The 204,967-nt window shown below is 44.5% G+C and carries 152 protein-coding genes and 3 tRNA genes; 101 read left to right on the top strand and 54 right to left on the bottom strand.

Features of this window, described 5'->3' with window-relative positions; translation table 11 throughout:
* Window positions 1-234 (top strand): integrase core domain-containing protein (locus BLR32_RS30695; RefSeq protein WP_143011643.1); only part of this gene is annotated, 234 nt, incomplete at its 5' end.
* 313 nt (window positions 235-547) lie between these two features.
* The gene (locus tag BLR32_RS30690) at window positions 548-1,081 is read left to right on the top strand and encodes a hypothetical protein (RefSeq protein WP_245705563.1); all 534 of its coding nucleotides are present in this window, start codon (window positions 548-550) and stop codon (window positions 1,079-1,081) included.
* A gap of 31 nt (window positions 1,082-1,112) precedes the next feature.
* Here the strand turns inward: BLR32_RS30690 and BLR32_RS30685 are convergent, their stop codons facing one another.
* Window positions 1,113-1,475 carry a DUF2200 domain-containing protein gene (locus BLR32_RS30685; protein ID WP_089837940.1) on the bottom strand — a complete coding sequence of 121 codons (363 nt, stop codon included), beginning with the start codon at window positions 1,473-1,475 and terminating at the stop codon, window positions 1,113-1,115.
* A 110-nt stretch (window positions 1,476-1,585) separates the two neighbouring features.
* On the opposite strand from BLR32_RS30685, the gene BLR32_RS30680 reads away from it, so the two are divergent.
* Window positions 1,586-2,107 carry a hypothetical protein gene (locus BLR32_RS30680; RefSeq protein ID WP_143011652.1) on the top strand — a complete coding sequence of 174 codons (522 nt, stop codon included), beginning with the start codon at window positions 1,586-1,588 and terminating at the stop codon, window positions 2,105-2,107.
* Window positions 2,108-2,114: 7 nt separating this feature from the next.
* Here BLR32_RS30680 and BLR32_RS30675 read toward each other — a convergent pair whose 3' ends face one another.
* The 6 genes from BLR32_RS30675 to BLR32_RS30650 all read right to left on the bottom strand — a co-directional run bounded on the left by BLR32_RS30675 (window position 2,115) and on the right by BLR32_RS30650 (window position 12,972).
* Window positions 2,115-3,017, bottom strand: coding sequence for a helix-turn-helix domain-containing protein (locus tag BLR32_RS30675; protein WP_089837913.1), 903 nt, complete (start codon window positions 3,015-3,017; stop codon window positions 2,115-2,117).
* Between the two features lie 2 nt (window positions 3,018-3,019).
* Window positions 3,020-3,937, bottom strand: coding sequence for an SDR family oxidoreductase (locus BLR32_RS30670; RefSeq protein ID WP_089837911.1), 918 nt, complete (start codon window positions 3,935-3,937; stop codon window positions 3,020-3,022).
* Between the two features lie 126 nt (window positions 3,938-4,063).
* Window positions 4,064-7,246: a reprolysin-like metallopeptidase gene (locus tag BLR32_RS30665; RefSeq protein ID WP_089837909.1), complete on the bottom strand. Its 3,183-nt coding sequence runs from the start codon at window positions 7,244-7,246 to the stop codon at window positions 4,064-4,066.
* A 310-nt stretch (window positions 7,247-7,556) separates the two neighbouring features.
* Window positions 7,557-10,421 (bottom strand): M1 family metallopeptidase, encoded by a 2,865-nt coding sequence (locus tag BLR32_RS30660; RefSeq protein ID WP_089837907.1) that lies wholly within the window; start codon window positions 10,419-10,421, stop codon window positions 7,557-7,559.
* 146 nt (window positions 10,422-10,567) lie between these two features.
* Complete coding sequence (locus tag BLR32_RS34730; RefSeq protein ID WP_089837904.1) at window positions 10,568-11,710, bottom strand: helix-turn-helix domain-containing protein; 1,143 nt, start codon at window positions 11,708-11,710, stop codon at window positions 10,568-10,570.
* 50 nt (window positions 11,711-11,760) lie between these two features.
* Entirely contained in the window at window positions 11,761-12,972 is a 1,212-nt protein-coding gene (locus BLR32_RS30650) for an FG-GAP repeat domain-containing protein (protein WP_089837902.1), read from the bottom strand.
* A gap of 161 nt (window positions 12,973-13,133) precedes the next feature.
* Here BLR32_RS30650 and BLR32_RS30645 point away from each other — a divergent pair, with 161 nt between their 5' ends.
* The 3 genes from BLR32_RS30645 (at window position 13,134) to BLR32_RS30635 (ending at window position 15,581) form a co-directional block, all read left to right on the top strand.
* Window positions 13,134-13,427, top strand: coding sequence for a hypothetical protein (locus tag BLR32_RS30645; protein ID WP_089837900.1), 294 nt, complete (start codon window positions 13,134-13,136; stop codon window positions 13,425-13,427).
* Between the two features lie 176 nt (window positions 13,428-13,603).
* Window positions 13,604-14,293, top strand: a complete 690-nt coding sequence (locus BLR32_RS30640) for an SEC-C domain-containing protein (RefSeq protein ID WP_089837898.1) — start codon at window positions 13,604-13,606, stop codon at window positions 14,291-14,293.
* Between the two features lie 238 nt (window positions 14,294-14,531).
* Complete coding sequence (locus BLR32_RS30635) at window positions 14,532-15,581, top strand: hypothetical protein (protein WP_089837896.1); 1,050 nt, start codon at window positions 14,532-14,534, stop codon at window positions 15,579-15,581.
* Between the two features lie 104 nt (window positions 15,582-15,685).
* On the opposite strand, the gene BLR32_RS30630 is transcribed toward BLR32_RS30635, so the two are convergent.
* From BLR32_RS30630 to BLR32_RS30615, 4 genes are all read right to left on the bottom strand, one after another.
* Entirely contained in the window at window positions 15,686-17,308 is a 1,623-nt protein-coding gene (locus BLR32_RS30630; RefSeq protein ID WP_089837894.1) for a RagB/SusD family nutrient uptake outer membrane protein, read from the bottom strand.
* A gap of 12 nt (window positions 17,309-17,320) precedes the next feature.
* Window positions 17,321-20,521, bottom strand: a complete 3,201-nt coding sequence (locus tag BLR32_RS30625) for a TonB-dependent receptor (protein ID WP_176842488.1) — start codon at window positions 20,519-20,521, stop codon at window positions 17,321-17,323.
* Window positions 20,522-20,709: 188 nt separating this feature from the next.
* Window positions 20,710-21,858 carry a FecR family protein gene (locus tag BLR32_RS30620; protein ID WP_089837890.1) on the bottom strand — a complete coding sequence of 383 codons (1,149 nt, stop codon included), beginning with the start codon at window positions 21,856-21,858 and terminating at the stop codon, window positions 20,710-20,712.
* Window positions 21,859-21,930: 72 nt separating this feature from the next.
* On the bottom strand, window positions 21,931-22,521 hold the full coding sequence (locus BLR32_RS30615; RefSeq protein WP_176842487.1) for an RNA polymerase sigma factor: 591 nt from the start codon (window positions 22,519-22,521) through the stop codon (window positions 21,931-21,933).
* 291 nt (window positions 22,522-22,812) lie between these two features.
* Between BLR32_RS30615 and BLR32_RS30610 the strand changes: the two genes are divergently transcribed.
* The 12 genes from BLR32_RS30610 to BLR32_RS30560 all read left to right on the top strand — a co-directional run bounded on the left by BLR32_RS30610 (window position 22,813) and on the right by BLR32_RS30560 (window position 39,846).
* Window positions 22,813-23,022: a hypothetical protein gene (locus BLR32_RS30610; protein ID WP_089837887.1), complete on the top strand. Its 210-nt coding sequence runs from the start codon at window positions 22,813-22,815 to the stop codon at window positions 23,020-23,022.
* Window positions 23,023-23,157: 135 nt separating this feature from the next.
* Window positions 23,158-27,378, top strand: a complete 4,221-nt coding sequence (locus BLR32_RS30605; RefSeq protein ID WP_089837885.1) for a T9SS type A sorting domain-containing protein — start codon at window positions 23,158-23,160, stop codon at window positions 27,376-27,378.
* A 188-nt stretch (window positions 27,379-27,566) separates the two neighbouring features.
* Window positions 27,567-27,731 carry a hypothetical protein gene (locus BLR32_RS34180; protein ID WP_176842486.1) on the top strand — a complete coding sequence of 55 codons (165 nt, stop codon included), beginning with the start codon at window positions 27,567-27,569 and terminating at the stop codon, window positions 27,729-27,731.
* Between the two features lie 60 nt (window positions 27,732-27,791).
* Window positions 27,792-28,733: a hypothetical protein gene (locus tag BLR32_RS30600; protein ID WP_143011651.1), complete on the top strand. Its 942-nt coding sequence runs from the start codon at window positions 27,792-27,794 to the stop codon at window positions 28,731-28,733.
* Window positions 28,730-29,137 carry a MauE/DoxX family redox-associated membrane protein gene (locus BLR32_RS30595; protein ID WP_089837881.1) on the top strand — a complete coding sequence of 136 codons (408 nt, stop codon included), beginning with the start codon at window positions 28,730-28,732 and terminating at the stop codon, window positions 29,135-29,137. The genes BLR32_RS30600 and BLR32_RS30595 overlap by 4 nt, the downstream gene beginning before the upstream one ends.
* Before the next feature lie 250 nt (window positions 29,138-29,387).
* Window positions 29,388-29,696, top strand: a complete 309-nt coding sequence (locus tag BLR32_RS30590) for a hypothetical protein (RefSeq protein WP_176842485.1) — start codon at window positions 29,388-29,390, stop codon at window positions 29,694-29,696.
* 250 nt (window positions 29,697-29,946) lie between these two features.
* Window positions 29,947-30,585, top strand: coding sequence for a hypothetical protein (locus BLR32_RS30585; protein ID WP_089837880.1), 639 nt, complete (start codon window positions 29,947-29,949; stop codon window positions 30,583-30,585).
* 103 nt (window positions 30,586-30,688) lie between these two features.
* A complete protein-coding gene (locus tag BLR32_RS30580; protein WP_089837878.1) occupies window positions 30,689-35,278 on the top strand; it encodes an FG-GAP-like repeat-containing protein in 4,590 nt (1,529 codons plus the stop codon).
* A gap of 303 nt (window positions 35,279-35,581) precedes the next feature.
* On the top strand, window positions 35,582-37,306 hold the full coding sequence (locus tag BLR32_RS30575) for a PKD domain-containing protein (RefSeq protein WP_089837876.1): 1,725 nt from the start codon (window positions 35,582-35,584) through the stop codon (window positions 37,304-37,306).
* 542 nt (window positions 37,307-37,848) lie between these two features.
* The gene (locus tag BLR32_RS30570) at window positions 37,849-38,364 is read left to right on the top strand and encodes a hypothetical protein (RefSeq protein WP_143011650.1); all 516 of its coding nucleotides are present in this window, start codon (window positions 37,849-37,851) and stop codon (window positions 38,362-38,364) included.
* Window positions 38,365-38,474: 110 nt separating this feature from the next.
* A complete protein-coding gene (locus BLR32_RS30565; protein ID WP_143011649.1) occupies window positions 38,475-39,305 on the top strand; it encodes a hypothetical protein in 831 nt (276 codons plus the stop codon).
* A gap of 193 nt (window positions 39,306-39,498) precedes the next feature.
* Complete coding sequence (locus tag BLR32_RS30560; RefSeq protein WP_089837870.1) at window positions 39,499-39,846, top strand: 4Fe-4S binding protein; 348 nt, start codon at window positions 39,499-39,501, stop codon at window positions 39,844-39,846.
* A gap of 160 nt (window positions 39,847-40,006) precedes the next feature.
* On the opposite strand, the gene BLR32_RS30555 is transcribed toward BLR32_RS30560, so the two are convergent.
* Window positions 40,007-40,480 carry a hypothetical protein gene (locus BLR32_RS30555; RefSeq protein WP_089837868.1) on the bottom strand — a complete coding sequence of 158 codons (474 nt, stop codon included), beginning with the start codon at window positions 40,478-40,480 and terminating at the stop codon, window positions 40,007-40,009.
* 5 nt (window positions 40,481-40,485) lie between these two features.
* The gene (locus BLR32_RS30550; RefSeq protein WP_089837867.1) at window positions 40,486-41,019 is read right to left on the bottom strand and encodes a hypothetical protein; all 534 of its coding nucleotides are present in this window, start codon (window positions 41,017-41,019) and stop codon (window positions 40,486-40,488) included.
* 400 nt (window positions 41,020-41,419) lie between these two features.
* On the opposite strand from BLR32_RS30550, the gene BLR32_RS30545 reads away from it, so the two are divergent.
* Window positions 41,420-42,001, top strand: coding sequence for a Crp/Fnr family transcriptional regulator (locus tag BLR32_RS30545; protein ID WP_089837865.1), 582 nt, complete (start codon window positions 41,420-41,422; stop codon window positions 41,999-42,001).
* A 95-nt stretch (window positions 42,002-42,096) separates the two neighbouring features.
* Window positions 42,097-42,978 carry an NmrA/HSCARG family protein gene (locus BLR32_RS30540; RefSeq protein WP_089837863.1) on the top strand — a complete coding sequence of 294 codons (882 nt, stop codon included), beginning with the start codon at window positions 42,097-42,099 and terminating at the stop codon, window positions 42,976-42,978.
* Window positions 42,979-43,153: 175 nt separating this feature from the next.
* Here BLR32_RS30540 and BLR32_RS30535 read toward each other — a convergent pair.
* Window positions 43,154-43,237: transfer RNA gene (locus tag BLR32_RS30535), tRNA-Leu, on the bottom strand.
* A 367-nt stretch (window positions 43,238-43,604) separates the two neighbouring features.
* Here BLR32_RS30535 and BLR32_RS30530 point away from each other — a divergent pair.
* A complete protein-coding gene (locus BLR32_RS30530) occupies window positions 43,605-44,033 on the top strand; it encodes a response regulator (RefSeq protein WP_089837861.1) in 429 nt (142 codons plus the stop codon).
* Window positions 44,034-44,074: 41 nt separating this feature from the next.
* Complete coding sequence (locus BLR32_RS30525; protein ID WP_089837859.1) at window positions 44,075-45,232, top strand: glycoside hydrolase family 43 protein; 1,158 nt, start codon at window positions 44,075-44,077, stop codon at window positions 45,230-45,232.
* A gap of 430 nt (window positions 45,233-45,662) precedes the next feature.
* Here BLR32_RS30525 and BLR32_RS30520 read toward each other — a convergent pair whose 3' ends face one another.
* Window positions 45,663-46,565, bottom strand: coding sequence for a glycoside hydrolase family 43 protein (locus tag BLR32_RS30520; RefSeq protein ID WP_245705562.1), 903 nt, complete (start codon window positions 46,563-46,565; stop codon window positions 45,663-45,665).
* A 201-nt stretch (window positions 46,566-46,766) separates the two neighbouring features.
* On the opposite strand from BLR32_RS30520, the gene BLR32_RS30515 reads away from it, so the two are divergent.
* Window positions 46,767-47,342 carry a dihydrofolate reductase family protein gene (locus BLR32_RS30515; protein WP_089837855.1) on the top strand — a complete coding sequence of 192 codons (576 nt, stop codon included), beginning with the start codon at window positions 46,767-46,769 and terminating at the stop codon, window positions 47,340-47,342.
* Between the two features lie 67 nt (window positions 47,343-47,409).
* Here BLR32_RS30515 and BLR32_RS30510 read toward each other — a convergent pair whose 3' ends face one another.
* Entirely contained in the window at window positions 47,410-48,522 is a 1,113-nt protein-coding gene (locus tag BLR32_RS30510) for an ankyrin repeat domain-containing protein (protein WP_089837853.1), read from the bottom strand.
* A 430-nt stretch (window positions 48,523-48,952) separates the two neighbouring features.
* On the opposite strand from BLR32_RS30510, the gene BLR32_RS30500 reads away from it, so the two are divergent.
* A complete protein-coding gene (locus BLR32_RS30500) occupies window positions 48,953-49,237 on the top strand; it encodes a hypothetical protein (RefSeq protein WP_089837851.1) in 285 nt (94 codons plus the stop codon).
* On the opposite strand, the gene BLR32_RS30495 is transcribed toward BLR32_RS30500, so the two are convergent.
* The gene (locus BLR32_RS30495) at window positions 49,220-49,909 is read right to left on the bottom strand and encodes an RNA polymerase sigma factor (protein ID WP_245705561.1); all 690 of its coding nucleotides are present in this window, start codon (window positions 49,907-49,909) and stop codon (window positions 49,220-49,222) included. The genes BLR32_RS30500 and BLR32_RS30495 overlap by 18 nt on opposite strands.
* A gap of 210 nt (window positions 49,910-50,119) precedes the next feature.
* Between BLR32_RS30495 and BLR32_RS30490 the strand changes: the two genes are divergently transcribed.
* The 4 genes from BLR32_RS30490 (at window position 50,120) to BLR32_RS30475 (ending at window position 58,309) form a co-directional block, all read left to right on the top strand.
* On the top strand, window positions 50,120-51,274 hold the full coding sequence (locus tag BLR32_RS30490; protein ID WP_089837849.1) for a FecR family protein: 1,155 nt from the start codon (window positions 50,120-50,122) through the stop codon (window positions 51,272-51,274).
* 200 nt (window positions 51,275-51,474) lie between these two features.
* Complete coding sequence (locus tag BLR32_RS30485) at window positions 51,475-54,930, top strand: TonB-dependent receptor (RefSeq protein WP_089837847.1); 3,456 nt, start codon at window positions 51,475-51,477, stop codon at window positions 54,928-54,930.
* Between the two features lie 11 nt (window positions 54,931-54,941).
* Window positions 54,942-56,621, top strand: a complete 1,680-nt coding sequence (locus BLR32_RS30480; RefSeq protein ID WP_176842484.1) for a RagB/SusD family nutrient uptake outer membrane protein — start codon at window positions 54,942-54,944, stop codon at window positions 56,619-56,621.
* Window positions 56,622-56,656: 35 nt separating this feature from the next.
* Window positions 56,657-58,309 (top strand): hypothetical protein, encoded by a 1,653-nt coding sequence (locus BLR32_RS30475; RefSeq protein WP_089837843.1) that lies wholly within the window; start codon window positions 56,657-56,659, stop codon window positions 58,307-58,309.
* A 185-nt stretch (window positions 58,310-58,494) separates the two neighbouring features.
* Here the strand turns inward: BLR32_RS30475 and BLR32_RS30470 are convergent, their stop codons facing one another.
* On the bottom strand, window positions 58,495-59,418 hold the full coding sequence (locus BLR32_RS30470; RefSeq protein WP_089837842.1) for a hypothetical protein: 924 nt from the start codon (window positions 59,416-59,418) through the stop codon (window positions 58,495-58,497).
* Between the two features lie 150 nt (window positions 59,419-59,568).
* On the opposite strand from BLR32_RS30470, the gene BLR32_RS30465 reads away from it, so the two are divergent.
* Window positions 59,569-61,272 carry a hypothetical protein gene (locus tag BLR32_RS30465; RefSeq protein ID WP_089837840.1) on the top strand — a complete coding sequence of 568 codons (1,704 nt, stop codon included), beginning with the start codon at window positions 59,569-59,571 and terminating at the stop codon, window positions 61,270-61,272.
* A gap of 150 nt (window positions 61,273-61,422) precedes the next feature.
* On the opposite strand, the gene BLR32_RS30460 is transcribed toward BLR32_RS30465, so the two are convergent.
* The 3 genes from BLR32_RS30460 to BLR32_RS34175 form a co-directional block, all read right to left on the bottom strand.
* Window positions 61,423-62,313, bottom strand: coding sequence for an RDD family protein (locus tag BLR32_RS30460; RefSeq protein ID WP_089837838.1), 891 nt, complete (start codon window positions 62,311-62,313; stop codon window positions 61,423-61,425).
* A gap of 169 nt (window positions 62,314-62,482) precedes the next feature.
* Complete coding sequence (locus BLR32_RS30455) at window positions 62,483-62,908, bottom strand: hypothetical protein (RefSeq protein WP_089837836.1); 426 nt, start codon at window positions 62,906-62,908, stop codon at window positions 62,483-62,485.
* Between the two features lie 9 nt (window positions 62,909-62,917).
* The gene (locus tag BLR32_RS34175; protein WP_176842483.1) at window positions 62,918-63,067 is read right to left on the bottom strand and encodes a hypothetical protein; all 150 of its coding nucleotides are present in this window, start codon (window positions 63,065-63,067) and stop codon (window positions 62,918-62,920) included.
* A 143-nt stretch (window positions 63,068-63,210) separates the two neighbouring features.
* Between BLR32_RS34175 and BLR32_RS30445 the strand changes: the two genes are divergently transcribed.
* Window positions 63,211-63,831, top strand: a complete 621-nt coding sequence (locus tag BLR32_RS30445; RefSeq protein WP_245705560.1) for a hypothetical protein — start codon at window positions 63,211-63,213, stop codon at window positions 63,829-63,831.
* A 455-nt stretch (window positions 63,832-64,286) separates the two neighbouring features.
* Here BLR32_RS30445 and BLR32_RS30440 read toward each other — a convergent pair whose 3' ends face one another.
* Entirely contained in the window at window positions 64,287-64,856 is a 570-nt protein-coding gene (locus BLR32_RS30440) for a helix-turn-helix domain-containing protein (RefSeq protein ID WP_245705559.1), read from the bottom strand.
* A 47-nt stretch (window positions 64,857-64,903) separates the two neighbouring features.
* Between BLR32_RS30440 and BLR32_RS30435 the strand changes: the two genes are divergently transcribed.
* Window positions 64,904-65,425 carry an NADPH-dependent F420 reductase gene (locus BLR32_RS30435; RefSeq protein WP_089837831.1) on the top strand — a complete coding sequence of 174 codons (522 nt, stop codon included), beginning with the start codon at window positions 64,904-64,906 and terminating at the stop codon, window positions 65,423-65,425.
* Window positions 65,426-65,497: 72 nt separating this feature from the next.
* Here BLR32_RS30435 and BLR32_RS30430 read toward each other — a convergent pair.
* Window positions 65,498-65,579 (bottom strand) — tRNA-Leu (locus tag BLR32_RS30430).
* Between the two features lie 399 nt (window positions 65,580-65,978).
* Here BLR32_RS30430 and BLR32_RS30425 point away from each other — a divergent pair.
* The 4 genes from BLR32_RS30425 (at window position 65,979) to BLR32_RS30405 (ending at window position 70,763) form a co-directional block, all read left to right on the top strand.
* On the top strand, window positions 65,979-66,620 hold the full coding sequence (locus BLR32_RS30425; RefSeq protein ID WP_089837829.1) for a DUF6266 family protein: 642 nt from the start codon (window positions 65,979-65,981) through the stop codon (window positions 66,618-66,620).
* Between the two features lie 103 nt (window positions 66,621-66,723).
* Window positions 66,724-67,362, top strand: a complete 639-nt coding sequence (locus BLR32_RS30420) for a DUF6266 family protein (RefSeq protein WP_089837828.1) — start codon at window positions 66,724-66,726, stop codon at window positions 67,360-67,362.
* An 803-nt stretch (window positions 67,363-68,165) separates the two neighbouring features.
* On the top strand, window positions 68,166-69,125 hold the full coding sequence (locus BLR32_RS30415) for a sensor histidine kinase (RefSeq protein ID WP_089837826.1): 960 nt from the start codon (window positions 68,166-68,168) through the stop codon (window positions 69,123-69,125).
* A 321-nt stretch (window positions 69,126-69,446) separates the two neighbouring features.
* Window positions 69,447-70,763, top strand: coding sequence for an McrB family protein (locus tag BLR32_RS30405; protein WP_089837823.1), 1,317 nt, complete (start codon window positions 69,447-69,449; stop codon window positions 70,761-70,763).
* Between the two features lie 45 nt (window positions 70,764-70,808).
* Here BLR32_RS30405 and BLR32_RS30400 read toward each other — a convergent pair whose 3' ends face one another.
* Complete coding sequence (locus BLR32_RS30400; protein ID WP_089837820.1) at window positions 70,809-71,225, bottom strand: winged helix-turn-helix transcriptional regulator; 417 nt, start codon at window positions 71,223-71,225, stop codon at window positions 70,809-70,811.
* 213 nt (window positions 71,226-71,438) lie between these two features.
* On the opposite strand from BLR32_RS30400, the gene BLR32_RS30395 reads away from it, so the two are divergent.
* From BLR32_RS30395 to BLR32_RS30380, 3 genes are all read left to right on the top strand, one after another.
* Complete coding sequence (locus tag BLR32_RS30395) at window positions 71,439-71,879, top strand: nuclear transport factor 2 family protein (protein ID WP_089837819.1); 441 nt, start codon at window positions 71,439-71,441, stop codon at window positions 71,877-71,879.
* A gap of 75 nt (window positions 71,880-71,954) precedes the next feature.
* Entirely contained in the window at window positions 71,955-72,326 is a 372-nt protein-coding gene (locus BLR32_RS30390; protein WP_089837817.1) for a winged helix-turn-helix transcriptional regulator, read from the top strand.
* 682 nt (window positions 72,327-73,008) lie between these two features.
* Complete coding sequence (locus BLR32_RS30380; RefSeq protein WP_089837815.1) at window positions 73,009-74,343, top strand: hypothetical protein; 1,335 nt, start codon at window positions 73,009-73,011, stop codon at window positions 74,341-74,343.
* A 46-nt stretch (window positions 74,344-74,389) separates the two neighbouring features.
* Here BLR32_RS30380 and BLR32_RS30375 read toward each other — a convergent pair whose 3' ends face one another.
* Window positions 74,390-75,751 (bottom strand): hypothetical protein, encoded by a 1,362-nt coding sequence (locus BLR32_RS30375; RefSeq protein WP_089837813.1) that lies wholly within the window; start codon window positions 75,749-75,751, stop codon window positions 74,390-74,392.
* A 501-nt stretch (window positions 75,752-76,252) separates the two neighbouring features.
* Here BLR32_RS30375 and BLR32_RS30370 point away from each other — a divergent pair.
* The 9 genes from BLR32_RS30370 to BLR32_RS30325 all read left to right on the top strand — a co-directional run bounded on the left by BLR32_RS30370 (window position 76,253) and on the right by BLR32_RS30325 (window position 87,156).
* Complete coding sequence (locus BLR32_RS30370) at window positions 76,253-76,612, top strand: PKD domain-containing protein (RefSeq protein WP_089837811.1); 360 nt, start codon at window positions 76,253-76,255, stop codon at window positions 76,610-76,612.
* A 64-nt stretch (window positions 76,613-76,676) separates the two neighbouring features.
* Window positions 76,677-77,060, top strand: coding sequence for a PKD domain-containing protein (locus BLR32_RS30365; protein WP_089837809.1), 384 nt, complete (start codon window positions 76,677-76,679; stop codon window positions 77,058-77,060).
* A 226-nt stretch (window positions 77,061-77,286) separates the two neighbouring features.
* Entirely contained in the window at window positions 77,287-77,853 is a 567-nt protein-coding gene (locus BLR32_RS30355) for an RNA polymerase sigma factor (protein WP_089837806.1), read from the top strand.
* Window positions 77,854-77,886: 33 nt separating this feature from the next.
* Window positions 77,887-78,996, top strand: a complete 1,110-nt coding sequence (locus BLR32_RS30350) for a FecR family protein (protein WP_089837804.1) — start codon at window positions 77,887-77,889, stop codon at window positions 78,994-78,996.
* 92 nt (window positions 78,997-79,088) lie between these two features.
* Window positions 79,089-82,397 carry a SusC/RagA family TonB-linked outer membrane protein gene (locus BLR32_RS30345; protein ID WP_089837802.1) on the top strand — a complete coding sequence of 1,103 codons (3,309 nt, stop codon included), beginning with the start codon at window positions 79,089-79,091 and terminating at the stop codon, window positions 82,395-82,397.
* Window positions 82,398-82,413: 16 nt separating this feature from the next.
* A complete protein-coding gene (locus BLR32_RS30340; protein WP_089837801.1) occupies window positions 82,414-83,817 on the top strand; it encodes a RagB/SusD family nutrient uptake outer membrane protein in 1,404 nt (467 codons plus the stop codon).
* A 1-nt stretch (window position 83,818) separates the two neighbouring features.
* Window positions 83,819-84,547 (top strand): DUF4843 domain-containing protein, encoded by a 729-nt coding sequence (locus BLR32_RS30335; protein WP_176842482.1) that lies wholly within the window; start codon window positions 83,819-83,821, stop codon window positions 84,545-84,547.
* A gap of 10 nt (window positions 84,548-84,557) precedes the next feature.
* Window positions 84,558-86,018, top strand: coding sequence for a PKD-like family lipoprotein (locus BLR32_RS30330; protein ID WP_089837797.1), 1,461 nt, complete (start codon window positions 84,558-84,560; stop codon window positions 86,016-86,018).
* Window position 86,019: 1 nt separating this feature from the next.
* Complete coding sequence (locus BLR32_RS30325; RefSeq protein WP_089837795.1) at window positions 86,020-87,156, top strand: TlpA disulfide reductase family protein; 1,137 nt, start codon at window positions 86,020-86,022, stop codon at window positions 87,154-87,156.
* Window positions 87,157-87,301: 145 nt separating this feature from the next.
* Here BLR32_RS30325 and BLR32_RS30320 read toward each other — a convergent pair whose 3' ends face one another.
* The gene (locus tag BLR32_RS30320) at window positions 87,302-88,420 is read right to left on the bottom strand and encodes a hypothetical protein (protein ID WP_089837793.1); all 1,119 of its coding nucleotides are present in this window, start codon (window positions 88,418-88,420) and stop codon (window positions 87,302-87,304) included.
* A gap of 250 nt (window positions 88,421-88,670) precedes the next feature.
* Here BLR32_RS30320 and BLR32_RS30315 point away from each other — a divergent pair, with 250 nt between their 5' ends.
* Window positions 88,671-90,770, top strand: coding sequence for a hypothetical protein (locus tag BLR32_RS30315; RefSeq protein ID WP_089837791.1), 2,100 nt, complete (start codon window positions 88,671-88,673; stop codon window positions 90,768-90,770).
* Window positions 90,771-90,854: 84 nt separating this feature from the next.
* Here the strand turns inward: BLR32_RS30315 and BLR32_RS30310 are convergent, their stop codons facing one another.
* Window positions 90,855-91,625: an alpha/beta hydrolase gene (locus tag BLR32_RS30310; protein ID WP_089837789.1), complete on the bottom strand. Its 771-nt coding sequence runs from the start codon at window positions 91,623-91,625 to the stop codon at window positions 90,855-90,857.
* 419 nt (window positions 91,626-92,044) lie between these two features.
* On the opposite strand from BLR32_RS30310, the gene BLR32_RS30305 reads away from it, so the two are divergent.
* The 4 genes from BLR32_RS30305 to BLR32_RS30290 all read left to right on the top strand — a co-directional run bounded on the left by BLR32_RS30305 (window position 92,045) and on the right by BLR32_RS30290 (window position 96,088).
* On the top strand, window positions 92,045-92,539 hold the full coding sequence (locus tag BLR32_RS30305; RefSeq protein ID WP_089837931.1) for a GNAT family N-acetyltransferase: 495 nt from the start codon (window positions 92,045-92,047) through the stop codon (window positions 92,537-92,539).
* A 3-nt stretch (window positions 92,540-92,542) separates the two neighbouring features.
* The gene (locus BLR32_RS30300; protein WP_089837787.1) at window positions 92,543-93,034 is read left to right on the top strand and encodes a MarR family winged helix-turn-helix transcriptional regulator; all 492 of its coding nucleotides are present in this window, start codon (window positions 92,543-92,545) and stop codon (window positions 93,032-93,034) included.
* Between the two features lie 262 nt (window positions 93,035-93,296).
* Window positions 93,297-94,412 carry an acyltransferase family protein gene (locus BLR32_RS30295; RefSeq protein ID WP_176842481.1) on the top strand — a complete coding sequence of 372 codons (1,116 nt, stop codon included), beginning with the start codon at window positions 93,297-93,299 and terminating at the stop codon, window positions 94,410-94,412.
* 122 nt (window positions 94,413-94,534) lie between these two features.
* Window positions 94,535-96,088, top strand: a complete 1,554-nt coding sequence (locus BLR32_RS30290; protein ID WP_089837783.1) for an alpha-N-arabinofuranosidase — start codon at window positions 94,535-94,537, stop codon at window positions 96,086-96,088.
* Window positions 96,089-96,105: 17 nt separating this feature from the next.
* On the opposite strand, the gene BLR32_RS30285 is transcribed toward BLR32_RS30290, so the two are convergent.
* Window positions 96,106-96,432, bottom strand: coding sequence for a DUF7677 family protein (locus BLR32_RS30285; RefSeq protein WP_089837781.1), 327 nt, complete (start codon window positions 96,430-96,432; stop codon window positions 96,106-96,108).
* Between the two features lie 193 nt (window positions 96,433-96,625).
* Between BLR32_RS30285 and BLR32_RS30280 the strand changes: the two genes are divergently transcribed.
* Window positions 96,626-97,201, top strand: coding sequence for an SMI1/KNR4 family protein (locus BLR32_RS30280; protein ID WP_089837779.1), 576 nt, complete (start codon window positions 96,626-96,628; stop codon window positions 97,199-97,201).
* Between the two features lie 202 nt (window positions 97,202-97,403).
* Here the strand turns inward: BLR32_RS30280 and yiaA are convergent, their stop codons facing one another.
* On the bottom strand, window positions 97,404-97,871 hold the full coding sequence (gene yiaA, locus BLR32_RS30275) for an inner membrane protein YiaA (protein ID WP_089837777.1): 468 nt from the start codon (window positions 97,869-97,871) through the stop codon (window positions 97,404-97,406).
* Between the two features lie 236 nt (window positions 97,872-98,107).
* Here yiaA and BLR32_RS30270 point away from each other — a divergent pair, with 236 nt between their 5' ends.
* The 3 genes from BLR32_RS30270 to BLR32_RS30260 all read left to right on the top strand — a co-directional run bounded on the left by BLR32_RS30270 (window position 98,108) and on the right by BLR32_RS30260 (window position 101,615).
* Window positions 98,108-99,502 carry a hypothetical protein gene (locus tag BLR32_RS30270; RefSeq protein WP_245705558.1) on the top strand — a complete coding sequence of 465 codons (1,395 nt, stop codon included), beginning with the start codon at window positions 98,108-98,110 and terminating at the stop codon, window positions 99,500-99,502.
* Window positions 99,503-99,665: 163 nt separating this feature from the next.
* Entirely contained in the window at window positions 99,666-100,025 is a 360-nt protein-coding gene (locus BLR32_RS30265; protein ID WP_143011648.1) for a hypothetical protein, read from the top strand.
* A 558-nt stretch (window positions 100,026-100,583) separates the two neighbouring features.
* Window positions 100,584-101,615, top strand: coding sequence for a DUF7638 domain-containing protein (locus tag BLR32_RS30260; protein ID WP_089837771.1), 1,032 nt, complete (start codon window positions 100,584-100,586; stop codon window positions 101,613-101,615).
* Window positions 101,616-101,742: 127 nt separating this feature from the next.
* Here BLR32_RS30260 and BLR32_RS30255 read toward each other — a convergent pair whose 3' ends face one another.
* Window positions 101,743-103,659, bottom strand: a complete 1,917-nt coding sequence (locus BLR32_RS30255) for an alpha/beta hydrolase-fold protein (protein ID WP_089837929.1) — start codon at window positions 103,657-103,659, stop codon at window positions 101,743-101,745.
* A gap of 478 nt (window positions 103,660-104,137) precedes the next feature.
* Between BLR32_RS30255 and BLR32_RS30250 the strand changes: the two genes are divergently transcribed.
* From BLR32_RS30250 to BLR32_RS30235, 4 genes are all read left to right on the top strand, one after another.
* Window positions 104,138-105,004: a helix-turn-helix domain-containing protein gene (locus BLR32_RS30250; RefSeq protein WP_089837769.1), complete on the top strand. Its 867-nt coding sequence runs from the start codon at window positions 104,138-104,140 to the stop codon at window positions 105,002-105,004.
* Between the two features lie 82 nt (window positions 105,005-105,086).
* Window positions 105,087-105,824 (top strand): SDR family oxidoreductase, encoded by a 738-nt coding sequence (locus BLR32_RS30245; RefSeq protein ID WP_089837767.1) that lies wholly within the window; start codon window positions 105,087-105,089, stop codon window positions 105,822-105,824.
* 341 nt (window positions 105,825-106,165) lie between these two features.
* Complete coding sequence (locus tag BLR32_RS30240; RefSeq protein ID WP_089837765.1) at window positions 106,166-107,020, top strand: helix-turn-helix domain-containing protein; 855 nt, start codon at window positions 106,166-106,168, stop codon at window positions 107,018-107,020.
* 186 nt (window positions 107,021-107,206) lie between these two features.
* Window positions 107,207-107,701, top strand: a complete 495-nt coding sequence (locus BLR32_RS30235) for a hypothetical protein (protein ID WP_089837763.1) — start codon at window positions 107,207-107,209, stop codon at window positions 107,699-107,701.
* A gap of 207 nt (window positions 107,702-107,908) precedes the next feature.
* Here BLR32_RS30235 and BLR32_RS30230 read toward each other — a convergent pair whose 3' ends face one another.
* Together BLR32_RS30230 and BLR32_RS30225 are read right to left on the bottom strand one after the other, a co-directional pair.
* The gene (locus BLR32_RS30230; protein WP_089837761.1) at window positions 107,909-108,661 is read right to left on the bottom strand and encodes an SDR family NAD(P)-dependent oxidoreductase; all 753 of its coding nucleotides are present in this window, start codon (window positions 108,659-108,661) and stop codon (window positions 107,909-107,911) included.
* A gap of 90 nt (window positions 108,662-108,751) precedes the next feature.
* On the bottom strand, window positions 108,752-109,690 hold the full coding sequence (locus tag BLR32_RS30225) for a helix-turn-helix domain-containing protein (protein WP_218124279.1): 939 nt from the start codon (window positions 109,688-109,690) through the stop codon (window positions 108,752-108,754).
* A 329-nt stretch (window positions 109,691-110,019) separates the two neighbouring features.
* Here BLR32_RS30225 and BLR32_RS30220 point away from each other — a divergent pair, with 329 nt between their 5' ends.
* Window positions 110,020-110,916, top strand: a complete 897-nt coding sequence (locus BLR32_RS30220) for a helix-turn-helix domain-containing protein (protein WP_089837758.1) — start codon at window positions 110,020-110,022, stop codon at window positions 110,914-110,916.
* Window positions 110,917-111,068: 152 nt separating this feature from the next.
* Here BLR32_RS30220 and BLR32_RS30215 read toward each other — a convergent pair whose 3' ends face one another.
* Window positions 111,069-112,052, bottom strand: coding sequence for an aldo/keto reductase (locus BLR32_RS30215; protein ID WP_089837756.1), 984 nt, complete (start codon window positions 112,050-112,052; stop codon window positions 111,069-111,071).
* Between the two features lie 344 nt (window positions 112,053-112,396).
* On the opposite strand from BLR32_RS30215, the gene BLR32_RS30210 reads away from it, so the two are divergent.
* A complete protein-coding gene (locus BLR32_RS30210) occupies window positions 112,397-113,263 on the top strand; it encodes a hypothetical protein (RefSeq protein ID WP_089837754.1) in 867 nt (288 codons plus the stop codon).
* A gap of 205 nt (window positions 113,264-113,468) precedes the next feature.
* Here the strand turns inward: BLR32_RS30210 and BLR32_RS30205 are convergent, their stop codons facing one another.
* Window positions 113,469-114,080, bottom strand: a complete 612-nt coding sequence (locus BLR32_RS30205) for a class I SAM-dependent methyltransferase (RefSeq protein WP_089837752.1) — start codon at window positions 114,078-114,080, stop codon at window positions 113,469-113,471.
* Window positions 114,081-114,455: 375 nt separating this feature from the next.
* On the opposite strand from BLR32_RS30205, the gene BLR32_RS30200 reads away from it, so the two are divergent.
* From BLR32_RS30200 to BLR32_RS30185, 4 genes are all read left to right on the top strand, one after another.
* Window positions 114,456-115,052 (top strand): AraC family transcriptional regulator, encoded by a 597-nt coding sequence (locus tag BLR32_RS30200; RefSeq protein WP_089837751.1) that lies wholly within the window; start codon window positions 114,456-114,458, stop codon window positions 115,050-115,052.
* 54 nt (window positions 115,053-115,106) lie between these two features.
* Complete coding sequence (locus tag BLR32_RS30195) at window positions 115,107-115,463, top strand: nuclear transport factor 2 family protein (RefSeq protein WP_089837749.1); 357 nt, start codon at window positions 115,107-115,109, stop codon at window positions 115,461-115,463.
* 212 nt (window positions 115,464-115,675) lie between these two features.
* Window positions 115,676-116,011, top strand: a complete 336-nt coding sequence (locus BLR32_RS30190) for a polysaccharide lyase domain-containing protein (protein WP_089837747.1) — start codon at window positions 115,676-115,678, stop codon at window positions 116,009-116,011.
* A 194-nt stretch (window positions 116,012-116,205) separates the two neighbouring features.
* On the top strand, window positions 116,206-116,655 hold the full coding sequence (locus tag BLR32_RS30185; RefSeq protein ID WP_218124278.1) for a YybH family protein: 450 nt from the start codon (window positions 116,206-116,208) through the stop codon (window positions 116,653-116,655).
* Window positions 116,656-116,657: 2 nt separating this feature from the next.
* On the opposite strand, the gene BLR32_RS30180 is transcribed toward BLR32_RS30185, so the two are convergent.
* The 7 genes from BLR32_RS30180 to BLR32_RS30150 all read right to left on the bottom strand — a co-directional run bounded on the left by BLR32_RS30180 (window position 116,658) and on the right by BLR32_RS30150 (window position 125,603).
* Window positions 116,658-117,476 carry a helix-turn-helix transcriptional regulator gene (locus BLR32_RS30180; RefSeq protein WP_089837925.1) on the bottom strand — a complete coding sequence of 273 codons (819 nt, stop codon included), beginning with the start codon at window positions 117,474-117,476 and terminating at the stop codon, window positions 116,658-116,660.
* 115 nt (window positions 117,477-117,591) lie between these two features.
* Entirely contained in the window at window positions 117,592-119,571 is a 1,980-nt protein-coding gene (locus BLR32_RS30175) for an SEL1-like repeat protein (protein WP_089837745.1), read from the bottom strand.
* A gap of 132 nt (window positions 119,572-119,703) precedes the next feature.
* On the bottom strand, window positions 119,704-120,627 hold the full coding sequence (locus tag BLR32_RS30170; RefSeq protein WP_089837743.1) for a helix-turn-helix domain-containing protein: 924 nt from the start codon (window positions 120,625-120,627) through the stop codon (window positions 119,704-119,706).
* 13 nt (window positions 120,628-120,640) lie between these two features.
* Complete coding sequence (locus tag BLR32_RS30165; RefSeq protein WP_089837741.1) at window positions 120,641-121,531, bottom strand: SDR family oxidoreductase; 891 nt, start codon at window positions 121,529-121,531, stop codon at window positions 120,641-120,643.
* A gap of 524 nt (window positions 121,532-122,055) precedes the next feature.
* Window positions 122,056-122,139 (bottom strand) — tRNA-Leu (locus BLR32_RS30160).
* Window positions 122,140-122,208: 69 nt separating this feature from the next.
* Window positions 122,209-124,356: a xanthine dehydrogenase family protein molybdopterin-binding subunit gene (locus BLR32_RS30155; RefSeq protein ID WP_089837740.1), complete on the bottom strand. Its 2,148-nt coding sequence runs from the start codon at window positions 124,354-124,356 to the stop codon at window positions 122,209-122,211.
* A 182-nt stretch (window positions 124,357-124,538) separates the two neighbouring features.
* Complete coding sequence (locus tag BLR32_RS30150; RefSeq protein WP_089837737.1) at window positions 124,539-125,603, bottom strand: lysylphosphatidylglycerol synthase transmembrane domain-containing protein; 1,065 nt, start codon at window positions 125,601-125,603, stop codon at window positions 124,539-124,541.
* A gap of 213 nt (window positions 125,604-125,816) precedes the next feature.
* Between BLR32_RS30150 and BLR32_RS30145 the strand changes: the two genes are divergently transcribed.
* From BLR32_RS30145 to BLR32_RS30105, 8 genes are all read left to right on the top strand, one after another.
* Window positions 125,817-126,560: a hypothetical protein gene (locus BLR32_RS30145; RefSeq protein WP_089837735.1), complete on the top strand. Its 744-nt coding sequence runs from the start codon at window positions 125,817-125,819 to the stop codon at window positions 126,558-126,560.
* 343 nt (window positions 126,561-126,903) lie between these two features.
* Complete coding sequence (locus tag BLR32_RS30140) at window positions 126,904-128,631, top strand: GMC oxidoreductase (RefSeq protein WP_089837733.1); 1,728 nt, start codon at window positions 126,904-126,906, stop codon at window positions 128,629-128,631.
* Between the two features lie 870 nt (window positions 128,632-129,501).
* The gene (locus tag BLR32_RS30130) at window positions 129,502-132,627 is read left to right on the top strand and encodes a SusC/RagA family TonB-linked outer membrane protein (protein WP_089837729.1); all 3,126 of its coding nucleotides are present in this window, start codon (window positions 129,502-129,504) and stop codon (window positions 132,625-132,627) included.
* 20 nt (window positions 132,628-132,647) lie between these two features.
* On the top strand, window positions 132,648-134,213 hold the full coding sequence (locus tag BLR32_RS30125) for a RagB/SusD family nutrient uptake outer membrane protein (RefSeq protein WP_089837727.1): 1,566 nt from the start codon (window positions 132,648-132,650) through the stop codon (window positions 134,211-134,213).
* Window positions 134,214-134,276: 63 nt separating this feature from the next.
* Window positions 134,277-136,274 (top strand): alpha-galactosidase, encoded by a 1,998-nt coding sequence (locus tag BLR32_RS30120; RefSeq protein WP_089837725.1) that lies wholly within the window; start codon window positions 134,277-134,279, stop codon window positions 136,272-136,274.
* A gap of 21 nt (window positions 136,275-136,295) precedes the next feature.
* Complete coding sequence (locus tag BLR32_RS30115; RefSeq protein WP_089837724.1) at window positions 136,296-138,479, top strand: alpha-galactosidase; 2,184 nt, start codon at window positions 136,296-136,298, stop codon at window positions 138,477-138,479.
* A gap of 35 nt (window positions 138,480-138,514) precedes the next feature.
* Complete coding sequence (locus BLR32_RS30110; RefSeq protein WP_089837722.1) at window positions 138,515-139,534, top strand: GntR family transcriptional regulator; 1,020 nt, start codon at window positions 138,515-138,517, stop codon at window positions 139,532-139,534.
* Window positions 139,535-139,538: 4 nt separating this feature from the next.
* The gene (locus BLR32_RS30105) at window positions 139,539-141,137 is read left to right on the top strand and encodes a solute:sodium symporter family transporter (RefSeq protein WP_089837720.1); all 1,599 of its coding nucleotides are present in this window, start codon (window positions 139,539-139,541) and stop codon (window positions 141,135-141,137) included.
* 1 nt (window position 141,138) lies between these two features.
* Here BLR32_RS30105 and BLR32_RS30100 read toward each other — a convergent pair whose 3' ends face one another.
* Window positions 141,139-142,119, bottom strand: a complete 981-nt coding sequence (locus BLR32_RS30100; protein ID WP_089837718.1) for a GlxA family transcriptional regulator — start codon at window positions 142,117-142,119, stop codon at window positions 141,139-141,141.
* Between the two features lie 317 nt (window positions 142,120-142,436).
* On the opposite strand from BLR32_RS30100, the gene BLR32_RS30095 reads away from it, so the two are divergent.
* The 3 genes from BLR32_RS30095 (at window position 142,437) to BLR32_RS30085 (ending at window position 146,385) form a co-directional block, all read left to right on the top strand.
* A complete protein-coding gene (locus BLR32_RS30095; protein WP_089837716.1) occupies window positions 142,437-143,333 on the top strand; it encodes a dienelactone hydrolase family protein in 897 nt (298 codons plus the stop codon).
* Window positions 143,334-143,403: 70 nt separating this feature from the next.
* Window positions 143,404-144,018 (top strand): class I SAM-dependent methyltransferase, encoded by a 615-nt coding sequence (locus tag BLR32_RS30090; RefSeq protein ID WP_089837714.1) that lies wholly within the window; start codon window positions 143,404-143,406, stop codon window positions 144,016-144,018.
* Between the two features lie 411 nt (window positions 144,019-144,429).
* On the top strand, window positions 144,430-146,385 hold the full coding sequence (locus BLR32_RS30085; protein WP_089837712.1) for a KUP/HAK/KT family potassium transporter: 1,956 nt from the start codon (window positions 144,430-144,432) through the stop codon (window positions 146,383-146,385).
* A 506-nt stretch (window positions 146,386-146,891) separates the two neighbouring features.
* Here the strand turns inward: BLR32_RS30085 and BLR32_RS30080 are convergent.
* Complete coding sequence (locus tag BLR32_RS30080; RefSeq protein ID WP_089837710.1) at window positions 146,892-147,701, bottom strand: peptidoglycan recognition protein family protein; 810 nt, start codon at window positions 147,699-147,701, stop codon at window positions 146,892-146,894.
* Entirely contained in the window at window positions 147,698-148,894 is a 1,197-nt protein-coding gene (locus BLR32_RS30075; protein WP_143011647.1) for a hypothetical protein, read from the bottom strand. Before BLR32_RS30075 ends, BLR32_RS30080 begins: the two co-directional genes overlap by 4 nt.
* A 193-nt stretch (window positions 148,895-149,087) precedes the next feature.
* Here BLR32_RS30075 and BLR32_RS30070 point away from each other — a divergent pair, with 193 nt between their 5' ends.
* From BLR32_RS30070 to BLR32_RS30015, 12 genes are all read left to right on the top strand, one after another.
* Window positions 149,088-153,152 (top strand): glycosyl hydrolase family 95 catalytic domain-containing protein, encoded by a 4,065-nt coding sequence (locus BLR32_RS30070; RefSeq protein ID WP_176842480.1) that lies wholly within the window; start codon window positions 149,088-149,090, stop codon window positions 153,150-153,152.
* Between the two features lie 255 nt (window positions 153,153-153,407).
* Window positions 153,408-154,520 carry a hypothetical protein gene (locus tag BLR32_RS30065; RefSeq protein ID WP_089837704.1) on the top strand — a complete coding sequence of 371 codons (1,113 nt, stop codon included), beginning with the start codon at window positions 153,408-153,410 and terminating at the stop codon, window positions 154,518-154,520.
* Between the two features lie 81 nt (window positions 154,521-154,601).
* Window positions 154,602-155,183 carry a TetR/AcrR family transcriptional regulator gene (locus tag BLR32_RS30060; RefSeq protein ID WP_176842479.1) on the top strand — a complete coding sequence of 194 codons (582 nt, stop codon included), beginning with the start codon at window positions 154,602-154,604 and terminating at the stop codon, window positions 155,181-155,183.
* Between the two features lie 293 nt (window positions 155,184-155,476).
* Window positions 155,477-156,625, top strand: a complete 1,149-nt coding sequence (locus BLR32_RS30055; protein ID WP_089837700.1) for an efflux RND transporter periplasmic adaptor subunit — start codon at window positions 155,477-155,479, stop codon at window positions 156,623-156,625.
* Window positions 156,626-156,668: 43 nt separating this feature from the next.
* Window positions 156,669-159,860: an efflux RND transporter permease subunit gene (locus BLR32_RS30050; RefSeq protein ID WP_089837698.1), complete on the top strand. Its 3,192-nt coding sequence runs from the start codon at window positions 156,669-156,671 to the stop codon at window positions 159,858-159,860.
* The gene (locus BLR32_RS30045; RefSeq protein ID WP_089837696.1) at window positions 159,857-161,278 is read left to right on the top strand and encodes an efflux transporter outer membrane subunit; all 1,422 of its coding nucleotides are present in this window, start codon (window positions 159,857-159,859) and stop codon (window positions 161,276-161,278) included. Before BLR32_RS30050 ends, BLR32_RS30045 begins: the two co-directional genes overlap by 4 nt.
* Before the next feature lie 87 nt (window positions 161,279-161,365).
* On the top strand, window positions 161,366-161,902 hold the full coding sequence (locus tag BLR32_RS30040; protein WP_089837695.1) for a hypothetical protein: 537 nt from the start codon (window positions 161,366-161,368) through the stop codon (window positions 161,900-161,902).
* Window positions 161,903-162,323: 421 nt separating this feature from the next.
* Window positions 162,324-163,598, top strand: coding sequence for a hypothetical protein (locus BLR32_RS30035; RefSeq protein WP_089837693.1), 1,275 nt, complete (start codon window positions 162,324-162,326; stop codon window positions 163,596-163,598).
* A gap of 27 nt (window positions 163,599-163,625) precedes the next feature.
* Complete coding sequence (locus BLR32_RS30030) at window positions 163,626-163,997, top strand: hypothetical protein (protein WP_089837691.1); 372 nt, start codon at window positions 163,626-163,628, stop codon at window positions 163,995-163,997.
* Window positions 163,997-166,480: an Hsp70 family protein gene (locus BLR32_RS30025; RefSeq protein ID WP_089837688.1), complete on the top strand. Its 2,484-nt coding sequence runs from the start codon at window positions 163,997-163,999 to the stop codon at window positions 166,478-166,480. Before BLR32_RS30030 ends, BLR32_RS30025 begins: the two co-directional genes overlap by 1 nt.
* A 96-nt stretch (window positions 166,481-166,576) precedes the next feature.
* Entirely contained in the window at window positions 166,577-166,939 is a 363-nt protein-coding gene (locus BLR32_RS34170) for a hypothetical protein (RefSeq protein ID WP_089837686.1), read from the top strand.
* Window positions 166,873-167,727 carry a hypothetical protein gene (locus BLR32_RS30015; RefSeq protein ID WP_143011646.1) on the top strand — a complete coding sequence of 285 codons (855 nt, stop codon included), beginning with the start codon at window positions 166,873-166,875 and terminating at the stop codon, window positions 167,725-167,727. Before BLR32_RS34170 ends, BLR32_RS30015 begins: the two co-directional genes overlap by 67 nt.
* A gap of 89 nt (window positions 167,728-167,816) precedes the next feature.
* Here BLR32_RS30015 and BLR32_RS30010 read toward each other — a convergent pair whose 3' ends face one another.
* Both BLR32_RS30010 and BLR32_RS30005 read right to left on the bottom strand, forming a co-directional pair.
* Complete coding sequence (locus BLR32_RS30010; RefSeq protein ID WP_245705557.1) at window positions 167,817-168,161, bottom strand: hypothetical protein; 345 nt, start codon at window positions 168,159-168,161, stop codon at window positions 167,817-167,819.
* A 424-nt stretch (window positions 168,162-168,585) separates the two neighbouring features.
* On the bottom strand, window positions 168,586-169,425 hold the full coding sequence (locus BLR32_RS30005) for a hypothetical protein (protein WP_089837681.1): 840 nt from the start codon (window positions 169,423-169,425) through the stop codon (window positions 168,586-168,588).
* 213 nt (window positions 169,426-169,638) lie between these two features.
* On the opposite strand from BLR32_RS30005, the gene BLR32_RS30000 reads away from it, so the two are divergent.
* From BLR32_RS30000 to BLR32_RS29970, 7 genes are all read left to right on the top strand, one after another.
* The gene (locus tag BLR32_RS30000) at window positions 169,639-170,121 is read left to right on the top strand and encodes an RNA polymerase sigma factor (protein WP_143011645.1); all 483 of its coding nucleotides are present in this window, start codon (window positions 169,639-169,641) and stop codon (window positions 170,119-170,121) included.
* Between the two features lie 368 nt (window positions 170,122-170,489).
* The gene (locus BLR32_RS29995; RefSeq protein ID WP_089837677.1) at window positions 170,490-171,089 is read left to right on the top strand and encodes a hypothetical protein; all 600 of its coding nucleotides are present in this window, start codon (window positions 170,490-170,492) and stop codon (window positions 171,087-171,089) included.
* A gap of 687 nt (window positions 171,090-171,776) precedes the next feature.
* Entirely contained in the window at window positions 171,777-173,975 is a 2,199-nt protein-coding gene (locus BLR32_RS29990; protein ID WP_089837923.1) for a B12-binding domain-containing radical SAM protein, read from the top strand.
* Window positions 173,976-175,901 (top strand): 7TM diverse intracellular signaling domain-containing protein, encoded by a 1,926-nt coding sequence (locus BLR32_RS29985; RefSeq protein WP_089837675.1) that lies wholly within the window; start codon window positions 173,976-173,978, stop codon window positions 175,899-175,901.
* A gap of 422 nt (window positions 175,902-176,323) precedes the next feature.
* Complete coding sequence (locus tag BLR32_RS29980) at window positions 176,324-179,299, top strand: SusC/RagA family TonB-linked outer membrane protein (RefSeq protein ID WP_089837673.1); 2,976 nt, start codon at window positions 176,324-176,326, stop codon at window positions 179,297-179,299.
* Between the two features lie 11 nt (window positions 179,300-179,310).
* The gene (locus BLR32_RS29975) at window positions 179,311-180,789 is read left to right on the top strand and encodes a RagB/SusD family nutrient uptake outer membrane protein (protein WP_089837671.1); all 1,479 of its coding nucleotides are present in this window, start codon (window positions 179,311-179,313) and stop codon (window positions 180,787-180,789) included.
* Between the two features lie 146 nt (window positions 180,790-180,935).
* Complete coding sequence (locus BLR32_RS29970; RefSeq protein WP_089837669.1) at window positions 180,936-182,390, top strand: glycoside hydrolase family 30 protein; 1,455 nt, start codon at window positions 180,936-180,938, stop codon at window positions 182,388-182,390.
* Window positions 182,391-182,759: 369 nt separating this feature from the next.
* Here the strand turns inward: BLR32_RS29970 and BLR32_RS29960 are convergent, their stop codons facing one another.
* The 6 genes from BLR32_RS29960 to BLR32_RS29930 all read right to left on the bottom strand — a co-directional run bounded on the left by BLR32_RS29960 (window position 182,760) and on the right by BLR32_RS29930 (window position 195,453).
* Window positions 182,760-184,088: a sugar porter family MFS transporter gene (locus tag BLR32_RS29960; RefSeq protein WP_089837665.1), complete on the bottom strand. Its 1,329-nt coding sequence runs from the start codon at window positions 184,086-184,088 to the stop codon at window positions 182,760-182,762.
* Between the two features lie 24 nt (window positions 184,089-184,112).
* A complete protein-coding gene (locus tag BLR32_RS34470) occupies window positions 184,113-185,327 on the bottom strand; it encodes an aldose epimerase family protein (protein WP_245705556.1) in 1,215 nt (404 codons plus the stop codon).
* Window positions 185,321-188,623 (bottom strand): tetratricopeptide repeat protein, encoded by a 3,303-nt coding sequence (locus tag BLR32_RS29945; RefSeq protein WP_089837663.1) that lies wholly within the window; start codon window positions 188,621-188,623, stop codon window positions 185,321-185,323. The genes BLR32_RS34470 and BLR32_RS29945 overlap by 7 nt, the downstream gene beginning before the upstream one ends.
* Window positions 188,624-188,726: 103 nt before the next feature.
* Entirely contained in the window at window positions 188,727-190,913 is a 2,187-nt protein-coding gene (locus tag BLR32_RS29940) for an alpha-galactosidase (RefSeq protein ID WP_089837662.1), read from the bottom strand.
* Window positions 190,914-190,916: 3 nt separating this feature from the next.
* Window positions 190,917-192,422 carry a RagB/SusD family nutrient uptake outer membrane protein gene (locus tag BLR32_RS29935; protein ID WP_176842478.1) on the bottom strand — a complete coding sequence of 502 codons (1,506 nt, stop codon included), beginning with the start codon at window positions 192,420-192,422 and terminating at the stop codon, window positions 190,917-190,919.
* Between the two features lie 19 nt (window positions 192,423-192,441).
* A complete protein-coding gene (locus tag BLR32_RS29930) occupies window positions 192,442-195,453 on the bottom strand; it encodes a SusC/RagA family TonB-linked outer membrane protein (RefSeq protein WP_089837659.1) in 3,012 nt (1,003 codons plus the stop codon).
* Between the two features lie 205 nt (window positions 195,454-195,658).
* Between BLR32_RS29930 and BLR32_RS29920 the strand changes: the two genes are divergently transcribed.
* Entirely contained in the window at window positions 195,659-196,564 is a 906-nt protein-coding gene (locus BLR32_RS29920; RefSeq protein WP_089837656.1) for an AraC family transcriptional regulator, read from the top strand.
* 216 nt (window positions 196,565-196,780) lie between these two features.
* Window positions 196,781-197,902 carry an acyltransferase family protein gene (locus tag BLR32_RS29915; protein WP_089837654.1) on the top strand — a complete coding sequence of 374 codons (1,122 nt, stop codon included), beginning with the start codon at window positions 196,781-196,783 and terminating at the stop codon, window positions 197,900-197,902.
* 101 nt (window positions 197,903-198,003) lie between these two features.
* Here the strand turns inward: BLR32_RS29915 and BLR32_RS29910 are convergent, their stop codons facing one another.
* Window positions 198,004-198,627 carry an HAD family hydrolase gene (locus BLR32_RS29910; RefSeq protein WP_089837652.1) on the bottom strand — a complete coding sequence of 208 codons (624 nt, stop codon included), beginning with the start codon at window positions 198,625-198,627 and terminating at the stop codon, window positions 198,004-198,006.
* A gap of 362 nt (window positions 198,628-198,989) precedes the next feature.
* Here BLR32_RS29910 and BLR32_RS29905 point away from each other — a divergent pair, with 362 nt between their 5' ends.
* Entirely contained in the window at window positions 198,990-200,357 is a 1,368-nt protein-coding gene (locus tag BLR32_RS29905; RefSeq protein WP_089837920.1) for a porin, read from the top strand.
* A gap of 537 nt (window positions 200,358-200,894) precedes the next feature.
* Here BLR32_RS29905 and BLR32_RS29900 read toward each other — a convergent pair.
* Window positions 200,895-201,749, bottom strand: coding sequence for a hypothetical protein (locus BLR32_RS29900; protein WP_218124277.1), 855 nt, complete (start codon window positions 201,747-201,749; stop codon window positions 200,895-200,897).
* A 154-nt stretch (window positions 201,750-201,903) separates the two neighbouring features.
* On the opposite strand from BLR32_RS29900, the gene BLR32_RS29895 reads away from it, so the two are divergent.
* Complete coding sequence (locus BLR32_RS29895; protein WP_089837647.1) at window positions 201,904-202,332, top strand: thioesterase family protein; 429 nt, start codon at window positions 201,904-201,906, stop codon at window positions 202,330-202,332.
* 215 nt (window positions 202,333-202,547) lie between these two features.
* Entirely contained in the window at window positions 202,548-204,917 is a 2,370-nt protein-coding gene (locus BLR32_RS29890) for an ABC transporter permease (protein WP_089837646.1), read from the top strand.
* The last annotated feature ends 50 nt before the right edge of the window (window positions 204,918-204,967 follow it).

Raw genomic sequence — 204,967 nt, 5'->3', positions numbered from 1 at the left:
AAGTCAGAATTTGGTCTGGACCGGTTATTTAAAAACTATGAAACCGCGGCGGCTATAGTAACAGCGTCTATCCGCATCTACAATGAACAAAGGCCTCATGCAAGCTGCGACTACCTAACTCCAAATCAGGCACATACAAAACAAGGGGAATTAGTAAGGAGATGGCGAACGAAGAGAAAAGATAGTCCTGGATCAGGATTAACAGCTGATACTGTCAACCTGATCCAGGACTAAAATCTAAACAAAACAACCTTTTTAGGATTATCTTTTAATATTGTAAAATTCAAACGGATTATCTCATCAAAACTGTAAACCTATACCAGGACAAGACAGTTTGTACGAATTTACATCCTTATAAGATAGGGCAAATAGTAACTTCTATTTAGGCCGTAAAGGCTTGTTTTTCGTATCTTTGCATAGATACACAATGATGAGATTAATGGTCAAAAAAAGCCTCAGTATGCTTTGATGCATACAGTTCTATTTCATCTTTTATTATTCATCTTTAAATACTTTCAATATGGCTTATGTAAAACAAAACATATTCATGGACGGAGTGTCAGGAACTATTGAAGGAATGACGCTTCGTGTAAGAAAAGGAAAAACAGTTGTAACAGCCCGCTGTGGACCTGTAAAGACTCCGCCGACAAATCAACAGTTGGCTGCCCGGGAGAAATTCGAAGATGCTACGGCATATGCGAATGAAGTCATGACTGATCCAGTAAAAAGGCTGATGTATGCAGCTGTTGCAAAAAAATGGCAGACTGCACATAATACTGCCTTTCAGGACGCCGCCAAACCTCCTAAAATCGTACTTGTTGACACGGAAAAGTATAAAGGAGAGGAGGGGGATATTATCACTATTGCCGTTAAGGATGTTGTTCGTGTGGCAAGTGTAAAAGTCCGGATCCTGTCTGTCTCAGGAACTGAACTGGAACAGGGCGATGCTGTTCCAGGTAAGGGTATCTCATACTGGCATTATACAACTGCTGCCGTCAATCCGGCACTAAGGGGAACCCGTATCCTGATTATGGCAACTGATCTGCCGGGTAATGTTACGGAGGCAGAGAAAGTGATCTAGAAGCGTTCTGGTCGTCCGGCCGGGATGCTTCCTACGTACGTAAAATCTTCTCCATCTTCCTGCCCTTTGCCAGCTCATCCACTAACTTATCCAGATACCGGGCCTTCTGCGTTAAAGGATTCTCAATTTCCTCCACACGATAGCCACAGATCACTCCGGTAATGAGGCCCGCATTCGGGTTTAGGGACGCCCGTTCGAAAAACGTTTCAAAAGTTACTTTCTCCTGTATCAGTTCCTGCAGCTTTTTATCGTCGAAACCCGTTAACCATTCTATCACCTGATGTAGCTCCTCTTTTGTTCTGCCTTTCTTCTCCACTTTGGCGACATACATCGGATATACCGAGGCAAAGATCATGTTTGCAATACGCTGATTGTGTGTGTTAGAAGTCTCCATACCGTGTATTTTAGCGTTTATAGCCATATGAGGCACTTACAGATATTCCGGGGATGAAATATTATGATTTTATTAGCAATATTAACAAAAAGGATGATTATCTTCATATTATGATACGTGCACTCCTTTTTACCGCAATACTAATGTCGGCTATAGCTGCAAAAGCTCAGTCTCCTTTGTTTTCCGGGGGACTGGATTACACGCAACCAGTCTTCAGGAATACTAACCAGGCGACCGATACGAACTATCTTCGGAAGAAATGGTTTGTCACAAAGTATACAGGTATTTCCACTGGTTTTATTGCATATAAGGGAGGGAGTAGTAGTTTCCTGTCGGTTCCTTTGGCATTACAGGTCACCCGGCAACTTACCAATAACGTATATGCTTTCGGCAGCGTTTCAGCAACGCCTTATCTCATGCAATCCAATAGTGTATTCTATCAACCCGGGATTGACAAGAACAATGGTTTAATGCGAACTAACAATTTTGGTGTTTCCCCCGCCGCCAAAATAGGCTTAATGTATACGAACGACCAAAGGACATTTTCTATTTCCGGCAGCATCAGCGTAAGCAGAAGTAGTTATAATTATTATTCACCTGTTTATGCGCCACCCGCTTCTCACGTGCAGTAGACTAACATCATTGAAAAGATCTTCTGAACTCCACAGGCGAAAGATTCGTTTTTGTCTTAAATAACTTACTGAATGACTGTGGATGCTCAAATCCCAGCTGATACGCAATTTCACTTACTGATAGGGTAGTTGTTGACAATTGCTCCTTGGCCTTCTCGATCAGTTTCTGATGGATATGTTGTTGTGTATTCAGTCCTGTTAGCGCCTTCAGCATACTGCTTAGATAATCAGGCGAGACGTGTAGTGATTCCGCTATATATGCCACTGTTGGAAACCCCATTTCTTTTTCAAAGTAAGCCTGTAATATATCCTCCAATTGTCCTAATAACTGATGATTCGACATTCGCCTTGTCAGAAACTGCCGCTGATAGAATCGCTCTGAGTAGTTGAATAATGACTCCAGGTGCCCGATAATAATATTATGACTGAACTGGTCAATATTTCCCTGATACTCCTGTTCAATATTAGTGATGATTTGATTGACCGTTACTTCCTCTTTCTCCGACAGGAACAATGCCTCATTCACTGCATAATCAAAAAACTTATATTGCCTGATCTTCTTCGCCAGTGAGGTATTCCACAAAAAATCCGGATGTACCAGCAACATCCAGCCGGAAGGATGCTCGCCTATTGGCCCGTCCAGTTCGAAACCTATCAGTTGTCCGGGCGCCATAAAAGATAAGACCCCTTCATCAAAATCAAAATCCTGTTGTCCATACTTCACTTTAATCAGCCCGGAAAACCCCTTCTTCAATGCGATCATATAAAAATCCGGTACCAGCAATGAAGGTCCTTTCGGGACCTCCGTAATGCTGCTGATATTAATCACACTGATTAAAGGATGCAAAGCCTTCGGCAGTCCCCTCAGTTGCAGAAATTCAGTGATTGTCTTTACCCTGTATGGTTGCATGCTTAAATATACCTCTTTGCAAATTCCCTGGCAAAATCCTTTACCTTCACTTTCCCTAATACCGGCTTGTGGCGGTCATACTGCGCCAGTACAGTGCCATCATGAATGGCCGCCTGCATCTTCACCATACCGGCTGCCAATCCCTCCGGTAAACCAGCCATCTTATATCCCTGTAGCATCTGTTTATCTGTGATCCTAAGCCATTTCATCCAGGGCTTGCCGATTGCTGCTCCGAGAGCCGCAGCCGCTTCATTACAGGACAGTTCATCGCTTCCTACATATCTTATCTTTACACCTGTAACTGGTGACTCGAACTCCTCCACAGCCGCTGCAGCAATATCAGCAGGAGCTACCAGTACAATCCTGTCATCCCCGCCATAGTTCCCCAGCAACAAACCTCTTCTTCCGAACAATGCCCTGATCCCATAAGCTTGTAATCCCATCACCAACCCCATTAGTCCTTTCCCACGCATCAGATCCATCATCTGATAAAAGTTGGTATAAAAAATTGCAGGACGTAATTCAGATACATTTACATCCGCCAGTTGCTTATAGACTTCAGTCATACTATGTCCCGCTACTTCAGCTGCCCATCCGGTCAGCAATATCACCTTCCTGATACCGGCATGTTGAATAGCCTTTACATAGTTCGCGATGATCTGTTTCATATGCGCATCCTGATCTGCCACTGAAAAGTCAAATGGCGTCATACAATAAACAGCATCTGCTCCGGTAAAGGCAGCTATAACAAATTGCGTATCTGTCAGTGAACCGATTTGGGCCTTCGCACCTAATTGCTCAATCTCCACCTGTTTCGCTAGATTGCTACTAATAACGGTCACCGAATGGCCTTTCTTTATCAACGCTATACTAAGCGGCTTGCTGATGTTCCCTAAAGAACCTGTAACTACTATTTTCATGCTCCAAAGGTACCCGCACTTGTATAGCCGCATGTAATCAAATCCGGTCAGTTTGTAGCCAAATCCCAAAAAAAAGCCAGCACCTTTGCTGGTACTGGCTTTTCTATATTAGGGTTTGTATTGTCTTTATTGTTTAATGATCTTCGTCATGCTCACATCCTTTCCGCCATTCTTAACCCTTATCATATAAACACCTGCTGGCAATGCAGAAATATCAAACTGTGTTTTAACTCCGTTTGCCTCGCGACGTAATACCACACGACCATTCACATCAAACATACTCACTTCTGATTTTCCTTTGAAGCCTGTGAGGTCAACGTTCACGATGTTATTAACAGGGTTCGGGAATACAGCCACTTTTGGTACGTCGCCGGTATTAACATCACTTTCACGGCTGGCAGTACCTAACTGTACTCTCAATGTGTAACAAGATGTAGCACTATTAGCGCCGCTGTAACCATATACCTGTGCATAATAGGTACCCGGATTAACGGTTCTGCTGATACTTTCACTGGTAGTACCACCTGCCTGTGAAATATTGAGCTGTGAACCTGAGCTGTTCAGCAGTTTCAGGTCATAGTCGCCAGGCAATGTACCCAATGTAATAGTAATCGTGCCGCGGGTAGAGATCACGAACTTATAATGATCAATATCACCACTTGGGCTGATGAGGCCTGTAACATCCGTATTAAATGGAATGGTGGCAGCGCCGGAAGTTGTTCCATTGGTTGAATTATCCAATGTATTGGCACAACCTGATACGGTTAAAGTAGTGAATTGCGCAGTAGTATATGTACTGTTACCACTTGAACAGGTTGTTCTTACTCTCCAGTCATATAATGTGGCAGATGTTAATCCGCTCAGATTAGCAGATGTGGAAGTAGTACCGGTTACAGCATTGGTCCAGGTGGAAGATGAAGCAGGTTTATAATCCACATCATAGCTTGAAGCACCGCTCACGGCTGTCCAGCTAACAGTCGCTCCGGTAGATGTTACCGCTGAACTGGTTAAGCCAGCTGGCGCGTTACAGGTACCTCCTGTAGTAGTAAACTGTGCAGATGAATAAGCACTGCTACCGCTGGAGCAATTGGTTCTTATCCTGTAGTCATAAGTCGTTCCTAATGTAAGACCCGTTAAGCCCACAGACGTAGCAGTTGTTGCCGTTGCAGCATTGATCCAGGTGGAAGAGGAACTGGCTTTATAATCTACATCATATGATGTAGCGCCGCTTACTGCTGTCCATCCAACTGTAGCCGATGTATTGGTAATAGCGGAAGCAGTTAAACCAGCCGGAGAAGCACAGCCTGATCCTGCAGTGATAGTGAAGTTAGTATTGGAAATATCAAAGAAAATATTTCCTACAGCTTCTACTTTTATCCTCGCTGTTGTAGATGGTGTATTAGGAATCGTTACCACTTCACTGCCATCATTTGGAGTGCTTGCAACTAATGTGCTGAATGTAGTACCACCGTCTGTAGAGATGGAGATCTTTACGTTGGCACAACTAACAGGAGAGGCAGTTGTACTCGCCACGTTCCATGTGATGGTTTGTGATGAGTTACCAGCCCATGATACAGCTGTATTAGGAGCAGTCACGGAGAATGGTCCTGATGTATTGGTAACAGTTACCGTCATATCGGCAAAATTGGTCTGACCAATCGTTACTGGTGCTGTGGAGCTATAAGGAGCATTGTCCCTTACAGTCAAGCGGAAGTGTAAAGTTCTTGAAACAGAGCTTAAAGCTTCCGTATTAGCGCCTGCATCACCGCCTGACAAAGGACCTGATACTAAGCCGCCTGCAAGGATAGTCGCCATTTTAGGGAAATACCTTGTAGGTGAGGTAGATGGTGCAAATGAGATCCAGTTTGGCCCAGATGCTTTGGTGGCACTGGCAACACTGGCAGATCCTGTTTGTGATGATGACGCATTATCATTTTGCTCCCAGCAATAAGTCAGCACGTCGCCGGCATTAGCATCAGTAGCTGAACCAGTAAGTGCAAAAGGAGTACTGATAGGAATAGTGAAATTACCGCCGGCATTAACAACTGGTGTTGCGTTATTGGCAGATATGCTGGTAGTTACCGGGCAGGTCTTGCTTGTCAGATTAGACTGGATTTGTCCAATGGAAGCAGCATGATAGATATCAATAGAATGCGGCGCCAGGTCCTGGCTGGTAATACCGGCATAACCCATGATAGTAATACCTGAACCAGGTTCCACATTCACGCCTGTACCTTCATTGCTCATAGAGAAGGTATGGTTAGCCCCCAGCTGGTGTCCTACTTCATGCACTACATAGTCGATATCGAAATTATCGCCCTGAGGAATGTTATCAGCAGGAGAGGTGAAGCCACTTCCTTTTGAATTGTCGGTACAGATACAACCGATACAACCAGCGTTACCACCGCCGCCGGATGCGCCGAACAGGTGGCCGATATCATAATTCGCGGCACCAATCACAGAGTTCAATGTGTTTTGTAACTCGCTGTTCCATGCTCCACCTGCGCCTGTACTGGCTGCGGAATATGGGTCTGTTGACGGGTTATAATAGAACACGTTGGTAGTTGCTGCGATCAGGTTAAGGTGTATGGCGAGATCCTTTTCATACACGCCATTACAACGGGTAAGTGTGGCATTGACTGCCGCCAGTACCAATGAAACCTGTGAGGCGCTTGTAGCTCCGAAATAGTTGGAGTATTCAGCCGTCACTGATTGTGCCAGCCGCATTGTTTTAGCATCACCGGTCGACCGGGCATTAGGCAACTGATTACCTATGCTGGTTGCCAGTTTTTCCTCCGGGGTAAAGCATTTCCAGGGTAAAGTCTTCGGTTGTTTTTTGAAGACGGAATAAACAGTGTGGTCGGCAGAATAAGGTTCAATGAACTCATTTTCCCTTCCTGTGCGGAACACCATTGTTTGTATTCCCTGCGGAGAAATACTCAACTTTAATGTGGCAGTTTTGTCGGTAATACCTTTTCCTGAAAAGGCTCTTATTTCAGGAAATTTAGCCTGTAATGCAGGCTCGAAATTCGAAGCTTCTGTAATTTCGAATTGTTCAATTTGTCCGTCTGCGTTAGGCAGTGAGATAATAGTTGAATGCCCCGACACATTACCTACGGTTTTGAATACTTCATTCCGGAGAGGCGTGAAATTCAGGTCAAACAATTTGAAATTAGCGGGAAACGCAAGCCTGGATACGGCTTTGTCTGTAGCGATCCTGGCGCCTTCTGCGTGTGGCTGCCAGTAATTCTGGGCAAACGACATTGTACTAAGCAACAATGCTGCTGCAAGAAGTAAAACTTTGCTCATGTAATTAGGGTTTTATGGTGAGAATTCTTATCCCGATAAATGTAGTTTAAGTGACTGCGATCGTAATTGTATTGGTTGACAACACTCCTCATGCAGAGGCTATAACATATTTGATTTACACAGTTTGAGGAAGTGTGCAAATTAGCAATTTCATATATGGGCTGGCGATGGTGGTATATGAAATTGTTTAAGTTAATTTAGCGAAAAAAAATGACATTACAGCACATATTTTAGGTATTTGTCTAATGCGCCGGCTGCATAATAAAGTTGTTCTTCTTTATAATAACCGAAATGACCGGCAGCGGCCGATTTATACCTCCGCTACCTGTATGTAGAAATGATCCTCATCCACCTCAAAATCATCCTCTTTCATTTGCTTTAAGATGATCGTTTGCCAGGTGGTTGTTGGATAAATGAAACCAAATTGCTCAGGTGCAAGGGTTACCTTTACCGGCATCCTGAAGCCCGGCACGTCTGCCAGCCAGCGATATGTGAGCTGTAGATTATTCCCTTTTTCCTTCAGGGATATTTCCAGCTTTGGCAGGTTGGTGTATTTCAGATACTGTTCAAAGAACCATGTATAATCCTTCCCGGTACGGTGGGAGATATAGTTTACCAGGTCGTCAGACGAGAGTGTCTGATAACGGAAATGCTGCTGTATATCCTTTAATAGCGCAAACCACAGGGTATCATTATCCAGCACAGCGCGGAACGTGTTTAATAGCAGGCTTCCCTTGGTGTACATGTCGCCGATCTCGTAGTGTATGTGATTGACATTGTACACACCGGTTACAGGCTCGCGGTTATTTACCTGGTCCTTCTGGGCATTCAGATATGCCAGTCCCATAGCTTTATGGTCGCTGCATTCCATCATAATACTCTCCGCATAGGTGGCAAATGCCTCATGTATCCACATGTCGGCAATATCTTTACAGCTGATCGCATTGCCCCACCATTCGTGTGCAGATTCATGCCAGAGCAGGGGAGTATAGTCCAGGCGCATACCCTCTTTGATCTTTCCTATACACACGCTGCTTTGATGCTCCATAGGGTAAGGGCTTTCCAATAATGTGAAGCCATCACGTGGGAATGGATATTTTCCAAAATGTTGTTCAAAGCATGCCAGCATGGGCTTTACCTGTGCAAACATAGTTTTGGCACGTTCCAGGTTATAAGGCATCGCATAATAGTCCAGTGTCAGTGTATCCTGACCGCTGATATACACGTCTTTGAAATTAGCATATTTACCTATACAAAAGGTGGCGTTATAGTTATTGATCGGGTAGGTCACCAGCCATTCATACCGGGTTTTATCATTGCCTATAGGCGTTTTCTTTTGCAGGCGACCATTGGATATTTCTGTGAAGCCGTTGGGTATAGTGATCCAGATACGCATGCTATCAGGTTCATCAGACAGATGATCTTTATTGGGCCACCATAAGCTGGCGCCGGAGCCCTGACATACTACCTGTGCCCAGGGATTGCCTTCTTCGTCCTTGTCCCATAATACACCGCCGTGCATAGGAATTTTGAGGTCAGGTACCTGCGGTATTCCATCGTAGTACACGGTTATCGTTTCTTCACTGCCTGCAGACAATGTACGGGGGAACCGGACAAATACGGCATCCTCCTCGCGGGTGAAGGATAGTGGCTGGTCCCCATACAGGATCTTTTGGATGCGCATATTGGCGTACAGGTCTATCTGCATCAGGCTGAATGGGGTTACTACTTTGAAACGGATCTTGTTACTGCCCGCTATAGATTTATTTTCGAGGTTGACGTCCACGTCCAGGTGATAGAAACTGACATCGTAACACGAACGAAGCGGCGATAACATGCCACGCAGCGTATCAGCCCGGGTAAAACCGTTCTGACGATTGGAGACATGTATTACTTTAACAGCCGGTTGAACAGTATCCTTCTTTTGTTTCACAGAGTCCTGCATTACAGGCAGGAGGATGTTGTAATTTTCCCAGAAGGCAGGGTCATAGTTATTCCCTATTTCATTGTTCATAGACGACTTGTCGCTGCTAACGCCTGTAGCAAAGCGTTGTAAATTATCTTTGTTCACATCGGTAATCAGCAGATAAAAATCACCGGACCAGGGAACATCCTTCATACCCCGTTTTTTACTGTTCAAGAGGAAATCCCAGTGACGCTGTACCGTACTCAGATAAGTCTTATTACCGTATTTCTTGTAGGTGATCACCATCGAAATGTTTGTAAAGTCGAAGCTGGCCTTTACGATCTTAGACATGATGGCATAGCCGATACCACCTTTCTGATGACTGTTCAGATAGTCATTCCCGGCCGGGGTTGTCTGCATCTCACACCTTACCAGTGCCATGGTCGCTTCGTCAACATATATCTTTGCCCGTACCAGCGCCTTGCGGCTGTCTTCTTTGGGGTGCAGACTTAGTACCAGGAGATTACGATCGCCTTCCCTGACGGTTTCTGTATAGTCGCAGGTATAATACCGGAAATTGCGTTCATTCAGTATATTATGCTTTGCGTCAAGGTATTTCTGTAAGTCTTCGTTCAGGGAGGAGTAAGCCGTATTCGTAATATTACCGATCCAATTATACAACTGAGGATCTTTACTCCAATCCACCTTCTTTCTGCGACCTTTGAGAATGTGGATCTGGTCTTTATAATCCCGGCCGGTGCGGTATGTTTTGTAAATATCCAGTACGGATTCATTGAAATTGATCGTATCTGCTTCAAGACGGATATTTTCCCTGTAGAAGGCGGTCAGTCTTACATCGGCTGTATCATAATTGTCGGGTATACTGCTGATCATTTGTTTCAGGATACCGAGACCGCTGCGCACATTTACAGCTACTACCGGGAGCAGGTAGACAGAAGGTTCCATCCGGATCTCTATATCCTGTAAGTTTCCCTGAGGCAGGGGCATGGTAATCGTCTTATAACCGATACAGGAAATCAGCAGGGTATCTCCCCAGAACTTCTCCGCTATTTTAAAAATGAACTTTCCCGCTGTATTGGCGACTGTACCAATGCTGCCATTTTTTAACTGGACATTCGCATAAATAACGGGTTGATGACTACCGGCATCGGTCACGTTACCGGAAAGCGTTAAGAATTTCTCCTGGGCATGGACCTGGTTGGTGGTCAGTACCAGCAATAACAAACAAAAGCTCAAGTAATGTTTCATCTCCTTTTTTCTGGTAAAGCAAGCTATTTCAGGCGGTTATATCTACTCAAATCCGGAATTGAATAACATTTTCCTATTCATTTTCCGGTTTTGATTCCTGGGTTACGGGGCTCTCGGGCTACAAACATAGCTTGCCCGACGCTGAGCTAATGCCGGGAATCGTCCTGTATTGTCCCGGCGTGCCGGGTTATATATTCCCTGGGCGACATACCGGTATGACTTCGGAAGGCACGTTGGAAAGTTGCCTGTGAGTTAAAGCCGGCATCAAATGCCATAGCCAGGATGGTCATATTGTCCTGCTGGAGCTGCCGGATATTTTGCTTAAATGCCTCTACCCGGTACCCATTTACAAACTCGTTGAAGCTTTTTTGAAAGTGTTGGTTCAGTACCAATGAAATAGTTTTCTGGGGTAAGCCGGTATGCTTTGATAAAAAGGCAAGGTTCAATTCCGGATCCAGGTATAAACGGTCCTGTTCCATTGCTTTTTTCAGTAGTGGTTCAGCTTCCTCTATCAATTTCATGGACGGAGGCGTCGTAACTTTTCTTGCAGCAGGTGCTTCTTCCGGTGTAATCAGATAACCTTTTATCCCTAGACAGTAAATCAGGACTACCAGGGGAATATATACAGGGTACCAGTCGACCGTATTCAGCACTTTATCCGTTAGTGATGGTATCACATAAGGTACCAGGTAGATAAACCATATAATCTGAAAAACAAGGAATAGACGGATAAACTGGCGCATCCACTGGTAGTGAGGACTTTTCTCCGTGTTTGCCGCAGCGAGGTATCTGGCGGATAGCCAGAGATAGATTGTAACAGATGCCCAGCGGGGAATGTCGGCATATACATTATAGTCGTCTATAAAACGTCCAATGGTATCAGGGGGCGGTACTGAAAAGTCTAGCAACGCCGCTGCAAAATATATTACAACGCTGAGCTGGTGACCGCAATCTATTATTACTGGTAAAAAGTGTAACCGCTGCTTCCGGGTGATGCTGAAGGAGGGATCTATAGTGCTTTTGACATAGAAATATAACAGCGGGCCAACGGGCATAATAATCACCAGCGGAATGAGATTGCCCAGCAGGTTCAGAAGGGGATTGTTGGTGAACCAGGGGGATTCAAAGAGGTACAGGTTAAGACAAGCCAGGGCTATGAGTAGTATGAGTATGCCCAGCAGGCGATTGGGGCGGGAGCGTTTCTTTGAGAAGAGGAGAAGTGTGCTCATAATAGCGCCCTGTAGAAAGCCCAGAAGGATGAGGATGTGGAAGAATTCAGCAAAGGTCATAGCCGGGGAATTTGGGTTTTAAAGATAAGTGTTAAAACCCACTTGTCATTTCATTTCCGATTCTTTGGTTTGATATTGCCAAAGTATAGAACATTCCTGGCGTCTGAGCGGGCAACGGCGATGTCGGGTGTTCCGTCTTCATTGAAATCGCCAATTGCAAAACCGTACACAGTGCCTTTTGAGTCACCAAACGAAACTGGTTTGAAGTGCTGCCCGGTCCCGTCATTAAAAAATATTGTTGACGGCGCCTCTATGTGGCCTACAATGATATCAGGTTTTTGGTCATTATTCAGGTCAGCTATTGTCAGTGCATATGGGACAATTTTTGCATCGGCTAAAGAAATACCTGCTGAGAAGCTTTGATCTTTTTGACCAAAATAGAGATTTACTCCTTTGTTCTCGTCTACTGTTACAATGTCAAGCAAACTGTCTCCATTAAAATCTGCTGCTGCTGCCACACGGATGGTAGCGTCGGCCGGGCCAAATGGAATGCGACGACTATCTGAATACGCGATATCCGGACCGATGTTGGGACCGCCAGGATAAATGTAACTCTGGCCACTGTCGCGATGTGGTACAATAAGATCAACAACACCATCTTTATTAAAATCAGCAGGAGATATTGTTGTGGCAGGATAAGGTGCAAATGAGATGCAATCAGCGTTAAACTGTCCTTTCCCGTTGTTTAAGCAGATATCATTTGACGTTTTGCCCAAATCACCTCTGTTTGCCAGAATGATATCCGGAAACCCATCAGCATTAATATCAGCGATCGATAAGTTTCGGGTAGGCCATTCAGAGAGCCCAAATTCAGACCCGATTGTAAAATTGCCTTTCCCGTCATTCAAATAAACCAGCTTCCGATCAGGATTATCATTGCTAACAGCAATATCCAGGAAACCATCGCCATTAAAATCAGCCAGGGCGCCGGTATATGAGCGGTCTGATATATTGCTGAGGTTATAAGCTTTCCGTATTCTGCCTGATCCATCACCGAGAAGAATCCTGTCAACAATAGGCCAATGTCTTCCCTTGATCAACAGAATATCAAGATGACCATCGCCATCGAGATCGCCAAGACTTACATTTGCCGTTGTATCAGATCTCGCTTCCAGCAGTAAAGCATGATCGAAGTTTGGGAAACTGGTAATATGCTTTTCCTCCTTTTCCTGCTTATGATTTGAAACAGCACTGTTCTTCTGAGCAAGAACGCCCTGGGTTATCGTGCTTACAATGCATACAATAAAAAGGTAAGTTTTCATGGCAGCTAAAACTATCGTTTTGTAATTTCAATTTAAGCCGAAAGGTGTTTAAAGTTACGATCAGAAAGCTGATTTTGAATACAATATTTTAAGTTTACCAGAAAACGTACGATATGGTATTCTGATAAAAAGGGCTTAACTTTTAGTTTAAATTTTCAACTATGATTTTAGTACACGACATTTTCGTCTGTAAACCAGGCAATGCCTCTAAGCTGGCAAAACTGTTCAAGGAAGTCATGGCTGACGAACCCGAGCTGGTTAATATCCTGACGGATATGACTGGTCAGTATAACAGGGTAATAATGGTAAGCAAATACGATAATCTTACTGCTTATGACAAAAGCTGGGAGGAGATGATGAAGAATGAGGAAAAGATGAAAAAAATGAAAGAGAAGATGGAGGGTTATCACGATCTGTATTTGACCGGTTCAAGAGAGATATATAAGGTCTGGTAATTCTGCATGTACGTTTTAAACCTGGTGGATATGGCTATTTCCAAGGGGCTGGAAGTGGCTGGTGGAAGATATTGATTATTCGGCCGACTTCACTAATTTTGCCCTTTACAACAGGGCAGAGGAGGCCATTCAGGCATATGCTGTACTTTACATTATTTTAAGGTTGATTAACTAGTATGACAAGTCCAATTGAGATTACCCGTGTGGTACAGAAACTGATCGACAAAATCGGGTCGGAATATGAACATGAAATTATCCCTGTAAAGCCAGATCCGGCAGCTACTCCCGGAAACAGTTATTTTAATGTACAGGAGAAAGTTGCTAAAGATGGTGGAAACCTCGTCTATGGATGGGCTGTTTGGTTAAGCGATTTCATATGTGAAGGTGAACACTATGCGGTATGGGAAGATGAAGACGGGAATCTGGTTGATATCACCCCGCCGCGTGTACCGCTGGACAAGCTATTGTTTATTCCTGATGACAGATTTACGTATGAGGGAAAGCATATAGCGAATATCAGGAGCAGTGTTATAGATAACCTGCTGGTAGAGCATATTATTCTATTAGCCGATATGAAAGATTTCCTGCTGGGCTTTGCTACCCGTTTGGGCGATGGGCAGTACCATTTCAGTACATTTACAGGAAATGTATATAATCATTATGATACCTTGTTCAATAATGCATTGCTCTTTTTCAGGGAAGGTGGAAAGCTGGGAAGCGCATGTTATTGCGGAAGCCTGAAACCATATAGCCAGTGCCATGGTAAAAATCTGCCAGCTACTATCGAAAAAGTGAAGGACACGGTGGTAAAGATGAACGATCTCGCTAATGAGGAGAAAGCGGCGGAGGATTCACAAAAGGAATAGGATTTCATTTTAAACTCAGGATACCGGGAAACGCAGGAAGCCGTCTTCAGAAATAATGGAGACGGCTTCCTGCGTTATTGCTTAGTAGATAAATATCAGCTATTGGTATTCATGTCCTGTTTGAATGATAGTCCGAATAGAAAGCAAGTAGACAGTATTATCAGTTCTACCATGAATACAAAAAGTACCAGAAAACAGATTTAAGGTTTAAATTTGTTTATCTCCCAATTTATGCAAAATGCAGAAAATCTCCTTTAGCAAAAAACTCATTACTTGTGTAATTGCCGGATTAGTAGTTGGTGCCTTTATACTTCGCCAGTGTGTTACATGGCTGCGCACATTGATACCAATAGGGACCCTTACCATCATTCCCTTACTAACCCTGGTTGTTGCTGTTATCTATGCTTTTATATGGCAGGCGCGGAAAACCAATCGCCCTGAGACGCTTGCCTTCTGGCAAGGTCTTATTCGCTATGGTGTAGCGTTTGACCTGGCGTCATTTGGGTGGGAAAAGATCTGTCATTTGCAGCTTGTAATGCCGATTAGCAAGGTTGATCTGCCTTATAGCAGTTTTTCACCGTCAGATCTGTTCTGGAATTTTTACAGCCATTCTTACCTTTTCGCCTGTATCATAGCGGGACTTCAGATAACCGGAGCGATGCTATTACTTTTTCGGAGAACCAGACTGGTAGGGGTGTTTGTACTCATTCCCTTGCTGGCTAACATATTGCTGATGGACATTTTCTATGAGATTGGTCAGAGTGTTGTCGTCCACGCTTCCATCATGTTGTTGGGCACCCTTTATTTCCTGTTCATAGAATTCAACAGATTAAAAGAATTTTTCTTTATCGCAAAAGATCAGTTGCCTGCATTGACACTTTCCAAATATCTAAAGTTAGGCATTCGTCTCTCCGTCATTTATATACCACTGCTATTAATAGCCTTACATAACAAGCCTGACAGAAATCCACAGCTTACCGGTAAATATGAAGTAAAACAGCTGCAGATCAATCAGCAGATGCGTTACAAGTCCGATTGTGCAGACAGTGTACTCACGGTGGTTTACCTGGATGTTAGAAATGGCTGCGTATTTGAATTTAATACGCCACAGAAAAGGTGGAATGGTACTTATACTTTAGCAAACAATCACATGGAGATCAATTGGCGTTCTCCCTCCGACAGGCCTGTTTTTAAAGGCAGTATATCACCGGCTGGTGGCTCCGGAAAGTTAAAGCTGGCCGGAACACTTGGGACTGATTCGGTGAACATCATCATGCAGAGATTGTAGTACGCTATTGAAAAAGGCTTTGTATATATAAACAGAAAACCGCTTTAATAGCGGTTTTCCTGTTTTATGCATGCCGGAGCGTATACTTTATCAATGTGCTATTGTCACCATTTTGGATTCTGTTTCATGGCCGGATTGCCATTGATCTCTACCAATGGAATAGGCCAGAGGTAATCCCGTTCGGGATCGAATATCCTGTTTTCCACTATTACCGGCTGATTGGTATTGGGATTGATAGCACCCATTGCAGGTCCTTTCAACACTTCTTCGCCTATCTTCCAACGGCGTATATCAAACAGGCGCGTGCCTTCAAATGCCAGTTCCACTTTTCGTTCCCGGCGGTATAATTCACGCATTTTTTCCTGTGTATTATACACTGCAGTGTTTACATCAGGCATGCCAGCTCTGTTGCGGATCTTATTGAGGTAGAGTAGTACATCCGGATGCTGCCAGTCGTCCGACTCTACCAGTGCTTCTACATAGCTCAGTAATATTTCAGCGTAGCGGGTGATCATGAAGTTTAATGTACCGGCATTATTACGGGATACATCTTTGGCATCGAGGTATTTCTTTACCCAGAAACCGGTTTGTGTAGATTGTGTTGCCCCGAGCTGATCTACCGATCCTGCAGTGAATGGGTCCAACAGGCGGTTTACAAATGTTTGTCCCGGGAAGAGAACGCTGGCTGCCAGCCTCGGATCTCTGTTATTTTTGTACAGGGGATTTTTCCAGTAGTAAGTCAGGCTATCGGCTCCCAGCTCCTGCAATGTTTTGCCTTGCAGCGTTTCATAAGTATTTACCATGGCAGCGGTAGGGCCGTTGCAGGCTTGTCCGGACAGGCTTTTGGGTGCCAGTCTGAAAAATGCACCGGAGTTACCCGTACGACGGAAGAGGATGCGTTCCTTGTTTTCCAATGCATCATAGGTAAATAATTGTGCATAGCTGTTAACGCCGGGAGCGGTGCTATAGTGCAGGTCATATACTCCCAGGTTAATCAGTTTCCTGGCATATTCTATCACCTTTGCATAATTTTTTATGCTGAGAAACAACTGTACCTGCATAGCATAACAGGCGCCTTTTGAAATGCGGTAGGCTTCACTGCTGGGATAGGATACAGGTAGTACTTCCGCGGCAGAATCTAATTCGGCAGCAACGAAATTTACTACTTCCTCCTGTGTATTGCGTGGCACAGCCGCGCCTTCTCCCGGATCCAGGCTTTTACGCACAATGGGTATCGGTCCAAAGAAAAGAAAAAGATTAAGATGTGCCCTTGCCCGTAACGCCCTTGCCTCTGCAGCACGTTGCTCTTTCACTACCGCGTTCTCCATGTAGATACGGGAGTAATTTTCCAATATGCGGGACGCATTGCGTATGTCTTTATAATTCTGCCTATAAGTATCGGAAAGGTAACCATCTGTTGCTGTAACTGCACCCAGCGGATAGCTGTTCCAGCTACCGAAATTGGCCCGGAATACTGATTCGTCTGTAATACCGCTCATATGTATACGGCAGTTTGCCTGGTAGGAGGAAGACGTGAGCAAGGCGCCAGGCGACATCTGGTTAAGGTAGATTACTTCCAGGTAATTGAAAAGATCGGACTCCAGCCGCCACCATTTTTCATCGGTGGTCGCAGTAGGATTGTCCCTGTTGAGGTAATCTTTGGAACAACCACAAAGCAGGATTAATAGCAGCAGAGATGGAAATATATTTTTATGAATATGTTTCATAAGCCTGTTTTTTTAGAATTTAAGGTTAAGACCGAAAGTGTAGGTCTTCAGTAATGGCACTGTAGTCTGATTACCACCACTTTCCGGATCAAACAATTTGACTTTCGAGAAGGTGAATACATTTTGTGCATTGAAGTACACACGTAGCATTTTAGCCCTTATTTTTCTGCTTAGAGGCGCCGGCAGCGTATAGCCCAGTTGTAAGTAACGAACACGCAGGTAGTTGCCGCTTACACGCCAGAAATCGGAGAAATTGGCGTTGGTGCCTGGTGTGGGTGTGAGTCGCGGACGTGAGGCGTTGGTATGTTGTGGTGTCCAGTAATCCAGCTGGGATTTCTGAGGAGTGCCACTTTCCCCGCCAATATTCAATGGTATGGCAAAGTTGCCGCTGTAAAACAGTGGGGCGCCGGATGCTCCCGACACTAAAGCCTGGAAGTCTATATTTTTAAAATTGAGGCCAAGGTTGAAGAAGAAGATATCAGTAGGTTCTGTATTGCCCAGTGATACCCGATCGAGATTGTTGATGATGGTATCTCCATTGGTATTTATAAAGTGAACGTCACCTGCTGCCTGACCATTCAATTTAAGAATCTTGGTATTATCGATATCAGTTTGCTGTAGTAGCCCCTGCGTGGCATAACCATAGTATTCTTTTAAGGCGCCACCTTCATACATGATGGTATTGCCGCTGATGATCGGCTGACCATTGCCGGTAAGGCGTACAATCTTACTTTTGTTCTTGCTGTAGCCAATGCTTGCGTCAAAGACGAAGTTGTTGCCAAATGATTTATGGTAGGATATCTTGATCTCCTGCCCGCGGTTTCTTACGCTACCTACGTTAACAGGTGCGCCATTGTTGTCGTTGCCAATACCGGTACCGCCCGTGTAGTTAGGCTGTGGCGTGATGATCATGTCGGTAGTCAGTTTATCATACCATTCCGCAGTGACACTGATACCTGCTTTGAAATGGATGTCTGTACCGATATTCAGTTCTTTTACTTTTTCCCAGCTCAGATTGGGGTTACCAATAACAGTTTCTGCACCATTATTTGCGTCGATGGTAGTCTGGTAGAGGTATGGATCTACGTTATTATTCCCCAGTACTCCCCATGAACCCCTGAGTTTCCAGGCGTCGATGAACTTAACATGGAAGAAGTCCTCCTTGTCAATATTCCAGCCTGCGGCAACAGAAGGGAAAATGCCCCATTTTTTACCATCACCGAACAGGGAAGAACCATCGCGGCGCAAGCCGGCTTCAAGTAAATAACGGTCGTCGTAGGTATAAAATGCTTTTGCAAATATGGAACGCAGTGCCACATCTTTCCATGAATCATAAGTACGCAGCTCCTGTGTATAGCCAGCGATAGCATTTACATTGTGTTTGCCAAAATCGTGGTTATAATCAAGGTTACCCCCGAAATACAGGTAGCTTTCCCTTGCAGTAAGCGTGGCGGTTTTAACCGTCGGATAGTTTACGCCGGCTGTTCGATTAGTGTAGTAGTCAAAGAAAATATAAGATTCCTGGTCTGCCTTGTCGATACCGGAGGCTACGCGATAGCTGGCTTGTCCTTTCAGGCTTAGCCCTGGCAGGAGATTCCATTGCGGGCGTATATTTAATAAGGCCTCATCCCTTGTTTTGCCCAAGGTACCACCTTTTTCAAGCATCGCCACAGGGTTCCAGCTCTCGCCATAAATGCCATAATAAGTATAACCAGGGTTTTCGGCTTTCCCTGGATATTTGGAAATGATATTTGGTGGTATGGTGTAGATGCGGCGGTAGATATCAGTAGTATATCTGTTAGTGGCATAGGGTTGATTCTGAACACTGCGTGAAGCAAAAAGATCCATGTAAATGAAGAAGTTCTTCATCAGGTCTACGGTAGTATTAGCACGTACGGTAGTACGACTGTAGTCAGAATTTTTCACATGTCCCTGCTGCCATGTCTGGTTGATAGAGAGGGAGAATCGGGCTGCCGTATTACCTCCGGATACCAGGATGGAATGTTGCTGTATGGGAATGGCTTTGCGCAATACCAGATCGGGCCAGTTGGTGTTAGGGTATTTAACCGGATCGCTGCCGTTTCTCGTCATGAGTATGGTCGAGTCGCTGTAGATTGGATTTCCGCCGGAATTCTTCATCGCTTCATTGTTCATCTCCATCCAGGTGGCCGCATCAACGAAGTCGGGTATGTATTGAGGCCGTTGAATACCATAGTATCCGTTGTATTCAATATTGGGAACCCCGGCAACGCCACGTTTGGTGGTGATGATAATAACTCCATTGGCGGCTCTGGCGCCATACATGGAAGCTGCAGCTGCATCTTTCAATACTGTGATGCTTTCAACGGTATTCGGGTCCAGGTTGTTCATGTCGAACGGTACACCATCCACCAGCACAAGTGGCGATGCATTCAGGAGTGTGCCTACGCCACGTATCCGGATGTTGGCCTGATCACCACCTACCAGTCCGGTGGTTTGAGACACTACAATACCGGTGGCGGCACCCTGAAGTGCCTGGGAGAGTTGCACAACGGGTTTATTTTTCACATTGTCCATATTAACAATGCTGACAGAGCTGGCTATATTTTTTACTTTCTGTTTGCCAAAGCCTGTTACGACGATCTGTTCCAGGGTTTTAAGGTCTTCTCTGAGGGAGACGATCAGGTTTGCCTGCTCTTCGTTCACGATGTATTCCTGCGGTTTATAGCCGATCATGGAGATCACGAGCGTGCTGCCTTTGGATACATGCAGTTCAAACACTCCGTCTGCATCTGCGGTAACACCCTTGGCGGCGTCTTTCACTTTAACGGTAGCACCTACCAGGGGGCCGGGAGGATCTTTGGCTTCCAGGACACGCCCCAGCACTCTGAGAAGCTTTTTCTGTGCAGGGCTCACGGCGGAAAGGTTGTCTTTGCTAAGCTCCTTTTTCTTTACTACCACCGTTTTGTCGATGATGCTATAGCTCAGAGGCAGATCTTTAAAGCATAGGTCCAGTACCTGTTTTAATGAAGCCTCTTTTACGTGTAACGACACCGGCGCCGTAGTAGCCAGTTCTTTCTCTTCATATACAACATATACGTGGGCTTGTTTGGCAATTTTTTTCAGCAATGTTTTTAACGGTTCATTGTTAGCCTTAATGCTGATGTTCTGAGCAACAGCGCTTTTGCAGATATTCATCATTGCTATCAGTAATAGGATAGGAGTAATGCGCATAATCCTGAATGATTTTGTACGTTTTTCGTGACTATGTCTATCATTAAACGATTGCCGGTTATAGCATGGCAATGTCTCGGGCGCCGCTGTACGCGGTGCTCTGGTGAAGCAATATAGATGCATAGATTAGTGGAATTTAGTGATGGGCTATAGTTGATTTTACATTGGGTGCTGGTAATTTTGGTTGTTTAGGAATGCACGGAGAGCACGGTAAGTTTTCTGTTTTCAAGTTTGCAGTCAACTCCGTAGAGGTCCAATATTTTTAGTACGTCCTGCAGATCCATATCTCTGCCTATCTGGCCACCGAATTTCTTAGCGGCTACTTCTTTTGCCGGGGCCTCAATGGTGATCTCTATATCATACCATCGCGCCAGTTGTCGCAGGAAAGCTGGCAGGTCGGTATTTTCCAGTTCAAATTTTCCATTACGCCAGGCCAGTACACTTTCAAGGTTGGCAGCTTGTACTTCCATATTTCCGGTGGCGGGATGCAGTGTTGATTGTTGTCCGGGATGTAATAAGGCAGATGTCTCCCCCTGTAATACTTTTACGGCTCCTTCTACCAGGGTCGTGTTTACTACCTGTTCATCATTGTAGGCCATAATGTCGAAACTGGTCCCCAATACCTGTACCTCCATTTCATTTACCTTTACAATAAACGGTTGCCTGGGGTTAGGTGCTATCTCAAAGTATGCTTGTCCGTTTAGTATCACTGTCCGGGTACCTTTAAACTTTAACGGGTATTTAAGCGATGAGGCTGCGTTAAGCCATACATGACTGCCGTCAGGAAGGCTTACCTGGAATACGCCACCACGGGGTGTCGTAAGCTCATTAAATGCATTGGCTTCATCGCCCTGTTGCTCGTACCGCAATTCCCCCTGCTTTTGCTGAATGGCCATGTTACCGGTTTTAATTACCTGGCTGCCGGTATCGCTTAATGCTACTTTAGAGCCATCTGCAAGTGTCAGCACTGCTTCGTTGCTGCCGGGCTTTACTACAGATGTGGCCATGGGCCTGGGCTGCTGTTTTCGTAGCAAAGGATAAGTTATTACTACAAGAACAAGCATGGCCGCTGCAAGCCACCAGTATTTCCGGTAATGGCGTAATACGGGTGTTTCCAATGTATCGACCCGCTGCTGGATTTTATCCCACATACGCATTGAGGTCTCCTGTGGCAAACGGGTACCTTGCTGCAGATGTTCCTGGAAAATGTCTGCTGCCTGCTTTCGGAGTTCCGCAGCATCTGTCGACGCCAGGTAAGATTGCAGCCATTGTTCATCTTCCGCACTGCGGTGCGGCGACGACAGGATCTCTTTTAATCTTTGTTGATCGCTTTTCAAATGCCAGGGTATCTTTGTTTATATTATATACAACCGGTAATAAAAAAAGGGGGGGTAGGAGAGAAGATTTTTTTAAAGAATTTGCGTCAGCAGGAGAAGAAGTAGCGTAGTATCATGACTCACATGCTTGCTTATATACTCCCTTAATGTAGACATCACTTCTCCCAGGTATTCTTTTACGGTATACCTGGAAATACCCATCAGCTGCGAAGTCTCTTCATATGTACGGCCTTCCATCTTGCAAAGCTGAAATACGCGTCTTTTTTGGGGGGATAGCTGGCTGATAGCAGTTTCCAGTAACTTCCACTGTTTTTCAACAATCAGAAAATCATTATCGATAACAGGTTGCAGGGTAGCTGCCGCCACTTTGCTTTTTTCACGCAGCTGCTTTTTGAGATGATTCACCGCACGGTTAAATGTAACAGTGAAAAGCCAGGGGCCTAACGGTCTGGCGATATCGATCTCTTTTCGTTTCTCCCAGAGCGTAATAAATGTCTCCTGGATGATATCCTCCGTTTCTGAAGAAGACTGCAGTAGCTGGAAAGTTTTACGGTAGAGCGCATGATGGTATTTATCATACAGCGCTTTAAAGGCTGCCTGATCCCCGGCGGACAATCCTGTGAGGAGTCCTGTTTCATCGTGGAAGTCTGCTGCGTTTATCAATAACTGGAATTCAATGTGATAATTACCAAAATATCAAAAAAGTAGCAACTAACCTGATAGTGAATTGATAAAAGCTAATAGTAGATTGTAGATACGGGACTGTTGAGTAGCCTGGAAGGCAACTATCCACTCAATCAGGAATCAGTTAATGTTGATTATTAAGTGGTTAGGGTCGTTTAGGCATTACTTACCGAAAGCCGAAGTAATTTGATTACCTGGTAATTGAAAGTCAGCATCAAATAAAGTGTTGTAAATCAAGCAGCATATTGAATTTTATCTTATATTCATAGTATGTCAAAGTTCAAAGATGTTATTGTAACGCTCTCAAAAAAGCACCCCGAAACCGGTGAACCCGCGCAAGCCGGACACACCTTCGTTATTGGAACCTTAGGTAAAAAGAAAGACTGGTACGAAATCGAAACTGAACAATTGAATAAATTTAAGAACGAAGATCTTCAGCTGGAGCTTTTTAAGCTGTTACACCCGCAGACTCATCATTAATTGATGGAAATAGGCTTTATTAATTGACTCCACAGTGATTGCATTGTGAAAGAGTATATCTTGCTTTTGCCCTTATAAATAAATGTTTTAACATATATTTGCACCCACTATATTCTTCACAATCCCTGTACCTTTATGAAGACGTTAACACATTTGTGTGTGCTATTATTCCTTTGTCATGTAGTATCGGCCAAAAATGCCCCCCGCGTCGATTCTCCTTATATGGACTTTACATATGATACCCTGCCTTGCCATACGCAGTCTGTGACGTTAAAAAGCGCGGTGGTGATTCCCGATGGCATGACAGACAACATCAGCAAATATGAATGGCGTGTATTTGGCAGAATTGTGGGGCGTACTGCCAGGTTGCCTTATCGTTTTGATGCAGGTGGTAATTACGACGTTACCCTGGTTATTACGACAGAAAAGGGCTATAAAGGCTCCATTACAAAGAAAGTAAGCATAAAACAGGAGCCGCTGGATGATAACTGGTCGGTTACCATTAACGATGACACGTTTACTAAACCGGATGCGCACATATTGACCGCAAAGGCTATGCCTGCTGGTGCAAAGGCCTATTTCGGAGGATATTATGATCCGGTAGATAGTATAACTGTTACCGTGCCGGGATATTATATCGCATATGTAAAAGACGCATGCGGCAACATCAGGGCTACTGATACGGTTGAGATCAGAAACCCCGATACCAGTCCCTGGAAATTCAGCATCCGGGGATGGTATAACGATGGCTGCAGAACATCAGCTACACTAAAAGCCTTCACAAATGCTCCCGATAGTAGCTATACCATAACATGGAACACGGGGCAGACTGGTGACTCCCTCACAGTGAATTCATCCAATACTTATGTTGCAACGTTTAAAGACAAAGATGGAAAGACCAGGAGGGATACGGTAAAAGTCACTATTGAACCGATGATCATTCCGGTGATCCGCTTCAGAACGGCGGAGGGGAAGGATTCACTATTTGCTACTGTTGTGCGTAAAGGATACTATTACAGCTGGTACCGCAATGATACTTTAGTAGCAAGTACACCGGAAGGCGTCAACAAACTGCGTGTAAGTGTGCCTGGTTTTTACAAGGTTGAAATGGCCAATTATTCTGTTGGTTGTGTTGTGTCTTCGCCTGTCTTCGAATATAACATGGCAAAAGACTCCATCATCCCTTTCCTGACTATCAGCCGGGAAGATTGTAACTCGCTGGCCGCAAACCTTTCAGCGAAGTTCTATACGTCCGGAATATCAATAGATACCGTAAAAAGTGTTACCTGGAGCTATGGTGATGGTGTATCCGAAACATTAGCGCCACATGTTACTGCTCAACACAGGTATAAAGCAGGGGGTACTTACAATGTCGGCTATATCTCTACTACTGTCAGTGGACGCCAGCTTCGACGATCCGGTGTCATAGTGGTTAACAATATTCAGTACTCATTGAACATTACTGATGATGCAGCTACAATTCCTGGTGTTCACATTCTGGAAGCACATGTTTCCTCCAGGGGAGAAAGTATAACATGGAATACCGGAGTGCTGAGAGACAGCATTCACGTTACTGCACCCGGTATCTATACTGCGACAGTAAGAGATACCTGTAATGGTACTCCTTATACTGCCAGCATAGAAATAAAGCAGAACGCCGTTACTGACTGGCAGCTGAATGCCTATATCGGTAGGATATCGTCTTGTAAGGATACCGCTATGCTGATCGCTGCTGCGAAAGGACCAGCAGGTGCTTATAGCCTCGAGTGGAGCACCGGTCAACACACAGATACTATCTACGTGACCAATAAAGGACGATATGTAGTATACCTGCTCGATAATCAGGGAAATATCCGCAAAAAAGATACGCTGGATGTAAACCTGGTTTCAAAACCAGCGCCTTCCATTGAGATACATGCATCCCCATCCGCAGATACATTAGTCGCTGGTCCGGTAAATGCCGGCGATCACTACAAGTGGTACATGGAAGGTGTATTGCAGGCTGGCGTAAATGCTCCCGCCTTGAACAATCCGGTAAAAGGAAATTATGAGGTGGAGGTGATCAATGAAATTGGCTGTAGTAACAGGTCAGTTCCATTTGAATACAAAGGCTGGAACCAGGGTACGAGCTTTACCTACGCAACCGATGAATGTATCATTAATCTGCTGAGATTTACAGGAACGCCGGTAGAAGGACAGCAGGGTGTTAAATATCTGTGGGATTTCGGAGATGGAAGTATTGGTACTTACTACATTACTGAACATACGTTCAAACCGGGTACTTACCGCGTAACATTTACTGCGACTACGGCAGATAGCGTGAAACAATCTATCACTAAATCTATCACGGTAAAAGCCAATGTTTATGATCCTGTGATCACCGTAAACACACTGCCCTGTGGAGACCAGGCTTACGTAAGTATTAAGACAAAGGAGCCGCTCTGGTTTTTTGAATGGGATGGAGACCCGCTTTATGAGCGTATGGACGATTCCATTTTTGTGATGGAGCCAGGTAAGTTCACGGTAATTGGTTATGATTTCTGCCACAATGCAAGAGTGGTTGATTCGATCGATGTTAAATTAAAGCCTTACTTCGCCCCGGTTTATAACAAACACTATGGCGCAGAAGATACCCTGGTGATTCAACCGATGTATGGAGGTGTGGAGTTTTCCGTTGACAACCCTTCACCAGATGTTACATTCAGTTGGTATATAGATGATCAACTGGTAAGAGAGGATCATAAGCCTTACTGGATAAATCCGCCTATAGGTAGGCTACAGACCCGTGTAACCATGACTAATGGCTGCACAGCCAAAACTGAGCCATGGACCTTCTGGGAAAAGGCCGATACATTAACACAAGCGCTGGCATTTACAGTAGAGAGAGCTTCCTGTTCAGATCAGATGGTTACGTTCCATGCCCCGGTTGTTGCAGATGAGACAGTGACAGCCTATGCATGGGACTTTGGCGATCATAACGGTGATACAAAAAAAGACCCTGTACATGTTTATAAAAGGGGCGGGACATTCAATGTGATCATGCGCCTGTTTACAGCTTCAGGTAAAGAGAAGAAAGTTGTTCAGCAGGTCGTGATTCCTGACGACCCTTCCTGGGATCTCCATATTATCACTGAACTTGATTCCTGCATGGGACTGGCGCGTTTGAAGATCAATCCGCCTGCAGCAGCGAGTCGTATAGTGTGGAGTACAGGCGAAACGACCAGCCAGATAATAGTGCGTGTTAAGGGCGCAGATACAGTGAGAGTGTATGATGGTTGCGGGAACCTGCGTGTTTTAGATACAATTAAGATCCGCGAGCTGCCGAAATTTAATTTTCGTATTAGTGGGGGCCGGTGGATGGATACATTGCGTGTATATGAAGCAGATGCAGCATTGTTACCAATGGCAGCAAGTTTACCGGGTTATAACTTCACCTGGTACAAAGATGACAAAGTGTTACCTGTAAAGGGTTCCTATATTCTCGCACCGGCTCCGGGTGTCTATAAAGTAGAGATAGAGAAGGAAGCTGGCTGTAAGCTGTTATCCGAAGGATATTATGTATCAGGTGAGACCGTTAACTTCTGGGATCAGGATCGTACTTTCGAATCTGGTATCATTGAATTCGGGATACGATTCAAAACTATCAGGAACCCTGAAAATATATATACCGTACAGCTGACATTAAAAGATCCGGGTGGACGCCAGACGGGTATGAACCCTGGAGATGTCACAGACCTGGGTTCATTCCAGTCAGATGATTTTGATCTGTATGCGAGCGTATTCGTTCCAGATAATATCAGGTGCTCCGGTAACTACGCCCTGCGTGTCATTTCAAGCTCACCAGCAGATACTACCGGATGGTCTGAGCCGATAACACTACTGACTAAGGTACCTAAACCGGAAGTGATCCAGAACGGGGATAGCCTCTTCACTTCAGATATATTCGACACGCAATGGTATAGAGATGGCGTAGCAATACCCGGCGCCATCATGCCATATTACCTTGCCAGACAGAATGGTGCTTATGCTGTAGAATACAGTAATGGTACAGGATGTGTCAATCGTTCCCCGGCGGTGCCTGTTGTAATCACCGCAGTGGGAGAGGTGATACTCGGAGGTAATAAGGTTATTGCTTTCCCTAACCCTTCGGAAGGAAAGGTGTTCCTGAAGTTTGAGAAACCATTGCTGAAACAGGTGGCTATCAATGTATATAACCTGCAGGGCAATGCAGTGTATAGCCAGACTACCTCACAACAATTGCAAACATTGGATCTGTCAACACAGCCTAAAGGATTCTATCTGATAGAGCTGACCGGTTATGGTACTAAAAAAGTACTTACACTGATATTGCAGTAGCAGTTATTATAATGAAGATGTAAAGGGTGTCTCAGGATAGTTGAGGCGCCCTTTTGTCTTTAATAGCAGGTAACGGTAAACAAAAATATCCCATTGCGAATATTGTAAAATCAAAAAGTATTTCTTAGCTTCACTTATGTAACCCTTTAGTATTCACTATTACTTTTTTTTAACCCAAAAAGACAAACATGAAAAAGTTAGCTTTTCTGTTGCTGGTGCTCGCTGTTGGCACTACAGTAGCTGTTGCCGTTAAGGCAAATCAATCCAAAGCAATCGCCTACTGTCATTGCGAACCAGATCTGAAATGTAATTCTACCGGCGCATGGGGTATTAAAGTACAGATCTGCCCCTGAGTAAATTGCTATTTCCATTAAATTTAAAAGGTGTAAGGCTGCCCTTGCAGCCTTATCTTTATGAAAAGAGACCTACTGATACTATCAGCACTATTATGCTGCGCCATCGTCATTACATATATCCTTGCTAAAGGAGCAGAACCCGATAGAATATCTACAAACTATGAAAGGATGTATGACAGATTCACTTTACAACCCATAGACACTGTTTTGTTTCCCGGTAGGGTAAGTATCATGAAAGCTGCTCAGGGTAATATCTATGGATATGTATATAGCAAAAAAACTATCTTCAGATACAATGCTAATTTGCATAATATAGATTCATTCTATAGTAACAACGGAATCGTTACACGACTGGAAATTGATAAGAATACCTTCTATATCTTTGATGATAGTGAAAACAATGTTATTACCTATGGGCAAGGCAAAAGCGCTGCTCATTATCTGAAAACGAGTTTCGACACCAGTAAAAAGATCGCACAACTAAAGCTGAGAGCATTTAACACGCCTACACTGGATAGTACTATTTATGAATTTCCCCGTTTTGAAGACGGTGGACTTTCTGCAGATGGCTTTTACATCAGCAATCATTATCACCAATATTATATCTCCTTTTATAATTCAGGTATTATACAGTATGATGAGGAAAATAAACGCACTAAACTGATACATACCATTGATAATACTCCTCCTTCCAATATCGCTGTACCAACAGGTAATATATACACACGTTCAAGTAAATCTGTGATTGTGAATTCTACTGCTACAGCCGATGAAAAGTACCTGTACGTGCTTTCTTATGTATTGTCTCAGGATGCGGTGAAAAGCAACTACAGAGGGCCGGTAGTAGATGTATATAATATTCAGAGCGGGCATTATGAAAGTAGTTTCAGGTTCCCGGGGTATCAGAATAAACCGGTATTACAAATGGCTAAATCAGCAGATACGCTGATCGCTGCTTATGAAAATAATGTTCTTCTTTTTAAGCTGACAAACAAATGAAAAGACATGTCATTACTGTCATTGTGATCCTCATCTCAATGTTGTTTACTTATGCGGCTATTTTCAAAGCCATGGATTACCCTCTTTTCCTGTCAGACATGAGTAAATCGCCGTTGCTTGTTAAATATGATAAGAACCTGCTGGCGCCAGTAGTACTGGGTACCGAGTTTCTGATAATTATACTACTGAACTTTCCTTTCACAAGGAAGGCGGGTTTCTTTTTATCCTTTTTTGTAATGGCGATCTTCAGCCTTTATCTGTCTACCCTTTATTTCTTTTTTACTAATATTCCCTGCTCCTGTGGAGGCATCCTTGGGAAAATGCCTTACCCCGTGCATATTGTTTTTAACATCTGTTTTACGCTATTATCGGGAACGGGTGTATTACTCAGCAATAAGTCATAAGTCGATTTCCATATAGACTAAGTAATTAAGGTGTAGCGAAAGCAAAATGCCGGGGATTTTATCTCCGGCATTTTGCCTTGTGCCCGGTAGCGGTTATGCCTTCGTGAGCTTTCTGTGGCTATTAGTATTGAATGTCACCGGTACCACTACTGATTGCACCTGATAGCGAATCCCTGAGAAAAGGAGTATAAATGTATGAGATTCATTAGATTCTGTTTTTATTTAGACATTTTTGTCTAACAAAAAGGATATGATTCGTTTTCCCTACCAGGAAACATTTCTCATTACTGAGATCAACACCTACGGTAAGAAGCTGATAAGTAATATACAATCGGAGCCAGTAAAGTCTTATTTAAAAGAAGCTGCTTACGAAATGGAGAAGGGAACTATTGAGAAGATGAATCCAATTCATTTTTTGATGAACTTATTTTCCCTTTTGTCCTATCCGCTAATCATGGCCCCCCTCTATAAAAAGTTATTCCGGGTGTCTGAGAAAGAATTCCAGCAATTGATAGATGAGCGGGCAAAAATTATCATCGGTCTGCTATTTAAAGCCTGATGATGACACTTTTTGCTATTGTGATATACAAACTGTAATGACTGATTGTAGGAAAACAAAAACGTCGAAGGTGGTATATCCGGCATTTGCCGGATGCCGGTGATGGTAAATTGTTAAACCAGGTAGTATTGATAATTAATATGTTATCCAGGGCTTTAAAAGAACAGTTGTAAAAATTGCTTGTTGTTAAATAATAGCGTATAATAGCGGTGAACTGTGAGCTATCAGCTGTAATTTTAAAACCACTGGAATGTTAGTATTAAAAGGGACGACAGAAATAATTGAGAATGTAAAAAATGGAGAGATTATTAATAAAGGTTGTCCAGAATGTCAACAAGACTTATTGTTAAAACAGTTTAGAGTTTGGGATACACTTTTTCTGATTCCAATTATACCAAGTAGAGAGACAAGATTTGTTTATGAATGTGTCAGGTGTTATGAAACATTTGACCCGGCATACAGAAACACATTTATAAACAGAGCAAAATATCTGAATGCAACACCGCAGGAAGTCAAAGATTTAACTGATGCATTTTCATTGACTATTTTATCAGCCATATTAACTTGCGACGACAGGTCAACAGAAAATGTTGTTGATATTTTGAAGAACTTTGCAAGAAATTGCGGAATTGATTTAGAAAACCACAAAGAAAAGGTTACTACTGAATTCCTTTCACAAGAAGAACTATCTAAAACAGTTTTAGAATGGTATGACATATTTAGAGATTGTTTTTCAGAAGAAAATAGAGATAAAGCATTACATCAAACATTAGAATATTGTAATATTATTGACCTGACAGTTAAGGAAACTAAATTATTATACATATTTAGCAGACATTGGGGCTTGACAAAAGTACAATTCGAAGAACTCCACAAGGGTAAAATATAACAGTACCTATATATCTCTGATATAACACTATCCAATTCAATCAGCTTTTGCGGTAAAATAATTGAATACAATACACCCTATATTGCCAACTAAACACACATTAATGCAGCATCCCTACCTGAAAAAAGCCTTCAAAGGCTTCTTATCCTTTATTACCATTTATATTTTTTCACTTTCGCCTGCTTTGGCGCAGATGCGGCAGATGTACCTGGATGCTGATGAAGATAACGATATTAAGAAAGTAAGCTTTTATTCGCCGAATGAAGGATATGTGGCTTTCACGAATTGGATCGGCTATACGACTGACAGCGGCAGAACGTATACAAAAAAAATTATTACCACCAACAACGTCAGTTATGGTAACTATACGAACATCAATATAACCTTCGGGTTTGGTATCGGGGGCGTGAAGGCCTTTGATAAGAACACACTTATCGTATATGGTGATTATGGCCTGGTGCCATCTATTTTATATTCTGTCGACGGCGGAAATTCTTTTAGGCTGGTATTCCATTCACAGTATGACCCTTTCCAACTGAGGACCGGGATAAAAGACATTGTTTTCCCTCAAAATGATAATATTGGCTATGCGGTCGACGCAGACCGTATTCTGAAGACGACAGACAAAGGAATGAACTGGTCTGTACAGACAGTTGGCCCTGGCACCTATTTTGACCATCTCGAGGCGGTTGATAACAATAATGTAATTGCTATAAGTACAGATTATAAAGCAAACAGGTTATTAAAGACCATCGACGGCGGAGCGTCATGGCTGCGCATAACATTGCCCCAGACGGGCGTGCTGACGTATGCGTATTTCCTGGACGCCAACGTCGGGTGGCTAAGCATGTATAGCGGGGAATACCGCTACTTTTATAAAACAACAAACGGAGGCCAGCAATGGACCCTTCAAAACGACGTTGACGCCACTCCCTTCAATTGTGATAAGATGCGGTTTACCGACGTAAATACCGGTTATGCGTTGGTAGCTCCTTACAAGGTTTATAAAACAACAAACAGTGGCGTAACCTGGGAACCGATCTCAAGGGAAAACAATTTCACTTATCTCGGTTATTCCCATTATGACCTGCAGTGCCTTTCTGCATCGCAGCTGTGGGCAGGTGGCGGCCATGGATTCCTGGAAATGACGACGAACGGAGGAGGAAGCCTAATACCTGCGGCTTATTTTAAAACAGATACAAGCGGAATGTATAAAGCTGGCGACGTTCAGTTGTTGAATTATTCCAAAACAGGATATCAATACCAATGGCTGGTCAATGGATCATTGATAAGCACGAGCTATAACACATCCTATACACACGATATCTCCAGGAGTGTTGATACATTGCAATTGATCGTTTCAGCCGGAGGTATTTCCGACACCCTTACAAGATACCCGCAGTTTTATGCAGGGGGCCTCGCCAAAGCCACTTCCTATTATCCAAAATCAGGCAGTGAGGGCACGTTCGTAACGATATTTGGTTCGAAATTTTCCAATGTATCGGGTGTTTCGTTTGGTGGTACACCTGCGGTATCCTTTACTGTTTTGTCAGACACCGTGATTACGGCTGTTGTTGCCGGCGGCGCGACAGGAACCATCACGTTGAAGCAGCTCTATGGCCGCATTCCGGTTGGCGAATTCACGTATAATCCGCCACCAGTTTCACTGCCTCCGATAATCCAGAGCGTTAGTCCCTCAGCGGGCATAATAGGAACCACCGTAACAATCACCGGCAGCGGATTTAGTGCAAACGCTTCACAAAACAGCGTTTTCTTTGGAACGGTTCCGGCGAAGCTACAGTCGGTTTCTCCCGGGCAAATTATATGTACGGTGCCTGTTGGGGCAAGCCTGGGTACTATTCAGGTGCTTAACAAAGACAATGGCCTTTTGGGAGAATCCCCATCGCCGTTCAGTGTGCCGTTTACTGACAGCACCGAAAATTTTACACCTAATTCCTTTACCGAGGGTCTTATTCTAAATAAAGGGGCGGGAATCCCTTCTGACTTGCAGGGAAAAGACATCGACGGTGACGGAAAACCTGACCTTGTTGTACATGTAGGAGCAGGACAGGGCGATTCGCTGGCGGTTTACCGTAATACAACCACAGGAGGACGGCTTTCCTTTGCCCGAAGAGTGAATGTCGGTTATATTTACTTTCCTACGTTCGGCGGTTTTGCGTTAAATGACCTGGACGGCGACGGGCGTCCCGACGTTGTGATGCCAACGAATGAGAAGTTTATAAAAGTGTATCGGAATGCAAGCAGTCCGGGTCTTGTTTCCTTTGAAAAGGAATACCTGGTTCCCGCAGGAAGAGGCACCCAGAAAGCAGTAATTACGGATCTGGACAACGATGGGAAAAATGATATTGCGGTGACGTCTTTCGAAGAATATCGCATATGCGTAATGAGGAATACAAGCGTGCCGGGCTCCCTGTCCTTTGGTGCTACACAAAATTACGATGCTGCTGCGGAAACGGTTGCCGGGATTGCTGCCGGTGACCTGGACGGCGACGGGTTGAAAGATATTATTGCCTGCCCCATGGACGTCACCCCCGGTAGTATTTTATTGTTTCACAATACCAGCACCCGGGGAAATATTTCTTTCGCTTCATTCGTCAGAATAAGCGTGCCGGGAATCAGTTTCGCAGCCAGCTTTATTTCAATCGTGGATTTCGATATGGACGGCATATCGGATATTGTTATTTGCAATGACGATAATATCTGCGTACTTCGAAACATAGGGAGCTTTTCCTTTTTGCCTCCTGTTGTCATGCCGCTGCAAGATGCGCTTGGCAATGGAGGATGCGTGTCAAACTTCAGCGGAAGTGTCAGACCTGATATAATTGCTGCCGCTGTGGGAAGATCCCGCGAAATCATCATGGAAAAGAACATTTCCCTGCCAGGTACTCCAAAACTAGACAGCCTGGTATATGGACCTGGCGACAACTCCACCCATATCTTTGCCCAGGCAGTTGCTGCGGCGGATTTTGATGGAGATGGCAAACCTGACTTTGCTGCGTCATCCCTTTATGATGCCCAATCAGTCATCGTGTATAAGAATACCGTCAATGTTCCGGTCATCACGCCTATGTGTACCAGCAGGCAAGGTGGCAGCACGCTGGTGTCCGATATCAGCGGAGGGACTTATAAATGGCAGCAGGATACCGGCAGTGGTTTTACCAATGTCGTTAGTAGCGCCAACTTATCCGGTGAAACTACAAATACACTGCAATTCGATAGTACACCTGTCTCCTGGAACGGCTATAAATACCGGTGCATAGTTGATGGACGTTACAGCAGCACTTTTGTACTGCAATTAAACTATACTCCCAGTCCCGGTTTAATTGTTACGGCTACCGACACCACTTTCTGTCTTGGGAGAAGGGTAACCTTTGTCGCAACCGACACTATCGGCTCTGCCGGCTATAACCATTACTTCCGTTGGCAGTGGCAGATCAATGGAGTGAATACCGGTTACTTTTTGGATGATACACGTTCATTCGATACGCTGCAGGATCTGGACCAGGTGCGGGTGATTGCCATGTATAGTGATATTTGCGGTCACGAATACAGCGATACCAGTAGTACTATAACCGTGCATGTAAATGGTGATACTGCTTCCGTACAGATAAGCGTATCCGACCTCGAGGCCTGTCTGGGAACACCCATTACATTTACAGCAACGCCCAGGAATCCGGGCAGCCTGCCGGTGTATGACTGGAGGGTAAATAATATATCTCAGGGAGTTGATAGCGTGACATTTACCAGCTCACGCCTCAGAAAAAATGACTACGTGCAGGTATTGATGAAAAGCGCTGCCACCTGTGCATATCCCAACCCTGCCCGGAGTAATATTCTTACACTGGCCTTAAAGGATACGAGTGCGCCGTCCGTTAGCATATGGACCGCAACTCCTACCGCTTGTAACGGAGCTAATGTGTCGTTTCTGGCAATTCCGGAGAATGCCGGTCCTGTAAACAACTATCAGTGGATGGTTAACGGGATTGCTACTGGTACAAACGCAAAGACGTTCTCCAGTTCGACGCTGCGAGACAAGGATATCGTTCAGTGTGTGCTTACCAGTCCTTCTGTCTGTCGTCGCCAGCCTCAGGCAAGCAGCGGGATAATTAGAATGACCATAAGCACACCCGATATCAGGGTTTCTGGCGATACCGTAGTTATCGGCGGACTTAAGAGCCATTTGACAGCTACGACCAACTATTGGAGTACGGATTTACAATATCAATGGCAGGACAGCACTCGTTTGCACAGCTGGCAGGACATCAGTGGAGCTGTTGGGGCTGCGTTAAACTACGTACTGGCTAAAAGCGGCGATAAGATCAGATGTATAGGCAAGACGGATGCAGGTTGTATGGCTATAAGCAATACAATTGCTTTAAGGATTAATGTGCCTACAGCCACACCTGAAGCTCCGTCAGTAAGTGCTGATTACCGCTGGTATCCTAATCCTGTAAGCTCAACGCTCTATGTCCAGGACGAAAATCGACTTGACCAGGTTTCCACGATTACTGTCTTCAACAGTTTAGGTATAAGTGTACTGGTGATGAACAATACCGGCAGACAGGAAAAGATCAACATCAATGTGTCAACCCTGCCAGGCGGTGTGTATTTTGTAGAAATGAGAAGAAGATCTGGTAAAACGAGATATTTTCAGTTTATGAAAGTACAATAAGAAACCGATGTAGCGCGATTAGCGTTACTACCGTAATAGAAAAAGCGCTGTAATGTTTGATTTACAGCGCTTTTTCTATTACTCAGAACTGGTGTGTTTTTAACCCAAATAATATTTGTAAAATATTTTCTACATTAAGTAATTGTCTTAGTGTTTGATATATTCGTTCGTTCACCGCCCACTTGCAATGTATTAAATTTAGTCCTACATTTGGAATGTTACCCGTTATGCATAACATTAACAGACACTTTATCCAACAGCATATCATGCAGTACACAATTTAATCCAAAACCCTGTATTATTATGAGAACCAAGTTCCTTTCCCTTGTGGGAGGTATGTTACTGTCGTTACATACCTTCTCTCAGACCATTCATTATGCCAATACTGGTTTAACTAATGATTGCAATGTATTTAATACCAGCACACCGGTATCGATAGATGGATATAAACATTATCCGGTGTACGGCGGCGCTGGCATATTTAATAACACACTCTTACTAAAATGTCAGAATGGTAGTACCTCCGCGACGAAGTTAGGCGCCTCGTATGCTATTGAATATCCTTTTAAAAGCGGTTATCTGTATAGGATCAGCGGGCGTGCCTGGAAAGCGGCGAACCAGGCCACTACTGGTATTCCACAACTTTCATTTGCTACCTATACCTCTTTACCTACGCCGGTAAGCGGCACGCCCACTGCTTGTGATGCCATCAGGCAGTCGTTTTGGGGCTCAATGCTACTTGATTCCAGGAATACGGTTTCTCTGAATGACTCGCAGGATGAGCAGATATTTTGCGAATTCAATGCGGACCAGGATTTCAATTATTTAGCCATACTGTCCTGGGGTGGTGCCGGTAATATGTACACGCTGGCGGCCATCGGCGAGATCACTATTACGGAAATACCGCCCCGGTTTACGCTGTCGCCTACCAGTCTGACAAAAGAATGTGGCCAGCCGCTTTCACGACTGTTTCAAGTTACGGATGTAAATTCAGTTGGCGGCATTACATCTTATGTATGGCATTTAGGACCTGTGCCTAACGGTTGGGTGTATAACGGTCAAGCCGCGCCGGAATCGGTCACTGTAACGAACCTTACCGCCATTACTCTTTCGGCCGATCCATGTAGCAGTGTAGCACCTTCTCCTGTAAGCGTAACGGTACACAGGGATGCGTTGAGTTATGAAACAGATACCGCTATTGTTCAGGTGTCTCCGCTTTCTGCCACTATTGGAGGTCCTGCACAATTATGTGGTGGCGTGGTTGGCAACTATAGCTTTAATGGGGCCTTACCTTGTGGCGCCACCGTTATCTGGAGCCTTAATGCTGGCGACAATGGAAGTCTGGGAAGTACTACCGGTGATGCTACTACGCTTACGGTGAATGGAAATGTAACGCTTACGGCTCATATCAGCGCCCCCTGTGGAAGCCTGACTGTTAGCAAATCCATTGCGTATAGCGGAACAGCACCGGTTCCTTTCGGTATTGATGATGACGTATACTGCCAGCCGGGCAACATTGTTCAGCCGAGTACCTTCACGGCAGTTCCGGCCAACAGCGGGTCCTATACCTGGACCTGGACATCGGGTGATGGAACCTGGCATACCATTTCGGCTACAACGGCAGAAATCTCCCATAAATTCGGCGTAGGATCATATACGATCATGGCTACCATCTCTAATAGCTGTGGTTCGGAAAGCAGCAGCACGGACTTCCACATAATACGGTGCGCTACAAGTGTATCAGGCTCCGCCAAAGTAGTAGTATCGCCTAACCCGGCGTCGAGCACACTGGTAGTAAGTACAGCAGCTACATCTGGTGCTGCGAAAAAACAAGCTGCCAGTGATGGATGGGATATCCGCGAAGTAAGGCTCAGTGATAAAATGGGAAATTTACTGCAAAGACAGTTGTTCCCGGCTGGTACTTCCCGCGCAACCATTAATGTGGAAGGGCTGAAACCGGATGTTTACATCCTGCAAACGGGGAATGGAAAAACATTTGACTCCCAGCAGGTGAGCGTAGTGAGATAAGAAAGCAAATGTTATTTATAGGAGCGTCCGGTAGATCTGTTATCTGCCGGGCGTTTTTTTGTGAGTAGAAGAAGAAAGATTCCTGGCGGGAGAGGAGCAGCATTTTCGTGACGTGACACAAGATGTGAATGGCCGGGGATTTTCCAGGGCTGTCATGATTGTGTAGTTATTACATTGTCATACTCATACATTGCTCAGTGAATTTTAATCCATAAAACTGTATTTATTAGCTATTTGGGTCAAAATATTGAGTATTCAGATTTTCCGGTAGCAAACAAAATGTATAGATATCATTCTTTCTTGCGAAATTGAGCGTTCCTGAAAGTTTAACCCAATTCTTATTGCTTATGGATATTAACCTCTGGGAATTCTTGTTCCTGATCTTTATGATGTATTTGCCTTTTATCATTGCAATAACCATCACATTTGCTATACTCACCCTACTTTTTTGGTATAAGAAGGCATTCCGGTTTCTATTGTTGATGACGATTTTGTGCGCGCTGCCGCTTTTATACCTATGTGGTTATAAAGTATATGATGGGATGGAAAGCTGGAAATCGGAGCGTAAATATAGCAGGCGGATTATTAAGCTGAAGGATACGCTTACTATAGCAGACATACATTTACCGTCAGGCAGTAAGATTTTCCTGCAGTATGATGCCATTATACCAGAGAGTCCCAGGGAGATAACTTTCGGTTCAATAGATATGATTGTTTTTGCGAAGCCGACTCGTGTTGGTCAATTTATCCTGCGGGATACATTTATTTACAGTCATGATATGTACAATAGCTGGCAAGGCACATTAGAGGGTACACAGGATATTAAAGGCTGGCCGGCATGGGGTGTGTTTATTGGTGCTGATAATGAGCAGCAATTGCAACTGTCGCAAAATATTGAAAGATGGGGATTGACTTTCATTACAGGTACTACGGTGAAGATTCGTCCTTCAAGCTGGGAATTCTCATTACCAGGTGGGCGTACATTTACAGTTTATGAATCTACAGATGGCGTTTTTAAATCCGAAGGAGATAGTACAGAAAAGCTGAATGAGCTGTAAACATGTATCGGACATAAGGCAATCTTTTATATGCAAAATATTGTATATTTGAAGCTCCTTTGAGCAAGGAGTCTGTAAACATTTCTCCCAATAAATTGACTATTAGTCTTATGCCGCACTTTAGCTATAATGCCTTTTGTTTAGGTGTATTGATTTTCTTGGCTATATCGCTTAGCAACTTTATTTACGTATGGCTTTGTAAAATGTGGAAGGTTAAGATCACAGAGTTTTCAATTTTCTTAAATCCCGGCTTTTCTTTACTCAAAAAGGAAATTAATGGTATAATATATCAATTAGGCTGGTTGCCATTAGGAGCTTATATTAAACCATTGGGAATGTTAAAGGAGGATTTGGGAAGCATTGCTAAAGAAGAATTACCATTTTCTTTTTTGAATATGTCCAGAACAAAGCAATTGCTTTTTCGCCTTATACCTTCCCTGGTTTGGTTATTGGTCTTACTATTAAGTCTATGTGCCCTAAAAGGACCTGGGAATATTTTTCAGTCCACAGTAGAAATGCTTAGTTACATTTCAGTCGCCATCAAGACAATGTTTGGTTTGAGTGCAGCTAATGAATTCGTGATGAGGACAAATAATATGCTGATTGACAATGATATTCTATCATTTGCTTTGACATTATTGATTTCAATGTTTCTTGTTCTTACGTTGCTGTCAAAGATGATGGGTATATTCGCCGGGGATGGAAAAAAAATCAATTGGCTGATAAAGCTACCGGGGTTTATAATAATCATTTTCGGTCTGTATTTGGCCTTTTGGAAAATTCCTACATTTGTTTTTTCTTTCTTTTCATTTCGCCAAAATGTAAGCTACATCCTTAGTTTTATTTTAGGGCTATATCTTATAGGTTTGGTAGTTTTTATGCTTGCAATGATATTGGTAAAACTTAAAACTGGTAAGTTGGCCAGTGTTAGCGATCGATGAAGAATGCAACTCAAGTATTAAACGGTTGGCTCGGGGAACGCAGATTTACAATGACGCGGACATCTATATACCAGTAAATAAACACAAATATTCAGAGGTTTTTCAGGTAATAAACTATATTTCTACTAATTTTATCACCTATTGGTTATTATTGTTTAATGAAGCATAGACAGCTTCCAAATTTTAATTAATTATGGCTATTAAAATTACAGATGAATGTATTTTCTGTGGAGCTTGTGAATCCGAATGTCCGAATAACGCCATCTATGAAGGTGGCGTAGAGTGGGCAATAGCTGACGGCACAACGGCTAAAGGTAATTTTGTGTTGAAGGACGGGTCTATTATTGATGCCAGCAAGCGCAATGCTCCCCTGTCTAACGAGCTGTATTATATCGTTTCAGATAAATGTACAGAGTGTCAGGGATTTCATGAGGAACCTCAATGTGCAGTTGCATGTCCGGTAGACTGTTGTGTACCAGACGAAATGTACCAGGAGTCTATAGCAGAACTGATAGCGAAGAAAGATAAATTACATCTTTAATCAGAAAGCATATGGAATTGTCGGTAACTGGTCGTCAGACATAATCTCTGGCACGCATACCGAAGCTAAATGGGGAGAAAAAGCTAATTGCCTTTTCTCCCCATTGTTGTTATGAATTTATGGATAAACGAATTTAATCTGCTGAAAGCCTCTCTATATGTTATGCTGTTGGCTGACTAAACGACCAGCCGCTTATAATCAAATCCTGTACTGCTTCATTTTGTTTTGCGCCCTCTAACTTCGTATAAATTCCTTTGTCTCTAACCAGTTTGTCCTGGAGAAAATCAGCTCCTCCAAAGCCAATAAAAATGCCTGCAAAAATGGAGAAGATACCCCAAAGACCCCATATCAGAAAAGTCAATACAACTATCGACACAGCTACGCCCCATGCAATGCGTGCAGCTTTTGTCTCAGCACGCAGGTGTATGAGTAGGCAACTTTTACATCTTGGTATGCCGACGGGGATCTTTTTGAATTTAACGGAACGATACACAATGATATTTGTTCTGTCGGCTTCTTTATATAAAGGGATAAAATGATTATGTTCCATATGGATAGAATGTTCTACTCCACAATATTGACACTTTGTTTCTGTAGGCTCCAGCCTTTTCTTTTCCTGGTTAAAAATATACATGACTTTTATTTAATGGTTTTAGTATTGGTATATACAATTGCCGATACAATAAAATACACAATCACAGCAGGAACTACTGCCATAATCATAGGAATGATCATTTCGATGTTGAAATAACTTGTTCTTCCGGAAAAATAGGCGGCATGGGCAAACGGGTAAACAACGGGCATGATGATACTTCCCAATAGACCAGCAATAGGTTTCGGTTTATACGCCCAAAAACCTGCCAGGCCTGCAATTATAATAGCTACTACATACCATAGCAATGATTCAATGCTAAAAATAGGCCCTACTATAGAAACCATACCGATTACAATAGAGAGGAAATGTTTAGCCTCTTCGTGTTCTTTTTTTCTCACTATTTTGTGAAACAAATTCTTTTTGTAATCGCGGAATTCAGTTGTGATTAAGGTTCTTGCAGTGGTTTCTTCAAAGCCTTTACGCATCAGTTTTATAATGGCGGCTTCCAGTGAAAAACCAGGCTGGGAAAATGACAGTCTTAGTTCATCTTTTTCTTCTTCAGAAAGAGTTCTTGGCATGTTTTGAATTTGCGGGTGTTAAATTGATATCCAGGTTATTTTTAAAATGCTTATTGTCACGGTACTATTAGCCCCCAAAACAGGTTAGTTGTCATATACTATATATTGTAAATATAATATAAGTTTATGATATAATGTAAGCGCTATCAGAAATATTGCCGGATAAGTTATGCAATGTGTTCATTGTTACCGATTATTTCACTTTTCTCATTGACTTCAACTGCTAATAATGGTCATTGAGTTCTCCTGAACCTGATCTCTGCCAAAGTAAGATCCCATTAATACGGACGTACCTCTTTGTTATTGAAAACTTACATAGTAATTTATTTATATTTTAATTGATTATCAGTCCCATTGGAATAAAGTTACGTATATTGAGGTGTTGCAGCGAATTTGAAAAATGACACCAAAACCATTAATAAGCTATTTCGAAAATCTTCTTCCTTTAAATGAAGAAGAAAAGTCTATCGTGGAAGAAGCTTTCAAGGAGCGAAGAGTTAAACGAAGGCAATTCATCCTTCAGGAAGGCGATATATGTAAACACCACACGTTCGTAGTTGAGGGCTGTTTTAGAATGTACATGGTGGACGAAAAAGGTAAAGAACATAATCTACAATTTGCTATTGAGAATTGGTGGATTGCTGATATTGGCAGCTTCTATTCAGAGGAACCGAGTCGACTGTACATAGAAGCTTTAGAGAATTCAGTTGTCCTTCAATTAAAAAAGGAGGATCAGCTCAAACTCTTCGACGATAACCCAAAATTCAACCGAATCTTCAGGGTTCTTACAGAAAATGCACTGGTAAGCGCTCAACGTAGAATCCTGCAGAATATTAGTTCGACCGCAGAGGAGCGTTATCGCGATTTTCTAAAGAGGTATCCTGACTTCTTTAATCGGATCTCTAACGTTCAGATTGCCTCCTACCTGGGTGTAACACCAGAGTTCCTTAGTATCATCCGGAATAAGATCGCCAAATCTTAATCTACATTAAGGTTCTTTCTTAAACTACCATATAGGAGAATGGGATGCATTACTTCCATCTTTGTGTCATTATTAATCTTCAAGAAACATTCAAGATGGAAAAGAAAATAATTGCGATCGTTGGTGCGACTGGTCTACAAGGAAAAGGAGTGGTAAATGCTCTAATTAAGGAGGGGGCTTTCAAAGTTAGAGCAATTACCCGAAACCCGAATAATTATCAAGGCAAGGCTGATGAAGTGGTACAAGGTGACTTAACGGACCCTGAATCATTAACCAATGCCTTCAAAGATGCTCATGGTGTATTTGTGGTGACTAATTTTTGGGAGGGTGCAGATGAATTAGCACAAGGAAATATAGCTGTTGAAGCAGCAAAAAAAGCTAATGTAAATCACTTCGTTTGGTCTACTTTACCAAATGTTGAAAAAATTAGTAACGGTAGGTTTGATGTTCCTCAATTTACAGGAAAAGCAAAAGTTGATGATTTAGTAAAAAAAGCAGGATTTGCAAATTATACATTCGTTCAGCCACCTTGTTACTTTCAAAACTTCACAGGAGAATTGGCGCCACAGCAGCAACAAGATGGTTCTATCGGCTGGACTCTACCCATCGACCCAACTAAGAAAGTAATCCACATGGCAGACATTAGTGATTTGGGAAAAGTAGTTGCAGGAGTTTTTTTAAATCCCGAAAAGGTAGGGAAAGGATGCTATTTATCTCTGGCGACCGAGTTGAATAGTTTTAATGATATTTTGAACGCTTTCAAAGCTAACGGAAAAGAATACGTTTTTAATCAAGTTCCAGCAGAAGTGTTTTCCAGTTTCTTTGAAGGAGCAACAGCAGTAGCCCAGTTGTTGGCTTATTTTGAGTCTTATACATATATGGGGCCAAATGCAGACACCCAAATTCAAATGGCTAAAGAAATTTCAACAGAGCCGTTTATCCCGCTGAATGAATGGATTAAACTAAACGTGCTATAAAATGAAAGATTAATTATTAATATGCTGGATGGCTTTTCATTTGCGGAGGTTTTCAACTTGATCCGGAACTGTGGTTTAATCTAAGCTGGTTTGAAATTGAAGGTGAGTACTTACAATAGAGTTAAATGGTATGAAAATGCACGACCCGCCCTTAGAGCGGGTCGTGCATTTTTTGTGCCCAGAACTGGATTCGAACCAGCACACCCTTGCGAGCGCTGAGACCTAAACACAGTGCGTCTACCAATTTCGCCATCTGGGCAATTGATTACGTTAATCGTCCCTTAAACTAACATTTTTTTCCAGAACAGCAAAAAAAGTTAGTGCTAAACTTCTGAAACTCAATGGTTCCTTCATGGTAGATAGTAAACTATTATAATTAACTTTAATGAGTTGATATAAGCACTAGTGAGTCATGTCAGATAATTCTGATTATTAGGTTTAAAGAGAAACGGGACCAATTAGTCTGTCTCTTTCTCCTGAATTAACCATCCTATCTGGCTTGAGTTTATACAAAATTGATTTTATAACTTAGTGCCGCATTTGTTTTGAACCGTTTAAAGGGTTAATAGCGAAAGTTATTAGCTTAAATTACCCAAACGGTTATATTCATTATAACTTTTCAGCCAATGTCGGACATCTTTCTACCTGTGATTTTAATGCTGGAAAACGATCCGGACGATCGATTTATAACCAGTACTGTTTTTGAGGAACAGCAATACCAGGCGCATCTTGAATTCGTGAATAATAGCAAAGGCCTATTTGCTTACCTGGATCAATGCCGGCTTTCAAACCTGTCATACCCCGCTGTGATACTGATCAACCTTAACATCACGCCCATTGACGGACGGGAAGTATTGAAACAATTGAAAGCGAATATGGATTACCGGCATCTGCCGGTAGTTATAATATCGGACTCAAATGATCCTAAGATCGCCAGGGAATGTTACACATTGGGCGCCAGTTCATTTATACAGAAACCTGACGCGCTTAGCAGAACCAATGAAAAGATCCACCATTTTTTCAAATATTGGTTTGAGACGGTAGTATTATCATAATATAAGTTCATAACCCATTTTTCTTAAATACATATCAAATAATGAGACAAAAAATAACCATTTTGATCTGTCTTTTCCTCCTGACGATAATGGCGAATATTACCGGATTATATGCGCAGACCAACAAGCCAGGCACAGAACTGACATATCAGAATCCGTTGGCGGTAGAATTGGCAGATCCGTATGTGCTGCAAATGAAAGACGACAAGTATTATATGTACGGAACGGGCGGTGTCGCCAGAAATGGATTTGCGGCTTATTCCTCCACTGATCTGGTGAATTGGAAAGATGAAGGCCAGGTATATTATGCCGCTAACAAGAACGGCTGGAGTGATTCAACTGCCGCATGGAATGGTGCATATTGGGCGCCTGAAGTATACGAATATAATGGTAAGTTCTACTTGTTCTACAGTGCGCAATGGGGTACGAATCCCAATAAAGAAGTCGAAAATTTTCGTATCGGTGTGGCAGTGGCAGACAATCCCACAGGCCCGTTCATTGACCTCAATAACAAGCCTATTTTTGACCCCGGCTATCCCACTATTGATGCCAACGTACTTTTTGACAATGGCAGGGTTTACCTGTATTATTCCCGCTGTTGCTACAAGCATGCCGTAGAGAGCGAAGTGGCTACCTGGGCAAAGCAAAAGGGATGGTTTGACGCTATAGAGGAGAGCTGGGTTTACGGTGTTGAGCTTAAACCTGATTTCAGCGGCGTCATGGGCGAGCCTGTACTGTTATTACGTCCCCCGGTTAAAATGAGCGATAAGCAGGCTGAATGGGAAAGTCGCTCCGTTACCTCTAAAGAAGTGAACCGCCGTTGGACAGAAGGCTCCGTCGCTTTCAAAAAGGGCTCTACGTATTATATGATGTATTCTGCCAACTACTTTGGTGGCAAAAATTACGCAGTAGGATATGCTACTTCAAAACATCCGCTGGGCCCGTTTACCAAGGCCGCTAATAATCCGGTATTGCAGAAAAACGTTGAGAAAGGCGGCGTGGTAACCGGTACGGGACATAATAGCATCACTTACTCACCAGATGGGAAGGAAATGTATTGTGTATATCACGCCAGGACATCGGCAACAGGTGAAAAACGTGTAGTATTTATTGACCGGATGAAGATATTAAAGGACGGGATGCTTGTTGTAGAGGGACCTACTACTACACGGCAGCCAGCACCAGCTGCAGTCAAATAGCGGCATATAATTGTTACAATGATCTTCGTTTATACATAACCCTCTTGAAAAGACATAGCGGCGTGCCTTGGAGCTTGCCGCTATGTAATAGGTCTGAACGACCCGGCTGAACAAAATCAGCATGTAAACTCGACAGAAGCACAGGTTCTGACTGTAAAGGCACAAGTCCAATCTCCTATCGTAGGTGCTTTTTTCTGCTCTGTTTGCACATTGCTACTCAGTCTTGCAATAGTTATTTTATTCAGCTTTAATTTTTTAGTTTCCTTTTTCATGATGGCTTTGTTTGGATGAAAAAATAAGCTGTCGTTACTAATATAACTTATATCCGGACGCAGGACAATCCCCGGAAAAGGGGAAATATAGCGTGCTAGAAGGCTTTATAAAGGGCAATTCGTTCTTTCTTGTCTGATAAACTAATATCCTGGCTCCCTTAGTGCTCCTTTGCCTGCAGCCATTTAAATGAGGCTGCGTCTGCCTTCAGGACAGCTGCTCTTGTCTTCTCAGGTTTGAATGTTAATCTTAAAAAGCCCGTGGCACGGGGCGATACTTTCTCGTCGGAACGATGCGTATGTAATACATAGTGCATATTGTTCTTTCTATCAAAGAACACGTCTCCGTGACCGCTCCCATTATTTCCAATGTTCTGTCGGCTAATAATAGGGTTACCTTCGTACTTCTTCCAGGGACCCATTGGAGATTCGGAAGTGGCATATCCCACTGCATAATCTTTGTTCCGAAAGTCATTTGCAGAATAAATCAGGTAGTAGGTGTTTTTATACTTTAACACCGTGGGGCCCTCAGTTACAGGCCAATCTGATCCTGCAGTATTCTCCCATTTGTCTGTACCTGATATGCATTCTTTTTCTGTACCAGCAATTACATCGGATAGATCAGATTTCATTTCCGCCACAAAGATCCGGTTACCGTTCTGCAATTTGACATGATAGAGGTATATTTTCCCATCATCGTCAAAAAAGATGAATGGGTCGATTTGCTTACCGGTACCGCTAATTGTCCTCAGTGTATCCTGTTTGAATGGCCCTGCCGGGCTGGATGCCTTTGCAATTGCTATATGTTCATCCGCAGTATATGCCATGTAATAGCTGCCTTTATAAGCAATGACCTGTGGCGCCCAGAAACCACCTGAACCAAAAGCGTCACCGCGTTTTAATGCAAGGTTTCCGGTTATTTCCGCCGCTGGTTTCCAACTTTCCAGGTTATCCGATTCATAAACGGGAAAACCCTGATTACTCCCTGTTCCATATAGATAATACTTCCCCTTGTCTGTAAAGATCGTCGGGTCAGCAAGGAATATGGATGGTTGTTGTGCCATGCTTTTGGATATGACGCCGGCCACAAATAATACAATGCAAAAAAATAGTTTCCGAGTACGCATACCTGTTAAAGATAGCATGATCAATGTAATTTTTCATCTACCTCGCAAACCAGTCGCAATTCCCCCCTTAGAATGTCTCATTTGGCAGCTCTCCATTCAACCATAGCGCCTTAGTTTTGAGAAACAAATTATTGAACTATGCGCAAGCTAATTATGAAGATGTCGATGTCTGTCGACGGTTTTGTTGGTGGTCCCAATGGGGAGAACGATTGGATCTTCAGATCCTCGGATGAAACCTCGCGGGACTGGGTTGTCGGGCAAATGCGGGAAGCAGGCCTGATTATCATGGGCCGTAAGTCGTTTGAGATGATGGCTCCTTACTGGCCGACTGCAACCGGGCCTTTTGCCGCGCCGATGAACGAGATCCCCAAGGCACTCTTTACCCAAAAAGGATTTAAAGGCATCGATTTACCCAGTGTGCCCGCCGCAACTTCCTGGGCTGAGGCACAGGTTTTCAACGGAGATCTTGCTGAAGAGATAAAGAAGCTCAAATCAGAGCCGGGAAAACCCATCTGTGCGCTCGGGGGAGCCGGATTTATGCGGAATCTGATAGCGACAGGTCTTATAGACGAATACGTTTTGGTGACTCATCCTGTGGTGTTGGGAGAGGGGCAGGCGATCTTCAATGGTGTTGCACAGCCGCTGGATCTGAAATTGGTCGATGTTAAGGCTTTTCCGGGAGGAATTACAGCACATACTTACAGCAAATCATAGGTTCGCACGACTCAGAAAAGAGTAAAGCAAACAAGCCGGAAATACGATCTCCGGCTTCCTGATTCATTTATTTCAATAGTTGTATCATCGCCGTCACCTGACGGGCTTCTGCCAGTGAAATGGGCGTATGGCCCTGTGCAACGACATGCTTATCTGCACCTGCAGCCAGCAGTGCTTTAGCTACTTCCAGATGTCCCATTTCAGCTGCACGATGCAAGGCGGTGAATCCACGATTATCCTGTGCATTTATATCCGCACCCGCTTTTATCAATATTTGCAATACATCCAGTCTGTCAGATTGCACGGCATTCATCAATGTAGTCGCACCTTCTACGGAACGGGCATCAGGGTTAGCGCCTAATGACAGTAAATGCTCCATGACTGCTGTATCATCGGCGGCCGAACTCCAATGGAGCACCGTCAAGCCGTCGCCGGCACATGCATTCAGATTGTAACCTTTCCGGTGGAGATCGTTAATAGCTGCCAGATCGCCTCTTGCAGTGGCTATATGAAGCATTGTATGCGAACGTATAGGTACTTCAGATTGTGCCCTGAATTGCTCATCAAACACACCGATCTTCGCCACCTTGCCAAACATCGAAAAGCTCCACATCGCTGCCGCACGTGTACTATCTTTCATGTCTTCCGGCAAAGGAGCAGGGACGATCTGGTTCCGCACATAGCCTGTCATCAGAAATTGCACGATCGATAGGGTATGTGCGGGCTTTTCTTCGTTAAAGCTACCCCGTATCTTTTCGACAATAAGAACCCCGTTTTCCTGTCTGGTATGGGCAATCACGTGTACCTGACGCGTCCAGCTTCTCACAAATATCAGCTTGTCATCATGGAAGTAAATAGCCCATTTGTGTTCCATGACCTCCGGAGTAAACAACACGCCTGGATATAACTGTTCATCTACCGGAAATGTAAGATTTGCCGGCATGTCCACCGGTATTAACGGCGCTTGCCCGAGAAATACAATACCATCTTCCGAGCTATAAGAAACCGCATTCTGCGCCATCTGGGGATCTTTTGACGTAGAGAGCATTGTATCAGCAACAGGCCGCAGATCTAATAGTTTTATTTGCCAGGGATTGTCTTCAGGCGCTATCCACGGTAACGGATTTTCTTCCTGGATGGGGGTATCTTTTTTTCCGAAAAATCTGCTAAATAGGGACATTGGGTTCGATTATACGGCAATATAGGGAATAAGTTTTAACTATAAAACCATGCATTTATAACCGCTTATCCTTCATGCCTGCTTTCAATTCTTTGTTTTTTAACTTTAGTTAAAAAACAGGTGGTTTTTCATAACGAACTTGCTGTGCGACTTTTTATGTGCCTGATTGTCTTATTATTTTATATTTTGGAATGGTGACTGCGACCCACCTATTCGGATAAGTGAAGTGGCAGGTAAAAGGCTCTTGAAGGGTATCAATTTCTCAGCAAGGGTAGCAAACGAGGGCCTGAAGCGTTCATAAATACCGTTCTTGAAAATTTCGGCTGCATTTTTCGCGGTTTTAATTACTTTTAACGGCGAAGCTGACATATCAGTAAGGCGATGCGAGCTGATATTCTGAGTGTTCGAAATTCTAAGCAAACCGTTGAAAATGAGGAAAAAAAAAGAGAATGTACGTGAGGTATTTCCTGCAACTATCGACAGACTAATAGAGCGGGCGCAAGATGCGGGTAAAACTTTGACCGATACGGATATCGCTGCGGAACTAGATATCCCGATAGACACATTCAGACTGTACTATAAAAAGGACAAAGCACCAGCTGAAATTTTCGACCTGATGCGGAAGAAATTCAAGCAGTATATTGGCACACTATACATCGAGTGTGTAATCCTTTCTGATGAATTTGATGAGCCGGATTCAGATGAAGAAGAATAGAAAAGGGAAGGGGTGTAAGCTCAAATTAGTAATATTCATATAGGATGGCAATCTCATATCAGCACCGGATGCTGTAACAGGTGTGGTGCTGATAATCACAGATAAATATATCCACAGGCCCAACCTCGTCCGTAACAACCTTAAGGCTCCCTTTACATGACTCCTTACAGACTGCTCGCTTAACTCCAGTCTTGCCGCTATCTCCTTATACGACAGGTTTGCCTTCCGGCTTAACTCAAATACGTGCCGCATCCTGGGGGGTAACGATTGTATCTCCTTTTCTATGATCATGGCCAGCTGACGTTCCCGTGCCAGGTGATCAGTAATGGCTTCCACATTGCTCTCAGCATGGTGCAGCGATGAGAGGAACTTGTCTTCAACGTATTTATGAGCAAGGATATTCAGTACTCTATTTCTTACAGATGTGTAGAGGTAGTTAGAGAAATTGGAAGTTAGATGAAGACTTTCCCGGTGGCTCCATAGATAAGAGAATAATTCCTGAACAAGATCTTTGGCTTCATCCTTGTCCCGTAACCGGTGATAGGCGTGTAAATAGAGCACGTCAAAATAACGTTCATATATTTCGGCGAAAGCATGTTTATTGCCGGACTTGATCAAATTAACCAATTCGAAATCGTTCATGCTATCATATTCAGCCATGATTACTCTCATCTCGTGGAAATGGAAGATTTAGCTATTTAAAACTATATAATGGTTTATTGGTATCAATCCGGCACCTGCTTGTAAATATAACCCCCTTGGCATTCGGTAGTACTATCTGACTGTAATTATAATAATTACCCCGCTAAAATAATTTTTATTTTTTTACCCCCCTTACCCCCTTGTTCCCTGTCTATACAATAACAACACGGAATATTTTCTATGCAAGCACCGGAGATTAAGGAACTACTGGAGAAATATAAAAAGGGCGTCATTACAGACGAGGAGCTGGCCTTACTGGAAACCTGTTACCTGCAATGGCGTCCGGAGCCACTGGATGTCTCCGCCGAAGAGCTGGAGACACTTAAGAGCGAAGTATGGCAATCTTTGCACCTGCAGGATGCCGCGCCTGTTCGCAGGCATCGGTTGAAACGGCTGGCTGCCGCAGCGGCAGTACTTTTGCTGTTGGGGATCTCCCTGTATTACCTGGTTGTTGGTTCAGGTAGAAAGCCTGACACTACGAAAATGCTTGCGACAAGGAACCAGGCGGATGAATTTAAGCCGGGTGGCAACCGGGCTACGCTGACTTTATCCAATGGTCAGCAGATTATATTAACGGATGCGCAAAACGGGAAACTGGCGGAAGATGCGTCGGTTGCTATCAACAAAACGGGAGATGGTGAACTGGTATATGGCCATCCTCAAAAACAGGCAGTTACGGCTCCTACGCTGAATACCTTATCTTCTCCCAGGGGCGGGCAATATCATCTTACATTATCTGACGGTACACAGGTCTGGCTTAATGCAGCATCTTCTATCACTTATCCGGTTGCCTTTAATGGAAAGGAGCGGAGCGTAACGGTAAATGGTGAAGCCTATTTTGAAGTGGCTCAGCAGGAAGGACTGCCGTTTAGAGTGCATACCACCAAACAGGAGATCACTGTATTGGGTACCCATTTCAATGTGAAAGCCTATCCGGATGATCCCGATATCAGCACCACCTTGTTAACCGGTAGTGTGAAAGTAACCAATACAACATCAGGTATTGCGGGTGTGCTGAAGCCCGGACAACAAGCGAGGACCATGCATTCTGGCAAACAACTGGATATCCTGCCTGTACATGCGGAAGATGCCATTTCCTGGAAGAACGGTTATTTCCTGTTTGACGACCAGGATATAACAAGCATTATGAAAATAATAAGCAGGTGGTACGATGTAGATATCGAATACAAGGGCCCATTGAGCAATGAAAGATTTGGCGGTACTTTTTCACGGGCTTCCTATATGCCGGAAATACTTACAAACCTGGAACGGATCGGGCATGTGCATTTTGAGCTCTTTCCCGGGAAAGTGATCGTGACAACACAGGGGAAGTAATGATCATCTATGAAATTCAAATTTGAATACCGCAACAATTAATAAATCACCTAAAAACGAAACAATATTGAAAAAACAGAACTAACACATTTCCACGTCGGATAGCCGGGAAAACCAGGAACGTCGGAAGCGTCCCTGGTTATATGCCAGGCATCCTGATTAACGCTGTATCAAAACATTAACAAAAACCTGACAACCAAATGTATAAAAAATTCACTGAATTACTGTTCAGGAGGCATTCTCATGCCTGGTCTAATTTCCATTTAAAAATGAAGCTAACCGCCATTTTAATAGTTGTAGCTGTCATTCAGTTAAAGGCAGAGACGTTTGCACAAAAGATCTCTGTTAACGTTAACAATGCCAGGTTCTCAGAAGTGATTGCCGAACTCAGAAAGCAAACAGATTACGATTTCCTCTACAACAACGAGGTAATTAAAAATGTCAAACCAGTTACCTTAAGAATAAAGAACGCCAATCTGCGGGAAGTGCTGGACAGGTGTTTCAAAGACCAGCCGGTCAGCTATTCCATTTCAAACAAAACAGTGCTGATCATGGCGCGCCCGGCTCCTCAGCCTGAGAACAATAACAATGATCTCAGGGAACAGCGGCTGAGAATAAGCGGTACCGTCACAGATGAAACCAATACTGAGCCTTTAATAGGTGCATCTGTAGTTGTTGAGGGAACCGCCATAGGCGTCAGTACAGACGAAAAGGGTTTCTTTTCTCTCGATGTACCGGGAAGCAATGCAGTACTTGTAGTGTCTTATGTTGGCTTCCAGCCGCAGAAAGTAACAGTAGGTAATCAGACGACACTGCAGATAAAGCTGGTCCGAACAGATGCCAAGCTGGACGCGGTGGTGGTGGTCGGTTATGGAACGAGAACAAAAGGAGCCATCACTGGGGCTATCTCTACCGTAAAATCTGATGTGTTTGAAAGCAGACCGCTAAACAACAGTTACGACGCCTTGCAGGGTACCATACCAGGTCTTACTATCACCAAGGCAAGCGGTCAGCCAGGCAGCACCACCTATGGCTTCCAGGTAAGAGGTTATTCATCTGTGAATGGTAATGCTCCCTTAGTGCTGATTGATGGTATTCCCGGTGATATCAATACCATCAATACCAATGACATTGCAGAAGTAACCGTTTTAAAGGACGCTGCTGCTGCCATTTATGGAGCAAGGGCGGCCAACGGCGTGATCATTGTAACTACCAAACGTGGTAAGAAAGGTCCTCCTGTTGTCACCTATACCGCCAATGTCGGCTACAAAACGCCTACCTATCTGAGGAAAATGCAGAATACCATGGAATTTGCAAGATTTATGGATGAGGGACTGCGCAACGTTGGTATAAATGGCTTTTCCCAGGAAGTATTTGATAAAATTGCTGCCAATGCGCCGCCAGATCCCACGGGTTGGAATTATGGTGTGACGAATTATCCCGGTTTCTACGGCTATACCGACTGGAATAAGGTGATTTACAAAAACTCCACGCAGCAATTGCACAATATCAATGTTTCCGGTGGCGGAGAGAATAACAGTTATCTGTTGTCTGCCGGCTACAACCGCGATAATGGCATCGTGCGATTCGGAGAAAATAAATCAAACGGGTATAATCTCCGTCTCAATTATGACCTTCGTTTCAATGATCATTTTGCTGTGGAAACACGTTCTTATTTTGACAACAGGGCAGTGGTTACGCCTACTTTGCTGGGAAGCGCCTTAACTAATGTGACAAGGCAATTCCCGTATCAGCCTGTTTACAATAAGGTTGGACAGTTCTACGGCTACCAGGGTTATGAAGGTCCCGCACAATACCTGGAGGAAGGAGGCCGGCAATTGAGCAACGTATCCAGATTCGGTGCAAATGTTAAAATAGACTATACCGTTATTCCTGGTCTTAAGCTCACCGGACAGGCGGCGGTAAGGATGGATTACCAGAATGGCAGCACGATCAATCGCACCATTACCCGCCATAACTGGGAGGGAGGCATACAGGACGTGCGTAATACCCCAAATTCTGCGAATTACAGCAATGATAAGTTATTGAATAAGCTATACCAGGCCTACCTCGATTACAATAAAAAATTCGGCCAGGATCACGCCATTAACTTTACCGGCGGCGCCTCCCTGGAGCAAACCAGGAGTGAGGGACAATCCACCAATGGTTATAATTTCATCAGTAATGACATCTTTACCTTAAACCTCGCAGATAGAACCAAGGCTGCCTATGCAAACTTTACCGGGTATCTGAACAACCAGGCCTTAGGCTCTTACTTCGGCAGGTTAAGCTATACCTTCAGGGAAAAACTGATCGTCGACTTTACTGCCCGTGCAGACGGAAGCTCCAAGTTTTCGCCGGAAAAGCGCTGGAGCGCTGTATTCCCTTCAGCTGCTGTGGCCTACAACCTGTCAGAGGAAAGATTCATCAAAAGGATGAATGTATTCGACCTGTTGAAGCTGAGATTGTCCTACGGTAAAATGGGCAACCAGGACATAGGGGGATTGGGACTATACGATTATATCCCACTTATCACTATCAATGGCAATTATCCCATAGGCTCGCCCAATGCCGGCCTGCCGGGCGCCAATGCCAATCCTGCATCGTCTACCAGGACCTGGGAAACCATAGAAACCCGGAATATCGGTATTGACCTTGCTGCCTTACGGTCGAGGCTTTCCTTTTCCTTTGATTACTATAATAAGATCAACAACGACATGCTCGTAAACGTAGCTGTACCGGCGTTGTACGGCGCTACGCCACCTTCCACCAATCAGGGTAAGCTAGACACCAAAGGTTTTGAAATGATGATCACCTGGAAGGACCAGGTAAATGATTTCAGGTACAGCGTGTCCCTGCAGTTGAGCGATAGTAAGAATAAACTGGTGGAGTTGAGGAATACGGACAACTACGGCGAGGGACTAAACCAATTCAGACAGGGATATCCTATTTATTCTTATTTCGGTTATGTGTATGAGGGCATTATTAAAACAGAGCAACAGCTGAACGATTACAAGAAGCTCCAGGGCATCCCTTCCCGGATATCGATTGGGGATGTAATGTATAAGGATGTGGATGGCGATGGGAAGCTGACCGCATTTGGTGACAAAACTAAAGGCTTGTCTGGCGATATGGTTTACCTGGGTAATCTTACTCCCCGCTATACTTATTCCGCCAATTTCAGTGCAGGCTACAAAAATTTTGACCTGCAGATCTTCCTGCAGGGTGTTGGCAAACGGAACGTCATCTATGAAGGCGCCATTAACCAGCCTAACACGTTCTTCTGGCCTTCCCTGGAATACTTTTATGGCAAGACATGGTCGCCGGAAAGACCGGACGCCCAATACCCCAGGTACCTGCCGGGCAATTTAGGATATGATGATGTGAGGAACTATAACTACCGCGCCTCCGCCCTTACGCTGCAGAATGTGGCTTACCTGCGGTTTAAGGTGATCACGCTGGGATACAACATTCCCGGAAGTATCCTGAAAAAGGCCGGGATCAAATCGGCCCGCATCTACTTCAGCGGGCAGGATCTTTTTACGCTTTCAAAGGGCACTTTGGGCGGGAATTTCGACCCGGAAGACGGATATCGTAATGAGGGAACCTATCCCTTCAATAAGGTGTATTCACTGGGCTTAAATGTAAAATTTTAATGAAGCGCATTATGAAATTTGAACTTTCACACTATAAGATATACCTGTTCCTGTTCGCTGTCATTTGCTGGGGCTGTAACAAGGACCTGAATCTGGTATCGCAGGACAGTATCACAGATGCAACTTTCTGGAAAACGGGCAATGACTTCAAACTGGCTGCCAATAACCTGTATAATGGTCTGGACAGGTTCGGTGAAGAAGATACGGAATCGGATATCGCCTTTAATGTACCCAATTCAGTTAGTAATGGTAACCTTCAGCCTTCAGAGTCATCGGGCCAGTGGAACACCAGCTATGGATATATAAGGTCTGCCAATAAGATCATCGAAAAAGGCGCCGGAACTCAGGATGCGGATATAAAAAGATATGTAGCGGAAGCAAAATTTTTCAGGGCCTGGTATTACTGGAAATTGCTGAGAATATATGGTGGCGTTCCTCTTATTACCAAAGTATTGTCAACCGGCGACGCTGAATTGTTTACACCGCGCGCCAGCCGTATGGCAACAACCGACATGATCCTGAAAGACCTGGACGAAGCAAAAGAAGATCTGCCTTTACAATCTGATCTCTCATCTCCGGACATTGGCAGGATAAGCAAAGGTGCAGCCCTTGCATTATCTGCCAGGGTCGCTCTTTTTGAAGGTACCTGGGAGAAGTTTCGTGGGGAAACAGGCGCTGCCCAATACCTGGATAAGGCTATAGCCAGCGCCGGTGAAGTGATCAATGGTGGTGTTTACGAGTTGTATACCGGTAGTGGGGTACAAAGCTATCGTTACCTTTTCCTGGAGCCTGGTGATGATTCCAGAGAGTCTATACTGGACCGGCGGTTCGCCCGCAACATCCTGGGACAGGATGCGCCCTATATGTACGACCAGGATGGTTATAATCCAACACGTAAACTGGCAGACATGTACCTTGATAAAAACGGATTGCCCATCACAGCCAGCGGTACGGTCTTTCATGGCTATAGTACTTTCACTTCAGAATACCAGGACAGGGACCCGCGTATGACCATGACCATGATCATTCCTGGTACATTAACGAACAGGGTATTCTATCCGGTAACCAAGGTGGCCAACTGGCCGGATAAACCACAGCGTAATTTTAACACAGGGTATATCCTGTATAAATATATGTCAGAAGATCCTGTAGCTAACAACTCCGGCCGCCTTGGCGATGCCAGCCTGTTTGATTTTGATCGCCACCTGATCCGCTACGCAGAAGTGCTGTTGATCTATGCAGAAGCAGTATTTGAAAAGAATGGCGTTATCAGCGACAACGACCTTGATCTGTCTGTAAACAAGCTGCGGGACAGGGTAAATATGCCGCATCTCACCAATGCTTTCGTTGCCGGCAATCACCTGGACATGCGTACAGAACTACGCAGGGAACGTACCGTAGAACTCGCGTTAGAGGGATTCCGTTATGATGATATCCGTCGATGGAAAACAGCAGAAACGGAATTACTGCAGGATATAAAAGGTATTAAGATCTCTGGCACTGATTGGGCCACCAGGGCGCCTTACAGTGATCCGGTCTATTTATCAAAGGTCGATGCAAATGGATTTCTTATCGCGGAGAAAGACAGGAAATTCGATCCGGCGAAAGATTACCTGCAGCCACTGCCAACAAAGGAAGTAGCTTTTTACACCGCTAACGGAAAGACCCTTGAACAAAATCCAGGCTGGTAACCCGTTTTAAAATCCACCAACTACTTATATCACATATGATCAGAACAAAAGTAATACTGTTGCTGCTAGCCGTTATAGGCATGACAGCTGTCCCCAGTACAGCCGCAGGTCAGGAACCGAAGATTGTCAATATTGTAAATTTTATTCGCCTGCTGGAACCAAGGGATCCGCAAATCACAAAAGATGTGCTTTATCAGACCGTGGTAAAGCAGGTAAACATCATGAGGACATACCACCTCACAGGTACGTTCCTGTTGCAATACGATGCCCTGATGGATCAGCGTTACCAGGACCTGCTGAGAAGCCTGCCCAAAGATTCATTTGAGATAGGGGCCTGGTGGGAACTTCCCCAGCCGCTGATAGAAGAGGCCGGATTGAAATGGAGAGGTCGTTATCCCTGGGACTGGCATGCGGATGTAGGCTTTTCTACCGGTTATACGCCTGCTGAACGCGAAAAGATCGCAGATGTGTATATGGAAGATTTTAAAAGCATATTCGGCTATTACCCGCGTTCTGTTGCCTCCTGGTTTATTGATGCGCATACTTTACAATACTTGTACGACAAATACAGGATTGTAGCTTCTGCAAATTGTAAAGACCAATATGGCACCGATGGCTACACGCTATGGGGAGGTTACTGGAACCAGGCCTATTATCCCAGTAGGATCAACTCATATATGCCGGCGCAGAGCGCTGCCAGCCAGATCCCGGTACCGGTTTTCAGAATGCTGGGAAGTGATCCTGTGCGTCAATACGACCAGGGCATCAGTTCGTCAAGACAGGGCGTGATCACCCTTGAACCAGTATATCCTGAGGCAGGGGGTAGCGAAAGCTGGGTCAACTGGTTCTTCAGAACTTTCACAGAAGATCCCTCCCTGAACTTTAACTATACGCAGGCAGGACAAGAGAACTCCTTCACCTGGGGCGCTATGGCTAAAGGTTTTGAGATACAGATGCCATTGATCGCAGGCCTTAGGGACAAGGGCAGGATCAGACTCGAGACTATGGAGCAATCGGGTAGATGGTTCAGCGCAAATTATAAAGTGACGCCTCCTACATCATTCTCAGTGACGAAGGATGTGGAAGGAAGCGATCGTAAGACTTTATGGTATAACAGCCGCTTTTACAGGATGAATATATTATGGGAGGAGAGCAGCCTTCGTATCAGAGACATCCATCTCTTCAATGAGAATATCCCAGACATCTATACTACTCAGGTAGCTACCTCGAACGAGTGTACGTTCTTTACCCTGCCTGTGGTAGACGGTTATTTATGGAGTAAACCAGGGCAGCTGGCGGGCTTACGTGTAAAGGCGTCTGTGCGCGGACAGGAAGTGATATTAAAAGGCGGGGACCCCGTATTCAGAAACCTGGATAAGGAAACTGTGCTGGTATCGTGGCCGCTCAGCCAGGGCGGTGCTTTACAACTGACGTTTAAGGAGAAAACTGTTTCTATAAAGCTAACAGGCAACCAATCTATTAACTGGTACCTTGACCTGGAGACTGCGCCGGGCGCAAGTCTGCCATTCACAAGTATCTCAGCGCGACAAATAGACGGTAGTTTTGAGAAATTTAATTATCACGTGTCCGCAGGCAAAGGCAGTTTCTCCAGACCGACCAATGGCGCAGTGTTCCGTCTGCAACCGGAGAAGAATGAGATACGCTTGAACCTTGCCAGCGCTGATTGAGATCGGTAAAGAAAACATACAATATCTCTGATTAATACAAACAAGGTCATCGTCTATCGGAAATGGTTTAGGTGATTTTCGGTAAAGGAAAGAGGTATGATTTATGTTCGAGTTGATAACAGGAGGCTGTCTCATTTTGAGCAGCCTCTTTTCGTTTAGCATTTTCACTGGTGTCACAGGTTTTTTTATAAGAGTTTCATCACCATGTAGGTTACCGCTGTCACCGTACCGGCAAACATCCCCAATGCATACACACGGAACCATTGATTATTCTTTCTCTCTTTCATAAACGTTTTCTTCACCTCGTCATGCCCCTGCACGTGCCGTATTCTGTTGGCCGCAGTTGTATTACTGATAACAGAAAAGTAGAGTTCTTTACGCTGGTGAGGATTGTCTTCCGCAAGCTGCAGGTAATACTCCGGCTGTTGTAATGCTACGGCTGTTACCACCGTTGCATAATACTGGCTCCCAACGGCTAGGAGGTATAAGCTGTCCTTCAGCGCTGTATAATCCATTTGCTTCAAATGAGCCAGGATATAGTCGGTCCGCCGCACATATGCCGAGTGTAAAACAGTCACACTGTCTTCGATCTCCTTAAACCGAAGATCCGTCCGTTCCTGAAACAACTGATGCTCCATTTCTCTAGCACCCGTTGGTAATGCATTCCATGTAGAAAACGCCCCACGGAAGGAAAAATAGTTCAATGGAAACGCGTCATTTAACCGCACACTCATGTCGTTATACTGACCAAGGTGATAGGCATTATTAAGGTCATGGTTCATCGCCCGGGCGCTGACAGTATCCAGCAGCAACTTCCGGGTCTTGTTACGTGTAATCACCAGGTACAGCGTCCCTTTTTCACTGAGTATATGCGAATGCCTCCCACTGTATGATCCGTCGGGCTGTTGCTGCACGGTGTCAATATTCCTGATAGCACTACCAATGCCAGCTATATCGTAGAATAATCCCATGTCATACACTTTCCCTTCTTCACCATGAATGTCTAAGTAATAAAGGATTGATTTACTGTGTGTTTTAAACAGTTGACGGTCCTGGGCGTAAGTGGTTAACGATGCAGTTGTAAGCATCAATGCAAAGATGTATTTCATATAGTACAAGGCTTAACATGGGTTACGGAACTAAATATAGGATTTTTATAATCCTGCGAATGAATTTTCCCGTACGGATACTATTGTATAAATTTTTAATATATATATCAAATATTTGCCGAATTTTGCGGCGTTTAAATACTTATACCTATGTTTAAGAAGCTTATTCTGACTAAGCTATGCTGCTTTCTTATACTTTTTGCAGCAACAGCACAGTCGGGAATACCCACCTATACCCGTAGCACAGGATTTGAAGAACCTGAAAGTGGTTCCAGCAGAATTGTACTCATGAAAAATGGTAACACCCTGTTTTTTCATTTTACACCCAAAAAAGGGATTGATGTTACCGTCTTTGACCAGAAACATCGCAGCAAAGGAATCGTGAATAACAAAGTCGATTCCTGGAAACAAAAAAAAATGAGAAGTGCTTCTCTCAAAGGTGTGTACGAAATCAACGGCCAGGCGGTGGTTTTCATACAGCAATCTATCAAGAAGTGTCCTACCTTGTACCGTATGGTGTTTGATGGTAAGTCGGGTAAGAAAATAAAAGAAGACTTGGTTGGTTCTGTGGATCGTACCATGGGGAAGGATTATGGAATGGCATTCGGAGGGATCTCCTATGTGCCCAATTTTTCTGTAAGCAAAGATCCTTATTCCGACTATTATGCTGTGGGCATCTTTAACACCAGGACCTCCGATCGTAACGCCAGAGTGGAAGTGATACATTATAGTCCGGAGCATAAGGAGATTAATCGCTCATACTTTGAATCTCCGGAAAATAAGTACAAGTATCTCAGTCTCCTGGACATGTATGTGAACAAGGACGAATTTGTGTTTATCGGCAGCTATGCATTTAATACAAAGTCCTCCGGTGGTGAAGAATCCCGCATTCTCGTCGGCCGTATGCAAAACGGTAAAAAAGGATTCCAGTACAAGATGCTGGACTATACTGATGACTACAGGAATGTAGAGACCGTAATGAAGTATAGTCAGGCTAACAAGCAATTGTATATGCTTGCTGCAATCGAAGCTGAAAGCGTGAAACGTATGCCGACCATGGACAAAGGAAAAAAATCTACAGGTTATGTACTACAGATGAACATCTTCGATCCGTTTTCATTGGAACTGAAGAATAAATATTTCGTAGAACATCCGAAGTTAACCGCTTATGTAGATGAACACCTGAAGGCAAAACGTAAATACCTTGGTATCATCCAGGACTTTAAGCTGAACGATGATAATACAATTACGTATCTGTTTGAAGAGATGGATAACTATAGTGTTACAAATACATATACATCATACACCAATGGTCGTATGAGCACCCGTACCACTACCCATTTCTATACAGACCTGGGCTCGATGGGTATCGTGAATGTGGACCAGAGTGGTAAGGAACTGCGTAGTTACGCTATTGCCAAAGACCAGACTACAGAGGCCACATTGGACATGTTTGATGTCTATAGCCGTAAAATGTCAAACTGGAACTTCAGGGGGCGGGGATATAGCTATAATAACCTGTCAGGTTTCTACTCTTATGACTACATGTTTGTGAATGACAAAGAATATGTCATCTATAACGAAAATGTTAGGAATACCGAGAGTGAAAAGGAAACTACTAAGGATAATAAAAATATGGGTCGTATCAGTCTTACCAACACAGTATATGCTTACTTTGATGGCTCAAAAGTGGTTAAATCATACCTCTTCGGAGATCCTGGTCGTAAAGATGAGAACAGGTTCTGCCAGCTGGAGATGAACACTGCATCTGAGGATGGTAAATCTTTTGCAACTATGATGATTGAAAGAAAAGGCAGAGATAAGCAAGCGTATATTGCATGGGTTAACTTCTAATCCTTATATACGTTCAAAATCAAAAGAGGGTAGTATGATGAATATTACCCCCTTTTGATTTTGTATATCAGTTAGGTCTTGCCAAGTACCTCCATAGGTAAATGCATGGAAAATAGAATAGACACAAGGGAGGAACGTTTGGTCTTATTCTTATTTTGTTTCGTTATTTATTATCGTTCCAATTTGATCACTTGTGATCTGCATACTTCCACTTGTTTTAAAAACATATTTTGCTTGTCCCGTAAAACTTTCTTTGGGATGTATTGAATACAAAAGTTTGTTTGTGATTTGTTTGAGTTGCTTTGATTGTGTTTCGTCTTCCAAATAGTTTTCTTTCAGCATATAGATTACAGAAATGTATTTCACATTTTGGTTTTCTATTTTATCAAACACCTTAACGCTTGCTGAAATATTTTGTCCAAGACTATCGGCAAATAATTTTTCTAACGATTTACTTTCTGTGTCGTTGTAACTGCTTTCAACATATTTCACTTTTATAAATGTCGGCTTGAATGCTTGAAAAAATGGAAGCATAAGCAAAAGCATTATTCCATATGCAATTGCAAGTGGCACAAGCCCTTTTTTGATGTCAAATTTTGGTTGCTCTACATTTGTTGGATCGTAGAAAACAACCTTGGTTCCCGCTATTTGGTCTCCAAGTCGTCTGCCTGGATTTATTAATGTTACAATAACTTCTATTGGCCAAATCAGGCAAAGTATATTTCTTACAAAACATTTTAAAGGTGATGCGACTTGCCCTGTTGTATTATCAACTACTTGCGTTTTTGTCATTCGTTTTCCAATACTTCGTCCGTTAATAGTGTCTTTACAGAAATAAATGGCAAACCCTAAAAGCGATACATAAAGCAATGGTCCACCAAAGTCCATTTCAGTCTGTTCGTGCGAAACGTTGAAAGCACTTGAAGAAATTTTTATCATTATGGGGATAGAAAATATCATCGCAATCATTGTCATAATAAACTGGTCAAGTATCATTGAGCCCAGTCTTGTGTCTGCATTTACCTTATTCTGTCCTGTCATAATTTTAATGATTTATTTTTGTAGAGTGCCTGGAAAACAATGCGTTGGTTAGAATGTGAACTTCGAATCCATTTAGATTATAATGGACCGCAGAATATCTCACTTGCTTGACCTAAATGGCATACGCGTTTCATGCCTGTTTTGTCTGGCCAAAGTTTACGCAGTTTATTTATTCATCAGATAAATCATCATCTTCCCGGTATGCTCCAAGAAGTGCTAATATTATTGAAGCTATCCCGCCTAATGTTCCCAAAATGGCAAGCAGAGAAACAAGTATAGGTCTTATCAAAACACCTCCATAGGTAAATACATGGAAAATATAATAGCCACAAGCGAGTCCTATCAATAGCAAGAAAGCACCCGTAAAATACCCGCCTCTGTTTTCTTTTTTGAACTCACCTCCATTTGCGACAAATAATTCTTCCAATAAACGTGTCGCGTCCCCTGCATTCATTCCTCTATAATCTGCAGTCAGGTTTTCAAGAATGAGCTCTCGTTTGGTGCCGTCTTTAACTGAATCAATTGCGTACTCAATATTTTCAGCGCTTACGCCTTTGTTTTTATATTTTTCAATTATCGGGTCAAATTTTTTCATCAGTTTACTCTACTTATAATAATTGTTATGGGTGCTTATCATGGTGGCAAATATAATGATTATTTTAAATGTTTGTTCTCCTGCATTGTTTTGCTGGAATTCCAGTTGGTCTCCTGCAAAACTGAGTATCATTTCAGGTGGTCCTAATAATCCGCCCATTTGCTTGCGTTTTATGGGCGGAATTTCTTCTAACAAGCATAATGTCAAGAGATTATTTACAAAGTTTACACTATTATTTACAATCCAAATCCCTTACGCTGAAATGAATCGAAGTATTTTTGTTGCACTAACTTTAAAAGGATATGAAAAATAAAAGAAATGCCTTAAGCGGATCTGATTTATCAGGAGATAGATCTATGTTACCTAAACCCACAAAACACATGAAAAAAATTATTTATGCGCTGATCTTACCACTGGTTGTGGTAAGCGGACTAGTATTTGCTAATCGCGAAATCAAAAATGAGCCGTCTCAAAAATCGGCCCCAAAGCCGCTCTCTGCTGAAAGGAAAGCCGAATTGAGAAAACAATGGGAGGCTAGCCCTGATGGTATAAAGTTCAAAAAATGGGAAGCGTCTCCCGCAGGTAAAAAAGTGCTTGCCGGTGCTGCTAAAATAAGGAGCCAGGTAAGTGCTTCTACCAATATGGAAGCCGTTGTAACCTCTCTTTCTCTTCCGCCAGGTTCACGATTGGGTTTCGGAGTGATGGCCAGGATTAACGGGGAGGATTATATTCTTAGTTTTGGGCCGGAAGAGTCTAACGAATTTCAGCAATTGCGTAGTCTGAAAGTTAACGACAAAATAATTATAAGAAGCCATTTTGTATCATACGCGCCCAAGTACTCATATCCAATTGTAGCGGGCGACTATATAGAACGAGATGGCAAAATGATTTATAAACGTGCCCCTCGCACGGGCGGTTGCTGACAGGAATCGAACCATATAAGCTATTGCTCTGCAATGATTTGAGCTTATCATTCAAAAAGTAAAAATTAATTTAAACTAAAAGGCCTTAAGTCTAATGACTTAAGCCTTTTCTTTTACGTACCCAGGAACGAATAATTATCAAATCTCTTTCGGAATTTCGTATCCTTTACAGCTTCTTTTGGTATATTAAAACATAAGTAAATTTCACATACAAAGTTCCGATTTGGATATTAATCCTATGCTCGATTTCCTGGCGGACAGATTAATTGAAAGCCTTCGTTTAAAGCTAGAATTTATTCAGGGAAATTTAACGATGTTATAGTTGATATGTTACAATAAAGTATTTCTAAGAAATACAGACACCTTATCCGCACATTATTTTTAGCTTCTTTCATATTCATTGATTTGCGTTTTTTTTCATTTTTTGCACATCCTCACCCCGGCACCTGTTCTCATTAGTTTGAATTCCGGTATTCATTAGGCGTCATACCCGTTTTCTGTTTGAACAAACGGGTAAAATGGTGCGGATATTTAAATCCTAATTCGGTTGCGACGTCACCAATGGTTTTTGAGGCATCGAATATCTTTGTTTTAGCCTCATCGATGAGTTTTGTTTGGATGTAATCCAATGCCGTGCTACCGGTTTCTTTTTTAATGAGGTCACCAAAGTAGTGGGGAGAAAGGAATAGCTGCCCGGCACACCAGGCTACAGAAGGCAGCCCCGAGTATTGAGCTTCACCGGACTCAAAATATTCACTCAATAATTTTTCAAAACGTATCAAGACATCTTTGTTGGAATGGCTTCTTGTAATGAATTGCCGGTCATAGAAACGGATACAGTAATTGAGGAGCAATTCGATATAAGATACTATCAGTGTTTTACTATGCTTGTCTATACTCTGTTCTATTTCGCTTGAAATTTTCTTAAGACATTCTACAATGACCTTTCTTTCTTTTTTAGAAATGTGTAAAGCTTCACGTACTTCATAAGAAAAGAATGTGTAATCCTTGATATTTCTTCCCAATTGAGTGCCTTTAATTAAATCTGGATGAAAAATCAGGACATAGCCGGATGGATAAAAACACTTCAGTTAAGCTGGGAACCTTTGCTGATGCAGCGAAATTTGGAGAAGTGGTTTTCATTTCAACCTTTGGTGATGTCGCTATAAATGCCATTGACCTGGCAGGCAAAGAAAATTTAGATGGTAAGGTTATTATTGATACAACCAATCCGCTCGACCTTTCAAACGGTATTCCTCCGGGCTTTTCAGGAACTGTTGGCAATTCGCTTGGCGAACAGATCCAGAAGCATTTGCCCCAGGCAAAAGTGGTTAAGGCTTTCAACACACTAAGTATGCATATAGTGGTGAACCCTCAAAGAGAAGAAGGCAATCCGATCCTGATGCTGGCAGGAAATGATGAAAGTGCCAAAGACAAAGTTGGCGAAATTGCTAAAAGCTGGGGCTGGAAGGATGTAGTTGATCTGGGCGATATTTCAGAATCGTTCTTTATGGAGTCATTTGCGTTATTGTGGATACGCTACGCTTTTAAAAATAACAGTTGGACACATGCTTTTTCACTTTTAAGGAAGTAAAGAATTGCCGGGGCATATTGACATCACGGTAATAAAAAGGCTCTGTAAATAAATACTTACAGAGCCTTTTCGTGCCCAGGACTGGACTCGAACCAGCACGTCTTACGACACTGCGTTCTAAGCACAGCGCGCCTACCAATTTCGCCACCTGGGCATTGTTTTTCGTATAATCTTTTATTAAGCTAAGATTTTTTTTCATAATGACAAAAAAAATCAGTCCTAATCTTCTGATAATTAGATGTTTTGGTCGTCGTAGATAGGCAACTTTGGAGATATGGAATATATTTCCATGTTATAACTTATATTCCAGTTTCCCCTTACCTTTATATCGGAAAGAAAGAAAAGTAGATCGGACCTTGATAATAGGTTGATCGCTCTTTGATCGGTCGCGAACGATCAACCTACGACCAGCCTACGACCAACCTGCGACTAGCCTGCGAACAATCTATGAGTTAACCTAATCTCACCACAACACACAAGCCGCGTTAACCCACGTATAGGCTTACGTTTTAAATCAAATTTCAAATCATCCTAACATTAAAACCCTTGTTTTATGGGAAAGTATCTCAAAGGCATCTTAGGCCCATTTTCCGGCCTGGTAGGCACCGTAGTAGGTGCTAGCTGGAAGGGCATCTCTGTAATGCGCAGCCGGACAACAAAAAGCAATAAACCTGCAACCGAAGGCCAGATGAAGCAACGAACTGCGTTCACACTCATAACCGAGTTTCTGAATCCTCTTCGTGATCTGATTAAAATCAGCTTTCAGGCATATCAAAAGGGAATGACTCCCTACAATGCTGCGTTTAAGGTCAATATTGAAAATGCTATTACCGGTGTATACCCGGTACTGGCAATTAACTATCCACAGGTTGTAATCGGTAAAGGTAGACTGCTTGGTCCGCCTGAATTTACAATGGCCGCTACAGTAGCTGCCAAGCTTGACTTCACCTGGGTGAACAACGCAGTTGTTGACAGTACTAATGGCACAGACCTGTTAACTATATTGCTTTATAATCCTTTAAAGCAGTCGTATGTGACAGCGGCAGGTGTTGCCGCCAGATCGGCGCAGAGTTACAGCCTCACAGTCCCGGCCCAGTGGTCGACCGATACCGTTCATGCATGGATCCTTTTTGTCAGCTTTGACGGAAAAGTAAATTCAGACTCCCGGTATGTGGGTGATATAGAAATTCAGTAGTATCTCAATCCTTTCTCCTTTCGGGGAATGATCCTGCGAGTTTAATAGAAAAAATAACTCCCGGTTAGGACCCTGAAGGGGGGAGGACTTAAATCTTAATACTATGGCACGACTTAAGAACGGGCTGTTTAACGGCTTTTCCGGAGCTATGGGCAATTTTGAAGGTTATGAACAGGATGGCCAATACATTATCCGCTTGCGACGGGGCAAAGCGACAAAGCCGCCTAGTGAAAAACAGCTTGCCTGCAGGGAGAAAATGCGAATGATCAATGAACTGCTGAGCCGCTGCTCTTTGTTTGTAAAGTTAGGGTTTTCCGAATCTGCAAAAGGCCAGACGCCTAAACCCTATAATGCAGCTGTGGCTTACCAGTTAACGAACGCTATAACTGGTAGTTACCCCAACTATGAAATAGACTACAGTAAACTTCGGTTTGCCCAAGGGCCGATCAATACAGATGGACTCAATCCCTCTGTATCCTTACAAGGCGATACGTTGATATTCACCTGGACACCAGCGACCAGTTATCCACGCAGTACAGACCATGTGATGTTACTGGCATACTCGCCAGCATTGAAACAGGCTGTTTATAATCTATGTGGAGCAAAAAGGAGAGCTGGTCAGGAAATACTTAAACTACCCCACGAGTGGCAACAGCAAAGAATAGAAACTTACATCGCATTCAGGGGAGAGAACAACGGACAATACAGCAATAGTATCTATTTGGGTAGCATCTTAGGATGATAAATTCCCGATGGAAATTGATGTCCCAATTTTCGGCTTGCAGCACATTTTCCTTTTAGGGAAGGTGCTGCAAGCCTTTTCCAGTTCATGTTTTAGATGTATTTAAATCACGATGCAATCGATATGATCATACATGAAAAACACATCTAACGTATATACATATACTTTGTAAATATTTTTTTGTCGTGTATTTATTTCTTCGTTAACTTGCTTTTATAATTTATCATACTTGTATATAGCTAATGATAATGAGTTGACCTTTTCGGTAAGAAATCATTATTTTGCGCTACTTATGACAAGAAGGTAAAGCGTTTAACGAAGTCTCGGCAATCAAATCTGACAGTTTAAAGCACGAGGCATAAGTTAATACGCTCAATCCACATAAAAAGGGTTGGGCCTACTCATGCATTGTGCTTGGCTACCGAAAGGTAGTTGGCTTTGTCAGAGCCGGATTGACAATGCAGGTGGGTTCCAACCCTTATTATATTCCCTGCACTTCAAACGCTTCCTCCAATAGGTATTGCATAATTCTTCTTACTCTTCCTATTCCGGGTTTTATTTAGCTGCAATACAAATAAGACAACGTCGTCCATTTTACACACAGTAAATACCATCTTTATGGTCTTATGAGATTACTGAGGGGAACAATCAAATTAGGGGCATAGCAGCTTGCTATTCCAGCATTATTCGTTACAGATAGACCAAAACATCAAGGCATATCATAGATACGCCTGTGGAACTTGCTTTCCGCAGCCTTTAATCCTTATGCCTGTAACCAGGTATTGTTAACAAATATTTATCCAATGAATACAACAAATGAAGCGTTAACTCAGAAAAAGAAATTCTTTCCGTTCTGTCTATCGGATGAAGAAATTATAAATCCGATGTCGGTCTTTAACGACTTTTTTGACTGCTCTGATATACGGGAGGAAACGGACCGTATCGGCAAATTGCTTGAGGTTATATCCAGATCTGATTCCTATTTTAAAAGGGAGTGTCACGAAATAGTTGATACAGAATACAGAAGATTAATAGAGGCGGCATTTTTACTTGTGCACAATACAGCCAGGGAGGAGATATCCATCGAACGGTTCCTCGCACTATTTGCAAATGAAATCAAGTCACAACTTGAAGGCGCGTCACTGGCTGTGGAATCGTTAATTGACAAAACGGATTCCTTCTTTGCCAACAAGCCAGATGTAGCGTTTTATCTCACAACGCTGAAATCCATTCTTTTCAACAGCAGGGTTGTTTTAAAAAACATGATCAATACCGTGCATTTCAGGGAAGAATATTTTTCGTTCAGACCAAAGGAAACGCCTTTCAAAGTATTGGAGTTTATAGATGAATGTACCATTCCTTATCATGTTTTGAATGAACGATTTGGTAAAAATCTGCTTATCGAGTTGAATGAATTGCACGATAAAACTATTGTTACCGATAGGGTTCAACTAGGACAAGTAATTCAAAACTTCCTTAATAATGCTTATAGATATGGTAAAGGCGAGGATATTCAGTTAATTGCTACAGGCTCAAATGATCATGTATCCTTCTCGGTAGTTAGCTCTGGTGAAACAATTTCAGCACGGGAAATTAAAAGGCTGATGAATATATATTATAACGGCGACACCGACGCCGGATACGGAATAGGACTATATCTATGCGAAGTATATGCCGAAGCGCTAGGTGGTAATATCAAGGTTACGAGCCATGACGGCATCACAAGCTTTACGATTCACATTCCCTGCGAAATAAGGGAATAAATTATCAGAATAGGGGAGTGTGCCTCTGCAAGCAACTTCCCATACCAGCACTTTTTAATTAAATCAATAAATATACTATGAACAGCTTACCAGAATGGCACCAAAAGCCGCTCACACTTACAAAAGAGGAAATTGCTACACCAATGAATGTAATCAACGATTTCCTTTATTCTTATCCTTTACCGGAATTCAGAGAACACATTAAGACGCTTCTCCTGATGGCATGTAATGACAATGACTGTAATTCCGCCTTCAACATTATTTTCTGCGAAGATCTTACCCGTTTAGTTGAATCATGTTATATGTTAAAAAACGAAAATCATGGAAACAGTAGTATCACAAGGAACTAGTAGGCTAGAGGCTATACGGCGCTACAGGAGGATGTACAAACTTGAAGATGAAGCAATGGAAGATGTATCTGACATTCCTGCGCATGAAGAAGATGAAGCTATTGCGAATAAAAGAACGAGCGCTAAAAAGGCTAAGACAAAAAGCAACAATTCGGGGATTAGATTAGATGCGTCTTTCCCTGCTCAAGTAGATTTTGATCATCCATACCGCCAGCTATTGATGGCGGTAAAAACAAAACCTTTTCTACTGATAAGAGGGGTCTGTGGATCGGGAAAATCGAGGTTTGCAAGAGCATTGGCGTATCAAACCTGCCCTAGCCATCTTCAGGAAAATAGGAAACCGGGTAATTTTCAACTACTAGCTGTCCAACCCAGTTGGCACGACAACAAGGAGATATTGGGCTGGACTAACAGCTACGATATATTCCAAATTACTCCGTTTCTTCATTTTCTGATAAAAGCGTGGCGGCATCCTGAAGTCCCTTTCATTCTATGTCTCGATGAAATGAATCTTGCGAGGATGGAAGATTACTTTGCCGATTTCCTGTCAATATTGGAAAGCCGTCAGTTTATAAATGGGAAGCTCGTTTCAGATCCATTCATCAGTGGAGTCAAATTAAAAACTCTTCTGGAAAGTGACCCGGGTATATGGAAGCGGCTTGAACTTAGCATTAATCACGATCTCAAGCAGTTCTTCCTAAGCAATGGGATTATGTTCCCGCCCAATCTGATCGTTATCGGCACTGCTAATGTGGATGAATCCAGGCATCCATTCAGTATGAATGCTCTCGATAGGACGATGGTAATAGAACTGAACGGCATAGACTTCTATGGAGGGATCAAAGCCCCTGGCACAGAGCTGGACTTTCCGGATGTTCCGCTGGATAATGACTACCTGTTTGGTGATTTTCTGCAGGGGAGGGAAGCGTACCTTTCGTTCCCGCTGAATGGGGACTTTATCGTCGCAGAGCTTTATGCTATTGATACCATATTGTCTGAATCGCCTTATCGATTTGGTTACCGTGTGCGGGATGATGCGCTTATTTACTGTGCACATAATGCTAAATTAAATGCGAATAAAGGGAACAATGAGTGGGTATTAACCTGTTTGGATGAGATTATTTTAATGAAAGTGCTTCCGCGAATAAACGGGAGTTATAAGTATTCCGAGAAGGTGATTAATGGTCTGCTTCGGTTTACGAAGAATAGATATCATCGCAGCTTCAAAAGATTGACATATATGAAAAACAAGGCGGAAGGGACTGATTCCTTTTCGTTTTGGAGTTAGTTGTTATTTGGCATAAGGTAGCCCTCTCCTGATTAACCATTATATTTATTTCACTTTCGGGAGCTTGTTCGGTTTCTCAGAAGGTCCAGCGGATGTCATATCGCGTCTTATTTTATCGCGGTGCTGGATACCCCATCTGCTCAGAGCCCCAACAACTTCCTCAAGCGTATGGCTATAAGGGAGCAGTTCATATTCAATAGTTACAGGGTACCCAACCGATACCTTTTTTACAATGAATCCATTCAACTCAAGTTCCTTAAGTTCACTGGAGAGGACTCTCGCGGAAATTCCCGTTACCTGCTTTTGAAGTTCTGTAAATCTTTTATTGCCTCTGGCCATTGCAATAATGATCATCAGTTTCCATTTGCCACCAATAGCATATAAAGCATCAGCCACAGATGATAGAAGCGCCGTGCATTCTTCAGTAAACTCTTTAGCTGACTTTCTGTTTTCTTTTTTCATTAGTTAGTTATTTAAATATTACCCGCTAACCTTTAGGTAACAGCTAATAAATTGTAAACAAATGTACTCTAATTTTGCCTTCAGAGAAAACGTTTGGGTCGGCCTGGCTTACAGCGCTGCATAGAAACAAAATTATTTTCTTGCGTGATAGCCAGCTGCCCAAATTAACTGTTGAGAAGAATAAAAGGATTTTTCAATATTAAACAATCAATTATGACAGCAGAAGTTTTGAAGGCCAAAGAAGAATTAAGGGATTTAATAGACGCTTATGCATATTTAGGCGATGAAAAAAAGATTTCGGAACAAATGCAGCTATTTACACCCGACGCTACATATAAGGTTTATATCGGCGATTTTTTAGCGGCAAATGTTTCAGGGACAGAGAACCTTGGAAAAGAATTTGCCGGACATGCATCTCAGGTGAAAACTTATTTTACATTGAATGGGCTGCATATCGTAAAGATAGACGGAGATACTGCAACAGGTGTTTCTTTTTCTCAACTCAAAATGATAAGAGAGTCCGAAGGAAAAGATAATATCACAGATTACAGTGTTAAATATGATGACAAATATGTGTGCCAAAATGGAAAATGGTTAATAAAAGAACGTATCGGTTACTTTAAGATTATAGAGGCACGGGCACTCAATGGTTGAGTAAATTCATTTTGTTTATAGCCTCTGTATTAATAGGTGTTATTCATAAGGTACCGGTAGTAAATAACTGAGACAATGGGAACTAAAAAAACAAAGAACTATATCAATAGAAATTGTAGTGAACTTATCTCTTTAATAATGGTGGGAGAAACAATGCAGCTACTATCGGGCAAATGGAAGATGCAAATTATCACTTTTCTATTGAACAACGGTAAAACCCGTTTTATGGACTTGATGAGAGGTGTTGAGGGGATATCACCAAGGCTACTATCCAGAGAATTACAGGAACTGCTGGAAAGTAAAATGGTTGTCCGTTACGTAACAAATACAAAACTGGTTACGGTTGAGTATGAATTAACGGAAGATGGCAAAACTTTAAAGGGCCTTTTAATTTCAGTAGCAAACCGGGGCACTGCACATCTCAAATATTTAGCTTCCAGAGAATAAGTCGTTCTATTTACTATTAGTGTCTTCAGGAGAATGGGAAACCGGGTAAATCCCAAATAATAACTGTCTAATTCAGTCTGTATGATAACGAGGATATACTAGCCGGACTGCAAGAGAACCTTATTAGATAGATGAATAAGTTCACAAAGTGTTGTCAACCTCCGCAAGTTGGCAACACTTATTCCCTGCATTAGGACATGTAAAGCCCGTGTGTCAAATTTATGGTCCATAACCATCACCCAATCCAATTAATTATGGCTTACTAATGCCCAGGTTTTCTTTTTTATGTAATTCAGGATTGCGAACAATCTCAGCTATAAAGGCGGCAATGCTTTTACGCGATATTGCCCGACCTGTCTCCGGCTCACCTTTGTAGGTAATCGCATAGTTAACTTCATCGGTGCAGGTAGACCAGTCCGATCCAACTAAGAAAAGTATATTGCATATTTCTTTTTCTTTGTGTCCAGAAACGGAACTGGGTGTCGAAGTAACTGCATCATCTATTGTACATGTGCCCTAAAAAATACAAACTAGTTGGTATTGCCACGAAATCAGATTTTTACCAACTTTATAATGAATGAAGTAAACGGAACTTAATCATATAAGTATAGTACCATTTCTCTCTGGTATCTGCTCTTCATTATTTTAGAGATTTCTGATTTACCCCATTTAAACACCAAACATGAAAACGCATTGCATTAAATTCCGCCTATTCCTTTTCGTGTCTTTTTTAGTTTGTATTCCGGGACTGGGCAGCGCTCAAAATATTGCTCTTGTACCTGGAGTTACCTCAATCAAGTACCTAGTGTCCAGAGGTGGAGGACCTGCTGATACGCTTCAGTCCGTAATTGTAAAGGTCGAGTATTGGCTTTCTGGCCCCGAGGTTAGCAGTCCTGTTAATCTTGCTTTTCAGATTGCAAATCTTAGCCCTGGTGCGGGTATGATTAGTCCTGCTGTTTCTATGGCGCCAGGATTAAATCTTCCCGGTTCAAATTTTAGGCGTAAGCGTGACACAATTGAAGTACGAGTGCCTATACGAATTCATAGCACGGCTATTGTAAATAACATAGAATACTTTAGTATACAATTGAATGGCAGCTTGGCAACAGATCCATCACATGTTGTCATAATACAGGAAAATTTACCTAGCCCCAGTGTCCAAGCTAAGGATACTAGTATGAAAAGAGAATATATGTTTCTGAATGCAGCCAACTTTGATTTTGATAGATCCAGTAATGTTAGTTATTTAGGACATATTAATGCATTTGTTCCAGACCTCTGGCAGGGATTGGGTCTCAACGCTGGCATCATGAAAATAAATTTTTCCAATGATTCCATACAAACAAGCAGTAAACAAACATCTAATGTCCTCATAAAGCCCCTCGATCCATTAGCTGAAGGAACAAAATATTTGCGTCAATTTAATGAATCTGAATATGTTACCAAGTATATAATGTGGAGTTTTTATTTTGAACCATTTTATAAAATAAAATTATCTGATAGGCTCGAGATTCTACCACATCTTCATTATGAGTTGCAATTAAACAAGTGGACGACAGATGTAACCATGAGAAATATCCAAACAGATACACTGGTGATGAATGCTGAAACTATAAAACAGGTTTATTCAATTAACAATGATTTTGGTAGCGGCAGTACTGCAAATTTGAAAAGCAATTATAGCTGGGTTAGCCATAACGTGGGTGTTGGTTGTATATTTCTAGTGAAACCGTGGAGTGGTTCAAAAATTTTTGCACAGCTTGTATATGGTATTTCTCTTCATGAGAAGAAAATCCAATCTGCCAGAGTACTTCCGCGTTCTTTTTTCCGGAATGCTGATAAGATAGATTTATTTTATCTAACAAGGATTTATCTTCAGCAGGAATTGGTGGGTAACCTTGATGCAGTTTTGGGGTTAAATGTACAGAAATTTAGAACCGATGTGGTGGCTAATTATGCTCCTTATCTTGGGATAAATGTTGGTTTAGATGGACTCAAGAAACTGGTGGGAAAATAATAGTGGCAGGTCAATGCTACATCATTCTGATCTGACTACATACGATTTAAATGTTTATGGCAACTTCTTCTTTATTACTGTTTGCCATCACCGAAATTTTATTTTCTTGCAATAATTTTTTTAATACTCGGGTTTCATTGTCTGATAGACTTTCCACCGCCACAGAATCTTTCCATCTAGAATCAAATTTATCCACTAATACAACGAAATATGAGTGCGAATGAGAACGATCGGAACTAAAACTGGTATTTTTATAGGTGTATCCTAATTGTAAGGATTTTAAAACCTTGTATTTATGCCAGAACACCATGTTTTCTGTTATTAATTCATTTGATAAGCCACTATTTTCTCCCAATAGTTGATTACATTTCTGGCGATATGATTCAAATTCTTGTGAATCTTTTACAGTACTTAAATTAAAGTTCTTTTGGTTCCATCCCCATTCAAAAATTATTACACTAACGGTTGCATTGAGTAATGTTTGCTCAAGATCACTGGACCATCTTGGAATAATCTTATTATTATACGTTAATGTGATTTTAGGAGCCTGGCTACTAGTTTCATTATTCATCTCATCAAGGAAGGTACGTACTGCTTCTTTGCTGATGATATCTCTCTCAGCCGGGAAAGACTCATCCTTTAGTTTATCTAATAAAAAATCTTCAGTCATCGCGGTACTACGGTAATTGAGGGATAGCTCGGCAATTGCCCTTTTTATCCTTTGCTCGTTGCCCAACACCGTTTGTGCCTGATTATTCATCGCTAATTCAAAAAGAATTGAGAACATTAGGGAAAGGGTTAGATAAAAACCATATATAGTAAATAATACAAGAATATAAAAAATGTGGTTTGCTTCAACGAAATATACTGCTGGCAGAATTAGTAAAGAATAATGATACACTAAATTATATGCAGGATTCGATGTCAAGTTTAGATATGGCTGCAAGTTGAAATTAATCAATGGTGCAACCCCAGGCTCCATTACAACGTATCCTATAGCAATTAAAAACCATAAATGGACAGCTACTTCCACATTGTCATTTATTGGCAGTAAAAAAATATATACACCTGTAAACGTTGTTGCAAGGAACGTGATTGCGATCAAATAGAACTGCTGCCAAAACGTAGACGTCACATCAAAATCTTTTAAAAAAAGTGGAATGGCTAACGTAAGCCCGCTAAGTCCACCTGTGATTTGGCAAAGACATTGAATATCTGTTTCACTAAGACAAAATGCTTGTTTCATAAAGAACAACCACACTAAAAAAATGGTAGCAGTAACCCCCGCTACTAAAGATCCATTCCTGGTAGCGTTATCCGAAACCGTAAAAGCCCGTCTTTCAACAGGAGCAGGAGAGATGGGACGGTGGCGATGGTTGTTATCGTCAAATCGAGAATTGAATGCCATGGGATTAATTGGGGGTAAAGTCTATCTGTTAGACAGGCCACGAATATGGCAATAACATTTTACATTACAAAATGTTTCAGAAAAATAGGCGACTACTAAGATGAACTTTTGCATAGTGTGCAAACCCAATTCCGGTAAAATGCTATTTTACTCGCTACTTTATTTTTGACTCGGTTTCCTGTATCCATGAACAGTAAATTGGTCCAGGAAGGAGCTTTTTGTAACGAAACGGTGGTCCCTTTAGGCACAGGACAAAACCCAGCACCCGCGGCAGGTGTTGGCGAGAATATTGGTGAACAGCTAGGCTTTGTTGTAAGAGTGCCCTTAAATGAGTAGCTTCAATAAGTATCGTCAACTTCTGCAGTTGGCAACACTTATTCCTAGCATTTGGGCCATGAGTATATACACTCAAATGCAGTATTTTAACATCTCGTATCACCCCTGATCATTTATTTTCAGGTTGACAAAACTATATTTTGTTTACCCAAAATCCCCCTTTTAATGAAAAGATCATTGTTTTTGATCCTTGCAGTATTTATGAGCATTGGCATGTACGCAAATACCGGTAGTGCAAAAGTATCGCCTCCCAGTTTTGACGTCCGCCTATCCACAATAGTGGCTTCGACTACTCTTTATCAAGCTTCTGTTTTTCTGACAAACCCAGGCCCGGCCGATAGGGATCTGATAGGCCACATTGACTGGGACTTTGGCGATGGATCAGCTCCTGTGTTAAATGGTGAGCCTGTCATTAAGCACTTCTATCAACCAGGTACTTATACCATTGCGCTTACATTTACTTATGTAACCGGTGAGACATTTATAGTCACAAAGCAGGTTGTTATTGTACCTATCGAATTTTGAACGATTGCTACCACTATTTCCAGGTTGACAATATTCTATTCAGTTTAAACCAAATCCCAATTCAATGAAAAGATCATTATTATTGATCCTAATGGTATTTGCCAGCGTTAGCATGTATGCGAATATCAATGTTCAGCCAATTGTACCGTCAGTTGCGCCAAAAGCTGTACCAACACCCGAGTTTACCTATCGTGTAACCACCTTATGGGGAACTAATCCACTGATTCAGTATGCTACAATTTGGCTTACCACGCCAGTGCCGGCAGACTTACCACAGGTTAGCAATGTGGACTGGGATTTTGGCGATGGATCAGCGCCTGCACTAAGCGCACGTCCGCTGGTTAACCACGTCTATCAGCCAGGTACTTACACTGTTACAGTTACAGTAACTTATGTGACAGGTGAAGTATTTGTAGTAACAAAAGAGATTGTTATTTCGCTGCCTTAATCAACTGGATTCTGAGCATCGGTGAGATAGGTTCTTACAGGAAACAAATGAAAAGGGTTGGATCATTCCAACCTTTTTCATTTGTTTCCATTTCTTAAGCAATCCATAAGCGAAAAATAATCTACGGACAGGAACAATAAAAGTCTTTAATTTTACCCCACAAACACAGCCTAGATCATCTCCGGATGCCATATCAGACGAGACTTTTATTAATTCCCTCATCGCCATGAAAGACACCACCGAAAATGCCCTCTTTAACCGTATTGCCAGCAATGACACCCTCGCTTTCCGCCAGTTATACGACAAATATTTTCCCATCCTCTGCACCAATGCCACAAAAATCCTTAAATCAGCCCTTTGGAGCGAAGAAATAAGCCAGGAGGTATTCTTGTACATCTGGGAAAACAGGAAGCAATTAGCCACCATTGAAAACCCCAAAGCATGGCTTTTCCGCATAGCCTCCAATAAATGCCTTGACAGGATCAGGCGGCAGGGCGTCGAAATAAGAGCCCAGTATATCATTCAAAACGTCTCGCACGAAGAGCCTAACGGGCGGCATGATTACAATCTGGTCCGGCAACTGATTGCCGAAGCTGTGCTTCAACTGCCTGAACAGCAACGCCAGGCATACCGCCTCCACCAGGAGGAGCTTAGCTACAAGGAAATAGCAGAACGGCTGGGAATAAGCCCCAATACCGTCCGAAACCACCTCGTACGGGCCTTCGCCGGCATCCGTCAACACCTGCTCAACCACGGAATCCCTCTTTTTGTAATTTTTTTTTATCTACAGTAGTCCATCCTCACTTCTTAACCGACTTTATATTATATGTCATACGAAACTGATCATATCCGTCATCTCTTTCAGCTATATACGTCCAACCAGGCAACGGATGAACAGGTCAGGGAACTATTCCTGTTCCTGGAAGACCCTGCTAATGATGCCTTTAGCCAGGAACTGGTGTATAATCAAATGAGTGAGGAAACAGGTACGGATAATACTAATTCGGAAACAGTCTGGCAGTACCTGCAGCCGAAAAAACGGCGTACCATGGGCGTTTGGTACTGGGCTGCAGCAGCAGCGGTTATTATCGCAGTTTTTATATATAGACAGCCTGATAGAAAACCGGTAATAGCAGTCGCGGATATCCCCGCGGCCACTAATAAGGCTGTTCTGAAACTATCGGATGGAAGTACGATCACACTGGATAGCACCCTAAAAGGGACTATCGCCCATCAAGGCAAGGTTACTATTATTAAATCTGATAATGGAGAACTACATTATGAAGGCGCTGATGATCAGATCATGCTGAATACTGTCACTACACCTATGGGAGGCCAATACCAGCTGACCCTGCCTGACGGCACAAAGGCCTGGTTGAACGCCGCCTCTTCGATCACTTATCCTGCTTACTTTGCCGGCAATGACCGTCAGGTGACCATCACAGGGGAAGTATATCTGGAAGTCGTAAAAGATCCTTTACATCCTTTTATTGCAAGTATACCCGACCATATCGGTATACAGGTACTGGGTACCAGCTTTAACATCAACGCTTATGCAGACGAGGAAAATATTAAGACCACATTAATTGAAGGTCGCATTAGGATGGCGGGCAGCAAAGTTATATTAATGCCCGGCCAACAGGCCATTGAAAGAAAGAATGCTTCACTGGAACTTGTGAGCAATGCCAATATTGAAAAAGAGACAGCCTGGAAAAATGGCATATTCTATTTCGAAGATGCTCCGCTGCCACTAGTCATGAAACAACTGGAAAGATGGTATGATTTAAAAGTATCGTATAAAGGAAACATACCCGCATTAAGGATCAACGGTAAAATGGACCGTAACCTTACTTTGCAAGGCGTGATGGACTTTCTCACAAAAATGGGTGTAGCCTATGCCATAGAAGACCGTACGATTGTAGTGACCGGGAAATAAGAAAATCAGACGTATTGTTAGCTGCATCCGCCTTGAACAGCGGATACGGGCAACCTATGTAATCAATCAACCAAACCGTAATAATCATAAACATGCAGCACATTCCCTCAGAAAGACACGCAGGGCGTAGTCTGATCCTGTTAGTCGCTCTTCTGCTCTTATACGTCAGTGGAACGGCACAGGATATGACCTACACTGACAAAAACGTTCCTATCAAAACTGTTTTTAAAGAAGTAGAAAAGCAGACCGGCTACTTCGTAGTGTACAATAGCCCTGTTCTTGACAACATCCCACTCATAACAATCAAAGCGGATCATTTACCACTTACAAAATTTCTCGATCTGCTATTCAAAGATCTGCCCCTGGATTATATGATCCGGAGTAAAACCATCATGTTGTTCAGCAAGGAAAAACAGTCATCTGATAATTTAATAACAGGGATTGTGATCGATAACGACGGAAACCCCCTGCCTGATGCTACCGTAAGTATAAAAGGGAAAAGTACCTTTGTCCCGGTCAATGCCGATGGCCACTTCTCGATTACAGCAGATGAAGGTGAAGTGTTATTCATTACATGCATCAATCGAGCCACCCAGGAGGTAATTGCAAAAGCCGGTATGACTATCGTATTGCAGCCACTGGTGTTGAATCTGAATGAGACAGTCGTGAACGGTATTTACAAGCGACCTGTAGAAAACTATACAGGAGAAGCAAAAACCTATACTGTAGATCAGCTTCGCACGGTCAACAATACCAATATCATCGGCGCCTTACGCTCGCTGGATGCCTCTTTCCAGGTACCTTCGGATATTAATTATGGATCTGATCCTAATCACTTGCCCCAGATCCAGGTTAGGGGAGCTAACAGTATAGCCAATACAAATCTCACCAGTCAATATGGCTATATCAGCAATCCACCCTTATTTATTCTTGATGGTTTTGAAGTGCCATTACAAAAGATTTATGACCTGGATATGAATCGCGTAGCCAAGGTCACTATCCTGAAAGATGCTACTGCTACCTCAATCTATGGCTCCAAAGCAGCTAACGGAGTGCTGGTCATAGAAAGTCTTCAACCGAGAGAGGGTCGGCTTCGTCTGAGTTATAATAACAATCTGTCACTCATGATGCCGGATCTCAGTAGCTATCATCTACTCAATGCAGCACAGAAACTGCAATTGGAGAGGGTAGCGGGCATATATGTAAAATCAGCCAGTCAACCGCTTTCTGCACAGGTGGCCATGGAAGAAGTATATAACCGTCGTCTTGCGGAAGTAAGAAGAGGGGTAAACACCTATTGGTTATCTCAGCCACTTAAAACGGCTTTAGCACAAAAGCACAGTGTGTATCTCGATGGTGGCGATAAGTTTATGCGGTACGGTGTCGACCTCGCTTATACCAACACGCCTGGTGTAATGAAAGGCTCCAAAAGAGATAACCTGGCCGGCGGTGTAAACCTGGTATATCATAAGGGTTCCCTGCAGTTTACCAACTATTTGTCTGTGACCAGCAACAAAGCTGTGAATTCTCCCTACGGCGACTTCTCACAATATGCAAAGATGAACCCTTACTGGCGTCCTAATGACTCACTGACGGGTAAGGTGTCTAAAGTACTACAGTACTATGATGATGCTACATGGTATGAAGCAGTGTATAATCCTATGTATGATGCACAGCTAAAAACAAAAAACACGAGTTCTTATCTCAATATCACGGACAATTTTCAGGCCGACTGGAACATCCTGAAATCCCTTAAGCTCAGCACCCGATTCAGTATGTACAACCAGCGGAATACCGCAGATTTCTATCTGCCGGCAGATGCAGTTGAATTTGTCGCTACTCCGGATAGCCTGTTTTCCACACGTGGGTATTATCAGCAAACAAATGGCATGTCATCCAGCTACCAGGGTGATGTATATCTTAACTACGGAACTAACCTTGAACGGCATACTGTATTTGCGACAGCAGGGTATCATATGCAACAAGACAGATCCAATTCCAGTACAGTACTGGTACAGGGATTTCCCAATGCGCACCTGGATAATATCCTGTTTGGATTGCAATATCCTGCAAATGGTAAGCCTTCCGGTACCGAAAGCATACAACGATTAATCAGCTACTATGCCAATATCAGCTATGCATATGATTACAGGTATTTGCTGGACCTGTCTTTCCGTGAAGACGGCTCCTCTCTTTTTGGTACTAATAAGCATTATGCACCTTTCTGGTCAGTAGGTGTAGGATGGAACGTACATAAAGAAAAGTTTCTTTCTATGCCAGCTTTGATCAACCGGTTTAAGTTACGTGCATCTATAGGCTCTACCGGCTCACAGAATTTTCCTCCATTTGCAGCATCGCAGACGTATCAGTACCTGACAGCATCCCGCTATCTGGACCATATAGGTGCATCAATGCTTAGTCTGGGTAATAGTGATCTCAAATGGCAGCAGACCAACAAAGTGAATATCGGTACCGACGTAGAACTGTGCAATAAAAGGGTACAATTTACCTTCAACTATTATGTTGAAAAGACCAATGATCTTTTTACCACTGTTAATACCACGCCATCTACAGGCTTCAGCAGTTTCTTTGCCAACCTGGGAACGGTAGAAAACAAAGGTATCGAAGTATACCTGACTGTGTTCGCTATGAAGCGGGAAAAAGAGAATATCTTCTGGAGCTTTTACGCCAACCTGCTACATAACCGGAATAAACTGCTGCGTATTTCAAATGCATTGAAGGCTCAGAATGAAAAGGCAGTGGGCGAGCAGACTAAATCAGACAAGCCTATCACAGCTCCGGTATTACAATATAAGGAAGGGCAGAGTGTGAGTACTATTTATGCGGTGCGATCTGCCGGTATTGATCCTAGCACGGGCAATGAAATTTTCCTGACAGCCAATGGCGAACAGACCTACAGATGGAGCCCGCTTGATGAAGTACCCGTTGGCGATAACCAGCCAAAGATAAGTGGCAATTTCGGCACTAACTTAATGTACAAAGGAATCAGCGTTAATATTTCTATGCGCACCGAACTTGGCGGACAGATATACAACAATACATTGGCTGATCGCGTGGAAAATGCAGATCCTGTATACAATGTAGATGAACGTGTACTTACAGACAGATGGCAAAAGCCAGGTGATATTGCCCGCTATAAAGGATTGACCAACCTGAATGGTAATACCCGCACAGACATTACCAAGGCTACATTCCGATTTATCCAGGATAATAATATACTGTATTGTGATGCCATTACGATCGGATATCAGCCCCCGAAGAATTGGAAAATGTATCTATACATCAACAATCCTTTCCTGGTGTCTTCTGTCAGACAGGAAAGAGGCTTGAGTTATCCTTTCGCACGCAATTATTCATTCTCACTGCAGGTAGGATTTTAATCGCAAAAACAGCAACATGAAAAATATTTATTTGATTATATGTTTACTAATGGCATCCGGCTGTAATAAATGGTTGGATACCCATCCGGACACGCAGGTGTTACCGGATAAAATATTTTCTTCAGAGGCCGGTTTTGCGGATGCCATGTACGGCGTATATACTATTATGGGCAGCAGTGCCCTGTATGGTGATCAGCTCACAATGAGCTTCCTCGATGTGCTGGCCCAGCAATATAACTGTCAGAGTATTCCTGCTCATCAATTCTACCAGGCGGCCGTTTACAACTACCAGGATGCATCAGTAAAAGCAAGGATTGATAAGATCTGGGATACGATGTATTACGCGATCTCCAATATCAATAATATATTGGCGCGTATTGATGAGAAAAAAGACCTCTTCCAGCCGGGTAATTTCGCACTTATGAAAGGCGAGGCAATGGGGTTGAGAGCCTTTCTGCACTTTGATCTACTGCGATTGTTTGGCTCTACTCATGCAGCATCACCGGCTATTCCTTATATAAAGACGGTGTCAGGAAATGTATCACCATTATTACCTGTCAGCCAGGTGTTGGACAGCGTGATTAGTGAACTGACAGTAGCGAGCGGACTATTGGCTGGCTACAAAACTGTGAGCTATGACTATTATAATGCCGCCAACCAGCAGCAGAACGATTGGCTCAATCACCGCCAGAGCCATTTTAATTACTGGGCAGCAGAAGCCACACTAGCAAGGGCTTATCTATACAAGGGTGATAAGGCACAAGCATTGTTGCATGCCTTGAATGTAATAAATGCGGGTATGTTCAACTTCCAAACGCCAGACCGCATTACGAATCTGCAGGACAGGACCTTCATACCTGAGCACATCTTCTCTCTCAGCAAGTTTAATCTCCGCGATCAGGTTGACACCTATTTTAAATCTACCGGAGGTAGTGTCAACGTTGGTGTAAATAAGCAGCTGACGAATACCTATGGAAATGGGGGAGTGGTAGATCAGATTTATGAGATCAATTCCGGCGGGGTCAGTGATATTCGATATGCCCGCCTTTGGGAACTCAGTGGTACGGTGTATTTCTGCGGTAAGTTCTGGCAGGCCTCTGGTAATCCTGTTTATAATAATTGGATACCGCTGGTACGCCTGCCTGAGATGTACTATATCGCTGCTGAATGTTCTGAGCCCATTACAGCAATCATTTACCTGAATAAAGTACGGCAACAACGTGGTTTGAGTGAACTTACTCAGGAAAAGGTACAGGATGAAATTCTGAAAGAGTATCAGAAGGAGTTCTATGGGGAAGGACAGTTGTTCTACTATTACAAAAGAACAAACAGTACCCAGATCAGGTTCACCGCTGTAACAGGTTCCGATAAGATCTATGTTTTACCCCTGCCGGATGCAGAATTACAATACAGAAACTAATATGAAAAAATTACTATTGCTCATACTCTTAATAACCGCCTGCAATAAAGATGAAATCTCTGAAGGTTTCAGCGGTCAGCAAAGTGTCTATTTCATATATAGCGCAAATGCTGTCTATTCGGGTGGTATCGATAGCCTGAATTACACTTTTGTAGAAAAGAACAGTTCAATAGCTCAGGACACAGCCTGGCTACCTGTTCGTATCAGTGGCCATACTTCAGACTATGATCGTATTATTGATCTGGCTGTAGTACCTGAGAAAACAACGGCTATTGCAGATGTTCATTACAGGTTATTGCCTTATAAAATACCAAAGGATTCATTCGGGACACGTTTGGGAGTAGTATTGTTGCGTGACGTTTCCCTGCGGGATACGGCTGTTGTATTGACACTTAGAATACAGCCAGGAAAAGACTTCCCGGTATTAATGAAAGACACCCTGATGGGAGATGGTGCTTACTATACCAGGAATCAGGCCAGGATTATCTTCACTGACAGGCTAATCAAGCCAGATAACTGGGAGTCGTATCTCACTTATTTTTTTGGAGAATATAGCGAGACAAAGCTACGCTTCATCTCGGCTGTATTGGGCGTTGCCACCTTTCCAGAGGATCTGACATACCCGACCCTTCAATATTACCAAAACGCTGTCCGCAATGCCTTGCTGGTTTACAATGCAGCTAACGGACCATTAATTGACGAAAACGGAAATCCTGTAGTCATTCCTTAATAATGTAACTATGAAACATATTTTTATTGCGTTGTTGATTATTGTCATCACCGGATGTTATAGAGACAAAGGTGACTATGACTACAAAGCCATCAATGATATCACTGTCAAGGTAGAAAAGGATACCTTCCGTGTGGAGCAATTTGATACGCTAAATATTATGCCCGGCCTTACTGGCAGAGACACAACCCGTCTAAAATTCGAATGGAGGATCTATCCCATATTTGATCCTAACAATCCGTTGGACCCTGGAAGGATTGAAGTGATCTCAAGAGGACGTGCATTCAATCAGACAATCGCACTAAGGCCTTTAAATGGTTACTATAATCTTGATTTTGTTGCAATAGATACTATAACAGAAGTTAGCTATTTTAAGCACATGTATCTGCAGGTAACTACTGTGTTTCAGACTGGCTGGCTATTGCTTGAGCAGCTTGCTACTCACGCAGATATCAGCTTTATCTCGGATAATTATGTAGCCTATAAAGGCGTCTATTCAGCAGGTAATCCAACAAGACCGTTGCCATTGTCTTCCCGCCAGATACTTAGCATCAATACGCTCAGTATGTTGGGTACTTTGAATATGGTGTATTTTGATGGAGGAGGGTATACCTTGGATAATACCTCATTGCAGGTACTGGCAGATTATACAAAACTATTCTATGTCGCTCCTGAGATTGTGCAACCCCGTAATATGATAAAACCAAGTTTCTATTCCTACGGCCCCTATGCACTCTGTGGTGGAAAGGTATATGGCCTGAATGGTATGTTTGCATCCAAACTTTTTGGTACTGCATTTACACAGCCGGATAGTCAGGGGTATGAAGCAGCGTCTTTTGCAGCGGGCGGCAGCTCATTCGGGGCTATCTTTTTCGATCAGGCACATCATCGCTTTTTATATGATGGAGGAGGGACTTCTACCAGTCTGAAAGTATTCCCGCAAAATACAGCTATGGCCTATGATCTGAACAATGTGCCTAAAAAGATGCTGACCATGAAAGCCGGTTTAGGTTTGGAATTCCTGCCCAATAACTGGTATGCGCTGTTTAAAAATGAATCAGATGACAGTTGTTTTCTGTATACGCTGAACGCAAATGGTGATTTTGGTGCCTCTCCTGTAGCAGCTGCAAAACAGCCTATTTTGAACAGTCCTGATGTACAGCGTAGTCCCGATTATTTATTTTCTTCCACGGTGAAACAGATGTACTACGCAGCCGATAACAGGCTATATGTGTATGATATGGCAGCCAACCAAAGCCGTGTTGTATATCAGTTTGCTGATGGTGAGAATATAACAGCCTTGAAAATAATGAATGGTGTCATCACCCTGGCTACCTGGAACGGACAACCCAGTGGCGGCACTGTTTATTACCTGACTGTTGCAGCAACAGGAGACATCAGTGAGAACACTTACACACAGAAGGTATCCGGATTTGAAAAGATAGTCGCTTTAACATATAAACTGGGATAACATGAAAAAGATTATTATCATCATCATAATATTAGCGCCCATCCTTAGCCAGGCACAGTTAAAAAAAAGTACAATACGACTAGACATCGATACGGTAAAAGCTAAAATAGCATACCTGATTTACCAGATCGGAGAACAGACAATAGTCGATTCTCCGCATCTGATGAATGGTAAAGCTACTTTTGAAGTAGATATCCCTTATCCGATTATCGGCAGATTGAGTCTTGATAATAAAGGTTTTGGCTATCCTGATGGGCAGAAACCAGATCTGCTTACTTTTTATATTGAGGAAGGCACTATTGCTATTAAGACCCACAATCTCGTCAAAAATGCGATCATTACAGGTTCCAGGATGAATAATGAACTGGCTGCATACAATCGTTTCGTGAAAGAACCTCTTGATTCCATGGAGGAATTGGCATATCGTTTCAATACAGGCGGCCCAGACACATGGAAGGACACAGCCTACCAGAATGTCTATTCCAGCAATATGAGCATGCATATGGTCAGATTAAAGCAGTTACAGACTACATGGGTTAAAGAGCACCCGGATACCTACGTTAGCCTCATGGCCCTGGAATGGCTTGCGGGGTCTGTAATAGATGTAGCTGTTGTGGAACCCCTTTTTAATGGCCTTTCAGCACGTTTAAAAGGCTCTGTAGATGGAAAGGCATTGAGCGCCCGTATTGCCGCTGCAAAGACTATCGCCATAGGCTCCATTGCTCCTGCATTCACGCTGAACGATGTCAACGGTTCACCTATAAAACTAGCCGATTTTAGAGGCAAATATGTCTTGCTTGATTTCTGGGCAAGCTGGTGTGGCCCCTGTAGGGCGGAAAATCCCAACTATTTAAAGGTCTATCATCTGTATAAGGATAAGAACTTCAGGATATTAGGAATATCTCTTGATAGGGAAGGAGAGAAGGATGCCTGGCTGACTGCTATAAAGAAGGACAGGTTGGAATGGCCGCAGGTGTCGGAGCTTAAATACTGGAGCGGAGAAGTAGCACGTATGTATGATGTACAGGCTATCCCGCAGAATTTTCTGATAGATCCCAATGGAAAGATTATCGCGAAGAATATGCGGGGAGAGGAATTGCAACGGAAGCTGGCTGATATTTTGTCAACGGAAAAATAAAAGGTTCCGGTATTTGATTTTATATAGAACAAGTTTAGAGCTGCTGAAGGAAATGAATAATGAAGCTTATGGCTATTGCCAGAGCAAACTTAGAAGGATTGAAACAAACAAGGGTCGGAGATGTTCTCCGACCTTTTCGCTTTTGCTATTTAAAGCTGGATAATTTCTTTCTTTCACTTTCTAACATTTTGTAATACTTTTTACTAAGCTTTAAGTCCTGCATCAGATCTGCTGCTTTCGCTGCTTTTTCGAGCAGATTGATGTAAAGATTTTTCATGCTGGCCATCTGTTTGGATACCCATTTGTAGGATTCTTTTACAATATCGTCGTGCGGATTGTTTATGGCTAGTATCAGTTCAAAATATCTCTCAATAATAGATCTCCCGAGACCGTAGCTAATCCAGTCAGGTATCGTTTTCAGATGCTGCTGAATTTGCGTAAGTTTCGACCAGGTATTTTCGTAGTCATTCAGTTTCAGATATAGTTCGGATAGATCTATTAATGCTGATGCCTTATCCCAGTCAGTAGTTTTGAACGGAAGCAACTGCTCTTTTGACCATAATTCTCCCTTTGTGTCTGCTATTAATCTTTTATAGTAAGATAATCTTTTAAGATCTGTTTCGGACCAGGAGCTCATGGAATCTGACCATTGATTGATCTTCTCTTTAAGTATTAATTTCTCATCCAGTTCAATTGCAAGTTCGATTTCATCAGGAAGATTTTTTAGTTCTAATGTATCGGGATAAAAGGCTTGTACCGTTTTTCTCCAATCCTGTAATTCTTCTTCAGATATACTGCATGCCTCCGGCATACTACCAAAGTAGTGATAGAAATCTTCAGCATACGGGGCTTTTACTTCATCTATATACGCATATGTCTCTTGTATGCCTGCTGAAATCAGGAACTGGTAATCAAAGCCGCAATAAGTATCAAAATTCGCGTTTTTAGCGGCAACGAACAGTTCAGTGTAAGCCGGTTTACGATACAGTGAAAGTAGAAAGGCATTCAGACTTAATGCAGGTTCGAGGCCTTGAAAAGGTTCTTTCTGATGTCTTTCGATTTCAGCCTTCAGTAGTTCTACCAGTATCGGCTCGTCTGTTTCCAAACGGTTATACTGCATTGCTTTTAAAAGTTGATATCTTTTAGTGGCATTCAGATCATATGATAAATCTTTTTCGTCAATAGCTTCCGTATATAAAAACTCCTTCAGCGCTATCTTGTTCTGACGAAGTTGTTCCAGGATTTCAATATAACGTTCTATCATGTATAATTATAACTCTTTATAGGGCAGTAGAAAATGTGCTCCGTGAAAGTACATAGAATTGTAGAGATTGAACAATGAATTAAGGTGAAGATCTGGCGAACGGCAAAAAGTTGAAACCAGCTAGCCGGGGAGCCAATCTATTTCTTAAAAAGTAGAGTATCTTGTGGGCTGTTACAACTAATAATCGATAAGGTCAACCCTCATTCAATAGAAGGGAATCGGCCTTTGTTAATAAGAAATATTAATATCTATGAAGTTATTGCTGCTCTTTATCTCCTTAATTATCAGTGCTGATTTGTTCGCACAAGAAGTTTCGCTTTACGATATCGAAAAAAGATTAAGGGAGGGTGATAAAAATGCACTTTTTGAAATAGCCCCTTACTTCGATAGTCAAAAAGAAATAACAGAGTACCTCGGTTATCACATAATACAGACTACTGAATCCAACGTGGCCAAAAGAATCACACTTGAAAATACGTTGTTTATTGAACAGGAAATGGTCATTACAGAAGAGACTAAGGCGGATGAATTCCTGATGTTTTTACATAAAAATATTGCAAAAATCTATTTTTCCGAGCTGACTGCTGCATTTATGATTACTCCTCTTACAAATAGACCAGCAAGGGTTGCTTTCAGAGAAATGCCAAATACAGCTTATGACCTCCTACGACCACAATATTCAAAATTATTAAAAAGGGAATGGGTTAAAGAATACAAAATTGATTCATTCATTCGAGCAAAGGACCCGAAAGCACTGCTGCTGATTGCGTCAGCCTTTTACAACAAGCGGTACCGGTTCAATGAGCATAATTTTGATAAAGAAGAATGTATTTATTTGCTACAATTACTGACCGGCGTGGAAATGGCTGTTGATGACGATCGTAACATACTGTCTTTTCATATTGAAAAGGAATTTTACTCAGATGCCGCACTAAATATGTTGATTTACTTTGCGGAGAATTATGTAAAATTTATATGGGATAAGGAGCAAAAGAAATTTGTAAATAAGGAAATGACTGTAGTCCCTATAGGAAATGAACATGAGCTCTTCGCCCGTTTAAATAGTAAAAAGGATGCAGTTGCATTAAACGCATTCATTAAGTTAACAACCTGCACCCCTGGGACGGTCGTACAACTTGCTAAAGAATATGATCATGCAGATATTCCCGCGAGTTATTATATTCCTCAATTCCCATATAGATTTTTGCAGCAGCTGGTGGTACTCACGCAGTATTGTGTTGGTAATAATATTGATTTTATTGGGTCTGAAGCGCTAAGAAATGATATAGCGAAATTGAGTAAACACTTGTCCTTTACCGAAAGGAGAGAATTGGAAGATAAACTCATTCGTACATTGACCTTAGATGACATAACAGCACTGGAATACTGGACCTTAATAAGAGAACAAAACTGGAACCTCATCTTCTCGACGGGTAGGATAGTGGATATCTTTTACTCAAAACATTGGCAGGAGATGGTCAATAACGACCGTTACCTAAAATTGTATTTAAAAAAGGGGTATCTATATGATAACCTGGGAATAGTTGGTAACTGTGGGGAATTCTTGTTAAAGTTTATTAACAACGGGAACGTGGTGTGCGAAAAATTGGAGCGTCTACAGACGGATGATAAAGATATTAAGCAACAGGTAATATCTGCGAAAGCACTTTGTGCAGAGCCAATTCACGGACCTGATGGTATTTCTCATTATTGGGAAGGTAATAATGATAGTAGCATAACAGACATTGCTGCTAAGATCAGGGAAATAAAATGGAGTGAGGTAAATCAGGAAGATAAAGAGAGAGCATTAATAAAATTGCTTGCCCTGACAAGCTATAATCAAATTGATACAGTACTTAATGAAATAGAGGAAATAAAATTTGAGAAAATAAAATATATCGATAAATATTCGTTTATGAAAAAGGATTGGGGATTTCTTTTTGAGGCTGGCTTCAATAGTCGAGGCTATAGAAAAGAATTCCTGCATCATTATAAGGCATTAAGTGAATATGATTTATATGCATACTATCTAAAAAAAGGTGGAATAGACTATCAGAATCCAGATGGTACACTAGATTATGATAAAATATACGATATTCTTAAGCACAATATAGTAGATTCATTTGTCGGTGGAGGTGGAGCATGGAGAGATAATGAAGTATATAGTGTGATCAAACTACTTGAGATCACACATAATTCTACCTTGGGATTTCCGAAAAAGCGTTGCAATTCCGCTGGGGTATATGGATGTAATGCTGCCAATCGTGCGACTGCATGGAGACAATATCTAGTTGATCATCATCTGTTGAAACAAACGCATGATGAACCTGTCTCATTTAATTATCGTTAATACGGTCTTAAAATGGCCAATATTTCTGACGGTATTCCTATTCTCCTGAAGGGCAAAGGGCTTTTTATTTAAGACGAAAAGCTACTACTCATTCAGGTAATGCGTGATAATTTTACTGATAGTATCTGCCTTATTAAAAACCATAAGATGTCCTCCGCCCTTAATACGGTAATCAGGATGCACAAGCCTGCTGGTTATTACTCTGTCGGCCGTGCCGTGTATTTGAATAGTTCTCTCTGGCCCTGTTTCATTATCCCAATATGCAATACCTCTCAGTGCCCAACGGAAAAAAGATACATCTGTTTGCGCCAATAAATTCGTCAATGCCTTTTTATCTTTTAGGGACCGGGCGCCAAAATACCGGTAGGTGAGAAAATTAGTGCGTTGTATTAATGCACCGGGGATAATACGATAAAACCCCAATTTCATGAAAAAGAACTGTACCCGGTTCAATTCACGTTTTGTTCTGACCGAAGAGATCAACACCATTTTGTCTACCTTTATCTGCTTGGATACTTCCACAGCAACGATCCCTCCAAAAGAAAGCCCGATGATATCTGGATTTTCAACCGTGATCTGGCTCTTTATCCTTCCTGCATATTGCGTTATTGATTCTTTGGGCAACGCAGGAATCCAGGTTATGTAAACTTTGTGATACCCAGGGAGTTTCAGGTTCATAAATATACTTGAGTCTGCCCCCAGACCACTAAAAAGATAAACTGTCTTTTGTTCCTTTTTTGCTGCATCCTGTGGAGTTTGAGCGCCCACTACGAGGCTACTGAACATAAATAAACTCCCAAAAATCACTTTCACACTTTGCGTCATAGATTTCTTCGCTTCTTGCCAGATAGACATTTAATATAGTTGTTTACGATATTACCCGGTCCAGCGCATAATATCTTGCAATACTATGGCCTTTGTCGTACAGATTCCCCCGTTGGTTTTAGCCATACATCTTATGGAAAAGTTTAAAGGAATCCGCCGAAAAATATACCTATGGCAAGTATGATACCAGTTCTCAAACAGGAGCCATCCTGGGAACAATTAACCCCTTACAGATCGTCCCAACTTTACCAGCAAATACTTCTCCTTTTGTTACTGTAATACTTGAAACTTTGTTATGAAAAAGCGTTTTAATTTAATGTGTATAGCTCATAAAAACAACCTTATGGATAATATATCTAAACTGGGAGCTCCCTTAACCAGGGAATTTTGGAGTAATATTGTAATTTATGTAGGAAACTACGTAGATTTGTACATAATAAATGAACATCATGGCAAATATAGTATGCAGACCAATAGGTGATCAGTTTTCAGATGATGTAATACAGCTTATACTTCCAATCCAGCAGATTGAATTTGGCGTTCCTGTAACCCTTGAAGATCAACCGGATTTAAAAACAATAGAGGCATTCTATTGCCAGTCGGGTGGAAATTTCTGGGGCGCTTTCGATGGTGATACTTTGGTAGGCACAATTGCCTTGATTAATATCGGCCACCAGGCGGGCGCTATCAGGAAGATGTTTGTAAAAAAAGAGTTTAGAGGGAAAGAATTTGGAATTGCCCAGCAATTATTGGGGAAGTTATTGACTTACAGCCGGGAACAGGGAATCAGAGATATTTATCTGGGTACGGTAGAACAACTAAAAGCAGCCCAGCGATTTTATGAAAGGAACGGTTTTGCGCTCATTCAAAAAACAGACCTTCCTTCCTATTTCCCGTTGATGAGCGCCGACAATATGTTCTATCATTTACGCTTAAAAAACTGATCTATGGACAACGTAATAGACCAATCGGGTATACTTGCCATTTCAACCAGGCTGCAACGGCTTTCTGATGCATTAAGAAAGGAGGGGCAGCTGATATATCAATCATTTGGGATAAAGTTTGAGCCCAAATGGTTCCCTGTCGTTTATACCTTACATTTAAAAATTTCTATGAGCGTGGTGGAAATTGCTAACGAAATTGGATATGCCCATCCTTCCACGATCAGTTTATTGAAAGAGCTGGAAAAACAGCAAATCATTAAATCAAAGAAGGATAAAACAGACGAAAGAAAGCGGCTGATAGTTCTTACCACGAAAGGGAAAGCGTTGGTTGATGCTATGAAACCGGTATGGGACAATATGGAAAAGGCTTTAGCACAGATTGCAGATAACAAAAACAACCTGATGGAGGCGATAGTAGAAGCTGAAGAGAAACTGAAGGCATCCAGTTTTCTTGAGCGCTCAAAAAAGATCAGGCAATCAGGAAATGATCAGTAATTCAGATGAGGAAAGCTTCCAGGAAGAGAGTGACCAGTAATTGTAGCTAAACCTGTAAGTATCTCCTTGTCGCTAAAAGTATAAATTTTTAAGATCAAAGGCAATATATCTCCCACGAATTTAGCCTCATCGTCTACGGTCTGGTATCAAACCTGTTTTAAAAATCCTGTTACCGGCGCATCTTTGCCCTGCACCAGATTTTTCGTGTCAAAGATACAGGGCACTATCTTTTCAGGATTTTTCTCTCTATCTTATGCCCCCTATGAATACACATCCTCTTCCTACCAAGCCACATTATCTTGTACTGGACGGGCTACGTGGTGTAGCCGCATTAATCGTTGTCATTTTCCACGTATTAGAAGCGCATTCCACAAGTCATCTCGATCTGATGATCAATCATGGTTACCTGGCCGTTGACTTCTTCTTCCTTCTTTCCGGTTATGTCATTGGCTATGCCTATGATGACCGCTGGCAGAAAATGTCTATCGGTACCTTTTTCAAACGCCGGCTGGAGCGGCTTCAGCCTATGGTGATCATGGGTATGATCATCGGTGCCTTTTTCTTCTATGCATCTGATTCTCCAGCATTCCCGGCCATTCACACCGTACCGGCATGGAAACTGTTGCTGATCATGCTCATTGGTTTTACACTCATACCTATTCCCATTTCCTGGGATATCAGGGGCTGGCAGGAAATGCATCCGCTGGACGGACCGGGCTGGTCACTGTTCTTTGAGTATGTTGGGAACATCCTTTACGCACTCGGCATCAGGAAGTTTTCAAAAACAGCACTGTCCATACTCGTGAGCCTTTCCGCTATTGCGCTTATCTATCTCACCGTATTCGGTCCTACCGGCGACGTTATCGGCGGATGGTCTTTAAACCGCGAACAATTAAGCATCGGCTTTACCCGTCTGATGTTCCCATTCTTTGCCGGCCTGTTGTTGTCCAGGGCAACTAAGCCCACGCGTATTAACAATGCGTTCCTGTGGTGTGGCATATTACTGACAATAACATTGGCCATGCCACGAATTGGTGGCGCAGATCATCTGTGGATGAATGGTATCTACGAATCTTTTATCATTATTCTCGTATTCCCGGCGGTTGTATATCTGGGAGCAAGCGGGCAGGTACATAGCAACAGGGAGTCTAAAATATGTAAGTTCCTTGCGGATCTTTCCTATCCTTTATACATCACACACTATCCGTTCATTTACGTGTATACCGGCTGGGTAAGCGCGCACAAAGGCACAAACATGCCACTGGCTGTCGGGTATGGTATACTTACATTTGTCGTATCTGTATTGGTAGGTTATCTCAGTTTGAAATACTATGACGAACCGGTAAGAGCCTGGCTGAAAAGAAAAGTAAAAGCATAGGACCTTTAACCCTATGTAATCTGCTTAAAATTCACCATCTTGTTGTTCATCATTAAACAGTCAAGAGCTACTATTACGTGAACGCGCAGGTAACAAGGAGAAATTTTATCGGCCTTATTGGCATGAGCGGACTAGGTCTCGCTTTGAAGGGCAGTGCTTTTGCAGCTGCCCGTTCTTTCGTTGCTGGCACTCCACTGGAGGCTAGTATTGAGATCGACTTCACGCATCCGGAAGGCACTATAGATGATGGCATTTATGGCCAGTTCATAGAACACCTTGGCAGAGCCATCAATGGAGGGATCTTCGAAGAAGGTTCTCCGCTGTCGGATGCCAAAGGCGTCCGCAAAGACGTATTGGAAAAGATCCGTGGTTTACGGCCCGGCATATTACGATATCCCGGAGGCACCTTTACCAAGATCTATCACTGGATGGATGGTATCGGTCCGCTGGCTGAAAGACGCAGCCGCCCTAACCTGATATGGGGTGGTGTGGAAAATAATCACTTCGGCACGGATGAAGCCATCGCCTATGCAAGAGAACTTGGGGCAGATGCCTATTTTGCGGTCAATATGGGTACCGGTACAGCAGAAGAAGCGGGTAACTGGGTCGAGTATTGCAACGGTACACAGGATACCTATTATGCGAACCTGCGCCGCAAAAACGGGCATTCCGATCCTTTTAATGTAAAGTATTGGGGAATAGGCAATGAAGAAGCTGCCGGTCCGGATATCGGTCGTTTACAGGATGTAAAAGAGTTTGTAAAAGAAGCGTGGTTGTATACCAAAGCCATAAAACTCCAGGATAAAGACGCCAAACTCGTACTCTGCGGTGCTGATGATGCCTGGAACGAGTATGTCCTGAAAGAGATCGGCGCAGTATGCGACTACATCTCCATGCACCACTACGTTAGTTCTGATGAAAGTAAACCGGGGTCACTGTTCCCGCAGGTCGATCATATGGAAGAGCTGATCCTCACTTTAAAAGGACAGATCCAAACATTGACGCCTGAGAAAGTGACCGATTTTAGTAAATGGTACCGCTTTCCGCACAGGGCTAACCCGGTAAAGATAGCTATTGACGAACTGGGAATCTGGGAGCCTGGGGGAACAGGTGCGTATCAGCTGGAGGAATACTACACCTGGGAGCATGCATTGGGTACCGCCACTTTCTATAACATCATGCTCAGACAGGCATCAGTGGTTGGCATGGCTACCTGGGCTCAGACTGTCAATGTACTGGCGCCGATCATGACCAGTAAAACAGCTGCTGTTTGCCAAACCATTTACTACCCAATGCAGTTCTACCGCCAGCATGCTGGTAATGTGAGCCTGAAAACACAGGTAGCAACCCCCGATCTGAATATGCCGGGATCTAAGGCATCCAAAGCATTGGACGTGGCCGTTACCCTGCATGACAGTGATGGCAGTCTGGTGATCTTTGTGGTGAACCGTCATCCCGAACAGGCGGTCAAAACAGACCTCCGCAGTATCGACAGTGAACAGTATACGCCTGTAGCTGTATATGAACTGAATGCAATGGCGATCGACGCGATGAACACCCTGGAAAATCCGGCAAAGAATGTAGTGATATCGACAGAGAGAAAACTCTCCGGTAACCTTTCCGACTACACTTTTCCAGCGCATTCCATTACAGCTATCAGGTACAAAAGGATATGAACAGGTCGACTATCATCTTATCTAAGATTTCTATCTCTCACTGGTGGCGGTGCATGTAGCTCGAGTTCCCAGTCTTCATACTGCGGATCTACTTTAAACGAGGGATCGCAATATGAGCGTAGATAATCAGTCGCCCTTTTCTCCGCATATTTAGCGTTGACAACGTTTCCATTTTCGTCAAGCTCTATTACATTAGCATAGATTGCAAACACTTGTTCGATCGCACTGGGTTCTTCTCCGTATAGTGAGAGATAGTCAACGCCTTTAAGTGTGTCTTGTGTTCCACTTGCCATAAAGTAAGCAAACGTTCTTAAAGCGCCGCTAAATGAGTTACCTAATTTCATGTCTTTAAAATTCAGTTCATTTTATTCAAAGTGTACATATTAGCGAAATGTCACAAACTCTTTGATATCTTCGTATGATGATTGAAGTAGGCTGTCAGTGTCTGCCCAACTTTTTTAATGAGCTTAAGACACAGCTTTGTACTATGTCAATCTTTCACAAGTATTTTTAAGAATCAATAGCAAAATTATAACAATGGAGAAACAGTTGCAAGCCATATCAACAGCTATGGGATTACAGTTTCCGGAATCTTATATCAATTTCATGGTACAGCATCAGGTTGTTGACAGCAAGCTATTGAACGATTTAACGCTGGTATATGGAACAACGGATATTGCATCGCGGAACCTGGATTACGAAATATCTGCGTATCTGCCAGGTTATCTGCTGATCGGCAATGATGGTGGAGATAATGGCATTGTTATTAAGGCAGATGGTTCTTCGGACAGTAACATTTATCTATGTCCTTTGGGTAGCCTGGCGGAGGAAGACCTTGCGATCATTGCTTACGATATCAATGAATGGGCGTCGAGAAATTATGATGCCGTTAATGTACTTCAGGAAAGTTCATCTATCCGTGAGTTTCATGAATCCGATATATTTAAACTCCGGCTTAAATACGCGGAATTAAAATCGGCATTAAAAGATATTGAGGACCGCAAATCAAGAGGTATCCTCTCATTAAAAGATTATCTGCTGGAGAAGAGGGTGGCCCAGCAGGCGCTGAATAATTTTGAGGTATTGCACGAAGGAAAGCAATACCGGTTATAAGTAAAAGCGATGCTGAAGTATCAATCCCATACCAATGTCTCCTTTCATCTGCATGTTGGCGTAACATACTTCAATCATATCTTGAGAGGTCCAGGAAGTGGACGGTTGTGAAACTTTTTTTTAGCCAGTAAAGGTTTTATATGTATTAGTAAATAACCCCGCAGGCTTGCAAGCAAGGGACTGCGGGGTTGCAACCGCTACGTTACAAATCTTTATTCTCGACAAGCTTTGAGTCGCGGGTATTCTTTTGAACGGCAATGGCTGAAAACATGCTTAGGCAGAATGCCATAGCGTAAAAACCTTTCTCACTTAGCGCCATATTTGCATTCCACAGGCCAATTGTCAATAGAAGCATTGCCGCAATGGAGGCAAACCAGCTCAGGCCATAGTAAAGATCTGTAACGGCAATTCCTTCAGCCTTATCCCTGACGCTTTTTTGTACCGAGACTACTGAGAATAAGCCAAATAATAGAATGGTTAAATAGTAGCCTTTTTCGTTCAGCTCCATATTTGCATTCCATAAGCCAATACAATATCCTACGGCTCCTATCATTAAGGCAAACCAGGAAGCCCCAATAAATGCGCCAGTTGGTTTAAATGGGTTTCTGGCATGCTCACCATGTTTTATACCAGGTACATTTTCTTCGGTTCTGTGTTGTAGCGGTTCCATTTCAATTTGGTTTTAGTGATTAATATGAACCAAAGGTCGGATGTAAAGCAGACCTAAAAAAAGTAGAATATGCAAATTACTGATGATATATTTTGAAATTTTGTACCTTTAAATGCATTAGTATATACCGCCAATTTGTCTATATGGACTCACTTTCGGAGTTGATCAACTTACTGAATAGTACTGAAAAACAGGATTTTAAGCAATTTTTGCAACGGAAGAACAAAAGGTCCGATGTGAAAAATTTGCAGCTGCTTGATTTGATAGAAACTGACGATATTGAAGGTATAAAGAAGCTCTATGTGTCGGAGAAAAATAATGATGCATACCATGCTTTACGTAAAAGGCTGCAGGATAATCTGCTGCTATTTCTATCGCAGAAAACCTTCGAAAGCAATCATTCTGATACTTATGATGTCCTGCGCCTGCTCGTGGTGAGTCGTTTTTTGTTAGAAAATGATGTGGTCCGGATTGCGTTCAAGTGTTTGGACAAGGCTGAACGACTGGCTGAACAATCGGAGCAGTTTAACTTGTTGAATGAGCTCCTGCTGTTAAAACTTCAGTATGCTCATCTGCCAGGGGCCGAAAATCTCGACGCTTTGACTGCCCGGTTCCTGCAGAACCAGGACCATATGCAACGCGAGGCTAAACTCAATATGGCCTATGCCTTTTTGAGGCAGGAACTGCAAGAGATACACCTGGAAGGAAAGATCGTTAATTTAACATCCTTGATGATAACGACAATCCGGAAATACAAGATTGTCGTTCAGGAACTCATGACTTATAAGTCTATTTACCAGATTCTATTCCTCGCTAATGAATATGCAGCGATACAGCAGAATTATGGATTGATAGAGCGCTATATCAACCGAACGAATAAATTTATACAGGACCAGGGGCATAAAAAACAGGCCAATCTCTTTTATCATATATCCATCTTGTATTTGTTGGCTAACTTTCATCTGAGGCGAAAGGATTTCGCAAGGAGTAGATCCTATCTTAAGGAAATGATGGATCTAATGGCGACGGATAGCCGATATCATGCCCTGTTTTATTTACGTCATCAGTTACTCTCTTCGCTCAACCTGTTCTTTACAGACTTTGCTGACGACGCGATCTCAATACTGCAGGAATCGCTTTCCAATTCAAAAAATATGGCTAAACCGGAAGATGTCGAGGATCTACGAATATGCCTGACCATGTTTTTAGCCCTGTGTAATGACCGTAGAAGTTTAAAGCAGCTGACTTTACTGACGCGCACTGATGCCTGGTATGAAAAAAGAATGGGCATGCTATGGACCATTCGAAAGAATCTGATGGAAATTTTGGTCCATGCACAGTTCTCTAATACTGAGCTTGCCATGTCACGGCTAAACAGCTTCCGGCGGCGTTATAAGAAGTATCTGCAAAAAACTTCGGAGGAGCGTGTGCTATTATTTTTGAAACTGGTTGAAAAATACCTTCAAAGACCCGATGTGGTTTTTGAATTGGCGTATAAAAAAACGGTTTTGAACATGCTAAATGAGGAGGAGAATAAGGACATCTTCTCCTTGAGCTTTATTGCCTGGTTGATAGCACGCTGGGAGAAAAAAACTGCCTATAAAGTCGTTCTACCGCTAATTAAATCCTAGAATTTGACACCAGATCCGGCAAGGGAGTTTGTAAAACTACTTAGTAGTTGGTATTTTTACAACTTCGGAGATTAAATGCCTGGCAAAGTAAAGCACCAGACGCTACTATTGGGTCTGCTTGCACAGCACTCATTTAATTCCCTTTTAACTAAATCTTATGAAGATGTACAAACTATTATGTGGATCCCTGCTGCTTTTCTGCCTGCAAACTAAAGCACAATCCAAAGATTCATTGAATGTAAAGCTGGTTGAAGCCAAACGTGAGATATTGGCGAATGTCGTTATCAGTGACAACGCGAATAAGGCGTTTGATATCTTAACACAGAAAGCGACCGAGGCATACCAGCAAGATGGATCAAGTAAAAATCTGGCGAAGATCCTTGAACGCTACCGGACATTGTTAACAGAAATAAAAGCTGCACAGACGCCTAAAATCAACAATAGCGAAGAGTATGAAGTTAGCGTTGAATCTATCAAAAAAGCTAAGTTGAAACTCTGCCCGCTTTATCCTTTTTGCAATTAAGTGTAATAGATCCGATTTGCTCTGACAGTTAGGTCATAGGAGAATTATATTGGTTCATTGCCTAATCTTCGAACCGATTTGGGATGGAATATGACATACTAACGTGAAATAGCATAAAATATAAAGAGCCGTCTCAATAATAGTTGAGGCGGTTTTTTCTTTTGTATAGCAATTGGCACATTTAGCTTGTTTTTTGCCGCTTTGAAGCCGCTTTGATACCGCTAATCCTGCGTTCATCTTACGTTCATGAACGTAAGATGAACGCAGGATTAGCGGTATCAAAGCGGCTTCAAAGCGGTATCTGCAACCAGGAAACGTTCTTGACATATTGGATCTTATAAACAATAAAAAGGAGGTTGTATCAGAACTAATTTGATGCAACTTCCTTTCACCTGATAAACTAGCCGCCAAACAGTAATAGCGACAGCAGAAGTAGCACCCGGTGTCCGATGTCAACTATTGCAAATGGAATAACCCGAACTTTTGACACAGCACTCAACTATTTGAGTATTGCTTTAATTATCTTTACCTTGCTATGTACGCTTTGAATCTCAACTTATGAAAGCTGAAGACAAATACTTTCCTCCTGCAACAAAAGTTTATCGGAACCGGATAATTGAAGGCGTCTCGATCCCCGCATTCATTCGTAACGGATATTATCATTTTACTGATCTGGATGTTTATGAAGATGGACGGGTGAACTGCTGGAATTTTGAAGACTTCGAGCATTTTAAGGAGGATGTCTACAATGACTGGGTATCGCTCAGCATTCCCGATGATGAATGCATATCTATTCATGGCCTGGGCTGTTGGACCGTCACCGGTAGCTCCTGGATATTTGATAGAGATAGCTTCATTGGATATGTGTTATCTCTTATTAAAGAGTTGAATCCGGAAATGGAAAATATCTTTAAATACCGGCAAAAGATTGTGCATGGCGCCAGAATAGGGGAGTCGGGAACGGGTAACATCTATAAGCCACATAGTAAACACCCAAGAGATCCATTTCCTGAGAAAATAAAAGGCGACAGTGTAAACCTGTTTTATAAGTCAGGAGATGATTACTTTCTGATCAAAGTAACAGTCTTCGCTGATCTGACGATTAATTTTGGCCGGCTGGAGAAGCCGTTTGATCTGACTTTTTCAGCACTGCAGGAACTGGTAGAAAAGAAGATAGTGGTTACCGACCTTCCTCAACACACAAAGGTATCTATCTATGGGCTTGGGAGTTTCATTATCGGTGAAAACCATTATGTAACTGATATTCATCAAAAGATACTGGAAATAAATGACTTGTTAAGGACGTTGAAAGGCGAGCCTGATTCTATTGCTATCTGCATACAAGCCTACCAGCAGTATATTGAAGATCCCACCGCGGAGAATAAAGCGCAGCTCAGGGTCAGTTATGAAGATGTGCCCGAGCATAACCAGATGTATATAGGCGATATGGATACTAAAGACATACCGGTAAGAATGATACTCTATGGTGAACAGGAAATCGAGAACTGGTCACATTATAGGGTGGCAAAGCAGAAAGGTGAAAAACTGCCGGTGATTAAGATCCCCAAAGAAAAAGACGCTTCGGAATAGAAAGGCATCTGGTTGGTAGGGAAGGGGGATGTCTGTATACGGAACTGGCAAAAAGACTCACCAGCAATTAATGCTGGTGAGTGGCCTTCTCCCCGGAATCTATATTTTAACATTCAACTGTTGAATGTTATTTGAATAACAGTTGTGCAAACTTATATAGATTATTACGCCATACCGGCCAGGTATGGCCGCCAGGATATTCGCTGTAGTTATATTTAATCTGCATTTCATCAAACCGGGCCAGCATATTCCGGCAGTTGTTGTAGGCTATGTCTTCCTTGCCGCCCATAGCAATCCAGAATTGTTTCAGGTTGCCATTAATTTTACTGACTGACTGCTTCATGAAAGCGTATTGCTGTTCTGCCGCCGGTTGCTTACCGCCAAACCAGCCAGAACTGAACACGCCCAGATAAGCAAATTGATCGGTGTTATTAATACCCGCGTAAAGCGTTTGTATACCACCCATAGACAGTCCCGCCAATGCTCTGTGTTCCGCGTTTGCTACTATGCGATAATTCTTCTCAATAAAAGGAATAACAACGCGCATTAACTCATTTTCAAAGGTCCGCAGAGATTGCTCATTAAAGGTTCCCGTAGATACATTGCCATCCATCATCACTACGAGCATAGGGTTAGCTTGTTTTGCGGCAATAAGATTGTCAAGGATCAAATCTGTTTTGCCTTGCGCACTCCATCCCCGTTCGTCCTCGCCTCCGCCATGCAACAGATAGAGTACAGGATATCGCTGATTTGTAGCAGTATCATATCCTGGAGGCGTATATACAAAACAACGACGCCAGGAATTGGTGACCTGGGAGAAGTAGCGCTTGATGCATACGTCACCGTGGGGCACATCTTTAACAGCATAAAAAGCGCCATCGGCAAAAGGAATCTCAATACCTGCAGCCATGCGGCCCATTCCATAAAAAGTTTCGCTGGCCGGATCGGCAACGGCGACACCGTTTATCAACAATGAGTAATAATGGAAACCTTCGCCGACAGAATCAGTCACACCTGTCCAATAACCTGCAGTATCCTTTGTCAGATCATATTTTTTACCAAGATCAATCTGTACCCGTTGCGCCTGTGGTGCTTTTAAACGAAATACTACACGGTTGTCGGGCAAAACCTGTGGGAAGCTGGCATTGCGTACATTAGTAGCCGCAGGTGTACCCAGCACCGTATATTGCATAAAAACAGACGGATCAACGGGCTTAAAGAGAAACTGAGCAAACATGTAGAGACCGTTTTTCCAGACTTTGAAGTCATGAACACCCGGCTCTATATAATAAATGTGTGGTACCTTGTTTTCATACAAGTAGTCATGTGTACGTTTACTAAAGCCGATCAGGTTATCATTATCGCCGCAGGAAATCCAAAGTAGCTTGAGCTGCTTTTTCGCAGTTTCAGGATCAGGTACCAGTAGCTCTGGACTTCGGGTATTAGGAGCTGAAGAAAAACCGCCAACCCAGGCAAACCGATCAAGATTACCCAAGCCAAAGTTAAGGGACTGGCCTCCTCCCATAGATAAACCCGCAATGGCGCGGTTCTCCCTATCTCTAAGCACCGGGAATTGCTTTTCAACAAAGGGAATAAGGTCTTGCAACAAGTCCTGTTCGAAAGTAGCGAATGCCTTAATTTTCTCAGGCGCCATAATATTGCCCGTAGCACGATCATCTTTCATAGCTCTTCCATTTGGCATAACAACGATCATCGGCGTTAATTTGCCGTCAGCATACAGGTTATCCAGGATCACCTGAGGACTACCACCGTTGAGCCACTCCTTCTCATCGCCACCAATGCCATGTAGTAGATACAATACAGGATATCTGGCTTTTTTAGAGTAACCGGGCGGTGTATACACGAGGGCCCTACGCTTAGTACCTACCGTTTTCGAAGCGTATACGATGGTATCAATCTTTCCGTGGATGATATTATTACGCAGGGTATCAAAACCTTCAGGCGCATGGGTAACAATTGCTTGAGTATGCCCGGTCATATGGGCCATACAAAAAGCAGCAATGGTAAGGACCAGCCTTTTCATAGTTATTATAGATTTAGTTTTAACATTGTAGTACTTCATCGATACAGACATGTGTAAACAATGGTGAGTGTTATTCATTTTCACCAACAACAATAAGGTACTTCCGAAGAAATAGTTGCTGTCTGTAAGGCATGTTCAAATGTTATTATATCGCGATTTCTTTCTTAAATTAATACAATTTAATTGTATTTAGAACACTTAATTTTAGGGTGAAATAAAACGGCAGTAGTAAGCAATAGGATGGCGTTGGCTGATTTATTTCTGGCATTGATAGCGTCCTTTCTCTGTTTGTTAAAATTACATGCTGTGAGTGCGGTGATGGTAATCATGCGCTACCCGGTTACAACCGTTTTTTGCATAAATGGCTAATAAATAATACCTTGAAAATATTGTTTCCCGCTAATAATAGCGTATAATAGCGGAAATATAATGTTAGCGGTCATTGTAAAGCAACACCTACTAAATTTGAGCAGACAATATGCAAGATGTAAATGGAAAATCCGAAAACTTACAGAACGACAAGTTGAGTATAAAGCTTGTCTCTAACGACAATCCTTATCCTTCTGCTGACATTCAGCAAAAGCTTCAGCAACCTCGACGGCTCACTTCTTACTTTATAGTCCTGATTGAAAGCGGTTCTACTACATACAGTCTGGATTTAGAAGACATCACTCTTGCTGAAGGACATTTGCTTTTTGCCATGCCTAATCAAGTTTTTACGCCTCCATCTAAAACTGCTGATCTTAAGTATTTTAAGGTACTATTTGATGAAAATACCCTGGCATTGCTACCACAACAATTTCCCTTTTTAGTTAACCCTTTAAACTCACAAAATATAATTTTGGGCAATGTTGCGAGGGAGAGAGTAAGAAAGGTTTTTGAAACTTTAGATCAAATACTTCACGTAGATAAAGATCCAATCGACACAGAGATAATATTGGCCTACCTGAACCTGCTATTGACAGAGTTAAATAGTGCTTACTTTAAAAGCAAAGAACCAGTTGATGTTTTAAACACTAACCTATCAAAGTTTATCGAGTTCAAATTGGTGGTGGAAACGCATCTTACTGAGCAGCTTTCTGTTAATACAATAGCTGATAAATTGGCTTTAACAACAAACAGCCTATATCGGATTGTAAAAGAATACTCGGGCGTTTCGCCAAAGGATTTTTTTACGAACCGTTTGATGATTGAAGCAAAGCGCAAACTACTTTACTCTCCCCGTTCTGTAAAGGAATTGGCTTATGAATTGGGTTTTAATGACCCCGATTACTTTTCCAGATTTTTTAAAAAATGCACTGGGAAAAGCGTAAGTGAGTTTTTAGAAGCCCAGCAAGATTCGTGAAGGTAATCAATTGATTTGTCCATCTCCTCTATTTTTTACCTATCTACTTTTGCTTCATAAATTAAGCTAAAAGTAAGAAAACATGAAATCAGCATTAGTAACAGGAGCCAACAAAAGCATTGGCTTTGAAGTTGTACGACAGCTCGCTCAAAAGGGAGTGTATGTTTACCTCGGCAGTCGCAATTTAGAAAACGGTATGGCAGCCGTGAAAAAGTTAAAGGCAGAGGGATTAAGTAATGTAGAGGCTATTCAGCTTGACATTACTGATGATGAATCTGTAAAAAATGCCCGTACGGAAATAGGGAGAAAAATGGAAGTCCTGGACATACTTATCAATAATGCTGGCATTTACGGAGGCTATCCACAGGCGGCACTTGATTCAACCATAGACCAATTCAAAATAGCATACGATACAAATGTATACGGGGTCATTAGAGTTACGCAGGCATTTATTGATTTATTGAAAAAATCTCCTGAACCTCGTATTGTTAATGTAAGTTCAAGTCAGGGTTCAATTACTTTGCACAGCGACCCTTCATATAGATATTATGACTACAAAGGAGCCGTTTATCTTTCTTCCAAATCAGCAATGAACATGTATACAGTCGTTTTGGCCTACGAGCTAAGGGATAGTAACTTCAAAGTAAATGCTGTTTGTCCAGGATATACAAAGACGGATTTCAATGGTCATCGTGGGCCGGGAAGTGTTGAAAATGCCGGAATGCGAATTATAAAGTATGCTCTGATTGACAAAAACGGACCGACTGGAAAGTTCTTTAGTGAAGAGAATAATCCTGAAACGGGAGAAGTGCCTTGGTAATAATAAATGGACGGTACAAAGTAATACAACGAATCGATAATAAGGTTTTGGGGTTAGTGGGCATACGGTGCCAATGGAAACGTTGAGCAAATAATGAACTTTGGCGCTGGCCGGGACAAAACGTAAAAGCTGACTTGCACAAAACAGAGAAGCCCCGTAAAATCAACTTTACGGGGCTTTTACTCAAGTGCCAAAAACAGGAATTTCTTCAGCGGGAACAGCAGTAACTATTACTGGTGCATAGGCAATTTTATCTAAGTTTGGCTTAAAGTTGAATGATCATTGCGTATTTTTGGGAGATAAAATGAACCGGATAGCAACTATAAAATATTTTAAGATAAATGATCATCGAGTATAAAAAAATTGAATTGTTTGGAAAAATATTTATTCAAAAGATAGATTTAAAACCTCCGTTTGAATATACGTTTCCTGTTTCAGAACAAGCTTGCTTTTTATATATGTTAAAAGGTGAGATGCAATATCAATTTGAGGGTGACCAAATACATATTCCTACCAACTATTCCCTGTTGCTGAACTGTATAAACTCCGGACAGCAGATACGCGAATCAAATGCTAACAACAATAACGAAACTGTAATTGTTACTTTCCATCCGGACATTTTAAAGAAAATTTACGAAAAAGACCTTCCTTTGCTATTTCAGCCAGGTAGAAAAGTAACCAATCAATCCGTCGGAAAAATCAATAATGATTTTTTGATTCAGAAATATATTGAAGGCCTCCTTTTTTATTTTGAAAACCCATCTTTGGTAAATGACGAAATTTTAATTTTAAAATTAAAGGAAATCATTCTTTTGTTATCGCAAACACGGGAGGCTGAAACCATACAAGTCATCTTGTCCCAGCTTTTTTCGCCTGCAGTATATACCTTCAAACAAATTATAGAAGCCCACCTGTTTTCACAGATCGGCGTTGAGGAGCTGGCAGAAAAAGCGAATCTAAGTGTTTCTTCTTTTAAAAGAGAATTCAGAAAACTATACAATGATTCGCCTGCCAATTATTTAAAAAGCAAAAGACTGGAAAGAGCCGCCGAGCTACTTCTCATCTCTGATCAACGTATTACAGACATTGCTTTTGACTGTGGATTTAATGACCTCGCCAATTTTACCAGGAGTTTTCATGATAAATATGGCGTTACACCAACGAATTATAGGGTAAAACGAAGCAACAAGCAATAGTCGCCACATTATCGTGATGTTTGTGCTGTAGTCAATACCTTTAAGATCTGCTGAAAATTTACGTTTTAAGGAGGCTTTTTGGACCATATCGCCAAATAATTGGCCCGATTCACAAAACCATTCTGTTTTTAGTATTGCAATTTTGCACTATCCATTAGGATATTACAAAATTTACAAACTAAAATCATGGGACTATCAGGTTTAGGAATTTTTCACACCATTATTGGTGTTGTCGCTGTCGTTGCTGCAGCTATAGCTTTAATAAGAAACGGTAAAATAGACCTGGGCAAACTTACCGGCAAAGTTTATTTTTACTGTACCTTAATTACTTCACTGACGGCGCTGGGGTTATCTAGTGTTGTGGGTATTAATCCGGGACATATTCTCGCGCTATTAATTGTGGTGCTGATATCGGTGGCCTATTTTCTTTATGCCAAAAAGCAAGGAAATAACAGATCTCGTTTTGTCGAGAACCTCTTTCTTTCCTTTAGCTTTTTCTTGTCACTGATTCCTACAGTTAATGAAACATTTAACCGTATTCCAATTGGACATCCTTTGGCCAAAGGCCCCACGGATCCTCTGATTGGTCGAACCCTTCTTGTTCTTTTTATCTTGTTTATCGCCGGTTCTATTTTGCAATTCAGAGCGCAAAGGAAAATAAATAAAGCAAGCAATTTGTGAAATTTATCCCCTTGATTTATTCCCTTATCGCCTACGTAATTATTTGGTCGGCTGGCTGGGGCGATCAGTTGTGCTGGCGGTGAGTCTGATGGTGGCAGTATATTTTTGGAGGCGGACCAACAAGACCTTAAAAAGCGAAAGGTCGGAGACACATTGACACCTCCGATCTTTCGCTTTAATGCCAATATGGAAGATTCACAAGGAGTGTTACAGCCCCACGCCACCAGTTACTTCTATCCGCTGTCCATTCACCCATTTGGCGTCATCACTACAAAGGAAGGCCACTACACCACCTACGTCATCGGGCAATCCTACACGTCCCAGTGCCGTGATACCTTCTACGAATTTGCGCATTTCGGGACTGTCCTCCATGGTAGCGCCGCCGAAGATAGCTCCCGGTGCCACCACGTTTGCAGTGATGCCTCTTGACCCAAGTTCAGCTGCCAGATACCTGGTATACACATCGAGACCACCCTTCATGATTGCGTAAGCCGAAGCACCCGGGTAAGAGATCCGCGATACGGCAGATGAAATATTTATAATCTTTCCGCCATCCTGCAATAGTTTTAACGTCTTTTGAGTAAGGAAATAGACGCCTTTCAGATGGATGTTCATCATCTCATCAAACTTGCTTTCAGTGGTTGCCTCGATGAGTGCAGTATAACTGGTGCCAGCGTTATTTATCAGGAAGTCAAACTGAGTCCTTCCAAATGTGGTGTTTAATGTATCGCTTAGCTGTAACGCAAAGGCATCGAAACTCTTAACCTCTGTCGTGTCGAGTGCTAAGGCCACTGCCTTGCGGCCCAGGGCATGAATAGCGCTTATCGTTTCTTCAGCACTTGCCTTGTTGTTAACATATGTGATAATGATATCGTGCCCTTTCTGTGCCAGGCTTAATGCTATATTCTGACCGATACCCCGTCCACCGCCTGTTATTAACGCAATTTTTGATGTGTTCATTTGTGCTATTGTTTTGATTAAAAGACAACACAAAATTGCGGTAAAAGACAAATGAGGCCTATGTTAACATCAATCCATTTTATGTATAATTCAAACTTTTTCTTTGGAGCGATAGGTGCCTGGTGGAATAGAAGTTTCATTCTTAAAGAACTTCGCGAAATGCGCAAAGTCTGAAAATCCAAGGCTATCAGCGATTTGAGCGATAGTCCAGTTTGTTTGACGTAGTAAGATCTGCGCCTCCTTCAGGATTCTTCCGGCTATCAACGTGGATGTTGTCAGACCTGTGGTTTCTTTTAATATTTTATTCAGGTGATTGACATGTATAGAGAGCTCGTTAGCATAGTCTCCTGCAGTTCGCAACTTGATTTTCTGATGAGGATTGTCCAGAGGGAACTGCCTTTCCAGCAACTCGATAAACAGGGACGTTATGCGTGCGGAATTGTTGTGATTGGGATGAGCCATTATAGTTGACTGCAACTGTTGCCCGAAATGAATGAGCTCAAGTGTGTAAGTACGCAGCAAGTCATACTTATAAGCATAAGTTGACGCGATTGCTGTATGCATCTTTTCATAGATATCCTTGACAATTTTCACATCCTTCTTCTCCAGCGTGAACAAAGGATGCTCAGGCGATTTGTAGACCGGCAGTTCGTCCAGCACTACACCGCTCCTGGTTGGATGAAGAAACTCTGGCGTGAACACACAACACATGCCCGACTGCCTTTCCATCGGCAACCAGGTTATAGGAGTTTTGGGCGTCGTAAAGACCAATGTTGATTGCGAAAGGTATTTTATGCCATCAGGGTAGCCGATTTGGGAATGGCCTACCAGCAGGCTGATTTTATAAAAGGTACGGCATTGAAAGGGTTGGGTCGGTGTATTCTGAGCGGTCTGCCGGATCTTTGACATATTAAAGACATTGAAATGACCGATCTCATCCTGAATACCGGCCGGTAATAGGGCGCTTAATTCCAGGGGAGAGCCGGAAGCGAAGCGCTTGTCCAGATCACTAAGTGAAAGATTATCCATAGTACGTGTATGTAAAAATCAAATTTAGATAATTTTTCTGATTAGCCGTTTTGATGATGAAACCAGATACTTTCAGTTCCTTAAAGACCATAAGGACTGATGTGCCTCACCGAACAGCCTATTTTTGTTTGCTAACATAGAGCACCCAATATTAGCGTTCAAGTTATTCTATACATTGCTAAAATTTTGGCATTGCTTTAAATTCCGTGGGTCTCATGAGCTGTTTTGTATACAGATTACGGGTTCTCCTACCAATATTACTAATTTGGAAGGCCGGTATCAAAAGGGCCTGCCGAAATCTTTAATTTTATAGCGATAAAGAATAAGGTATGGAAGAGATTGTAAAAATTGCCAGCATCGCGCAATACAATGCTATGCGGGGCGTAGTTACCAAACATCCGCTGGTTACTGTGATTGACAACTCGAAAGCGCAGCCGGTGCCCGCCAGGTCATTCAACTTTGGTTTGTATGCGGTGGGACTGAAAGAACTGAACGCTGCCCAATTGCGCTATGGAAGAAAGCACTATGACTACCAGGATGGTAGTATGATATTTGTAGCGCCGGGACAGGTAATAGGTGTGCAACGGGGCGATGAACCATTTGCCCCGAAAGGTTGGACATTGCTCTTTCATTCTGACCTGATAAATGGCACTCCTCTGGGCAAACACATGCAGGATTATTCATTCTTTTCGTATGAGGTAAATGAAGCGCTCCTCCTGTCGGATAAAGAGAGGAGTATTGTGATTGACTGCTTTTCAAAAATCGAGTATGAACTCGATCAAAATATAGATAAGCACAGCAAACGATTGATTGCATCCAACATTGAGTTGCTACTCAATTACTGCATCCGTTTTTATGACCGCCAGTTCATTACGCGCGAGAATATAAACAAAGGAATCCTGGAACGGTTGGAATACTTATTGCAAGGCTATTTTTCATCCGATAAACCGCGGAACGAAGGCTTGCCTTCCGTAGCTTATTGCGCCGAAGCACTACATTTATCCCCCAACTATTTTGGGGACCTGGTGAAGAAAGAAACCGGCAGATCTGCTCAGGAATACATTCAATCAAAAGTAATAGATGTGGCGAAAGAGAGAGTGTTTGACATGAATAAATCTGTGAGTGAAATTGCTTACGAGCTGGGTTTTAAATACCCGCAGCATTTCACCCGTTTATTCAAACAGAAAGTAGGCCTTACGCCGAATGATTACCGGATGAAGAATTAAATGAGGTTCATTTAAAATTTCATCTTTAGCGATTTCGCAACGTTCGTGCCAGCCCGATCGCCCTCTTTTCCTGCCACAGAAAAAAGCGCACTTACGTGCGCCTTTTTTCATGTTTACGGATTTCCGAATAGCCACCACTTCTTTACTTATACTTACCTGCCTTGCAAGCCTGCCAGGCTTGCGGGATAGCGTTCTCCCTGAATGCTGATATTGTCCAAAGCCTTGTTAATATTAGCTAGATCATCATCGCTTAAGGTAATGTTTGCACCGCCTATATTTTCTTCTAAGCGGGTCATTTTCGTGGTTCCCGGAATCGGTGCAATCCATGGCTTTTGCGCCAGCAGCCATGCCAATGCGATCTGCGCTGGCGTTGCGTTATGTTCTCCCGCAACCTTTGTTATAAGGTCAACAATGGTTTGATTTGCTTCACGGTTTTCTTTGGTAAAACGAGGAATGACATTTCTCCAATCGGCCTTGTCAAATTCAGTTTCCGCATTCATCTTTCCCGTTAAAAATCCTTTGCCCAACGGACTAAACGGAACGAAGCCAATACCCAATCCTTCAAGCAATGGAATGATTTCTTTTTCAGGTTCACGCCAGAACATGGAGTACTCGCTTTGCAGGGCTGCCACGGGCTGTACGGCATGCGCTCTGCGTATACTTTGCGCGCCTGCTTCACTCATGCCGAAGTGTTTTACTTTGCCTTCGGCAATCAAATCTTTTACGGTTCCGGCAACATCCTCAATAGGCACATTCGGGTCCACGCGGTGTTGATAAAACAAATCGATGTAATCAGTTTGCAGATACCTGAGCGAGTTTTCCGCCACTTGCCTGATGCGTTCCGGGCGACTATCTAAACCATTTGTATTCTTGCCGTTTGCAAACCCAAACTTGGTAGCGATAATTACTTTATCACGTACATCGTGCAATCCTTTTCCTACCAACTGTTCATTGGCGCCTTGTCCATACGCCTCCGCAGTATCAAAGAAAGTAATGCCAGATGCATAAGCTTTTCGAATGAGCGCAATGGCATCGTTTTCATTTGTTGCCGGACCATAACCATGGCTTAATCCCATGCAGCCGAAACCAAGTTCGGACACTTCTAATCCTGAGGCCCCTAATTGTCTTCTTCTCATTTTGTATGTTTTATATTGCAAAATTGTGGAAGAAGGGCGAGCCGGTTTGTATACAGATTACTGGTTTTCTTACCAATATTACTAATTGGGAAAGGGCTTGCGTAGGGAAATAATCTCGAGCCAGTTAATGCTGATGTAAAAAATGGAGTACGTGATTTTAAAACACTTACTGGTATTCTGTTTTGGAAAATATTCCCTGGCAAATCAACACCTGTTAAGAAGAAGGAAAATTTGTATCTACAAATGCCCATCCTGTGGTTTTATTGAATTAAAAAAATATTTAATCTAATAAAGAGTGTAACCTTTATCGTGATATTTGTTTTTGTAACAATTTAACCTAACAAATGAGAGTTTTACGTAACCCACTTTTCGTTGCAAGTGTAGCATTGTTTTTTTCAGCATGTACTAAATCAGAAAACGAAACCCCGGAAACCTTACTTCCAAAGGCGAATGCCATTGCGACCATTGCAAGCGTACAGGAAATAGACAGTACCGCTATCAACACTCAGGCGCTGATCAACAAAGATTGGAAGTATTATGAGTACTACACCAATTACAACACCAGTGCGCCAAAACTGGTGTACAAAGACGGGAAAACACCTGTAAGTCTGGATCTGAAGCCGATCAAAGTTCGTTATAATTCGAACGGTACTTACTCAGAAACTACTGCCGCAGGTACTACCCTGAATGGTACCTACGACCTGAGTAATCTCGGTAAACAGTTGAATATTCACATCAACAACGTTACATTCTCGTCCAGGATCTGGCCTACTAACGACGTGCTTAAATGGAATGCTATAGATGGTGGCAACTATGGGATCATGATGCCGGTATTACCAGTAACAGATCAAACAAAGACCATCGAGCAGATGTTGACTGCCAACAAATGGAAATACGACATGTGTTTCTGGAACTACTCACAGGCAACTTCTGATATCGTTTACATGACAAATAAGATATTTATCAACCCATTGCAGAATTCAACAGAACAGTATTTTTCCAATCATACGTGGACTGCAATAACTAATTCTGGTGTAACACAAACTGGTACCTGGACGCTGAACGGGAATAAAGTAACTGTCACAGCGGGTACCACTTCGTTAACACACACGATCACTATCTTGAGAACAGGACAAATGGAGCAATTGGCAGATCCGTTCGCCAGCAGCACCAGAGGTGGCGTCTATTCGAAATTCGTTCCAGCAAACTAATCGCTAATTACGAAGAAGAAGCCTTCTATGTTGAAAAACAAGGTTTCGAGATAAAGAGTTCGAAAATTTAACTTTAAGGCTGGTCTTTTAGACCAGCTTTTATTTTATAATTCCTATAAAAACAATCTTTTCTAAGCGGACATTAACAGGCAAATGTTATTTGAGATTGAGTAGCGGACCATTGTTTAACACTCCAATGATAACTTTAAACCTTCTGCATACACCAGGTGGTCATGCATCGTAAGTTTTGTACATTGGTAGTCTTTATTGGTTCATGGAGCCGGGCGTTGAGGCTTTCGGTATATTGAAGCAATAATTGCTGGTTAACCAAAAAACGTTCACTGCCATCGGGCAAAAGATAGCGACCATTGCCAAGGTGTTGCACAAGCGTTTCAATCCCGATGTCCGACGCAAGCCTGGCAAATAAATAGCCGCCGGGTTTCAGCACGCGCCACATGGAGTGGATCATATTATCAAAATGATCAGGATTGTTGGCGAAGTGCAATACCGCGCTGCTGATCACGAGGTCAAAATAATTATCATCAAAAGGTAGGTTTTCAGCCGAGGCAATTGCGAAATTCGCTTTAGCGTTCGCATAGCCCAGTGTTTGTGATAGCTGCTTAACTGCTAATACCGCATTGGGATTTGGATCAATGCCATGCACCTCATAGCCGTTTCTGAGAAAATAAATCAAGTTACGTCCGCCTCCGCAGCCTGCGTCGAGCACCTTTTTACAATTATCATATGTGCCTTTAAGCAGTTGGTCAAAAAGGTAAATATCTATATTCCCATAAAGTTGTTGAAGTTCCGATTGCATGGATCAAAGTTAAGGATAATCGTCTAATCCCTCTTTCAGCGTATAATTGATTTGCTGTATTACGGTAAAGCAGGGTTATCTGGATTTCGAAAAACTTGTTTTAGCTTTGTTCCGATGATGATCGTTCAAATCCGGGAGCGAAGGGATGAAATATATTTTAAAGTTCAGATATAAATGGCCGGAATAAAGACCTTTTCACTTGCAAGACATACGAGGCAGAGATATAATGAGGTCGTGAAGACAGGTGTGCTGGGCTTCATTCCAAAAGGTAAGTAAACAGGAAAGTAACGTATTTAAAGCCCCATTTTGTCCTGGCTTCATTTCCGATATGATCAATCCTGAAAAGTTATCACGAAGACTTTGTAATTTGCGTCCATGATCCGGCTATATGAAAACTTTAACCAGCGCAGGGCAAAGGTAGAACTGTTATATGCTGATGGCGTAATGAACATGGCTTTCTGCCAGTACCGCCGCTCTTCCGAGGATGCGTTCTTTATGCCTTACGCTGCACTTACCTATGTACGCGAAGGACGGAAAGTGGTTTTCCTGAACGGTGAACGATATGATATGAAAGCTGGTGATGCGCTTTTCGTTCCGAAAAATTCCATTTTATATTCTGATATCCTCGTGAAGCGGGAACCTTTCGTAAGCCTGAACCTGCTGCTTGGCGATGCAGATACCTTGCTCAGTCCCATGGCCTGTCACATTGCAGACCGTATGCAGCTGCAATATTACGCCAGCGCTCACAACATGAGTCTGAGCACTTTTAAGCGATGGTTCAAAAAGAACGTGGGCTGTAGTCCTGGTCAATGGATGATCGAAAAACGTTTACAACAAGCAAAATACCTTCTGCAACATAAGCATTTATCTGTGAAGGAAGCCTGCTATATGAGCGGGTTTGAAGATGTATCTTACTTTATCCGCAGGTACAAACAGGCCTTCGGCCATACACCAGGTCAAGTTGCAATTTGACCTTTTTGTCCTATTCTCTCATATCTCCACGCTGTACTTTTATAAAAAAAAAATATGATCTCACGCGAACAAGTCCTACAATTTGCCGACGAATGGGTAGCCGCATGGAACACGCACAACCTTGATGCGGTACTCGAACATTATACGGAGGATTTTGAAATGAGCAGTCCCTTTATACTACAAATGGGCATCAGCCCGGATGGCCGTCTGAAAGGAAAGGAAAACGTGCGGAATTATTGGGAAAAGGCGCTGGTGAAGTATCCCGATCTTCATTTCGAGCTACATGAAGTTTTATCATGCATAAATACTGTGGTCATTTATTACACGAGTGTTAAGGGAAAGAAAGCGGCGGAATTTTTTGTATTCAATGAGGATGGGAAGGTATTCCTGGCGATGGGGCATTACAATTAGAAGGATCGCAGTGTAAATAGGCAATAAAAGAGGCACTTCAAACTGAAGCAGCCTCTTTTTGATTGGAAAGTATTTGCAAATATCCTGATCGCGGCAAAAATGTATGAATAACTAAGAATATTACCGAAGTAGAAACATCCTAATTCAACCGCATTAAAAATCCGAATAGTTCGGTCAAAAATTATTGGAATATAGACATTTGTCCAAATGATATGCAGGATTACGGATTTGTGCTGGGTGCGGGTGATAGCTATACAAATCCGGGCTTTAGCCATGCCCAGGTGGTAAATGCCAATGTGTCCAACAATATCTGGATCAACCTGAATGTAAGAGGTGTTATCATAGGACATGGAGGGGATGGCTCCGTTTCTCCTGATGGCTGCACATTTGCCAATAACGCGCTGAGGGGGAGTGTTTCTCCTTTGATCAATTTATCACACCCTGGCAATACCGTATTCACCAACAACACTACCAGTGGCTCAAATCCGGCTATGCCCGGTACGCCCTTAACCACGACAAACACTGGTCCGGCCAGTTATAGTTATTAGGTTCTTTCATCAAATCATGCAAAAAGAATGGCTAAAGCGCTTAAACGGCTTTGGCCATTTTTATTGCCCCACAAACAACACCCGCTGGCATTTTCCCATTGAATGAACTTAGATACAATAGGTGAGGGGCCATGTGCGCTTTTTTACAATTTTTACTTTCCCGAACGCTTTTTCTTTGTTAGAAATAATAATTTATGAAGAAAGTAGTCTCCCTGGCTATGCTGATGGCAATATCGTTATTTTCCAAAGCCCAAACCAATGCTGATCCCTTGCAGCAAGCCCGTAAAGCGATCGAAGCCAGTAATGCCATCTATGCTGACCTGGCAAATAAAAATGATGGTTCAATCCTCACCAGATACACAGACGATGCCTGTTTGCTGCCTCCAAATTCAGCACCTGTATGCGGAAAGGAAAATATCGCAAAATTCTTTAAAGATGGTCCTAAAGTGCATGTCAAATTTACTATACAACATTTGTATGGTGACGCCAGCACATTTATTACAGAGGAAAGCTACTATGAAATGACAGACCTTAACGGAAATAAATTAGATGAAGGTAAAGTGATGGTAATTTGGAAAAACACTGCCGATGGCTTAAAAATGCATAGGGATATGTTCAGCAGTAATAAGCCGGTGTCAAAATAGATTTACAACCCGATATTTACAGCTTTCTGGAAGTCATCTCCATTTTTAATAAGTGTACGCCTCACCTGTAGCGGCGTAATGCCTGTAAATTTCCTGAATTCTTTGATAAAATGGGCCTGGTCATAGTAACCGCATTCATAGGCAATTGAAGTAAGTGATACGTCTGTTGTAAGTATTTGCCCTAAACTTCTATTGAAACGGTAAGATGCGTACAGTGTGCCTGGTGTCAGGCCCACCATTTCAAAGAACTGTTTCTGAATATACCTTTTTGAAAGCCCAAGGGTAGATGATAGCTGATTAAGATCAAAGCCTTCACCTGTGGTCAGTATATGCTGGCAGATCAGGGATAGCTGTTGAACCTTTTGCCGTTTTCTCTCATGCTTTTTTAGTTTTTCGATAAAAAAGGATTCGATCAGCGCTATCTGTTGAATAATTGAGACTTTGCTCATCATTACTTCATAGAGATCCCGCAAATCTTTGGCATACACATCCAGAAGATTTGTGGCTGAATTGGTAAAGTCCGTGATTGGATTTGGGAAGAATACAGCACATGCATAAGGATACATCCTGGCTATCAGTATTGTAGTGCCTTTCGCTGCATTCAACCTGGTAGGAACTGTCAGATGCCCTAATAATTCAAATGCAGGCGTGTCCCGGTATTGTCCGCCGATAATGGTGGCGGCGTTTCCATCTGGCATTTTAACAATGAAATCTACATATCCACTAGGATAAAAAATTTCATTGTTGATATCCTTGTCGATGGTGATTACGGAATAATTCCTGATAAAGGGTTTCAATATGTCGCAGGGAGTGTATTGCAAGGGCAACCATTGATTTGAACAAGATATTAAATTACGGCATTAATTCATTCTTCCCAAACCAATTTTACATATAAAAAGTATTATTGAAAAATATACTATTTCAGTTGTCGGTCCGTTAATTTATAAGATTACTCATGATTATCGGGATTTCAAGACCAGCCTTTTCTGCCGCCACAATATGTGCCTTTGCCTTATCCATATTGATAAAGCCTTCTTCAAACAGATATATTCGTGCTAGTTCAATGTGTCCGCTATCATAACCACCGTCTGTCGCTATTATAAAGTATCCTATTGCCGCTTCTACGTCTTTTACTATACCTAATCCCCTAAGGTGAAAATTTCCCAGATTAAAGGCTCCTATTTCGGAGTCATCTTTGAGGTAATACTGCAGGGCGGTCTTAAAATCCCCCTTTTCTTCATACAGGTTTCCCAGCCCAATGTTATCAGGTTCCCCAAGTGCTTCTGCCTGATGATAATGATACAATGCGAGCTCAGGATCCGTCTCATAAAATAGAAATCCGAGGTTATTATGTGCCGCGGCCATACCATCCTCTGTTGCCTGTTGCAGTAGGTCAATGGCTTTATCTATATCGGGGATAGTACCTATGCCATACTGATAACACAGACTCAACCCATTGATCGCATTTGTATTGCGGGCTGCAGCTCCCTTTTCGTACCAGTAAAATGCCCTGTCATCATCTACATACCCATCTACCATGTAATAAATATATGCCAGGTTGTTCATTGCATAACCATATCCTTTTTCAGCAGCAAGCGAGTAGTGATAAATTGCTGATGGGTAATCTTGTCTGTTATAAGCATCTACGCCGATATTATATAATTCTTCAACCGGTGTGTAGGCATCTGTAACAGTTTCCTCATCAGGCATCTTTGCATATGCCAGGAGCTTGTCACGCACTATATCATCATAGTAAAAACTGTAATCCTCACTTTCAGCATCTTGTCGTACCAGATCTTTATTTGCTCTTGATATCCCATATTTATCTATAAGATATACTTCCTTGCCCTTGATTGCCCAGGCGAAGCCCTGATGAGGGGCTTTACGTACTATTAAGTCGAACTGCTCGCCATCTTCAGTAAGACTATAAAGATGATCTTTCTGTAGGATGAATACATCATTATGCAATAGTTCTATTTTTTCATATTTGAAATTGATGATCACTTTCCCATCAGCTGCCAATATCCCCGAGTTCCCATTCTTTTGTGCAATGTAATTACCGCTGTCACCGACCTTGTTAAGGGTTTCGTATGTGGGTTCAACAACAACTTCTCCCGAAATATTAACTAGTCCCCAAAGACCATTGCGCTGAACAACCGCCAGATAAGAGTTATCAAAATCATAAGCCTCATCCCATTCTGGAAAAGTTATAATCTCACCTGATCTGTGCACATAACCATATTTCTGAGCTTTCATCACCACCGCAATATCCTGCTCACCGAATTCATAAAATTCATCAAATTGAGGACTCAGCAATATTCTTCCGTCGGCACTTTTTAACCCCCATAATCCATTCTCATTGTAAATTTCTTCCTTTCCAGATTCTTCATAGATATGTCCCCATCCATAATAATAATCCTCGTAGTTCAGCAGTTCAGCAAATGAATGAAAAGCCATGCTTACATGTTTGAACTTTGTGTAAGCCAACAGGGAGACGTTGTTATTGTCCATAGCACTGGTGATCATCGCATTGTTATACGCAATATCTGCCAGCCATATAGCCGCTTGTTTGTCATGCGGTATCTCTTCCATATTGAATGCGGCCCGGGCATTCATGCTAAAATAAGCATGTTCCAGGCCGTCCAGATATTTGAATAGCCTATTTTTGCATGCTGTAAAAGTGCTTTTATTATTAATGAGGAACTTTGTGGCATCTAGAAAGTTGTAAAACTTTTTCAGGTTTTCGATACCGGGTTTCGCATTATAGTACAAAATGTCATCTTCAATAAAGCCCCCGCTTATTAGCAAAGGTTGTAATAATAGTGGCATCTCATATCCCCATTTCATCATCATTACATCATTCCTGTTTATTCCTGATGGGGAGCTGACGTTACTTAAATATACGCTGTGTGACATGCCACAAAGGTAATGTTTATTTAATAGGGGGCCATTGACTGCCTGAAATGGAAGAGGTCGTATACAAAGCGAGATTTCTCTGGCCTATCAATTGTTGTATCAGTAAAAGGCAAGGACTGCGCCATGGGAAAATTATGTTTTGAATGACTGACGGAATTCCAGCGGAGAAAGATTTGTCTTCGTTTTAAACAATTTGCTAAACGACTGCGGATAATCAAAGCCTAACTCATAGGCAATTTCACTGACAGTTAAATCTGTCGTAGACAACTTCTCCTTTGCTTTCTGTATCAGCTTTTCATGAATATGCTGCTGTGTACTCTGCCCCGTTAACACTTTTAACAACCCGCTCAGATAACCGGGAGATATGTTCAGTACCTGAGTAATATGCTGTACCGTGGGCAAGCCTTTCCTGACCAGATCATCGCTGTTAAACCAGTTGGTAAGGATATCTTCCAAACGCGAAAGCACTTGATGGTTCGTTATCTTTCTTGTAATAAACTGACGATGATAAAATCTTTCCGCATAAGAAAATAGTAATTCCAATTGGGCAATGATGATATTCTGACTGAATTTATCAATGTTCGCACGATACTCCTGTTCAATGGTTTTGAAGAGGGCAATGGTCGTGGCTTCTTCTTTATCTGAAAGGAACAATGCCTCATTGACGGAGTAATCAAAATACTCGTACCGGGTGATGGCTTTCGCCAAAGGTGTATTCCATAAGAAATCAGGATGGATGAGCAGCATCCACCCTGATTTCTTTTTGGAGGGATCATTGCTCACCTCTATACTGATTACCTGGCCAGGTGCAATGAAAAACATCACCCCTTCATCGAAATCATATTCCTGCTGACCATATTTTATCTTGGCATTGAAATTTCTTTTCAATGAGATAGTATAAAAATCAAATGCCCAACTTATCAGATTTGTGTCAGCCGAATGTTCGATCGTACTATAATCAATCAGGCTGATTAAAGGATGTGCCGGTGGAGGTAATCCCCTTACCCTATGATATTCGCTGATCGTTTTAATCCTTTGAAGTTGCTTATTTAGCATATCGCAATATATTTCATTTAAGGGAGAAGTAGCTGTAGCTCTTGAGATCTGCGAGAAGTCCGGGCTGAACGGGCGCCCATCCAAGAGCTTCCTGTGTTTGCGCAGCACTTGCCGGTACATTCATAGCAGCAAAATGTGCAAACCAGCCAAAATGTGCCGCTGCTTCTTCCTTTGATTTGCTCACCACCGGAACCTTCAGATGTTTTCCTATCACTTCAGCAATCTCCCGGAACGTAACTCCTTCATCGCCAACTGCATGATACCGGGTGCCAGCAGCGGCGCCTTTTTCCAGTGCCAGCCTGTACAAACGCGCAGCATCCAGCACATGCACGGCAGGCCAGCGGTTAAGCCCTTCTTCCACATACACAGATATGCCCTTTTCCTTTGCGATGCCCATAAGCATAGGTATGAAACCATGATCTCCTTCACCATGCACAGATGGTGGAAGACGAACTACCGAAACACTTACACCTTTAGCGGCTACTGCGTCGCATGCCTCTTCTGTAACCTTGCGGTTATTCATACTGGCCCCCGGCATATCTTCTTCCGTGAGCAGTCTTGTACTCGGCGGCAGCACCCCTATTGCGGAGGTCACTATAAACGGCCCGGCACAGGCAGTGCCTAACGCGTCAACAATGCCCCTGTCTGCGTCTGTAATGGCCTTAAAGTTTGAGAAGTCGTGGTTGAAAGCGGTATGAATCACACCGTCTGCCGCAGCAGCTCCACGCTGTAAGCTGTCCAGGTCATCGATATTTCCCCGGTATACTTCGGCACCTGCTGTGATAAGCGCTTTGGCAGCAGCTTCTGAACGTGCAAGCCCCACTACCTGGTGGCCTGCACCTATTAATTCCTGAATAATGGCTGAACCTACAAAACCCGTAGCGCCGGTAACAAAAACACGCATAATATTTTTTTTGGTATCACAAAGCTCCGCCATAACGGAGGAACATGCTTATCCAAATCTGCGTTTGTTATAACCAAATCTCATCGTCATCGTCATAATCATCCTCTTCTATAATCCATTCCACTTTCATTCTATGAAAGTTCCCAATCATCTAATTTCTTTCAACTATGCTAGGTTGACGTTCTAACAATTCCGCTGCCTTATCGATTCTACCAAGTAGTAACCTGATTGATAATTATTGATAAATTTGGCAAACTAAAGTGACATCAATTTGGTGAATGACCATAATAGCATCCTATTGCCCATAGATATGGAAGACAAAAGCTTTCAGATAAGGACCTTCGAAGGTAAGTACGAATCACTCAGGTGCCTAATCTCAGAAGAGTTTAATGCCGAAATTTAGGCATCTGTTATGGTGGAGGATGTTGTGGCACCTGTGGTGAGGTATGTCTCGTCAAGCTGATAGGATCTTGACCACCTTAAAAAGCAAAAGGTCGGAGATATCTCCGACCTTTCCGCTTTTGTGCCCAGAACAGGAATCGAACCTGCACTCCGTTGCCGAAACAAGATTTTGAGTCTAGCGCGTCTACCAGTTCCGCCATCTGGGCAAAGCAACTGTCCTTCAGTTGCGGGTTGCAAATGTATATAAAATATTCAAAATCCCAAATTTTTTTCTTCTACGTCAAATCCTCCAGTCTGAACGGCAGTTTCCTCACCCTCTTCCCCGTAAGATCAAATATCGCATTACACAGCGCCGGCGCAAATGCCGGTAACCCAGGTTCCCCAACCCCTCCCGGTTTCTCATCATTCTCCATGATATGCACCTCAATTTCCGGAATCTCATTCATCCTCGGCATAGGGTAGGAGTGGAAGTTCCTTTCCACCGTTCTCCCTTCTTCAAAATGCGTCGCATGATTGAGCGCTGCCCCCAGCGCCATGATAATACTCCCTTCAATCTGGGCACGGATGGTATCCGGATTTACATACCAGCCACAGTCTATCAGTGCAAAAACTTTATCAATCCTGAGGTTCGGAGAACGGGAGACCTTCACGACCTGTCCCACCATACTCCCAAAACACTCCGTAATCGCCACACCCCAGCCATCATTCTTTCGCCGCGTCTTCCAGTTACTAATTTCCGCTAATTTATCTACCAGCGCCTGATAACGACCGAACGCAAAATGCGCTCTCCTGAATGCCAGCGGGTCTTGCTTCGCAAGATGCGCCAGTTCATCTATAAAACACTCGCAGGCAAAAGCATCGGTATTAGCCCCAGGCGCCCGCCACCACATAGTAGGAATAGGTGCTTTAATAGGCACACTCCCAAAACTAAAATGCGGCACCGTTTTATAATAATCGTAAATAATGCCCGCTATCCCGCCGGTATTCTCCTTTAACACCTGTGGTTCGGGATGTTTATCCGCCCCCGCGCCGAAATATTGCGCAGCTGAGACAATCTGCAAAGCAAATATTTTCTTTTGCGCGTCCACGCCACCTCTGCATCTGTATAACGCCCCCGAACGGAAGGGCCCCGCGCTCATATCATCTTCCCGCGTCCACATGACCTGCACAGGAGCTTTGATTTGTTTTGAAATAAGCGCCGCTTCATGCGGATAATCAAGAAACGCCTTTCTCCCAAAACCGCCACCCAGAAAAGTCATATTCACTTTCACGTTGGCAATAGGAACATGGAGTCGCTCACTCAGATCCGCCTGTACCCAGGTCGCCTCCTGTATTGGTCCCCATATTTCAATACTATTGTCCTTCACATCCGCAATACAGTTAAGCGGCTCCATACAACTATGCGACTGATACGGCATTTCGTATATAGCTTCTATGGCTGCAGAAGAATCTTTCAGCGCTGTCTCAAAACTCTCGGGCGACGAGAACTTATTCAGATCCTCCTGCATCCGGGCATGGATCTGTTCAGAGCTGAGGTGTTCAAACCCGGTATCATCCCATTCCACTTTCAATAGTTTACGCCCCTGCATGGCAGCCCACAAGGAGTCCGCCACAACAGCCACGCCTTCGCACCAGATATCAAATACCGGCCGCCGCACTTTAAAAACATGCTTCACACCTTTGACAGATCTCGTTGCCGAGTCATCAAAACTTTTCACTTTCCCCCGAAACCTCGGACTCCTTTCCACCACCGCATACAACATTCCAGGCAGCTTCTTATCCAACCCGAACATCGCTGTTCCATTGGTTTTAAGTGCAGCATCCTTACGATGTAAAGGCTTCCCAATTATATTATAGTCTTTACGTTCTTTTAGCTTAACGTCTACGGGCGGCTTCAATTGGGCAGCATCTTTTACCAGCACACCATAACTGAGCCTTTTCCCCGTTCCCCGATGAACCACCTCTCCATTTTCTGCATAACACTCAGACGGATTGACCCGCCATTGTTTTGCCGCCGCCTCAATCAGCATTTCCCTGGCAGAAGCACCAACGCGCAGTAATTGCTGATACCAGCCACGTACAGAAAAACTCCCTTCCGTTGGCTGCGGCCCATATTTAGATGGATGGGCTGCTACATATTGAATGTTCACCTGGTCCATGCTTACCTCCAGTTCTTCCGCAATAATCTGCGGGATAGCCTGCCAGGTACCTTGTCCCATTTCTGACCGGTGATTAAAGATGGTCACCTTACCCGTAACATCTATTGATATCCACGACATTAACTCTGTCACATCATCCGCACAAACAATCTCGCCTGCACTTTTTCCTATCGCCGGCCAGTAGTAACCGATAGTCAAAGCAATACCAGATATCCCCGCCTGCTGCAGGAATGCTCTTCTGGAAAGATCCTTTTTATGTTCCATTGATGTGAAATTATTTTACCTGTTTGAAAGAGGGCCTGAATAGCTGGTTATCATCAAATCAAAAATCAGCCGCTATTTCCAATGTGCAGATGCTTAATTTCCGATAATATATTCGATTAAAATAGTTAAAATTTATCAACACCCCGATAAAAGGGATGACAGGCGCTCAGATTACCAGTGCCTTATTTCCCCGCATAGGAAACACCCTTTTCCCTCAGCCAGCTCCTGTACAATATAAAACCCGCCGGCATAGGAAACCAGAAAGATAAAAGCCTGTAAAGCAGCGTAACAACAACACTGGGACCTAGCGGCAGCCCCAGACTCGTAAAGAAGAAGGTCATCCCGCTTTCATACAGCACCAGCGCCCCTGGTGAAATAGGTAGGGTAGAGACGATTTTAGTACATATAAAACACAATAGTACATTAAACGCAGAAATGTGTACACCCAGTCCTTCAAACAACGTGAATATAGTCAACGCATCAGCTATGATAACAAGTAGCTGCGCCACAAACCCACAGAACACGTCCTTTTTATTACCCTGCAGAAATGCTGACAACTCAGCCTCATCTCCCTGAAATTCCTGCTGCCTCAATTTCCTCGCAGCTTTATCAAGTATTTTCCTGAGAAACTTTACTTTGGAAAGCCTCCTGTAAAGACCGTCAATAAATTGCTTCCTGCCCGCAAATACTGCCGCACTGCCAATAGCCAGGTACACCACGATACCTGCCAGCAAAACAATCTTAAAAACATAAGGTATCCTGTCATGAAATAGACAAACCGCAAGCAGAGATACTATTAGTATTTCAAGCGTAGCATAAAACGTTAATAGCTCCGCCACTATCAGCGTAATCACTTTCGCAGCCGCTATATTAAACCGTCCGAGAAAACCGAAAATGTAGGTCTTCCCGCTGATCCCGGCAGTCGGCATCACCTGGTCGAAAAACAATGAAATAACAGAAGCCCTGATAAGCGCTCCCAGACGAGGCAAACGCTCCTGCTTAAACGCCCTTAACAGGAAAAAGTAAACCAGCGCATTGAAGAAATAGGTCATGAGCTGTGAGAAAATAGCAAGCGACAACCAGTAAATATTTACCTTCTCAAGAAGTTTTAATTCTTTCCTGATTTCCGGGAAATAGTAAATAACAAGGATAAGCAGCAGGATAAAAATGGCAAGCGACCACCAATACGCCGGACGTATTTTGCCACTCCCCGAAAGGGATTTGTCATTGTTATTTTCAGCTGACATTTACAAACCGGTTTTGATACCCCAGGATAAGATCGTACTTACGTTCAGGTACCTAACCTCAAAAGTGATGCCCGGGATATGAAGACTGGTCACATCCCCATAGTACCATAAAAAGGGGGATAATAACCCCAAAATTGTGGATAATCCCCTTGTCCCCCCAAGCCATCCTTCCCCCGACAGTGCTAAATTTATATTATCGCAAATTATTTACAAATGGCCAGACAAAAATCACTTTTCCCCTACAGCGGTGCACTCCGCGATGTTATAGGCTACCAGCGCAACGGAAAGCATTTCCTGCGCAGCAGGCCTGAATTCGTACGACAAACTGCCGCCACCTGCCGCGCTGCCCAACGCTTTGGCATTGCCAGCAGCAAGGCTGCCCTGATCCGTAGAACCTTTTACAGCGACCTTGACATCCGCTGCGATATCGGGCATATCAATCGCCTGAACAAGCTATTGATTAAAGCGGCCGGCAATTACGAAGCAATAATAGGTTTCCGCTTCAATGAACATACGGGAACAGATCGCTTCTTTACCGTACCACCGAGGCTTTTCAGAAATGAAGTATTGCATATCCCCCGGCAAACCCTTGCTCATAACAAGGGCATCACCACGCTCGAAGTAAAAGTGATCGCAGCACGTATTGATTTCAATACGCATCACGTCACCGGCACAACAACGGCGATACTGACGATAAACCCCCGCGAGCCCTTCAACGGAGCTGACCTTCCACTGAATGTCCCCGGTGAAGGAACATTGGTGATTACCTTACAGGTACAGGGCATGCACAAAAATGGCCCATCGGGCAACAGGCAATACCTGGCTGCAGATATAATCGCTGTAGCAACACCAAAAATACCGGAATACGGCAATAAGCCTGCTTACCCCTGGTGGACCATACCAGCGCCGGAAATAGGCGCAAATCACATGCATCCTGCTATCATTCAACGGGAATAACCCCCAGGGCCATTTGCGATTATTTTGCTGAGTAAACACATCCATTGAATGTCACAACCCGCCCATACCACATTTCTATAGCTACAGCATACCCTGGAGCAGCCCAGCCATTGCCAGATGCTATCCCAACACTATCTCCCATTAGATTTTATTGTAATTACACAGGAGAAGCTCAACACCACATCAACTCCACGTATGCAGCATGTATACGCCATGTATAAGACATACTTCCGGCAATCCTCCCCCGACCTCCACCCATTCGCCTAAAATCCTTAAATTTATTGATACCCGCTAAATCCATAAGGGAAGAGTTCGTATTCATAAAACAACCTGATTCCACATTATGTCCGTTAATTCATTGTTCATTAATACAAAAGGTACTCAACAAAACACGTACGACGCTATCGTCATCGGCTCCGGTATCAGCGGCGGCTGGGCCGCCAAAGAACTCTGCGAACAGGGACTAAAAACGCTGGTCCTGGAGAGAGGCCGTAATATAGAGCATATAAAAGATTATCCCACCGCCACTATGGCGCCATGGGAGTTCAGGCACCGCGGACAAATGTCCAAAGAGTTTCTCCAGGAGAATCCGCTGATTAGCAAGGCTGCCGGATTTGGAGAAGACACGGCTCATTTCTTCATAAAAGACAAAGACCATCCCTACATCCAGGAAAAGCCTTTCGACTGGATCCGGGGCTATCAGGTAGGCGGAAAATCCCTGACCTGGGGGCGTGCCTGCCAGCGTTGGAGTAACTTCGAATTTACCGCCCCTGAACGCTACGGCTACGGTATCGGATGGGCCATTAACTACGATACAATAGCTCCCTGGTATTCGCACGTCGAAAAGTTCATCGGCGTATGCGGTACCCGCGACGGCATAGAAGCGATGCCCGACGGAGAATTCATGGCGCCATTTGAGCTGAACTGCGTAGAAGCGGAGATCCGGTGGAAGATCAAGGCAAACTATAAAGACCGCCACCTCGTACATGCACGCTGGGCACAACTGACTGAACCAAAGGAACTACATCTGCAGCAGGGTAGGACCAGGTGCCAGGCCCGGAGTTTGTGCATGCGTGGTTGTCCCTTTGGTGCTTATTTCAGCTCCGTCTCTTCCACGCTCCCCTGGGCGAAGAAAACCGGTCATTTAACCGTAAGGCCATTCTCCGTCGTGCACTCTATCATTTACGACGAACAAAAAGGAAAAGCTACCGGTGTCCGCGTAATTGATGCCAACACAAAAGAAGTAACCGACTTCTTCGCACGTATCATATTCGTCAATGCCTCCGCCCTGAATACCAACCTGGTCTTATTGAACTCTATCAGCAATCGTTTCCCCAATGGTCTGGGAAATGATAACGGCCTCCTCGGAAAATATGTAGCTTTCCATAACTACCGTGCATCCGTCAGCGCCGAAATGGATGGCATGGAAGATAAATATTACTACGGTCGCAATCCCACAGAACCCATCATCGCTAACTATCGCAATTTGCATCAGCAGGACACCGATTATGTCGGCGGCTTCACCACATTCATGGGCGCCTACCGTCCACGTGCCAACGGAGACCTGTCAGAAAATAAAATCGGCGCCGCCTATAAGGAAGCCTTAACAGAGCCCGGCGGCTGGCGCACTTACATGTACATGCAGGGAGAAACCATCCCCAAAGAAACAAATCACGTAAGACTAAGCCCGGACAAAAAAGATCAATGGGGCATACCCTTACTCATCACATCAGTAGATTACGACGATAACGATGAAAAAATGATCAAAGATTTTCTGACCCAAAGCGCAGAAATGATGGACAAAGCAGGCTGTAAAAACATCGAACAGCACGACAATCACCAGGCTCCCGGATTGGACATCCACGAAATGGGAGGCTGCAGAATGGGCAAAGATGTACGCACCTCCCTGCTGAATGAATGGAATCAGCTACATCACTGTAAAAATGTATTCGTGACCGATGGTGCCGCCATGACAAGCACCGGCAATCAAAGCCCATCCCTGCTGTACATGGCGCTTACGGCTAGAGCAGCTACCCATGCCATCAATGAAATGAAAAAAGGCAACCTATAGTAGTTATCTGACGGGTATATCATCGTAACTGCGAAATATAAATATTACATTTTTCGAAAATGATTTATATTACGGCTATATATACCATTTCATACCCTGACGCCTATGCCACATTGACCCTACTACCTCCAACGACATTTCAGCGGGCTTTCAATGGAAAGACAAGTCTGCAACCATCACCTGGTACAAAGGAAATAACCCGATATATCCCTCTTTCGTATACAACCCAATGCAATCCTGTTAACACGAACAGACATCAATTACAAAGCTGAAACAGGCTTCATGCTGGATGTATTGGTCCCTTTCCAATACGGAAAATGGACCTCAACGAATCAGTTAAATATCATAGCCAACAAACTATCCGATACAGCCGCAGTGATGGTTAAAGTTAAACCCTTTCTGTACTTCTATTCAAACAACCAGTTTAAGCTCCCTGAGAACGCATCCTTCCATTCCACACATCTCATAGAATGCGGAATGATCCCGACATAGTCAAACCACTGTTCAAAGGATGAAAACTGTGGTCGCCATGAACGCAACGGCCACCCTAAAACAGCGGCGGTTCCAGGTGGAGATTACGGAAATCAAAGCCAAGCAATGACTCGCATCGGGATCGTTCCCATTCCCCCACCACACCATTCATAAAAATTTCGTTTTGTTTATTCCAAACTAACCCTATATTTGTTGAGTAGACCAGAATAGAACAAACCAACTAGAGTCTAAAGGATTATACTGGAAATCAACGACTTAAAAGTTGAGTAGCATCATTCTGACACAAGGGGACACGTTCGAAAATGCGAATTTCACGTTTATTGGCGATTGTCAACTAGCATTATAAAGATTCATTACAAACACTTTATGCTTCACGTTATGCATGTAAAAAATGCTTTCAAGAGGCTATGGTCGCTCCTATGCATCATAGCCATGCTGACCGGCTCAGTGTCCGTTTTCGCCCAGAGTGGCAAAATTTCCGGTAAAGTCACCGACATTAAAGGAGAGCCGCTTCCCGGCGTATCGGTGAAGCTGGCAGGTACTAAAACAGGTACCGTTACTAACATCGATGGAGGCTTCTCCCTTGCTTCAGAAAGCAGCAAAGGTGCACTGGAATTCAGCTTTCTAGGCTTCGAAACACAAACCGTACCCTTCACCAGCTTAACAGCACTGAACGTCAAAATGCAACAGGCTACCGCCATGGTAGATGAAGTTGTGGTTGTCGGCGCCAGCATGAAAAAATCAGACCTGACCGGCTCCATCGCAACAGTAGATTCTAAGAAATTACTCGAGCGACCTGTTACCAACATCAACCAGGCATTACAAGGTAACGCTGCCGGTGTATTCGTTAGCGCGCCTACACGTCCCAGCGATGACGCCACCATCAGGATCCGCGGTTTGAATACCATCAACGCCGGTTCTACCCCTATCTATGTAGTAGACGGTGTGATCATGGAAAACAACCAGGGTGGTTTTAATGCCGTGAACGTAAACGATGTCGCTTCTATCCAGGTGCTCAAAGATGCATCGGCAACAGCACTCTACGGTTCCCGCGGTGCCAACGGCGTAGTGGTGATCACCACTAAGAAAGGCCAGCGCAGGGGAGGAGATGGTCTCGTAACCTACGACGCATGGTTCGGTACTTCCGACTTCACAAGGATCCCTAAAACCATGAACGCACAACAGCTCTTCGATCTGCGCATCGACGCTTATGCGAATGGTTACATGAAAGATAATCCGAATGCCAATCGCCAGGATTATATCGATAACACGCTGATGAAAACGAATATCGCCTTCTCCAATCAGGAGTTCGATACTCACAATAAAAACCAAAGCTTCAACTGGCTGGACCAGGTAACCCGCACCGGTTTCCAGCAGAACCATGCCGTAAGCTTCTCAGGTGGTACCGACAGAGGCGTCTTCTATCTGAGCCTCGGTTATGCAGGTAACAAAGGTGTGGTAGACAATACCAAACAGAATAAATACACCGGCCGTTTCAACGCAGAATACAATGTGAAGAAATGGTTGAAGGTAGGTACCAACACCGGCTTCACCCGCACCAACGATCAGATACCTTCTGATGACGTATACGGCAAGGCCCTGAATGCCAACCCGCTGCTGGACTATGCGCCTTACCGCGATCCGGCTACACGCTTTACGTACGACTACCTGACCATCTACTACCGTTCTCACGGTGAGCAGAATAACAATGACTTCAACCCTTTCAACTCATTGTTGATGCAGCGTGACAGATCACGTAATCGGGTAACCACTGCCAACTATATTAATATCAATCCGATAAAAGGCCTGGATTTCCGTTCCAGCTACTCACTGGACTACGGTGCACAGGACTGGTTCGAATTCACACCGCACAACATCCAGGAAGCAGTACGTCACTACAACGGTGATGCACGGGCTAAACATGAAAGATGGAGCGACACTTACTGGCAATGGGACAACACCCTGACCTATACTACGACTATCGCAAATGATCATAAGATCACAGCTTTGGCAGGTACCAGTTCCAGCAAACGTTCTTCTAACTATACCAAAGCACAGGGCGACCGCTTCGCCAGTGATGACCTCGGATATTATGACCTGGGTGGCGCTGCAGCTATCGAGAAATCAGTACTCGGCTCTGACTTCTATGCTTACTCGCTGATGTCTTTCATCGGTCGCGTGAACTATAGCTATAAAGACAAATACCACTTAACAGCAACTGCCCGTTACGATGGTTCTTCCCGTTTCGCTGCCGGACACCGTTGGGGTGTATTCCCATCAGTATCTGCTGCATGGGATATCACCAGGGAAGATTTCATGAAAGATGTAACCTTCTTCGACCAGTTAAAACTGCGTGTGGGCTATGGTGTGGTAGGTAACCAGGATATTGGCAATTATGCTTACCAGACACTCTACGGCTCCAGGATCGATAATGGCAATGCCCTGATCGCTAACGACGGCCGTCGCGGTAATCCGAACATCACATGGGAAAAACAGAAACAGAGCAATATCGGTCTGAACCTAGGCATTTTTAAATCAAGACTGCTCTTCACCGCCGACTTCTTCGATATCAATAATGACAACCTGTTGTTAGACCGCTCGCTGGCTACCACTACCGGTTATACCAAACAGTGGGCTAATATCGGTCGGGTGAATAATAAGGGTATGGAGTTCTCTGTAACCGGTGAGGTTATACAGAAGAAAGACTGGAATTGGACAGTGTCCGGAAACATCTCCTTCGATAGGAACAAGGTAACAAAACTCTATGGTAATGCTACCGAGATCTATAATATCAATGAGAACGTGATACAGCGTGAAAACAACGTCTTCCTTGGTAAATCCCTGCATACTGTCTACACATACGTTTCTGGCGGTATCGCACAGGAATCTAACCGTAAAGAATGGGATGGTATAAACTACAACGGTAAGACCGTAAATCCGGGTGATCTCTTTGCGAAAGATATCTCCGGTCCTAACGGCGTGCCCGATAAAGTAGTAGACCAATACGACAGAACAGTAGTAGCGAAGACAGATCCTAAATTTTATGGTGGGTTCTCTACTAACCTGAACTATAAGTCATTTGGCCTGAACGCCATGTTCACATACTCTTACGGCGCTAAGAAGATCAGTAGCTACTACGAAGGTCTGATCAACAGCACCGGTGAAAGTATGGCTACTGTTGACCTGTTGAACCGCTGGACTCCAGAGCATACCAATACTGACATTCCTCGTGTGATCGCAAATACAAGCTATAACCGCTACGCTCCATCCGAACTGGATTACTCTCTCCAGAATGCATCTTTCCTGCGACTGTCAGCTATGACACTGTCATACACCCTGCCAGGAAAAACACTCAGCAGCTGGAAATTGAATAACCTGCGCTTCTATGTAACCGGTTCCAACCTGTTCTGCATTACGAAGTATAAGGGTATGGATCCGGAAACCGGCGACTACGGTTATCCTCCGATTAAATCGTATGTATTTGGACTGAATGTAGGTTTTTAAACTTCAACTGTTAGATCATTATGAAACGCAATATATTAACATGGAGCCTGGTAGCAGGATTTGCAATGTTCTCTGCTTCCTGTAGCAACTTCCTCGACGAGAAGAGTGTGACCAAACTTGATGAAAGTCAGGTATACTCCGACGTGAACCTGGTGGAAACAAGTCTGAAAGGTGCTTACGCAAGTTGGAAAGCAGTGCGTACGGATGAACAGGGACTTATCATGATGATGGGGACCGACGAAACACAGCAGGGCGCCCTGCAGATGAAGAGCGATGCTGCTAAAGGAGGATTGGACCGCTACGACGGTAACCTCAACTCCACATTGGCCCATCTCGCTAACCAGTGGGCGATTCGCTGGCCTATTGTGAATGAAGCCGCAAGGATCATCAAAGGCTTGAGCTCATCGCCTGTTACCCCTGGCTCCCGTGAAGCGAAATTAGTAGGCGAAGCTTCCTTTATCCGTGGCTTCCTGGATTTTCAACTGGCCATGTACTGGGGCGAAATTCCTATCCGCGACCTGGATCATGAAGCTGAACTGGGTTTCCGCCGCCAACCACTGAAAGATGTATGGGCCTTCATCATAGCTGACCTGCAACGTGCAGCAGACAACTGTCCTAAGACCAACGATGCCGGACGCGCTACCTCCGGTGCTGCCTGGGCAATGCTGGGTAAGGCGTATATGTCTGCACCTGTCAGCACAGGTCTGCGCGACTTCTCCAAAGCAGCTGCCTGCTTTGAAAAGATGATGGGCGATTATTCCCTGGTGCCTTATAAAAACCTGTGGGATTACAACACGCCAAATACAGCAGAAGCCATCCTGGAATTCCAGTTCGGTCCTGTATATCCAAACAATAACAAGATCCAGTTCCAGATAGGTTCACGTGCAGTACAGGCATTCTTCGGAGATGGTTGCTACTATTCCGGATACGATAAGATCGTACCTACACAGTATGCTTACTCTTCTGTAGATAGCGGTGGTATCTGGGAACCAGGCGATCAGCGCAGGTACGAAGCCATCCGCTACGATTTTACCTACTATGGCCAGACCCCAAACCTGGACCCGCTCAAATGGGAAGACCTGGGTAATGACTACGATGAGCTGCTGCCGCACGTAAAGAAGTATGAAGACTTCCGCACAGACAAACATGCAGACAATAAGATCAATAACATGTGGAACTCCGGTAAGAACATTCCGGTATTACGACTGGCAGATGTTAAGCTCTGTTATGCAGAATGTCTCAATGAACTAAACCGTACTGGAGAAGCAGTAAATGTAGTGAATGAAGTTCGTACACGTGCATGGGGCGGTACACTGCCTGATGCCAGAAAATGGACTACCATGGGACAGGACGCTTTCCGTACCGCCATCATGGATGAGCGTATGCGTGAACTGTTTGCGGAAGACTGGCGCCGTATAGACCTGATCCGTACCGGTAAGTATGTGGAGTATGTGAAAGCACGTAACAAATGGACAAAACAGTCAGGAACCATCCAGGCTTTCAATGTACTATTACCGATTCCGGATACAGAAATGAAACTGAATGGCGATATTACACCTGCTGATCAGAATGAAGGCTATCATTAATCGTCACTTTTAAATGGGGCAGGTCCGCTGATTACAGGCAGCGGACCTGCTTTTATCTTTACTATGAGGAAGATACTACGAATCGCCCCGCACATGCTACTGGCGGTGGCCGCGCTTTTATGGTTGAGTGTAGTGCATGCTGCTGCACCCGCCGACTGGAAGATCGTGTACGACAAACACAATAAAACACTGCATCTTACACGGGCTGCAGGTAATGTCGATTTTCAGTTGTATGCTTCCTACAAATGGAACGGACAATTGATCACTACAAAGGATTATGCTAGTGGTGTACAATCAGTAAGATCTTTGAAAGATGCATTCGGAAAAGGTACGCTGATCCAGGTAACTTATAAGAATGATAAACTACCCACCCTGGTACAGTCATTCTACCAATACCCTGGTAAAGATTACCTGCTTACCGACTTTACACTGGAAGCAGCTTCAGGCAACATCGCCTCCAATTACATGGCGCCGGTGATTCTGACAGATGTTTCAAACGTACTAGGCAACGGCGACAACCGCGCACTGTTCATTCCATTTGACAACGATAAATGGATCCGTTTTCAATCTCACCCGCTGAACTTCACGACACTTACCAGCTATGAAGCTACCGCCGTTTTCAATGGCAATAGCCGCAAAGGGGTAGTGGTAGGTTCAGTAGAACATGACTTCTGGAAATCAGCTGTGATCATGAACAAAGAAAACGCCGCATATACACTGACCTGCTTTGGAGGTATTGCAGATTCCACCACCCGCGACATCGTACCACATGGCGCGCGTGAAGGCCATCTCATCAAATCACCTAAAGTAATGCTCGGTGTATTCAACGACTGGCGTGCTGGCATGGATGCTTATGGTGCAGCCAATGCTACCATCACTCCTCCGAGAGCATGGAAAAAGGCAGTGCCGATGGGATGGAACAGCTGGGGCGTATTGCAGTTCAAGATCAGCTATGAGAAAGCACTGGAAGTATCTGACTTCTTCCATGAAAACCTACAGCCGAATCATTTCGTAAACGGTGACGGAGAACTGGTGATAGGTCTGGACTCAGGCTGGGACCGTTTCACAGAAGAACAGCTGAAAGACTTTGTAAAGCACTGCAAGGCCAATGGCCAGATGGCAGGCATCTACTGGACGCCCTTCACAGACTGGGGTAAAAACCCGGAACGAGATATCAAAGAAGCGCCTCAGTATAAATTCAAAGACGTCTACTTATATGCCAACGGCCAGCCGCAGGACCTGGACGGCGCTTATGCCATAGATCCTACTCATCCGGCTATTGAACAGCGTATGAAGAAAGTATCCGACCTCTTTCACCGTTGTGGCTTCCAGTATGTAAAAGTTGACTTTATGGCGCATGGCGCTATAAATGCAGATAAATGGCATAATCCCCGGATAAGATCCGGTATCTCGGCGTACAACTATGGTATGCAATTGCTCGATAAATACTTCGGCGATATGTATATCAACCTCTCCATTGCGCCTATATTCCCTGCTCAGTATGCCCAGTCCCGACGTATAGCCTGCGACGCCTGGAACAAGATTAAAGATACTGAGTACACCCTCAACGCGGTTTCCTATGGCTGGTGGATCAACAGGATCTACCGCTTCAATGATGCAGATCATGTGGTGCTGCAGCAGGCTTCAGAAGGGGAAAACCGCGCTCGTGTTACTTCTGCGGTTATCACCGGACTATTTATTTCCGGTGATGACTTCAGTAAGGAAGGCAGCGAAGAAGGCAAGACTAAAGCTAAACAGTTCCTGACTAATTCTGAAGTGAACGCTGCTGCTATGGGCCATAGCTTCCGCCCGGTTGAAGGCACCGGAGAGCGTTCCGAAGACCAGTTCACGTTTACTGACGCGAAAGGTAATACCTATTACGCAGTCTTTAACTATACGGAAAATGCCCGTAGCATGCAGCTGCCACTGGAAAGACTGGAACTCGATCCACATAAGCGTTATACCGTACGTGACCTCTGGTCGCATACCGACATTGACGTTGCCGGCACAATCAGTATCCCGGCGAAAGACGTTCGTTTTTTGAAAATCAATAGCAAATAAAGCAAGCAATAAATTGTATCAATGAGGAAGAAGATATTATCCATTTTGTTTTTCCTGGTTGTTGTAACCCTTACAGCAGTACAGGCGGAGACCATTCATATCTCCACCAACGAGACAGAACTCGTATTGCAGACCGCTCAGAACGGCCGTCTCTTTCAGTTGTACCTGGGACCACGTCTGTCATCTCCGGATGATTATACGCATCTCAGCGCTAGAATGAAATCCAAAAGTGACGGACAGGCATGGGAAGTATACCCTGTGTCCGGTACAGAAACTTACTTCGAGCCGGCCTTTGGTATCAGGCATAACGATGGCAACCAGGCCACCGTATTGCAGTACGTTTCACACAGTGAAAAGAAAGTAGCGGAAGGTGTTACTGAAACCGTGATCACATTAAAAGACAAGCTGTACCCTGTGCAGGTGAAACTGTACTACAGGGCCTATGCAAAGGATAATATCATCCAGTCATGGACTGAGATCAGCCACAATGAAAAGCAGCCGGTGAATATCAACCGTTATGCATCGTCTATGCTATATTGGAAACGCGCTAAATACTTTCTGACAGAGTTCAGTGGCGACTGGGCGAAAGAAGTGAATATGAGCACTACCCAGCTGAACTTCGGTAAAAAGGAGATCGACACCAAACTGGGATCCAGGGCTGACCTACACGTATCTCCCTTCTTTACAGTTGGCCTGAATGAAGAGCCCCGTGAAAACGAAGGACAGGTACTGATGGGCACCCTCGCCTGGACCGGCAACTTCCGCTTCACCTTCGAAGTAGATAACGAGAACAACCTACGTGTGATATCCGGTATCAATCCTTTCGCATCAGATTATACGCTCGATCCGGGTAAAGTATTCACGACGCCTTCCTTTATCTTCACCCTGAGCAACCAGGGTACCGGTAAAGGTAGCCGTGACCTGCACCGCTGGGCACGTAACAACCAGCTGAAAGACGGACAGGGCGATCGCCTTACCCTCCTGAACAACTGGGAGTCTACCGCCTTTGATTTCAATGAAACAAAACTGGAAGGCCTTATAGAAGAAACTAAATTCCTGGGTACAGATATGTTCCTGCTGGATGACGGATGGTTCGGTAATAAATATCCCCGTCACAGTGATACACAGGGCCTGGGCGACTGGCAGCCGACGGCTAACAAGCTGCCCAATGGTGTACCTGCACTGGTAAAGGCAGCCACCAAAACCGGTGTGAAATTCGGTATCTGGATAGAACCAGAAATGGTGAATCCTAAAAGTGAGCTCTTTGAAAAACACCCTGACTGGGTGATCCTGCTGCCTAACCGTGAGCGTTATTACTTCCGTAACCAGCTGGTACTGGATCTCAGCAATCCGGCAGTACAGGAGCATGTATTCGGTGTTGTAGATCATCTCATGACAGAAAACCCACAGCTGGCCTATCTGAAATGGGATTGTAACAGCCCGATCACCAACATCTATTCGCCTTACCTGAAAGATCGTCAGAATAACCTGTACATCGACTACGTACGTGGCTTATACAAAGTGCTGGACCGCATCAAGGCGAAGTATCCTAACCTGCCGATGATGCTTTGCTCCGGTGGTGGAGGTCGTACAGACTACGAAGGACTCCGTTACTTCACTGAATTCTGGCCAAGCGATAATACGGACCCGATCGAGCGTCTGTTTATCCAGTGGGGCTATTCCCAGTTCTTCCCGTCCAAATCCATCGCAGCCCACGTAACCAGCTGGAATCATGATGCCAGCATCAAGTTCCGCGTGGACGTAGCCATGCAGTGCAAACTGGGCTTTGATCTCAACATAAAAGAACTGCCTAAAGATGAACAGGCCTTCTGCCAGTCAGCAGTAGCTACGTATAACCGGATAAAAAACATTAATTTCAGCGGCGATCAGTACAGACTTGTTTCCCCATACGAAGGAAATCACACCGCTACCATGTATGTAAGCGAGTCAAAGAAACAGGCCATCCTGTACGCATATGATATTCATCCCCGTTTCGGAGAGAACCTGCTGTCCGTACAGTGCCAGGGCCTGAACCCCGCAGCTAAGTATCGTGTGAAGGAGATCAACCTGATGCCGGGGAAAAGTCCCGACGAGGCTTTCAACGATAAAGTTTATTCCGGTGATTACCTGATGAAAGTGGGATTAGATGTATTTACGACAATTAAATTACATAGTAGTATATTGGAGCTGGAAGCTGTCGAATAGCTGGGAAGCACTAATAGAAAAATCAACCTGTAGGAATGAATACGATTTTTGAAAAGATACAGGAGCTCGACGAAATACCTTCATACTCCAAGCATGAGCGCTTTGTAGAAGGGATCGTCAATGCCATCAATGAGAAGATCATCTCCGTAGGCGATCCTTTGCCTTCAGTGAATGCCATGATCTCAGGTCTGGGTTATGCCCGGGAAACGGTGATCAAGGGTTACCGCGAGTTGCAGAACCGTGGTCTCATTGAAGCCAAGAACCGGCTCGGGTATTTCGTCTCTGACGATAACACCCAGCAGTCGCTCAAGGTGGCATTGCTCATGTATACGATCGATACCTTCCAGGAACAGTTCTACAAGAGTTTCCGGAACGAACTGGGGCCTAACGTACACCTGGACGTATTCTTCCATCACGGTAACATAGAGGTCTTCGAAACCGTATTCTCCATGGTAAGGAACCGCCACTATGGAATGTACGCAATCTCACCCATTCATCATCCCCGCACAAGAGAGCTGCTGAACACAATACCGCGTCAGAAGCTCCTGATGTTCGACCGTTATGAGCCGCTGGAAGGAGATTTCCAGTATGTCGTGCAGGAATTTGAGAAATCCTCTTACGCCATCTTTGAGCAACTGGCTGATGTGATCAAAAAGTTCGATAAGATGCTGTTCTTTCATAATCCGGACTCTCTGTTCCCGCCCGAAATTGTTAAGTCTTTCCAGCGGTTCATTAAGGAACATCATATCAAAGGAAAAGTCTTACGTAGCTACGAACCCGGTTCAGTAGAGAAGGGCGTGGTATACTATATTAACGATAACGCAGAGCTTTGGAACCTCCTGAGGGACTGCACTGCGAAAAAAATTAAACCGGGTAAGGATATTGGTATACTTTCGCATAATGACGAGCCGGTAAAAGAGCTCGTTGGCAATGGTATTACCACGTATTCGGTCAGTTTCAATGATATGGGAAAACGCGCTGCCCAGGCAGTGCTCACCCGGGAAGCGGTACATGAAGTACTGCCCACGAAGCTGATCAGACGTAACTCGCTTTGATCATATGAATGTTGGGGCCTTATTGAGTTTCCTGCTGTTTACCATCCTGGTGGCAGTCATCTCCTGGTATAAAACCCGGAAAGAGAATCTGCAGACTGCTGCCGGACTGTTTTTCGCCAACCGTAACCTGGGATTCCTGGTAGTAGGGGGCGCCCTCTTCTTCACCAATATCAGCGCAGTACAGTTTATCGGCGAGAATGAGCTGGTATACACCAACAACATGAGCGTAATGGCATGGGGAATATCCTCTGTATTTGCCATGTTACTGGTATCAGAGTTCATCATGCCTGTCTACCTGCGCAGTGGTATTTCCACTACACCCGACTTCCTCGAAGAACGTTATGACATTGGCACCAAACGTTTTGTATCCGTTATCTTCCTGATCAGTTATATCGTAAATATGCTGCCCTCTGTCCTGTACAGTGGCGCTATCGCATTCAATGGTCTCTTTGGTCTGTCAAATTCCCTGCACATCAGCTACTGGGCGACTATCTGGATACTGGTCTGGCTCATAGGACTGATAGGTTGTCTTTATACTGTACTGGGTGGATTGAAGGCTGTAGCTATTTCAGATACGGTCCTGGGCATCGGGATGTTCGCAGGAGGCATCCTGCTGCCTTACGTAGCGTTGAAATACCTCGGCCACGGTTCCGTACACACAGGTCTGGATCTGCTGCTGGCGGCACGCCGGGATCACTTCAATGCCATTGGTGGTCCCAAAGACGCAGTGCCATTTCCAACCATCTTCACAGGCATGTTCCTGGTAAACCTCTACTATTGGGGTACCGAACAATACATCGTACAACAGGCGCTCGCCTCCCGCAGCCTGGCCGAAAGTCAAAAAGGAATTGCAGTCGCCTGTGTAGGTAAGATCATCTCACCATTACTGCTGAATATTCCCGGTCTGATAGCCGTCCTGCTTTACCCTCATCTCAATAATACCGCAGAAGTATTCCCGAGAATTGTCAGCGATGTCTGTTCCCCTGTGCTCACAGGCTTTATAGCGACGATTACCTTTGGTGCAGCACTGACTACCTTCAACGCAGGATTAAACAGTACAAGTACCCTCTTCGTACTGAATCTTTACAAACCATTCAAGGAATGGCGACAGGAATCTGTAAGCGAACGCGAAGTAGTGCGGGTAAGTAAGCGCTTTGAATTACTGGTATGCCTGCTGGCCATGCTCATTGCACCTTTCATTGTCTTTGCCCAACAAGGCTTATACACCTATATCCAGATGGTAAGCGGTTTATTTAGTGTACCCATTTTCACCATCCTGCTAGTAGGACTGCTGCACAAGCGTATGCCTGCTATCGCTGCCAAGATCGGACTAACGTTCTTCATTGTTACCTATTCCGTTTCTCAACTATTTGTAAATACGGGTTTACATTTCCTGCATGTACTAGCCATCTTATTTGTAGCAACGGTACTACTGATGTTATTAATAGGCGCGTTGGTGCCCAGAAAGGAGCCCTTTGTACAGCAATGGAACAACATCGTGGATCTCCGCCCATGGAAAAGGCGGCACGTATACACCGTGATGCTGTTACTGGCGATGGTAGCTTTATTTGTCATCTTTTCACCACTGGGATTGGCGAGGTAGTTTAAACCAGCGCCTCCTTATTGTATTTGTTTCTATATTCCAGGGGCGACATTCCCGTGATCTTTCTGAACACTTCCCGGAAGGCTTTTATATCAGCGTAGCCAACTTCATACATGACTTCACTGATAGTCTTCCTTGTATTCTCAAATGCTTTTTTAGCAGATTCAATTCTTACTCTTTGTGAGTATTCAACAGGCGTATTGCCCGTCGCTTTAATAAAGCGCCTGTCAAAGTTCCGTCTGCCAATAGCAAACCTGGACGACAGGTCTTCAACACTTATTTTCTCCTGCAGATTATTTTCAATAAATGCCTGCGCCTGCTTTATCATTTCATCCCCGTGTAACTTCTGACCTGTAAATATCGTAAACGCCGACTGCGCCTGCCTGTCAATATCAATCTGAAAGACCTTGGCACAATAGATAGCCGTTTGTCTGTCGTAATACTTCTCTACAAGATAAATGATCAGGTTAAGGAAAGAATAAGCGCCTCCATTGGTATAGATGCCATTTTCATCCGTGATCAGTTTATCCGCCTGGAGATGCACTTCAGGAAACATACTCCTGAAGTTATCTGCCGCAGCCCAATGCGTAGAACAGCTTCTCCCATCCAGCAATCCTGAAGACGCCAGCATAAAAGCACCCGTACAGATACTGGCTATTTCCGCACCTGCCTTATATTGTTTCGCAATCCAGTCAATCAGCAATTGGTTGCCCTTCACCGCCTTTTCATAATTATGGTTCAGGGATGGAATAATAATGAGATGGGTCCTGGTAATAGTGGAAATATGGGTATGCGGCTTCACCGTAAACAAGCCGCCATAAAAGTCTACTTCTTTTGAAATACCAGCCAGTTCAATCTTAAACAACTCCTTTTTACCGGTTCCCTTCCAATACTCATTGGCACGCGTAAAGATCTTGTAGGCGCCAACGATGCTGCTTAGATTGTTCTCTCCCTCAGGAACGACAATGGTAAGATGTTTCATGAAAAAATACTTTTACCAAATATAGAAAATTACATTGTTTGAATCGGTAACAAAACGCAAACGCAACATACGCAAACGCAACATACGCAAACGCAACATACGCAAACGGAACATAACATCGATGGACTCCTTTAGGAGTCCTGTTGTTTGTAGCGCGGGGTTTCAACCCCGGGGATGGGGTTTCGACCCCAGGGATGGGGTGATAATCCCGGGATGGGTGATGCCCCGGGGAAATCGAATGCCCCCGGGGAACGGTGGCAACCCATCCCCAATATTCCCATATTTTATCATTAATTTTAAACAAACACCCACTCCATATGAACCCAAACGAAATCAAAAAAGAAGACATCAAACAGGAAGTATTTGACCTCTATGACGACTATGCACATAGCAGGGTAAACAGACGTGAGTTTATCGAAAAACTCTCCGTCTATGCCGTAGGAGGGCTCACTGTCACCTCCCTGATGAGTTTCCTCATGCCTGACTACCAGGACTCCATTCAGGTAAGGGCCGACGATCCACGCCTGAAATCCGAATATATTTACTACAACTCAGACAAGGGTGGGGGAAAGATGAAAGCGTTGCTCTCCAAACCTGAGAGCGCCACAGGAAAGCTTGGTGGTGTTGTAGTTGTTCATGAAAACCGTGGCTTGAATCCGCACATCGAAGACGTAGCCAGAAGAGTAGCCCTCGCAGGATTTATTTCCATAGCGCCCGACGCATTAACGCCCTTAGGTGGTTATCCTGGTAATGACGACAAAGGCCGTGAACTACAAAGCCAGCGGGACAGGAACAGCATGCTGGAAGATTTCATAGCAGCTTTTGAATACCTGAAAAACCACCCCGACTGTAACGGAAAAGTGGCAGTAGTAGGTTTCTGTTTTGGTGGCTGGATTGCCAATATGATGGCGGTCCGCATACCTGACCTGGCTGGCGCCGTACCCTATTATGGCGGACAACCAGAAAAAGAGCAGGTACCACAGATAAAGGCGCCACTGCTTATACACTATGCAGAACTGGATACACGCGTAAACGAAGGATGGCCCGCCTATGAAGCAGCGCTGAAAGAAAATAACAAACAATACACGGCTTACATCTATCCGGGCGTAAACCATGGATTTAACAACGATACAACTCCCCGTTACGACAGAGCAGCCGCAGAACTAGCCTGGAAACGCACAATCGAGTTCTTCACAAAGGTTTTAAGCGCATAACCAACATCGATGAAGCATGAATCGATGATACATGAATCATGGAAAGCAGGAGTCATGGAAAACATGAATCATGGAAAACAGGAAAAGCAGGAAAAACAACGTCTTTGAAACGTACAACATCATTGCCGCATGGTTTTCAGAAAACCGTTCCCGGCACCTGATAGAAAGAACTTACCTCGATAAGCTCATCAACATTGTAGGTAAAGAGGCCACCGTACTGGACCTGGGCTGTGGCACGGGAGTTCCTATAATGGAATATCTCCTGGAACAAGGACTACACGTCACCGGAGTAGACGCAAGTTATCGTATATTGGAAATTGCGCAGCAAAATCTTCCGTCCGCAGATTTCATACTATCTGATATGCGTGAATTGTCACTCAACAGAAGATTTGATGCAGTAATCGCCTGGCATAGCTTCTTCCATCTACCCGCTGAAGATCAGCCCTCCATGTTTAATATCTTCAAAGAGCATTTAAATAAGAATGGTGTTCTGTTATTTACATCAGGCAAGGAGCACGGTGAGGCATGGAGTGAGAATGGTGGCGAGAACCTGTTCCACGCCTCCCTGGATAGAGCACAGTATCAGGCACTATTGGAGGAACATGGTTTTTCGGTCCTTGCATACGAGGAAGATGATCCCGAATGTAGCGCAACCGTCTGGATGGCCCAGTTAACCCAAAAGTAAGTTGATACCACTTCGTTTCGCTTAATAAGCTAGTCGCATAAACATTAATAGGAACGCGCAAGTAGCAAGCGGTTTCAGATGGGAATGTCGGGCCTTCGGCTCTCCGGTGCCACGACCGGTGCAGCCCAATCTATATTCAAGCCTCTATTCGCTTGACAACGCCTCATAGCATTCCAGAGAGGCGCCGACCGACATCCCATACTGAAACCGAAGCTACTTAGCATAAACGAAACCAGAACCAACTTACTTGAGACTACTTAGCGTAAACGAAACCAGAACCAACCTACTCAATACCGGAAGTGAAGCAACCTCGCGTGAACGATATCAAACAATTTCGCGCCTTTCTTTTTACACGATTTGTGAAATCAGAATAGTACATTTATGTTTAAATCATAATTTGTTATCGGGACTATGAACAACTCACACCACGGAGCAGACGACCACGCTCCGGACCGCCTAAAATGGGGCGGCGTATTACTTGCTTTAGGCATCGTTTTCGGAGACCTCGGAACATCTCCGCTTTATACTTTCAAGGCAATCATCGGAGAAAGAACTATCTCAGAGGAACTGGTATTAGGAGGAGTGTCCGCCATCTTCTGGACATTGTTCTTCCAAACAACCCTGAAATATGTCTTCATCACCATGCGGGCAGACAACCACGGAGAAGGAGGCATCTTCTCCCTGTATGCGCTGATCCGCAGATACGGCAAATGGGTATTATGGCCCGCTATTATCGGCGGTAGCTTCATGATCGCCGACAGCCTGATCACACCACCTATTTCAGTAACCTCCGCTATCGAAGGACTAAGAGTCCTGAACCCAGATGTCCCTATCATGCCTATAACAATCGGCATCCTGGTCGTGCTGTTCACCTTGCAGCAATCGGGAACAAGCCGTATCGGTCGGTTTTTCGGCCCAGCCATGGTCCTCTGGTTCGGAATGATCGCCATTCTGGGCATCACCAATCTGGCAGGCCACTTCTATGTATTGAAAGCAATAAACCCTTTATATGCTTACCAGCTGGTAGTCAAGTATCCCGGCGGACTCTGGGTATTAGGCGGCGTCTTCTTATGTACTACCGGGGCTGAAGCCTTATATGCAGATATGGGCCACGTAGGCAGACGTAACATACAGGTAGCCTGGATCTTCATCAAAATAGCGCTGTTGCTTTGTTACTTCGGGGAGGCTGCGCTATTGTTGAAATACAATGGCCAACACCTGACAGCGGTAGACGCATTTTATGGTCTCGTACCGGAATGGTTCCTTATCCCAAGTATCGTGATAGCAACAGCAGCTACGATCATTGCCAGTCAGGCACTGCTCTCCGGCACATTTACCCTGTTCAATGAAGCAATCAGACTGAATGTCTGGCCAAGGCTCCGCATTGAGTTCCCGAGCGATATGCGCGGACAGGTATACGTACCCGCAGTCAACTGGTTCATGATGCTCGGTTGTATAGGCATGGTGCTGCACTTTAAAGAGTCTTCCAACATGGAGGCAGCTTTCGGCCTGTCTGTTACATTGACCATGTTAATGACCACTATCTTACTGAGCGTTTACCTGTATACCCAACGGGTACACGTAATCATTGTTGCATTGCTGTTCCTGACCTTTACCTGGATCGAAGTAACTTTCCTCGTAGCAAATCTGAGTAAGTTTGCCCACGGAGGCTGGCTCTCACTGATGATCGGTCTGATATTGATCAGCGTGATGTACATATGGTATGCGGGTAGGATGTTTAAAGCGAAATATCGGAACTTTGTAGAGCTGAAGAAATATATCCCGGTGTTAACGCAACTAAGCAACGACGTGGATATACCCAAATACTCCACTCACCTGGTATACCTCACCAGTGCCAGCAAGCCTGATAAAGTGGAAGATCGTGTGATCGCTTCCATCCTGCACCAGCAACCAAAGAGAGCGGATCTTTATTGGTTTGTTCATGTGCATGTAGACGATAAGCCTTATACCGCTACCTATACTTCTCATGTTGTAGAAAAGGAGGAAATAGTACATATTAATTTCAGGCTCGGTTTCAGGATTGTACCAAGGATCAACATCCTGTTTAAGAAAGTAGTGTACGAGATGGCAAAGAATAAGGAGATAACGATCGTGAATAAATACTTTGATCCGGAAGATGGTAACCTGTTGGGAGATTTCCGTTTTGTGATCTTAAAGAGTTTCCTGTCAGTGGAAAATAATCTTTCCCTCTGGGATAATATCGTAATGAGAATACATTTTATCCTCGATAAATTAAGCCTGCCGGATGCGAAGGCTTACGGACTGGATTACAGCAATGTAGTCACAGAACACGTACCGCTGATCCTCGGTAAAACAGAAAACATTACCCTGACGAGAGAGCATTAGTATTTTCACTATAGCATTTTTTCACTACAGTATTTTCACTACTTACTCTTGAAGCGAGGTTGTATCAAAAACAATTTGATACAGCCTCTTTTTTTTCACCTGAAAAGCTGGCCGTCCAACCATTAACAGGAACGCGCAAGTAGCAAGCGGTTTCAGATGGGAATGTCGGGCCTTCGGCTCTCCGGTGCCACGACCGGTGCAGCCCAATCTATATTCAAGCCTCTATTCGCTTGACAACGCCTCATAGCATTCCAGAGAGGCGCCGACCGACATCCCATACTGAAACCGAAGCTACTTAGCGTAAACGAAACCGGAACCAACTTACTTACCCCTGAAGCCGAAGCTACTTAGCGTAAACGAAACCAGAACCAACTTACTTACCCCTGAAACCGAAGCCACTTAGCAAAAAAAAGAGATTATATCAATTTGATACAATCTCTCTTTTGTTATAACAGGAAGGAAATCTGCTTCCGCTAAAAGCCGGACAATCAGGTAGCCAGACGCTGTTAAGCAGGCTGAGGATGCGCAGCCGGCACCGCATCAAATACCTTCCATGATTTAGGCCCCACGATGCCATCAGGAACAAGCTGATGATCACGTTGAAACTGGCGGACAACAGCCTCCGTTTTAGGACCGAATACGCCGTCCATTGTAAGACCAAGCTTTACCTGGATAAGCCTGACCAGTTCTCCCTGGTCTCCCCGCCGGATGGTTTTTCTTCCGGGAGTACCATTGTTCGTCTCTTCCTCATTCGGAATTAAAACCGGTGATGCATCACTGTTAAGAATGTCCGTTACTCTTTTACGGAAAGCATCCATGTCAAAATCCGGATCAGTCTTGAACCCTTTGGGAAGTCTGTACTCCTTGTGCCCGGCACAGAAACTGGCGTCTTTACCAATGTGTTTCAGTATGGCAGCAACACCGCGGCAATATGCATCCATTTGCACTTCCGGCCAGGGAAAGTCATTCGCTAGTCCGGTGTTCTCAGCTTCAATACCAATGAAATGCGTGTTGCCGTTAGTAACACCTTTCCATATACCCGATCCGGCGTGATTGCATCTGCCGGCAGCCACTATATAGAAAGTACCATCTCTTCCCAGTCCCAGTTGGGCTAACGGACCTGGTACCTTCTTAGTGCCCTTGAGCAAGGTATTCAGACTAGGCATATTGCCCGCTTTGGGCCCCGCAGTATGATGGCAAAGCACGCCGAGTACTGTTCCCATAGTGCTGCCTCTTTCTTCCCATCCATCAACGGGGGCAACTTTTAGTCCGGCATTTTTAAGGACTGCCGGTAACCATGTTAGTTCTCGTATCATTTTGAAATTCCTCCTTCTGCTTGTGGTAAATCTTCATCTGAAGTAATGCCTTCTGTCTCCAGCACACAGGTGTCAACATCACTTTCCGGATCCATTACAGCGCCTTCCTGCGGAGCAGGTTTCACGCCATTGCCATTGCTGGGTTTGATCACATGCGTACCATCCACGCCGTTCGCTCCGGCCAATTGAATGGTAACCGTATTTGGCTTGTCGTTTTGACGATCTTCTGAGCCTTCTTCCGGGCTCTTTTCAGAAGGTTTGACTGTCCCTCTTATCACCATGATCTTGTTAAGCATATCAAACCAGAATGGCGCGCCCAGTGTTGCCGCGAATGCGGTCAGCAACCAACCCAGGAGGTATATAAAGAAGCCGTTCCAAAAAACGCTGTTGCTGTGATCTGGCTCAGGATTAATACCGTTAGCCCAGCCAATTGGCAATTGCAGGGCGTCAAGATTTGCTTTGGCCTGATCGTAAGATTGCTGTGTGAACGTCGCATCCTTGGATGCATTTTCTGCCTGCGCTACAATTAATTTTCTCGCATCATCATTGCGGAACAGGTAGTCCGCAATCTTGATGGTGTTGATATTCAATCCAACAGCAACAACCAGCCCGATAATGAAAAGGATCCATTGAGTGGAACGCTTATACCAGCCTGACACCCTGTCCATACTACTGTCAAACCACTTCTCCAGGTTCTGTTGCAGCCTGTCAAGATCCCCCTGTGCAGTGTCAAGTGCTGTGAGCATCGCCCGCTGTACAGGAATGTTCTGGATATTCAGAATATTGGCCCGGATAGATGCTATCGACATTTCCACCGCATTCGGATCACTGGAAACAGCATTATTCTTACTGCCCCTGGCAGCAATGTCCATTAAAGCCAGCGCAAAGTTTTTGGAAGGAATATAAGAGGGCAAACGCTTGCCCAAATCCAGCAACCCTGGTTGTTTGGTATTCTTGCCGGGAGTGTAATCAGCAGTAAACAGGCTGTTGATCATCGGGTGCTCGAAAAAACTTTTCGCAACATTCTGTGCATCCCGGTCATGGAGCAATTCGCGTATGCCCCTTTCCAGGTACGCTGCACGGGTCTTGGTAATTGCTTCTATCCCTTCACGGATAGCAGAACAGATCATACTTACCAAACCGAAGAGAAAAATTATTCCAATTGCTACTTCGAGGATAACTGAGTTAAACATATGTGGGGTATTTAAACAATTCAAATATATCCCTTTAGCATGCGGCCGGCAATACCAAGTAGTTGGTATTTTTCACTTTGACGTAACATTTACTATTTTGGGGAACCGCTTGCCGCTTTAGAGGGCAGACAGGCGATTTCTTTCATGCACCCGCGTAATAAAAACTGACTCGATGACGACAAAACCGTTTTGGATGTATCTTTTACTGTGGCTTGGGAAGTCAATGACAGAACCACAACCGGCAAATGAACCATCCCCCATACAAGGATTGCGCCTCTGGGAGGCAAAGCCGGCCCGGACCTGGATGACAGACGCATACCCAATGGGAAATGGCAGAATGGGGGGAATGGTATTCGGCGGACTGGCAGAAGAGCATATACAGTTCAACGAACAAAGCCTGTGGACGGGAGATGAAGAGGAAACAGGTGCTTACCAGGCTTTTGGCGACCTCTTTGTTAAATTTGACGGAGTGGATACGGCTGCAGCAGTTCCGGCTGATTATCGCAGGGAACTGGACCTCGGCACTGCCGTACAGAAGATCACCTATACCATGAACGGATTGGCTTTTAAACGGGAATATTTCTGTTCTTTCCCAGGGAAGGTCATGGTGTTGAATTATACCTATACAGGCAAAAAGAAAGGTGCATATTCCGCTACCATCCGCCTTCATGATGCACATCAGGCAAAGACAACTGCGGATAGTAATACCCTCAGCATAAGCGGAAAATTGGAAAATGGTCTTTCCTACAATGCTGCTGCCCGGATAGTTACTAATAAAGGCGCTGTTGTGATTGAACAGGATTCCACAGGAGCCGCCGTACTCCAAATAAAGAACGCAAACAGTTTTACAATATTTCTGTCTGCCGCTACAGATTACAGTAATAATCGCGCTCAGCATTGGAGAGGAGCGCCGCCTGATCTTGACGTAAAAATGGCGCTACGTGGAGTTAACCGGCCATATTATGTGTTGTTGAAGGAACATATGCTCGACTATCAACGACTCTTTAACAGGGTGGAACTGAATCTCGGTAAAACAGATGCGGTAACCCGTAAATTACCCACCTCAGAGCGTTTGTTAAAGAACTGGGACAAGGCAGACCCCGAACTGCAATCCCTCTTATTCCAATACGGCAGATATCTCCTCATCAGCTCCTCCCGCGAAGGAGGGCTGCCAGCCAATCTGCAGGGCCTGTGGAATGAAAGTAATACGCCCCCCTGGAGATGCGACTACCATTCTAACATCAATGTTCAGATGAATTACTGGCTGGCAGAACCGGCGAATCTATCCGAATGTCATATCCCTTACCTCGACTATATCAATAGCATGCGCGAAGTAAAGAAGGAAAGCACTGTGAAAGAATATCCCGGTGTGAGAGGCTGGACAGTCAAAACGGAAAACAACATCTTCGGCGGTTCCAGTTTTAAATGGAATACACCAGGTAGTGCCTGGTATGCACAAGGCATCTGGGAACACTATGCCTTTACCAGGAGTGAGCAATACCTCAGGGAATTTGCCTACCCTATACTGAAGGAAATTGTGAACTTCTGGGACGACCATCTGAAACGCCGTCCCGATGGAACACTGGTAGCGCCTATGGGTTGGTCGCCCGAACATGGTCCTACCGAAGATGGCGTGACCCATGACCAGGAAATAGTGTACGATCTTTTTACCAACTATATAGAAGCCGCTGATATTCTGCATATCGACAGCGCCTATCGCGATCATGTGGCCGACATGCGGGAGCATCTCCTCAAACCTAAGATCGGTAAATGGGGACAGCTACAGGAATGGGAAACAGACAGAGATGATCCAAATGATAAACACAGGCACGTGTCACACCTGTTTGCATTACATCCCGGCCGGCAGATAAGTGTTACCAAAACGCCGGAACTGGCACAGGCCGCAAGGGTAAGTCTGAACGCCAGAGGTGATGAATCTACAGGCTGGTCAATGGCCTGGAAGATCAATTTCTGGGCGCGTCTGCAGGATGGCGATCATGCATATAAGATACTCCGGAACTTCTTCAGACCCGTAGGGAACGGAGGCGTAAACTATGATCAGGGAGGAGGTCTGTACAACAACCTGTTCTGCGCACATCCGCCCTTCCAGATAGATGGCAACTTCGGTTATACCGCCGCCGTTGCAGAGATGCTGGTGCAAAGCCAGACCGGTGAGATCCAGTTGTTACCGGCACTTCCGCAGGCATGGGACACAGGGAGCGTCCATGGACTCTGCACCAGGGGAAACTTTGAGATTGACGAGATGAAGTGGAAAGATGGAAAAGTAACAAAGTTGGCTATCAAATCAAATGCCGGTGGTCAATGTACACTGATCGTTCCTAATGTATTAAAATCGCATGTTAATTATACTGCAACGCATACCGTTAACGGCTACCGCTATACATTTGCCACGAAGAAGGGTAGTTACTATTTCTTCAAAGCCGCAGCTTCCGCTGATAGCCTGAACACCGGGCGGCACGCTGCTTTGTATCCGTCTTTCAAAGACAAGCAGCTATCTCCCGGCAAAACAACCTATTACATAGATCCAGCCAAAGGAAGCGATAGCAACACCGGCCTGCAACCCGAACAGGCATGGAAATCATTCCGGCAGGTGAACCGCTTACAATTGTCTCCCGGCGATACTGTAAATGTGTTATCACCCGGTGCATTCCATGAATCCTTAATGCTGACAGCAGTAGGAACTAAGGCTGCACCAGTAAAGGTGAAGTTCGCTCCGGGCAGGTATGATATCTATCCCGACGCTGCACTGAAGCGATCATTACATATCTCAAATACTAACGACAAACCCACTGAACCTAAGGCCATCGCACTGATGTTCGATAGCTGCAGCTTCGTACAGGTAGCGGCAAAGGAAGCCACGTTTGTAATGCATGGTAAAATGATAGAGACCTTCGTCAATCATTCCAGCAATATCACCCTGGATGGATGTAGCTATGATTATCAGCGCCCCACTGTTTCTGAATTTACAGTAACAGGTAGGGGACCTGACTACGTAGATGTAAAAGTACATCCCGATTCAAAATTCAGTATCAGAGACAGTATGCTCACCTGGATCGGAGAGGGCTGGAGTTATCAGCCTGGGAATTACTGGCAGGTCCTGCATCCGCAAACGAATGAGCTGTCACGTACAGACATCAATATGAAAGGCGCCCGCTTCGCTGTATTGCCGGATAGCACAATACGCATTTCTTTCAGAAAGAACCCAGGCTTTGACACCGGCGCTATTTACCAGAACAGGGATGTAACCAGGGACTGTGCAGGCATCCTGCTACAGTATAGTGATAGCATCGAACTAAAGAATATCCGCATCAACTTTATGCACGGCATGGGAGTAGTCAGCCAGTATTGCCGACAAGTAAAAATGGACAGCATAGTAGTGAAACCAGCAGAGAACAGTGGCCGCACCTGCGCTGCCTGGGCAGATATCCTGCATTTCTCCGGATGCAGCGGTAAAATAGAAATCAGTAACGCGTATCTCTCAGCTGCCAACGATGATGCCATCAATGTACACGGCACACACCTGAAAATTGCAAACGTAATCGCACCGAATAAAATACAGGTCCGTTTTATGCATCCGCAGACTTTCGGCTTTGATGCATTTGCAGCAGGAGATAGTATCGCCTTTATCAATACAGAGACCTTATTGACCATAGAAGAAAACCAGGTAACAGGCGTTAAGCGGCTAAATGATAAAGATATCCTGCTTACCCTGAAGAATAAGATCTCCAATGCTGTCGACTTGCTGGATGCTGTTGAAAATATTACGGCTACGCCGGAGGTCTGGGTACATCATAGCGTTATCAATAGAATTCCGACAAGAGGCATACTGATGACTACCCGTAGAAAGGTTGTGATAGAAGACAATACAATTGACAGAACACACATGAGCGGCATCCTGGTCAACGACGATGCATCTGGCTGGTACGAATCCGGCATGGTAAAAGATCTGACCATCCGGAATAACCGCTTTATCAGATGTGGTGCCCCCGTGATAAATATCCATCCTGAAAATAAGATTGCCTGTAAGACTGCCGTGCATAATAATATTGTAGTAACAGACAACTACTTTACCCTGCACCATGATGCACTGCTGGCGGCAAAATGTACCGGGAACCTGAAGATCACTGGTAATACCATTGAAAGTGCCAACACCCAAAATAAAATAGACGATATCGTAAAACTGGAAGACTGTAGTTTTATTGACATAGCCGACAACAAGCTGACCGCAGCCCAATAGATTACTTTTAACAGGGCCTTAATAATATCATCAATCCTGCTGATATTATTTCTTTTTCTCCTGAATATTGCCTACATTTCGTCATGTATAGATCACGTTATCAACCAATATCACACGTTAAGGATATTTATAATCGATACTAAGGGCGCTATACCTTAAAGTTTAGTCATGGGGTGAACAATTGAACGTAAGCTGGACGTCACTATTGAACATTGAAATCACGTCTTCTCTTATCACAAATAGAACAGTAACTGTATGAACAGAATTTTATCAACCGTCTTCTTGTCAACGGTCTTTGCATGTATTTCTTACCAGTCAAAAGCACAAGGATGTGTTGCAATACGCAGCACAGGAGCGCCTTCATGTATGCTCTCTCACCCGGAAATGGAGGAACAAAGCCGGAGCGACAAATGGATCTTCAACACAGGGGCAAGATATTTTAAGTCTTATAAACACTTTAAGGGTACTGATGAACAAAAGGAGAGAGTGCTCAATGGTACAGAGGTGATCAATCATCAGACAGCCATCGACTTCAGCCTGACCCGTTTGCTGGACAAACACTGGAGCGTCATGGTAGATGTACCCCTGCTCATTAATTCCAGGTCTTCCCTGTACGAACACGGCCTCGTAAACGGTGTCAACAACTACAACCAGCGTCATAGCATGCATTCCTACGGCCTGGGAGATATCAGGATAGCCTTGTACCGCTGGCTGCTGGACCCCGAAAAACATAAGAAGGGAAATATCCAGGCGGGACTGGGTATTAAGTTTGCCACGGGCGACTATGACTACAAAGACTACTGGTATAATGTAGGCCCGAACGGCACAAAGGAACTCCGTGACGTAGACCAGTCTATCCAGCTGGGAGATGGCGGTACCGGCTTTACCGTTGAATTAAACGCTTACCAGTACTTCTCCCGTCATTTCGGCGTATATGGTAATTTTTATTACCTGATCAACCCGAGGGAGCAGAACGGTACCCGCACTTACAGGGAAACATTGTCGCCCGCCCTTGCCAATGAGGCTATCTGCAGCGTACCCGACCAGTATATGGCCAGGGGAGGCGTAAATTATATGGCCCGCAACATCTCCGCTTCACTGGGAGCCAGAATAGAAGGCATTCCGGTGCATGACCTGGTAGGAGGGAGCGGCGACTTCCGCAGGCCCGGTTATGTCCTGTCCCTCGAACCAACCATCTCCTATACCATGAAAAAGAGCAGCATTTACCTGGGAGTGCCCATCGCCCTGCGCCGCGACAGGTTGCAGAGCGTGACCGACAAGGAAAGAAGTACCCCTACCAATAAGGTAAACGGCGATGCTGCCTTCGCTGATTACACCATCAACGTGGGTTTTTCCATCAGATTATAATAAGTATCAAAACTGGCCTGACGGGGTATAAAGAAAATTTATTTTGGAATGACCGTTTCAGAATGTAACTTTGTCCCCGTTATGGCTAGAGATAAAGAATTCATTCCTGAAGAAAAAATAGCGAAAGCACTGGACGTGTTCTGGGAGAAGGGCTACAATGCCACTTCCATGCAGGACCTGGTAGACGCTATGCAGATCAACAGGAGTAGTTTGTATAACTCTTTTGGCGACAAACATAACCTCTTCCTGGAGTGCCTGAGAACCTATGGATACCTCGCAGCCCAGGATTATGAATCAGTTCTTAAACTGAAGGATCTCACCCCCCTTGAAACGCTGGAGAAGATTATTGATGTATATGTTACAGGTACAATCTATGATTGTAAATGCTGTATGGGAATGAAATCCTCTTTTGAACTGGCTGGCGACGATGACGACGTTCGCCGTATCATTAAACAGGCAAGCGACAGAACAATCGGTCTTTTCACCGATCTGCTTCGTAGAGCAAAAGAGCAGGGAGAAATCTCTCAAGATAAGAATCCTGCGGTGCTTGCCCATATCATTTTTAACGGCTTCTGTGGCTGGAAACAATCATATATCCAGTTTAAAGATGCCGACTTGATAAAAGAAATGGCGGATTATACAAAAAGACATTTAAAAAATTGACTTGTATTTAGCGATTTTTTTTGTGTAATTTTGGAACGCTCATTTCACAATGTTAGCTAACGATGTTGGGCTATAAAAATGAGGATGCCAACCCTTCGCTAGTTATTTCGTTCGGGTGATGATGTTGATCATCGCACCCTAATCGCTCGCTTTACCTTCAACAACAACACACTGTGATCAGTGCCTGTCGGGCATGGATTGCGGACTTGCATTGCATTTACTGTTCATTACTGATTTGCATAATACTATGCGAACAGGGAATCTCTTTGTCAATTACACACAATCAATAGAACATGAAAAAAGACGTATTAATTTGGAGCTTGCTTGTAGGAATAATCCTTTCGGGATTATATAGCTGTAAGTCTTCGTCTGCCCATAATGAAGCCCCTACCGCTGTGCCGGCGGAAGTTGTGACGATTGGTGCCGCAGACGCCAACACAGAGAACGACTATACAGCATCATTGGAAGGAAAAGTTAACGTAGAGATCCGTTCACAGGTAGACGGCTATCTGGATAAAGTATACGTAGATGAAGGCGCTTACGTAAAAGCCGGTCAGCCACTATTTAAAATAGACGAGCACCGTTACCGTGAGCAACTGAACAATGCAAAAGCTGCCCAGCATGCAGCCGAAGCAGCCGTACTCAATGCACAGCTGGAAGTAGATAAAGTAACGCCGCTGGTAGCCAACAAAGTGGTTTCTGATATACAGCTGCGTACAGCAAAAACTGCCTATGAAGTAGCTGTAGCCAACGTTGAGCAGGCGAAAGCACAGGTAGCCGCTGCATCTATCAATCTCGGTTATACGAACATTACCGCTCCCGTAAGCGGCTATATCGGCAGGATACCTAAAAAAGCCGGCGCCCTGATCTCTCTGAACGATCCTGAGCCGCTGACAAAACTTTCAGACGTACACGAAATCTATGCATACTTCTCTCTGAGCGAAAGTGACTTCTTCACTTTTAAAGATAACTATGCGGGTACTACGCTGGAAGAAAAGCTGAAAAACCTGCCACCAGCAACACTGGTACTGGCAGACAATCATATCTATGAAAAACAGGGTAAAGTAGATATGATTGACGGACAGTTCGAGAAGAATACCGGCGCTATCACTTTAAGAGCAGTATTCCCTAACGAAAAAGGCATTATCCGTACAGGTAATACCGGTAAGGTAAGACTGCAACGCCAGTTTAAAGACGCCCTCCTGGTGCCACAGGCCGCTACTATTGAAGTACAGGACAGGGTATTTGTATACACCGTTGGCAAGGATAACAAGATCACCCGTCAGGCGATCACCATTGTAGGCACAAGTGGTAATCAGTACCTCGTAAAAGACGGCGTGAAAGCTGGTGACAGAATCGTAGTAACAGGAGTAGACCGTCTGAAAGAAGGCACAGAAATCAAACCGGAAAAGGCAAAACCAGCAGTAGCAGCACAGGGATGATCCGATCCTTTATATGCTTGTCTTTCTCCTAAAATAAAAACACATGCTTAAGAAATTCATTGAAAGACCCGTTCTCGCAACGGTGATCTCTATCATAATGGTTATACTCGGGGTGCTCGGTCTCGCGAAGCTGCCCCTGCAGAAGTTCCCCGACATTGCCCCTCCGGCAGTGCAGGTAACAGCACTATATCCGGGCGCCAACGCAGAAACGATCCTGCGTTCCGTAGCGCCTTCACTCGAAGAATCCATCAACGGGGTAGAGAACATGATCTACATGACCTCCACCGCCAGTAACGATGGTTCCCTCGTCATCACCGTATTCTTTAAACTCGGTACAGACCCCGACCAGGCGGCTGTAAACGTACAGAACAGGGTGGCGCAGGCTACCGCACAGTTGCCCGCCGAAGTGGTACAGGCAGGTGTGACCACCGCCAAACAGCAGAATAGTTTGCTGATGGTGGTAGATATGTACTCCGAAGATCCTAAAGTATACGACCAGACATTCCTGGCCAACTACGCACAGATCAATATCATCCCTGAGATAAAAAGGATTCCCGGTGTAGGACAGTCCATCATCTTCGGTGGTAACAAAGACTACTCCATGAGGATCTGGATGAATCCTAAACAGATGGCCGCTTACAACCTCACGCCAAGAGATGTAACAGCTGCTATCCAGGACAAAAGCCTTGAAGCTGCTCCCGGTAAATTCGGTGAAAGCAGCACGGAGTCTTTCGAATATGTGATAAAATATAAAGGTAAGCTGACCAAACCGGAAGACTATGAGAATATCGTGATCAGGTCTAACGGCGACGGTTCTATGCTCCGCCTGAAAGATGTGGCCAGAGTTGAATTTGGTGCCTACACTTACGGTAACTATACCCGTGTAAACGGAAAGCCAGGTATCAACATCGCCGCTTTCCAGCTGGCAGGTTCCAACTCCAACGAGATCCAGATCTCCATCATGAAACTGATGGACAAATTATCAAAGGATTTCCCGAAAGGAGTAAAACACCTGATCCTTTACAACACCAAGGATACACTTGATCTCTCCATTGAACAGGTGAAACATACGCTCATTGAAGCCTTTATCCTGGTATTCATTGTGGTATTCATCTTCCTGCAGGACTTCCGCTCTACACTGATCCCGGCGATTGCTGTGCCTGTGGCCATCATCGGTACATTCTTCTTTATCTCCCTGCTGGGCTTCTCTATCAACCTGCTGACACTCTTCGCCCTGGTACTGGCCATCGGTATCGTGGTGGATGACGCCATCGTCGTCGTCGAAGCAGTGCACTCGAAAATGGAAAAGAAAGGCATGGGTCCAAGAGAAGCGACTGTCTCCGCAATGAGTGAGATCAGCGGTGCGATCGTATCCATTACACTGGTAATGTCTGCAGTGTTCCTGCCTGTAGGTTTCATGGAAGGTTCTACCGGTGTGTTCTATCGTCAGTTCGCCTTCACACTGGCGATCGCGATCGTGATCTCTGCCGTGAACGCCTTGACTTTGAGCCCTGCGCTGGCAGCATTGTTCCTGAAAGAAGTACATCACCATGGTGATGATCCACACGATAAAAGCCACAAACTGACTTTCAAAGAGAAATTCTTTGCAGGATTTAATACCGGCTTTGATCGCCTCACACGTAAATATGTTGACAGTCTCCGCTTCCTCATCCGCCATAAATGGGTGAGTATTGTAGGGCTTGTAGTAGTGATCGTTTCTACCGTTTACCTGGTAAGAAAAACGCCTACCGGCTTCATTCCTTCCGAAGACCAGGGTTTCATCGCCATCTCTATGTCCATGCAACCTGGCGCTTCCCTCGATAGAACGACTGCTGTGATCAAACAGTTGGAAAACGTACTGAACGACCTGCCATCTAAGAGAACGCTGATGGGATTGTCTGGTTTTAACATCCTGACTTCCGCTTCCAGCCCTAACGCAGGTGTGGCTTTCATCCTGCTGAAAGATGCAAAGGAAAGAGGACCAGTGAAAGATATCAATGCCATCATGGACCAGGTAAGAGGAAAACTCGCTACCATCCAGGATGCAAGCTTCTTCGTCTTCACCTTCCCTACAGTGCCTGGTTTCAGTAACGTAGATGCACTGGATATGGTGTTGCAGGATAAGACCAGTGGCAAACTGGATAAATTCGCCGGCGTTGCTTATGGCTTCATCGGAGAACTGATGAAACGTCCGGAAATAGCATTTGCATTCACCACTTTCAGAGCTGATTATCCGCAGTATGAAATTGAAGTAGATGCAGAAAAAGCAGAGCAGCTGAGCGTGAACGTAAAAGATATCCTGACCACAATGGGCGCTTACTTCGGTAGTACACAGGCGGCTGATTTCAACCGCTTTGGTAAATACTACAGGGTAATGCTGCAGGCAGAAAAAGACGAACGTGCTGCGCCAACATCTATGGACGGTATCTTCGTGAAGAACAGGCTGAATGAAATGGTGCCTGTGAAATCACTGGTGAACTTAAAACGTGTATTCGGTCCTGAAAACACTTCCCGCTATAACCTGTTCAACTCTATCAGTCTGAACGTGATCTCCAAACCAGGCTTCAGCTCTGGTGATGCTATCAAGGCTGTAGAAGAAGTAGCTGCTCAGTACCTGCCTAGCGGTTATTCCTACGAGTTCTCCGGTATGACAAGGGAGGAGATCTCTTCCAGCGGACAATCAGTGATCATCTTCTCACTCTGTCTGTTGTTCGTATACTTCCTGCTGGCAGCGCAATATGAAAGCTATATCCTGCCACTGGCGGTGATCCTGTCTATTCCTACCGGTATCCTCGGCGTATTCCTGTCTATCCGTTACACTGATATCTCCAACAATATCTATGTACAGGTAGCCCTGGTAATGCTGATCGGATTGCTGGCGAAGAACGCGATCCTGATCGTGGAATATGCCAGCCAGAGAAGACGCGCAGGTAAGAACCTGGTGTTTGCAGCTATAGAAGCAGCAAGACTGAGGTTACGTCCAATCCTCATGACATCATTGGCATTCGTGGTAGGTCTGATACCAATGATGAGCGACAACGGTCCTTCTGCTATCGGTAACCACTCTATCAGTATTGGTGCAGCAGGAGGTATGGTGAGTGGAGTAGTACTGGGATTATTCGTGATTCCTGTATTGTTTGTGATATTCCAGTTCCTCCAGGAGAAGATCACTGGTAAATCACCTGCCGTTGTTAACAATGAAAAGGCGAGAGCCACTAAACCGGAATTAGTATGAGCACACAGATAAATAAGTATTTTTTAATAGGATTAATAGGAGCCGGATTTTTGGAAGCATGTAGAGTGTCCAAAGATACACCGACCCCGCAGCCGGAATTGCCGGCTGCGTTCAGGAACGGTGTGCAGACGACAGATACAGCCAGTATTGCAAGCCTCCCCTGGGAGAACTTCTTTACAGACGCGACCCTGAAAGGCCTGATCGATAACGCCATCCGTAAGAATTATGATATGCAGGTGGCCCTGCTGAATATCGAAACTGCGAAACTGCAGTTAAGACAGGCGAAACTGCTCAATGTACCATCTGCAACACTGAACGTAACCGCAGGTACCACCCGCCCGTCCGACAATAGCTTGAACGGTATAAGTCTGAGTAACTTCCTGGGCACACAGCACCTGGAAGATTACAACGCTAACCTGCAATTTTCATGGGAAGCAGACATCTGGGGTAAGATCCGTAACCAGAAGAAGACAGCTTTAGCCGCTTATCTGCAAACGGAAGAATCCAAAAAGCTGCTGCAGACAGACATCGTTACTACCGTATCAAAAGCGTACTATAACCTGCTGATGCTGGATGAACAGATGGCAGTAGCACAGCGTAACCTGAAACTGAACGACAGTACCCTGCGCATTATCCGCTTGCAGTATGATGCCGGACAGGTAACATTGGTGGCCGTACAACAGGCAGAAGCGCAACAGCTGACAGCCGCGCAGCTCATTCCACAGATTGAGCAGAATATGGCCATACAGGAGAACGCCCTGCGTATCCTGTCAGGCGAATTGCCTGCAGCCATAGAAAGGCATACTAAACTGAATGATTATCCGCTGACCGAAAAACTGGCCACCGGTATTCCTTCAGATATGCTGGGTCGCAGGCCGGATGTGAGGAGCAGTGAACTGGCCCTTACAATGGCCAATGCCAAAGTAGGCGTGACCAAAGCCAGGATGTATCCTTCCCTGACCATTACAGCCCAGGGAGGTATCAATGCAGTAAAGTTCAGCGAATGGTTTCAGATCCCTTCATCCCTCTTCGGATTGGCCACAGCAGGCATCACACAGCCTCTGTTTGCACGTAAGGAGCTGAAAACACAGTTCGAAGTAGCGAAGATCGAAAGAGAGCAGTCCGTGATCCGCTTCAGACAGAATGTGCTGGATGCAGTAGGAGAGGTGTCAGATGCATTGGTAAAAATCGAGAAACTGAAGTCGCAATATGATATTGCTTCCAATAAAGTGCAGACATTACAACAGGCGGTACACAATGCCAATCAGCTGTTCGAGAGCGGCAGGGCTACCTACCTGGAGGTGATTGTAGCACAAAGCAACGTATTACAAAGTGAACTGGAGATCAGCAATCTGAAAAGAGATCAGCTGTATGCAGTTGTAGATCTTTACCGTTCCCTCGGGGGCGGTTGGCGATAAATGTACATTTTGTTTGTATATTCGGGAGAACGTCACATATTTTTGTGGCGTTTTTTCGTTTATATATTGTCCCCTTATCTGTTATCGATGAATGCTGCCAATATCCTATTTAATGCACTGAAACACCACCGTGGATACATCCACGCAGAACTGGAAAGTATCACATTGGATACTCTTCCCGAAAGACTGAAAGTATTGGGCAACTCACAAATGGACATTTATTATGGGGCCCTGGACCTGCCAGCCATTTTTGAGGAAGTAACAGATCAGATACTGGACCTCGGTATATACCACGAAAGCGCCTACCTGAATTGGCTGAAGAACAACAGGGGATTCGTAGAGATCACCCTTTCAGATACTTCCCGCTGGGTATTACTACCCGGTACAGAACCCGGCAGGTTTGTTCACCTGCATCCGGCACGGTATTCCCCTCATAGCATGCGTGTAAAAGCTACAGTGCTGAAAACAGCCCTGGCCTGCCTGGTCGCCTTACCCGGCGGTTCGCTGCCCGGCCTGAGCGCCCTTAACAAGATCCGGAAAGACATACTGGCCCTTTCCCCGGTAAAAGACCTGGATAGCTGTGAACACCTCTGGGAGGTAATGAGAATGCTGAAGGCAGATTGAGAAGCCGTTTCCCGCAAATAGCAAGGACAAGCAGAGGAGAGCCTGGTCGATCAAATTTTAAGACTCCGTTAGGAGTCTCAGTGTTTGTAGCGCGGGGTGATAACCCCGGGTTAAACGTGTGCCGGTGATAACCCCGGGTTAAACGTGTGTCGGTGATAACCCCGGGTTAAACGTGTGCCGGTGATAACCCCGGGTTAAACGTGTGCCGGTGATAACCCCGGGTTAAACGTGTGTCGGTGATAACCCCGGGTTAAACGTGTGCCGGTGATAACCCCGGGTGAACATTTGTAAGCAATGCTAAAGGCAGATTGAGGATCAGCGTGTTAATCCCGCCGCCGGAAATTATTCCTGTTAGTATGAAATATATTAATATTTTTATACTTTATAATAATCCCAGCATCCCTTTACCGGACAATACACTATGACGCAATTTATTAATCCTGTTGACATTCTTAACCTGGCTGCTACCGACCTGACCACCATTGACGACACAAGTATCAAAAGGGCCAAAAAGGCTGTTCTGGCGGAAATAGACCTCTCTGATGATGGCTTTTTCAATTACCATGGACAACAACTGACCCGTGCCGACTGTGAACGCGTGATCGATGAACTGGAGCAGCGCGATAAACTGGAATTCTATCATTTCATAGCCAACAATGCTGCCCTGAGCAAATTCCTCCTGAACGGGGATGAAAGTTTCTTTACGGCCTTCCGGCATGAGAGCATCTACAAACTGCCTGAGTTTGTGCGCTTTATCAGCCCTTATTTCGCCACAGCTTACGACAGTATACTCTGGAAAGCCTGGCAGCGGAAAGATGGTTCATTCAGCCAGCTAATAGCGATCGACCCTATCGTGACACCCGATGATATTGAGACCTCCTGTAAGACACTGCGAAATGACCTGGTCAGGCAGGTAGAAGATGTCCTGGTCATCACAGACAAAGTAAAGGACACCACGCAAGAGATAGACATAAACGCCATTATGGCCCAGGTAGAGGTATTGATGGACAAAGAGCGCCTGAATACCCTGCCGCCATATTTCCAGGAGATACGCAACAAAATGGCTATAGCCCTACGCAATCTATCGGTAGAGATCAATAATACAAGGATCAATCTGCCTGTGGCCAAACAGTTACACCAGGATATACTCACGCTGAAGATTGATGGGGTAGCCAAAGAGACCATTCTGAAAGATTATGAAGTGCTGTTGAATATCGAGCAGGAACAGAAAGCGGCTAAAGGAGACGACCCGATAGTAAATCAATACCTGGAATTGATCCGGTTATTATCCCAGATCGTTGAAGCGGCCGCCAATCCGCAGACAAATGTAGGCGGCGTAAAAATATGGATCGACAAGAACATTGACATAGCCGCTATCAGCGCACTGGATGGGAAGTATAAGGCTATCAAATACCGCCTGGCAATTAAACTGAGTACACTAGGAGGGAACCTCTGGAAGCATCACCGGAATAAGGAGGCTGCTTACAGCTATATAGAGATGGCCGAACGCATCCAGGGACTGGAAGCGGAAACACTGGAACTATTGTCGCAGGCAAAGTTTCAGATCTTCAGTGAAGACAGGTCATCTGTCGGAGAGCACGATCCTGATGGTAGTAATGAAAAAACATTGAAAAACATGCTGTGGGGTGCATTCGCTATCATCATAAGCCTGCTATTGTTCAAAGCCTGCTCCTGATGAATACCTCACCTAAATAATTAACGAATGACCGACCCTATAAAAGTAACAAAGGCCTACCTGGACATCCTGAACCAGGTGTTTGAGATAGAAAAGAAATTGTCCGCTCTCCAGGAACCCAATTCCATCCACCGTAACGTGAATAAGCTGAAAGAGATCATGGAACAGGGACTGGGCTTACAAGGCGGCGACGATACACCCGGATTTGTTTATCATAACCCTATCGGGGAAGATTATAACATTACCCGCACAGACTGTGAGGCCAGCATAGCAGGCGACAGCACGGAGAACCTGCAGATCACAGAAGTAATAAAGCCTATCATCCGCCTGCAGGGCGCTGGCGCCAGTTTCATTGTACAAAAGGCAGTAGTCGTAGTAAAAGCTAAAAACAATCAGTAATGGAGCAGATGATCAATTTCGGTATAGACCTTGGTACCACCAATTCAGCCATTGCTAAATTCACTGATGGCAAAGTGCAGTTATTCCATAGCCCGGCCGATCCGGGTAGCTATACGCTGCCTTCAGTTGTAGCTTTTCACGACAACAGGATCGTTGCCGGTAAGAAAGCAAAGGAGTGGCTGGAGAAAGACCCGCAAAGTGTAATAGGCCGCTTCAAACGGAAAATGGGTACTTCAGAACGATACGATATCAAAAGCATCGGAGGCACTAAAACCCCCGTTGAACTATCCGCCATCATACTGAAAGAACTACGCACATTCCTTCCCCAATGGGAATACCCTGAGGCAAGTGTGATCACCATACCCGCGTCTTTTGATACCATACAGGCTAATGCTACCAAAGAAGCTGCTGTATTGGCAGGCTTCCGGCAGGTATTACTATTGCAGGAACCTATTGCAGCCAGCCTCGCCTATGCGAACTCGAAAAAGGATAGCGACCTTCCGGATGGTCAGTGGCTCGTCTACGACCTGGGTGGCGGTACATTTGACGTAGCCCTGATACGTGTGAAGGAAGGGGAGATGAAAGTGTTGGACCATGAAGGAGATAACTTCCTGGGAGGCACCGACTTTGATAATCTCATTGTAGAGAAATTACTGATCCCCGCTATCATGGAGCGTTATCAGTTCCGGGAACTGGAACAGGAAATGAAAAGCGCAAAGGGAAAATACAACGCGAAATACTTTGTACTGCTGCAACAGGCAGAGGAAGCAAAGATCATCTTGTCTTCTAAAACCAGCGCCACTATTGTTATTGACGGACTGACAGACGAGAACAATACGCCGGTCGACTTTGAATATACCATCACCCGTGCCGCTTTCAATGACTTGATCAGCCGTTATGTAGATGATACGATCCGTATGGTGCAGCAGATCATCACCAGGAACCGGCTTGCAGCAAAAGACATACAGTTTGTGCTGATGGTAGGCGGCTCTACCTTTATTCCCTATGTACGTCAGCAGGTAGAAGAGATCTTACAGATAGCCGTGAATTGTGAAATAGACCCTATCACAGCGGTAGCTGCCGGAGCTGCCTACTACGCTTCCGGTAAACTGAACCAGCTGTCAGGCACAGATGGTGCTGCCTTAAATAGCCCGGTTACGATTAAGGTGACCTATCCTAAAATGTCCCGCGAGAAAGAGGAACTATTCCTGGCAAAGATTACCGGAGATACGTCCAATCTTTCTTACAGGATCACCCGGGAAGACGGTGGTTTTGACACCGGCGTCAAAAAGCTTTCTGAGCGTATCAGTGAGTACCTGCCCCTGGTGCAGAACGTCTATAACTTTTTCAGACTCACGGTTTATGACCAGGAGAATAAAATAATCGATACCGGTACAGGTATCATTGGTATCGACAGTGGCTATGGCATCAGCGGACAACCCATTCCGGAAGATATCTGCCTGGAAATAGATGATGATGATCATCCCGGTGAAACGAAGCTCCTGCCGGTATTCCAGAAGAATAACGTGCTTCCTTCACGCAAAGGCATGACGCGTGTGCTGAATAAAACCATCTCTGCCACCAACGGAGAGCGGATCAGGATCAATGTGCTGGAGGGACCGCATTATGCGCTGCCTGAAGCCAATAAGAGCCTGGGCTACCTCGAAATAGCAGGCGATAAACTGCAAAGGGAAGTACTGAAAGGCTCAGACATTGAACTGACCTTTAACATTTCTGAGTCCAGAGACCTGACGGTTACTGCCTATCTGCAGATGGCCGACCAGGAGTTCAAAGAAACCTTCACGCCACAGGAACGACATACACCGGTAGATGTACTGAAAATGGATATCGGCATCCTCGCGGGTAAACTGGAAAATGAGATCTTCGAAGCTAACAGAGAGGAAGCTTATACAGTCAGCAAACAGTTGGCCGACCTGAAGAAAGACATGGACAACATCAAAGCTGAAGCCAGGGTATTGGCGGACGATGATGTGACTGATAAGCGCTATCAGCTGGAAGACAGAAAGCGCAAGCTGGCGCAGGCAATGGACCTTGCTACTAAAGAGAAGCGCTTAAACGAGGTGAGAGCCTTCTACTTCAAAGTCAAAACAGCCTGTCAGCAGCAACTGACGACGATCGGGAAGGAACAGGACCAGCAACATTTCTATGACATCATAAAAGACGAAGAATTGTTTCTGGCTTCACCCAGTCCTACGAGAACAATCGAAAAGGCAGAAGCCTTGCGTGCCTTGCTACTGGCTATGTTGTGGCGTAATCCGGAATTCCTGGTGAACACTTTCAAACAACTGGTATCTACACGACGGGCGATCAGTGATGACGCTGCACTCAAGGAAATAGAAGTGGACGGTCGTTTATCCATCCAGACAAAAGACTGGGCTAAACTGACACAGGTGAACCATGAGTTGATCGCGGCAATACCTAAAGAAGCCGCACAGGATGTGATCAGAAAGGTTGGTTTTTAAGTGTTTAGGGGTATATTTACAGTAATTGGTGATGTCTGTGAAAGAATATACCAGGGAAAGAATATTCCAATGATTAATAAACCTTAGATCCTCACTATGGAAGTTTTTGAGTTATCCCGCGGTTGGAAAATAGTCATATATATTATACTGGGACTTTTTTTCGCGCTGTTTACCTGGCTGGCTGTCAATTGTTTCATTGAACCGTCCCTCAAAAGAGCTATCGCTTTTATGTTACCAATGTCGCTTATCGCGATGTTTTTTATCGCATGTGGTTTTCTGCAGGTAGATGAAAAAGTGATCTTTGATGATTACAGTATCCGGAAGGAGTCAAAACTGGTGAACAGGGAGATTCTGCGGAACGACGTAAAGGATATAGGGTTGATAAGAACTATGTGCGCATTATCCCTCATGAGGGAAAAGGTAAACGGATACTGGCTTCTACTTATTTCAAGGACATAGGACTCTTGCAGTCAAAGCTGGCCGTTCATTATCCGGATCTGGATGTAGAGGAAGCACAGGAGGTATATGATGAGGCTATACGGCAAGCAGGAGGAGAGGATGGTAACAAGTTGCTAAAACAAGCGAAAATAGAAACATATACACTTATCGGCATTACCGCTGTGTTGTGTGTACTTTGCTTCCTGTATTTAGACTGGTATTACCTGGCATTATTCTGCTGTGTGCCATTGTCGTTATTGCTGTTACTCAGGCATAAGGGACTGGTGCAGGTGGCCGCCGGTAAGGGAAGTCCATTGCCGTCTATCTTTATGATCCCAATGTTTGTAGCGGGAATACAGATGATGAAAAGTGGCAGCATACATATCGTGCAGCACAGCAAGGTATGGCCGCTGGCTATCGGGATAGCAGTGGCATTGACGGCCATGTTATGGCTCTGCAGCCATTATCTTAACAAAAGCAGAAGGGCATATATTTTAACCGCATTCATGATGGCGCTGATATTCATCGGTAATGGTTATGGCTTCGTGGTCACCACCAATGCAGTACTGGACAAAGCAGACCATGAATATTATGAAGTCATGGTAACGAATAAATACATCCGCAAAGGAAAATCAACCAGCTATTATCTGACCTTAGACTCATGGGCTCACCAACCGGAGAGTAAACGGGAATCGGTGGGGCTCAATTTGTATGAAGCAGTTGAAATAAACGACAGGGTCGCTATCTATTATCATCACGGTGCTTTCAATATACCCTGGTACCAGATTGGAAGGATTGACAATAACTAATCTTGTCCCTGTAGTCCCGGGGCTTCATACTGTAAATGACTGGTAGGTATGTCCCTCCAAAGTATAGATTGCGTTTAGCGAAATACTTATCATTGACATCCGTTCTTCCGGCGGGTGTCAATGATATACTGAATCTTCCATCCCTCAGCCAGTCTCACCAGTTGAAATGAATTAACCCCACAATGCAAAAGCTGCTGCTGGAAATAGAAATTATACGGCGTCCAGGCAATAGCAAGATCTCCGTCTACTTTTACAACATCAAAGGTGATACGTTCATCAGCCGCCTCCTTTGGCAGCTGTCCAATGCTGGAAGCAAAGCCGCTGATAGCTTCAGAACGTACACTCACAACGCCCTGCTTGTCTTTAACAACAGTTTGTAGCACGGCACCGGGCGCAAAGCATTTTATCAATGCTGAACTGTCCGCATTTCGCATGGCAGTAAAGAGGCTGTTAACTGCAGCCTTTACTGAATCGGTAGTAGTCTGGGCGTTGGCAGTCCCAAATAAAAGTGGGAGAACAAGAAACAAGGTTATGCAGGAAAAGAGTCGCATTTTTTTACCTGAATTTACGAATTACCTTCATTGTAACAACGTATCAATAAAATGCAATAGGACTCCGCTAAAAAGTCTTAATGGGCAAAGTACGAGGTTACAAACGTCATCAACAAAACATAACAGGACTCTGCCGGGAGTCCAGTTGTTTGTAGCCCGGGGGCAACCCCGGGTATGGTGCCACCACGGGATATGATGATAATCCCGTGTATGGTAACAACCGGGGTGATAATCCCCTGGGTATGGTGATAACCGGGAACGATGATACCTCCCTGAATGGCACGGTGTTTCCCCGGTTACAAATTCATTATTTCTTTGTTGCTTTAGCCCCATCCCACACAAACACCTCACGGTTCGTCGTTGTCTTCACCACCTTCTCGCCATCTTCGCCAAACTCCTCATCCTTAATCACTTTAATGATCTTTCCTGCCTGTCCGCCGGGCTCTTTAGGAAACAGTAACACTTCATCATGGCTGATAGCGCCCGCATCAAACATGCTCGACTTCTGAGGCAGTGGCAGGAATTTATTGCCGGTCCAGCCATAATAATAGTAATCAGTAGGTATTCCACAGGCTTCACCGCTGAAACATAAACGCAGGATGGCAGTTAACTTATCGAGTCCCATGCTGCCCAGCAGTTTTCCTTCAGCTGAAATGGCAAATTGTCCGCCGGTAACGATCAGCTCTTTCTTATCGAGCAGGTGGTGAGTCGTACTCATCGCCTTCAGCACCACAACATATTTAGGATCATCTCCTTTGGCAGCGCCCGGGATTACTTTTTCGATACCATATAACAGCTGTACACTGTCCTTTTTGTATTGTCCGAGGGCGGCCAGTCCCAGCCAGAGATAACCTTCTTTTTGTTTACCGCCTGCTTTATAACGTACCTGCCACCACGGAGCTGTCATCCCCTTCAGTGTAAGTTCAGTTTCAGTCAGTTTAGCCGCTATAACGGTATTGCCGGTGGTGAATGAATCTACAATAGGGGCCTGTGAAGAAGGGGATTGCCTGATATATGCCTTATCGGAAAAGATGGTGATGGTATCGCCTTGTTGCACTCTCCAGAGGTTATACTCAATATTACCGCTCAATTGCGCCGCCGCCGGGATAGCTGCCAGCAGCAGTATAGATAGGAAAAACTGTTTCATAGGTATATTTTCACTCACAAAGATATTCAAATGTTATTTGCTAAATGGCAAATGTTGGCCGGCGTGGGTATTCATTGTATGGCCATCTACAACAACAGGTATTTCCGGCGGAAATACCCGGGAAGTATTCGCTGATCCGGGAAATTTTACCGATTATTAGAATGCGTGTAATTTCTCAGGCCTTGTAGCGACTAATCATATAAAGCGCACACCTTGGAAAAAGAGTTTCTACAAACAATCAACGAACATCAGGGCATTATCGGCAAGGTCTGTCGCATGTATTGCACAGAACAAGCCGATGCGGAAGACCTGTTCCAGGAGATCGTGCTGCAACTATGGAAGGCCTGGCCGCGCTTTAACCGGCAGTCTAAAGTCAGTACATGGTTGTACCGCATCTCGCTGAATACCGCAATCACCGGCTTCAGAAGAAGCAGGACAAGGCCTGTTTTCCGTCCGCTGGGTTTTGACCAGGACAATTATGCAGAACCACCACCACAACGAATGGATCTGCAATATGCTCCGGAATTGCAACAGGCCATCAGCACGTTGAATAAGTTTGATAAATCGCTGTTGCTACTTTACCTGGATGATAAACCTTACAGCGAAATCGCAGAAATACTGGGATTGAGTGTCTCCAATGTAGGCGTGAAGATCAACAGGATAAAGAAGAGATTGAAAGAGATACTGCAGCCCTGATTATCAGAATCGGTGATTTGGAAAAACGATCGAAAAAGCTATTACACCCCTGATTATCAGAACCGGGTGATTCTAAAACGATCGAAGAAGCTATTCCTCACTGAACGTCAGAACCGGGTGATTTGGAGAAACGATCGAAGAAGCTATTCCCCCTGAACGTCAGAACCGGGTGATTCTAAAACGATCGAAGAAGCTATTCCTCGCTGAACGTCAGAACCGGGTGATTTGGAGAAACGATCGAAGAAGCTATTCCCCCTGAACATCGGAACCGGGTGATTTGGAGAAACGATCGAAGAAGCTATTCTCCCCTGAACATCGGAACCGGATGATTTTAAAAACAATTAAGAACTGTTACAAACCTGATTATTATGGAACTGGATGATTTTAAAAATAAATGGCAGCAGGAAAATGACAGGCTTACCGGCCTGCAACATAAAGACCCAGCGGTCATAGAACAACTGCTAAACCATAAAACAACTGATCTCGTATCTGTGATGAAACGGAAATACGAGAAGATCATCACCATGATGCTGGTCAGCATGCTATTGATGATACTGGTATTTTCTGTTATATCGGATGGATTTACCTACCCGGGATCTGCCTACGGCTTCGCCAAATGTATGTTCTTTTACGTACTCCTCATTGCGTTTTACTGGCTGAAGTTCAGAACGGTGTTACACCTGACATTAAGTGACTTCCTGGAAACCCGAATGACGCAATTGCTGCATGTACTGGAAAAAAGCCGCCGGATAGAGATCATTTTCTGTGTCGTGTTCTACATTGCACTGTTTACTGTTGGTCGCTTCTTTTATGGAAAGGGCCTGGAAGGATTATTTACCCCGCAGATGCTTGGTCTGTTTTTGTTGTCCCTTGCCTTTGCCCTTGCCATGATCTGGCTGATCGCCCGTCGGCATACCCGGCAGATCAATGAGTTGAAACAATACCTGGAGGAATATAAAGCGGCCTGATTACCCGTTTGTCAGTTAAGAATACCCTGTAAAAGGGGAATCGTGGATTAGGTTGTCGCCCTGGGGAAGTGCATATATTCGGTACCTATTGTGTACCTATTCACTGCGACTATAGTGGAGTGCTATACCTAGAGGCTCTCTACTATAGCATTAAAGGCACTGTTCTATAGCCATCGGTATAGAACGGTAGGCATAATGTAGGACTAGAGAGCCTGGAGATATAGAACCGCACTATAGTCCTACTATAGTCGCACGCTATTGGTACTATGGATAATCCGGTCCGGAATTGTCACAGGTCCGCCCCAAAGGCATATTAAAGGCATATCAAAGGCATGTCAAAGGCATGGTGTCGTGGACCATTTTTGGCCCACCTATCAGGCTGTATAAGGATTCATATTTGCGGTATATAAGCAGCATCAAAGTTGCATATGACTTGCATCATCTTCCGATCAAATCGGAAGATGATCGGAAGATGATGCAAGTCATATGCAGGTCTCATGCAAGACTAATCGAAACTTTATCCAATAGAAACCCGGTTATCTTATATCTGATGTTTGTAGCTGGGGGCCAACCCCGGGTGCCAATACAGACGCATTCCGGACCGGAATGGTTTCACCCCCCGGTTGAAACGTCACCACGCCGGGGATTTCCGTTATTTATTAATAATTTGCACCCAAATTGAATGATTTGGGTGCTTCTGTTTTCCTGATTACACCGCCTTTCACTCAGCTGAACACGCCTTACCCGGCAACAGCTTACCTGAAAGGCTTTTTAAATACCAAAGGAATTACCTCCTTCCAGGCCGACCTCGGCATAGAGGTAACCCTGGCCCTGTTCCGCAAACAAGGGCTGCAGGAATTGTTTAACCTGATCAATAGCCAGCCGGCAGAACATTCAGACAACATCACCCGCATCATCGCCCTGCAGGACGATTACATAGAAACCATTGACGATGTCATCCTCTTCCTCCAGGGAAAGAACCCTACCGTCGCCCACCGCATCTGTAAACGGGATTTCCTGCCGGAAGCCAGCCGTTTTGCCCAGCTGGAAGACCTGGATTGGGCCTTTGGCTCCATGGGTACCCAGGACAAAGCCAAACACCTGGCTACCATGTACCTGGAAGACCTGTCTGACCTCATCATGGAATGCGTGGACGAACATTTCGGCTTCAGCCGTTACGCCGAAAAACTCGGTCGTTCTGCCAATAGCTTCGACGAACTGTATGCCGCTTTACAGGCAGACTACACTTTCATAGACCAGAAACTCATAGAGCTGCTGGAAAAGCATATGGCAGCCATTCAGCCTAAGCTGGTGGCTATCTCTGTGCCTTTTCCCGGTAATTTATATGCCTCCCTCCGCTGCGGACAATGGATCAAAGCCCATTATCCCGGAGTGAAGATTGCCATGGGCGGCGGCTTTGCCAATACAGAGCTGCGTTCCGTCTCCGATCCCCGTGTATTTGAATTCTATGACTTCATTGCGCTGGATGACGGAGAAGCCCCGCTGGAAAACCTGGTAGCCCACGTGGAAGGTCGTAAGGAACTCAATGAACTGAAACGCACCTTTACCATCGTGGATGATAAAGTAACTTACCTGAATGACAAGGCCTGTACAGATTACAAGCAAAGCCAGGTAGGTACGCCCGACTACAGCGACTTCCTGCTGGACAGTTATATCTCCGCTATTGAGGTGGTAAATCCTATGCACCGCATGTGGAGTGATGGACGCTGGAATAAGCTGACCATGGCCCACGGCTGCTATTGGGGTAAGTGTACCTTCTGTGATATCTCCCTGGATTATATCCGCCTCTACGAGCCGATCGCTGCCCAGCTGTTATGCGACCGCATGGAAGAGATCATCGCCCAGACTGGTCAGAACGGTTTCCACTTCGTGGATGAAGCAGCACCTCCTGCATTGATGCGGGCATTGGCGCTGGAGATCCTGAAAAGGAAGCTGAACGTCAGCTGGTGGACGAACGTGCGCTTTGAAAAGAGCTTCACCCGCGACCTGTGCATACTGCTGAAAGCTTCCGGGTGTATTGCCGTTTCCGGCGGACTGGAAGTAGCGTCCGACAGATTGCTGGCCCTGATACAAAAAGGCATCACCGTTGCCCAGGTGGCACAGGTGAACCGTAACTTTACAGAAGCGGGCATTATGGTCCATGCTTACCTGATGTACGGTTTTCCGACCCAGACGGCCCAGGAAACCATCGACTCCCTGGAAATGGTACGCCAGATGTTCAAAACGGGGATTCTGCAGTCAGCCTTCTGGCATCAGTTCACGATGACGGCCCATAGTCCCGTAGGACTAAATCCTGAAATGTTCAGCGTGAGGAAAGAGACCGATGCAGTAGGTACTTTCGCCAATAACGACATCGTGCACATCGATGAAACTGGTGCGGAGCATGAACTTTTCGCTTATGGACTGAAGAAGTCCCTGCTGAACTATATGCATGGTATCTGCCTGGATGATCCTTTGCAGAAATGGTTTGAGTTCAAAGTGCCCAAAACGAAGATCGCACCCGACTATATAGAAAAAGCATTGCTGGAGGATCAGTATACCGCCGCCAAGCCGACAGCCAAGATCGTATGGCTGGGTAAAACGCCGGGTGTACAAACCATTACTAAAACAAAGAAAGGCAGTTCCTGGGAAGTGACATCCCTGACTTTCCAGAACCGGAAGGAAAAGGCAAATATCAGCGTGAATAAGGAGGAAGGGATCTGGCTGGCAGATATGCTGGATAAGCTATCTATCCGCAACCAGAAGACCTATACCCTGAAAGAAGTGATGGATAGCTATACAGCAGCCGGGCTGGAAGATTTTGAGTTGTTCTGGGACAATAAACCGGTAAATTCACTGTACAAATTCGGACTATTGAAATTGTAAATGAAGTACTTCAACGGGGGAAAGTGGCTTACTGTCCTGTTCCTGCTACTCTTCATAGCAGGCCTGACGGGAACCTCCGCCTATGCACAGGAGGCGGTACAGATAGATAGCACCTTACGGGAACATATTTTCACCTACAATGAAATAGAGTACCTGGAAGACCTGAAGGGTACCCTGACCTTCGACCAGGTCAGGAGTGACAGCATTGCTGCGCGTTTCCGTTCGAGCCCCGTTAGTACGCCACAAAACCAGCACCTCGGAGCACCGGTATGGTTCCGGATCAAGGTCAAACATGACCGTGCGGCCCACCGGTTTTACCTGCTCGAATTCTTTGACCAGACCATCGATGAAATAGATGCCTACCTGCCCGATACTGCAGGTGTGTACCGGAAGGAGCCGATAGGAGACAAGTATCCCTTTGCACAGCGCTGGTTCCATCATAAGAACTTTGAATTGTCGCTGGATAATGACCGGAGCGATGAAGCCGTCTATTATTTCAGGATTAGTTCCGCCCAGACAGCAGATGTGATCATTGTGCTGCGCTCCATCGACCGTTTTGTGTCCTATGCCCTGAGTGAATACCTCTCTTTCGGGATCTTCTACGGCATGATCTTCATTTTTAGTTTCTACAACCTGATCATGTTCATTGCCATGCGGCAGCGGCAATACCTGTATTATGTGTTATACAATCTCAGCGTAGTGCTTTATGAGATGTGTACAGACGGTATAGCTTATCAGTGGTTATGGCCCAATGCACCCGGCTGGAACCAGTACGCTTTTGCCTGGCCTTTGCTCAGTATGAGCATTTTTGCCCTGTTATTTACCCGTAGCCTGCTGGCTGTACATGTCAGGGCGCCTTTGCTGAATAAACTGATTATGGGGGTAATTGTAGCCCGTTGCGGCTATTTCCTTGCCTGCTTACTAATCAATCCTTACTGGTTCAATTACAAGTTTATAGAGCTGATCCCACTGGCGGTAGCCTTCTATACCGGTATGTACATCTGGCTGAGAGGATACCGGCCTGCCCGTTTCTTTGTGCTGGGGTATAGTTTTCTGTTCGTCGGCTTCATGCTGAAGTTCTTCATTATGCTGGGATATACCTGGCTGAACTTCGGCATCGTCAGCTACTACAGCCTGAGTTTCTGTTTCATCCTGGAAATGTTCTTTTTATCCTTCGCCGTCGGCGATAAGGTTCGCCTGCTGAAGAAGAAAAGGGATAAGGCGCACCGCCAGATGATCCGGCAGATGACGGAGAACGCCCGTCTGAAAGACAGTCAGAACCGGGAACTGGAAGCACAGGTGCAGGCGCGTACGAAGCAGTTGTCTGAACAGGCCGACGTCATTGCTGCCCAGAATGAGGTGCTGACAAAGACGAACTCCCTGTTGGAAGCCCAGGCGGCTGAGATATCACGGATGAATGCCCTGCTGGAACAGGACAACCGCCAGCTGCAGACGAATGTAGAGAAAGTGACGCGGGCAAGGGCCTTGTCAACTTCCCTTGATTTTGAAGAATTCAGCAAGATCTATCCCGATAAAGAAAGCTGCCTTCGCTTCCTGGCAGATCTGAAATGGACAGATGCTTTCCGTTGCCGGAAATGCGGTAACGAGCATTATTATCCTGGTCATCAGCCCTTTAGCCGCCGATGCAGTAAATGTAGTTATGAGGAATCGGCTACAGCCTATACCATTTACCAGAACATCCGTATCCCGATCAATAAAGCCTTTTACCTGACTTTCCTGGTGTACTCGACCAAGGGCAGGATCTCCTCCCATAAACTGTCAGAAATTCTCGAAATCAGGCAGAGTACCTGCTGGTCATATGCTACCCGTATCACTAAAATGATGGAGGAAAGGAAGAAAGAACTGAAACAGGCAAACGGTCAGGGCTGGAGTTTGCTCGTTTTAGATGAAAGAGAAGAGACATAAAATGAAAGAAAGCGAAATTTTTTTAAAGGGATGGAAGCGTATCAGCGCACTTATGCAATATATCCGTTATAACTAAGTATAACCCTTCATAATCAAGACTTACAGACTGTTAACTTCCAGGGTATTAAAGCGTATCAGATTCTTCATAATGGATTAAAAACCAGCGAATTGTGCAAATGTTTTTCATTGTCATTTGTGAAACTCCCCCTATCTTTACAATATGAAACCTGGCAATGTTTAAAACGAAAGCCTGGTCGTCGTTATGAAATGGAAATTCATGTTATGAGAAGGTGAAACGAAGCTATCCGGTGTTGATATGAGTGACTCATTTCCAGCTATCAACTTATTCTTTTGACATCAAACAAAATCTACGAACTGATACGAGGATTATCCTTATCCACAAACTAAAGTACCGACACATTATGAAAAAAAGGGGAACATTCCTGACAGCACTGCTGTTGGCATTGTGGTGTTTTGCCATGGCGCAGGAAAACGTCACTACAAGGCAGGACATCAGAGTAAGCGGACATATACAGGACAAGCAGGGTAACTCACTTCCCGGCGTTTCCATTAAAATTAAAGGAACTGCAAAAGGTACGGCGAGCCTGCCGGACGGTAACTTCATTATTCAGGCAGCACCTGATGCAGTCCTGGAGCTTTCCTATGTAGGATACAATACACAGGAAGTACCGGTGAACGGTCGTACACAGATCGCTGTCACCCTGGAGGATACCAAAACAGACCTGAGCGAAGTGGTGGTGATTGGTTATGGTACCCAGCGAAAGAAAGATGTGACCACCGCAGTAGTGAGTGTTGATACCAAAGATATCAACGAGCGCCCTATCACCCAGACAGCTGCCGCCCTGCAGGGGAAAGCGGCTGGTGTACAGGTGACCCAGCCATCCGGTAAGCCTGGCGCTGCCTTTTCAGTAAGGGTACGTGGGGCTACCTCCGTACAGGCAGGTAATGAGCCCCTGTACGTAATAGATGGGGTGCCAACCACCGATACCAGGGATCTCAATACCAACGATATTGCCACAATCACCGTACTGAAAGATGCATCCAGCGCCGCTATCTATGGTGCAAGGGCCTCCAATGGTGTGGTGCTTATCACTACCAAAAGAGGTCGTTCCGGTGATGCCGTGATCAACTTCAATACCTACTATGGCATCTCGAAGATCGGTAAGAAGATCGATGTACTGAACCCTACCCAGTATAATGACCTGATGAGTGAAATGGGATTTGCCGTAACAACGCCTACCACTACTACTAACTGGCTGGATGAGGTGTTTCAGACAGGTCATAATCAGAACTACCAGTTATCCGCTTCCGGTGGTAGCGAAAAGTCGCAATACTTTATTTCCGGCGCCTATACCAAAGATGATGGTATGGTGAAACCGGCCAGATACAACCGCCGCGTTTTCAGGGCCAACCTGGACAACCAGCTGAAGCCGTGGATGAAGCTGACTACCAACATCAGCTATTCCAATGTAGACCTGAAAGACGTGAAGGACAATGAGAATGCCGGCCGTAACGCCGTTATCCTCGGTGCGCTCAACGCGCCTCCGGTAATAGGCATCTATGAAACAGATGCAGATGGTCACCGCCGTTATACCATGAACCCGTATAAAGCCGGCTGGGATAACCCGCTGGCGGCTATCGAAGGGCCTACTCAGGGCACTAAAGACAACCGCGTACTGGGTAACGCAGCTTTGGATATCAACCTCACTAAAGACCTGAAAGTGAGAAGTAACTATGGCGTAGATTATACCAATCACAAGTACGATTACTACCTGGATTATATTATGACCACTCCCGGCCGTAATGATCATGGTTATGCCACCTCTCAGCGTTACAATACACTGACCTGGCTGTGGGAAAACACCATTAACTACGACAAGACCTGGAAGAAACATTCCTTCTCCGCATTGGGTGGTGTAACCACGCAGAAGAACAATTACGACGAGACTAACCAGACCGGTCGTGATTTCCCTGCTGACCCTACTGTAAAAACACTGAACGCGGCTAACCAGATAACAGGCGATACCAAAGAATCACAATGGTTCCTGATGTCTTACCTGGGCCGTATCATGTATAACTATGATAGCCGGTATCTGCTGACTGCCAACTTCCGTGCGGATGGTTCATCCAAGCTGGATAAGAAACACAAATGGGGATACTTCCCATCCGTATCTGCCGGTTGGCGTATCTCTGCGGAGCCTTTCATGCGTGATGTGAAAGCGATCAGCGACCTGAAACTGAGAGCAGGCTGGGGACAGAACGGTAATGTGGAGGGACTGAGTCCATATGCATCCCTGGGGCTAAACACTTTTACCCGTCAGACGCCAACGAGTCCATTGTCTGGTCCTGCGATCGTGCCTCCGGATGGTGCACCCAATCCTGATCTGAAATGGGAAACAACTACACAGACAAACGTAGGTATAGACCTGAGTCTCTTTGACTCAAGACTGACCTTCTCTGCAGATGCTTATATCAAGAAAACAAATGATCTGCTGCTGGACGTGAAGCTTCCGGCTGCAGCCGATTATGACCATATCACCCGCAACTCCGGAAAAATGGAGAACAAAGGTCTGGAGTTCCTGGTATCTTCTGTGAACGTTGTTAATAAAGACTTCCGCTGGACGACCGACTTCAACATCGCTTTCAACCGTAACCGTATCACAGCACTGGAGCTGTCTGACGTATACTACTTTGCGAGTGTAGAGAACAGGGATAATATCATCACCCTGAGAGAAGGATTGCCGCTGGGTACTTTCTACGGATATATTTCTGAGGGAGTAGATCCAAAGACCGGTAACATCCTCTACAAAGACGTAAACGGCGATGGTAAAGTAACGCCGACTGACCGTACCGTGATCGGTAACGCGCAGCCTGACTTTACTTATGGTATGAACAACAACCTGACCTACAAGAACTGGTCATTGGCCTTCCTGTTACAGGGTTCACAGGGTAATGATGTGTTCAATGCTTCCCGTATGGAAACAGAGGGTATGTACGACAGCAAGAACCAGTCAACCGAAGTACTGCGTCGCTGGACCACAGTTGGCCAGGTAACAGATATCCCACGTGCTACTAATGGAGATGTGACCAATTCCCGTACCTCTTCCCGTTTCGTGGAAAATGGTTCCTTCCTGCGTATGAAGAGCGCAACATTATCTTACAACCTGCCACAGAGTGCATTGAACACACTGCACCTGAGCAGACTGATGGTGTATGCGACTGCTCAGAACCTCTTCACGATCACTAACTATAAGGGCTTCGATCCGGAGGTGAATGCGTTCTCTACCAATGCCGCCAGTGGTGTGACGCTGGGAATCGACTATGGCACATATCCTGTGGCGAGAACATTTATCCTTGGTTTAAACCTGTCATTCTAAACGTTTGAGTTATGAAAAGAACAAGCCGTCTCCTCATCATATCTGCTGCACTGGCTTCACTGGCGCTGGGTGCATGCAAAAAAGACCTGAACCTGCAGCCGCCATCCAATACCATTGTCGGGAATGAAGGGCAGGGTACAGCAGGGTCCTATATAAAAGATGCTGCTACAGCAGAAGCAGCGCTGGCCAGTTGTTATACCTTCTTCCGCAGTAATGCAGCCGAGTGCTATGTACTGGATTATTTCAATATTGGCGATGCACAGTCAGACAATGCTTATGCCGGTGCTGACAATGCGGCCGGTTTTGAGATCGACGAATTCCGTATACTGTCCACCAACTCGTGGGTGGCCCGCGACTGGGGTTATCTGTATAATCATATCACTGCCTGTAACTCTGTGATCGTAAATGTGCCTAAGGTAACCGATGCAGCGCTGACTGCTGCCCGTAAGGCGCAGATCGTTGCAGAAGCAAAGTTCATCCGTGCACGCGCTTATTTTGACCTGGTAAGGCTATTCGGTGATGTACCTTTGGTACTAGAAGAGTTGCCTACGATCACTGCAGATAATCTGGCGGAAATTTATCCGCTCTTATATCCTTCGCGTGCAAGTACAGATTCTGTGTATGACCAGATCACCAGTGATCTGAAGTCAGCCGTTGATGCAGTACCTGTTTCCGCTGTCAATAAAGGCTATGTGACAAAAGGCGCAGTATACACCTTGCTGGCTAAAATAGCCGCTACCCGGAAACCGATCAACTGGCCCGAAGTGCAGTCTTATGCCGACCAGGTAATTGCATTGGGTTATAGCCTATTGCCGGTATACGACCAGCTATGGGACGGCAACCATGAGAACTCTGCAGAAGCCATCTTCGAATTAAACTTTGATGGATGGGATACCGGTGGTAACTGGGGTACAAGTATGTTCCTCGGTACTGACTGGAAGAAGTTCTGCAATCCGAGCAATGACCTGATGCGTGCATACAAGGAAGCAAATGATAGTGTACGTTACAGATCAACGATCACGTTTGCAAACGTGACTGGTAAATGGGGCGATGCCCGCTTATCATTGGATAGTTTCCCGTTCTTCTACAAAATGCGTAAAACTGATGCCAGCCAGAACATCATCATGTATCGTCTGGCGGATGTACTGCTGCTGAAAGCAGAAGCGCTGAACGAACAGGGAGACGTAAGTGGTGCAAATACTATCGTTACACAGATCCGTCAGCGTGTAAAACTGAATCCGCTTAATATCACTGACCAGGCAGCAATGCGTCTGGCTATTGAGAAGGAACGCCGCCTGGAACTGGCTTTTGAAGGACAGCGCTGGTATGATCTCGTACGTACTGATCGTGCCATCCCTGTAATGCAGGCAGTAACCGACGGTAAAGGCGTCAACCTGGGTTATCACCTGACAGAACAGAGTTTGCTCTGGCCTATTCCTCAGGGTGAAATGGACCAGAACGCCAACCTCGAACAAAATACCGGCTACTAGAACTAGATAAAATAGGGTTAACGAAAGGATAGGTCTCGTCTCTCATGGGACGGGACCTTCTTTTTACAGGCCAAATAGGGAGCAGGGCAACATGCACCGCCTAAAATACTAACGGAAACAATTCATCAGACAGAAAAACCTCTTACATGAAACTATGGATATACAGTTGTTGCGCAGGCATCTTATTAACGGCTTGCAACAACGGGCAACAAACAGGCAAAGAGCAACACAATGATTCAGTAGCTGTTTATCTCACTACGGCCGACCAGCAACAGTTATTCGCAAAGCAATCCGGGGTGGCGAGGGGAAAGGATACGGCTGTCATTAACATCAGGATGGATAGCAGTCAGCAGTTCCAGGAAATAGAAGGTTTTGGCGCTGCTATGACAGGATCTTCTGCATATGTGGTGCATCAATATATGTCGCCCTCACAGCGGCAGGCATTGCTGGAGGACCTATTCGGCACAGAGAAGGGAATTGGCATCAACTACATCCGTATGTCTATCGGTGCATCTGATTTCTCTACAAGCCCATATAGCTATGATGATATGCCTGCAGGGCAGCGGGATGACTCTCTGAAGCATTTCACGATTGAACATGACGAAAAAGAAGTCGTACCGGTATTAAAGCAGGTAATAGCGATCAATCCTGACATTCACATTATGGGCAGTCCGTGGAGTGCGCCGGGATGGATGAAGACAAGCGGCAAACTGGAAGGCGGTTCCTTACGTCCTGATGCTTATGATGTATATGCCCGTTATTTTGTAAAGTACATTCGCGCATTCGGAGAGGAAGGTATTAAGATTACAGCGCTTACTGTACAGAATGAACCGCAATATGAGGCAATGTATCCAACTATGAAGATGACAGCGCCTGAGCAGGGAAAATTCATCAAGGATCATCTGGGACCATTACTGGAAAAAGAAGGATTGAGCGGACAGACGAAAATCATGCTGTTTGACCATAACTGGAACAGTCCTGAATATCCGATCTCTATTCTCGATGATAGTCTGATAGCAAAGTACACTGCCGGAGCTGCATTCCATTGTTATGAAGGTGCTGTGGGCGCTATGAGCAAAGTACATGATGCACATCCGGAGAAGGGGCTTTATTTTACTGAATGTTCCGGTGGCAGCTGGTCGCCTGTATTTGCGGATAACCTGCAGTATATGGTAAGTCAGTTACTGATCGGGACCGTCAACAACTGGTCAAAGAACGTGTTGCTATGGAATATGGCTTTAGATGAGAAGAACGGCCCCACTACAAATCAGCCGGGTACAGGTGAAGGCAACCGTGGTTGTATGACCTGCAGGGGAGTAGTGACCGTCAATTCCGAAAATGGTGAAGTTACCCGTAATGTTGAGTATTACGCACTGGCACATTTCAGCAAGTTTGTACATCCGGGTGCAAAGAGAATTTACTCTTCTAAACTGACGGATAAGGGAGTAGAGAATGTAGCATTCCTGAATACAGATGGTTCGCGGGTAATGGTGGTGATTAACACTACAAAGCAGGATCAGAATTTCTCTGTGAGCGAACAGGATAATGTATATGAATATGCACTTAAACCTGGAGCAGTGGTTACATTGGTTTGGAGATAGCCGCTATTGCAGCCATGTATAATATAATGAGCTGCTTCTTAGATTGACTCTTCTGATATATTGAGGAACACAAGTTAGGTTGCATCTCCCTGCAAGTGAATGACCCATATACTAATTGGAACTCAGGAGGCAACACCGGTTTCATATAGTAATTGCGGGCCTTCGCCCGGGTTCCCTGCACAGCGGTGCAGCCGATGAAAGTTCCATTGCTGACTTTTGCACTAATCTCTAAGAGTGTTACAAGCGGCACAGACCACAATACTATATAAAACCGAGCAAACATCAGTAATACAACAAAATCGTCCGTCGTTAAGACAAACGACGGACGATTACATTAATCAGCCACTTGATTACCACAGCAAGTGAATGCTAATGCATCATCACACCTTCCAGCTCTTCCAGTGTCTTTCCTTTTGTCTCCCTTACATTCCTCCAGATGAACACAAATCCTACTAAACAAATCCCCGCGTAAATGTAAAAGGTGCTATCCTTGAGACGATCAAACAAAATAGGGAAGGTAAACACCAGGATAAAATACGCCGCCCAAAGACAAAGCACCGCAAAAGAAGTAGCCGCACTTCGTATTTTATTTGGGAAGATCTCCGCGATCAGTACCCAGGTCACAGGCGCCAGCGACATAGCATAAGTTCCAATAGCTGCCAGCAAATACCAGGACACCTGTTCAGAGCCCGATGCCAGCATCCGCACTACGATGATGTACAATACAGTCAATCCGCCAGCACCAATCAGCATCAATGGTTTCCGGCCCAGTTTATCTACCAGCAGCATAGCCAGAATAGTAAAGACAAGGTTGACACCGCCTATAAATACTGTCTGCAAGAGCTGCCCATCCTGTGATACGCCAATACTCTCAAATATCCTTGGTGTATAATTGAACACGACATTGATACCGCAGAATTGCTGGAATACAGCGAGTATAATACCGATTACCACAGCAGGTAGTACTGCTTTACGGAAAATATCTGCAAAGTTCATCTTCTCTGCCCCGGAAAGAGAGCCTTCAATTACCGACAGTGATTCATCTGCAAAATTATCTCCACCAATTTTGTTAAGCACCGCCCGTGCATCAGCAGAGCGTCCAGCTTTCACCAGCCAGCGTGGGCTCTCAGGGAGCCATAAAGCACCGATGAAGAACAGGAGGGAAGGGATGACGCCAAGACCAAACATCCAGCGCCAGGCATCCTCTCCGTGATTACGAAGGGTATAGTTGACAAGGTTCGTAACAAGAATACCGGTAACGATCGTCAGCTGATTGATAGCTACCATTCGTCCGCGGAGATGCGCCGGCGCTACTTCCGCAATGTACATGGGCGACAGCATGGATGCCATGCCCACGCCAATACCTGCCACAAAGCGGAATGCGATGAAGAGGTTCCTGTCTGGCGCAACAGCCATGGCAAGAGAAGAAATGCCGAAGATAGCAGAGGCCAGTAAAAGACCGCGCTTACGACCGTATTTGTCCGCCATGGAGCCTGCGATGATACAGCCGATGATAGCCCCCAGCGCAAGACTGCCGGTAGCAAATCCTTCCCAGTAGGCATCGAGTCCAAACTGCTTTTGCAGGAACGGCAAGGCCCCTGCAATCACCGCAAAATCAAATCCAAAGAGGTAACCTCCCAATGCGGAGATGAAAGAGATACCCAGTATGTAGGCGCCATTAAAAGATGAATGTTTCATAACGGAATTAGCAAGTTTAATAATTTATTGCACATCAAAGGCAAAAATGGTATGCCGGCGATAAATATCACCGGGTAAAAGAATAGTATCAGGAAAATGAGCATGATTTGGACTATCCGGAAAGGCCTGTGTTTCCAGGGCTACCGCACCGTGTTTCAGATAAGGCTTGCCTTGTTGTCCGGTAATACTGCCATCCCAGTAGTTGGCGCTATACACCTGTATGCCCGGCTGGTCTGTAAATACGCGTAATACTCTTCCACTGTGAGGATCTTCCAGTATTGCTGCGGGAATCTTGCCAGACATTTTATCGGCGTAGTCAGACGGTAACGCAAAGTTATTATCAACGCGTCCGTCAGCAGGTAGCCCGTTGGCATATTCGCCCATCCGGGTTGGATGGATAAAATCAGGTAGCCCGTTGATATATTCGCCCATCCTGTTTGGATGGATGGAATCAGGTTGCAATACGAAGTTGTGATCAACGCCACGATCAGCAGACAGTTCATGAATATGCTCGCCAATCCTTGTTGCCTGGGTAAAGTCGAGCGGTGTGCCGGTCACGGGCAGGATATTTCCCGTAGGCACATTCCTGTCGCTCTTCTCTGTATAAGTCTGTGCATTGATCGTTAACAGGTGATCGGTAACTAATAGCTTCTCGAACCCTGTAAGATTAAAATAAGAGTGGTTGGTCAGGCTGACAGGCGTGGCCTTGTCTGTATACGCCGTATAACGGATGTGCAACTGGTTCTCATTGTCAAGCACGTATTGCACCTGTGTGATCAGGTTGCCCGGATAGCCTTCCTCACCGTCAGCACTTACATACTCCATTATTACACTGGCTTCATCCCCCGTCTGGAGGCATTCTATCACCTGCCAGGGCTTTGTATGAAAGCCGTCGAACCCCCCATGGAGATGGTTCCCGTCATTGTTGATGGGCAAGTGGTATTCTCTTCCTTCTACAATAATGCGCCCACCGGCAATGCGGTTGGCGTATCGTCCTACGGTGCTGCCGAAATAAGCAGGATTGTGGAGGTAGTCCATCGGGTCTGCGTATCCGGCTACGATGTTTTTCTGAGCACCTGTTTTATCCGGTGTATAGATGGCTGTAATAGTAGCGCCGAGATTAATCAGTTCTACTGTAACAGTGGCATTTTCAAGGGTGATCATATAGAGGGGCGCTCCCCGCAACTCGCCGTACTGGGTACGGGTAGCGGATAGCGCCCTGGTATTAACATTTAACATTGAATCGTTTTTGTGAATGGATGAAAAGTAGCACCCTGGTGATTGACATCGAGCGTCAATACTTCGTCCAGGTATTGCTGTCCTTCCTGTTCCTGCTGAAGCCCCATATGACCGAGCCCCATCAGGTAAAGACAATGGATGCGGTTCCTACGATTAAGATCCAGGTCAAATACCAGCATATCAGGTAGCGATACTGCGAAATAATCTATGCGGATCGTATCGTTGATATGTGCCTTTCCAAACTGGATGAAGCGTTCAAAGATCTGGCGGGCTTTCTCCGGTTGTCCCAGTTGCTGCCATGCCAATGCCTGGTATACGATCTTGTCAGGCTGCGGATCGTTGTAATAGATAGCCTGTACGGGTTCACTAATGCCGATGGTAGCAGCATGGAAATATTTCTTCGCAGTGTCTCCCTGTCCGAGTCCGGCGTAAGCCCAGCCCAGCAGATAGTTGATATCATTCTCCTGTGCACCGTACAGTTTCCCTTCACCCAGGTTTTCAGGATAAGCCGAGAGTGCCTCTAACAGGGAGATAGCCTTTTCAAATTCTTCCTGTAAAATAGCTTTTTTTGCAAGGGCAGTGTGGCAACAGATGAACTGTCCGACTACCTTGCCTTCACCGCCTTCCCATGGATGGAATTGTCTTTGCGACAGGAGCTGACGTGCCTGTTCAAACTCACCAAGATTATTGTATAAGGTAATACGTTCCAGGTAGAGGTCATCTCTTTTCTCTACCAGCTGCATATGGTTCTCCAGTAATGCCAGCCTTTCCTGTGAAGACCTGCCGGTGATCTTATACAGCTGGTCCAGCTCCATCAGGATGCGGGCATCATCAGGCGCCAATCCGAATGCTTTCTCCATGAAGGTTACTGCCTGTTCTTTTTTATGCAGTTTGTTGTAATAAGCGAGAGAGAGGTTCCTGTGTACAATGGCGAAAGTGGTATCGAGGCTGGCCGACTTTTCCCAGCATGCGATGGCTTCTGTATACTGTCGTTTATCGTACCAGAGATTGCCCAGGTAATAGGCCGCTTTGGCATCGGATGGATTGGCGTTCAGTGCGCTTTGTAAGATGATCACTTCTTCTACTTTATTCGGGAAGCAGTAACCGGCATCCTGTCTGGCAGCGTCTTTATAGTAAGTCAAGGCTTGTTCAGGTGCGTTATTGCAGGTAGCGAACCATCCCATATAATAATACAACAGAGGAGAGGTGGCACCATGCGCATCAAGGTATGATTGTAATACTTGAATAGCGGTAGTATAACAACCGGCATGTGCATAGTCGAGTGAAAGCTCCAGGTAGTTATTTAGGCTGCCACGCATTAAAATGCGCAGTTTCTCTAACACGCTATTGTCTTTGCTGGCGAGATACCATTCGAACAGGCATCCGTAGTTAAACGGATCTATTTCCAGTGAAGCTTTTGCGAAGGCAATACAATCTTCCGTCAGACCTCTTTCTCTCAGGATGATCGTTTGCAGGTGGCGGGCAGTATGATTGTGGTAATTGCGCACAAGAGATTTCTTAACGAGGGATAATGCGTCATCCCATTTATGACCGGATGCGGCGATGCGTGCCAGCATCAGGAAGCCACTATGCTGCCAGGCATCATTCCAGGTAGCTTTGAAGAAGATATCGTATGCTTCAGACTTTTTGCCTTGCAGGAATAGCGCACATCCGAGGTTGTAATATACCTCTCCGTCGTACGGATTGGGATTACGGCTGGTCATTGTTTTGATAGCCGTTCTGAAATAAGGTTCCGCTTTGGCGAATTGTCCGCGGCGGAGGAGTAATAAGCCCATAGCATTATTACAACGGATATCTCCGGGACTTCTTCTCAGACCTTCTTCATAATAGTCAATCGGATTGAAGGTAGCATGACGGTACTGTTCCAGGTGATGACCATTCAGGTACAATTCTTCCACCTGTTCAATATCCTGTGGCAGACGAGCCGCTGATGCAGGTGCCGGTATTTCATGTTCCACTGGTGGCGCAGGCTGCCAGGACACAAGTGTATGACCTGCTTCATCGGCAACGATCACTTTCCAGTCCTCGGGTACTACATCCAGGCCACAATCATATGTAGCAGAGAATGGGGCGTATGGAGAAAGGGAAGCAGGGAACTGCTGCACTTCCTCACCGTTCTTCAGTAAACGGATGACTGCATTTTTGTACAGGGCAGTGGCATATACTTTAATGCTCAGCTGCTGCTCCTGCCATTCCATATTCAGCATCGCCTCTTTGGTAGCATTCTTCACTACACCGGCTTGTGAGTATGGCATGAAGTATTGTTCAAAGGTCTTGCCTTCATTGGGCTGCAGCCAGGAGAAGTCCGGCTGATTATCGGTGAACATACCGGTCATCAGCTCGATGTAAGGACCGTCTTCATCTGTCAGGTTCCTGTCCCAGGCATATCCGAAATCACCATTGCCCCAGGTCCATTGTTTTTTACCAGGAGATACATGGTGGTCGGCTACGTGTAACATACCGGCCTGCGTATCGTGCTCGTAACAACCCATAAAGTCGTACTCCGAGCGGATGGCCATGTAGGAGGTGGGAACAGGAATAGTATGATAACGGGAAATATCAGTTCCCGGTGAATAGTCTACTTTGTAGTAAGTGCCTGTTGCAATAGGGAAGTCAGACACGTCGCGTTTACCGTGGTCAAACACGGCATATACATCCGGAGGGAAGACCGACTGATAGTGGTCATTCACTTTCACTGCCGGATTAGCCCACCAGAGGAAGGTTTGAGGGAAAAGTGTACGATTGAACAACTTGCCCTTTATTTCCAGGTAGGCCTTATCGGGATAGAGTGTAAAGCCTGCCATGCCTTTGGTGCGGAACATCACTTCCACTTCATTCACCCATACTGTTTTACTGCCGTCGGCATTTTCTTCTGTGGTGAAGTCGACCGGCTGAAAGGTGCTGGGACGATGGTGCTGAGGCCAGTTGAACTCTATACCGCCTGAGATCCAGGGGCCTGCCAGTCCTACGAGTGCAGGTTTGATAACCTGGTTGTAGTATACAAAGTCTCTCTGCCTGATCTTGTCGTATGCACGTTGTATACGTCCGCCCAATTCAGGGAGGATCATTATCAGCAGGAATTCATTTTCCAGGAATACGGCGGTGTATTCCTGCATGGTTTTCTCATCAGCGATCTGCTCGATAACGGGATGAGGGTACACAACACCACTGCTGCCCTGGTATACTCTCTTCTCGAGGAACATAGGGTGTTTCTCCGGTGTGCCTGTCTTGTACGTGGGTATGGATACTCTTTCTATCCTGACTGTCACTTCCATATGATCACTTTTATATTTATGCTTTTAATTCCGAGGGAACTGGTTTATGTTTTTTATCACCAGGGACCAGTTTATGGCTAATCGCTGGGATTGGTTTATTCTTTTAGTCCCGTGGGACGAGTTTAACTAATAACGCATCTTTAGGAGGCACTGTCAGCGTAAAGGAAGACTGACCATTGCTGATCTCTCCCAGTACGGCGTCTGTCATAAAATCCCTGATCTCATAGTGCCTTTTGTCTGCCACGTCTGCCGTTTGCCAGCTGGCGTCAAAGGATTTGTCCTTTATGAAGTTGAACATTGCCAGCAGGGTTGTATCTCCCTTGTGGAAGAAGGTCATCTGCTGGTCCTGGGTATCGCCGTCAGACATGCTGACTGGCGTAAAGGCTACAGGATGGCTGAACCAGGCACATACTGCCGGATGGTTCAGGAACTTCTTCGCTCTCTCTGCCGCTAGTTTCTGACGGAAGTCAGAGCCGTCTCCCAGGATGCTGCCCATTACCATCATGGCATAGAGGCGCACCTTGATCTCCTGTTCGCTGAGGTCAGGGTTGTTCTGGAAGTTCTTCATCACGATCACGTCCAGGTTGGTGAACGGCCACAATGTTCCCTGCATCCACGACATATGGGAGCCGGCCATGAGTGAAGCGGCTGTGCTGCCCCAATGGGGGAATCCCGGCTGATCATCCCGCAGGTGGGAGTACACATCTGTAGAGATGAAGCGGGTATGTGCATACTGATGGGGGAACATGGGGGAGATAGCCTGTGTGATAAAGATATCGGGCCCCATGATGGAATCCACCAGTGAGCGGAGCATTTTCATTCCCTCGTTGTATGCCTGCATACCTGAACGGGTATTGCGGTTGTACCGGGTGCTGGATTCCAGCGCGCCGGCGGTCAGGAAGTCTATTTTGATAAAGGTGGCATGGATTGCCTTTGCCTTTTGTAATTGCTGAATGATGGAGGCTCTTGTAGCCGGGTGGGAAGGATCGATCGGGTAACAGGCCCAGTCGCCTTCTTTGTACATAATAGGTTGCCTGTTCTTATCCTTTAGCACAACTTCACTCAGGGGTGTTTGTGTACCTGCCAATGGATTGTCCAGGGAGTTCTTCCAGGTCCACACGGCGAAAGGTATAAAATAAAAGCCCATTTGTTGCCGCTTTTTCTGCCCATATCTGGCCAAAGACGTCAGCAGTGAGGTTGTGTATATGGATTGGTCATACGAGTCAACGCTGAGCACCGGAGGGGCATATTTGTTGAAGTTGTCCAGGGTGGCAAGGAAGTCGGATATTTTGATGACACCGGGTGGCATCATTACCTTGCTATAACCCAGTACCCCTTCCACACCGAAGCTGTTCCAGTAAAAGGGAGCTTCGCCTTTCCATTCACTGCGGCCTGCTACTTGCACGTTTACCTGTCCGTAGGTGGTAAATGCCTTACGGGTATCTGTATCGGCAGCCAGGTAGATGAGCGGAGAAGTCAGCGTTTTGCCCAGCATCGTGCCGTGAGGCGTGTGGTCGTGGGTGCCATCCAATCCGCCGTAAGCCGGCTGTAAGGATTTGTCATCCGCGGTAGCGGCCCCTCCATATACGATAAAAGAATCGATACGGCCGGTTTCTTTGCCTGTTCCGTAACGGAAGCCGGTTTTCCAGAAGTCGTGTGTTACACTGCCTGTTACCAGCCCGGAAAGACTATGCTGGTCATACACAGAAGTGAATTCATAACTCATGCCAGAGGCGGAAGGCCATTGACGGGTAATAACCGGTACCCAGTTATCATTGTCGAAGGGAACGTCCAGGATGCGGGGTGCATTACCCGGAACAAACAGGTAAGCCTGCTGTTCCGGGATAATGGTTAATGGAGAGATGTTACGCGTTTCCAGTGTCGCGTCACCTATGGCCTGTACATTGAGCAGCAGGTGAGACGATTGTGCGTAGACTGTTATGTGTTGTTCGAGTTTTAAAGGTCTGGAAGGATCACTGTGTATGATGGAGATGGTAACACCTTTGCCGGAAGCGTCCTGCATGGGAGATGTACTGTACTTATGCTGAGAGAAATCAGTACTGGCGAGTTTTCCATTAGTCAACTCTTCTACCGTGGCGATGGTGTTCTGCAGCCGTACGCCGTTGCTGAACAGGTAGTTGACCCTGCCGGTGTGACTGTCTACCGTTAGTTGCACGTGCGCATTGGACACCACCAGACTGTCGGCCGATGATGTGACTGTCTGTGCCAGTATATTTCCGGATACCATGCAAAGCAGGCCGGCAAATGATATGTTACGGATGATCTTCATGGATTAGTAACCCTCATTTTGGTCTTTAGGTGTAAGTTTCGGATTGTTCTCAAATTCTTTTGCCGGGATCGGATACAGCAGGTGTTTAGGCTGGATATTAGGCGTTGCATCAGGATTGTTGGTACCTACCGCATTCAGCAGGGTTCCGGTCCTTTTCAGGTCGAACCATCTCCATCCTTCGAAGCCCAGTTCACGCATACGCTCCATCATGATCTCAGTACGCAGCTGGTCCTGGGATGGTACACCGCCATGTGCATCTTCATATTTAGGCAGACCGGCGCGCTGCCTGATCTTATTCAGATTAGCCAGGGCGGTTGGTACGTCGTTCAGTTCGTTGACAGCTTCTGCATACATCAGTATGGCGTCTGCAAGACGGAGGTAATACATATTCCTGGACGACAGAGAGCCGCTTACGGATACTCCTTTGGTGATATCAAATTTCTTCACATGCGGTTTGCCTACATCAGCCCACCAGGAATAATCAACGAGGTTTCCGTTTACATCATAGAACACCGTGCGGAATGTTGCATCTTTTCTGAGATCACTGTCTTCGAAACTGTTAAAGAAGTAATCAGTGGGAATGATCACGTGTCCGCCGGCGCCACTAAGGCCGGGAGAGTTGATCTGCCATGCGCCGGTGTTATTGGCCATGTTGCTGGTATTGTCTGGTTCATTGGAGAACTGTACTTCAAACAAAGACTCGATATTGTTTTCATTTTTCTCTACGAACAGGTCGGCATATACCGGCATGAGGCTTGTCTTTGAAGACGTCAGCAAGGGTTCCAGTGTGTTTTTAGCCAGGGCGTAATCTTTGTGTGTAAGATAGACCTTGCCAAGCAATGCGATCGCCGCCTCCTGGGTGGCATGACCTGCATCGATTCCATTGCTTCCTTTGCTGCTTAAATGTTCGGCCGCATACTGCAGGTCGGATATTACCAGCTTGTAGACATCTTCTGCTGTACTGCGTGGATAGCCATCTCTCACAGCGTCGGGGTTGTCAACATCGGTAGGCATTGGCACACCACCATACAACTGTACCAGGTAGAAGTAGAATAATGCGCGCATGAACTTTGCTTCTCCCAGTGCACGTGCTTTGAAGTCTTCATTCACAGCAGATGGCTGTATATATTTTATGGCGGTATTGGCGTTGTTGATGCCCTTATAACTGTTAATCCAGAAACCCTGCACGACGTCGTTCTGTGCGGTCATCAGCGGAGAGTAGCTATTCACCGCTGCAAATCCCTGCCAGTAAGGTCCCCAGGTGGGTACGAAGGTGGTCATCTTCGCTTCATCGGTGCCCACCATGCCGACTACAGCATAGTCTGATCTTTTCAGTACCAGCAGTTGGCGGTAGATACCGGTGATGCCGGCCGTAATTCCGGCTTCGTCTTTGTATAGTTCTTCCGGAGAAACGAATACCTCCGGTTTAATATCAAGTTGTTTACTGCAACCGGAAAAGAGTACTCCGGCGAGTAAGGTAAAGAACAGTATATAGCGATGCGTTTGCATAAGTGTCATTTTTAGGAGATTATAAGCCCATTTTTAAACCGAACAGATAGGTCCTGAAGCGGGGATAGATATCGTACGCCCCTTGTGCCACGCCTATTTCAGGATCGGTGCCTTTATACCCGGTGAACAGGAATGGTTCCATTGCCTGGGCGTATACGTTCAGCGACCTTATTTTCAGTTTAGATAAAAGGGTCGGAGAGAAGTCGTATGCCAGGGTGATATTCCTGATGCGAAGGAAGTCGCCTTTCTGTACTGCAAAGCTGGAAGAACCCTGTGGCAGTGTCCTGGTAGAGCTACCGAATGCATTCGGACGTGGGATGTTGGTATTTGTATTTTCCGATGTCCAGTAGTTCAGTCCATCTTTCAGGATCACTCTGCGGCCGTCGGAATAGACATAATCCATATAAGCCTTGTTGTAGATGTCATGGCCATACATGTAGCTTGCGAATACCGTCATTGATACGCGTTTGTACCTGAAGTAGTTCCAGATACCGCCCCAGGCTTTAGGAGTAGTACGGCCTACTATAGCTCTGTCATATTGATTGATGATGCCGTCGTTGTTCAGGTCTTTGATACGCACATCACCTGGTTTGCCGGTAGGGTTCAGCTTAAAATCATCTCCTTTGTTATAGATACCGTCAAACACATAATCGACGATCAGGCTGTTGGGCGCTTCACCCACTTTCAGATAAGGGCTGAGAGAGTCTCTACCGGGCAGCAGTGCGGTTACTTTGGATTTATATTTAGACCAGTTAAGATCCATCTGCCAGTCGAAGTTAGGCGTCTTAACAGGGTATATTTTCAGTCCGATATCCATACCCCTTGTGTTCATAGACGCAACATTGATCATCGTTGCATCGAAGCCCTGTGATGGCGCCAGTGTGTTTTGTAACAGGAGGTTTTTGATATTCTTGTTGTAGAAGTCGAATGTCATCTGGATCCTGTTGTTCAGCAATCCGAGGTCAAAGCCGGCGTTGAACTGATGCTGGCTTTCCCATTTCAGTGCGCTATTGCCTTTGTTGCTGCCTATCTGGTAGCCGCTGGATTGTGTGCTGCCATTGAATGGATAGGTGGCGGCGTTCATCTGTGAGAATATCTTGTCGTAGGAAACGTCCTGGTTACCGATGATACCATAGCTGACCCTGATCTTGGCATCGCTGACGTGTGATTTGATCTTTACACCCAGGAATGGTTCATCGATCAGTCGCCATGCACCACTGATAGAAGGGAAGAAGCCGTAACGGTTCTCTGCACCGAAGCGGGAAGATCCATCGTAACGGGCGGTGAAGTTCAGGATATAACGTTGTTTGTATTTATAGATGGCCCTACCGAGCAGTGAGCTGGTAGCCCAGTTGAAGTAGTCGCTGGAAATATAATCCCTCCTGGTGGCCAGGTTCATGTTTTTATAGGTCAGTTCATCTGTCGGGAAACCGGAGGCCTGTTCGAAGTTCCACTCCTGTCTTCTTTTCTGGAAGGTGAAACCAGAGAGGAGGTTGAGGGAGTGATCTTCAGAAGGGTTATAGTCGTAGGTCATGGTATTTTCCCAGAGCCAGTCGCGGTAACCGAAGTTCTGCACTTTCGCTACACCTTTCTGCAGGTAGCCGGTGCTGGTGTTCCTTGGATAGTATTCAAACTGCTGGTTCTTATAGATATCTGCACCGAGGTTGGAACGGAAGCTCAGTCCGGGCAGCAGTTTATAATCCAGGTACATGTTGCCTATCAGCCTGTCGTCTATGCGGTGGTTGATGGCATCGAGCGCCAGGGCGAGGGGATTGTTGGAAGTAAGGTTGCCGGTACTGGGATCTATTGTGACCGTTGGTTTGCCGGTGGAGTCGTAAATAGGCCGCAGAGGGCTCATGGTTACGGCTGTGTAGTAGGCCTCATTGCTGACGATGCTGGTCTGAATATGGGAATAGTTGGTATTCATGCCAATGGTCAGTTTATCTGTTACGGCCGATTCCAGGTTCGCTTTCAGGGCATAACGTTTCATGTTAGACCCTTTGATGATACCGTCCTGGTTGAGGTAGTTGCCGCTCAGGTACACCTTGTTTTTGCCGATACCATTGGAAATACTCAGGGTATGGCTCTGCTGCTGGCCCACCTGTGTGATGGTGGATGGCCAGTCGTAGGTCTTACCTTCGGCCAGGCTTTTCAGCTCATCTGCGCTGAATATCTGTTTGTCTGTTTCCGGGTTGTTCATTGGCCAGGCGTTCGGATCTTCATCAGCCCATGCCAGGCGGCGGAGATAGCCGTACTGGGCGCCGTCTATGAAGTCGTAGGTCTTAACGATTTTTTGTGCACCGTAGTAGCCGTTATAATCAACGGAAGCGCGGCCGGTCTTCGCCTTTTTTGTAGTGATGATCACTACGCCGGCTGCTGCACGGGCGCCATATATCGCTGCTGCGGAAGCATCTTTCAGCACGTCTATGGATTCAATGTCGTATGGGTTGATCTCTCTGATATCGCCGGTCAGGATGACACCGTCCACTACATAAATAGGGCCGTCGCCCTGTGTGATGGAGTTGATGCCCCTGATCCTGATGTTAGTACCGGCGCCTGGTTCATAGCCAGCGCTGGTGATCTGTACACCGGGCACTTTAGCCTGTAGGGCGCTGTTAATAGAGGTGGCAGGCAGTTCGGAGATCTCTTTGCCGGAGATGCTGGATACTGCACTGGTGATGTCTTTCTTTTTCTGCTGACCGTAACCGATCACTACGACTTCATCCAGTCCGGAGACCTCTGTTTCCATTCTTATAACAAGCGATGTTTGTCCGGGGTTGAAGGTAACGGTCTGTGTTTTATAGCCCACGAACCGGAAGCTCAGGACGGCTTTTGCTGCAGGCAGGGGAAACTGTCCGTCGGCATCCGCTTTCATGGAAGCCCCTTTGTTAGTTGTGTTTGTAATGGTGACGAAGGGTAGTGGTTTGCCTGATGCTGCATCCAGCACCTTGCCCCCTGGTGCCTTGTCTTGTGCTGATATCCATGTGTTGAGTGATAACAGCAGGATAAACAGGGATAAAATTTTTTTCATAACATGAATTTGCCTGGTGTTTTGAAATGCTGATTGATACTAAGTACCCGTGTAGGATGTCTGTTGTTGGTTTGCTGATGTCGTGGAATCGTATTTTATTTCCGGTTCAAATTTCGGGTTTCACTATCAGGGGGGAAATAGTGTTTCTTATGAAAATGATGGATTATTTTCTGGTTTTTGTATCTTGGTCCGGATTCCATGAAATATGAAAGAGAAAGCACTTAAAAAACGGGAGGGGTTTGAGGGGCAGCAGCTGATAGTGGTGCCTAAGAAGATCGCGGCAGATTTCCTGACGAAGGATCCTATTACCCGGCAGTTGTACATTACGGATATAGGGTATTATCCGAGAGCACGTTATCACTATGTGAAGCGAACGGTTGGGGCGGGACAGCATATTATTATCTATTGTATAGAGGGGCGGGGCTGGATCGAGATAGACAAAAAGCGGATTGATGTGCTGCCTTCACAGTTTATGATCATCCCTTCCGGTATGGCACATAAATATATGTCGGATGAGCAGGACCCATGGACAATTTACTGGATACATTTTAAAGGGGATATATCCGCTTTCATAGTAGAACTTATCTTGCAACGGGCCAAGAGTTATAAGCTGCATCTGACATATAATGAAACCCGTATCCGATTGTTTGAGGAGATCTGTCTGAATCTGCAGAAGGGGTATAGCGGGGATAATCTTCGTTATGTGAATATGATCTTCAATCATTTTCTTTCTTCGTTGTTGTACGAGGAGAAGTTTAACTATGCGGGGAAGGAACAGCCGGATGACGTGATTGCACATACGATAGGGATGATGCAGGAGCGGCTGGGCCAGGTGATTACGTTGCAGGAGTTGTCGGGTTATGCGGGGTTGTCGGTGTCTCATTTCTCTGCGGTATTCCGCGAGAAGACGGGGTATTCTCCTATAGAGTATTTTAATCATCTGAAGATCCAGAAGGCGTGTCAGTACCTGATGTTTTCGAATGCGACTGTGAAGGAGGTGGCGAACAGGTTGGGGGTAGAGGATCAGTATTATTTTTCGAGGATGTTTTCGAAGCTGATGGGGATGTCGCCGTCGGAGTATAGGAATAGGAATAAGGCGGTGGAGCAGTAGTAGAGATAAAAGGACACATGTTTGTAGCCCAACTGGACTTCGATTGCAATAAAAAACTTTTGCCAGAAAGCCAGATTTATATACATTCGCGACATCCCAAAAGAAGAGCTCCAAATAATCAGTACCAAATATGCGAAACTGTTCTGCAAGACAGTGACCGGTCCACGAAGAAGATGAAAAGCTAGTATTTATGCGAACCTCAGAAATTCATGTGTTATGTTACAAAATAAGAATCCAGAACATTATTATTGGTTAGATCTGTTCAGGGGCTTAGCCTCCCTGGTGGTTGTTACAACCCACTGTCGCACGATGTTATTTGTCGAATATGGTTTATTGCCTGCGTCTGACAAGACCCTCCAGACCTCAATTTTCTTCCTGTTTACCCGCATTGCGCACGAAGCGGTGCTGCTTTTTTTCGTACTCAGTGGCTTCCTTGTTGGTGGGAAGGTGATACAACGGTTGAGGGCCGGTACATTTGACCTGAGATCGTATGTGCTTGACAGAACGGTGCGCATCATGCTGCCGCTGCTTTCCGCCCTAATACTGATTATTATATCAAATACAATTATCGGTGAAAAGTTCACTGTTATCGACTATATAGGGAACATACTCTCACTGCAGGGCATATTGGTACCCTGGGTTAGCGGACCATTATGGTCATTGGCATATGAGGTATGGTTTTATGTCCTGATGGGGGCTGCTGCCTGGTGGTTAACAACTTCGAAGGATGGCAACAGGTATATAGCCGTCTTTCTCCTGTTTATCTGCTTCTTAATATTTTCGCATCTGAAGGCCAGTCATCTTTTTATATGGTTGCTGGGCGCCTTGTCTTTCTCTTATATCAAAAAGAGCAATTTTTTGCTGGTCACAGGTATCGTTGCACTCATAGGCTCTATGGTAGTGCTTCAGATCTATGGTACAGAGAGCCGTACGTTTAAACTACAGAATATAGACAATATCAGGACTGTTTGTGAATTGTGCCTGGGGATCTCTATGTGCCTTATTGTGCAGCAGGTGATACACCGTAGGCCGAAAAACAGTTTGGGTATCTTTTTAAATAAGTTTGGCACCAGGCTGGCTGATTTTTCATATACTTTATATCTGACCCACCTACCGATAGTGTATATGCTGGTACACTTTGGATTCCCCAAAAGTCAATCCATCAATGCCGTATCCATTGGTTATTACCTGGCTGCTATCGGGATTTCCCTGGTGAGTGCATACGCGATTTATCTGGTGTTTGAGAAGAAAACGAAATATGTTAAGGAGATAATGAAGATGAAAATCCCTTCGGGAGAGCGTGTAAGGGAGCAACAATACCAAAACAAGAGGGCTTAGCAAAGTAATTATAAGAAACCCGTTTTTATTGCATTTATTCAGTGATGATCATGCAATAGAAACGGGTTTATTCGTTCCCGGGGGAACGGCCACATAAATAATCAATCTACTACAAAGCCATATTTTTCCAGGTTCGCTTTTGTTGCTTCATATGTTTTATGCTGAAGACCGTTAATACCCAGACCTTCTGCTACGGATACGAACATGGCCCTGTCATCGATATATAACACTTCTTCCGGCTTTACCAGTGCAATGTCCAGTGCGATACGCCAGATGTCGGCATCAGGTTTCCTGAAATGCACAAAACAGGAGGAAATGAAGAAGTCTACGAACTTATTGATGCCAAATTGCCGGATGCGGTATTCATTTAATTCCCTGCCTTCATTATTGACAACAGCGATCTTGATACCATATTTTGCTTTGATCTTACATACGAGGTCTATCATTTCAGGGATCGCCGTGGTAACGGAGAACATGAACGACCTGAACTCCTCCTGTGTAAAATTCCTTGGTTCATAGAACACCGTTCTATGCAGGTATTCGTCCAGTGTCAGTTTGCCTTCCTCATACGTATCAAATGTGAGGTGATGGCGTTCTTCCAGCTCAGGAAGGTCCAGCGAGAATCTGGCGGCTGCCTCTCTTCTTGCGGCGCGGTCCCAGCCATTGCTTAATAATACGCCGCCTATGTCCAGGAATAATGTCGTAATTGTCGGATGCTGTTGCATAGTGCTAAAAAATATGATCTGCTGTATTTAATGGTAAAATCGTCTCATCTGTTGTCCTTTTCAGGGACATTAAAACAGGAAAGTAATAAAAAATATTAATAGTTGATTTCGGAATACTGAAAAAGGACAACAGCTTCCATGAATAATGACCTGCCATTCTGATAAAACCTTCTCAAGATGAGAGACTTTTTTAATGTTTTTACCTCTTGTGGCATATGCATTGGCACTACCTGAAACAGTCTATGGTATTGGGTTGGGGCTTTTTTATGAGGATATGATTGCACGGAATGGTACATGCTTTGGCATATCGTACTATACTATTAGGCAACTTGTTTAATATGGGAACCAAACAATACAAACAAATGAAAAAAGCATTACTGGTATTCGCACTGGCATCAAAAACTATCTGCACTATTGCGCAAGACACCACAGCAACTACGGAGAAAGTACCATTTGACGGCATTGATCAGACCTGGCAGAATGGTAACGATAGAAGGGAGAACCCGGCATTTCAGAACATGAAATTCTTCACTCCAAGTATTATGATGGATATCAACTATACACATTCATTCAATAAGCCCAATGATAATACTGTGGTAGGCTCTACCGCGCTGGCCCGTAATAATGAAGTACAACTTTCTGCCCTGCATTTTGGTGGCGACTTCTATTATAAAGGCGCCAGGGCAAGGGTCATGACACAGTTTGGTACACGTTCTATCGTGGTGCCACGAAATGATTACAGTCCTTACCGCGGACAGTACCAGCTTGCCAATGCATACCGTTATTTAAGTGAGGCTTATGCCGGATATCACATCAATAAATGGTATGGTATCAATATCGATGCGGGTATGTTCATGAGCTATGTTGGCCTGAACTCCTATTATCAGCCGGAGAACTGGGAATACCAGGCTTCCTTTACTTCAGACAATACTCCCTGGTTCTTCAATGGTCTGCGTATCCAGATCTTCCCTACAAAGAACATCAAGATCGAGCCCTGGATCATCAATGGCTGGCAGAGCTATGGCAAATTCAATAAGATGCCTGGATTCGGCTTTAACTTTACCTACATGTCTGACAACAGTAACCTGAAAGCACTGACCAATGACTACTATGGCTCCGATGCTGCAGGTATTCCCGACAGAAAGCGCTTCCACTCCGATAACAGTTTACTGGTAAGGTATTATAATAAGCCAAAGTCAAAAGGTATCAGCAGAATGGCTTTCTCGCTGACAGGTGATGTTGGTTTTGAAAAAGGCGGTGGTGTAAATGGGTTTAAAGACAGCGATAAGAATGGTCCTGCACAGTATTTCCTGAGCGGTATGTTTTACAACCGTGTATGGTTCAACAGGAACAAATTTGCGTGGACTGTGGGTGGTGGTGTGATGACTAACCCCGGCAGGTATTTAGTGCTTTATCCAACTGGTCAGGCGAGTCCTTTGCCTAATCCACTTGATCCTACCAGGACAGAAGGTGCGTTCCCGTTCAGTGCTAATCCTGGCGACAAGTTCAAGGGGTGGGATATGTCGACCAACTTCGATTATATGCCGAACCAGAGTATCACTTTCAGGTTTGAGCTGGTGAACAGACATGCTGATGTACCTTATTTTGCGGGAGAAGGAGGGGTGACTTCCCAGACGGGTTATTCTACTACGCCGTTGGATCCTAACTGGCGTCCTGACCTGGTGAAGTCTGAGACGAGGTTTATACTGGCGGCGTTATTCAGGCTGTAATAGTTTTAACCATTAGACGACATAGGGGTTGTATCTTTTGATGCAACCTCTTTTCATTTACGTTAAGTAGCGTTGGTTGGCTGGTGTTTTCTCTTTTCAGTTACGCTAAGTAGCTTCGGTTTCAGTATGGGATGTCGGTAGGCGGACTTGCGCTCCGGTTACTGTCTGGCACTAGCTTATTCTAGCTTATTAAACGAAAAAAGGGGAGTATCAAGCCTTGTGGTAGACGTATACCCGCTATTGCATAGGCTTTGTCGTGGAGGTGAGGTGGACCTGTAGAAAAGAGGCTAAAAACGGGCTATAATGATTCTTCAGGGAAGCCTTTGAGTCGTTGGGATGCCTTTTTTTCTGCTTTGGGGATGTAGTGAGGAGAAAACTGACCGGGGTAAAAGGAGAGAATACGTGTAAATAATGGTGGCGGGGCATGAAGATACAACCTGCAGCTGGCTGCTGGCATATATTGGACGTCTGATGGGAGTGTCGAAGGGATTAATCTCCGGGCATTGATCTCCGGGGGGTAATCTCCAGGTAGTGGTACTAGTCGCCTGGTAGTGGGATAAAGGAAACGGGTAATTTGTGTGCAGGCTGTGTTATAGGAGTGGTATATGTTGGAATAGCCCAGCACCGGGGTGTTTTGTTGCGGAAATTCCTTCTGATGTGGCGTGGTGGCTTAACCGGGGGAATGACGGAGATAATGTCCAGTGCACTGGCGGTTTTACTGTTTGAGTAATACAGCTGTCCGTTTACCATGGAGGCTGAACGGACTTCTAACAGGATCAGGGTAAGTTCCTGACTACTTTTGTCTATTGTGAGTGTGAGTGGCTCATGGTGTTCTCCACGTTTGATAACGGCTGTGTGGCTGGTACTCAGTTGGCCTTTGTGCCGGGAAAAGTTCAGGGACAAGGCGATGGCTGTTATGGTGAAGTGAGTAACACCTGCGGGTATTTTCCGGGAGTTGATCGCTTTTGCGGGTAAGGCGACGCTGATCTTTCCGGTATCATCTTTCTCTATGAGGGGCGCTGCTGTCAGTAATTGGTTGATGCCGGTGGCTTCATTAAACTGAAAGCCCTTCAATGAATGAATATGTATCGTGTCGGGTACGCGCTGACCACTACGGTTGCACGTATCGGCATTTACAATGTCGATAAAGGCGGTATTGAGCCTGTTAATCAGGTCATCGCTTCTATGTCTGCGGAGGTAATGGCTGAGTGATTTCCGGATCAGGCAAGCGCAATGGCTGGCCGTGCCGAAATCGGTGGCTGCTTTTTTAGTTGCAATGGTCCGGTTTACGTGTTGGGGTCTTTCCCTGTAGAAATAGTTGTTTCCCCTGCGGTAGCCTATTTTATTTCCCAGTGGACCGGTAAATGGGAAAAGGCCTTTTTGTTTACCCATCATGGTATTTTTTGAGATTACTGTAAGTTACTGAATATCTGTCAGAACTGTCAAATAGTAATGCACAATATATCCCCGGAATCGGGGATACGCAGATGCAAGAAATCAGCCGGCCAAGGCTTATCTTTGCCGGCATAAAAACCAAAGGTCACACATGGAATATTCAAAAGTCTATAAAGTAAAGGAAGAGCATATCGACGTGCAGGGTATCATGGATGGGTTATATTACCCTTTCTATATGGAATATTGCCGTCATGACTATATCAGGGAAGTGCTGGGATTTGACTTCGCAGAGGAAGCGGCTAAAGGTATTCATATGGTACTATCCCAGTATACTATCAAGTTCCTGCGCTCACTGAAGAAAGATGACGAATTTACTGTGACCTGTGAGCTGTTTGCAGATGCGGGTGGTCAACCGAGATTGCATTTCAAACAATCTATCATTCTGAATGGGAAAGTAATGACCACCGCAGTATTTACTGGTACCTGTGTAGCCGCTACCGGGGGAAGACCGTATCTGCCGACCGGTATGACAGATAAACTGGTGGACGCACCAAAACTGGACGTTGCGACGTTAAAGTAAAAGTTGTTTAGTTATATATTTAATCTCCCGGGTGGCGAAAGCTGTCCGGGAGTTTTGTTTGTATACTTGTACTAAAACCGAACAGTTTTGCCAGTAAAACTGAACATATATGAAAATAAATAATTATTAATCAGCTGTTAAAGAGCTTTCCGCGGCATTGGCATATCCCTTGCGTCCAGCCTTCTGTGAAAATCACTTTCTAAAGCGGATCCCTTATGATAAGAAACCACCTGAAGATCGCCTGGCGCAGTTTGCTGTCCACCAAACGCTTTTCCATTATTAATATTTCCGGTTTGGCCGTAGGTATGGCGGCGGCAGGATTGGTATTTCTATGGCTGCAGAACGAGGTCAGTTTTGATAAGTTTCATGAACACAAAGATCGCTTGTACGAGGTGCAGGGGCTGACTGCTGTAGATGGTTCTCAGATCGTGATCAATCAGACAGAACAGCCCCTGGGACCGGCTTTGAAGAAGGACTTTGGGGAAGTAGAAAGTACGGCGCGATTTGCGGGTGTTAGTAGTTTTCTGCTTACTGCCGGGGATAAACGTTTTACAGGCATCAACGGTGGCTTCGTTGATCCTGCATTCCTCCGGATGTTCAGTTTCCCGGCTGTCAGTGAAACAAACAAGGAGCCGCTGAAGCAGATCAATTCCATCGTTATTACGGAAGAGTTGGCGGAGAAACTCTTTGGGAAGGAAGATGCCCTGAATAAGGTGATCAGGATCGATTCTGTTGATTATTTCCAGGTAACGGCGGTATTGAAACATCTGCCGTCAAATACCCGTTTCGATTTTGACTACCTGTTGCCCTGGGATTACCTGCATAAAATAGGGTGGAATAACGACAGCTGGCTCAGTAACAATGTATCGACATTTGTATTGCTGAAGCCTAATGCCAATGTAGCAGCCTTCAACGATAAGATAGCAGGAATTGCCAGACGTTACTCCGGCAATCCTGAGATCTGGACACACTTCCTTTTCCCGCTTGAGCAATGGCATCTTTATGCAGTATTCAAGAATGGAAAGCCTTCAGGAGGACGTATAGAAGTGGTGCAGTTGTTTGCGATCGTTGTGATATTGATCCTGTTAATTGCCTGTATCAATTTTGTTAACCTGAGCACTGCCAAGAGTGAGAAACGTGCAAAGGAAGTAGGTGTGCGTAAGGTGGCGGGTGCAGGGAAGGGGATGCTGATCGCCCAGTTTATGACGGAAGCGCTGCTGATGTCGTTTATTGCTGGTGCTATTGCACTGGTGATCGTGCATCAGGCCATGCCTTATTTTAACCAGCTGGTAAATGTGCCGCTTTCTATTCCTTATGGTAATACAGGCTTCTGGGTGAGTGCCCTGGGCTTTATATTGATCACCGGGTTATTGGCCGGGAGTTATCCTGCCTTTTATCTTTCTGCTTTTAAACCTGTTAGTGTACTGAAAGGCGGATTCAGGGGCAGGGAAGGGATATTATCGCCCAGGAAGGTCCTGGTGATATTCCAGTTTACGTTTGCTGTCATCCTGATCATCTCTACAATTGTTATCCGTAACCAGATCAGGTATGCCCAGGAGCGGGAGACCGGCTATTCCAGGAGTAATCTGATCAATGTGAATTTTGATGGAGATATTGCGAAACATTATGCGCTGATCAGACATGATCTGATCAGTGAAGGCATTGCTTCGTCAGTTACCAAAACGATGTCTGCTATTACAGAACGTGGTAGTAATATGTGGGGACTGGATTGGGAAGGTAAACAGCCTGATTTTTCAGGTACTATCGCTTTGTTCAGTGCTGACGCAGATCTCGTTAAAACGGTGGGATTGCAGTTGAAAGCAGGAAGGGATATTGATATCAATCGGTACCCGGCAGATAGTTTTGCTGTTATGCTGAATGAAACTGCTGTGAAGGTGATGGGATTCAAAGATCCTATAGGACAGATTATCCGTGAGCCCGGAGCCAATAAGAACTGGAAGGTGGTAGGTGTAGTGAAGGATTATGTAATAGGTTCTTCTTATGGAACTGTGCCACCGGTAGTGATTGAAGGGCCTGCAAGCTGGTTTAATACGATGCATATCAGGTTTACTACTTCCAGATCTGTTGCTGAGAACCTGAAGAAAGCGGAAGAGATCTTTAATAGGTATAATCCTAATTATCCGTTCAATTATCAGTTTACAGATCAGCAATACGCCAGGATGTTTGATGCTGAACAACGTACGCAGGCATTGGCGGGACTGTCTGCTGCATTGGCCATATTTATATCCTGCCTGGGATTACTGGGACTGTCGGCATATGTGGCGGAACGCCGGGTGAAAGAAATTGGTGTGCGTAAAGCGTTGGGCGCGTCTGTGCTGAATATTACAGGGTTACTGACATTTGATTTTATGAAGCTGGTGGCAGCGGCGGTTGTGATAGCTGTTCCTATTGGCTGGTGGGCGATGAATAGCTGGCTGGAGCATTTTGAATATAAGGTTAGTATTAACTGGCTGGTGTTCGTTTTTGCCGGATTGCTGGCGATTAGTATTACGTTGCTAACGGTTAGTTATGAGGTGATTCGGGCCGCGATGGTGAATCCGGTGAAGAGTTTGAAGAGAGAATAGGGGGCGGGTCCCGGGGTTGTCACCCCGGGCTACAAACACGGCAACCCCTA

This window comes from Chitinophaga filiformis (genome assembly GCF_900102545.1).
Classification (GTDB): domain Bacteria; phylum Bacteroidota; class Bacteroidia; order Chitinophagales; family Chitinophagaceae; genus Chitinophaga; species Chitinophaga filiformis.
Note: the sequence above shows the minus strand (reverse complement) of the source record. Positions and strands in the feature narration are given on the sequence as shown.

Excerpts from the sequence above, each read along its gene's own strand:
- BLR32_RS30690 (WP_245705563.1), top strand. The coding sequence starts at position 548 with ATGGACGGAGTGTCAGGAACTATTGAAGGAATGACGCTTCGTGTAAGA.
- BLR32_RS30685 (WP_089837940.1), bottom strand. The coding sequence starts at position 1,475 with ATGGAGACTTCTAACACACACAATCAGCGTATTGCAAACATGATCTTT.
- BLR32_RS30680 (WP_143011652.1), top strand. The coding sequence starts at position 1,586 with ATGATACGTGCACTCCTTTTTACCGCAATACTAATGTCGGCTATAGCT.
- BLR32_RS30675 (WP_089837913.1), bottom strand. The coding sequence starts at position 3,017 with ATGCAACCATACAGGGTAAAGACAATCACTGAATTTCTGCAACTGAGG.
- BLR32_RS30670 (WP_089837911.1), bottom strand. The coding sequence starts at position 3,937 with ATGAAAATAGTAGTTACAGGTTCTTTAGGGAACATCAGCAAGCCGCTT.
- BLR32_RS30665 (WP_089837909.1), bottom strand. The coding sequence starts at position 7,246 with ATGAGCAAAGTTTTACTTCTTGCAGCAGCATTGTTGCTTAGTACAATG.
- BLR32_RS30660 (WP_089837907.1), bottom strand. The coding sequence starts at position 10,421 with ATGAAACATTACTTGAGCTTTTGTTTGTTATTGCTGGTACTGACCACC.
- BLR32_RS34730 (WP_089837904.1), bottom strand. The coding sequence starts at position 11,710 with ATGACCTTTGCTGAATTCTTCCACATCCTCATCCTTCTGGGCTTTCTA.
- BLR32_RS30650 (WP_089837902.1), bottom strand. The coding sequence starts at position 12,972 with ATGAAAACTTACCTTTTTATTGTATGCATTGTAAGCACGATAACCCAG.
- BLR32_RS30645 (WP_089837900.1), top strand. The coding sequence starts at position 13,134 with ATGATTTTAGTACACGACATTTTCGTCTGTAAACCAGGCAATGCCTCT.
- BLR32_RS30640 (WP_089837898.1), top strand. The coding sequence starts at position 13,604 with ATGACAAGTCCAATTGAGATTACCCGTGTGGTACAGAAACTGATCGAC.
- BLR32_RS30635 (WP_089837896.1), top strand. The coding sequence starts at position 14,532 with ATGCAGAAAATCTCCTTTAGCAAAAAACTCATTACTTGTGTAATTGCC.
- BLR32_RS30630 (WP_089837894.1), bottom strand. The coding sequence starts at position 17,308 with ATGAAACATATTCATAAAAATATATTTCCATCTCTGCTGCTATTAATC.
- BLR32_RS30625 (WP_176842488.1), bottom strand. The coding sequence starts at position 20,521 with ATGCGCATTACTCCTATCCTATTACTGATAGCAATGATGAATATCTGC.
- BLR32_RS30610 (WP_089837887.1), top strand. The coding sequence starts at position 22,813 with ATGTCAAAGTTCAAAGATGTTATTGTAACGCTCTCAAAAAAGCACCCC.
- BLR32_RS30605 (WP_089837885.1), top strand. The coding sequence starts at position 23,158 with ATGAAGACGTTAACACATTTGTGTGTGCTATTATTCCTTTGTCATGTA.
- BLR32_RS34180 (WP_176842486.1), top strand. The coding sequence starts at position 27,567 with ATGAAAAAGTTAGCTTTTCTGTTGCTGGTGCTCGCTGTTGGCACTACA.
- BLR32_RS30600 (WP_143011651.1), top strand. The coding sequence starts at position 27,792 with ATGAAAAGAGACCTACTGATACTATCAGCACTATTATGCTGCGCCATC.
- BLR32_RS30595 (WP_089837881.1), top strand. The coding sequence starts at position 28,730 with ATGAAAAGACATGTCATTACTGTCATTGTGATCCTCATCTCAATGTTG.
- BLR32_RS30590 (WP_176842485.1), top strand. The coding sequence starts at position 29,388 with ATGATTCGTTTTCCCTACCAGGAAACATTTCTCATTACTGAGATCAAC.
- BLR32_RS30585 (WP_089837880.1), top strand. The coding sequence starts at position 29,947 with ATGTTAGTATTAAAAGGGACGACAGAAATAATTGAGAATGTAAAAAAT.
- BLR32_RS30580 (WP_089837878.1), top strand. The coding sequence starts at position 30,689 with ATGCAGCATCCCTACCTGAAAAAAGCCTTCAAAGGCTTCTTATCCTTT.
- BLR32_RS30575 (WP_089837876.1), top strand. The coding sequence starts at position 35,582 with ATGAGAACCAAGTTCCTTTCCCTTGTGGGAGGTATGTTACTGTCGTTA.
- BLR32_RS30570 (WP_143011650.1), top strand. The coding sequence starts at position 37,849 with ATGGAAAGCTGGAAATCGGAGCGTAAATATAGCAGGCGGATTATTAAG.
- BLR32_RS30565 (WP_143011649.1), top strand. The coding sequence starts at position 38,475 with ATGCCGCACTTTAGCTATAATGCCTTTTGTTTAGGTGTATTGATTTTC.
- BLR32_RS30560 (WP_089837870.1), top strand. The coding sequence starts at position 39,499 with ATGGCTATTAAAATTACAGATGAATGTATTTTCTGTGGAGCTTGTGAA.
- BLR32_RS30555 (WP_089837868.1), bottom strand. The coding sequence starts at position 40,480 with ATGTATATTTTTAACCAGGAAAAGAAAAGGCTGGAGCCTACAGAAACA.
- BLR32_RS30550 (WP_089837867.1), bottom strand. The coding sequence starts at position 41,019 with ATGCCAAGAACTCTTTCTGAAGAAGAAAAAGATGAACTAAGACTGTCA.
- BLR32_RS30545 (WP_089837865.1), top strand. The coding sequence starts at position 41,420 with ATGACACCAAAACCATTAATAAGCTATTTCGAAAATCTTCTTCCTTTA.
- BLR32_RS30540 (WP_089837863.1), top strand. The coding sequence starts at position 42,097 with ATGGAAAAGAAAATAATTGCGATCGTTGGTGCGACTGGTCTACAAGGA.
- BLR32_RS30530 (WP_089837861.1), top strand. The coding sequence starts at position 43,605 with ATGTCGGACATCTTTCTACCTGTGATTTTAATGCTGGAAAACGATCCG.
- BLR32_RS30525 (WP_089837859.1), top strand. The coding sequence starts at position 44,075 with ATGAGACAAAAAATAACCATTTTGATCTGTCTTTTCCTCCTGACGATA.
- BLR32_RS30520 (WP_245705562.1), bottom strand. The coding sequence starts at position 46,565 with ATGGCACAACAACCATCCATATTCCTTGCTGACCCGACGATCTTTACA.
- BLR32_RS30515 (WP_089837855.1), top strand. The coding sequence starts at position 46,767 with ATGCGCAAGCTAATTATGAAGATGTCGATGTCTGTCGACGGTTTTGTT.
- BLR32_RS30510 (WP_089837853.1), bottom strand. The coding sequence starts at position 48,522 with ATGTCCCTATTTAGCAGATTTTTCGGAAAAAAAGATACCCCCATCCAG.
- BLR32_RS30500 (WP_089837851.1), top strand. The coding sequence starts at position 48,953 with ATGAGGAAAAAAAAAGAGAATGTACGTGAGGTATTTCCTGCAACTATC.
- BLR32_RS30495 (WP_245705561.1), bottom strand. The coding sequence starts at position 49,909 with ATGAGAGTAATCATGGCTGAATATGATAGCATGAACGATTTCGAATTG.
- BLR32_RS30490 (WP_089837849.1), top strand. The coding sequence starts at position 50,120 with ATGCAAGCACCGGAGATTAAGGAACTACTGGAGAAATATAAAAAGGGC.
- BLR32_RS30485 (WP_089837847.1), top strand. The coding sequence starts at position 51,475 with ATGTATAAAAAATTCACTGAATTACTGTTCAGGAGGCATTCTCATGCC.
- BLR32_RS30480 (WP_176842484.1), top strand. The coding sequence starts at position 54,942 with ATGAAATTTGAACTTTCACACTATAAGATATACCTGTTCCTGTTCGCT.
- BLR32_RS30475 (WP_089837843.1), top strand. The coding sequence starts at position 56,657 with ATGATCAGAACAAAAGTAATACTGTTGCTGCTAGCCGTTATAGGCATG.
- BLR32_RS30470 (WP_089837842.1), bottom strand. The coding sequence starts at position 59,418 with ATGAAATACATCTTTGCATTGATGCTTACAACTGCATCGTTAACCACT.
- BLR32_RS30465 (WP_089837840.1), top strand. The coding sequence starts at position 59,569 with ATGTTTAAGAAGCTTATTCTGACTAAGCTATGCTGCTTTCTTATACTT.
- BLR32_RS30460 (WP_089837838.1), bottom strand. The coding sequence starts at position 62,313 with ATGACAGGACAGAATAAGGTAAATGCAGACACAAGACTGGGCTCAATG.
- BLR32_RS30455 (WP_089837836.1), bottom strand. The coding sequence starts at position 62,908 with ATGAAAAAATTTGACCCGATAATTGAAAAATATAAAAACAAAGGCGTA.
- BLR32_RS34175 (WP_176842483.1), bottom strand. The coding sequence starts at position 63,067 with ATGGGCGGATTATTAGGACCACCTGAAATGATACTCAGTTTTGCAGGA.
- BLR32_RS30445 (WP_245705560.1), top strand. The coding sequence starts at position 63,211 with ATGAAAAATAAAAGAAATGCCTTAAGCGGATCTGATTTATCAGGAGAT.
- BLR32_RS30435 (WP_089837831.1), top strand. The coding sequence starts at position 64,904 with ATGGATAAAAACACTTCAGTTAAGCTGGGAACCTTTGCTGATGCAGCG.
- BLR32_RS30425 (WP_089837829.1), top strand. The coding sequence starts at position 65,979 with ATGGGAAAGTATCTCAAAGGCATCTTAGGCCCATTTTCCGGCCTGGTA.
- BLR32_RS30420 (WP_089837828.1), top strand. The coding sequence starts at position 66,724 with ATGGCACGACTTAAGAACGGGCTGTTTAACGGCTTTTCCGGAGCTATG.
- BLR32_RS30415 (WP_089837826.1), top strand. The coding sequence starts at position 68,166 with ATGAATACAACAAATGAAGCGTTAACTCAGAAAAAGAAATTCTTTCCG.
- BLR32_RS30405 (WP_089837823.1), top strand. The coding sequence starts at position 69,447 with ATGGAAACAGTAGTATCACAAGGAACTAGTAGGCTAGAGGCTATACGG.
- BLR32_RS30400 (WP_089837820.1), bottom strand. The coding sequence starts at position 71,225 with ATGAAAAAAGAAAACAGAAAGTCAGCTAAAGAGTTTACTGAAGAATGC.
- BLR32_RS30395 (WP_089837819.1), top strand. The coding sequence starts at position 71,439 with ATGACAGCAGAAGTTTTGAAGGCCAAAGAAGAATTAAGGGATTTAATA.
- BLR32_RS30390 (WP_089837817.1), top strand. The coding sequence starts at position 71,955 with ATGGGAACTAAAAAAACAAAGAACTATATCAATAGAAATTGTAGTGAA.
- BLR32_RS30380 (WP_089837815.1), top strand. The coding sequence starts at position 73,009 with ATGAAAACGCATTGCATTAAATTCCGCCTATTCCTTTTCGTGTCTTTT.
- BLR32_RS30375 (WP_089837813.1), bottom strand. The coding sequence starts at position 75,751 with ATGGCATTCAATTCTCGATTTGACGATAACAACCATCGCCACCGTCCC.
- BLR32_RS30370 (WP_089837811.1), top strand. The coding sequence starts at position 76,253 with ATGAAAAGATCATTGTTTTTGATCCTTGCAGTATTTATGAGCATTGGC.
- BLR32_RS30365 (WP_089837809.1), top strand. The coding sequence starts at position 76,677 with ATGAAAAGATCATTATTATTGATCCTAATGGTATTTGCCAGCGTTAGC.
- BLR32_RS30355 (WP_089837806.1), top strand. The coding sequence starts at position 77,287 with ATGAAAGACACCACCGAAAATGCCCTCTTTAACCGTATTGCCAGCAAT.
- BLR32_RS30350 (WP_089837804.1), top strand. The coding sequence starts at position 77,887 with ATGTCATACGAAACTGATCATATCCGTCATCTCTTTCAGCTATATACG.
- BLR32_RS30345 (WP_089837802.1), top strand. The coding sequence starts at position 79,089 with ATGCAGCACATTCCCTCAGAAAGACACGCAGGGCGTAGTCTGATCCTG.
- BLR32_RS30340 (WP_089837801.1), top strand. The coding sequence starts at position 82,414 with ATGAAAAATATTTATTTGATTATATGTTTACTAATGGCATCCGGCTGT.
- BLR32_RS30335 (WP_176842482.1), top strand. The coding sequence starts at position 83,819 with ATGAAAAAATTACTATTGCTCATACTCTTAATAACCGCCTGCAATAAA.
- BLR32_RS30330 (WP_089837797.1), top strand. The coding sequence starts at position 84,558 with ATGAAACATATTTTTATTGCGTTGTTGATTATTGTCATCACCGGATGT.
- BLR32_RS30325 (WP_089837795.1), top strand. The coding sequence starts at position 86,020 with ATGAAAAAGATTATTATCATCATCATAATATTAGCGCCCATCCTTAGC.
- BLR32_RS30320 (WP_089837793.1), bottom strand. The coding sequence starts at position 88,420 with ATGATAGAACGTTATATTGAAATCCTGGAACAACTTCGTCAGAACAAG.
- BLR32_RS30315 (WP_089837791.1), top strand. The coding sequence starts at position 88,671 with ATGAAGTTATTGCTGCTCTTTATCTCCTTAATTATCAGTGCTGATTTG.
- BLR32_RS30310 (WP_089837789.1), bottom strand. The coding sequence starts at position 91,625 with ATGTCTATCTGGCAAGAAGCGAAGAAATCTATGACGCAAAGTGTGAAA.
- BLR32_RS30305 (WP_089837931.1), top strand. The coding sequence starts at position 92,045 with ATGGCAAATATAGTATGCAGACCAATAGGTGATCAGTTTTCAGATGAT.
- BLR32_RS30300 (WP_089837787.1), top strand. The coding sequence starts at position 92,543 with ATGGACAACGTAATAGACCAATCGGGTATACTTGCCATTTCAACCAGG.
- BLR32_RS30295 (WP_176842481.1), top strand. The coding sequence starts at position 93,297 with ATGAATACACATCCTCTTCCTACCAAGCCACATTATCTTGTACTGGAC.
- BLR32_RS30290 (WP_089837783.1), top strand. The coding sequence starts at position 94,535 with ATGAGCGGACTAGGTCTCGCTTTGAAGGGCAGTGCTTTTGCAGCTGCC.
- BLR32_RS30285 (WP_089837781.1), bottom strand. The coding sequence starts at position 96,432 with ATGAAATTAGGTAACTCATTTAGCGGCGCTTTAAGAACGTTTGCTTAC.
- BLR32_RS30280 (WP_089837779.1), top strand. The coding sequence starts at position 96,626 with ATGGAGAAACAGTTGCAAGCCATATCAACAGCTATGGGATTACAGTTT.
- yiaA (WP_089837777.1), bottom strand. The coding sequence starts at position 97,871 with ATGGAACCGCTACAACACAGAACCGAAGAAAATGTACCTGGTATAAAA.
- BLR32_RS30265 (WP_143011648.1), top strand. The coding sequence starts at position 99,666 with ATGTACAAACTATTATGTGGATCCCTGCTGCTTTTCTGCCTGCAAACT.
- BLR32_RS30260 (WP_089837771.1), top strand. The coding sequence starts at position 100,584 with ATGAAAGCTGAAGACAAATACTTTCCTCCTGCAACAAAAGTTTATCGG.
- BLR32_RS30255 (WP_089837929.1), bottom strand. The coding sequence starts at position 103,659 with ATGAAAAGGCTGGTCCTTACCATTGCTGCTTTTTGTATGGCCCATATG.
- BLR32_RS30250 (WP_089837769.1), top strand. The coding sequence starts at position 104,138 with ATGCAAGATGTAAATGGAAAATCCGAAAACTTACAGAACGACAAGTTG.
- BLR32_RS30245 (WP_089837767.1), top strand. The coding sequence starts at position 105,087 with ATGAAATCAGCATTAGTAACAGGAGCCAACAAAAGCATTGGCTTTGAA.
- BLR32_RS30240 (WP_089837765.1), top strand. The coding sequence starts at position 106,166 with ATGATCATCGAGTATAAAAAAATTGAATTGTTTGGAAAAATATTTATT.
- BLR32_RS30235 (WP_089837763.1), top strand. The coding sequence starts at position 107,207 with ATGGGACTATCAGGTTTAGGAATTTTTCACACCATTATTGGTGTTGTC.
- BLR32_RS30230 (WP_089837761.1), bottom strand. The coding sequence starts at position 108,661 with ATGAACACATCAAAAATTGCGTTAATAACAGGCGGTGGACGGGGTATC.
- BLR32_RS30225 (WP_218124279.1), bottom strand. The coding sequence starts at position 109,690 with ATGGATAATCTTTCACTTAGTGATCTGGACAAGCGCTTCGCTTCCGGC.
- BLR32_RS30220 (WP_089837758.1), top strand. The coding sequence starts at position 110,020 with ATGGAAGAGATTGTAAAAATTGCCAGCATCGCGCAATACAATGCTATG.
- BLR32_RS30215 (WP_089837756.1), bottom strand. The coding sequence starts at position 112,052 with ATGAGAAGAAGACAATTAGGGGCCTCAGGATTAGAAGTGTCCGAACTT.
- BLR32_RS30210 (WP_089837754.1), top strand. The coding sequence starts at position 112,397 with ATGAGAGTTTTACGTAACCCACTTTTCGTTGCAAGTGTAGCATTGTTT.
- BLR32_RS30205 (WP_089837752.1), bottom strand. The coding sequence starts at position 114,080 with ATGCAATCGGAACTTCAACAACTTTATGGGAATATAGATATTTACCTT.
- BLR32_RS30200 (WP_089837751.1), top strand. The coding sequence starts at position 114,456 with ATGATCCGGCTATATGAAAACTTTAACCAGCGCAGGGCAAAGGTAGAA.
- BLR32_RS30195 (WP_089837749.1), top strand. The coding sequence starts at position 115,107 with ATGATCTCACGCGAACAAGTCCTACAATTTGCCGACGAATGGGTAGCC.
- BLR32_RS30190 (WP_089837747.1), top strand. The coding sequence starts at position 115,676 with ATGCAGGATTACGGATTTGTGCTGGGTGCGGGTGATAGCTATACAAAT.
- BLR32_RS30185 (WP_218124278.1), top strand. The coding sequence starts at position 116,206 with ATGAAGAAAGTAGTCTCCCTGGCTATGCTGATGGCAATATCGTTATTT.
- BLR32_RS30175 (WP_089837745.1), bottom strand. The coding sequence starts at position 119,571 with ATGTCACACAGCGTATATTTAAGTAACGTCAGCTCCCCATCAGGAATA.
- BLR32_RS30170 (WP_089837743.1), bottom strand. The coding sequence starts at position 120,627 with ATGCTAAATAAGCAACTTCAAAGGATTAAAACGATCAGCGAATATCAT.
- BLR32_RS30165 (WP_089837741.1), bottom strand. The coding sequence starts at position 121,531 with ATGCGTGTTTTTGTTACCGGCGCTACGGGTTTTGTAGGTTCAGCCATT.
- BLR32_RS30155 (WP_089837740.1), bottom strand. The coding sequence starts at position 124,356 with ATGGAACATAAAAAGGATCTTTCCAGAAGAGCATTCCTGCAGCAGGCG.
- BLR32_RS30150 (WP_089837737.1), bottom strand. The coding sequence starts at position 125,603 with ATGTCAGCTGAAAATAACAATGACAAATCCCTTTCGGGGAGTGGCAAA.
- BLR32_RS30145 (WP_089837735.1), top strand. The coding sequence starts at position 125,817 with ATGGCCAGACAAAAATCACTTTTCCCCTACAGCGGTGCACTCCGCGAT.
- BLR32_RS30140 (WP_089837733.1), top strand. The coding sequence starts at position 126,904 with ATGTCCGTTAATTCATTGTTCATTAATACAAAAGGTACTCAACAAAAC.
- BLR32_RS30130 (WP_089837729.1), top strand. The coding sequence starts at position 129,502 with ATGCATGTAAAAAATGCTTTCAAGAGGCTATGGTCGCTCCTATGCATC.
- BLR32_RS30125 (WP_089837727.1), top strand. The coding sequence starts at position 132,648 with ATGAAACGCAATATATTAACATGGAGCCTGGTAGCAGGATTTGCAATG.
- BLR32_RS30120 (WP_089837725.1), top strand. The coding sequence starts at position 134,277 with ATGAGGAAGATACTACGAATCGCCCCGCACATGCTACTGGCGGTGGCC.
- BLR32_RS30115 (WP_089837724.1), top strand. The coding sequence starts at position 136,296 with ATGAGGAAGAAGATATTATCCATTTTGTTTTTCCTGGTTGTTGTAACC.
- BLR32_RS30110 (WP_089837722.1), top strand. The coding sequence starts at position 138,515 with ATGAATACGATTTTTGAAAAGATACAGGAGCTCGACGAAATACCTTCA.
- BLR32_RS30105 (WP_089837720.1), top strand. The coding sequence starts at position 139,539 with ATGAATGTTGGGGCCTTATTGAGTTTCCTGCTGTTTACCATCCTGGTG.
- BLR32_RS30100 (WP_089837718.1), bottom strand. The coding sequence starts at position 142,119 with ATGAAACATCTTACCATTGTCGTTCCTGAGGGAGAGAACAATCTAAGC.
- BLR32_RS30095 (WP_089837716.1), top strand. The coding sequence starts at position 142,437 with ATGAACCCAAACGAAATCAAAAAAGAAGACATCAAACAGGAAGTATTT.
- BLR32_RS30090 (WP_089837714.1), top strand. The coding sequence starts at position 143,404 with ATGGAAAACAGGAAAAGCAGGAAAAACAACGTCTTTGAAACGTACAAC.
- BLR32_RS30085 (WP_089837712.1), top strand. The coding sequence starts at position 144,430 with ATGAACAACTCACACCACGGAGCAGACGACCACGCTCCGGACCGCCTA.
- BLR32_RS30080 (WP_089837710.1), bottom strand. The coding sequence starts at position 147,701 with ATGATACGAGAACTAACATGGTTACCGGCAGTCCTTAAAAATGCCGGA.
- BLR32_RS30075 (WP_143011647.1), bottom strand. The coding sequence starts at position 148,894 with ATGTTTAACTCAGTTATCCTCGAAGTAGCAATTGGAATAATTTTTCTC.
- BLR32_RS30070 (WP_176842480.1), top strand. The coding sequence starts at position 149,088 with ATGTATCTTTTACTGTGGCTTGGGAAGTCAATGACAGAACCACAACCG.
- BLR32_RS30065 (WP_089837704.1), top strand. The coding sequence starts at position 153,408 with ATGAACAGAATTTTATCAACCGTCTTCTTGTCAACGGTCTTTGCATGT.
- BLR32_RS30060 (WP_176842479.1), top strand. The coding sequence starts at position 154,602 with ATGGCTAGAGATAAAGAATTCATTCCTGAAGAAAAAATAGCGAAAGCA.
- BLR32_RS30055 (WP_089837700.1), top strand. The coding sequence starts at position 155,477 with ATGAAAAAAGACGTATTAATTTGGAGCTTGCTTGTAGGAATAATCCTT.
- BLR32_RS30050 (WP_089837698.1), top strand. The coding sequence starts at position 156,669 with ATGCTTAAGAAATTCATTGAAAGACCCGTTCTCGCAACGGTGATCTCT.
- BLR32_RS30045 (WP_089837696.1), top strand. The coding sequence starts at position 159,857 with ATGAGCACACAGATAAATAAGTATTTTTTAATAGGATTAATAGGAGCC.
- BLR32_RS30040 (WP_089837695.1), top strand. The coding sequence starts at position 161,366 with ATGAATGCTGCCAATATCCTATTTAATGCACTGAAACACCACCGTGGA.
- BLR32_RS30035 (WP_089837693.1), top strand. The coding sequence starts at position 162,324 with ATGACGCAATTTATTAATCCTGTTGACATTCTTAACCTGGCTGCTACC.
- BLR32_RS30030 (WP_089837691.1), top strand. The coding sequence starts at position 163,626 with ATGACCGACCCTATAAAAGTAACAAAGGCCTACCTGGACATCCTGAAC.
- BLR32_RS30025 (WP_089837688.1), top strand. The coding sequence starts at position 163,997 with ATGGAGCAGATGATCAATTTCGGTATAGACCTTGGTACCACCAATTCA.
- BLR32_RS34170 (WP_089837686.1), top strand. The coding sequence starts at position 166,577 with ATGGAAGTTTTTGAGTTATCCCGCGGTTGGAAAATAGTCATATATATT.
- BLR32_RS30010 (WP_245705557.1), bottom strand. The coding sequence starts at position 168,161 with ATGCGAAATGCGGACAGTTCAGCATTGATAAAATGCTTTGCGCCCGGT.
- BLR32_RS30005 (WP_089837681.1), bottom strand. The coding sequence starts at position 169,425 with ATGAAACAGTTTTTCCTATCTATACTGCTGCTGGCAGCTATCCCGGCG.
- BLR32_RS29995 (WP_089837677.1), top strand. The coding sequence starts at position 170,490 with ATGGAACTGGATGATTTTAAAAATAAATGGCAGCAGGAAAATGACAGG.
- BLR32_RS29985 (WP_089837675.1), top strand. The coding sequence starts at position 173,976 with ATGAAGTACTTCAACGGGGGAAAGTGGCTTACTGTCCTGTTCCTGCTA.
- BLR32_RS29980 (WP_089837673.1), top strand. The coding sequence starts at position 176,324 with ATGAAAAAAAGGGGAACATTCCTGACAGCACTGCTGTTGGCATTGTGG.
- BLR32_RS29975 (WP_089837671.1), top strand. The coding sequence starts at position 179,311 with ATGAAAAGAACAAGCCGTCTCCTCATCATATCTGCTGCACTGGCTTCA.
- BLR32_RS29970 (WP_089837669.1), top strand. The coding sequence starts at position 180,936 with ATGAAACTATGGATATACAGTTGTTGCGCAGGCATCTTATTAACGGCT.
- BLR32_RS29960 (WP_089837665.1), bottom strand. The coding sequence starts at position 184,088 with ATGAAACATTCATCTTTTAATGGCGCCTACATACTGGGTATCTCTTTC.
- BLR32_RS34470 (WP_245705556.1), bottom strand. The coding sequence starts at position 185,327 with ATGTTAAATGTTAATACCAGGGCGCTATCCGCTACCCGTACCCAGTAC.
- BLR32_RS29945 (WP_089837663.1), bottom strand. The coding sequence starts at position 188,623 with ATGGAAGTGACAGTCAGGATAGAAAGAGTATCCATACCCACGTACAAG.
- BLR32_RS29940 (WP_089837662.1), bottom strand. The coding sequence starts at position 190,913 with ATGAAGATCATCCGTAACATATCATTTGCCGGCCTGCTTTGCATGGTA.
- BLR32_RS29935 (WP_176842478.1), bottom strand. The coding sequence starts at position 192,422 with ATGCAAACGCATCGCTATATACTGTTCTTTACCTTACTCGCCGGAGTA.
- BLR32_RS29930 (WP_089837659.1), bottom strand. The coding sequence starts at position 195,453 with ATGAAAAAAATTTTATCCCTGTTTATCCTGCTGTTATCACTCAACACA.
- BLR32_RS29920 (WP_089837656.1), top strand. The coding sequence starts at position 195,659 with ATGAAAGAGAAAGCACTTAAAAAACGGGAGGGGTTTGAGGGGCAGCAG.
- BLR32_RS29915 (WP_089837654.1), top strand. The coding sequence starts at position 196,781 with ATGTTACAAAATAAGAATCCAGAACATTATTATTGGTTAGATCTGTTC.
- BLR32_RS29910 (WP_089837652.1), bottom strand. The coding sequence starts at position 198,627 with ATGCAACAGCATCCGACAATTACGACATTATTCCTGGACATAGGCGGC.
- BLR32_RS29905 (WP_089837920.1), top strand. The coding sequence starts at position 198,990 with ATGAAAAAAGCATTACTGGTATTCGCACTGGCATCAAAAACTATCTGC.
- BLR32_RS29900 (WP_218124277.1), bottom strand. The coding sequence starts at position 201,749 with ATGGGTAAACAAAAAGGCCTTTTCCCATTTACCGGTCCACTGGGAAAT.
- BLR32_RS29895 (WP_089837647.1), top strand. The coding sequence starts at position 201,904 with ATGGAATATTCAAAAGTCTATAAAGTAAAGGAAGAGCATATCGACGTG.
- BLR32_RS29890 (WP_089837646.1), top strand. The coding sequence starts at position 202,548 with ATGATAAGAAACCACCTGAAGATCGCCTGGCGCAGTTTGCTGTCCACC.